The sequence below is a fragment of the Sphingomonas sp. genome, assembly GCF_019635515.1.
GTDB lineage: Bacteria > Pseudomonadota > Alphaproteobacteria > Sphingomonadales > Sphingomonadaceae > Sphingomonas.
Window position 1 is genome coordinate 866,801 of the sequence record NZ_JAHBZI010000002.1, and the last position, 225,524, is coordinate 1,092,324.

Here is a 225,524-nt window from a genome sequence, read left to right on the forward strand (position 1 = left end):
TTGGTCGAACTGGGTCGAGGAGCGCGCGGCGTGAATGCGATGAGCGATATCGCCGCCCAGCCAGCGCCCCATCGATCGGATATGGCGCGTCCGATCCAGCTCAAGTTCGAGATCGGCGCCCGCACCCTGATGGCGATCCAGCGCTCGCTGGTGCGCATTCCCCAGAGCCTGGAGGATGCCCGGGCCGGGATGCTGCCCGAATTGCCGGCGCTGGAGCGCGACGCGCATGGCTATGCGATCACCTCGCTGCCGGAGACCCTTCAGTCGATGATGGTGTCGGCGTCGGGTGACATGCTGCCGTTCGTGCGGCAGCGCTACACGCGCTACTTCATCGATTTCTCGGTCGGTTTCGAAGGCTGGTGGAACGGTCTGTCGGCGAACGCGCGGCAGGGGTTGAAACGCAAGGCGAAGAAAATCGCGGCGGAAAGCGGTGGTGATCTCGACGTGCGCAGCTTCTCGCGGCCGAGCGAGCTGGACGAATTCCACGACGTCGCGCGGCGGATTTCGCTGCGCACTTATCAGGAGCGGCTACTGGGGTCGGGTCTGCCCGACAGCCCCGAATTCCTTCGCGAGATGGTGGCGATGTCGGCGCAGGACCGGGTGCGGGCGTGGTTGCTCTACATCGCGGGCGAGCCTGCGGCCTATCTCTACTGCCCGATCGTCGGCGACAATGTGATCTACGCGCATGTCGGCCATGACCCTGCGTTCAACGATCTCTCGCCGGGCGCGGTGCTGCAGCTGGAGGCGATGCGCGACCTGTTCGACGAGAACCGCTTCGCGCGCTTCGACTTCACCGAGGGAGAAGGCCAGCACAAGCGCCAGTTCGCGACTGGTGGGGTGCCGTGTATCGACCTGCTGCTGCTGCGGCCGTCGCTGGCCAATCGCGTGACAATGGCGGCTTTGGGCGGGTTCAATCGCGGCGTCGCGCTGGTGAAGCGCGGGGTGAATGCCGCGGGGCTGGGCAAGCTGGCGAAGAAGGTGCGGCGGGGCGGCTGATTAGCGCTGACTCCAGGCTGCGCTGCAAATGATGATAGCGCCCAATATCAAACCGAACCCCGCAACTAGTGACTCGCCTATCCAAAAGTCGCCTGTTTGGAATTCTGACAGTGCGGCAGGCATGAAAAATATGGCCATAACGGAAAGCCCGGCTGCCAATCGTTTCTGACCTGTCGCGAAGCCAATTCCTGCGCCCACGAGTGTCGCGGCTATAGCCTTGATCATATGCATTTGCCCTTTCCGTTGCACGGTCGAGGCTATGGCGGCGGTGACAGGCAATAATGAGCGATCCGTGAGCATTCGCTGAAATCGCTGCATCGCCATTCATGACGCGAGGTTTTACACAGTCCCCATGTATATCCGCGCCGAAGCCATCATCCTGAGCGTCCGTGCGCATGGCGAGCATGGGGCGGTGGTGCGGGCGCTTACCGAGGCTGACGGCTTGCAGGCCGGATATGTGCGGGGCGGGCGGTCGCGGGCGATGCGGCCCATCCTCCAGCCGGCCAATCTCGTGCTCGGCGAATGGCGGGCGCGAACCGAGGAGCAATTGCCGGGGCTGACCGTCGAGCTGATCCACAGCCGTGCGCCGATGTTCGGCGAGCCGCTGCCCGCCGCGGCGTTCGAATGGGCGACGGCGTTGACCGCTTCGGTGCTGCCGGAGGGTCAGCCCTATCCGCATGTTCATGACGCGCTCGACGGCGTGCTCGGGGCGATCGAGGCGGCGCCGGCGGCGCGGGGCTGGGCGGTGGCGCTGGTGCGTTATGAGCTTCTGCTGCTCGCCGAGCTGGGCTTCGGGCTCGATCTGGAGCGCTGCGCCGCGACTGGGGCGACGCAGGAATTGCACTTCGTCAGCCCGAAGAGCGGGACTGCCGTCAGCCGGATCGGCGCGGCGGGATATGAGAATCGACTGCTTCGCCTGCCGCCATTCCTGACGCTCGGCGGGGCGGCGGAATGGGGCGATATCCTCGACGGATTGAAGCTGACCGGGCATTTCCTGGAGCGCGATCTGCTGATCGGGAAAAGCGCGGATGTGATCGCGGCGCGGGCGCGGCTGGTCGATCGGCTCAAGCGCGCGGTTGCGTAAGCGGGAAGGGATCGGCAAAGCGGCCCAAACCATATGGGAGCGGGCATGCCGTTGATTGCTGTTCTGCCGGGTGACGGAATCGGGCCCGAAGTTACCGCCGAAGCGCGTCGCGTGCTGGAGGCCCTCAATCTCGATCTCCAGTTCGAGGAGGCGCCGGTCGGTGGCGCGGGCTATCTCGCGTCCGGCCGGCCGCTGCCGCCCGAGACGCTGGCGCTGGCCAAGCGCGCCGACGCTGTGCTGTTCGGCGCGGTCGGCGATCCGCGCTTCGAAGCGCTGGAGCGGCGGCTGCGGCCCGAGGCGGCGCTGCTGGCGCTGCGCCGCGAACTGGGGCTGTTCGCCAATATCCGCCCGGCCACGCTGTTTCCCGGGCTGGAGAGCGCGTCCCCGCTCAAGCCCGAGGTGGTCGCCGGGCTCGATATCGTCATCGTCCGCGAGCTGACCGGCGACGTTTATTTCGGCGAGAAGGGCCGCCGCAACAATCAGGAAGGCCTGCGCCAGGGCTATGACTGGATGTCGTATGACGAGGCCGAGGTCGAGCGGATCGCGGTCGTCGGCTTCGAGATGGCCAAGCGCCGCAAGCGCAAGCTCTGCTCGGTGGACAAGGCCAATGTGCTCGAGACTTCGCAGCTGTGGCGCGACGTGGTCAACGAAATCGCCGTGCGATATCCCGAAGTCGAACTGACCCACATGTATGTCGATAACGCGGCGATGCAGCTGGTGAAGCGCCCCGCCGATTTCGATGTGATCGTCACCGGCAATCTGTTTGGCGACATCCTCTCCGATCAGGCGAGCATGTGCGCGGGGTCGATCGGGATGCTGCCCTCGGCGTCGCTCGGCGACTGGAGCGGGGCCAATGGCATGTACGAGCCGATCCATGGCAGCGCGCCCGATATCGCCGGGCAGGGCAAGGCCAATCCCTGTGCCGCGATCCTCTCGGCGGCGATGCTGATGCGGCATTCGCTGAACGACGAGGCAAGCTTCCAGCGGATCGAGACCGCGGTGATAAAGGCGATCGCCGGTGGTGCGCGGACCCCGGATCTGGGCGGCACGATGACGACGCGCGAAATGGGCGATGCGGTGCTGCGGGAGCTTAAGTGACTCCCGATCTGCTCGAACTCGCCGTCGTCATCCCGACCTTCAACGAGCGGGGCAACGTCGCCACGCTGGTCGCCCGGCTCGACGCGGCATTGGCCGGGCGCAATTGGGAGGCGATCTTCGTCGACGACGACAGCCCCGACGGCACCGCCCAGGCGGTGCGCGAGTTGGCGCGGCTCGACAAGCGGGTGCGAGTGATCCAGCGGATCGGGCGGCGCGGGCTTTCGACCGCGTGCATCGAGGGCATGTGCGCGACCGCGGCGCCGTTCGTCGCGGTGATCGACGGCGACATGCAGCATGACGAGACCAAGCTGGCCGAAATGCTCGATGCGCTGGAAGCCGACGATACCCTTGAGGTCGTGATCGGATCGCGCTTCTGCGAAGGCGGCTGCACCGGCGAATGGGACAGCGACCGTGTGGCGAAGTCGGCATTCGCGACCCGGCTGTCGCGCCGGGTGCTCAAGGCCGATTTGACCGATCCGATGAGCGGCTTCTTCATGATCCGCACCGGGATCGTCCGGCAGATGGTGCCGACGCTGTCCGGCATCGGCTTCAAGATCCTGCTCGATATCATGACCGCTTCGCCGCAGCCGCTGAAGTTCGCCGAAGTGCCCTATGTGTTCCGCACGCGGACCGAGGGCGAGAGCAAGCTCGATCACGTCGTAGCGATGGAATATCTGATCGCGCTGTATGACCGGATGTTCGGCAAGGTCGTGCCGGTGCGGTTCGCCATGTTCTCCGGGATCGGCGCGCTGGGGGCGGGGATCCATTTTCTGATCCTCGGCGTGCTGTTCCGGATGATGGCCTTGCCCTTCGTGGCGGCGACGATCGTCGCGACGGTGGTGGCGATGACCTTCAACTTCTTCCTCAACAACGCGCTGACCTATCGCGGCCAGCGGCTGAAGGGCGCGAAGGCTTTGTGGGCCGGCTGGGTGAGCTTCTGCATCGTCTGCTCGGTCGGCGCGGCGGCGAATGTCGGCGTCGCGGCGTTCCTCCACAATGTCCAGCATGGCGACTGGCGGCTTTCGGCGCTGGCCGGGATCATGGTCGCGGCGGTGTGGAATTTCGCGCTGTCGTCGCGCTTCACCTGGGGGCGCTACTAGGCCTTGCCGTAGCAGGTGCCGGAGAGGCGGATCAGGCCGTCCTCGACCTCGCAGGCATTGCTTTCATCGAACCAGTAAAGGATCGGTCCAGACGTGCCACGGGTCAGCGCGCCGAGAAATTCGTCGCGCAGATACCAGCCCAGCACTTCCTCCGTCGCGGCGGGCCATTGGCTTAGGTGCTCGACAGGCGGAAAGCCGGCCGCGGAGAGTTCGTCCTCACCGCCGAATTGCCGATAATCGCGCTCCAGCTCATCGCGCAACGCCGCATATGCCGGAGCGATCATCGCGATCATCGCATCATTGTCGATGGTCAGCGTGAAATCGTGCCGCCGCATATCCGAGCGCGCCGAGCTGAGGCTCATCTCGGGCACGACGAAGGCGCTTGGCGGCGTCTCGATCCCGTCGATATGGAGGGCGCGGATGACGCTCACGCCCAGCTGGGAATCCACATCCAATGGCGGAAGCCCTGATCGCTGCCGAGCGGCGAGGCGGCGAGGATCGGATAGAAATAGACGAACGCCACCAGGCTGGCGGCGGCGAACCATTCCTCCCAGCCGCGATTCCTGCCCCGGTCGAAATGATGGAAGGCGACAGCCAGTGCCAGGCAGATGAAGATGCCCGAGAGGTGGTAGTAATAATAAAAGCCGAGCGACTTGGGGATGACGATGTAGATCGCCAGGCTCGCGGTCCACAGCAGCGCCATCGCCAGCGGGCGGATCGCCTTGTCCTTGAACCACGCCCAATAGCAGGCCAGCACCGCCAGCAGCCCGCCCCACATCACCACCGGATTGCCGATCAGTAGCACGCCGCGCTGGGCGCCGTCGTCATACTCGTAGAAATACCAGATCGGGCGGATCAGCAGCGGCCAGCTCCACCAGTTCGACTGATAGGTATGCGGCTGCAGCACCTGGGTCTGGAGCGCATACATATCCCATTGCTGGGCGAACAGGCCGGGCAGGCTGAGGGGCTCGTTGACGTAGAAGAAAGCGGGGAAGAAGGTCAGGAAATAGACCGTGATGCTGACCGCGCCCAGCAACGCCAAAGCCGGGATCGCGGGCAGGCCGCTCCAGTGCCGCTGGTCCTTGCCCGACAGCGCCGTGGCGAGCGGCTTCTTGGCTAGGCGCGCGTCGCGGGCGCGGATGACGAGGAAGGCGGCGGCGGCGAGCGCGATATAGGGGATCGCCGACCATTTGACCCCGGTGGCGAGGCCGAGCAGCGCGCTGGCGGCGATCCAGCGCCACCACACCGCGCGACCCTGTCCCCGCATCGCCCATAGCATCAATACCAGGCCCCAGAGCAGGAAGGCGCCGAGGAAGATGTCGAGCATCGCCGTCCGTGCCTGGACGAAGATCGTCTGATTGAACAACGCCAGCGCCGCGCCGATCAGAGCCGGGCGCATCGTCCCGAGCAGCAGCCACAGCAAGGCGAACACGCCGAGCACGGTGGCGGTGCCGGCGAGGCTCGGCATGAGCCGCCAGCCGACCGGATTGTCGCCGAACAGCATCATGCCCGCCGCGATCAGCTCCTTGCCGACCATCGGATGCTCGATATTGCGCGGGCCCGAGAGATCGAGGATCGCCTGGGCGGCGGGCACGTAATGGACCTCATCGAACATGATCCGAGTCGGCCGGTCGATATGCACGGTGAAGAGCGTTTGCGCCGCAAGACCGATCAGCAGCGCGACGATCCAGGGGCGGGTTTGGAGAGCCTTGACGCGTTCGAGCATGGCCGAGCGATAAACTATCATTTCGCCCCCGTCATGCGGGAGTTGGTTGACGGGGGCGGCTTCGCGCCTGCAAAGCGCTGTGCATGAAGCGCCGTACCGGACAGGATCCGAGCATCACCCGTACCTGGAAGCCCGCGACGCAGGCGATCCGGGGCGGCACGGCGCGTTCGGAATTTGGCGAGACCAGCGAGGCGCTGTTCCTCACTTCGGGCTATAGCTATGACTGCGCGGCCGACGCCGCGGCGCGCTTCGCCGGCGAGCAGGCAGGGATGACCTATTCGCGGCTGCAGAACCCGACCGTGCAGATGCTCGAGGAGCGGATCGCATTGCTGGAGGGCGCAGAGGCCTGTCGGACGATGTCGACGGGTATGGCGGCGATGACCGCGGCTCTGCTGTGCCAGTTGCAGGCGGGCGATCATCTGGTCGGCGGACGCGCCGCGTTCGGCTCGTGCCGCTGGCTGACCGATACGCTGCTGCCCAAGTTCGGCATCGAGACGACGATCGTCGATGCGCGCGACACGCAGCAATTCGAGGATGCGATCCGGCCGAACACCAAGGTGTTCTTCTTCGAAACCCCGGCCAATCCGACGATGGACGTGGTCGATCTCGAAGCGGTGTGCGGGATCGCGCGGCGGCACGGCATCGTTTCGGTCGTCGATAACGCCTTCGCGACGCCGGTACTGCAGCGGCCGATGGAATTCGGCGCCGATGTGGTGGCTTATTCGGCGACAAAGCTGATGGACGGGCAGGGGCGCGTGCTGGCCGGTGCGGTCACCGGCACAGAGGATTTCATCACCAACACGCTGCTACCCTTCACCCGCAATACCGGTCCCAACCTGAGCCCGTTCAACGCCTGGGTGGTGCTGAAGGGGCTGGAGACGCTCGATCTGCGCGCGCGGCGGCAGAGCGACAATGCGCTCGAAGTCGGGCGCTTCCTCGAAGGGCGGGTGGCGCGGGTGCTGCATCCCGGCCTGCCGAGCCATCCGCAGCACGACCTGGCGATGCGCCAGATGGATGCGGTCGGCCCGATCTTCGCGTTCGAAGTCGATGGCGGGCGCAAGCGGGCGCACGCTTTGCTCGACGCGCTCGAGCTCATCGATATCTCGAACAATATCGGCGACTCGCGCTCGCTGATGACGCATCCGTCCTCCACCACGCATTACGGCGTCAGCGAGGAAGTGCGGCTGGAGATGGGCGTCACCGAAGGGTTGCTGCGGCTCAATGTCGGGCTCGAGGATCCCGAAGACGTGATCGCCGATCTCGACCGGGCGCTGACGGTGGCCGGGCTGTGATCATGAAGGCGCTGTTCGCCGAGGAAGCGGAGACGCGCGGGATCACCGTCCGCGTCTCGGTCAGCTACCTTCCCGAACAGTCGGAGCCGACACGCGGGCGCTGGTTCTGGGCCTATCACATCCGTATCGAGAATGGTTCAGGCGCCACCGTGCAGTTGCTGACGCGGCACTGGACGATCACGGATGGCCGCGGCGGCAAACATACCGTGGAAGGCGAAGGCGTGGTCGGCGAGCAGCCGCTGATCGCGCCGGGCGGCAGCTTCGACTATGTCTCGGGCTGCCCGCTGGCGACGCCGACCGGCCATATGCAGGGCAATTACCGGATGGTCGGCGAAGACGGCGAAGGCTTCGACGTGGCGATCCCGAAATTCGCGCTGCTCGCCCCGGCGGTAGCCGAATGAAGCGCACCCATCTTCCCCTGAACGGCCTGCGGGTGCTCGACGCGGCCGCGCGGCACTTGTCGTTCACCCGCGCGGCGGACGAGTTGGCGGTGACCCCGGCGGCGGTAGGCCAGCAGATCCGCGCGCTCGAGGACACGCTGGGCGTTGTGCTGTTCCGGCGCACCACCAAGGGGCTGGAGCTGACGCAGGAGGGCGAGGCCGGGCTGGTCGCGCTGCGGGCCGGGTTCCTCCAGTTCGAGGAGAGCGTGCGGGCGATGCAGGCCGGGCAATCGTCCAAGTCGCTGACCATCGCCGCGCCGCGCGACCTGACCGCCAAATGGCTGATGCCGCGCCTGGCGGAGATCGCGCGCGGCGATGGCGAGCTGCGCTTCGTATTGGTGCCCGCCGACGATGCGATCGACTTCACCGAAGCCAATCTCGATCTCGCGATCCGCTGGGGCGAGGGACCGGGCGAGCATGAGGGCGAGGCGCTGGAAAGCGACGGCATGGTCACCGTCGAGCGGCCGGGCGGCGGGCAGGACGTCAAGATCTGCTGGCCCGGTTGCCTGGACGAGGACGCGGTCTCGCCGGTGCGCGTGTCGGACGCGGGACTCGCGCTCGACGCGGCTGCCGAAGGGCTGGGCCGTGCGACCGTGCCCGAACTGCTCGCGCGCGGCGATATCGCCGCCGGGCGGCTGGCGGTGGCCGGCGAGGCGAAGGTGTCGTCGCTCGGCTATTGGCTGGTCGCACCGCTGCCGCAGTGGCGGCAGAAGAAGGTCAAGGCGCTGGTCGACGCGCTGGCATCGTGAGACCGATCCCGGTCCTCGAGACCGCGCGACTTCGCCTGCGGGAACGGACGGCGGACGATGCCGAGGCGCTGTTTCCCAGCCTCTCCGATCCCGAACTGATGCGCTGGTGGTCGCACGCGCCCTATACGCGGGTCGATGAAGTCCGGGCGATGTTCGCGGAGCCGTTCGACGTTTGGCGCGCATGGGCGATCACGATGAAGGGCGACGACACCGCGATTGGTTTCGTTGCGGTCGGCGAGAAGCGTCAGGGCAATGTGAGCGAGATCGGATACATGTTGGCCCGCGCGCATTGGGGCGCCGGCATCGCCCGCGAAGCAGTGTCGCGTGTGATCGAGCAGGTCTTCGCCGAGGGGCAGCGCCGCGTGTTCGCCGATACCGATCCCGACAACAAGGCTTCGCGCGCCTTGCTCGAACGGCTGGGGTTCAAGCGGGAGGGGTATCTCCGCGCCGAATGGGAAACGCATATCGGCGTGCGCGATACGACGCTGTACGGGCTGCTAAAGGAAGAATGGCGATGCTGAGAGCGCTGATTGCGGCCGTGGCCCTGATGTTCGCCGGGGCGGCGAGCGCGCAGAGCCTGGCGGTAAAGGTCGATGCCGAAGCCGCGCGGGCGGTGCTGGCGGCGGTGCGCAACCCCGCGCTGACCGAGGCCGAGGCGCTGGCGATCGCGCGATTGCCGGGAAACCAGGGGCTGATCCGCAAGGTGAGGAGCTATAACCGTCCCGCCGACGACAACCGGCTGGCTGAAGCTTTGCTCGCCGCTGCGCGGCATCGGGCGAGCGCGGAAGATGCCAATTACAAATTCGGCGCGGTGCGCGACGCCGCGGACAAGATCGCGCCCGTGGTTGAGGCTCTTGCCGATCCCGCTTCCTTGGCGGGAGTGCAGGCGCGGATCGCCTTGTTCACGCCGGGGCGGGTGAAGGGCGCGGCGGCCGGGTACCTGATCGCCGGTGGGCCTGCGGGCGGGTTCGCATTCGGAGAGCCCGAATTCTACCTCAACGTCGCGCGCTTTCCGGCGGCGTCGCTGGCGCGCGTGATCATGGCGCACGAGCTGTATCATGGGGTGCAGGGGCTCGCGATGGGGCTGAGGCCTGCCAGCGCGGCGGCCAGGGCCTGTCTGGCAAAGATGCCCGAGGCCGAAAATCTCGGCAATCTGTTTGCCTCGCTCCAGCAGGAGGGCATGGCAAGCTATGTCGGCGATGTGCTGGCGCTGCCGGCCGCCGATCTCGATGCCAAGACGGCGCGCGACAAGGCGCAGCGCGGCGTCGATCTGGTGGGGCGCAGCGTCACTTTGCTGGCGCTGTCGACGCATGCGCTGACGAGCGGATCGGCCATTGCCTATGAGGACATTTACGGCCTCGGTTTCTACGGCGACGAGATACTCTACTCGCTTGGCTATGTGATGGTCCGCGCGATTGCGAAGGAAGGCGGCAACGCAGCGGTAGCCGAACTGATCGACCAGCCCGGCGCGGCGTTCGTGATGCGCTACGTGTCGCTCGCGAATTACGGCAAGGGCAAGGACGCGCCGGAGATCGATCCGGTGACCGTGACTTGGGCCAAAAGGCTCGCGGAGTGCGGCTGAGATGGCGCCGCCCAACCTGAAGGACCCGGCCGAGCGCGCGGCCTACGCCCGTGAATTGCAGGGCGTGGCGCGCGGGGTGCGGCTGGCCGGATTGTGGCTGGCGGCGGCGGCCCTGGCGCTGCTGGCGGCGCGGCGCTTCGGCTGGTTCGACGCGCCGCTATGGATCGTGTTCACGGTGCTGGGGCTGGGCGCGATGCTGATAATCACCGGCATCGCCGCGCGCACCCGCTATCATTCGCTGCGGATGCGTGGCTAGCGTTCCCCGGCGAAAGCAGAGGGCCAGGATAACGGCGCGCATCGCTTGCGCGGCTCCGGGCTCCCGCTTTCGCGGGAGAACGGTTATTCTCGCGGCCCGGCGAACTTGACCAGCGCGCCCATCAGGCTCGCGAAGCGCATGTCCTCGACCGGTGCGGCGGTATCGTTCCAGCTCGCGGAGGCGGCGTACCAGGCGCCGTCGGCGCCCTGTAGCAACAGCGTCAGGTTGATGACGCCGGGCTCCGAGCCGCCCTTATAGCCGGCCCATTGATATTGCCCTTTGTCGATGGCGATGCCGGGATTCTTCGACAACACCGCGCGGGCATCCCGGCCCTTCTCGCCCTCGGTGTTGCGGCGTAGCCAGTCCATCACCCGGATCAGATCGGCGCTCGAGAAGAACCATTCGATCGTGTCGATCCGGCTCGGTTGCTTCGGCACGCCGGCCATCGCCACGAGCGGCGCGATGTCGGCACGCAGCACCTCGCCGTCGAGCATCGCGCGCTGGCCCTTCTCGTCGAGCGCGTTGTACTTGTCGGCGAGCGCGCCGTTCTGCAGCCACTTCAACTTGAACGCTTCGAGCGTCGACAGATAGGGGAGGTTGCGCGGATCGTGCGCGACGCCAAGCACCGGCAGCATCGCCTCGACCTTTTCACGGCCCAGCGTGGCGAGCAGGATATCGGTCGCGCTATTGTCGCTGATCGAGATCATCTCGGTGGCAAGCTCACGCAAGGACACCCTCGTGCCCGCCGGCTTCCAGTTATAGCCGCCAGCGGGCAGCATCCGCCCGTCAAGGGTGACCATGTCGTCCCATTTGCGCTTGCCGGCATTGGTCTCTCGGATCAGCTCGGCGAGGATGACGAGCTTGAACGCCGAGCCGACCGCGAAGCGCTGATCGGCATTGTGCGCCAGCGTCAGCGATGGCGCGCCGGTGCCGAGCTTGGCGAAGGCATAGCCGGTGGCGCCGTGGAGCTTGTCGAGCGCGGCGGTGGTTTCGGCGAGCGTCTTCTCGTCCGATTCCATGCCGGTGTAGCGCAGGCCTGTCACCTTGTGCGGCGGGGCGGCATCGACGCTCAGCTGGAAGAGCATCACGCCCTTTTCGGCGCGGATGCGGACGATGCCGGAAAGCGGCGTGACCGGTTTGACGCTTTCGATCGCGAGCAACTTGCCGCCAACGCCGGCGAGTTGGGTGCTGACTGTATCAAAGGTGGCCTTGGGTATCGCAGCTTGAAAGGCGGGGCCGAAATAGCTGTCATAGTCGCCGCTGCCGGCGACGACCGCGAGCAATTCCTGCGCACGCGCGGTGAAGGCGGGATCGGCCTGCACGGCGGCGGGTGCTGCCTGCGGTGCGGTCTGCGCGGCGGCGGGTGCGGCCAACGCAAAGGCTGCGAAGGCGAGCAGCCTATGCATCGATCGCGTCCTCCTCCAGCCGCGCGGCATTCTCCTGGATGAAGGCGAAACGGTGCGCGGGGTTGGTGCCCATCAGCCGATCGACCAGATCCTTGACCCCCATCCGCTCCTCATATTCCTGGGGGAGGGTGACGCGCAGCAGCCCGCGCGTGGCCGGATCCATCGTGGTTTCCTTGAGCTGGCCGGGGTTCATCTCGCCGAGACCCTTGAAGCGGCTGACCTCGACCTTCTTGCCCTTGAACTCGCCCGCTTCGATCTCGGCGCGGTGGGCGTCGTCGCGGGCGTAGAGCGACCTGGCGCCAACGGTCAGCCGGTAGAGCGGCGGTTGCGCCAGATAGAGGTGCCCGCGGCGGACGAGGTCGGGCATTTCCTGAAAGAAGAAGGTCATCAGGAGCGTGGCGATATGGGCGCCGTCGACATCGGCATCGGTCATGATGATGATGCGCTCATAGCGGAGATTGTCGGGCACACACTCCTTGCGGGTGCCGCAGCCCATCGCGAGGATCAGGTCCGCGATCTCCTGATTGGCGAGGATCTTGGCCGAGGTGGCGGAGGCGACATTGAGGATCTTGCCGCGGATCGGCAGGATCGCCTGGGTCTTGCGGTCGCGCGCCTGCTTGGCGCTGCCGCCGGCGCTGTCGCCCTCGACGATGAACAGCTCGGTGCCCGCCGGATCGTCCGCCGAGCAATCGGTAAGCTTGCCGGGCAGGCGCAGCTTGCGTGCCGATGTCGCGGTCTTGCGCTTGACCTCGCGCTCCTGCTTGCGGCGGAGGCGGTCGTCCATCCGCTCCAGCACATAGCCGAGCAGCGCCTTGCCGCGCTCCATATTGTCGGCAAGGAAATGGTCGAAATGATCGCGAACCGCCTTTTCGACGAGGCTGGCGGCTTCGGGTGAAGTCAGCCGGTCCTTGGTCTGCGACTGGAATTGCGGATCGCGGATGAAGACCGAGAGCATCAGCTCGCTGCCCGTCATCACATCGTCGGCGGTGATGTCCTTGGCCTTCTTGTTGCCGATCAGTTCGCCGAATGCGCGGATGCCGCGGGTCAGTGCAGTGCGGAGACCCTGCTCATGGGTGCCGCCATCGGGGGTGGGGATGGTGTTGCAATACCAGCTGTATGAGCCGTCGCTCCACAGCGGCCAGGCGACCGCCCACTCGACGCGGCCCTGCTGCTCGCCCGGAAAATCCTGCGCGCCGGCAAAGAAATCGGCGGTAGCGCATTCGCGGCCGGCGATCTGTTCCCTGAGATGGTCGGCGAGGCCGCCGGGGAACTGGAAGGTCGCCTCGGGCGGGGTCTCGTCGCTGGTCAGCGAGGGATCGCACTTCCAGCGAATCTCGACGCCCGCGAACAGATAGGCCTTGGAACGGGCGAGCTTGTAGAGCCGCGCCGGCTTGAAGTGCATCTCGGGGCCGAAGATCTCGGGATCGGGCGTGAAGGAGACGCTGGTGCCGCGGCGATTGGGCGTGCCGCCGAGATGCTCGAGCGGTCCGAGCGTCAGTCCCTGTGAGAAGCGCTGGCGATACAGCTGCTTGTCGCGCGCGACTTCGACGACTGTATCGACCGACAGCGCGTTGACGACGCTGGCGCCAACGCCGTGCAGGCCGCCCGAGGTCGCATAGGCCTTGCCGCTGAACTTGCCGCCCGAATGCAGCGTCGACAGGATCACTTCCAGTGCCGATTTGTCCGGGAATTTGGGATGCGGATCGACCGGCATGCCGCGGCCATTGTCGGTGATCGTCAGCCGGTTGCCGACATCGAGCGTGATCTCGATCCGGCTGGCATGGCCCGCGACCGCCTCGTCCATGGCGTTATCGAGGATCTCGGCGGCGAGGTGGTGCATCGCCCGCTCGTCGGTGCCACCGACATACATGCCGGGGCGGCGGCGGACGGGCTCGAGCCCCTCCAGCACTTCGATCGAGGAGGCGTCGTAGGAGCCGGGCGCGGCATTGGCGGGGGACGCGAACAGGTCTTCGGGCTTGGAGGGCATGGGGAAGGTATAGGGGGCGGAGAGTCGGGGGCGCAAGGCGACGGGCGGATTATCCACAGATGGCGCGCCACGCCCGCCATCATTCGATGGCCCCTCCCTTTCAGGAGGGGTGCAAGCGCCTTAGCGGACCCGCGGGCCGCCGAACGGCAAGGGCGGCGGCGGACGGCGGTCGCGGCGCGGCAGCTGCGCCTGATAGGCATGGCCGCAATGCGCGACGCAATAGGGGAAGCCCGGGTTCACCTTGTCGCCGCAGAAATGGAAATCGGGCTCGCCGGGATGACCGAGCGGCCATTTGCAGATGCGGTCGTTGAGATCGAGCAGGCTGGTCTTGCCGGCGATCGCCTCGCTGGGCTTGGCGGGGACCAGGCGGCGCGGCGGCGCCGGCGTGATCGGCGCGGATTGCTCGCCGGGATTCTGGCGGAGGAAGCCGCCGGGGCCGACCGAGCGCATCACCGGGCCTTCGGCGGCCTTGGGCGCGCCGGCGAGCTCGCCGGTGGCGCTCGGGGTCGAAGTGGTCGCGTCGATGCGCGGCGCCGGCGCGGGCGCGGCAGGCGCCGGCGCGGCGGCGGGCGCTGGCTTGGGCGCGGCGGGGGCCGCCTGGGCTTTCGCGGCGGCCTTGGCTTCGTTGGGCTTCACCGGCGACGGGCGCGCGGGAAGGCCCAGGCGGTGCGCCTTGCCGATCACGGCGTTGCGGCTGACGCCGCCCAGCTCTTCGGCGATCTGGGTGGCGGTCAGGCCCGAATCCCACATCTTCTTCAGCGTATCGATACGCTCGTCGGTCCAGCTCACGCGTCTTCCTTCGTCTTGCAGCCAGCGCGGGCAGCGGTTACGCGAGCCCGCAATGTCCAGCCAGCCTGAAATCGGTCAAAACCTTCCCGAGCCCGGCGTTCCGGTGATCCGCAACGTAAATTGGGGAGGGCTTCGTACCCTCTATATCAAGGAGGTGCGCCGATTCTTCAAGGTGCAGCTCCAGACGGTGTGGGCGCCGGCGGTGACGACGCTGATGTTTCTGGTCATTTTCTCAGTCGCGCTCGGCGGCGGCGGGCGGACGGTGAGCTTGCAGGGGCAGGAGATTCACTTCCCCGATTTCATCGCGCCCGGGCTGATCATGATGGGCATGCTCAACAACGCCTTCGCCAATTCGAGCTTCTCGCTGCTGGTCGGCAAGATCCAGGGGACCATCGTCGATTATCTGATGCCGCCGCTTTCGACCGCGGAACTGCTCGCGGCGATGGTCGGCGGCGCGGTGACGCGGGCGTTTTGCGTCGGCGCCACGGTGTGGCTGGCGATGGCGCTGTGGCCGGGGGTAACGGTCACCCCGCATCATCTTTGGGCGATCCTGTGGTTCGGCCTGCTCGGATCGATATTCCTGTCGTTCATGGGCGTGCTGACCTCGGTCTGGGCCGAGAAGTTCGATCATGCCGCGGCGGTGACCAACTTCGTCGTCGGGCCGCTGACGCTGCTTTCGGGCACCTTCTATTCGGTCGAGCGGCTGTCGCCGGTGTTTCAGGCGATCAGCCACGCCAATCCGTTTTTCTACATCATCTCGGGCTTCCGCTACGGCTTTCTCGGCGTCGCCGATTCGCCGATCGTGCTGGGCAGCGCGGTGATCCTCGGGCTCGACATCGTCCTCGGGCTCGTCTGCTACGCGCTCCTGCGCAGCGGCTGGAAGATCAAGAGCTAGGGCATTCGCCATATTGCACGTCGAACAGATTGGCGGGCTTGCAGCGGCCGGCGAGCAACGCTTCGATCTTGCGGACGCGGTGCTCGTTGGCGGCTTCGTGCTCGCGCGGATCGAGCATGCCGGGAGCGATCAGCATCGCGACGAGGCTCAGATATTCGCGCTCGGATAGTTCCGCCATGTCGCGTCCGTAATAGAGGCGCGCGGCGGCGGGGAAGCCGATGATCTCCCGGCCATCGACCTTGCCGAAGCTCGCCTGGTTGAGGAAGAGCTCGAGCTGGTCGTCCTTGGATAGCGCCGGATCGAAGGCGTATCGCGCGATCAGCGCCTGCTCGATCGAGGCGAACCCCGGCTTGAAATCGCCGAAATAGAGTCGCTTGACCAAGGCTTGGGGAATCGAGGTGAGCCCGGCGCCGGGGGTCCACAAGTCCACGCCGTGATGCCTGTAAAAGCCGGGGTCCTCGACCGCGAGCAGCGCCGCGCGGCGGCTCTCGGGAAGCTCGGCGAGCTTGAACGGGCGGCTGGCGGCGGCGAGGATCGCGGGGGTGCGCTGCTGGGCGCGCCACACCACGACGCCCTCATAGGCGCCGAGCAGGACGAGCATGAAGAGCGGCGCCGAAAGGAGCCGGAACAGGCACGAGCGGAACATGAAACCCCCGCCGCCGACCATATCGGGCGGCGGCACGCTGTCGATGGGCCATTTGGGCAGGAATTGTCCCATTTTTCAATCGAGTGAGGCGGCGAGTTTGCGCAGCGCCCCGGCGGGATCGCCGGCGATCGGCTCGCCATGGCTGACGATGATCCGCTTGAGATCGGGGATTTCCGCCCAGCGGCGGAACTGGCGGGCGAGACCCTTGGGGTCGTCGATCATCATCCGGCGGACGACACGGGGCACTTGCGGGCCCGATACGCCGAAGCCCATCAGCCGCGCCATGATCCAGGCGCCGATCCCGTGTGGGTGCCGGACATGGCCGATGCTGTCGTTGACGATCAGCGTGGTGCCGGCGGCGCGCTGGACGGTGAGCGCGAATTCCTGCGCTTTCTGTTCGACGAGATGGAAGCCGATCTGGGGGTCGTGGACCACATCGCTGGCCGCATCGACGGAAACGGCTTCCTCGACCGCCGAGCGTGCGCCGGGCGGGGCGATCACCTTGATCGCGGGGTAGCGCTGTTTCCAGATCCGCGAATCCAGCCGGTGCGCCTGATTGGGGACGATCAGGAAGCGCGGCTCACCCCAGCCCTCGATGCGCTTCATTTCGCGCTCGTTCAGCGCGATCGCGCTCCAGATCAGCGAGCCGCCGCCCGCCAGCCGGACCACCGTCATCCGCCGTGGAAAGCGGCCGAGTGGCATGACGATCTCGCCCGCGACGGTAAGGATGCCGTCGTCGATCTCCTCCAGCGCTTCATGCGGCTGGACGGTCCATTGTTCGAGGAATTTGGGCATATGCCCTAAACTTATATGGGGCCGAAACGATCCTCGGGGCGCGGTGTTGCGCTCCCTCCAACCACTCCGTAAAAGCGGCTTCCGGCGGCCCCGATGGCCGCTTTTTTCGTTTAAGGAGATGCGACGTGCCTATCACCCCGCTCATGCCCGTTTACCCACGGTGCGGTGTGCGGCCGGTGCGAGGCGAGGGCGTCTATCTCTATGGCGAGCAGGGCGAGCAATATCTCGATTTCGCCGCGGGCATCGCCGTCAACGCGCTGGGTCATGGCCATCCGCATTTGACCAAGGCGATTGCCGATCAGGCCGCGACGCTGATGCACGTGTCGAACCTCTATGGCAGCCCGCAGGGCGAGGCGCTGGCGCAGCGGATCGTCGATAACTCGTTCGCCGATACGGTGTTTTTCACCAACAGCGGCGTCGAGGCGATTGAGTGCGCGATCAAGACCGCGCGGCGCTATCATTACGTGGGCGGCAATCCGCAGCGCCACAAGCTGATCACCTTCAAGAACGCCTTTCACGGTCGCTCGATTGGCGCGATCTCGGCGACCGACCAGGCCAAGATGCGCGACGGCTTCGAGCCGCTGCTGCCGGGCTTCGACTATGTGAAGTTCAACGATCTGGAGGGCGCGCTCGCCAGGATCGACGGCGAGACCGCCGGTTTCCTCGTCGAGACGGTGCAGGGCGAAGGCGGCATGACCGCGGGCACCCCCGAATTCATCCAGGGCCTGCGCAAGGCGTGTGACGAGCATGGCCTGCTGCTGATCCTCGACGAGATCCAGTGCGGCTATGGCCGCACCGGCAAGATGTGGGCCTATGAGCATTACGGCATCACCCCCGACATCATGACCGTGGCCAAGGGCATCGGCGGCGGCTTCCCGCTCGGCGCCTGCCTCGCCACCGAAGAGGCCGCCAAGGGCATGGTGATCGGCACCCACGGCTCGACCTATGGCGGCAACCCGCTGGCGATGGCGGCGGGGCAGGCGGTGCTCGACGTGATGCTCGAGCCCGATTTCCTGCCGCACGTCGAGAAGATGGGCGACCGCCTCCGCGCCGCGTTCGAGCAGCTGATCCCCAATCACGATCATCTGTTCGAGGAAATCCGCGGCAAGGGCCTGATGCTCGGGATCAAGATGAAGGACAGTGTCGTCAGCCGCGACTTCGTGGCGCATCTGCGCGACAATCACGGGCTGCTGACCGTGGCGGCGGGCGAGAATGTGTTCCGCGTGCTGCCGCCGCTGGTCATCAACGAGGATCACATCGCCGAATGCGTCGAGCGGCTGAGTGCGGGAGCGCGGTCGTTCGCGCCGCCGAGCGATGACTGATTCGATCCTCCCCGGAACGGGGAGGGGGACCGCGCTCGCGGGGCGTGGTGGGCAAGCGAATCGCGGGAGGATAGCCCCCTCCGTCAGCGCTTCGCGCCGCCACCTCCCCGTGCCGGGGAGGATCTAGATATGCGCCACTTCCTCAATCTCGCCGATGCCGGGCCTGAAGGCGTCGCGGCGATGCTGGCCGATGCGATCGACCGCAAGGCGGCACGTGCCGGCTGGCCCAAGGGCAAGGTGGATGCCGATGCGCCGCTGGCCGGCCGCGTGCTGGCGATGGTGTTCGAGAAGAACTCGACGCGCACCCGCGTCTCGTTCGACATGGCGATCCGCCAATTGGGCGGGACTTCGATCGTCATGGATGCGGGATCGATGCAGCTCGGCCGCGGCGAGAGCATCGCCGATACCGCGCGCATCCTCTCCGGCTATGTCGACGCGATCATGATCCGCACCGACGATCACCAGAAGGTGGTCGATATGGCGGAGTTTGCCAGCGTGCCGGTGATCAACGGGCTGACCGACGCCTCGCACCCCTGCCAGATCATGGCCGATCTGCTGACGATCATCGAAAGCGGCCGGCCGCTGCCGGGGCTCAAGGTCGCGTGGCTCGGCGACGGCAACAATGTGCTGGCGTCGATCATGGAGGCGGCCGGGCTGATGCGCTTCGATGTCGTCGCGGCGTGCCCGCAAGGCTATCAGCCGAGCGACAGCGACGTCGCGCTGGGCAAGGGCCGCGCCCGCGTGGTCGGCACCGCGCGGGAAGCGGTCGAGGGCGCCGATGTCGTCGTTACCGATACCTGGATTTCGATGGGCCAGGCGCATGCCGAGACCAAGCTGGCGGCGATGATGCCCTTCCAGGTCGATGAGGCGCTGATGGCGGCGGCCAAGCCCGGCGCGGCGTTCCTCCACTGCCTGCCGGCGCATCGCGGCGAGGAAGTGACCGAAGCGGTGATCGACGGTCCGCAATCGCTGATCTGGCAGGAGGCCGAGAACCGGCTCCATGCCCAGAAATCGGTGCTGCGCTGGTGCTTCGGGCAGATTTGAGCATGACCGCACTCCGCATCGCTGCCTGCGCGATTCTTGCGCTGGTGGCGTGCGGGCTGGTGTGGGCGTTGCTGCTGATGGCGGGCATGCAGGCCTTTCCGGCGGATAGTTTCCTGACCTACCCACCCAATGTCGAACGGCAGGTCAGGAATACGCTGAGCCTCGTGGCGATTGCTGGCGGCATATCCGCCGCGGTTTGGTTCCTTGCCGGTAAAGCGCGCCAACCGCTGGCCCGATGGGGTCTCGCGGCTGCGCTGGGCAGCGCGATGCTGTTTCTGCTGGCGATCGGCGCTGACATCCTATCGACCAGCGCGCTCAGTCAGTGGGAGAAGGGCGTTCCGCAGCCGTTCTTCTGGTATGAGGTGGTCTGCGTGCTGTCCTACACTGCGCTCGCCTTAGCGACGGTGGGCGGGCCGCTATGGCTGGCGGGGAGCATTTCGGACGGACGCCGGGCGGCACGGGCCTGAGTTGCTTTCGCGCGAGCGAAACCCCATTTCGCCGCTGAAATGGAAAACCACATTCCCGCACCCGAACTCGACCGCACCCTCGGCTTCACGCTGCCCGAACGCCACGCGCGGGGCCGTGTCGCGCGGCTGGGGCCGGTTCTGGACGAGATCCTCTCGGCGCACGCCTATCCCGCGCCGATCGAGAATCTGCTCGCCGAGGCGCTGACCCTGACGGCGATGCTCGGCGCGATGCTCAAGCAGGCCGAGGGGCAGATGACCCTGCAGGCGCAGGCCCAGGGCGGCATCGTCAGCCTGCTGGTGTGCGACTACAAGGGCGGCGAGCTGCGTGGCTATGTCCAGTTCGATGCCGAGCGGCTGGCGACGCTCGGCGACAGTCCGTCGCTCTATGCCTTGTTCAACAAGGGCTATCTGGCGATTACCTTCGATCAGGCCGTCACCAAGGAGCGCTATCAGGGGATCGTGCCGCTCGACGGCGATTCGCTGGGTGACGCCGCGCAGAGCTATTTCCTCCAGTCCGAGCAGATCCCGAGTCTGGTGCGCATTGGCGTGCGGCGCGACACCGCCGGCAAGCTGACCGCAGGCGGGCTGTTCCTCCAGCACCTTCCCGAAGGCGAGGAAGGCCGAGAACGGCTCCACACCCGGCTCGACCATCCCGAATGGGAGCATGTCGAGGCGCTGGCATCGACGATGGGCGCGGATGAGCTCGCCGATCCTGAAATTCCGCTTGAGACGTTGGTTTGGCGGCTGTTCAACGAAGAGCCCGAAGTGCGCGTCATCGGCGGGATCGCTCTATCGCGCGGATGCCGCTGCGATGGCGATTACATCCTGCAAGTATTGGGAAAATTCCCCGAAGCCGAACGCGCCACCATGGCCGATGAGAATGGCGTGATCTCAGTGGATTGCGCGTTCTGCTCGAAACAATTCCCGGTTCGGGCCGCTGATTTCATTTCGCCGCCGTTGTAATTCGGCAATCGCACGGCATATCCATTGACTAGACAAGTGCGTGATTCGGCGGGGCACCGGCGTGCTTTCACCCGGGGGCGGGGAGTTGGGTTATGAGTCCTAGGCAGTTCTTGCGCCCGGCGGCGGCCGGCGCCTTGCTGGTGTTCGGCGGCGGCGGCGCGACAGCGCAGCGTCCCGAAACCGTGACCGCGACGCGCGCGATCGAGCGCGGCCAGTGGCAATTGCGCGACGCCAGTGGCGCGGTCCGCAAGCTGTGCCTGACCAATCCCGCCACCCTGCTCCAGATCCAGCACGGGCCGGCGCAGTGCGAGCATTTCGTGGTCGAGAACGGCGCCCGCACCGCCACGATCCGCTACACCTGCAATGGTCGCGGCAATGGCCGCACGACGCTGACCGTGGAGAGCGGCAAGCTGTTCAGCCTCGATACGCAGGGGGTGCTCGATGGCTCGCCCTTTTCCGAGCAATATGAAGGCCGGCTGATCGGCGCCTGCTGAGCTTTACGCTTTCTTCATTCATAGCGCGCTACCGTGGCGGTCGCTCCTTTCGGGAGCCTCCTCTCTGGCATTGTTTTTCCTGAACCTAGGCCGCCTTCGGGTGGCCCATTTTTGATTTGGGGAGCAAACGCGTCTAGCGAACCCGGCATGACTGACAGTGTTGCGATCGCCCTGGTTTCCGGCGGCCTCGATTCGATGGTAAGCGCCGCGCGCGCGCGCGAGGAGGGGCACCGGCTGCTGGCGCTGTCGATCGACTATAACCAGCGCCATCAGGTCGAGTTGGCGGCGGCGCGGCGGATCGCGGCCGCCCTCGGTGCGGAGCGTCACGTCGTGATGCCGCTCGATCTGCGCGCGTTCGGCGGATCGGCGCTGACCGCCGATATCGACGTGCCGAAGGGCGGAGTGGGTGACGATATCCCGGTCACCTATGTGCCCGCGCGTAACACCATCTTTCTCAGCCTCGCCCTCGGCTGGGCCGAAGCGGCGGGTGCGCGCGACATCTATATCGGCGTCAACGCGCTGGATTATTCCGGCTATCCCGATTGCCGCCCCGAATTCATCCATGCCTTCGAAACGATGGCCGAACTGGCGACCAAGGCCGGCGTCGAGGGTAAGCCGTTCGCCATCCAGGCGCCGCTCCAGCATATGACCAAGGCCGATATCGTCCGCGAGGCGGCGCGGCTGGGTCTGGATGCGGGGATGAGCTGGTCGTGCTACGATCCCGCGCCGGGCAGTCTCCATTGCGGGCTGTGCGACAGCTGCCGGCTCCGGTCGAAAGGTTTCGAGGAGGCGGGCCTGCCCGATCCCACGCGATACGCCGCAGTGCCATGAGCTACACGGTCAAGGAAATGTTCCTCACGCTCCAGGGCGAGGGCGTGAATGCCGGCGCGCGCGCGGTGTTCGTGCGGTTTGCCGGGTGCAATCTCTGGTCCGGGCGCGAGCGGGACCGTGCCACCGCGATCTGCCGGTTTTGCGACACCGATTTCGTCGGCACCGACGGGCTCGGCGGCGGCAAGTTCGCCACCGCTGCGGCGCTGGCGGATGCGGTCGAGAGGCATTGGGGCGAAGGTCTCGAGCGCCGCTTCGTCGTGCTCACCGGCGGCGAGCCTATGCTTCAGGTCGATGATGCTCTGGTCGATGCGCTCCATGCCCGCGGTTTCCGCATCGCCATCGAGAGCAACGGAACCCTGCCCGCGCATCCCGGCATCGATTGGGTGTGCATCAGCCCCAAGGCCGGGAGCGAGGTGGTGCAGCGTTCGGGCGATGAGCTCAAGCTGGTCTGGCCGCAAGCGGGCAGCGACCTCGACGCGATCGAGGGCTGGGACTTCGCCCATTTCCTGATCCAGCCGATGGACAGCGATGTTGCCGAGGCGAACATCGAGGCTGCGATCGCGCTGGCGATGGCGCGGCCGAAGTGGCGTCTGACGCTGCAGGCGCACAAAATGCTCGGACTGCGCTAGACCTTAATAGCCGATCGACAGTGGCCCGCACTTCTTCGACACATATTCACTATTCTTCCAGCAGCTGTCCTTGCCGAACGGCGGGAAGGTGACCGAGCGGTACAGGATCGTCGGATTGAAGCGCGGCGCGCGATACTGTTCGCCCCACGGGCGCAGGCTGTCGCGCAGCTCGCGCATGCGATCCTGGGCGAGATCACCGAACTTGCCGGGCCGCGTGAACACGGCGTCGCGGCCGATCGAGCCGGCGGTCTGGCAGAAGGACAGCTGGCCACCCACGGTCGAGAAGCCCGAATAGACGCGGGTGCCGAACTTATCGAGTTCGGTCTGACCGGCCTTCTTGCTCGGCGCGGTCCGCACAAAATATTTCTCCAGCACCGCGTAGGAATCGCGCAGCTCGACCGCGTGATCCTTGAGCGCGGCGTTATAATAATCGAGCGTCAGCAGCGTCGGTTCGAACTGACATTGCAGCGCGGCGACGTTGAGCGCGGCGCGCAGGTTCCAAACCAAGGCGGCGCGCAACTCGCCCGCGGTCGCGCCCGGCAAGGCGGGACCGGTCATGCCCGGCTCGGTGCCCGTGACACGTTCGGTGGCCAGCGTCGCCGGCTTCAGGAAGAATTGCGCCGAAGCGGGTGCGGCTGCGAACAGACCGGTTCCAGCGGCCAGCGCGAATACGATACGCGGAACGAGCATCTTGCCCTCTACTTTTACAGTGTGTTGCCACGCCTAGGGGTTTTCGACTCGGCGCCCAAGCCCCTTTTTTCGGGACAGTCGCGACAATGCCCGCGAATGCGGCCAGTCGCATAAGAAAAGGGCCGCCCGGTTGCCCGGGCGGCCCTTTGTCCAACACACGCTTGCGCGTGATTACATGGCGTTGCCAGTGGTGTTGGTCGTCGTGGTGTTGGTGGTCGTCGTCTCGGTGACGTTGCCAGCCGGAGCGGCGCTGTCGATGTTCGAGGTGACCATCGTGTCGGTCGAAATGACGTTCTCGACCGGAACCACTTCGGTGGTGTTGGTGACGTTGGTGGTCTCGGTGCTGGTGCAAGCCGAGGCGAGGAGAGCGGCGCCAACGATGGCGACGGTGGAGATGACTGCACGCATTAGAATAGCTCCCTAGATAATGGATTTGGCACGGCGGAACCGCAGTGAATAACCCAAACCGTGATAGGCATTAGACGTTTCGATAGCGGTCCTCAAGTCACGATTTCGACATTTCCACAGCCAACGCGTCCAAAAATGGCAAAAAAGTGTCCGAAAGCGCCGCGTCGAACATGGCGGCCGTAACGTCCAGCCCCAGAGCCGCCGCGCTGGTTACGGGAAATTCCGGAATGCCGCAGGGCACGATTCCGCCAAAATGCGACAGGTCCGGGTTCAGGTTCACGGCAAAACCATGGAGGGTCACCCATTGCCGGATGCGCACCCCGATCGCGCCGATCTTGGCCTCCTGGCCTGACTGGTCGATCGTCCAGATGCCGATCCGTCCGGGCGCGCGGAACGCCTCGATCCCGAAAGCGCCGAGCGCCGCGATCACCCAGCCCTCCAGCGCATGGACATAGCAGCGCACGTCGCGGCGTCGGGCACGCAGGTCCATCACGACATAGCCGATGCGCTGGCCCGGGCCGTGATAGGTGTAGCGCCCGCCGCGGCCGGTACGGTGCACCGGGAAGCGGGGATCGAGCAATTCGGCGGGATCATTGGCGCTGGTGCCGGCGGTGTAGACCGGCGGGTGCTCGAGCAGCCACACCAGTTCGCGCGCCTGATGCGCGGTCACGGCGGCGGCGCGCGTCTCCATCTCGGCGAGGGCGGTTCCATAGTCGATCGGCGCGGGCTCGACCCGCCATTCGATATCGGCATGCATCGCCGCGCCGATTGCGCGTTCGCGCGGCTTTAAGCAAGCATTGGCAAGGGATTGCGCGGCGGCTAACACGGGCGGCGAGCGATCAGGCGACCGTTTGCTAAGGGGAACTGGGCGGCAATGGTGAAGATGGGCACCGTCTGGGACCGGACGGCGGAATTTCTGACCGACAATATCGCCGCGATCCTGCCGGTCGCGCTGCTGGCGTTCTTCGTGCCTGCCTCGATCGAAGGCAATTTCCAGGCGGCGATGGATGGCGCCAGCCCCGGGCTGATCCTCGCCCTGCAACTGATCCAGATCGCGTTCGGCGCGCTGACGGTGTGGGGCACGCTCGCTGTGACCGCGATGGCCTTTGACAATGCGGACAGCGAAAACGCCACCAAGATCGCGGGCAAGCGCCTGCCGGCCGCCTTGCTCGTCGCGATCGTCTGCTTCGCCGCGATCCTCGCGCTGTTGCTGCCGATCCCTGCGGTGCTCAGCGCCAATGGCGTCGATGTGGTGGCGATCGCGCAGGGCCGCGATTTCGAGCTCTCGACCGGGCTGGCCAGCTTCGTCGCACTCTATCTGATCGCGTTCGTCATATTGTTCCTGTGGCTGGGGGCGCGGCTGATCGTCACCACGGCGGTGATCGTCCGTGAAGGCCGCTGGCTCAGCGCCCTCTCCCAGTCGTGGAAGCTGACGCGCGGCCTGACCTGGCGCATCATTGGCGTCATGATCCTGTTCGTGCTGCTCGCCTGGGTCTCGTGGCTTGCCGCCAACACCGTGTTCGGCAGCGTCTTCGCGCTGATCGCGGGCGGCGACCGCGCCGGCGTCAACCTGGCGGGCGTGTTGACATCGATCGTCGTCGCGGCGGTCCAGACCGGGTTCACGGTGCTGATCCCGGCCTTCACCGCCAAACTGTATCTGGCGCTCACCGCGGCGATGGGGCTGGGCGAGTCCCCGGCGACGGCATGAGGCTCTCGCTTTCCGGCGTGTTCGCCGATGCCAGAGCGATGTGGCGCAATCATCGCGATATCCTGGGCGCCATTGCCGGCGTGTTCTTCGTCGTGCCGATCCTCGGGATATTGTTCCTGATGGCGCAGGGCGGGCTGCCCGCCGATCCCGATCCGGTGAAGCTCAACGAAGCCGTGCGGAAATTCTATAGCGACAATCTGCTGTCGTTCCTGCTCGCCAATCTGATGATCGATTTCGGCACCTTCGCCTTGTTCGTACTGTTCCTGCAGCCGGGTGAGCGGACATTGGGCGAGACATTGGCGATCACGCTGCGGCGGCTGGTGCCGTTCATCGCCATCGACCTGATCGCCGCGATTCTGTTCGGCATCGGCATGTCGCTGTTCGTGCTGCCCGGGCTGTTCGCGTTCGGGCGTACCTGGCTGGCGGTGCCGGCGCTGGCGGCGAACCCGGAACAGGGTTTGGCCGGTGCGTTCCGGCAGGGCTGGCAGCGCAGCGACGGCCTGCGCTGGCTGGCGCTGATCGGTGCCGCGACGGTCACGGTGATGGCCGCGGTGTTCGCGATCTTGCTCGGCAGCGTGTTGCTGGGTCTGCTCGGCGCGGCGGTCGGCGACAATATCGCGCTCGAAATGGCCGGCTATGCGCTGATCGCCATCATTGGCGGAATCGCCTGGGTGACTATGGGCCTGATCCGCGTCGCCGCTTATCGGCGGACCGGGCCCAGCACTGGAATCTGAGGCGCGGTTTCCAGCGGCAACAGCCCGAGCAGGCGCGGATCGGGGAAGGTTTCCTGCGTGCGCTTGTAGGGCGTGAAGCCGTGGCGGCGGTAGAAGCCCAACGCCGCCGGATGATCGAGGGTGCAGGTGTGCACCCACACGCGGCGTACCTCCTTGCGCCATGCCAGGGCCAGCGTGTGGCCCATCATCCAGTTGCCATGCCCCTTGCCGGCCAGCTCGGGTATCAGCCCGAAATAAGCGAGCCCGCAATTGCCCTCGGTGCGGAAATCGAGCTCGACCATGCCGATCTCGATTCCGGCGCGATCGACCGCCGCATAGACTTCGATCCCGGTGTCATCGAGCACCGCGCGCAGCCGTTCCTCGTCCATCGCCAGCCGCGAATACCATAGCCATGGGCCGCCGACGCGCCGGAACAGGATGCGATAGCGCTCGCTGTCGGGCGCGGGCCAGTGGACCAGCCGGAACGGCGAGGCGGGAAGGGGACGAGGCCGCGGACGTTGGACCATTTCCAGCGCGGTGACCACCGTCGCCAGTTGATCGTCGGCAACCGGCGTCAGGCCCATGCGGCGATCGGCGGCAGGCTCATCAGGATCGCATCGACATTGCCGCCGGTCTTGAGTCCGAACAAGGTCCCCCGGTCGTAGATCAGGTTGAATTCGGCATAGCGCCCGCGCCATTCGAGCTGGCGCTGCTTGTCGGCGTCGGTGAAGGCCATCGCCATCCGCCGCCGCACGAGGCGCGGATAGATGTCGAGGAACGCGCGGCCGACATCCTGGGTGAAGGCGAAGTTCGCGTCCCATGCCGCTGGTTCGGCGCTGTCGAGGTGATCGTAGAAGATCCCGCCGACGCCGCGATGGACCTTGCGGTGGGGGATGTAGAAATAGTCGTCGGCCCATTCCTTGAAGCGCGGATAATGCGCCGGGTCATGCATGTCGCAGGCTGACCTCAGAACCGAATGGAAGTCGGCGGTGTCCTCTTCATATGGAATCGGAGGATTGAGGTCCGCACCCCCGCCGAACCAGCGTTTCGCGGTGCACAGGAAGCGCGTGTTCATATGCACCGCCGGCACATGCGGATTGGCCATATGCGCGACCAGGCTGATGCCGGTGGCGAAGAAACTCGGGTCTTCGCCCGCGCCGTGGATGGTCTTGGCGAAATCGCCCTCGAAGGTGCCGCCGACGGTCGAGACGTTGACCCCAACCTTCTCGAACACCTTGCCTTTCATCACCCCGCGCACACCGCCGCCGCCCGGTTCGCCCGAGGGATCGGTGCGGTCCCAGGCGAGGTATTCGAACCTGGCGTCCGATCCGGCTTCGCGTTCCACCCTCTCGAATTCGGCGCAGATCTGGTCGCGCAGCGATTCGAACCAGGTGCGGGCGGTCTGTTGCTGGGTGTCTAGCGGCTTCATGCCGGCGTCCCTATCCGCAGCGGCGGGGGCAAGTCGATATGTCAAACTGCCCCAGGGGTGATCAGCGGCTTGCACATCGCACCCTCGGCATAACGCGCCTTTTGCTCGGCGAGGCTGCGCGGGTCACCTTCGTCCATGTCGAACTGCCAGTCGATCGGCACCCCGAGCGTGGCGATCGCCTTGTCGCTCTGCATCGCCAGCGCATTCTGACGCAGGGCATATGCGCGGGCCTCGCTCCAGGCCACCAGCAGGGTCGATGCCAGATCGGAACTGATCGTACCCGGCGTGGAATCGAGCAGGCGCAGCGTGTCCCAGCGCGCGCGTTCGGGATCGGCGAAGCTGCCATAGAAGCCCGATGCCATGCCGTAAGCGGCGGCATACATCCGCCACCGCTCCCGCGGCATGTGCAGCGATACGCCTTCGTCGCGGGCGACTTCGAAGGCGGTGTTCTCGATCAGTCGATAGGGCGGAGCGGCGAGATTCGCGAGCTTCGGCACCGGCTGTCCCGCCGCCGCCGCGCGCAGCACGCCGCCGATCGCGTCGAGCCGGCGCATGATGCAGTCATTGGCGGCGAGCCGCTCGTTGAGCGTGCGGCGGATTGCGCCCAGCTCGGCCCGCATCGCCGTCTCGGCGTCGCGTACCTTGAAGCGCCAGCGGACATCGTCGGCGATCTCGCCGATGCCGAGCGCGATCAGCACGCCGAGCACGATGCTGCCGACATCGCGCAACGGTTTGGCGCGCTCGCTGGTCAGCCAGTTCCAGAACCGCCGCATCCGCCAAATCCCCCTCTTGGCAGAGGCTTAGCGCGCCTCATCCGCCAGTGGAAGGCCAGCCATGGGTCTGCCGCACCGCTTCGGCCAGCGCGATTCCCGCCGATACGCCGAGGTTCAGCGAGCGCACCGCCGGATTGATCGCGATCCGCACCACCTGGTCCGCGCAGAGGTGGACATGGTCGGGAGCGCCGGCGCTTTCCGATCCGAACAACAAGGTGTCGCCGGTCTCGAACCGGGTCTCGTGCAGGAACTTGCCGCCCTTGGTCGAGAACAGGATCAGCCGCCCGGATACCTGCGCCGCGAACGCGTCCCAGTCGGCGTGGCGGACGATCTCGACATGATCCTCATAGTCCATCGACGAGCGCTTCCGCTTCTTGTCGCTCCACGGAAAACCCATCGGCTCGATCAGGTCGACCCCGGCGCCAAGGCATGCGGCGGTACGCAGGACGGCACCGACATTGCCGGCGATCTCGGGCTGGAAAAGGGCGATGCGCATCGCCGCCCCCTAGCGCTCCCGGCTATGCGGCAACAAGTGCGTCAAAATGCTGTTGGCAAAGGCGCGTCCCCGCGTCTATCAGCGCCCCAAGCCACCGGGGGCAACCGGGCGGCTCACCGTCCGTACCCGCGCAACCGTCGCGGAAAGTTTCGAAGTGCAAGGGCTGAAGCATGGCAACTATTGACGATACGGCAGGTATCGAGAATCCGCGGCGGCGCGATTATCTGACCTATGCCGCGGCCTCCGTGGCGGCGGTCGGCGCAGGTGTCGTGGTCCTGCCGCTGGTCAATTCGATGAACCCGTCGGCCGACGTGCTGGCGCTGTCGTCGACCGAGATCGACGTTTCGGCGATCGAGCCGGGCCAGGCGGTCAAGACCCAGTTCCGCAAGCAGCCCTTGTTCGTCCGCAACCTGACGCCGGCGGAAATCGCCCAGGCCGATGCCGTGCCCGTTTCCAGCCTGCGCGACCCGCAGACGCTCGAGCAGCGGACCAAAGAGGGCAAGACCAACTGGCTGATAACGCTCGGCGTGTGCACCCATCTCGGCTGCGTGCCGCTGGGCGCGGGCGAAGGCGAGAATCGTGGGCCCTTCGGCGGCTATTTCTGCCCGTGCCATGGCTCTGCCTACGATACCGCCGGCCGCATCCGTCAGGGTCCGGCGCCGAAGAACCTCGAGGTTCCGGAGTATAATTTCACGTCCGACACTGTCGTCGTGGTCGGTTGAGGTAGCGAGATATGAGCTTCCCCTGGGCAAAGCATTACGAACCGAAGAACCCGCTGATGCGGTATCTGGACGAGAAGCTCCCGCTTCCCCGGTTCGTCTATAACGCGGTTGGCGCCGGCTATCCGGTCCCGCGCAACCTCAATTACTTCTGGAACTTCGGCGTGCTCGCCGGCGTCGCGCTGGTCTGTCAGCTCGTCACCGGCATCGTGCTGGCGATGCACTTCCACTCGTCGGCCGCCGGCGCGTTCGATTCGGTCAATGTCGGCATCATGCGCGACGTCAACGCCGGCTGGTTCCTGCGCTTCGCCCACGCCAACGGCGCGTCGATGTTCCTGACCGTCATCTACATCCACATGTTCCGCGGCCTCTATTACGGTTCGTACAAGGCGCCGCGCGAGATGGTGTGGCTGCTTGGCGTGGTCATCTTCCTGCTGACCATGGCGACCGCGTTCATGGGCTATGTCCTTCCCTGGGGCCAGATGAGCTTCTGGGGCGCGCAGGTCATCACCGGCTTCTTCTCGGCTATCCCGGTCGTTGGCGACTGGGTCCGCGTCTGGCTGCTCGGCGGCTACGCGCCCGACGACGCCGCGCTCAACCGCTTCTTCTCGCTCCACTATCTGCTGCCGTTCGTCATCGCCGGCGCGGTCATCCTCCACATCTGGGCGCTGCACATTCCGGGTTCGTCGAACCCGACCGGCGTGGAAGTGAAGGGCGAGCAGGACACCGTGCCGTTCCACCCATACTACACGGCCAAGGACGGCTTCGGGGTCGGCGTGTTCCTGATCGTCTTCTCGATCTTCATCTTCGTGCTGCCGGATTATCTGGGTCACCCCGACAACTATATCCCGGCGAACCCACTCTCGACGCCGGCGCACATCGTGCCCGAATGGTATTTCTGGCCGTTCTACGCGATCCTGCGCGCCTTCACCGCCGACTTCATCATCCCGGCGAAGCTGTGGGGTGTGGTGGCGATGTTCGGATCGATCCTGATCCTGTTCTTCCTGCCCTGGCTCGACAAGTCGCCGGTGCGCTCGGGCAATTTCCGCCCGATGTATCGCATCGCCTTCTGGCTGCTGGTGCTCGACGTGCTGATCCTCGGCTATTGCGGCGGTTCGGCGGCGACGCCCAGCATCGTCATCACCAGCCAGATCACCGCCGCTTATTATTTCGCGCACTTCCTGATCATCGTACCGATCATCTCGCGCCTCGAACGTCCCAAGCCGCTGCCCAACTCGATCACCGAGGCGGTGCTGGCGAAAAAGGGCGGGTCGCGGGTGACCGAGACGGCGCTGAGCGCGTAAGGGGAAAACAGGAATATGCTTCCGATCTTCATCCGCTCGATCAAGTTCCTCATCGGGGGCGGCTTCGTCTTCGTGCTGGGGCTTGCGCTCTTCGGCACCGTCAAGGATCTGATCCAGAACCCGGCGGCGGAAACCGCCGAGCACGCGATGCACAAGCCCCCCAAGGAGCTCAAGCTCGCCTCGGACGGCTTCTTCGGCAAGTTCGACAACGCCCAGCTGCAGCGTGGCTTCCAAGTCTACAAGGAAGTCTGCGCGACCTGCCACTCGCTCCATTCGGTCTCGTTCCGCGAGCTTCACGGCATTGGCTACAACGAAGCCGAGATCAAGAAGATCGCCAAGGATTGGGGCACCAAGCAGCCGGTGTTCGACGAGAAGGGCGGCACCTGGGGTGAGCGCGACAACCTCGCGTCGGACCGTTTGCCGAAGGTCTATTATGCCGGCACCGGCAGCCCGCCCGATCTCAGCCTGATCACCAAGGCTCGCCACGATGGCGGCGCCTATGTCTATTCGCTGCTGACCGGCTATGACGAGAAGCCTTCGCCAGAAGCGCTCAAGCATTTCCCCGAGTTCGCCAAGCCGGCCGAGGGCATGCACTTCAACCCCTATTTCGCGAACCTCAACATCGCGATGCCGCCGCCGCTGACCGGCGAGGGCCAGGTGACCTATGCCGACGGCACCCGCCCGACGGTGGATAATATGGCGAAGGACGTCTCGGCATTCCTCGTCTGGACCGCCGAGCCGCACGCCCAGAGCCGCAAGTCGGCGGGCTTCGCGGTGATCCTGTTCCTGCTCTTCGCGACGGGTCTCGCCTATGGCGCGTACCTGACCGTGTGGAAGGGCGTGAAGCACTGAGCTTCGCCTGAGCCGTGAAACAGAAAAGGCCGAGGCGAAAGCTTCGGCCTTTTTGTTTTGTTCGTCATCCCGGCGAAAGCCGGGACCCAGGGTTACCCAGCGACTCCCTGTTTGGCTCCGGGGCCCGGCTTTCGCCGGGATGAAGACTACCCCGCCGGTCGCCGCCCGATCAGTCCCAGCGAGATGAAGCTCAGCACCTGGACATCGTCCTGGTTGAAAGTCCGCATCTGGCTGCGGACGCTGCCCATTTCCGGGCGGCTGCGCGAGGGCGTGACTTCCAGTACCTCGGTCTCGCAGCGCAGCACGTCACCGGGATAAACCGGCTTGAGCCAGCGCAGCTCGTCGATCCCCGCCGCGCCCAGGCTCGCCTGCGGGTTGGCCTTCATCTCCTCGACGAACATCGCCATCGTCATCGCGCATGTATGCCAGCCGCTCGCCGCGAGCCGCTTGAAATGCGTCTGCGCCGCCGCCTCGTCGGACAAATGGAAGGGCTGGGGATCGTATTTCCGGGCGAAGTCGAGCACCTCCTCGCGCGTGACTTCGTAGCGGCCGAAGCTGCGCTTCATGCCGGGCTGGATATCATCGAAATAAAGCATGGAGTCAGTTTCGGATAGAAACTGGTATTTGGCAAGTCCCTAGCGTCGCATCGTCTTTGCGAACACCGCGTCAGTGCCATCCACGCCCGGCTTCGCCGGCAGCCCGATCAGGTCGCGCAGCAGCGGATAGACATCGACATTGTCGAACGCGGGCAGCTTCGCCGCGCGGAACGCGGGGCCGCTGGCGATGAACAGGGCGGTCATCTCGGGCGCCATGTTGTCCCAGCCATGATTGCCTGCGCTGAAGCTCTTGGTCGGGACGCTCTTGTTGAACAGCCAGCCGGTCTCGGCGAGGCAGAAAATCGGCGGAATGCGCGGATTGGTGCCGTAATGAAAGCGGGCCGGGATCTCGCCCTTGCGCCAGCATTCGGCGTGCGGGTGCTTGCCGAGCAATGCCTTTTCGACCAGCGCCTCCTGTCCGGCGACCGGGGTGAGCGAAAGATACGGGCCGGTCTCCAGCACGTCGACCGTGTCGAGCGCCAGCATCTGATCGAGCGCGATCACCCGCTCGCTGCTGGTCGCCGCCATGCCGTGATCGGCGACGATGACCAGGTTGGCGCGCTGGCCGAGTTGCCGAAGGCCCTGCACCAGCATCCCGATCTGGGCGTCGACCTTGGCCACCGCTTCGGTGGTACGCGCATCGTCGGGGCCGAAATCATGGCCGGCATCATCGACGGTATTGAAATAGAGCGTGACGAAGCGCGGGCGGATCGCGGCGGGCCGCCGCAGCCAATCCAGCACGCCGTTGACCCGTTGCTCGCCGGTGATCGACTGGTTGAACTGGGCCCAGTCCGACGGGCGGGTGCCGCCGATTGCTTCCCAATCGCCCGGTTTCTCCTTGTGCCCGCCGATCGCGACGTTCGAACCGGGCCAGAAGGAAGTCGAGGTGCGGATATGCGCATTCTCGGCATCGACCCAGATCGGGTCGGCGGCGTTCCACCAGAAAGGATCGTCGTTGGACATGGTGAAGGTCACGTCGGGTTGCCCGGCATCCTTCATCTTGTTGGCGGTGATGCCGTGGCGGTCGGGGCGCAGCCCGGTGACCAGCGTCCAGTGATTGGGGAAGGTCTTGCTCGGGAAGCTCGGGTGCATCGGCGCGGTGACGCCCTCGGCCGCGAGCTTTGAGAGATTGGGCGTGACGCCGCGCTCGAGATAATCGCTGCGGAAGCCGTCGATCGAGATCAGGATCGTGACCGGCGCGCGCGCTTTGGCGGCAACCGGTGCCGGGGCGGGAGTCCGCGCGGCGGCAGAAAGCGGAAGGAGGATCGCGAACGCCGCGGCGGCGAGTTTGGAGGTCCAGCGCATGGGCTTCATTCTGACACCGCTTTGTTGCGGGCGGAAGTCTCCTAATCTCCCAGCGACAGTCGCGCGAACAGCGTCCCACTCAGCGGCGCCCGGCCATAGGCGGCGTTGAGCGCGCTCGGCTTGGCGTAGGCGGCCAGGCTTCCGCCCAGTGCCAGCTGCGCCTTGTCGCTCAGCTGTATGCGATACGCATAGCCGCCCTCGAAGCGCGTCACCCGGAACCTGCGATCGTGGAGCGGATCGGCATGGTCGGGAAACAGCTCGTCATTGGCGACATTCTCGACGCGGCCGAACAGGCTGTGATGCCGGCCAATGTCCCAGTTCGCCTCGCCAACGAACGCGGTGAGCGTATTCCCGGGCACGCGATCCTTCGCCGCGAACGCCAGCATCGCCGAAAGCCCGCCACGGGCATAATGGACGCTGGCGGTGGTGCGTCGTTCGTCGGCGCCGGCATGGCCGGCCTCGGGCGATTCGAGCCGGCCATGGCTGAACTGCACCGCCCAGTTGGGCGAGGGCGTATAGGTCGCGCGCAGGCTCCAACTATCGAGCTTTGGCGCATCGATGCCCCAGCGGGCCTCGTCGGGTTCGCGACCCTTGAATGCCGATGCTTCGAGCTGGAGCGTTCGTCCCTTCACCCCGGCGGTGACCACGCCATAGGTGATATGGGTGCTGTCGAACCAGTGATGTGCGATCGGCGACAGCGCCAGATAGCGCGCCGAGCGGCGGTGCATGAAGGCGCTGGGCCCCAGCGCCGGCTCGGCTACCGGTCCGCCATAGAGGAAGGCGCTGACACCGGCTGCGACCGGCAGGTCGATCCGCGCCGACAATTCCATGAACAGGTCGTGGGGATGCTGACGGTCGACCAGCGGCTGGCCATATGCCGTCTCGCCGGTCGCGAACAGATTGGGGTAGCCGCGCCGGCCCATCGCCGGCTCGAGGCTGCCCATCGCCCGGAATTCGACTCCGACATCGCCGAAGCGGCGGCTGGCGCTGAGCATCGCCATCGACTGGACCAGCGCCATGTCGCCGCCGCGCGGCCCGCCCTGATCGGTGTAGACGAAATTGAGCGAGCCATGCGCCATCACCATCCAGTCACCGGCGGCAAGATGCAGCCCGTGCATCGCGCCCTCGGCGGCGGGGAGCAGTGCGGTGCCCGAGCCCGGCGCGGCGTTGGCGGCCGGCTCTTTCGCCATCGCCATCCCGTGCATCGAATGCTCCTGGGGCGCGGGGTCCGAAGTGGGGACGGGCGCGGGCATCGGCATGTCGTGCATCGAATGATCCTGCGCGGCGGCGATGCCGGGGGCGAGCAGGGCGAGAGCGATCAGCGCCGCGCGCATCACATCCCTCCCATCGGGCGAAACAGCATCCACGCCGCCATGCCGATCATGAACAGATTCTCGGTCAGCGAGACGAAGCCCAGCGGTACGTTGCTGGAGCCGCCGACACAGGCGCATTTGAGTTCGCGCCGGTCGATATAGACCGCCTTGATCACCGAAGCCGCGCCGATCGTGCCGATGAACAGCGCCACCGGCACCGACAGCCCGTTCAGCACAGCGGCACTCATCAGCACACCCGCCAGCCCCTCGGCGAACGGGTAGAGATAGGCATAGGGCACCCATCGCCGCGCCAGCAGATCGTAATTGAGAAACATCGTCGAAAAGCGCTCGACATCCTGGAGCTTGAGCATCGCCAGCACGATCATGCTGAAGCTGACGAACCATTCCGCGGCGCGGATCGTGAACGCATCGCCGCTCACCGCATGGCTCGCCGCCATCGCCATCAGCGCCGTCATCCCGAACACCGCGATCACCGGCCGGTAGCTGGTATCGCCGGGGGCGGCGCCGCGATGCCCGAAAAACCGGCGCAGATCGTCGTTGCCGCCGATGCGGACCCCGTCGATGAAGGTCTGGGGCGTGGTCTTCACGCCGTGCTCGGCCTTGAAGGAATCGACTTCGGCGCGCGTGCGCAGCAAACGGTCGTCGACGGCATAGCCATGGCGCGCAAGCTGCCATTTGGACTTCAGGCCATAGGGACAGACATGTCCGGGCATGACCATGCGATAGAGCGTCGCGCGCTTTGATTCGGTCGTCATGCCGGCCTATATAGCTTCCGTAGCATGGTACGGAGTCAAGCGCGTGACGGGGCTGACGATCGGAAAGCTGGCGGAAGCGGGCGGGGTGGGGGTCGAGACGATCCGCTACTATCAGCGTCGCGGCCTGCTCGATGAACCCGAACGCTTCGGCGCCATTCGCCGCTATGGCGATCCGGAGCTGCGGCGGCTGCGCTTCATCCGCTCGGCACAGGCGGCAGGCTTCACGCTCGAGCAGATCGGCGAGCTGCTCGCGCTCGATGCCACCGACGACCGCACCCGCGCGCGGGAACTCGCCAGCGAACGCATCGCCGCGCTCGACGCCAGGATCGCCGAACTCGATGCCGCACGAAACGCGCTGCGCAAGCTCGCGCACGAATGCGGCAAGGGCGAGCAGGGACCATGTCCGATCTTGACGGCGTTCGAGGGGCGTTGACGGTGCGGGGGCTGTTCGCCGCCGCGGTGCTGCAGGCGGCGCTCCCCGTGGTTGGCGTCGGAGATGGAGCCGCGATGAGGCGCCCCCGTCACCGCTTCAGGAACGCGCTCAACTTGCCGCGAAGCTCGGTCGCCTGCCCGGTCAGATTGGCGTTCATTGTCAGCAGATCGCGAAGCTGATCGACATGCGCCGTGAACTCCGGTCGCAGCTTGCCCGCTTCGTACATCTTCGCCGGATCGGGGCCGAGCGCGGCGATCATGCGGGTGCGATAGGCCGCTTCCTCGCGATCCTGTCGCATTCCCTCATGCGCAAAGGCGATCGTCACGCCGATGACGATGACGATGACGATGAACTCGAAGAGGAATTTGCCGATCAGCGCGCGATGGCGATCGATCCGGTTCTTGAGCCTATAGCCATCCCGCTCCCCCTGATTGCCGCCTCAGCTGTGCAGGAAATGCATCACGTCGCCGTCATGGACGACATAGGCCTTGCCTTCGGCGCGCAGCTTGCCGCCTTCGCGCGCCTTCGATTCCCCGCCCAGCGCGACATAATCGTCATAGGCGATCGTCTCGGCGCGGATAAAGCCCTTCTCGAAATCGGTGTGGATCACGCCCGCGGCCTCGGGGGCGGCGGCGCCCTGATGCACCGTCCAGGCGCGCGCTTCCTTGGGGCCGACGGTGAAGAAGGTCAGCAGGTGGAGCAGCTTGTATCCGGCGCGGATCACGCGGGCGAGACCGGTTTCCTCCAGCCCCAGCTCGGCGAGGAAATCGCCGCGCTCCTCGGCGGGCATCGTCGCGATCTCGGCCTCGATCGCCGCCGAGACGACCACCGCCTCGGCACCCTCGGCCCTGGCCTTGGCGAAGACCTTTTCCGATAGCGCGTTGCCGTTCGCGGCGTCCTCCTCGTTGACGTTGCAGACGTACAGGACGGGCTTGCTGGTCAGCAGCTGCGCCTGGGCGAAGATCCGCGCCTCGTCGGCGTCCTTGGGCTCGGTCAGCCGCGCCGGCTTGCCGTCGCGCAGCAGCTCGAGTGCCTGACCCAGCACGCTCGCCGCCGCCTTGGCTTCCTTGTCGCCCTGTGCCGCCTTCTTCTGGGCGGCCGGCACGCGCTTCTCCAGCGATTCCAGATCGGCGAGCATCAGTTCGGTCTCGACGGTTTCGGCATCGGCGATCGGATCGACCTTGTTGTCGACATGCTGGATGTCGTCATTCTCGAAACAGCGCAGGACATGGACGATGGCGTCGACCTCGCGGATATTGCCGAGGAACTGGTTGCCCAGGCCTTCGCCCTTGCTGGCGCCGCGCACCAGTCCGGCGATATCGACGAAGCCGAGCTGCGTCTCGATGATCTTCTGCGAGCCGGCGATCTCGGCCAATTTGTTCAGCCGCGGATCGGGCACCGCGACGTTCCCCACATTCGGCTCGATCGTGCAGAAGGGATAGTTCGCCGCCTGCGCCGCCGCCGTCTCGGTCAGCGCGTTGAAGAGCGTCGATTTGCCGACGTTGGGCAGACCAACGATGCCGCAGCGGAAACCCATGAGAATAGCCTGTCGATAGAGTGAAAACCGGGAAGCGGGCGCGATAGAGGCTTCGCGTCGGCTTTTCCAGCACGTTGGTCGCACGCTGGTCCCGGATCGCTTGACGCACCCCCATTCATCTGGGGTACAGGGATCCCAAGCCCTTAGGGGTATTACGTACCATCGAGGAGTTGGGAATGATTCGCCGTCACATCATCATGAGCGCAGCGGCTGCCACCGTCATGCTGTCGAGCTGCAGCGGGGACAAGAGCAAGCCGTCCCCGACTCCCACCGCGACCGCCACTCCGACGCCGACGCCGACCGCATCGCCAACCTATGCGGCGCTGCCGCTGGCGGCCACCGCCGCCGCCGAGTTCACCACGATCAACGCCTCGACCAACTTCACCGGCGATCCTACTGCCGGCGCCGTCACGCTCGGCGCTTGGGGTACTGAAAGCCGCTCGGACCGCGTCCGCCTCGCGGTCAGCGGCGCGATCGCGACTGCGGGCACCAATTACGTCATTCGCGAAGCCACCGAGGAATCGCGTTTCGTCCCGGCCGATCTGACCACCACGTCGGCGGCGGGCAATCAGGAATATGTGTTCCGCACGACCAGCACCGCTACCGGCGCGCTGACGGGTAATTTCTCGCAGCTCGAATTCCTCAACAACACCATCACCGGCAGCGTCACCAGCGATACGCTGCTCGGCTCGCTGGCACGCGTCAGCTACGGCAATTGGTACCGCGCCGAGTCGGCGGTGGGCGCCAAGCGGCTTACCTACACCGTGTTCGGCTATCCGACCGCGGCCACCGACATGCCGACCACCGGCACCCAGGCCTATACGGTGGCGGTGCGCGGCCGCGTCGTGAACAATGCCGGCGGCGTCACCACGATCAACACCATCGGCGGCACCGCCACGGTCTCGGTCAATTTCTCGACCGGCCTGGTCGATATCACCTTCAATCTGACCCAGACGACCGCTGGCGGTGCGACCGCGGCCTATGCGACCTTCGCGGCGCAGGGTGCGATTCCGGCGGGCCAGAACCAGTTCACCGGCGCCTTCGCCAGTGGCGCGCCGCTGTCGGGCACGATCGCCGGCGGCTTTTTCGGCTCGCAGGGCGCCGAGATCGGTATCACCTTTGCCGGCAGTGGCACCAATGCCCGCCTTGTCGGCGAAGTGGTCGGCAAGAAGTCGTAAGCAGAAACCCCTCCCCTTCCGTTCAAGGGCGGGTTGGAAAAGGTCGGGGCGCGGCCCCGGCCTTTTCTGTATGCGGCGCATGGAAACGGTTCAGCGCGCCAGCCGCATCGCCACATCGTTCATGAAGCGCACATCGTCGCCAGCCGCGAGCCAGGGCGCTTCGGAAGCGATCGCGCCCAGCATGTCGCTTAGATCCTCGATCTCGTCCTTGGCGTAATTGCCGAGCACGTATCCGGTTACCCGGTCCCTGTGCCCCGGATGGCCGATGCCGAGGCGCACGCGGCGAAAATCCGGCCCGATATGCTTGTCGGTCGAGCGCAGGCCATTATGCCCCGCAGTGCCGCCGCCCATCTTCACCTTGACCTTGAACGGCGCGAGATCGAGCTCGTCGTGGAAGACGGTGACATCAGCGGGGGTGAGCTTGTAGAAGTCCAGCGCCGAGCGCACCGCGCGGCCGCTTTCGTTCATGAACGTGGCGGGCTTGAGCAGGATCAGCTTGTCGGAGCCGATCCGCCCCTCGCGCGTCCAGCCCTGGAACTGCTTCTTTTCGGATGTGAAGCCGTGCACCTCGGCCACGGCGTCCACCGCCATGAAGCCGACATTGTGGCGATGCATCGCATAAGTGGGGCCGGGGTTACCCAGGCCGACCCAGAGCTGCATGGCCAGCCCGCTTAGCCGCCCGTGTTCAGCGCGACGCGCATCAGCGCCTTGCACTCGCTGTCGACAAGATCCTTGCCGCCGTTGGTCAGCGCGAGGGAAAGTTCCTTGATCGCCTCGGCCTGCTTGGCCTCATAGGTCTTGCCGTCCTGGTAGCGCTCGGCCGCTACGCCGCGGAAGAACATCGAGAAACCATAAGCGATGGCGAACTTGTCGGTATCGCCGGCCTTCTTCGCGGCACCGGCTTCCGACGCTTCATATGCGTAGCAAAGCACGTCGCGGTCCGCATCTTCTGCGGCTGGAAAAGGGGGGGTGGAAGTCGCCGTCAGCAGCAAAGCCAGGATAAACATTCCACCCCTCCCGTATCGTTATTCGCCTTCGCCCGCCTCTGCGGCAGGCGTTTCGGTCTCGGCCTCGGCTTCCGCCTCGGCAGGCGCGTCGGCCGTCGCCGGCGCGTCCTCATTGTCGCCTTCGCTCGACTTGAGCGCCGACGGGGCAACGACCGTGGCGATGGTGAAGTCGCGGTCGTCGATCACCGGCTTCGCGCCCTTGGGCAGCGTCACCTGCGAGATGTGGATCGAATCGCCGACTTCGAGGCCCTTGAGCGAGATCGCGATCTCCGAGGGGATCTCGGCCGCGTCGCAGATCAGCTCCAGCTCATGGCGCACGATGTTGAGCACGCCGCCACGCTTGATGCCGGGGGCCGCTTCTTCATCGCTGAAGTGGATCGGCACGTTGACGTGCACGCTGCTGTGCTCGCCGATGCGCAGGAAATCGACATGGATCGGACGATCGCTGACGACGTCGAATGCGACGTCCTTGGGGAGCGTGCGCTCGCCGTTGATCATCACCACCGAATTAAAGAAGTGGCCGGTCATCAGCAACTTGGTCAGTTCGCGCTCGCTGACATGGATGCCAGCGGGGTCTGCCTTGTTGCCATAAATGACGGCGGGGACGCGGCCTTCACGACGCAGCGCCCGGGAGGCTCCCTTGCCAGCCCGGTCGCGCGTCTCGGCCGACAGCGTAAGCGTGTCGCTCATGTGTCGATTTCCAATGCGCTAAAGTTCATACGTTCACCGGCCAGGCCTCCAGGGATGACCCTGACGCGGAACGCGCGCCTATAAGGAAAAGGCGGATAGAGAGCAACCCTGATCCTCCCCGCGCCGGGAGGGGGACCGGCGAAGCTGGTGGAGGGGGCGTGCCGCAAGCGGCATCGCTGTTGGTTAGCCCCTCCGTCAGCCCGCGGCTGCCACCTCCCCGCGCCGGGGAGGATCAATATCGCACCCGCTCGACCTTCAGTCCGCGCTTCTCCAGCTCCGCCTGGACGTCGCCTGCGCCCGCCAGATGCCCCGCGCCCACTGCGACGAACACCGTGCCGGGCTGCGCCATCCGCCTGACGATCCAGTCGGCCCAGCGCTGGTTGCGTCTGAACAGCAACGCATCGGCGACCTCGGGCGACGACGCGACATCGTCATTGACCAAAGCCGCGAGCTTGGCGGCGTTGCCCGCGCCCCACGCCGTCACCGCCTGATCGAGCGTTTTCCCGGCATCGGGCAGCGTGCGGATCGTCTCCTCGAGCAGCGCGCGCTGCGCCGGCAGCGACAGCGCATCGAAATAGCCGAGCTGCTCGCGCGCGCTTTCGAGCCCGGCCACCGGCTTGCCGGCCTTGCGCGCCGCCGCGGTCAGCACGGCTTCGGCGCCGTCCTTGGGATCGTAGCCGAGCTTCTGGAGCGGCAGCGACGCCAGCATCGTCGCCGCCAGCCATGGCTCGCTATGGTCGAGCGCGTCAGGGGCCATGCCCAAGCCGGTCAGCGCAGCGCGCAGCTTCTCCGCCTGGGGCCCTTGCAGCGGCGGCTCGCGCGACGTTCCCAGCTCCGCCACCAGCGCCGCCATCTCGGCATCGTCGGGCAGCACCACTTCGAGCATCAGGCTGTCGCTCTTGTCGAACGCCGTCTTCACGCCATCATCGAACCAGCTGAGGCCCGGTTTCAGCATATGCACCGTGCCGAACAGATAGATGGTCGTGTCGGCGTCCTTGACCACCCACAAGGCCGGATCGGCATCGTTCGCCGCCTGCGGCGTGGGGCTCCCGCATCCGGCGAGCGCCAGCGCGGCGAGCAGGGCAATCGTCAGTCTGATATGGATGCGCATCAATGCGCAGCGATATCCCCGAAGCTGGGATGTGTCACGGCATCGCATTGCGCGACCGGCTTGGGCACGTCGCCGTTCAGGCTCGACAGCCAGCATTCGTCGAGCAGGGAGCAGTAACACGCCTCGACCTTCACGTTCCAGCGCGCCGCTTCGAGCTTGGTCCATGCCTGCCCGTCGGGGCTGGCGGCGTCGGCGGGCTTGTCCCAGCCGATGAAGGTCCGTTCCTCGCCCGCGCTGATGATGGAGCGCGCCAGCGGGCGCGACTGCGACCGGACCAGCGGCACCGATCCTCCCGCGGCCCTGACCAGCTCGAGGATATTGACGGGGGTCCGACCCTGATAATGGAGCTGGAACCATACCAGCCGCGCCGGGCCGCTGCCATTGTTGCTCAGATTGAAGCTGATCCGCGCCTTGCCGTCACCCACGGCGTTGCCGGTGCTGAACGAGAGCAGGGGCGTCGAGCTGGCCCGCACCAGCCGGGCATTTTCATGCACCAGCTGCTCCATCGTCGATCCGGTGTGAAGCGCGATCACCAGCGAGGCGATCGAGACCATCAGCACGCTGAGGGTGATGGCCGCGTCGAACCATTTGATGCCGCTGCCATGATGCGCGTGCGGCGGCTCGGGCGATTCGATCATGGCGCGCATCCTTCGCGCCGGGCCCGCTTCCGCTTCGCTGGCATCTCCCGGCATGCGCGAAAATTATCATCGGGCCGAGATGGCGGCAATCGCCGCTCGTGACATTACTGGACCCGTTCGACCCTGAGCCCGCGCTTTTCGAGCAGGTCGATCACCGATCCGGGGCCGACGAAATGCCCGGCGCCCGCCGCGAACAGGATGATGCCCGGCTTCGCCCGCAGCCGCGCGATCAGGCTGTCGACCCAGGCATTGTTGCGCTGGACGAGCAGCGGATCGGCCATCGCCGCGCCCGGATCGACGCTCTCGGGCATGATCATCAGCGGCGATCCCGGCCCGACCTGTCCCTGCGCCCAGGCATGCGCCGCGGCGTCGAGTTCGTCATGCGTGCGCAGCGGCGCGATCAGCGCGGCCTCCAGCATCATCCGCTGTGTGCTTTCCGGCACGGCGTTGATATTGGTGACCACCGCCTTGCTGTCCTCGATCGCCTGCACCGGGCGGCCCAGATTGCGGAAATGCTTCTCCAGCCAGGCATCGGCGCCTTCGCTGGGAATGTCGCCCGCCATCAGATCGCGCACCGTGCCGATGCTCATCGCCGCGATCCAGCTCGGCATCCGGTCGAGCTCGGCGACCATCTCGGCGGGCAGGAACGCCTGGATCTCGGCCAGCTTGGCGCGGCCGCGGTGTGACACCCGGTCGATCAGCGGCGGCAGCGTCTCGTCCTTGGGCAGCCCTTCGAGGAAGGTGACGCTCGCATCGTCGGCGTCGGTCGATTCGAGCAGCAGCGTGTCCGCCCGCACGATCACCGCCTCCAGCGCCGGATTGCGCCAGCGAAAGCCGGGCGGCAGGCTGTGCACCGTCCCGAAGATGTAGATCGAGGTGTCGGCGTCGGAGATTTTCCAGATCGCCGGCGTCGGCTGATAGGGCTGGGCGAGCGCGACCCGCGCCATCTCCTTCCTGAGCGCGGCATCGTAGCGCGCATCGATCTCGGTGCGCACCGGCTTGCCGGCCAGCGCCAGCCGCTCGTCGGGCGAATAGGTCGAATAGGGCAGGGCCGCCACCAGCCCCGGCACATTCTGCGCGACCGCCGCCGTCGCGATCGCCAGTGCGGTCGCCGCAAGCCCCCAGGCGATTCTTCCCATGCCGGGAGGTTGCGAGGGCCGCTTGCCGCTGTCAACGCACATTGACCCTCTGGGAAGGCTGCGCCAAAGCGCACTCGATGTCTCAGCCTCTCAGCTTCCAGCGCATGATCCTGAAGCTCCACGACTACTGGAGCGAACGCGGCTGCGTGATCCTCCAGCCTTATGACATGCGGATGGGCGCGGGCACCTTCCATCCGGCGACGACGCTGCGGGCCCTCGGCCCCGAGCCGTGGAACGCCGCCTTCGTCCAGCCCTGCCGCCGCCCGACCGACGGCCGCTATGGCGAGAACCCCAACCGGCTCCAGCATTATTACCAGTATCAGGTGATCCTCAAGCCGAGTCCGCCCGATCTGCAGGAGATGTATCTCGGCTCGCTCGCGGCGATCGGCATCGATTTCACCCGCCACGATATCCGCTTCGTCGAGGATGATTGGGAAAGCCCGACGCTCGGCGCCTGGGGCCTCGGCTGGGAAGTGTGGTGCGACGGTATGGAAGTCACCCAGTTCACCTATTTCCAGCAGATGGGCGGTTTCGATTGCAAGCCTGTCGCGGGCGAGCTGACCTATGGGCTGGAGCGCCTGGCGATGTACATCCAGAATGTCGACAGCGTCTACGATCTCGCCTTCAACGACAGCGGGGTTACCTATGGCGACGTGTTTCTCGAAAACGAGAAGCAGATGTCGAAGTATAATTTCGAAGTCGCCGATACCGAGACCTTGTTCGAGGGCTTCCGCAAGGCGGTGGCTGAGTGCGAGAATTGCCTGGGGGCCGGCGTCCCCATCGCCGCCTATGAGCAGGCGATCGAGGCCAGCCATTTGTTCAACCTGCTGCAAGCCCGCGGCGTCATCTCGGTCGCCGAGCGCCAGGCCTATATCGGCCGCGTCCGCGATCTCGCGAAGGGCAGCTGCGAGGCCTGGATCGCGCACATGACCCCCGAATGGCAGGCCAAATACCCGGAGTGGTCGCTGTGACCCTCAATCCTCCCCGGAACGGGGAGGGGGACCGCGCAAAGCGCGGTGGAGGGGGCGTGCCGCAAGCGAAGCGGCCCGAGGTTTCGACCGCGCGAAAGCTCCGCCGTGGGATGAGCTTGCCCGAGGTTTTGCTGTGGCAGCGCCTGCGTGGCGCGCAAACCGGATTGAAGTTTCGGCGTCAGCATCCGGTCGGGCCTTATGTTGCGGACTTCTACTGTGTGTCGGCCCGATTGGTAGTTGAAGTCGATGGCGAGGTGCATGCCGGTCGAACGGAAAAGGACAGGGAACGTGATCGGTTCCTGCAAGAGAATGGATACGAGGTTTTGCGCGTGAACGCGGCAGATGTGCTGAAGAATGTCGATGCTGCGGCCGAAGCGATCGCTTCGCTCGCGGCACGCCCCCTCCACCACCGGCCTGCGGCCGGCGGTCCCCCTCCCCGTGCCGGGGAGGATCTGTGATGACCGAAGACTTCCTCCTCGAATTGCGCTGCGAGGAAATCCCCGCGCGGATGCAGGAAAAGGCGCGTACCGATCTCGCCCAGCTGTTCGGCGAGCGGCTCAAGGCGCTCAACCTCCCCTTCGAAAGCATCGAGAGCTACGCCACCCCGCGCCGCCTCGCCCTGATCGTCCGCGGTGTCGCCGCGCAGACCGCGGCGGTAAGCGAGGAGCGCAAAGGTCCTCGCGCCGATGCCCCCGCCCAGGCCATCGAAGGCTTTCTCCGCTCGACCGGCCTGACCCGCGAGCAGCTCGTCGCGCGCGACGACGGCAAGGGCAATCAGGTGCTGTTCGCGGTGATCGACCGCCCGGGCGTGGTCGCCGGCTCGGTGCTCGCCAGCGCGGTCGGCCATGTCGTCCACAATTTCCCCTGGCCCAAATCGATGCGCTGGGGCGACGCCTCGCTCTCCACCGAGAGCTTGCGCTGGGTCCGGCCCCTACAGGGCATCATCGCCCTGCTCGGCGACAAGCTGGTGCCGGTCGAGACCGCCGGGCTCAAGAGCGGCGCCCAGACCGTCGGCCACCGCTTCCATCACCCCGGAACCATCACCATCGGCAGCGCCGCCGACTATATCGAGAAGCTGCGCGCCTGCCACGTCATCGTCGATGGCGCCGAGCGCCGCGGCATCATCGCGGTCGGCGCCAAGATGGTCGCGCAGATGGCGGGGCTCACCCTCGTCGAGGATGACGGGCTGCTCTACGAGAATGCCGGGCTCACCGAATGGCCGGTGCCGATGCTCGGCCGCTTCGACGAGGAGTTCCTCTCGGTTCCGCCCGAGGTGATCCAGCTCACCGCCCGCGTGAACCAGAAATATTTCGTTTGCCGCGATGCCGATGGCGCGCTCGCCAACGCGTTCGTCTGCACGGCCAATATCGATGCCAGCGACGGCGGCTGGAAGATCATCGAAGGCAATCAGAAGGTGCTCGCGGCGCGCCTGAGCGATGCGCGCTTCTTCTACGAGACCGATCTCAAGACCCGGCTCGAAGACTTGCAGCCCAAGCTCGAGAAGATCGTCTTCCACGAGAAACTGGGCACCGTCGCCGACAAGGTCGATCGCGTCGCCAAGCTGGCGCGGTGGCTGGTGGAAGAGGGTATCGTTCGCGGTGCTCCTGCGAAAGCAGGAGCCCAGGATAGCCCATCCCCTGACGGCTTTGGGCTCCCGCTTTCGCAGGAGCACTTGGCCGACATGGCCGAACGCGCCGCGCGTCTCGCCAAGGCCGATCTCGTCACCGGCATGGTCGGCGAGTTCCCCGAGCTACAGGGCCTGATGGGCGGCTATTACGCCGCCGCGCAGGGCGAAGACCCGCAGGTCGCCGAAGCGGTGCGCGACCATTACAAGCCGGTAGGGCAGGGCGACGACGTACCGACCGCGCCGGTGACGGTGGCGGTGTCGCTTGCGGACAAGCTCGACAGCTTGGGTCGCTTCTTCGCTATCGAAGAGACGCCTACAGGTTCGAAGGATCCTTTTGCACTCCGTCGAGCGGCTCTCGCAGTCCTCCGTATCATTCGGGTGGCGGGCTTGGACTTCAACATTTTTGAAGCAATCAAAGCTGCACTCTATCTCGGTTCTCACGAAATCGATGACAATGATGCATCCTCGAGAACTTGGCGTCCGATTTATACGCTGAATGGCTTCTTTCTCGACCGCTTACGGCAGATGTTACGCGACGAGGGCAAGCGCTTCGATCTAGTGAACGCTGTGGTCGAGGAAGGTGATATCGGCTTTGATGTGAGAAGGTCGATTGCAGCGTGCTATGCACTTCAATCCTTCCTTGAGACCGACGACGGCAAGAACCTCCTCGCCGGCTACAAGCGTGCAGCCAACATCCTCAAGAAAGAGGATTGGTCGGACGCGGAGCAGAAAACGCTGTCCTACACGCCCGAAAAGGAAGAAGCTGCCCTGATCCAGGCGCTCGACTCGGCTGCTCCGCAAGCGGATGCGGCGATCGGGCGCGAGGACTTCGAAGGCGCGATGGCGGCCCTGGCCGGTCTCCGTGCGCCGATCGATGCGTTCTTTGAAAAGGTAATGGTCAATGAACCGGGCAAGCGTGAGCACCGCCTTGCCCTGCTCGCCCGCATGCGCGATGCGGTCCATAAAGTAGCGGACTTCTCGAAGATTGAAGGTTGAATCCCGCGAATGTTGAGTGCCTCGAAAACACTAAACTTCCTCAACATTCGCGCCCCGGCTTGCCACGCGCCAACCAAAACTTGTCGCTGACAACGCAGGTCAGCCCTTTCGCTCTCTTCGCACCTGCGGTAAGCGCGCTGCAGCGCGAAAAGGGGCTCGAATGACGCAATATGTGTACCGCTTCGGCGGCGGGGTTTCGGACGGCGGCAAGGGCGACAAGAACCTGCTCGGCGGCAAGGGTGCCAATCTCGACGGCATGGCGGCGATCGGCTTGCCCGTGCCGCCCGGCTTCACGATCAGCACCCCGGTCTGCGCGCTTTATTACGACAATGGCGAGACTTTCCCGGACAGCCTCAAGGCCGAAGTTGCCACCGGCGTCGCCCATATCGAGGCGGTGACCGGCAAGAAGTTCGGCGACGCCGCCGATCCGCTGCTGGTCTCGGTCCGCTCCGGCGCCCGCGTGTCGATGCCGGGGATGATGGACACCGTCCTCAATCTCGGTCTCAACGACGAAACCGTGATCGGTCTGTGCGAAGCCAGCGGCGATCCCCGCTTCGCCTGGGACAGCTATCGCCGCTTCATCCAGATGTATTCGGACGTGGTGCTCGAGCTCGATCATGGCCGCTTCGAGGAAGCGCTGGAGATCGCCAAGGAAGACCGCGGCTACAACCTCGATACCGATCTGACCGCCGACGACTGGAAGGCGCTGGTCGCCGAGTACAAGCAGATCGTCGAGGAGCTGTGGGGCAAGCCCTTCCCGCAGGATGTCCATGACCAGTTGTGGGGGGCGATCGGCGCGGTGTTCGGCTCATGGCAGTCCGAGCGCGCCAAGGTCTATCGCCGCCTCAACGACATCCCCGGCGACTGGGGCACCGCGGTCAATGTCCAGGCGATGGTCTTCGGTAATATGGGCGACACCTCGGCTACCGGCGTCGCCTTCACCCGCGATCCCGCCAAGGGCGACAATGCCTATTATGGCGAGTTCCTGATCAACGCCCAGGGCGAGGACGTGGTCGCGGGCATCCGTACCCCGCAGTACCTCACCAGGGCCGCGCGCGAGGCTGCGGGCGCCAAGCCGCTGTCGATGGAAGAAGCGATGCCGGAGGCTTATGCCGAGCTGGCGGCGGTGTTCGACCAGCTCGAGCGCCACTATCGCGACATGCAGGACATCGAGTTCACGGTCGAGCGCGGCAAGCTCTGGATGCTCCAGACCCGCAGCGGCAAGCGCACCGCCAAGGCTGCGCTCAAGATCGCGGTCGACATGGCCAGCGAGGGCCTGATCACCCAGGAGGAGGCGATCCTCCGCGTCGATCCCCAGGCGCTGGACCAGTTGCTCCACCCGACGCTCGATCCCCAGGCGCCGCGCGACGTGCTGACCAAGGGCCTGCCCGCCAGCCCCGGCGCCGCCTCGGGCGTCGCCGTGTTCGACAGCGATACCGCCGAGAAGCGGGCGGGAGCCGGCGACAGTGTCATCCTGATCCGCGTCGAGACCAGCCCCGAGGATATCCACGGCATGCACGCCGCTAGGGGCATCCTCACCGCGCGCGGCGGCATGACCAGCCACGCGGCCGTGGTGGCGCGCGGCATGGGCCGCCCCTGTGTCTCCGGCGCCGGCTCGCTGTCGATCAGCGCCCGCGACAAGGTGATGCGCGTGGGGCAACGCGAGGTTCGCGAGGGCGACACCGTCACCATCGACGGCACCACCGGCGAAGTGATGCTCGGCGAAGTCCCGACCGTCCAGCCCGAGCTGTCCGGCGATTTCGGCACGCTGATGGAATGGGCCGACGCCAGGCGCCGCCTCAAGGTCCGCACCAATGCCGAGACGCCGCTCGACTGCCGCACCGCCCGCGAGTTCGGCGCCGAAGGTATCGGGCTTTGCCGTACCGAGCATATGTTCTTCGATTCGGCGCGGATCACCGCGGTCCGCCAGATGATCCTGGCGGAAGACGAAGCGGGCCGCCGCGCCGCCCTCGCCAAGCTCCTCCCCGAGCAGCGCAGCGATTTCGTCGAGATCTTCGAAGTGATGGTCGGCCTGCCCTGCACGATCCGTCTGCTCGATCCGCCGCTGCATGAATTCCTGCCGCACGAGGAAAGCGAGTTCGCCGAAGTCGCCGCCGCCGCCGGCCTCGATGTCGAGACCTTGAAGCGCCGCGCCGCCGAGCTCCACGAGTTCAACCCGATGCTCGGCCATCGCGGCTGCCGCTTGGGCGTGACCTATCCCGAGATTTATGAGATGCAGGCCCGCGCGATCTTCGAAGCGGCCTGCGAAGTCGCCGAAAAGTCCGGCGCCGCTCCGATCCCCGAAGTGATGATTCCGCTGGTCGCCACCGCCAAGGAACTCCAGCTGATGAAAACGGTGGTCGACAAGGCCGCCAGGGCGGTGTTCGCCGAAAAGGGCCGCGAGATCGAGTATCTGGTCGGCACGATGATCGAACTGCCCCGCGCCGCGCTGCGGGCAGGCGAGATCGCCGAAGTCGGCGCGTTCTTCTCGTTCGGCACCAACGATCTGACGCAAACCACGCTGGGCGTGAGCCGTGACGATGCCGCACGCTTCCTCACTACCTATGTCGAAAAGGGCATCTACGCCCGTGATCCGTTCGTCTCGATCGATGTCGAAGGCGTCGGCGAGCTGATCAGCCTCGCTGCTGAACGCGGTCGCGCGACACGCCCCGATATCAAGCTCGGCATCTGCGGCGAGCATGGCGGCGATCCCGCCTCGATCCAGTTCTGCGAGCAGACTGGGTTGGACTACGTCTCGGCTTCGCCCTATCGCGTCCCCATCGCGCGGCTGGCGGCTGCGCAGGCCGCGCTGCGGCGCGGATGAAGGGCGTTTGGATGACGAGTGTTGCCGCGCTGGGGGCCGGTTCGGCCTTCGCGCAGACCAGCGATGTGGCGGCGCTCGACGCGGCTTTGTTCGCCAATCCCAGCGCGACGGCGGTGCTGCAGGCCTGGTGCGACCGCCACCGCCCGGGCCAGACGGTCCGCGCGGTGGTCGCGCGACGCGAGACGATACCGGCGGGCAGTCATGCGGCGGTGCTCGGCGTCGGTGAGGGCGAGCCGATCGCCTATCGCCGCGTTCAGCTTAGCTGTGGCGACGAAGTTCTGTCCGAGGCCGATAACTGGTATGTGCCCGCGCGGCTGACTGCGGAGATGAACGCGGCGCTGACCGGCGAGACGCCGTTCGGGGTGGCGGTGCGCCCGCTTGCGCCGAGCCGCCGCAACCTCTCGTCCGAGCGAAGCTGGACCGGGCAGGGCGCCAACGAAATCCTTCGGCATCACGCAGTGCTCACCGCTGCCGGTGCGCCGATCGCCGAAGTGATCGAGACCTATCAGCGGAGCATGCTGGTCGAGGGATGACAGAGGGGATGATTATGCGGATGCGGTTGATGATTGCGGCGCTGGCGATGGCCGCCGCGGCACCGGCGATGGCGCAGACTTCCGACTGGCGCACTGTCAACACGTTCGGCTCCGGAACCAGCGCGTCGCTGATGATGGTCGATGCCGCTTCGCTGAAGATCGCGGGCGGCATGCGCGAGATCACGATCACCAGCTATTTCGCTGCCGCCAAGACGCTGACCGAGGGACAGCTTTTCGATGCGGTCCGTATCAGCTACCGCTTCGATTGCGCGGCGGCGACCTACCAGACCTTCAAGTCGGTGGCGTATGAAGGCGAGAAGCCGATCCTGACTTCGGACACGCTCCGGGCGATGGCGCCCTATGGACCGGGAACGGTGATTGCCGCGATCGCGCCATCGGTGTGCGGCGGCGACTTTTCAAAATTCGCCAAGATTGCCGCAGCCACGCCCAATCTTGAGGGCAAGCAGAAATATGGCCGCTAGTTTGACGGGCGGCGGCGCCTAGCTGAACCGCCTCGAATGCTCGTCCTCGTTGCCGGCGCCGAGCAGCGCGGCTTGTTCGCGCCAGCCTTCGCTGCCGATCGTGCCATGCGGCAGGTGTAGCCGCTGTTCGAGCGCCGATTCGTCCTCGGCGGTCATCTTCTCGATCTCGCGATAGGTCTTGATGCCCAGCTCGTTGAGGCGCTTCTCGCGCGCTTCGTCGATGCCGCGGATACGCGCGAGATTGTCGCGGCCCCAACCGAACCAGCCACGCCAGCTCGCGCCAGGCACCGCCGCCGCTCCTGCGATCGCCGGAGCCTTGGCCAAGGCTTCCAGCTCGCGGATCCGTTTGTTCTTGACGCGGATTTGCTCATTGGCCTCGTCACGGTAGCGGGCGTGCTCGGCTTCCTCCTCGTGGTAGCGGTCACGCCATTTGCCGCCGCCGGGCGCGGTCGCCAGCCCGAGAAACCAGCCGCCGAGCAGGGTAAGCCCCAGCCCGGCGAACTGGGTCAGCGTCTCATAAGGCAATTCCACGCGGCCTGGCCTTAGTGGTGATGCGCATCCGCCGGGGCGTGATGATCCCCGTGCGAAGCGTGCGCGGCGTGTGCGTCATGGCCATGATCGTCGTGTGCGGGCGCCGCGTGGCCGTGATCGTCATGCGCCGCGGGTGCCGGTTCCGCATGGGCGGGCTCGGCATGCGCCGGCGCGGCATGGCCATGGTCGTCATGATGATCGTGCGTGGCATGTGCGGCTACGGCACCCGCCGCCGCACCGGCAACGGCCGCGCCGGCGAGCGCCGCTGTCGAATGGCCATGATCGTGATGGTCGTCATGCGCGGGCGCGGCCGGTGCCGCGGCGCGGAGCTTGGCGTTCTCGGCTTCGAGGTCGCGGATGCGGCGGGCATTCTCGCGCAGGTCCGAAGACGCCTGGTCGCGATAGCCGACATTGGCGAGCTCTTCCTCGTAATAGCGCTCGCGCCATTTGCGTCCGCCGGACGCGCTGGCGAGCCCCAGGAACCAGCCTCCGATCAGCGTAAGACCCAACGCCGCAAATTGCGTCAGCGTCTCGAACGGCAAACCTTGCATTTGTCGACCTCCCCTTTTGTGCGCGGGAAGGTACAGCGCACAGCGCCGCGATGCTACCGTAATGATTAACGCCGGATTTAGTGCATCAGCGCGTCGTTGATCGAGCAGGCCGCGGGCCCGAGGATGACGATGAACAGCACCGGCAGGATGAACAGGATCAGCGGCACGGTCATGATCGCGGGCAGGCGCGCGGCCTTTTCCTCGGCGCGCATCATGCGCTCGTTGCGGAATTCCCCCGATAGCACGCGCAACGCCGATGCCAGCGGCGTGCCGTATTTTTCGGTCTGGATCATGGTGGTTACGACGCCGCGGATCGCGTCGAGATCGATGCGGTTGGCGAGGTTCTCGAAGGCCTGGCGGCGATCGGTGAGGAAGCCCAATTCGATCGCGGTCAGCTGGAATTCCTCGCCGAGTTCGGGATAGGCCTTGCCCAGTTCCTTCGACACGCGGGCGAAGGCGGCATCGACGGTGAGTCCCGCTTCGGCACAGATCACGAGCAGATCAAGCGCATCGGGCAAGCCCTTGCGGATCGCGTGGCTGCGCTTGGTGATCTTGTTCTTGAGATAGATGTCGGGCGCTTTGTAGCTCAGGATGAAGGTCATCGCGACGAGGCCATACGCCTTGAGCGGGCTCCATTCGGCGACCATGTCGGTGCCGTAAACGGCATAGAGCATCGGCCCGCCGATCACGATCGGCAGCACCAGCCGGCCGAAGATCACGCCGACAGCCCATTCCTTGCGGCGGATGCCGGCCTGGGCCAGCTTCTGCTGGGCGATTTTGACCTGGCTCTCCTGCAGCACCTTCATGCTGGAAAGAAGGGCGCGAATGCGGTCGGTCGCTTCGGTCTTCTGGACCAGCTTGGCGCGGCGCTTGGAGGTCGAGGCGGTGATGCCCGCTTTCAATTGCTCGCGGCGCTCCTGCAGCGCCTTGACGCGCTTGGTCATCGGATCGCGCACCGTGGTCGCGGTGTAGATCGCGAAGAACACCGCGCCCGCGGCAAGCGCGGACAACAGGGTCGCGACCCACATCACGTCGACGCCGAGAAGGGTGGGACCGGTTGCCATCGTCAGATCTCGAAATTGACCATCTTGGCCATGATCCAGGCGCCGATCGCCATCCAGATCAGGCCGCCTCCGCCAGCGACCATCAGGCGCTCGTCGCGGAAGAAGTTGAGCATGTAGTTATTGTTGATGAACCAGACGAGGCCGAAGACGATGAACGGCAGCGCGCCGACGATCAGCGCCGACGCCTTGGATTCCGACGACATCGCCTTGATCTTGAGCTTCATCTGGCTGCGCTTGCGCAGCACATCGGCCAGGTTCGCCAGCGTCTCGGCGAGGTTGCCGCCGGTCTCGCGCTGGATGGCGATGGTGATGGTGAAAAACTGGAACTCTGGGGTGCCGAGGCGGTCGGCGGTTTCCTGAAGCGCGGCATCGAGGGTGCGGCCGATCTTCATCTTGTCGGCGATCGCGCGGAATTCCTCGCCGACCGGGCCATCGACCTCGGCGCCGACGACGCCCATCGTCTCGGTGATCGGCAGCCCCGAGCGCAGACCGCGCACGAGCAGCTCGATCGCGTCCGGGAATTTGGCGGTGAACTTGTTGATCCGGCGCTTGATGAAGAAGCCGACGACCTTGTGCGGCAGGCCCATGCCGACGAACAGCCCGAGCGCCAGCGACAGCCAGATCGGCGCGCCCTGTAGCGTCAACAGGCCGCCGACGAATATGAAGAGGCCGCCCGATGCCATCATGTACTGGCTGAGCGTCCAGGGCTTGCCGGTCATGTTCAGCCGCTTCTGCAGCTGTGCCGGATTGGGCAGGAAGCGCGCGGCGTTGATATCGGCCTTGCTGGCGCCGCGGCTGACGCGCCGCAGCTGGGTTTCCATCGCGTTGGCGCCGGTGGCACTGACGACGTTGCGGTCCTTGATGCCGGACAGGCGGCGTGAGCCGGCGCGCTCCGCCGACGGGCCGGAGAAGGCAAGCGCCATCATCACGAGCACCAGCATGGCGCCGCCACCGACCATCAAGACGGGCATCAATTCCATGCCGCGGACCTTACAAGCGCAATGGTTACTTCTTTGCCTTCGAGCCGAGCTTGAGCTTGAACTTGCTCATCAGCGACTCGCCCTTGCTCTTCGCGGCCGGCTTGTCGTCGCGCTCGCCCGAATCGGTGATCGTGGTGATGCGGTCGGCGAGATCGGTCAGCGGCGTGAAGTTCTTGTTGCCCTTGGCGACCTCGGCGAGCGGCTTGCCGAGCTTGGCGGCCTGCGCGGCGAGCTTCTGTTCGAACGGGATCAGGATATCGATCTTGCGCTCGATCGAGCCTTCGAAATCCTTGCGGCTGATCTCGAGCATCGCCTGCGGCGGAACGCGGTTGGCGACGATGATCACCTGCGTCTGCGGCGCGTTCGACTTGAACCAGCTGAGGACGCGAATCGCATCGCGCGCCGAAGCCAGCGTCAGCTCGGTGACAAGCACCGCGACCTGAACGTCGGTGATCAGATGCGGATGGTTGACCAGCATGCCGCGCGGCAGATCGATCACGGTCGATTCGAACGCACCGCGGATTTCCTCCTGCAGCTGATAGAATGCCGCGCCGTCTGTCATCACCGGCGAATGGATCGGCGCTTCGGCGGAGAGCACCGAGAGGCGGTCGGACGCCTTGACCATCGCACGCTCGATGAAGAGGCCGTCGATACGGCTCGGATTCTCGATGGCGTCGGTCAGGCCGCGGCCCGGCTCGAGATCGAGCGCCAGCGCGCCGGTGCCGAAATGCACGTCGAGGTCGAGCAGCGCGGTCGAACGGCCATGCTTTTCGCTGAGCAGCCAGGCGAGCGAGGTCGCCAGCGTCGAAGCGCCGCAACCGCCGCGCGTGCCGATTACCGCCACCGCGCAATGCGGACGGTCGCTCGCGGCTTCGGCGAGCTTGGGTGCGTTCAGCGCCGCCTGCGCCTGCGCGAAGGTGTCGCGCAATGCGTCGGGATTGAGCGGCTTGAGCAGGTAATCATGGATGCCGCTGGCCACCAGGTCGCGGTACAGGCGCACATCATTGACCTGGCCCGATGCGATCACGACCGTGCCGGGCTCGCAGACTTCGGCTAGCGCGTTGATGTCGTTGAGCGGATCGCCCGATTCGCTGAGATCGACGAACAGGATCTGCGGGCTCGCCGATACCGAAAGGGTCTGGACCGCGTTGCGTAGCCCGCCCTTGTTGACCTTCTCCGGAGACCAGCCGAGCTCGACCGCGATCGGGCGCAGCGTTTCCGCCGTCGCCTCGTCGCAGACGAACGCCGTGAACGGTTCGCGATGGGCGGTGCGGGCGGGATTAAAAGGAGCGTTCACTTGCCGCCACCCTTCGTGCTTTCGGCCTTGAGGATCGTGCCGCCGCCACCCGAAGGGGCGGCTTCGCGGAGCGCCTTGACGGCACGCGTGCCGGTCGCGGTGTCGCTGGTCGGCGCGCCGGGGGCGCCACGGACGAGATCACCGGGGTTGGCCACCATCACCGCGAGATTGGAATTGGTCGCGCAGCCATAGTTGGAGCTGGTGCTCTGCGAGAAATCGGGCGTGTATTCCCGCGAATGATCGGGGCAGCCGGGAACGCTGGCGGTCATGCGAGTGACGACCACGCGCACCGTGCCGGGCGCGATCTGGCCGACCGTCACCGGAGCGCGGGCATCGAGCAACAGGCCGTAGCGGCTGGCCTGCGCGGCGATCTCGTCGCGCGCGGTCGAGCCATCGGCGCCATCGTCGATCGAAACATGGTCGCCATAGCCGAGCCGCATCGACTGCATCCAGCCGGCGAGGCGCTGGCTTTCGCCCGGCGCCAGACCGTAGCCCGAAGTCTGCAGATCGAAGACATAGTCGTTGCGCTGAACGACCGGCTGATTGGCCGATTCGACCCCGCCATTATAGGTCCCGCAGGCGCTGAGCATCAGCGCGGGCGCCAGAAGCAGGGAAGTGAAGCGCGCGGACATTGCTGGTCTCCTGACGGACATTCTTAGAAACCGAAGCCGGGGGCGGCGGCCGCACCGGGCTTCTTGGACTTGGCTTGCCTGGGCGGCTGCGCCTTGACGGGTCGATCCTGTTGCCGCGATGCCGGAGCCATCGGCGCCGGGCTCAGCGGTGCGGGCGACATCGCGCCGACCGAGGGCTCACCGCTCGGGTTGGCCATGCTGGGCTTGGGCCGCTCCCTGTCGGTGCTGCCGCTCAGCTGGCCGCCGAGGACGCGCTGGAAGTCGTCTGGTGCCTTATAGCCATCGGTCGGCAAGGCGATCTGGTTGGCGTTGACCGGCTTCACCAGATACGGGGTGATGACGATGACGAGCTCGGTCTCGTTGCGCTGGAAGCTGTTCGAGCGGAACAGCGCGCCGAGCACGGGCACGTCGCCGAGGCCGGGCGCCTTGTCGATCGAGTTGTTGTGGTTGTTCTGCATCAGCCCGGCGATGACGATGCTCTCGCCCGAGCCGAGCTCGACGGTGGTCTCCGCACGACGCGTGGTCAGCGCGGGGATGACGTTGCCGCCCATGTTGACCGCACCGGCCGACGACAGCGACGACACTTCAGGCTTGACGCGCAGCGAGATGCGGCCGTCCGACAGGACGGTCGGCGTGTAGGCGAGGCTGACGCCATATTGCTTATATTCGACCGAGACCGCGCCGAGACCCTGGCTGACCAGGATCGGAATCTCGCCGCCGGCGAGGAAGGTGCTGGTCTCGCCCGAAAGCGCGGTGAGGTTCGGATTGGTGAGCGTGGTCACCTGACCGATCCGTTCGCCGAGATCGAGCGAGCCGAGGATGTCGAGGCCGAGCAGCTTGCCGGCGAGCCCCAGCGCGGTGTTCGCGGTGCCCTTGTTGAAGGCGTAGGTCGAGCCCGTGCCCGGATAGACGAAGTCGCCGCGCTGCGGGTCGAAGGGCAGGCTGATCGTGCCGGCGGGGAAGCCGAACTTCGAAGAGGCATCGAGTACCGGGAAGTTCGCCGTGCTCGGCGTGCCGATCGTGCCGGCGACACGGCTGCCCGACGAAACGCCGAACTGCATGCCGCTGGTCTGGTCGCGCGACACCATGTTGACGCCGATATCCTTGACGAAGCTGCGGCTCACTTCGGCGAAGCGAACCTGCAAATTCACCTGCAGCGGCGTTGCCGTCCTCAGGCGGCTGATGATCTGGGTGTCCTTGCCGACAAAGGCCTGGACGAGGCGCTCAGCCTCGGCGGCGTCGGCGGGGGTGGCGATCGTGCCGGTGAGCAGGATTAGGCCGTTCATCGGCGTCGCGACGATCTGGGCCTCGGGCATCGCCAAATGCAGCATCGCATCGATCGAATCGATATTGTTGCCGACGCGGATCGTCGCCGCATAGATGACCTTGCCGGTCTTGGTCGTGGCGTGGACGCTGGTTTCGCCCGAATTCTTGGCGAAGATATAGATCTGGGTCGGTGAACGGACCTGCACGTCGGCGATATTCTCGTTCGCGACGAACACATTGGTGATCGGCGCGTCGAGCGTCACCAGCCGGCCACGGCCGGTGTTCAGCTGGAGCAGGCTGAGGCCCGCGCCCGCCGGCATGGTCTGCGCGGCGGCGGGAAGCGCCGCGAACCCGCCGGCGGCGGCGAGGATCGCAAGCGGCAGCCCGATCGGCTTTGCCAGGATACGCATCTCAGTTCTTCCCCCCGAGCGGAACCACCGTGACGGTGTTGCCGCGAGTAATGGTGACGGTCGGACCCGTCTGAATGGGTGCCGCGCCGCCCGGGAAGGGCGCTCCGCCGGGCGCGATCGGCGATCCGCCCATGGCGTTGCCGCCTTCCTTGGGCTTGCCGGGCACCGAGCTGCGCTGGAAGCGCGAGACATCGGCGCCGGTCGCGAAGGTCGAGCCGCCATCCTGCGGGCGGGCCGCGGCGCGGGCGAGGAACTCCTTCTCGGTTTTGGCGTCGGCGCCTTCCGGCACCTTGACGTCGCCGCGAGCAATGGCCTCTTCGAGTTCGCCCTGATTGTCGGCGATCGAACGCAGCGACAGCGACAGGGTGCCGACGGTCTGCGCGACCGCGATCTTCTCGGCGATCTTGGGCGTCGCTTCGACCGTGACGGTCGAATAGTTGGTGACGATGGTGTTGCCCTTGTCGTCGGTGCCCTTGTCGGTGCGCTGATCGGTGGCGAGCACGCGCAGGTTGCGAAGGATCGTCTCCGATGCCTTGAGCGGCGGACCGTCGCCACCGCCCGACACCGACTGGGTCAGCACCAGATCGACGCGGTCGCCGGGGAAAATGAAGCCGGCGACGGCGCTCTGGGCGGATACCGGAACCGTGACGGCGCGCATCCCCGGGCCGAGCGCGGCGGCGAGGAAGCCGCGGTCGCCCGGCTTGACGATCGCGCCCTGCGTGATCGGCTGGCCGGCGGGGATCGCGAAGCGGACGACGGTGCCCTGAAGCTTCGGCGCCTCGCCTTGACCTTTCACATAATAAGCGCCTTCGACCAGTTCGGTCGGCCAGGCGACATATTTGATCGCTTCGGCGTCGAGGATCGTGCCGACCGGGAGTGCCCGGGTGGCGACCAGCACTTCGGTGGTGTTGATCGGCGCGGCACCTGGAGCAGCGGGGGCGGCCCCGGCGATCGGAGCCGGAGTGCCGACCACGATGTTGCGCGCCATGAACGCGGTGATGCCGGCGATTACCAGCGCTCCGAAGAGCAGGATCAGCTTGCGTGCGTCCATTTCGCGTCAGGCCTTCTCAAATTCACGCCGCTTGTGGTTTCGGCGGCGTTAAGCATTCACTGGAATTGGTTAAAAATCGGTTCGCGCAGCACGAGCAAAGTCGCGATCGCGATCGCCACACCGTAGGGAATCTCCAGCGGCATCGTCGCGCGACTGCGCAGCTTCTTCTCGGCGACCATCAACAGCGTCAGCCCGCCGCCGATCAGCGACATCAGGATCAGCATCCAGATCAGCGGCTGCACCGGCAGCCATAGCGCCAGCGCGCCGATCAGCTTGACGTCACCGCCGCCCATCTGGCCGAGCGCGAAGGCGCCGGCGAAGAACGCGAAGACGAGGAGCGCGACGCCGAGCTGGATGCCCATATCGGGCCAGATGTGCAGCCCGTTCGCCCACCACCAGGGCAGCGCGAGCAGGGCGATCGCGGCGTTTTTCCAATTGGCGATCTCGCGTTTGCGCGCGTCTTCCACCCCTGCCGAGACCAGCAGGAGTCCGAGCGTCACGACCAGAAAAGGCGCAAACAATTCCCCCATCACGGCAAATGCCTAGACGGGACCACTTATCAAAACGTAACCAACGGCCATGAGCGGACAAAATTTGACGCGGCGCGCGATTCCCGAAGGGGCGAAGGTTCACAGCTGGGAAGCGCCCGATGGCCAGCGACTGCGCGCCTTCGCCTGGCCCGCCGCGACGGCGACGCCGCGCGGCAGCATCCTCTTCCAGGGCGGCCGCGGCGATATCTTCGAGAAATATATCGAGACGATGGCGCATTGGCACGCGCAGGGCTGGACGATCACGTCGTTCGACTGGCGCGGGCAGGGTGGCTCGGGCCGGCTGACGCCGGCAGGCGATTGCGGGCATATCGAGGATTTCGGCGACTATATCGCCGATTTCCGCGCCTTCTACGCCGAATGGCAGGCGAGCACGCCGGGACCGCATGTCGTGATGGGGCATTCGATGGGCGGGCATCTGGTGCTGCGCGCATTGGTCGAGGGCGTGGCCGCGCCCGACGCGGCGGTGCTGATCGCGCCGATGCTCGGCTTCAAGAGCCCGTTCGGTCCGTTCGGCGAGCGCATGGCGCGCATCCTCGGCAATGTCGGCAATTCGGCGCGGCCGGCGTGGAAGATCAAGAACGAGAAACCCTATACCCGCGACAGCCGCTATTCGCTGCTGACTCATGATCCCGATCGTTATGACGACGAGATCTGGTGGCATAGCGAGAAGCCCGAAATCGTCACCGGTCCGCCGAGCTGGCGCTGGGTGATCGAGGCGTTCCGATCGATGCGCGAGCTGCGTGATAGCGCGCGGCTCAAGAAGATGACGGTGCCGGTGCTGATGCTCGTCGCCAAGGCGGACGGGCTGGTCGATGCGCGCGCCGCGCTCAAGATCGGTGCCAAGCTCAAGGACGCGCGCATCGTCAGCTTCGGCAAGGAAAGCGCGCACGAGATTCTCCGCGAAGCCGATCCGGTGCGCAACCGGGCGATCGGTGAGATCGACCTGTTCCTGGCGGCGAGGGCGCAACAGCGTTGAAATATGACGTCGCGATTGTCGGCGGGGGGATTGCCGGGGCGAGCCTCGCCGCCGAGGTCGCGCCGCATGCCCGCGTGGTGGTTCTCGAAGCCGAAGCGCGTGCGGGCTATCATTCGACCGGGCGCTCGGCCGCCTTCTGGTCGGAAAGCTATGGCGGCCCGGACATCCAGCCGCTGACCACCGCTTCGGGGCCTTTGCTCCGCGACTATCTCGATCCGATGGGCTCGCTCCATATTGGTCGGACGGACGAAGGGGCGGCAATCGACGCGTTCCTCAAGGAATTCGAGGGAAGCGGCGTCGAACTCAAGGCTGTCGATCCTCATTTGATGATCCCGGGCCTGCGCGCCGAATGGACGCTTGGCGTCCATGAGCCGAGCTGCGAATATATCGACGTAGGACGGCTCCATGACGACTATCTCAAGGCCGTGAAGCGCGCGGGCGGCGAGATCACGCTGTCGGCGGGGCTAGTGTCGGCGGTTCATGACGGCCATTGGCGGATCGAGACGCGGAGCGGTGCCTTAGCGGCCGATATTCTCGTCAACGCGGCAGGCGCCTGGGCCGATCCGGTCGCTTCGGCCTGCGGGGTCGTGCCGCTCGGCATCCAGCCCTATCGCCGCACCATCATGCAGCTGAAGACCGATCCGGCGCCGCCCGAGGGCAGCCCGATGATCGCGCATATCGGCGGCAGCTTTTACTGGAAGCCTGAGGCCGGCGGGCGGATTTGGCTCAGCCCGCACGACGAGATCGCCTGCGACCCCTGCGATTCGCAGCCCGAGGATATCGACGTCGCCATCGCCATCGACCGCTTCGAGCATGTCGTCGATTGGCGGGTCGAGAAGCTCGAGCATAAATGGGCGGGCCTGCGCAGTTTCGCGCGCGACCGGTTGCCGGTCTATGGCTTCGATTTGGCCGCTCCGGGCTTTTTCTGGTGCGTGGGCCAGGGCGGCTTCGGCATCCAGACCGCGCCCGCCGCCGCCAGGCTCGCCGCCGCCATTCTGCTCGGCCAGCCAGCCGATGCGAGTGTCGCAGGCGTCGATCCGGGCCGCTATTCACCCGCCCGATTCAAGCGCTAATTTCTCGCCGATGGAAGCCGGGGTCCAGTTGGCACCCGGCAATTGGCTGGCGCTGCGCTCCGTTACATCGACTTCCCCAACTGGGCCCCGGCCTATGCCGGAGAACTGCAATGGCGCGATTTTGCACGGGTCCTGAGTAAAAAGTCAGCCCATCGGCTCAGTTGAACGGTTCATCCCATCGACAGGTTGTAGGGGTGTACGCGCTCGAATCGGTCTGCTTAGGACGCTGCAACACCCATCTTTCCTGACCGGGGGGTCCATGAATTTCCGTGCACTTGCAGCGCGTTTTGCGCTGGTGGCAGCTTGCATCCTGACGACGGCGCTGCCGGCCCAGGCCGCTGCTTCCAAGAGCCGCTTCTGGCAGTGCGCCGTGTTCGCCCGCGAAGTCTCGTCGGTGAAGATCCATGGCAACGCCTGGACCTGGTGGGAGCAGGCAGCCGGCAAATATGATCGCGGCAACACGCCCGAGGCCGGCTCAGTGATGTCGTTCAAGAAGACCGCGCGTAACCCCTTCGGCCATGTTGCGATGGTCTCGAAGGTGGTCAGCGACCGCGAAGTGCTGCTCACCCACGCCAATTGGTCGTTCGCCGGCGGCATCGAGCGCAACGTGCGCGCCGTCGATGTTTCGGCAGCGGGTGACTGGAGCGCGGTCAAGGTGTGGTTCGCTCCCACCGGCGGGCTCGGCACCACCGTCTATCCGGTCAACGGCTTCATCTATGGCGGCGACACCAGCGAAGACGATCTGCCGGTGCAGCCTTCGCTTGAGCTCGACCTCAGCGACCTGGTGATGGAAACCAACGTCAACTGAGCGGCCGATCGCGAATGGTCCCAATGGTCGCACTGACCATGGGGCATGTTTCGGACTGACCATTTCAAAGAGCGGGCGCCGTTGCCGACGGCGCAGCCCAACCAGTCGAAATCCTACATTGCAAGCCTGGTCTGGCGCCGGCGCTGTGCGCCTCAGATCGGCTTGAAGCGCATCGCCACACCATTCATGCAATAGCGCTTGCCGGTCGGCCTGGGCCCATCGTCGAACACATGCCCGAGATGTCCGCCGCAGCGGCGGCACTCGACCTCGGTCCGCGACATGCCGAGCGAGCGGTCGATCCTGGTGATCACCGCATTCGGGGCGGGGGCATAGAAGCTTGGCCAGCCGGTGCCGCTGTCGAATTTGGTTTTGGAATTGAACAAGGGCAGCGCGCAGCCCGCGCAGAAGAAGGTGCCGCGGCGATGCTCATTGTTGAGCGGGCTGGAAAAGGGCCGCTCGGTGCCCTCGTGCCGCAGCACATTGTACGCGGCGGGCGACAGCCGCTTGCGCCACTCGGCATCGCTGAGCATGAATTCGAAGCGTTGCGCGGCTTCGGCGGGTTCGCTCATGCCGAGACGCCAGAGCACGACAGTGGACACCGCGCCCATGCCGGCGACGGTGAGGAAGGAGCGGCGGGAATAGGTCATGTCGGGCATGTGGGGACAACGCACCGCACGCTCAATAGTGGCTCAATTCCACCGGCATTTTCTTGTAGCCATGGACGAAGCACGCAGCGACGCGCTCGACCTGTCCGGTCACGTTCACGCGCAGGCGGCGTTTGGCCATTTCCTCGAGCAGGATTCCGATCTGCAATTCGGCCAGCCGCGCGCCGACGCAGCGATGGATGCCGTGCCCGAACGCGAGGTGCCGCCGGGCATTGTCGCGATCGACGATGATCTTGCCGGCGTCGGGGAAGACGCTCTCGTCGCGATTGGCGGAGAGATACCATAGCGCGAGCTTGTCGCCCTCGCGGATTTTCTGCCCCTCCAGTTCGGTGTCCTGCGTCGCGGTGCGGCGCATATGGGCGAGGGGCGTCTGCCAGCGGATGATCTCCTGCACGGCGTTGGGGATCAGGCCCGGATCGGCCTCGAGCTTGGCGCGCTCGTCGGGGAATTGGTCGAGCCCCCAGGCATAGGCGCTCATCGAATTGCGGGTGGTATCGTTGCCGCCGACGATCAGCAGGATGAGGTTCCCGAGGAACTCCATCTGATCCATGTGGCTCATCGCGTCCGAATGGATCATCATCGAGATCAGATCTGGCGTCGGCTCCTTGCCGACCTTGCCCTGCCAGAGATTGCCGAAATAGGCGGCGCATTCGAACAGGATCTGGCGGCGCTCCTCCTTGCGCACCGGATCCTTGGCGATCTCGATATCGCCCGCCCAGTCCGACCAGTAGGTGAGCTTGCGCCGCTCTTCCCAGGGAAAATCGAACAGGATCGCGAGCATCTGGGTGGTCAGTTCGATCGAGACCTGATCGACCCAGTCGAACTCCTGGCCGACCGGCAGCGAATCGAGGATCTCGGCCGAGCGGGTGCGGATATTCTCGTTCATCCGCACCATTTCGGACGGCGTGAAGGCGGGGGCAACGGTGCGGCGCTGGCCGGTATGCTTGGGCCGGTCCATGGCGATGAACATCGGCATCTTGATATCGCCCTCCTGCATGTCGGCGATGGTGATGCCGCCGGTTTCGGAGGAGAATATCTCGGGCAGGCTCTCAACCTGAACGATCGGCTTGTAGGTGGAGACCGACCAGAACGGGCCGAAGGCGCTGCTTTCGGTGTAATAGACCGGCGCCGTGGCGCGCAACTCGGCAAAGGGTTCGTGCCAAATATCGTCGCGGTAAAGCTCGGCGCGGCTGACATCGAGCGGATCGACGACGCCCCCCGGCGGACTCGCAAGCGTGGCCATCGATCCCTCTCCTTATCAGCGGAAGAATGCCCTAATTGACAGGGGTGTCAATAGCGGCGGGCCTGCGCCTCCAGAATGGCGGGCTTCCCGATTTGAGCACGCCGCGGCGGAACAGGCGGGCGCCGATAGTGACAGTGATCGCGACCCAAAGCGCCTGCCAGCCGAGCGCGGCCAGATGTGGCCAGATCAGTGGCGAATTGCCGGCGTGGCCGATCATCGCATAGGGCGAGCTGAACGGGAAAAGCTCGACGGCGAAGGCCAGCCACGTGCCGGGCCGCGACGTCGCCGCCAGCGCCAGCCCGAACATCGCCATCTGGAAGAAGGTGATCGGCAGCGACAGCATCTGCAGCTCGCGCTGGGTGCTGGTTTGCGCGCCGAGGCTCAGGAACACCGCGCCGAGCAGCAGATAGGCCATGGTGAAATAGGCGGCGAACAGCAGCGGGAACGCGACCGGGCCGACCGCGGGGGCGGCATCGGCGAACAGGCGCATGGCGCCATCGGGCAGCAGCTTGGCGCCATTGACGATCAAGGTCGCCCAAAACGCGACGAACAGGACCGCCACCGCGAACATCGCCAGCAGCTTGCCGAAGAACACGCTTTCGAGCGGGACCGCGGCGGCGAGGATTTCGATGACCTTGTTCGACCGTTCCTCGGCCATGGTGCCGACCGCCTGGCCTGACAGGAACAAAGTGAGGAAGAAGATGCCGAACACGCCCGCCGAGGCGACCTGACCCTTGCCGGTGAACGAAGCCTGGCCGCGCGTGACCTCGGTCCGGGTCGCGGTGCTCAGCGGGGCGGCACCGCCGGCGCGTTCGGCGCGCAGCACCTGCTCGGCGAGCTGGGCGAGATATTGTCCTTCGCTCCAGCCATTGGCGACATAGAGGATTTCCGGCTTGTTGAGCGGGCCGTGGAGCACCGCGGCGGCATCATATTCGTCGGAATCGAACATGTCGCGCGCCTGGCGGGCGGTGTCGGCCTCCGGGGTGACGATGGTCAGCGGCGGCGGCATCAGTTCGCTGCCGCGAGGAAACAGGCCGCGCAATTGCTTGTCGAGCGCGAGCAGGTCGGCGGATTGCGCGGGCGGCGCGATCACCACCATGCGCAGCTTGTCGCCGCTGCTGTCGACGATCTGGCTGGCGCCGAGGCTGCCCATCACGCTGAAGCTCAGGAAGATCAGCGGCGCGAGCAGGAACAGCAGGAAGGTGGGGGTGAACACGGTCGCGGTGAAATCACGACGGACAACGGTGAAGGTCTGGCGCAGCGCGCGGGCGAACTTGCTCATGCCGCAGCCTCCAGCGCCTGCTCGCCGACGATGCGGACGAACGCGTCGTGCAGCCCCGGTCGCTCGATCGACAGGCCCGAAATGCCGTGGCCGGCATCGATCAGCCGCACCAGCAGATCTTCGATTCCTTCTGGCGGGAGCGTGAAGCGCCAGCCACCATTCTCGCGCTCGGCGTCGGCGGGGAGCAGCTTGCCCGCCGCCTCGGGATTGTGATGCGGGGTGTAATGCGCCTTGAGCGGCAGCGTCGCGCGGGCATCGGCGACGCTGCCCTCGAAGCGGACCTTGCCGCCGGCGATGATCGACAGGCGATCGCAGAGCCGCTCGGCATGGGCCATGACATGCGTCGAGAACAGGATCGTCGCGCCGCGGTCGCGCTGGCCGAGGATCAGCTTTTCGAGGCGCTCCTGATTGACCGGATCGAGGCCGGAAAAGGGCTCATCGAGGACCAGCAGGCTGGGCTCGTGGACCACCGAGCCGAGCAATTGCACCAATTGCGCCATGCCCTTGGAGAGCTTGCGGATCTTGTCGTCGACGGCATGGCCGAGGCCGGCGGCTTCCATCAATTCGATCGCGCGCTTGCGCCCGACCTTCCACGGCAAGCCGCGCAATGCGCCCATGAAGGCGATCGCCTCACGGCATTTCATGCTGGGATAGAGCCCACGCTCCTCGGGGAGATAGCCGACCTGGTCGCTGGCATCGCGAGGGTTATCGAACCCCAGCAGGGTGCGGGCACCGCCATCGGGTTCTATAATACCGAGCAGCATGCGCAGCGTCGTGGTCTTGCCGGCACCATTGGGGCCGAGCACGCCATAGACCATGCCCTTGGGGACCGAGATATCGACGCCATCGACGACGCGGCGGCTGCCGAAGCGCTTGACGAGGCCGCTGGCGCTGACCGCCAATGCGCTGCTCAATTTCCATCCCCTCGGTTCACATTTTGGTGGTAGCGGGTGGGCGTGCGCGAAGACAAGTCATTGGCCACGCAAATCAAGGTGAAGGCGGCGGAAATCGGGTTCGCGGCCTGCGGGGTCGCGCGCGCCGATGCCGCGCCGGCCTCCGGCGAGCGGCTGCGGCAATGGCTGGCCGAGGGACGCCACGGATCGATGATCTGGATGGAGGAGCGCGCGCATCACCGCGAAAGCCCGGCTGGGCTGTGGCCCGAGGTGCGATCGGTGGTCTCGCTGGGGATGAGCTATGCCCCCGCCAGCGACCCGCTGGCGCTGGCCGGGGAGGGCGAGAAGGGCCGGATCTCGGTCTATGCGCAGGGACAGGATTATCACGACGTCGTGAAGCGGCGGCTAAAGGAACTGGCGCGCTGGATCGTTGGGCAGGCGAGCGACGCTGACGTGAAGGTGTTCGTCGATACCGCGCCGGTGATGGAGAAGCCGCTGGCCGAGGCGGCGGGGCTGGGCTGGCAGGGCAAGCACACCAATCTGGTCAGCCGCGAACATGGCAGCTGGCTGTTCCTGGGGGCGATCTACACCACGATCGATCTGGACCCGGATGCGCGGGTACGCTCGACCTGCGGCAGCTGCGATGCCTGCCAGACGGCGTGCCCGACCGAAGCCTTTCCGGCACCATACCGGCTCGATGCCCGGCGCTGCATCTCGTATCTGACGATCGAGCATAAGGGGCCGATCCCGGAGGAGTTCCGCGCGGCGATCGGCAACCGCATCTATGGCTGCGACGATTGCCTGGCGGTGTGCCCATGGAACAAGTTCGCCACGGCTGCGAGCGCCAACAAGGCGTTCGCGCCGCGCGCCGAACTGGCCGCGCCGGCGCTGGCGGACCTGCTCGCGCTCGACGATGCCGGTTTCCGCGAAGTGTTTTCCGGCTCGCCGATCAAGCGCATCGGCCGCGACCGGATGGTGCGCAACTGCCTGATCGCGGCGGGGAATAGCGGCAGCGCCGCGCTGGTGGAGCCGGTGCGGGCGTTGCTCGGCGATGCGGCGCCGGAGGTACGCGGGGCGGCCATTTGGGCATTGAAGCGGCTTGATCGGAAGCAATGGAACCAGCTGCGCGAGCAACGTGATGAAACCAATATGGACGTGATGAAGGAGTGGGCGGAATAGCACTGGCCTGCTAATATTGCGGATTTGGAGAGACGCATGATTGCAATCGGCTTGGCATTGCTATTCGCGATCCTTCAGGACGGAAACGCCGCAGCGCCCCAGCCGACGCCGATCAGGCCAAGTTTGTGGCTTGTCGAAGCCGACTATCCGGCGGAAGCCTTCAAGCGCCACGAACAGGGCGTTGTGTTCTTCACGCTTGACGTGGACGTCAGGGGGCGGGTTTCGAACTGCACGGTTACGACATCCAGCGGGTCGCCGTCGCTGGATGCAGAAACGTGTACGATTGTGGCAAAGCGTGGTCGTTTCAAGCCGGCGAGAGATGGCGGTGGAAATGCGGTGCCTTCAACTTGGAGCAGCCGCTTCGCATGGACAATCCCGCGCTAGCGCCGTTTGGTCAACGCCGTCACGCAGCTGGCCGGATCGATCGGGCTGCCGTCGCGCTGGCGAGTGTCGAACCAGGTGACCAGCGGCTCGCCGCGGCCCTTGGGATAGAGATAGGCGTCGAGCACGCAGATCGGGCCGGCGAACTGGAGCTTGCGGGCGCTGCCCTCGCTTATGTCGAGATACGGCGCGCCGAACTGGGCGATCAGCCGAGCCGCCGGCTGGCCGCTGACCGTGGTCGCCATGCCGGGCGGCAGCGGCGCGGAGGCGGACGCTCCGGCAGGCACCGGCACATAGCCGGCCGATCGCACCGGAGGAGCGCTCTCGCCGCAGGCGGCCAGCGCCAAGGCACCGCCGATGATCCAGTATTTCATGCGCGCCTGCCTCTATGGAATGCGTGGGTAGCCATCGCCGCGCCGAGCACCGGGCCGACCAGCGCCACGACGGGTATCAGCAATATGCCGGTGCCGAACATGCCGAGTATGAACCGCCGAAGGCTCGTCCGGCTCCGCCATCGCGGCAAGTCGCGGTATTTCATGTGCCGCGCCGCGACCATGTCGCCGAGATCGCGGCCGAGCAGCCAGGAATTTACGATGAAGAAGGCGACGGCGGTGCCGACGCCGGTGATCAGCAGGGCGATATAGATTGGCGACAGCGCGAGATTGATGAGGATGATGCGGATGCCCGATCCCAATCCCATCGCCAGCGAACGCGCGAAGGGCACGTCGCGGGCATCGGCGTGCGCGCCGGGATAATATTTGGCCTCGACCGCTGCGACGACCTCGTCGGCGAAGATGCCGATCACGCCGATGGCGATCGCGCGAAACAGCAGCCAGTGCGCCGCCAGCAGCAGCACGATCACCGCGATATCGGCAAAGGGCCCCGAATATCCGTTGAGCCAGCGGGCCGCGGCCCAGTGAATTCCGTAATAAAGCCCGATGCCGAGCCCGGCGAACAGCACGAGCGTGATCAGCAGCGACTTGAGGAAGACCATCGCCACGCGGCCGTCGAGCAATTGCCCCAGCGACAGGAAGAACGCCTGGATCATTGCGGACTCCTTTGCAGCCCGATAGGGGCAGCCGCAACCCAATTGGAGCAAAGACTTGACCAGCCCCACCTATGACGTGGTCGCGATCGGCAACGCGATCGTCGATATTCTCGCCCAGGCCGACGATGCTTTCATCGAGGAAATCGGTGTAGCCAAGGGCTCGATGCAACTGATCTTCTCGCCCGAGGATGCCGACGCGCTCTATGCCAAGATGGGTCCGGGCCGCGAGGTTTCGGGCGGTTCGGCCGGCAACACCGTGGCGGCGATCGCCGCGATGGGCGGCAAGGCGGCATTCATCGGCCAGGTCGCCGACGACCAGCTCGGCGCCGTCTTCGCGCACGATCTGCGCGCCGCCGGTGTTCATTTCGACACCGCGGTGCGTCCGGGCCAGCCGACCACCGCGCGCTGCCTGATCTTCGTGACGCCCGATGGCCAGCGGACGATGAACACCTTCCTTGGCGCATCGCAGTTCCTGCCCGCCGCCGCGCTCGACGAGGCGGTGATCGCGGATGGCGCGATCCTCTATCTCGAAGGCTATCTGTGGGATCCGGAAGAGCCGCGCGCGGCGATGCGCCGGGCGATCGAGATCGCGCGCGCCAACGGCCGCAAGGTCGCCTTCACGCTCAGCGACGTGTTCTGCATCTCGCGCCACGGCGGCGATTTCCGCAAGCTGATCGAGGACGGGATGATCGACATCCTGTTCGCCAACGAGAACGAATTGCTGGCACTGTGCGAGCATGAGGGCTTCGAGGCGGCAGTGGAGCATATCCATGGCAAGGTGCCGCTGCTGGTCGTCACCCGTGGCGAGCATGGCGCGATGGCGCTGCAGGGCTCGGAGCGCGTCGAGGTGAAGGCTGAGCCGATCGAGCGGCTGGTCGACACCACCGGCGCCGGCGACATGTTCGCGGCGGGCTTCCTGCATGGCCAGGCGCAGGGCAAGGGGCTGAAGGAATCGCTGACGCTGGGCGCGGTGTGCGCGGCGGAGATCATCCAGCATTATGGCGCGCGCGCCGAAGCGGACCTCAAGACGCTGGCGGCCGAAACGCTGGGATAAGGCAAGCAGCAGGGCGCTTGTATATCGCCTGTCTAGGCGATGTGCGGCGGCCCGCTTGACCTGTGTACTGTGCTATGAACCTATCACGCTACACCAATCGGGGAGCGTGCAATGGATCGTCGGCGGTTTATGGCGAGCGCCGCTTCGCTCGGTGTCTGCGCGATCTGGGCGGGGCGCGGGGCTGCGGTGCCTTCGCGTGTCGCTAGGCATGAGGACCGCACGCTTTATCCGCAAGGCGTCGCATCGGGCGATCCCGACGATCATAGCGTGGTCCTGTGGACACGGCGGCCGTTCAGCGAGGGTGCGCGCCACGAACTGACCGTGGAAGTGGCGCTGGATGCGGAGTTCCGCCGCGTCGTCGCCACCGCGAAGGCGCCGGTGCTGGCGGCGGCCGACTGGACGTGCCGGGCGATGGTCGGCGGGCTCTCGCCGGCGACAATCTATTGGTACCGCTTCAGCGACGATAGCGGCGCGGGCAGCCGCGTTGGGCGGACGATCACCGCGCCGCGCGTGAGCGACGGGCGCCCGGTCCGCTTCGCCTTCGTCTCGTGCAACAGCGTCAACGAAGGCGCGCAGAACGCCTATGCCCGGATGATCTGGGAGGATGAGCGTGCGCCGGCCGACCGCAAGATCGGCTTCGTGCTCCACCTCGGCGACTTCATCTACGAACTGGTCGAATATACCGAGGACGTTCAGCACCGTTACGCGCGCACCGTCTACGATCTCGGCCACATTCCCGATGGCCGCAAGGTCGGCAATTTCAATGTGCCGACGACGCTGGAGGGCTATCGCCACGTCTATCGCGCCCATATCGACGATCCCGACATCCAGAACGCGCGGGCGCATTTCCCGTTCATCTGCATGGGCGACAATCACGAATTCTCGTGGCTGGGCTGGCAGAGCTTCACCAAGTTCGGCGGCAAGATCGAGTCCGCGCAGGAATTGCGCGTCGCCGCCAACCAGGCGTGGTGGGAGTTCATCCCGTCGCGGGTGCGCAAGGTTTCGGGGGACAGGCTGGATCAGTTCGCGGCGCCGGCGGTCAAGAATACGCCGATTGAGACCTTCGACGAGCTTGGTTTTGGCACCGAAGCCAATAACCGCATCGCGGTCGGCAGCATGACCGCCTATCGGGCGCTGCGCTACGGCAAGCATATCGAGGTGATCCTGACCGACCTGCACAGCTACAAGGCGCAGGATCCGACCGATCGTCCCGAGGCGAGCGCGCTCGACTCGGGCGAATATCCGGTGCTTCCGCAGGAATGGCTGGAGATCGTCGACGGCGGCAAGGATTATGATGGCGGCAATCCGCCAGCGACGATCGCGATCGGCGACAAGAGCATCCCCAATTTCCGCAAGGACGAGCACGCGCATACCGTGCTCGGTCGCGAGCAGAAGGCATGGCTCAAGAATCAGCTGACCGGATCGACCGCGACCTGGAAGATCTGGGGCGTGACCAACGGCCCGATGGACCAGCGCACCGATCCCCAGAACATCCCCGCCGAGCTGGTCAAGGAGAAATGGCCGGGCAAAGGGTATGGCAGCTTCGCCAATCCCGATTTCAGCAGTGCCTATGCCGAACGCGCCGAGATCTACGATCTGGTCCGCGACCGCGAGATTTCGGGATTCGTGACGGTCTCGGGCGATCGCCACAGCTTCTGGGCGGGCTATGCCGCGCCGGCGCTGCCGCCGGCCGGGTTCAGCCCGGTCGGGCTGAGCTTCATCACCGGCTCGATCTCGGCGCCGGGGCTCGGCGAAGCGTGCGAATATTACAAGGAGTTCCCGCTGCGTCCGCTGTACGTGCGCAAGGTCGAAGGGGCCGAACCCGAACATACCATCAACCTGACGATCAAGCGCGGCGTGCGCGCGGCGCTCGAATATGCCGCGAGCGGCGATATCGAGAAGGCGCGGGTGCTGACCAATCCCGACAATGCCCCGCACGTCGAGTTCGTCGACATGGCCGGGCACGGCTATTCGGTCGTCACCGCCGACGCGAACGGGATCGAGACCGAATTTGTCTGCATCGTCCGCCCGATCACGCGCGCGACGACGCCGGACGGCGGTCCGTTGCGGTATCGCGTGTCGCACAGGGCCAAGCTTTGGAAGCCGGGAATGTCGCCGAAGCTGGAGCAGAAGGTGCTCGAAGGCGACCCCAAGCTGTCGATCTGATCGCAGCGCCAGGCGGACAGGAAAAGGGCCGGGGGATCGCTCCCCCGGCCCTTTCTTTTCGCGGCTCCAGCCTCAGTGCGTGCCGGGCACCGGTGGCTCGAGATCTTCATAGGCTTCCGGCTCGGCGACGGTGTCGAGGCCGCGGCCGACATGGCTCTTGCGATAGCCATAGAGGAAATAGATCAGCAGGCCCAGGCCGCCCCAGATCGGCAGCACCATCATCGCTTCGACCGGCAGGTTGAAGTAGAGGAAGGCGCAGCCGGCCATCGAGATCGGCGCGACGATCCAAACGAGCGGCGTCTTGAACGGACGGCGGCGGCTCGGATCCTTGATGCGCAGCACCAGCACCGCGATCGACACCATGAAGAACGCGAACAGCGTGCCCGAGTTCGAGATGTCGGCGAGCTGGCCGACCGGCAGCAGTGCCGCGGCGATCGCGACGCCAACGCCGGTGATCATGGTCACGATGTGCGGGGTCTTCCACTTGGGGTGGATCGACGCGAGCTTCTCAGGCAGCAGGCCGTCGCGCGCCATCACGAAGAAGATGCGGGTCTGACCGAACAGCATCATCAGGATGACCGACGGCAAAGCGAGGTTGGCTGCGAGGCCGAGGGCGTTGCCGACCACCGGCCAGTTGATCTGGCGCAGGACGTGCGCCAGCGCTTCGTTCGAGCAGACCAGCTGATCGGCGTTGGCGGCCAGCTTGCAGGCGGCGGTGAACCCGGCCGAGCCCGGCTGGACGACCGAACCATCAAGACCCAGCACCGGCTGCGCGCCCATCGCGCCGATCGCGCCGGCGGCGACGAGCAGATAGAAGATGGTGCAGATCGCAAGGCTGCCGATCAGGCCGATCGGCACGTTGCGCTGCGGGTTCTTGGTCTCCTCAGCCGCGGTCGAGACCGCGTCGAAGCCGACATAGGCGAAGAAGATCGATGCCGCGGCGCCGACGATGCCCATGCCGCTGGCGCCCGTGGGGCCGAACCAGCCATTGGGCGCGAAGGGCGAAAAGTTGCCGGTTTGGAGCACCGGCAGGGTGAGGGCGATGAACACGGTGAGCGCGGTCACCTTGATCGCGACGAGCACGGCGTTGACGCGGGCGCTCTCGGTGGTGCCGATCATCAACAGCAGTGTGACGAGCAGGGCGACGACGATGGCGGGGACGTTGACGAACCCGCTCGAGAAATCGACCGTCGGCATCCAGCCGTCGAGCCCCCAGGTCGGGCCCGCCGCCAGCATCGCTGGCACTTCGAAGCCTGTGACCGATTTGACCAATCCCATAAAGTATCCGGACCAGCCGACCGACACGGCGGACGCGGCCACCGCATATTCGAGGATCAGCGCCCAGCCGACCATCCACGCCAGCAACTCGCCGACCACGGCATAGGTATAGGTGTAGGCGGAGCCCGAAACCGGGACCATCGAGGCCAGTTCCGAATAACAGAGCGCGGCGACGGCGCAGACCGCGCCGGCGATGATGAAGCTCCACATCATGCCCGGGCCGGCCTTTTGCGCCGCGGCCGCGGTCAGCACGAAGATGCCGGTGCCGATGATCGCGCCGACGCCGAGCAGCGTCAGCTGCACGGGCCCCAGGGATCGGTGGAGTGATTTTTTCTCGGCTGTCGCCAAGATGGCGTCGAGTGACTTTACGCGCCCGAATATCATGGATGGTCCCCTAACGCGGCGTCTAGCGCACCGCACCATTGTGAAAGGCGCGAGCCTAGCCGCAAATGCCGGGGGTGCAAGCCGTTATGTCGGTTGCGGCCGCGCCTTCGCGACGAACGTCAGCGCGCCAGCATCGGCCCGAGCGGCTGGCCGGCGAAGAGGTGGACATGGAGGTGCGGCACTTCCTGACCGCCATGCTGGCCTACATTGGCGAGAAGGCGATAGCCGGGCGCGACCATGTTGTTTTCGCGCGCGACATGGCCGACGGCGCGGACGAAACCGGCGATCTCGGCCTCGGGCGCCTTGGCCGAGAAATCGTCCCATGACACGTACGGACCCTTGGGGATCACGAGGATGTGCGCCGGAGCCTGCGGATTGATATCGTGGAAGGCGAGGGCGAATTCGTCTTCATAGACGGTCTTGCTGGGAATCTCGCCGCGCAGGATTTTGGCGAAGATGTTGCTCGGGTCATAGGGCTGGGTGGCGTCGATGGGCATGGACGGACCTCGTATGGGAGGAGGCTAGGGCCAGATATCGTGGCAGACCGCGTGGAGGTCGCTCATGGCGGTGCTGCCTGCGGCGACCGGTTCTGCGGGGTCGTCCCTGGGGACATTTACGATCAGCTTTTCGCCCATCAGCGCGTGCGAGATCAGGGTCTGGATGGTCAGCGCCTTGCAATCGATGGTCAGCAGCGATCGGATACGGTTGTAGCGGCGACCATCCGAGAAACTGAGTGGTTCCGGGTAGCGGATTTCTCGCCAGAAGGTGATGCGGTTGCCATCGGGGGTCGGGCTGACGGTGTTGAGGTTGATATAGGCTTCGATGCCCCGTGCGCGGCTCGATAGCCGCCAATTCGGCGCGACGGTCTGCGGCGCCAGCGGTGTGGACATCGACAAGGCGATCGTGGCGGCAATGAACATCTGCATTTCCCTTGCGCTTGTTCGACGAATGGCATCGGCGCCGAGCCGGTGCAAGCGAGCGGTCAGGCCGGGCGGCTGGCTTTCTCATCCAGCCCCGAGACGCCTTCGCGGCGGGCGAGCTCGGCGCGGACATCGTCGAGGGTGATACCGGCGTCGGCGAGGAGGACGAGGAGGTGGAAGAGCAGGTCGGCCGCCTCGCTGGTCAGTGCGGCCTTGTCCTGCGCGACGGCGGCGATGACGGTCTCGATCGCTTCCTCGCCAAGCTTCTCGGCGATCTTGGCGCGGCCCTTGGCGGTCAGTTTCGCGACATAGGAGGATGCGGGATCGCCGGCGCGGCGGTCGCGGATCGTCTGTTCGAGCGCGTCTAGCGTGTCCATTGGTTCCGGCTGCTTGAGCCGGCGGGCCGAGTCAATCCTTGGCCTGGGCTTCGGGGGTCTTGCGGAAGCGTGCGCGCATGCGGCTGCGGACGAACCAGATGCCACCGGCGGCGCAGGCGGCGAGGAGAATGTCCGACAGCTCGGGCATCGAGCGCGAGCCGGCGACGCCGGTGTGCGGCGGCTCGTCGGCCAGCGCGGGGGTGGCGAGGAGCAGGAGCGGGAGGACGTAGCGCATGGGGCTGGTGTAGTGGGGTTGGGTTAAAAGATCCTCCCCGGTACGGGGAGGTGGCAGCGCGTAGCGCTGACGGAGGGGGGCTCTCCACGCGGCGCATCGCTTGCGGCACGCCTCCTCCACCAGCTTCGCTGGTCCCCCTCCCCGTGCCGGGGAGGATCAGGAACGCACCGGAATGCCCGCCGCCGCCAGCGCGGCATGGGCTTCGGCGACGGTGGATTGGCCGAAGTGGAAGATCGAGGCGGCGAGGACTGCGCTCGCATGACCCTTGGTCACGCCTTCGACGAGGTGCTGGAGATTGCCGACGCCGCCCGAGGCGACCACCGGCACCGTGACCTGGTCGGCGATGGTGCGGATCAGTTCGAGGTCATAGCCGTCGCGGGTGCCGTCGCGGTCCATCGAGGTGACGAGCAGTTCGCCCGCGCCGAGTTCGGCGAGGCGCAGCGCGTGGGCGACTGCGTCGATGCCGGTCTCGCGGCGGCCGCCATGGGTGAAGACTTCCCAGCGGCCCTCGGCGACCTTGCGGGCATCGACCGAGGCGACGACGCACTGGCTGCCCATCCGCTCGGCGATTTCGCTGACGACTTCGGGGCGGGTGACGGCGGCGGAGTTGACCGCGACCTTGTCGGCGCCGGCGAGGAGGAGGGCGCGGGCATCCTCGACGGTGCGGACGCCGCCGCCGACGGTGAGCGGCATGAAGCACACCTCGGCGGTGCGGCGGACGACATCGACCATCGTGCCGCGGCCCTCGTGGCTGGCGCCGATATCGAGGAAGCACAGCTCGTCCGCGCCCGCCGAGTCATAGGCGCGGGCCTGTTCGACGGGATCGCCGGCGTCGATCAGATCGACGAAGTTGACGCCCTTGACGACACGGCCGCCCGAGACGTCGAGGCAGGGGATGACGCGGGCGCGGACGGACATTATCCTTTCGCCACCTCGATCGCCCAGCTCAGATCGAGCCGCCCGTCATATAGCGCGCGGCCGGTGATGACGCCCTCCACACCGTCTTCGACATGACCGCGCAGCGCGTGGATGTCGGCGATGTCGGTGACGCCGCCCGAGGCGATTACGGGAATCGACACGGCGCGGGCGAGGGCGACGGTGGCTTCGACGTTGCAGCCCTTCAAGAGCCCGTCACGGCCGACATCGGTGAAGAGGAGGGCGGCGACGCCGGCATCCTCGAAGCGGCGGGCGAGATCGATCACCGAGACGTTCGAGACATCGGCCCAGCCATTGGTGGCGACCATGCCGTCGCGCGCATCGACGGCGACGACGATGCGGCCGGGATTGTCGCGGGCGGAGTCGCGAACGAGATCGGGATTCTCCAGCGCGGCGGTGCCGATGACGATACGCTCGACACCGAGCGCCAGCCAGCGCTCGACCGCGACGCGGTGACGGATGCCGCCGCCCAGCTGGATCTTGCCGCCGAAGCGCTTGAGGATCGCGGCGACCGCCGCGCCGTTGACCGATTCGCCGGCGAAGGCGCCGTCTAGATCGACGACGTGGAGCCATTCGGCGCCGGCCTGCCGGAACGCTTCGGCCTGGGCGGCGGGATCGTCACCATAGACGGTGGCGCGGTCCATATCGCCCTCGGCGAGGCGGACGACCTGGCCGCCTTTGAGATCGATGGCCGGAAAAACGATCAGGGGCGCCATGCGAGGAACCTTTCGAGGAGCGCGAGGCCGTAGCGCTGGCTCTTTTCGGGGTGGAACTGGACGCCGATCATATTGTCGTGGCCGATCGCGGCGGTGACCGGGCCGCCATGCTCGGTGATGGCGAGCACGGCATCGCCGGTGAAGGCGAAGCTGTGGAGGAAATAGGCCTCGCCGCGTTCGATCAGCGGGTGATCGGCGGCGGGGATGACATCATTCCAGCCCATATGCGGGACGCGGATGTTTTCGGCAGGGACGAGCTGGCGGACGGTGCCGGGAATCCAGCCAAGGCCGGGATGCGAGCCCAGTTCCTCGCCGCGTTCGGCCATCAATTGCATGCCGACGCAGACGCCGAGGAACGGCGCGGCGTCGCGGCGCACGCGTTGGTCGAGCGCCTCGACCATGCCGGGGATGCCGCGCAGGCCAGCCGCGCAGGCGCCGAACGCGCCGACGCCGGGGAGGACGATGCGATCCGCTTTCAGCGCGACTTCGGCGTCGGCGGTCACCGTGATATCGGCCGCGCCTGCGGCCTTGAGGGCGTTGTGGACCGAGTGGAGATTGCCCGCGCCGTAATCGATCAGCGCGATTGCGCTCACAAGACGCCCTTGGTGCTCGGGATCACTCCGGCCTTGCGCGGATCGATCTCGACCGCTTCGCGCAGCGCCCGGGCTAGGCCCTTGAACGCGGCCTCGGCGATGTGGTGGTTGTTCGAACCGTAGAGCGTCTCGACATGCAGCGTGATTCCAGCGGCTTGCGCGAAGCTGTGGAACCAGTGTTCGAACATCTCGGTGTCCATCTCGCCGAGGCGCTTCTGGCTGAACTCGGTCTTGAAGACGAGGAAGGGGCGGCCGGAGATATCGACGGCGACGCGGGTCAGCGTCTCGTCCATCGGCGAGAGGGCGTCGGCGTAGCGGCGGATGCCGGCCTTGTCGCCCAATGCCTTGGCGATCGCTTCGCCGATGGCGATGCCGGTGTCCTCGACGGTGTGGTGCTGGTCGATATGGAGGTCGCCGACGGTCTTGACGTCGAGATCGATCAGCGAGTGGCGGCTGAGCTGTTCGAGCATGTGATCGAAGAAGCCGATGCCGGTCGAGACATTGTACGCGCCGGTGCCGTCGAGATTGACGGTGACGTCGATGCTCGTCTCGCTGGTCTTGCGGCTGATCGTGCCAATTCTGGAAGAAGGTGGGCGCATGGGCTCCCCATAGCGGGGGCGGAGCCACAAGCAAAATAGCGTTGCTTGGCCGTACCCAACTTGACCCGGGGGCGGGAGCCGCTAACCCACGAACCTATGACGACCAATGTGCCCGACAGCCTGATTCCCTATGACGAGATCGTGCAGGAGGCCCTGCGCGCCGTGGTCGGCCGGGTGCTGGGCACGGTCGCGGCGACGCAGGCGCTGCCGGGCGGGCACCATTTCTATATCACCTTCAAGACTCACGCGCCGGGCGTCGATATCCCGCAGCGGCTGATCGAGCGCTTTCCGGACGAGATGACGATCGTCCTTCAGCACCGTTTCTGGGATTTGAAGGTCGATGACGAGAAATTCTCCGTCGGGCTGAGCTTCAATCAGGTGCCGGCGATGCTCAACATCCCGTTCTCGGCGATCACCGGGTTCCACGACCCGGCGGTCAATTTCGAGCTGCGCTTCCAGGCGCAGGAAGGCGATGTCGAGCCCGAGCAGCATGACGAGGCCGAGAATGACGGGCCGAGCGCAAAGCCGACGGACGATGGCTCGAACGTCGTCTCGGTGGACTTCAAGCGGAAGAAGTGACGGCAAGGCCGTGAGGCAGAGACCGTCACCCTGAACTTGTTTCAGGCTCAAGCGCTCCACGTGCGCGGTCGCCGCTTGCGGCACGTTGGATGCTGAAACGCGTTCAGCATGACGGTGTGGGGTTGGCGAAGCCACGCTCTTGCCTCTAGAGCGCGCGCAAACGTTCTGGAGGCATGTTCGTGACCACCCGCACCGAAACCGATTCGATCGGCGCCATCGAAGTTCCCGCCGATTGCTATTGGGGCGCGCAGACACAGCGCTCGATCGAGAATTTCCCGTTCGGCAGCCAGGAGCGGATGCCGCTCGGCATCGTCCATGCCCAGGCGATCGTGAAGCAGGCAGCGGCGCGGGTGAACCGCAAGCACGGCATGGACGCCAAGATCGCCGACGCCATCGAGGCGGCGGCGCAGGAGATCGTCGATGGCAAGCTCGACGACCAGTTCCCGCTGGTGATCTGGCAGACCGGCAGCGGCACCCAGACCAACATGAACGTCAACGAAGTGATCGCCGGCCGCGCCAATTTCGTGCTGGCGGGCACCAAGGGCGGCAAGTCGCCGGTGCACCCCAACGATCACGTCAATATGAGCCAGTCGTCGAACGACAGCTTCCCGACCGCGCTGCACGTCGCCGCCGTCCGCGCGACGCGCGACACGCTGATCCCGGCGCTCGACCGGCTGACCGCGTCGCTGGTCGCCAAGGCCAAGGCCTGGGATCACATTATCAAGATCGGCCGGACGCATACGCAGGACGCGACGCCGCTGACGCTTGGCCAGGAGTTCGGCGGCTATGCGGCGCAGCTGATCAGCTGCAAGGCGCGGATCGAGGGTTCGCTCAACGGCAATCTGCGCAAGCTGGCGATCGGCGGCACCGCGGTCGGCACCGGGCTCAATGCGCCGGAGGGCTGGGCCGAGGATATGTCGGCGGCGATCAGTGACATCGCTGGGACTGAATTCGAGCCGGCGCCGAACAAGTTCGAGCAGCTCGCCGCCAAGGACGGTCTGGTGTTCTTCTCGGGCGCGCTCAACACGCTGGCGGTGGCGCTCAACAAGATCGCCAACGACATCCGCTTCCTCGGCTCGGGCCCGCGCTCGGGGCTGGGCGAGCTGTCGCTGCCGGCCAATGAGCCGGGCAGCTCGATCATGCCGGGCAAGGTCAACCCGACGCAGTGCGAATCGCTGACGATGGTCGCGGCGCAGGTGATCGGCAACAACCAGGCGGTGACCGTCGGCGGCATGCAGGGCCATTTCGAGCTCAACGTGTTCATGCCGCTGATCGGCGCCAATGTGCTGCGCTCGATCGATCTGCTGTCGGTCGGCATGACCAGCTTCGCCGAGCGCTGCGTCGACGGGATCGAAGCCAACGAGCAGCAGATCACCGATCTGGTCAACCGCTCGCTGATGCTGGTGACCTCGCTGGCCCCCGCGATCGGTTATGACAATGCCGCGAAGATCGCCAAGAACGCGCATGAGAAGGGGCTGACGCTCAAGGAGAGCGGGCTGGCGCTGGGGCTGGTCGACGAGGCGACCTTCGACAAATATGTGCGGCCGGAGACGATGGTCGGGCGGTGAGCTTTTCGATCCTCCCCCGTGCGGGGGGATCGGGAACTATGCGTCGTCCCGACCGCTTAGCTCCCGAACCTTATTCTCGGGAGCAATCGATGATCGGCGACGCAATCGCAGGCTATATCGGCAACAAGATCGACCGGCGTGACGGCAAGGGTGGGACGATCGGCGCGCTGGTCGGCGTGCTCGGCTGGAGAGTCGCCAAGCGCGTAGTGCCCGCCGCGATCGTGCTGGGCGCCGCGGCTTATGGCGCACGCGCACTCCAGAGGCGATTCAGCGCACCTGCGACTTGACGCGAGGGCGACTCCTCCGCCAGTAGCGCGCATGGCCGCCGACCCCGAGCTCGATCCGCACAAGTTCCGCAGACGGGGCGTGCTGTTCGTCCTCTCCTCGCCCTCGGGTGCGGGCAAATCGACGATCGCACGCAAGCTGCTGGCCGCCGATCCCTATCTCGAGATGTCGGTATCGTACACGACGCGGCCGATTCGTCCCGGCGAGGTGGACGGGAAGGACTATCATTTCGTCGATCTCGAAAAGTTTCGCGAGATGGTCGCGAACAACGAGTTCCTCGAATGGGCGCATGTGTTCGACCAGCGCTACGGCACGCCCAGGCAGCAGGTCAGCGACATTCTCGCCTCGGGCCGCGACGTGCTGTTCGATATCGACTGGCAGGGTGCGCAGCAGCTGTTTCAGTTGGCCGGCGGCGATGTCGTCCGTGTCTTCATCCTGCCGCCAAGCCTGAAGATCCTGCGCGAGCGGCTGGTCAACCGCGCCACCGACGCGATGGAGATCATCGACGCCCGCATGAACCGGGCGACCGCCGAGGTCAGCCACTGGGACGGCTATGACTATGTGCTGGTCAATGACGACATCCAGCAGACCTATGAGCGGGTGCACACGATCCTCAAGGCCGAGCGCCTGAAGCGTTCGCGCCAGACCGGGTTGATCGGATTTATCCGGGGGCTCAACAAATAGCCTCAGTTTTTGTGGTCAGCAAAACGGGAGGCTTTTATGCCCAGACTAATACTCGGCGGCGTGCTTGGCGGACTTGCGATGTGGCTCGTCGGCTTTATCTTCTGGGGAACGCCTCTCAGCCTCCTCGCGCTTTCCAAGACCGACGATGCCGCGAGCGCGGCACTCCAGCAGGCGCTGGCGCAGCACCTCGGACCGCTCGGTAGCGGCGCCTACCCGATCCCCTGGGTCGGAACGGCTACAGGCACCCAGCTTTACGGTCAGGGCCCGGTGAGCATGGTGCTCTTCAACAGCAGCGGCTTCGCCAATCCCGACACCACGTCATTGATAGGCGGACTGATGCTGGCGATTCTCTGCGTCCTGATCGCGGGCTTCGCAATGCGGCTGGTGGCGAGCGGGCTGAGCTTTGCCGACCGGCTCAAGCTGGTGGCGTTGGTCGCGGTGGCGGTGACGGCCTATTCGGATCTGGGCCAGCCGATCTTCAACCACGCGCCCGTCGGCTATTTCTTCTATCTGTGGCTCAGCGATGTGGCATCATGGGTTGCGGCAGGAGCGGTGCTTGCGTGGGCATTGCCGAGGCCGGCGGTAGCCAACGTCTAGAGCAAACTCAGGAACCGGGCGCCAGCGAGGAAATCGGCGTGGTGCGCGTCGCGTGCCTGTGTCGCGAGATCGTCTTCGCCCCATTGCTCCGCCTGCCAGTCCTCGTCGACCTGCGCGGCATGCCACACCGTATCGGCATCGACGGCGCCTTCGCCCAAGGCGAGCGCGGCGACCAGCGAGCCGCTGACCGTCACGACATGCGACAGTCCGGCCAGGTGAAACGCGTCCTGCGCGGCGACGGCCTCGGCGAGGCGGGCGATGGTCGCGGGCGGCTGGGCGCGGTGCATGACGCCGGCGGCGGTCTCGAAATGCACGTCGTAGCGGCGGCGCGCCCAATCGAGCAGCGGATCCCATGCCGCCCGCTGGCGCTCGACCAGCGGCTCGGGAAGCTCGGCGCGATAATAGAGCAGGTCGCTTTCGCCATAGGCGGCGAGGCCGGCGGCGAACTTGGCGGGATCGGGCGCGATGGTGTCGATCGCGGCGTTGGCGAGGCCGGTGAGCGGCATCGCGCGCGGATCGATGGTCTCGCCGACCGCGCGCCATTCGTCGGCCACGGCGTCGGCGAGCGCGGCGGTGGGGAGGATCAGCGGGGCGCGGCCCGGGGTGCGGACCGGCTTGCCATCGAGCGCGATGCCATTGTCTTCGAGGGTGACCTCTTTCCAGAAACGCTTCACGGCTGCGGCGTCTTCCAGCGTTTGGCAAGGGCGCGGGGCACCGCCGCCATCATGTAGAGCGAGGCGAGGATCAGCGTGGCGCCGAGCATGGTGTGAAAGGTCGTGACCGAGCGCCCGGCGATGAGCAGTCCGAGCACCGCGCCGGCGACCGCGGCGATGTTGACCGCCTGAATCAGATAATAGCGCTTTGCGGCGAGGCGATCGGCGTCGTTCATAAGCCCTCCAGTACCGCGGGAAGCATGCTGGCGTGCGCCACGATCTCGTCCGCGCCGGCGGACAGCAACTCTCCCGGTGTGTGGTATCCCCATACGACACCAATGGCGTGAACACCAGCGGCGTGGGCCATCGCCATGTCGAAGCTGGTGTCGCCGATCATCGCGCTGGTCCCGGGCGCGGCGCCGGCTTCGGCGATGGCCAGTTCGAGCATCGCGGGGTGCGGCTTGGACGGGTGACGATCGGCGGTCTGGAGGGTGACGAAGCGATCGTGGAGGCCGTGATGTTCGAGCAGGAGGCGCAGGCCGCGATCGGACTTGCCGGTGGCGACACCGAGCAGCCAGCCGGCGGCTTCGAGCGCGTCGATGGCTTCGCGGACGCCGTCGAACAGCGGCTCGGGATCGAGCGCGCCGTTCGAGCGCATCGCGTGGAAGGCGCGCTTGTAGCTTTCGGCCATCTCCACATGCTGGGCGGGTTCGCCGTGCGGGTGAAGGGCGGCGAGCGCGGGCACGAGGCTGAGGCCGACGATGCGTCGGATGTCTTCGCGGCTGGGTGGCATGAGGCGGACTTCGGCGAAGGTCGCTTCCATCGCGCGGCAGATATTGGCCTGCGAATCGACGAGGGTGCCGTCGCAATCGAAGACGGCGAGGCGGTTGATCACAGATCCTCCCCGGTACGGGGAGGGGGACCGCCGAAGGCGGTGGAGGGGGTGCGCCGCGGACGTTGCGCCGCGAGGAGAGCCCCCTCCGTCAGCGCTTCGCGCTGCCACCTCCCCGTGCCGGGGAGGATCATGCCTTTCTTCACTTCTTCCTAGCCTCGCCCCGGCCCCGCCGCTCGCCGCGGCGTTCCTTGCGGACCGACTTGGCGTGCGCCTTGGCGATCGACTTCTTCTGCTCGCGGCTGAGCGGAGCGCGGTCGTCGATCGCGTCGCTGGCGTCGCCGAGCGCGATGTCGAAGCCGAGCGTCTTCATTGATTCGGCGAAATGATCGGGCAGCTCGGCGGTGACGTCGATCTTGTCATGCCCCTCGTCGGGATGATCGATTTTGATGCGGCGGGCGTGGAGGTGCATCTTGCGGCTGATGCCGCCGGTCAGGAACGCGTCCTGCAACCCGTATTTGCCGTCGCCGACGATCGGGTGGCCGATCGCCGCCATATGGACGCGGAGCTGGTGGGTGCGGCCGGTCAGCGGCTGGAGCTCGACCCAGGCGGTGCGGTTGCCAGCCTGCTCGATCACCCGGTAGCGGCTTCGCGCCGGCTGACCCTCTTTGGGATCGACATGCATCTTCTCGCCGCCGGTGCCGGGCTGCTTGCCGATCGGCAGATCGATCATGCCGTCCTCGATCTCTGGCACGCCGACGACGAGGGCCCAATAGAGCTTTTTGGCGCTGCGGCCGGAGAAATGCTTCGAGAAATAGGCGGCGGCGCGGCTGGTGCGGGCGATCAGCAAGGCTCCGCTCGTATCCTTGTCGAGGCGGTGGACAAGCTTGGGGCGGCCCTCATTCTCGTACTGGAGCGCATCGAGCAGGCCATCGACATGCTCGGTGGTCTTGGTGCCGCCCTGGGTGGCGAGGCCGGGGGGCTTGTTGAGGACGAACGCCTGCTCGTCCTTGTAGATCACCAGGCTCTCGGCGAATTCGATCTCGTCGTCGCTCAGCTTGCGGCGGATGATTTTGGGCTTGGCGGTGCCGGGCTTGGGCGCTTCGGCGGGCGGGACGCGGATCGTCTGGCCCTGCGTCACACGGTCGCCCGGGGTGGCGCGGGCGCCATCGACGCGGAGCTGGCCGGTGCGTGCCCAGCGCGAGACCAGGTTGAAATTGGCGTCGGGGAGGTGGCGCTTGAACCAGCGGTCCAGCCGGATGCCGTCATCGTCGGCCTGGACGATGAACTGGCGGACGTCCTTGCTCATCTCGCTCATGCGATGGCCCTCACTGCGTTGAGGCCGATGGCGAGCGCGGCGACCGAGCCGATCACCGAGGCGAGAATATAGGTCGTGGCCAGCATGAAATCGCCGCGTTCGATCAGGTTGATGGTGTCGAGCGAGAAGGCGGAAAAGGTGGTGAAGCCGCCGAGCACACCGACGCCGAGCAGATACCAGGAGACGCCGCCCGCCTGACCGGTGCGGACCAGTACGCCGGTGAGCACACCCATCGCGAAACCGCCGATCAGGTTCACCGCGAGCGTGCCCCATGGGAAGTTCGGCCCCATCCACACGAGCGCGGCGCGGCCGGTCAGGTAGCGCGCGCCGGAGCCGAGGGCGCCGCCGAGCATGACGAGGAGGAGATGTGGCATAAGCGCGCCGGTAGCGCGGATTGCGGCAAAAGGGAAACGGAGGCGCGGATCGCGATGCCAGAGGCGGTCGACGCCGGCGCTTCGCCTGCCGCCCAGTGCGCGATGCATATAGCGTGGCCGATTTATCGTTACGGATAAGCAACCAGCGCGAGGCTCGCGCGTTGGCCGGGCATGCAGAAACTATGGTTCATTACCAATCCGAATTCCGGAACCGCGACCCGTGCCAAATGCGATGCGCTGGAGGCGGTGTTCGCGGAGCGCGGGCTGGAACTCGTCAAGCGCACCGAGTTCCCCGACGAAAGGCTCCCCAGTGCCGAGAAGCTCGACGCGGCGGGAGTCGATACCGTCGTGTTGTTCGCGGGCGACGGCACGATCAACGCGGCGTTATGCGCCCTCGCCGAATGGAAGGGCGATTTCCTGATCCTGCCGGGGGGCACGATGAACCTGCTCGCCAAGGCGCTGCATGCGGAGACGGACCCGCAGAAGATCATCCACGCCGCGCATATGGAAAAGCGCCGCATGGCGCTGCCGTTCGTCGAGGCGGGCAAGCACCGCGCGTTCGTCGGACTGATCCTCGGCCCGGCCGCCGCCTGGGCGCGGGCGCGCGAGGCGATGCGCAAGGGCAGGATCGGGCGGATGCTGGGCGCGGTGCGATCGGCATGGCGGCGGACCTTCGATCGGCGGGGCATCCGGGTGGAGGGGGCGCCGGCACTTGGCGATCATTATCAGGCGGTGTTCGTGTTCCCGCATCTCGACGGGCTCGATGTCGCGGCGGTCGATGCGCGCGAATGGAAATCGATCGCGCAACTGGGGTGGGACTGGGTGACCGGCGACTGGGTCGCGGCGCATGCCGTGACCGAGGCACGCACGCAGGAATTGCGGCTGGGCGGGAGCAAGCCGGTGATGGCGCTGTTCGACGGCGAACCGGTCAATCTCGACGCTGATGCGAAGATCGTCGCGGGCAAGAGCATGGAACGCTTCATTACCACGCGCGCTTGATCTGAATGACAAGGCTCTTCCACGTCAGCGACGTGCATTTCGGTCGCGAGGACCAGGCGGCGATCGACTGGTTCGCAGCGAAAGTCCGCGAGGAGCAGCCCGACGCGGTGATCGTCACCGGCGACCTGACGATGGCGGCGCACCGCCACGAGTTCGAAGCGGCGGCGAAGTGGCTGGAGAGCCTGCAGCGGCCGACGACGGTCGAGGTCGGCAATCACGATTTGCCCTATTTCAACCCATGGGCGCGATTCGTGACGCCGTACAAGCGCTATCAGGCGCTCGAGCGGATGATCGAGAAGCCGCTGGATGTGAAGGGCGTCGCGGTGGTGCCGCTCAAGACCACGGCGCGGTTCCAGTTCCGGCTCAACTGGTCGAAGGGCTATGTGAGCCTCCGCGCGCTCCAGCAATCGCTGGCGCTGGTCGAGGCGGCGCCGGCGGGCGACACGATCTTCGTCGCCTGCCACCATCCGCTGGTGGAGGGCGGCACGCGGATGTCGTCGCAGACACGGCGCGGGGTGCGGGCGCTGGAGGCGCTGTCGGCGGCGGGGGCGGATGCGGTACTCACCGGCCACGTCCATGATCCATTCGACATCGGCCATGACGTGAATGGGCGGACGGTGCGGCTGATCGGGGCGGGGACGCTATCGACGCGGACGCGTGCGCAGCCGCCTTCGTTCAACGTCATCACCGTCAAGGACGGTGGCTTCGAGACGGTCGCGTGTTTCCTCGGCGAAAGCAGCGTGCCGCTCTAGGGTCCGTACTCACTACCGGCAATGGTCGTGACGGAGCGCATTTTGGCGTTGGGCAAGAAATGAGGAGGGAGCGAGGTTGCGCCCTCGTGGCCGACGAATGCCGTAGCTCAGCGCCAAAAGGCGCCCGCCGCTTCGCGGTCGCCTTGTGAAGCCCGCTGGACTGCGTTGGATCGCTTGCGCGGGCCCCCAGCCCGCGCTGCGCAATCCGCCTTGCCAGCAGACTTCACAAGACGATCACGACCGTTGCCGGTAGTGAGTACGGACCCTAGCGCTTCACCGCGATATCCTGTCCGAACACGAGCAGATTGCCGTCAGGCGCGACAATCATCAGCTCGCGCTGGCCGTACATCTGATCGACCGGGCCGTGGACATCGCCATCGTCGAGAGCGGCGAGCCCGGGCTTCAATTCGGCATGCAGCGCGTCGAGATTCTCGACATCGATATAATAGCAGAAGCGCCGGTTGCCGGGCGGGGCGCCATCGTCGCCCCGGTTCTGAAGGATGCGGAATGCGGCCGCCTCGCGCTGGACATAGGCATAGTCGGCGCTGCGGAAGCGGAGCGTGAAGCCGAGCATTTCGAAGAAGCCGATCGCCACCTCGATATCGGGCACGTGCATGAACGGCGTGATGCGAAAGAGATTGGCCATCGATTCGCCTCCCCGGGGGATGCCGGTACGATACCCATGGTGATCGCGGGATTGCGGGGGGCGGTTAAGGCTTAAGCAACCGCAATGTCCGCTTCCACCTTACTTGACTGCAAGGATGAAATATCTCATATTTCTGTTATGACAGAAATTACCGATGCAGGCGCAACGCTTCCCATCGCGGTCCAGCAGTTCGTACTGCATTGGGGCGAGATGGGCGGGCAATGGGGTGTCAACCGTTCGGTCGCGCAAATCCATGCGCTGCTTTACCTCAGCGACCGGCCGCTAAACGCCGAGGAGATCAGCGACACGCTGGGGATCGCGCGGAGCAACACCTCGAACAGCCTCAAGGAGTTGCTGGGCTGGAAGCTGATCCGGCGCGCGCCGGTGATGGGCGACCGGCGCGATCACTATGTCGCCGAAGTCGATCTGATGCAGATGGTCACGCGCATCGCGCAGGGGCGCAAGGAACGCGAGATCGATCCGGCGGTGGCGGCGCTGCGCATCTGCACCGACGAGGCCAAGGCCGATCCGCGCATTTCGCAAGTCGCGCGTGAGCGGATCACGGCGATGCACGATTTCATGCGCGAGATCGACGACTGGTATCAGCAGATGATCGCCGTGCCGCCGAGCCGGCTGATGCTGCTGATCCGGATGGGCAAGCGGGTGCTGGCGTTCCTGCCCAAGGCGAAGGGCGAATAACAGGAGGCGGCGATGGCGACGGTCTGGCGCGAGGCGATGGTCGAACGGGAGCCGACGCAAGGCGGCTTCGAGCGGTTGCTCGGGCGCGAGGCGTGGCTGGCGCTGCCGGGCGCGGTGCGCGAGCGCTTCCTGCGGCGGATCGAGACGGGCGATTGCGTTACGTATGTCGGGCGGGTGGTGGAATGCCGGATGTCGCTGGCCGGGCGGATATTCGCGCAACTGGCCCGGATCGTCGGCGCGCCGCTGCCGCTCGGGACCGATATCGGGGTCGCCGCCAGCGTCAGCGTCACCAGCGACGACGGGCGGATCAACCAATATTGGACACGGCAATATGGCCGCCGCCACGGCTTCCCGCAGGTGATCCACAGCGCCAAGCGCTTTGCGGGACCGACCGGGCTGGAGGAATATCTGGGCTATGGGATCGGCATCGCCCTGCGGCTGCGCGTGGCGGGCGGGGCGCTGCTGTTCGAGGGCGATCATTATTTCGTGCGGCTGTTCGGGCTGCGCCTGCGCCTGCCGCGCTGGGCCGAGCCGGGGCGGCTCACCGTCGGCCACCGCGACCTTGGCGATGGGCGCTTCGTGTTCAGCCTCGACCTGGCGCATCCGTTGCTGGGTGCGATGATCCACCAGAGCGCCATCTTCGCGGAACCGGCATGAGCCGGATCCTCGTCATTGGCGGGTATGGCGGCTTTGGCGCGCGGCTGGTGCGGCGCTTGCTCGCGGCTGGGCACACCGTGCTGGTGGCCGGAAGGAACGGTGAAAAGGCGGCGGCGTTCTGCGCGGGGCTGCGGAATGCCGAGCCGGTGGTGGCGGACCGCGCCAACGGCATCGGCATGGTGATGGCGCGCGAGCGGCCCGATCTGGTGATCGATGCAGCGGGCCCGTTCCAGGGAAGCGGCTATACCGTGCCCGAGGCGTGCATCGCGATGCGCATCCCCTATCTCGATCTGGCGGATTCGCGCGGGTTCGTGGCCGGTATCGGCCAGCTCAACAAGGGCGCCGCGATCGAGGTGCCGATCGTCAGCGGCGCGTCGAGCGTGCCGGCACTTTCAGGCGCGGTGGCGCGGGCGCTGGCGCCGCCTGGAATGGCGGTGCGGCAGATCGAGATCGCGATCAGTGCCTCCAACCGGGCGGTGGCCGGGCCTTCGGTGGCGGCGGCGATCCTCAGCTATGTCGGCAAGCCGGTGCGACTATGGCGCGGGCGGCGGCAGGCGGAGGCGACCGGCTGGCAGGAAGTGCGGCGCGAGCGTTTTGCCGTCGGCGGCGCGGTGCCGCTCGACCGCTGGGTGGCGCTCGCGGAGGTGCCCGATCTCGACCTGTTGCCGGCGGCGATCGAAGGCCGCCCTGCGGTTACGTTCCGCGCGGGCACCGAGCTTGGCTTCCAGGTGCTGGCCTTGTGGCTGCTGAGCTGGCCGGTGCGCTGGGGCTGGATCGGATCGCTGCGGCCGATGGCGGGCTGGCTGCACCGGTTGCAGCGGATCACGGCCTGGGCGGGCAGCGATCGTTCGGCAATGGCGGTGACGCTCAAGACCGACCGGCTGGCGCGGCGCTGGACGCTGATCGCGAGCAATGGCGACGGGCCGGAAATCCCGACGCTGGCGGCAGAGTTGCTGGCTGGGGACATACTCGCCGGACGTGTGCCAGCGGGCGCGCGGGATGCGAGCGGCTTGCTCACGCTCGACCGGTTCGAGCCGCTGTTCAACGAATTGTCGATCCGCCACGAGATCAGCGAATGGCCGGTGATGCCGCTTTACGCCCGCGCGATGGGCGCACGGTTCGCGGCGCTGCCGGCCGAGGTGCAGGCGATGCATATCGTATCGGGCGATGCCGGGGCGCGAGGCGAAGGGCAGGTCGAGCGCGGCCGGGGCATCGCGCATCTGATCGGGCGGATCATGGGCTTTCCGCCGGCAGGAACCTATCCCGTCCACGTCGCTTTCGCCGAACGGGACGATAAGGAGCGCTGGACACGCGATTTCGGCGGACATCGCTTCCGCAGTGAACTTTCGCAAGCCGGCCAGGGCGTCGCCGAACGCTTCGGGCCGCTACGCTTTGTCTTCGATTTGCCCTCCACCGGCGAGGGACTGGCGATGGTGCTGCGCGGCTGGACCTTGTTCGGCATGCCGATGCCGCGGTTTCTCGGGCCGCGTATCGATGCCCGGGAATGGGTGGAGGAGGGCCGCTTCCGCTTCGAAGTCGGCGTGCGGATGCCGCTGATCGGCGCGGTGGTGCGGTACACCGGCTGGCTGGAGCGCATCTAGCGCAGCCAGCGGATCATCGCGGGGAAGTCGCTGGTCATGCCGTACCAGCGCAGCATCGGGACGCCGATGCCGCCGCCATCTACATAGCTGGAGAGGTAGGCGCTGCCGCCGTCCTGATAGCCGCCTTCATGGAAGACGGCAGCGGGATCGACGCCGATTTCGCGGGCGGCGGCGTAGGACCAGGCCATTGCCGCCATCTCCTCGGCGGGATCGTGGCGGATTTCGGCCTGGCTGGCGCGCTGCGCGGGATCGGTGACGGCGATGTGCCCGGCTTCATGCAGCAGATCGCCGGGCCAGCGCATGCGCTCGGGATCGTAAACCAGGGTGCCGTGGCGGACGGTGAGGCCCGGCAGCAGCGTGCCTGCGACCGGCTCGGCGATCACCGGGATGCCGATGCGCTCGAGGAAGGCGAGGATGCGGGGCAGATCGGCCATCGCCGGGAGTGTAGCGAAACGCCCGCATAGCAAAAGGGCGGCCCGTTGCCGGACCGCCCTCTATCGCTGTTGGCCGCCACGCCGTCAGACGTGGCGAGTCTTGGGATTGCCGCGCAATCCCAAGCCGTCCCGCATCAGCGCTTCGAGAACTGGAAGCTGCGGCGGGCCTTGGCCTTGCCGTACTTCTTGCGCTCGACCGCGCGGCTGTCGCGGGTCAGGAAGCCTGCCGCCTTGACCGGGGCGCGAAGCACCGGCTCGAAGCGGGTCAGCGCCTGGCTGATACCGTGCTTGACCGCGCCGGCCTGGCCCGAAAGCCCGCCGCCCTTGACGGTGCAGACGACGTCGTACTGGCCCGCGCGATCGGCGACGCCGAACGGCTGGTTGATGACGAGACGGAGCGTCGGGCGCGCGAAATAGGTTTCCTGATCGCGGCCGTTGATCGTGATCTTGCCGGTGCCGGGCTTGAGCCAGACGCGGGCGACCGCGTCCTTGCGGCGGCCGGTGGCATAGGCGCGGCCGAGGCTATCGACGATCTTCTCGCGCAGCGGCATCGTCGGTGCGGCCGGGGCGGCCGGCGCGTTCAGATACTCTTCGGCGCTCTGCGGCGCGGCGGCGGGAGCCGAAGCGGCGGCAACGGGGGTTTCGCCCGCGGCGATCGCACCCAGATCGGAAAGGGACTGGCGATTGTCGGACATCAGTTGCCCACCTTGTTCTTGCGGTTCATCGACGCGATGTCGAGGATTTCGGGGTTCTGGGCGGCGTGCGGATGCTCGCTGCCGGCGAAGATGCGCAGGTTGCGCATCTGCTGACGGCCGAGCGGGCCGCGCGGGATCATGCGCTCCACTGCCTTTTCAAGCACGCGCTCGGGGAAACGGCCGCCGAGCACCTTGGCCGCGGTGATTTCCTTGATACCGCCGGCATAACCGGTGTGCTTGTAATAGACCTTGTCGGCCAGCTTCTTGCCGGTGAAGCGGATCTTGTCGGCGTTGATGACGACGACGTTATCGCCGCAATCGACGTGCGGGGTGAAGCTGGTCTTGTGCTTGCCGCGCAGCACATTGGCGATGATCGTCGCGGCGCGACCGACCACGAGGCCGTCGGCATCGACGATGTGCCACTTCTTTTCCACGTCCGCCGGCTTCACCGACTTGGTGGTCTTCATCAGCGCCTTCATGGCGGGTGACCTTTCGAGGTTGAAATACGAGCGCGCCAGCCTTTCGGCCAGCGCGGTTGGCGGCTCTTTGATGAATCGTGCCCGAGAAGTCAAGCAAATGCGCGGGTTTGCTGACGGGTATTATAATACCCTAGCGGGTTTCGGCCTCGATCCAGGCGGCCGCGGCATCGCTGGCGGTGACGCTCCAGCTTTCGATCACCGGCAGCTCGTAGCTGTGCAGCTCGGCGATGCGCGCGGTAAGGCGGCGGGCCGCCGTGGCCCGCGTCTTGAACAGGGCCGGGACTTCCTCGCTGCGTTCGGTGCGGCCTTCCCAGCGGTAGATCGAGATGCAGGGGGCGAGGATGTTGACGCAGGCGGCGAGGCGCTCGGCGAGGACGGTCCCGGCGACGCGCTCGGCCTCGGCCTTGCTCGGAAAGGTGACGTAGACCAGCGAGCTGCCGCTCACCGGCTGCGGCCGATCGCGTGCATGCCCCAGACGGTGGCGATGACCAGCAATGCGCCGACGAACTGGTGGAGCGCGGCGAGGGCGATGTTCATCCCTGACATGACAGTGGCGATGCCGAGCAGGATCTGGGTGCCGAAGGCGCTGTGGATGGCGATCGAGGCGCGGCGATCGACCGGGCGGACGGCGCGGGCGAGCGCGATCAGGATCGCAACCACCACCCAGGCCCACCAGCGATGGACGAAATGGACGATCGCCGGATCGTTGAAGAGCGCGCCGAAGAAGCTCTCGCCGGTGGTGGTGGGGCCGGGGAACAGCTTGCCGTTCATCAGCGGCCATTCATCGGTGACGAGGCCCGCATTGAGCCCGGCGACCAGCGCGCCGAACAGCAATTGCACGAACAGCACCGCGCCGGCGGCGAAGGCGAACCCGGTCAGGCGCGCGGGGCGGGCATCCGAGCGGCGGGCGAGCGCACGCAGATCGAGCGCGGTCCACACCACCCCGGCCATCGTGAACAGCGCGACGAGCAGGTGGACCGCGAGACGGATATGGCTGACATCGGTGCGGACGCTGAGGCCCGACTGCACCATCCACCAGCCGATCGCGCCCTGGAGGCCGCCGAGCAGCAGCAAGGCGACGAGGCGAGGCGTGTAGCCGCGTGGAATCTGCTTCTTGATCCAGAACCAGGCGAGCGGCAGCGCGAAGGCGAGGCCGATCAGCCTTCCGAGCAGGCGGTGGAGATATTCCCAGAAGAAGATCGCCTTGAAACCGGCCAGCGTCATGCCCTGGTTGAGCTGCTGATATTCGGGGATCTTCTGATAATTGGCGAACTCGGCCTGCCACTGCGCGTCGTTCAAGGGGGGGATGATCCCGCTGATCGGCTTCCACTGGGTGATCGACAGGCCGGATTCAGTGAGGCGGGTGATCCCGCCGATCACGACCATCAGCACGATCAGCCCGGCGACGGCGAACAGCCAGTTGGCAATGAGGCGGGGACGGATTTGCGAGCTCTGATACACGAAGCTGCCTTAGAAGCGGAACCCGGGATTGGCGAGTCCGCGCCGAATATTGATGAAGTTACCGGTTTCGGGGGTGCCTTCCCGGAAGCGCCGGGTTCGCGCCCACGGTTACAGGCGGCGCGATACATGGCGTCTATGCGCGATCGATGCCGGGCGCGCGGATCGAGCAGGCGAAATCCTGCATTGCAAGGCGGCCGCGCTCGCGGCGGCACTTCGATCCGCCCGTCAATTCCAGCGGATTTGCGACCCCGGCTCGACCGACCGCATGAGCCCCTGCAGTTCGGAGATGAGCACCCCCAGGCTTTCGGTCTTGAAGACCAAAGGCAATTCCGCTCCTCCCTTGAGCGTCAGAATGATCATCGGCTCACCCTGCTCGTTCCTGGCGGTCTGCATGCTGGCGGGGCGGATGAGCTGCTGCTCCTTGCCCGCGAGATGGAGCTTTTGGGATTCGCTGGCGAGCGCGGCCGCGAGAATCCCGGCACATTCCGAACCCACGTCGAAACGGTGAATCTCCTGATCTTCACCAAGCATGTCGAGGTGGACGCTGTCGCCCGCCGCCGACCATTGGACAACCCGAATATACTTCAAAACCGCTCCCCTAAATCCGCCGATTGAGTGTGCCGGCGAGGCGTGCATCGCCGCCGGCTGGTTTGCAAATGGCCATGGCTGCCGACGCCGGTCCCGAACGATGCGGTGTCGCTACTCCTTCGGAAAGAGCAGCTTCGCCGGGCGGCGCTCGCGGGCGGTCTTGAACAGCGAGTAGGTCTGGCCCACGAACTCGCTGACGCCGGTGATCGAGGAGATGAAGCTCTCCAGCTCCGGCGTCTTCCTGGCCTCGATGAGCCGCACGGGCGCCGCGGGATCGGGCCCCTCGAACCGGACATAGAACAGCGGCTCGCCGCGCCGGAGGACGAGGTCCTTGGCCGTATCGTGCCACTCGAAGGCCCACATCAAGGCGCGGGGCCAGATATCGATGGGGAAGCGCCCGTTGATCTGAATGCCCGGCCGGTCCGGCATGTGATGCAGGATCGGGGGATATTGGTTGATATAGACCGGGTCGTCCGAGACGAAGATGTAGGAAGTCAGCATCTGCAGCACCGGGCGCTGGGGATGGCGCCACTCGTGCCGCGGCTGAAACACGATCCAGCGCTGCAGCGCATCCGAGCGGATCGGGCTTTTCTCCGCGAGAACATTGGTGATGTCCATGTCGCCGCCGGTCAGGTTCAGGCGCAGATGCACGTCGATCGGGCAATTGATCGCGAAATGGCGGCGGTCGAAGTCGAGGACGGAGGGACATTGCCCGACCGACCGGGGATCGCCGCTTTGGGAATCGATCCGCACCGGCTTGGGGGAATCCCAGATGATGCTGGTCTTTTCGGTATTGAGCAGCCAGCCGACGGTCGATGCGCGGGATTCGGCGGGTTCGCCTCGCCCCGAATCCGTTTCGGTCTCGGTGGAGCGGTGGCCTTTCGAAAACAGAGTCCTCAGCATGCGCGGATCCGTGGCCTTCCTGTTGCCTCGAGGGGACGGAAAAGCAGATTTTCCGATACCGAAGCATAGCGGCGCAGACCCCGGCGAACTAGCCGGCGAGCTTCAACGTGCAGATTTGCAACAGGTTTTCTGCGCCTATCCCCGCAATCATATATGCGAGCTATACAAGGATCACGACGATCCGATGCCCGGCCCCACCTAAGGATCCTCGCCGCGCCTAGGCCCGCACGCCGCCCTCGACCGCCGCCTCGTTCCACCGCAGCGCCTTGAGCACCGTCTCCACGATCGCGTCGGCATCCAATCCCGCCTCGGCATATTGCAGCTCGGGCTTGTCCTGGTCCTGGAATATATCGGGCAGGCGCAGGGTGCGCAGCTTGAGGCCGGCGTCGATCAGGCCCTGATCGCTGGCCATGGTCAGGACATGGGCGCCGAGGCCGCCGATTGCGCCTTCCTCGATGGTCAGCGCGACTTCGTGGGTGGTGAGGAGCTTGCGGATCAGCGCCTCGTCGAGCGGCTTGGCGAAGCGGAGGTCGGCGACGGTGGTGCTGAGGCCCTTGGCCTCGAGCGTGTCGGCGGCCTTGAGCGCTTCGGCGAGGCGGGTGCCGAGCGACAGGATGGCGACGGTCTTGCCTTCGCGGACGATGCGGCCCTTGCCGATCTCGAGCCGCTGCGGAACTTCGGGCAGCGCCACGCCGGTGCCGTTGCCGCGCGGATAGCGGACGGCGATGGGGCCGGAATCATGCTCGGCGGCGGTGTAGGTCATATGGACCAGCTCGGCCTCGTCCGAGGGCGCCATCACCACGAAATTGGGGAGCGTCGCCAGATAGGTGACATCGAAGCTGCCGGCATGGGTGGCGCCGTCGGCACCGACCAGCCCGGCACGGTCGATGGCGAAGCGGACCGGCAGGTTCTGGATCGCGACGTCATGGACGACCTGATCATAGGCGCGCTGGAGGAAGGTCGAATAGATCGCGCAGAACGGGCGCATGCCCTGCGCGGCGAGGCCGGCGGCGAAGGTGACGGCGTGCTGCTCGGCAATGCCGACATCGAAGGCGCGGTCCGGATGCGCCTTGGCGAATTTATCGACGCCGGTGCCCGAGGGCATGGCGGCGGTGATCGCGACGATGCGCTCGTCGGTTTCGGCGAGCTTCGCCAGCGTTTCGCCGAACACATTCTGATATTGCGGCGGGCCGGGAGGCGCCTTGGCCTGGGCGCCGGTGATCACGTCGAACTTCTGGACGCCGTGATATTTGTCCGCCGACGCCTCGGCCGGGGCATAGCCCTTGCCCTTCTTGGTGACGACATGGATCAGGATCGGGCCATGCTCGATGTCGCGGGCGTTCTCCAGCACCGGGATCAGGTGGTCGAGATTATGGCCGTCGATCGGGCCGACATAATAGAAGCCGAGCTCCTCGAAGAGCGTGCCGCCGGTTACCATGGTGCGCGTGAATTCCTCGGCGCGCTCGGCGGCATTGTGGACGCGGCGCGAGATGCGGCGGATCGCGCGCTTGGCGAAGTTGCGCAGGCCGAGATATTCGGACGACGACACCATCCGCGCGAGATAGGCCGATAGCCCGCCCACGGGCGGCGCGATCGACATGTCGTTGTCGTTGAGGATGACGATGAGGCGATTGCCCGCGGCTTCGGCATTGTTCATCGCCTCATAGGCCATGCCGGCGCTCATCGAGCCGTCGCCGATCACCGCGATCGCCTTGCAGGGCCTGTCGTTGAGCTTGTTGGCGATCGCGAAGCCCAAAGCCGCGCTGATCGAGGTCGAGGAATGCGCCGCGCCGAACGGATCGTATTCGCTCTCGCTGCGCTTGGTGAAGCCCGAAAGCCCGCCGCCCTGGCGCAGCGTGCGGATGCGGTCGCGGCGGCCGGTGAGGATCTTGTGCGGATAGCATTGGTGGCCGACATCCCAGACCAATCGGTCTTCGGGCGTGTTGAAGACATAATGGATCGCGGTGGTCAGTTCGACGACGCCGAGGCCCGAGCCGAGATGCCCGCCGGTGGTGCCCACGGCTGAAATCGTCTCCTGACGCAGCTCGTCGGCGAGCTGGCGCAGCTGCTTCGGATCAAGCTTGCGGAGATCGGCGGGCGTGTCGACGGTATCGAGCAACGGCGTGCTTGGTAGATCAGCCATTTGTCCGCACTTACTCCCGCGATTGATCAGTGTCGATTGCTAACGCGTTGGCGCAGCAAGCGGCCAAAATCATGAGGAAAGGCTGATATTTGGCTGAGCCGCTCAGTCGCAATCGGCGCATTTGCCGCGGACCTCGATCACCGGGCGCTCGGGCGAGAAGCCCGCCCCCTTGGCGGCGGCGCGCACCGTCTTGGTGATCGAATCGTCGTCGAGATGCGTGGTCTGGCCGCAATTGTCGCAAACCAGGAAGATGCAGTCGTGCAGGCAATCGGGATGGGTGTTGGCCATATAGGCGTTGGCGCTCTCGACGCGGCGGGCGAGATTCGAGCCGACGAACAGATCGAGGATGCGATAGACGCTGTTGGCGGCGATGCGGCGTCCTTCGGCCTTGGAAACCGCTTCGGCGATGTCATAGGCGGAAGCCGGCTTGTCGAAGCTGGCCAGGGCCTCGAACACGCGCTCGCGCATCGCCGTCCATTGCTCGCCGGATTTCTCCAGCGTGGTCTGGGCGGCGCGGGTGAGGTCATGGCCCTCATGCTCGTGATGATCGTGCGCGTGCATGGCGGTGATGTAGGCCTGCGGGACCTGTGCGGCAAGGCGGTGTCAGGAACGCCCGCCGATGGCAGCACTGTACTCTTGCCTCGTTCCCTCCACGCACATGGGAAAATCAGGCACGCAGCGGGCGGCTTCGGCGATCGCGATCTTGAGACGCCGTTTCTGCGCACGGTCCCTGATCTTGAGGTCTACTACGAGCTGCGGCGTGGGAGACAGACCATTGATCCGGCGCAGATAGGCGAACAATCGCGCTTCATTGACACGCGTGCCGTTATATTTCCAGGCGCCGTTGCCAAGCGCCAAGATCTCCAGCACCGGTGAGGGCGTGTACGGCACGGGCGAGGGCTCAAGTTCGGCGGCACATATCTAGCCGGGTATCTGATCGACACTGCTGCAGCCCGGCAGCGCGAACGCCAAGGCGCTCAAGAAAGCGGCAGGGATCAGTAGGTCGCGCGCCGGTTGAGGTCGTGGCCGAGCGCGACGAGGCTGACGCCGACCAGCGTCCAGAAAATCTCGAACTCGCCGTGCGGCAGGCTGAGCGCGCCGGCCATGATGCCGATGCCGAACGAACCGACCACCGCGGGCATCATATAGCCATGGGTGAAGATGCCGCGACCCAGCGCGACGATGCCGAAACCGATCGCCAGCGTCAGGCCGACCTCGTGGATCGCCGGGTTGAGCAAACCACCGGCCGAGGAGATCACGGTCAGCAGGATCGTAGTGGTCAGGCAGTGGACGAGGCACAAGCCGCTGATCCCGATCGCGATGCGATCGAAGCGTGCGTCGATGGCGCCCCAGAATCGGGCGATCGGAAGACTCACCGGCATGGGCGCATATATAGGCCGATAAATGTAAAGGTACAACATATCATTGGGGCGCTTGGCTCCATTCATCATCCTCGCGAAAGCGGGAAACCAGAGTCGCGTATGGAATCGCTGTGTAACCCTGGGTGCCCGCTTTCGCGGGGATGACGTGAGGGGTGCGGCGTGACGCTAGAGGCACGGCGGCGGCAGTAAGACCCTAGCCCACCAGGCTGTGCGCCTTCGCCCAGGCCAGGAACAGCTTGGGCCAGGCGTGCACCGGTAGCCCCTCGGTGCGCCGGCCCCAGCCGAAGCCGTGGCCGCCTTTTTCGAAGATATGCGTCTCGACCGGCACCCCCGCCGCTTTGAGCGCGGCGCGGAGGCGGATGCCGTTGTCGACGGGCACGGTCTCGTCATCCTCGGCATGAAGGAGGAAGCAGGGCGGGGTGGCGGCGGTGACGTTTTGCTCGGGCGAATGGCGCCGGGCGTCTTCGGCGGTGGCGCCGGGGCCGAGGAGCTGGCTGCGCGAACCGCCATGTGCGATCGCGGGGTCCATCGACACCACCGGGTAGATCGGCGCGGCGAGTATCGGGCGGGGGTCGATCGCATCGGCGCCATCCACGGCCTCGTAGGTCTTGCGCGCATGCGCCGTGGCGAGGCTGGCGCATAGATGCCCGCCGGCGGAGAAACCCATCGCGCCGACCCGCTTGGCGTCGATGCGGAATTCGGCCGCGCGCGCGCGGATCAGCCGCATCGCGCGCTGGGCATCGGCGAGTGGAGTATCCATCCGGTCGCGCCAGCCCTGGCCGGGCAGGCGGTAGAAGAGGACGAACGCGGTGATGCCGCGGGCGGCGAGCCACGGGGCGATCTCATAGCCTTCCTTGTCGAGCACGACACGGCTGTAACCGCCGCCGGGAATGATGAGCATCGCCGCGCCGTTGGGAGTGGCGGCGCGGAACACATCGAGGCGGGGCGTGCGGATACGGTCCATCGCGCGATCGGGGAAGGCGGGGTCCTGGCTTCGTGCCAGGATATGATCGTCGAGCGCGGCATTGGTGAGGCCGGGAGCCTCGCCGAGCCAGAGATTGAAGCTGGCGTCGGGTTTGATCGGGCCGTCGGGCGCCTGCGCCCGCGCGGCCGGGGCCAGCAGCGTGCCGGCGAGCCCGGCGGCGAGAAGGTCACGGCGGTCCATTTCGATCAGTGTGCCGCTCGCGCGGCGCCCGCGCAATCGCTATGAGGGGCGCAAAGGAAGGATCGCCCCATGCTCTTCGCTCTCGCGCTCGCCGCTTCGCTGGCCCCCATGGATGATGGCTATGACGCCTGCATGGAGAATGCGGTCACCAACCCGGATTTCATCGCCTGCGGCTATGCGTTGATCGAGCGGCGTGACGTCGAGCTCAACCGTGTGTGGAAGGAAGCGATCGCCGATCTCGACGCGCCGACCAAGGCAGCGTTGCTGGCCGAGCAACGGTCGTGGAACGACTTCAAGGAAAAGAGCTGCGCCTATTGGATGACGGGCGCGTTCGGGCGCGACGGGCAGACGGTGCATTTCTACACCTGCCGGGCTGCCGTGATCGACGCGCGAATCGAATATCTGAGTGACATCGGGAATACCGGCGGTCCTGACGAGGAGCCGGCCAAGGAGTAGGCCGGGCAGCGCTCTAGGGTACGCCACCCGGCCATGCCCGCTATTCCCTATTTAGGCGATTGCGGGCGGGTTTCCAGTCCTGTGACGCCGATCATGCGGGATTGCCGAGATAGTGCGACTGGGCGGCGTCGGTGGCGTTGATCGCCAGCACCGAACGGGCATCGGCGGCGGAACGGATGCGGCCACTGCGATCCGATGCGGTATCGAGGACGCGATCGAGCAATTGCTGGCCCTCGTGCCACCAGCCGATCCCGCTGGCAGCGTTGAGATGCCCTTGAGGCCCGGCATCGACGAAGAAACTGCCCCAGCTGCGCGCCATGCCGCGGGCGCGATCCGCCGCGACCCACGGATCGTCGCTGCTTGCCACGACGATCGAGGGAAAGGGGAGGGGACTGGCGGGGGCGGGGCGGAAGGCGCCCAGTTCGGGGCGGACACCGGGCCGATCGACATCGGCAGGCGCGACCAGCAGCGCACCGGCGACCGGATAGCCGAACGGCTGACCGGCGAGTTCGGCCCACCATGCGACGGCGAGGCAGCCGAGACTGTGCGCGGCGAGCACCACCGGTGCCTGCGCCTGGCGGATCGCCTGATCGAGCTTGGTCACCCAGGCATTGCGGTGCGGCGTGTCCCACATGCCGAGCTCGACCCGGCTCGTATCCGGCCGCGATTGCTCCCACAGGGTCTGCCAGTGCGACGGGCCCGAGCCGCCTAGTCCGGGAACGGTAAGGATGATCGGCGAATGTTCGTCGTGGGGATTGAAGATCGTCATATATCCGCTCTGTGCGAGAGGGGATGGCCGGACCTCCAATATATTCCTACTAATTTGATAGGCAATAAGCTTGCGCCGGATTGCCGCGCGGACGCGGCGATCCGTTTGGAGTCAGTTCGAATAGAGCTGCGCTTCCGTCGCGCGGCGCCTTGGTGAGGCCGGGCGGCACTTGCCCATGGCCTTGTTCCAGCGCGCGAATTGCCCTGCCGCGCCGTTGGCACGCTCGATGATCGACACGCGGACGGCATTTGGCGTCACCGGATTTCCCTCTACGGAAAGCGTGACGATCCACCATGGCCGGTTCGCACGCGGTACGAGGATTGGGGCCGAAACGGATCGTATTGCGCCGGAGGGGTACGGGCTTCATAGGGGCCGCATGGCCAAGCAGCGCGCCGATCAGATGCTCGTCGATCGCGGGCTGGCCGAAAGCCGGACGCGCGCGCAGGCGCTGATCATGGCTGGGCTGGTATTCGCCGGCGACCGCAAGGTGGAGAAATCCGGGCAGACCTTTCCCGACGATGTCGTGCTCGATGTGCGCGGGCGCGATCATCCCTGGGTGTCGCGCGGCGGGATCAAGCTGGCGCATGCGCTCGAGCATTTCGGCTGGGACGTGACTGGCGCGGTGGCGATCGATGTCGGCTCCTCGACCGGCGGCTTCACCGATGTGCTGCTGAGCAAAGGCGCGGCACGGGTCTATGCGGTGGACAGCGGCACCAACCAGCTGGCGTGGAAACTGCGTCAGGACGAACGGGTGATCGTCCATGAGCAGACCAGCGCCCGGGTGCTGACCGCGGCGCACATCCCCGAGCCGATCGATCTGATCGTCTGCGACGCCAGCTTCATCGGGCTCGCCAAGGTGCTCGACGTGCCGTTCGGTTTTGCCCGGCCAGGGGCGCGGCTGCTGGCGCTGATCAAGCCGCAGTTCGAAGCCGGGCGCGACGAGGTAGGCAAGGGCGGGGTGGTGCGCGATCCGCAGATTCACGCCCGCGTCTGCCGGGAAGTCGGCGACTGGGTGACGGGCAGGGGCTGGCGCGTCGAAGGCGTGGTCGAGAGCCCGATCAAGGGCCCCGAGGGAAATGTCGAATTTCTCATCGCGGCCGTGCAGGAAACATCCCCGCAATCGCTTGCGTTTAGCCAGAGCCCCGAATAGCCCTCACGGAACTCATGCGAAATTTAATTGGATTGATTGCGCTCGCCGCGATGACCGCCGGGTGCTCGGGAGCGGGTGGCACGCAGGCGAAAGGCCGCGAGGCGCCGCTGGTAACCGCCGCCGCTGCGGAATCGGTACGCTTCGTCGAGCGGATCGACGCGGTCGGAACCGCGCGCGCCAACGAGCAGGTGACACTGGCGGCGCCGGTTACCGAGCGCATCACCCGGCTCAATTTCGACGATGGCGCCTTTGTCCAGCGCGGGCAGATCATCGCGGTGCTGTCGGCGGGGCAGGAAAATGCCCAGCTTGCCGAAGCGGGTGCCCGCTCGCGCGAGGCGCGGCAGCAACTCGACCGGCTCCAGCAATTGAAGGCGCGCGGCTTCGCGACCAACAGCGCGGTGGATGCCCAGACCGCGCTCGCCGGGCAGGCCAGCGCGCAGGCGGCGGCGGCCAGGGCTTCGATCGGCGATCGCATAATCCGCGCGCCCTTCTCCGGTTGGGTGTCGCTGCGCAATATCTCGGCGGGCGCGGTGGTGACCTCGGGTACCGAGATCGCCCAAATCAGCGACATCTCGCGCATCAAGCTCGATTTCGCGGTGCCCGAGACGCTGCTGGCGCAGGTCCGGCCGGGGCAGGCGATCGAGGCGCGGGCGGCGGCCTATCCCGATCAGCCGTTCCGCGGCACCATCGCCACGGTCGATCCGGTTCTTAATGCGGAGACTCGCGCGGCGACGGTGCGCGCGATCCTCGCCAATGGCGACCGCAAGCTGAAGCCCGGCATGCTGCTGTCGGTCTCGATCGAAAGCGCGGCGCGGACTTCGACGGCGGTGCCCGAACTGGCGGTGGTCGGCGAGGGCGACAAGAACTTCGTCTTCGTGCTGGACGGCGACAAGGTGAAGCGCGTGCCGGTCACGCCGGGGCTCCGCCAGAACGGCAAGGTCGAGATCCTCGAAGGGCTGGCCCCCGGCCAGCGCGTCGTCACCGAAGGCGTGGTCAAGATCGCCGACGGACAGAAGGTCCGTGTCGCCGGCGCCGCCCAGCCCCGCACACAGGCCAGATAACCGGTGCAGATCTCGGACCTTTCCGTCCGCCGCCCCGTATTCGCGGCGGTGATGGCGATCCTGCTGACGATTGTCGGCGCCGTCGGCTTCATGTCGCTGTCGGTACGCGAATATCCCGATACCGACCCGCCGATCGTATCGGTGCAGACCATTTATACCGGCGCCGCCGCCAGCGTGATCGAGGCGCGGATCACGCAGGTGCTCGAAGAGCAATTGTCGGGCGTCGAGGGGCTGCAGACGATCACCTCGCGCTCGCGCGATGGCACCTCGGACATTTCGGTCGAGTTCCGCCCGGGCCGCAATATCGACGTGGCGGCGAACGATGTGCGCGACCGCGTCGCGGCGGCAGCGAACGATCTGCCCGAGGACGCGCTGGCGCCACAGGTCCGCAAGGTCGATGCCGATGCGTCGCCGATCATGTTCATCACGATCAGCCGTCCGGGCTGGTCGCAGCTCGAACTGTCCGACTGGGTCGATCGCAACCTGACCGACCGCTTCGCCAATATCGACGGCGTCGCGCGCGTCTTCGTCGGCGGTGAGGCGCGACCGTCGATGCGGGTCTGGCTCAATCCCGGCAAGCTCGCGGCGTTCCGCCTGACCCCGGGGGATGTCGAGGCCGCGTTGCGCAAGCAGAATGTCGAGCTCCCCGCCGGACGGCTCGAATCGGCACAGCAGAACACCACGCTGCGCGTCAGCCGCCCGTTCCAGACGCCGCAGAGCTTCGCGCAGCTCGTGGTCGGGCGCGGGGCGGACGGGTATCAGGTGAAGCTGGGCGATGTCGCCCGTGTCGAGCAGGGTGCGGAAAACCCCTATTCGCGCTTCCGGGTCAATGGCGAGGCGGCGGTCGGTCTCGGCATCGTCCGCCAATCGGGCGCCAACACGCTGGCGGTGGCGGATGCCGCCAAGAAGATGATGACCGATCTCTCGCCGACCCTGCCGCAAGGCATGACGATGGAAGTGGGATCGGACGATTCGATGTTCATCGGCCGCGCGATCGAAAGCGTGTGGCACACGCTGGCCGAGGCGGCGGTGCTGGTTGTGCTGGTGATCTTCCTGTTCCTGGGAAGCTGGCGCGCGACACTGATCCCGGCGGTGACGGTGCCGATCTGCCTGCTCGGCAGCTGCGCGGTTTTGTGGGGCTTCGGCTTCTCGATCAACCTGCTGACGCTGCTCGCGATGGTGCTCGCGATCGGCCTGGTGGTCGATGACGCGATCGTCGTGCTCGAAAATGTCTATCACCGGATCGAGGAAGGCGAGCCGCCGCTCGTTGCCGCGTATCGCGGCACCCGGCAGGTCGGCTTCGCGGTGCTCTCGACGACGCTGGTGGTTATCGCGGTGTTCGTGCCGGTGTGCTTCCTTGCCGGCCAGACCGGCCTTTTGTTCCGCGAGCTGGCGGTGGCGATGATCGGGGCGATCGCCTTTTCGGGCTTCCTCGCGCTCAGCCTCACACCGATGCTCTGCTCGAAACTGCTGCGGCACGAAACGCGCGGGCGATTCACCGGCTGGGTGGACAGGCAGTTCAGCAAGCTGGAAGGATTTTACGGACGCCGGCTGGATTGGGCGCTGCGCAAGCCGCTGATCCCGATCGTCGTCATCGTCGCGTTCCTCGCTTTGTCGGCGTTCGCCTTCACCGCGCTTCGCTCCGAGCTGGCTCCGGCCGAGGACCAGGGCATCGCGCAGGTCCAGATCAGCGCTCCCGAAGGTACCGGCTTCGATCAGATGGACCGCTACATGACGCAGGCGCAGGGCAAGATCCTGCCGCTGATCGATAAGGGCGCGGTCCATACGATCATCACGCGGACCCCCGGCGGCTTCGGCGCGAGCGACGATTTCAACAGCGGCTCCCTCGTCGTCTTCCTCAAGCCGTGGGAGGAGCGCAGCGTCACCACCCAGCAGGTCGCGGCCGAACTCAACAAGGTGCTCGCCGGCCTGCCCGCGGTTCGCGGCAACGCGTCGGTCCGCTCGGCGCTGGGCCGTGGGCGCGGCCAGCCGATCGGCTTCGTCATCGCCGGCACCAACTATGAGGATCTCGTCAAGGCGCGCGACCGCATCCTCGCCGCCGCCGCGCAGAACCCCGGCATCGTCAACCTCGATTCCGACTACAAGGAGACCAAGCCGCAGCTCCGTGTCGATGTGGATACGCAGCGCGCCGGCGATCTGGGGGTGTCAGTCGCCGACGTCAGCCAGGCGCTGCAGTCGCTGCTCGGCTCGCGCCGCGTCTCGACCTATGTCGATCGCGGCGAGGAATATCGCGTGATCGTCCAGGCCGAACAGGCTGACCGCGAGAATCTCGCCAATCTCGCCTCGATCTATGTCCGCGCCCGCGATGGCGGCCTGGTGCCCCTGTCGAACCTCGTCACGACGCGGCAGGCGGCGGGGCCGCGCGATCTCGGCCGCTTCAACAAGCTGCGTGCCATCACTCTCCAGGGCGGCATCGCGCCGGGCTATTCGATGGGCGAGGCGCTGGCGTTCCTGCGCGAACAGGCGGCGGCGTCGCCCGAGGTGCTGGCGGTCGGCTATCGCGGCGAGAGCCAGGCGTTCGTCGAGACCGGCGGATCGATCCTGGCGGTGTTCGGAATCACCATCCTGATCGTCTATCTGGTGCTCGCCGCGCAGTTCGAAAGCTTCGTCCATCCCGGCGTGATCATCATGACCGTGCCGCTGGCGGTGGGCGGCGGGCTGATCGGGCTGCTGATCTCGGGCTCGTCGCTCAACCTTTATAGCCAGATCGGCATCGTCATGCTGGTCGGTCTCGCCGCCAAGAACGGCATCCTGATCGTCGAGTTCGCCAACCAGCTGCGCGACAAGGGCGCGGAGATCGGCGACGCGATCCGCCAGGCGGCGCAGCGCCGGCTGCGCGCGATCCTGATGACCTCGATCGCGACCGCCGCCGGCGCGGTGCCGCTGGCCATCGCCAGCGGGGCGGGCGGGGCGGCGCGTTCGTCGATCGGCGTGGTCATCGTTTTCGGCGTGTCCCTCGCCACCCTCATCACCCTGTTCCTAATTCCGATTCTCTACTCTAGGCTTGCCAAGCGAACTGGCTCGCCCGAAGCTGTGGGTCGCAAGCTGGACGCGGCGCTGGGGGAGAGCGTGGCGCCGCAGCCGGCGGAATGAGGCCAGAAGCCAAGGCCAGGGACATGGGGTCGTGAAAGAATGAGGGAAATCGCATCGCGAGGCCAATTGTGGGCCGCCTATCTGCGCTGGGCGGTGGTCACCGTGCCCTTCATCCTGCTGCTCGGCTTCACCTCGGCGCGGCTGGCGCCCTCGGGATCCGAGAATCCGTGGTTCACGCGGCTGGTGAAGCCCGAGATCATGCCACCCGATTATGCCTTCCCGATCGCGTGGACGGTGCTCTACGTGCTGATGGGGCTGGCGCTGGCGATGATCATCAACGCGCGCGGATCGACGCTGCGCGGGCCGGCGCTGGTGGTGTTCGCGGTGCAGATGGCGGTCAACCTCGCCTGGTCGCCGGTATTTTTCGGGATGCACCTGGTGGTGCCGGCGCTGATCATCATCGGCGTGCTGTTCGTCCTCGCGCTGATCACGACGATCCTTTTCGGGCGGATCCGCATGGGCGCGGCGGTGCTGCTGCTGCCCTATCTCGCCTGGATCGGCTTTGCGGGGTATCTGCTTTTCCAGATCAACGAGCTCAATCCGAACGCCGCAAGCCTTGTACCTTCGCGTTCGGCTGACCAAATCCAGATCCACTGAGTTCATTTTAGGATACCGGCAATGCAGAGCGACAACCGCCTGTTCGACGATTTCGTCAAGTTCGTGAACGGCGCGGCCGGCACCATGGCCGGCATGGCCCGTGAAGGCGCGGACGCGACCCGCGAGCGCGCCAGGGAATGGCTCGGCGGGCTCGATTTCGTCGCCCGCGACGAGTTCGAAGCGGTCAAGGCGATGGCCGCCGCCGCGCGCGACGAGAATGAGGAATTGAAATCGCGCATCGCCGCGCTCGAGGCACAGCTCGCCAAGCCCAAGGCGGCCAAGAAGCCCGCTGCGGGAAGCTGAACCCCTTTTCCACAGCTTTTCGACAGGGTTTTGAACGGCGTTCTTGTGCCGTTCCACCCGGATTGGCAGAATCCCACCCAGCCAGCGCGGCTGGGGGAAGGTGTTGATGTTGGACGAAGCCGAATTCGAGCGCGAGGACGCAGCGCCCATCGACATGCTCGAAAGCTATTTCGCGGCGCATGGCTGGACCTTCACCCGTGAGGACGAGGAAATCGTCGCCAAGGTCAAGGGCAGCTGGACCGAATATGAGCTGCGCGGCATCTGGCGCGACGATGACGGCGTGCTCCAGTTCCTGGCATTCCCGGACATCCGCGTGCCCGATGAGCGCCGCGCGGCGCTCTACGAGACGATCGGACTGGTCAACGAGCAGCTCTGGATCGGCCATTTCGAATTATGGTCGGCGAGCGGCATCCTGCTGTTCCGCCATGCGGCGATGATCGACGGCGACCAGCCAAGTCTGAGCCTGGCGCAGGCCGAGCTGCTGGTCGAGAGCGCGGTCGATGAGTGCGAGCGGTTCTACCCCGTGTTCCAGTTCGTGCTGTGGGGCGGCAAGACGCCGGCTGACGCGCTGGCTTCCGCGCTGATCGAAACCCAGGGCGAGGCGTGAGCGCGCCGGCCCTCCGGCTCTGGCTGGTCGGCTGCGGCAACATGGCCGGGGCGATGCTGCGGCGCTGGCTTGAGGCGGGCGTTGTCGCACCCGAAAACGTCTTCGTCGTCAACCGTGACGATCGCGAGCTTCCCACGGGCGTGCGGCAGGGCCGGTCGTTTCCCGACGAGCCCGCCCCCGATCTGATCCAGCTCGGCATGAAGCCGCAGCAGATCGGCGAGATCCCGCCGCTGCCGGCTGGGGACTATGGGCTGATCTCGATCCTTGCCGGTGCCGATCTCGCGACGCTTCAGGCGCGTTTCCCCGGGCATGCGGTGGTGCGGGCGATGCCAAACCTGCCCGTCGCGCTCGGCAAGGGTGTCGTCCCGCTCTGTGGCGCGCGCATTCCGGGCGTCGAAGCGCTGATGGCGCCGCTTGGGCTGGTCGAATGGACCGAGGACGAGAAATTGTTCGAGTGGGCGGGGACGCTTTCGGGCTGCGGCCCGGCGTTCGTCTACCGTTTCATCGACGCCCTGGCGGCTGGCGGCGCCGCGCTCGGTGTGCCCGCCGATCAGGCGCAGCGGCTCGCGCTCGCCACGGTCGAGGGTGCGGGGCTGCTGGCCGCGCAATCGGATGTGTCGCCCGCGACCCTGGCCGACCGGGTCGCCAGTCCCGGCGGATCGACCCGGCAAGGGATGAACGTGCTCGACGCCGATGACGCGCTGGTCCGGCTGGTGCGCGATACGCTCGCCGCTTCCGCCCGGCGCAACGCCGAGATGGCGGCCGAAGCGCGCAAATAGCGGAACGCGCACCCGCCCCTGTCGGTTATTCCTCCGAACTATCTCAAACGGAGGCGGAAAATGACCACGACCACTGCCACGCGCGATTCGCACGGACGCTTCACCGGCTCGAAGGCGACCCCCTCGTCGAGCAATTTCGGCCTGATCGCCGGCGCGGCGGCGGGTGGCGCCGCGCTTGGACTGCTGGCGATGCTGGGCCGCAAGGCGGCGGTGCAGGCGCCGACCGCGCTGGCGGGGAATTGGGACGAGGCGCTCGCCGCCGAGCATGCCGCGACGCTGAAGGTGTTCGACGCGCTGGAGGCGACCGACGAGACCAACACCACCAAGCGCTCCATGCTGCTCGCGCATCTCAAGCACGCGTTGATGAAGCATGCGATCGAGGAAGAGAGTGTCATCTACCCGGCATTGCGCGAAGCCGGCCAGCGCGAGGCCGCCGATGCGCTGAATCAGGAACATGGCTATGTGAAACAGTATCTCTACGAGCTGGAGAACATCCCCACCGCCTCGCCCGACTGGATCGCCAAATTGAAGCAGTTCCGCGCCGATATCGAGACGCACATGCGCGAGGAAGAGGATGTGCTGTTCCCGCAACTCCGCGCGCAACTGAGCGAGGAGAAGAACAAGGCACTGACGCTGACCATGAACAAGGAAGGGTTCAAGGTCGCCTGATTGGTGCGGACGGCGGGACTCGAACCCGCACGCCCCGAGGGGCAGAAGATTTTAAGTCTCCGGCGTCTACCGGTTCCGCCACGTCCGCATTGGCTGCATGCCAAGCGGATGGTGGCGGGCAGGTCAAATGATTCGTGTGACTAACGGCCCCTGAGTGACGCGCGAAACTTGCAGCCGATCGGTACTCGGATCGATCCATGGACAGAATCATCACAATCGGCGTGGTGGTGGGCGCGTTCGCCGCAAAAGGAAAAGGCCGGAAATCCCGGCCTGTCACATTTCGATAATGTCCGCGCTTACGCGACGTTCAGCCGCGCGCGCATTTCCTTGCCGGGTTTGAAATAGGGGACGCGCTTGGCGTCGACTTCGACGGTTTCGCCGGTGCGCGGGTTGCGGCCGGTGCGGCCGTCGCGGGCGCGGGTGGAGAAGGCGCCGAAACCGCGCAGCTCGACGCGGCCATCGGCGGCAAGGCGCTCGACGATCTCGTCGAAGAAGATCGCGACGATTTTCTCGACTTCGCGGACGGAGAGCCCGGGATTGTCCTGAACCAGCAATTGTACGAGTTCCGAACGGATCATCCCGCATTCTCCCCTTATGCTCGCACGGACAGCGGATTTCCGCGCGGCGATCCCGTCCAACCCCTAGCGCCCTTATGCGATCTGCATCAAGGCGAAGATGTTGCGTTTACGCAATTTCCGATGGGAAAAAGGGGAGCGGCGGGCGCCGCTCCCCCATTTCGGACTTACTTCTTTTCTTCGCGGGCCTTGAGAGCCTCGCCGAGGATGTCGCCCAGCGATGCGCCCGAATCGGACGAACCATATTGCGCCACCGCCTGCTTCTCTTCGGCGATCTGCATCGCCTTGACCGAGAAGGTCGGCTTCTTGCTGCGGTCGAAACCGGTGACCATCGCGTCGAACTTCTGGCCGACCTGGAAACGCTCCGGACGCTGCTCGTCGCGGTCGCGGCCGAGATCGGTGCGCTTGATGAAGCCGGTCGCGCCATCGTCGCCCGCCTGGACCTCGAGGCCCGCGTCGCGGACTTCGAGAACGGTGACGGTGACGATCGCGTTCTTGTTGAGCTTGTCGCCCGATACCGGCGAGGCCGCCGACGACGGACCGCCACGCTCGAGCTGCTTCATGCCGAGGCTGATGCGCTCCTTGTCCGGCTCGATCGCGAGGACGACGGCCTTAACCGTCTCGCCCTTGCGGTGCAGGTTAAGCGCGTCCTCGCCCGAGATGCCCCAGGCGATATCCGACATGTGGACCATGCCGTCGACGTCGCCATCGAGACCGATGAACAGGCCGAATTCGGTGGCGTTCTTGACTTCGCCTTCGACTTCCGAGCCAACCGGATGGGCAGCCGCGAAGGCCTCCCACGGATTGCTCTGGGCCTGCTTGAGGCCAAGCGAGATGCGGCGCTTCTCGGGATCGACCTCGAGCACGATGACATCGACTTCCTGCGAGGTCGAGACGATCTTGCCCGGGTGGACGTTCTTCTTGGTCCAGCTCATTTCGCTGACATGGACCAGGCCTTCGATGCCGGGCTCGAGCTCGACGAACGCGCCATATTCGGTGATGTTGGTGACGCGGCCCGACAGCTTGGCGCCGACCGGATACTTCTCGGCGGCACCATCCCACGGATCGCTCTCAAGCTGCTTCATGCCGAGCGAGATGCGCTGGGTGTCGCGGTTGATGCGGATGATCTGAACCTTGACGGTATCGCCGATGTTCAGGACTTCGCTCGGGTGGTTGACGCGCTTGTAGCTCAGGTCGGTGACGTGGAGCAGGCCGTCGATGCCGCCCAGATCGACGAACGCACCGTAATCGGTGATGTTCTTGACGACGCCGTCGATCACCTGGCCCTCGGCCAGCGACTGGATCAGGCCCGAACGCTGCTCGGCGCGGGTCTCTTCGAGAACGGCGCGGCGCGAGACGACGATGTTGCCGCGCTTGCGGTCCATCTTGAGGATCTGGAAGGGCTGGGGGATGTCCATCAGCGGGGTGACGTCGCGCACGGGGCGGATATCGACCTGCGAACCCGGCAGGAACGCCACGGCGCCCGACAGGTCGACGGTGAAGCCGCCCTTGACGCGGCCGAAGATGACGCCCTCGACGCGCGCGGTCTTGGCGAATTCGGTTTCGAGCTTGTCCCAGGCGGCTTCGCGGCGGGCGCGGTCGCGGCTAAGCATCGCCTCGCCGTTCGCGTTCTCGACGCGATCGACATAGACTTCGACTTCGTCGCCGACCTTGAGATCGGCCTTCTGGCCCGGCGCCGCGAATTCGCGCAGCGGCACGCGGCCTTCGCTCTTGAGGCCGACGTCGATGACGGCGAGGTCGTTTTCGATTCCGGTGACGGTGCCGATGACGACGCGGCCTTCAAAGCCGTCCGCTGCGCCAAGGGTCTGTTCGAGCATTGCCGCGAAATCATCGCGGCTCGGGTTTGCCGTAGTGGCCATGTGGGTTGCGTTCCTGTGTCGTTATTTCCGGCCAACCGGTTGGATCCGGTGGTCTTTTGGCCGAACTGCCGCGGCGGCCGAACGCCGGTCGCGGCATCCTGCAAACAAGCGCGGCGAGAGGAGCAAGACGCGTCCAGGGATGCGAAAAGGGCGCAGCGAAGCGCCATCCTCCCGCGAGCACCTGCTCGCCGGACCGCGCGCCCCTAGCGGAAGAGGGGCAAAGTTACAAGCTTCCTCTCTCGCACAGGGGTATGGCGGATCAGTGTGTTGGCGCGCCAAGTACGAAGCTCATCGTCGGGAAGTCGATCGTATGGGACTGGAAGGCAGCGGCGGCATATTGCGCTACGAGCCCGGCTAGCCGCGGCCATTGCGCGCCGCGCGCGACAATGCGAAGCGCGGGGCAACAACTTCAATGCAAGGCGAGACGATGGAATTTGATCACGACGGCGAAACCTTCGAGGGCGGATCGATCTCGATCGACAACAAGAACTTCCGCAACTGCACCTTCCAGAACGTGGTGATTCAATATGCGGGCGGGCCGGTCGAGATGGTAGGCAGCACGATGAACAGCTTCTCGTTCCAGTTCGGCGGTGACCTCGCCCAGGGGCTGTTCACGCTCTACCAATTGTTCGGCACCGACGGGATGCTGCAGATCATCCGCGGCTTCACCGATCCGCAGCCCGGCGAAATCGTGATCAAGGTCTAGGAAGAGACTTTCGCCCTGGCCGCCTCGACCAGCGCCACCGCGCGCTGGATCGCGGCGTCGATCGACAGGAAGCTGGTGTCGAGCAGCACCGCGTCCGCAGCCTGCGTCATCGGTGCTTCGCTGCGGCGCGAATCGCGCTCGTCGCGGGCGCGGATGTCGTTCAGCACCTTGTCGAGGCTGGTGAGCACGCCGTTCTTGCGCAGTTCGAGGTGACGGCGCTGGGCACGGATCATCGGCGTCGCCTTGACGAACAGTTTGACATCCGCGTCGGGGGCGATGACCGTGCCGATGTCGCGCCCGTCGAGCACCGCGCCGCCGGGCTGGTGCGCGAACTTCTTCTGGCGGTTGAGCAGCGCGGCGCGGACCAGCGGATGCGCGGAAACCACCGACGCCGCCCTGCCGACCTCATCGGTACGCAGCCAGGGATCGTCGAGCAGATAATCCTCGAAGCTGCATGCCGAGACCGCATCGGCTTCCTTTTCGGGGGTCAGTTCCTCGCGCAACACGGTGGCGGCGACGGCGCGATAGAGCATGCCGGTGTCGAGATGGGGCAGACCGTAGTGGCGCGCGAGGGCGCGAGCGATGGTGCCCTTGCCGGAGGCGGCGGGTCCGTCGACGGCGATGATCATGGCTGTCACTTGTCGGCTACTCTGTCAGAGCGTCAAGGGTCTGGAAGAAATCGGGATAGCTGGTCGAAACCGGCGCCACATCGTCCACGCTGACCGGAGCGGCGGAGGCGAGTCCAGCCACCACCATCGACATCGCGATACGGTGGTCGAGTTTCGAGGCGACCCGAGCGTTGCCCGCCAGTGGCGCCCCGGCGGACCCGGTGATGGCGAGACCATCGTCAAATTCCTCCAGCGCCACGCCGGCCGCCTCGAGCGCGGTTTTCATCGTCGCGATCCGGTCCGATTCCTTGACCCGCAGCTCGTGCGCGCCGCGGGCGACGGTGCGTCCTTCGGCAAGCGCGGCGGCGACGAACAGGATCGGATATTCGTCGATCATGCTCGGGGCGAGATCGGGCGGAACCTCGATGGCAGTGAGCGGCGCATGGCGGACGCGGAGATCGGCGACCGGCTCGCCGCCGACTTCGCGCGGATCGAGTTCGGCGATGTCGGCGCCCATCATGCGCAGCGCGGTGACCAGCCCGGTGCGGGTCGGGTTCATGCAGACATTCTCGATCGTCACATCCGATCCCGGCACGATCGAAGCAGCGACCATCCAGAAGCCCGCCGAGGAGGGATCGCCGGGGACGACGATATGCTGCGCCCTGAGCTCGGCTTCGCCGGTGATCGAGATGATCTTGCCCTCAGGCGAATCCTCGACGGTCAGTTCGGCGCCGAACCCGCGCAGCATCCGCTCGCTATGGTCGCGCGTCGGCACCGGCTCGATCACGCGGGTGATGCCGGGCGTGTTGAGGCCGGCGAGCAGCACCGCCGACTTGACCTGCGCCGAGGCGACGGGGAGCGTATAGGCGATCGGCACCGCGGGGTTCATGCCGCGAACCATCAACGGCAGCTTGCCGCCGGGGCTGGCGGTAATGTCCGCGCCCATCCGCGACAATGGCTCGATTACCCGGCCCATCGGACGCGAGGACAGCGAGGCGTCACCGGTGAAGGTTGCGGTGATGCCATGACTGGCGACCAGCCCCATCAGCAGCCGCGTCGAGGTGCCCGAATTGCCCATGTCGAGCGCCTGGCCCGGCTGGAGCAGGCCGCCGACACCGACGCCGTGGACACGCCACGTCCCGTCGGCACCGCGCTCGACCGTCGCGCCCATCGCCCGCATCGCCGCGGCCGTGGCGAGCACGTCCTCGCCCTCTAACAACCCTTCGATCCGGCTTTCACCCACCGCCAGCGCCGAAAACATCAGCGCGCGGTGGCTGATCGATTTATCGCCGGGCACGCGCACGCGCCCCCTGAGCGGACCGCGGGCTGAAATGCTGAGGGGGCGGGGAGAGGCGTGCGACATCGCGCCGGGCTTTGACAGCCGCCTTGCGCCATGGCAAGGCGCGCCCCACTTTCCGGGACACGAACCCGAAATCAGCGAATTTGAAAGGCAAGAGGCAACACATGGTGAAGCCGGAATGGGGCACCAAGCGCGCGTGCCCGAAGTGCGGAACGCGCTTCTACGATCTGACCAAGGACGAACCGGTGACCTGCATCGCCTGCGCCTATGCATGGGATCCCGAGCCGATTCTCAAGTCGAAGCAGCCGCTGCCGTTCGAGCAGGTCAAGGCGGAGAACAAGCCGGAGAAGGAGGATTCCGATCTCGGTGACGAGGATCTGGACATCGCCGACGAGGATGAAGAGCCCTCGGCCGACGACGACGTCGATCTCGGCGGCGACGACGATCTCGGTGTTGAGACCGGCGGCGACGAGGACGAGAACTAAAAGAATCGGGCAAGGGTGCGAAAGCATCCTTGCCAAGCCGGGCGCGGCCTTCTAATGGCCTCGCCTCCCAAGGGTGTGGGGCCGTAGCTCAGCTGGGAGAGCGCTGCAATGGCATTGCAGAGGTCAGGGGTTCGATCCCCCTCGGCTCCACCATTTCCCGTTGAAATCATTGAATAATTCCAACGGCGTATTCGAACTCTGATACAATCTAGATCCTGTAAACACCGGGTTATATTAGATAAATCGTCTGAAGTTAGGCTGTTTGTATTCGACTTCGTCGTATCGCGTCCTAATTCGGCTTCGATAGTTGCTATTTGCTCATCTCATTTTGCACGCATCTGAGTTCGCAACTTAGCTGAGCTTGCTTCGGAAATGGCGGGTTTGCGCCTCAATTGCGGTCACAGCGGCGTGCTCGATCCCATCCCAAAACCGGACCTGCAGCCGAACTGCATCACGCGCGCTCGTAAACACGACGCTCATCAAGAAGAGCGCGGCACCGCTTTAGTTTGTTTTGGACGCTCGCGGCGTAAAAAGGCGATCTTCAGCCGTCCATATCCGCCGCCTTTCGTCCAAGGCGATGCCGCGGATGACGTGATCAAACAACGCAGCCATGATTTTCATTAGGCACTGTCGGCACTGACACGCGCTTGCCGTACGCCTTTATTCCTGTGTCTCGGCCTGCGCGCCGGCACCCGCTATCGGTTTTTTCGCGCGCGGGCGCTTGGGCGCCTTTGGGGCCGTTACGGCAGGCGATGCCAAGGGCGAGGGCGCTGGTGGTGGCGTCGCTGCGCTGGCCTGGGCGGCTGCCAGCGCGGCGAAAGTTTCTTCCTCGCCCCACGCATCGAGCCGGGGCTGTAAATTGCGCCCCAATAGAGATTGCAGGCGATGGCGGTTCATCGGTTCAGCCGCAGGCAAGCGTGCCATCAGATCCTTGTAGAAGGCACGGAGCCAAGGGCGCTCGGCGGCGAGCCGGTCAAAGCGATTATGCTCATAGCGACCGCCGAGCGCCTGGATAAGCTCGAGCTGGGTGTCCGGGGCCGCATTGAACGCCAGTTCGGCGACATAGGCTGAGGGCAGGGCGGCCAGGACCGGGACATCGCCGTAAGGGCTACGCCGAATGCCGTTATGGACCAGGTCGAGCAGAAATTCGCGCGGTTCACTCTCAAGCCGGTTGAACAGCTTGACGGCGATGGCGAGATACTCGCGCTCCGAGGCACGCAGCGCCGCATGGGCATAATATTCGGCGAGAGCCTGATAGGAGACATTGTCCGCCTCCAGCGTGCCCTTCATCGCATAGAGCGAATCGTTGCCACGCTCCTCTTCCTGCAAGGTGCTCGGTATCAAGCCCTGCGCTTCGAGGTCGTCGATATAGGCCTGCCCCTCCGCGACCAGCTCGTCGGGCGATTGCCGGATCAAGCCGATCTTGGCGTACCATAGCCGGACGCCGAAAATGTGGAGGAGCTCTTCGCGGACCCGGAAAATACGTTCCTGAAACCCCTGCTCAACTTCGGTGACAATCGCCGCGGTGGTCGCATCATCGGACAGAAAGCTGTTCCAGGCCCGCAGCCATAAGGGCTGGTCGCCGACCGCGGCATAATTGATGTTGCCGTCGAGTACCGCCTGCACCCGCGCGCCATCGGATTCGCCGCGCACAATCACTGCCTCGAGCAGCCCGGCATCGAGGATGGTATTGTCGAAATCGAGGTGGGGATAGCGGTCCTCGATCTCCTGTTCGGGTGTTGCTTCCTTGTTTAGTTCGCTGCGAAACATCCGCCCGAAGCTGTTGCCGATCAGCTTGGCAATCTGTCCTTCCTTGAGGCGGCCGCTGCGATGTTCGAGCGATAGCGCAAGAACAGCGTCCATCGCCTTCAGGACCGCGCTCGGATTAGCCCAGTGGCGATCCTCGAAATGGCGCGCGACCCGTTCAAAGTCCCACATCGCCTGCTTGAGCATCCGCAGATTATTGTGGCCGCCGGCGGAATGGGTCGCGAGGATATCGGCCTTATGGGCGATCAGGAATTCGGCGGTCTTGCCATCCTGGATCGTCGTCACAAACACGTCGAACGCGGTTTCGGCAGGCGCTGCGATGGTCAGGGTCTGGCCGATCAGCTTCTCCTTAATGTCGGGATAGCGCGAATCGACGTGCCGGACGATTTCCTGCTCGTTGGCGAGCAGAATGGCCTTCAGCCCGTCATGCTCGACAAAGCTGTTGATGTAGCCGAGCACTTCGCTGACCGGCATCTTGACCCGTTCGAGATCGTCAAAGACCAGCAGCCGTTCGCGGGGGTTGCCGAGTTCCTTGGCCAGGTCGATTTCGGGAATGCCGGCGCTCCAGGCGCCATCGTCCTTGCCATCGCCGTTCAAATCAATCTTGAGCGTGCCCTTGACTGCGCCGCGAACGATCGCGCCGAACACTTTCATCCCCTTCGACGCGAGGAAGGGATGGAGCTGCCGGTAGAATTCTTCGTCGATCTGCGCCGTCGAGGTCATGCCATAGAGGCTGACATAAATCGGCTTGATGCTGATCGATTTGAGGAAATTCTTGAGCAGATAGGTCTTGCCCGAACCCCAGGGGCCAGCGACCAGCACGGCATAATCGAGCTCGCGCGCCGGATCGGTGTAATAGCGCAGATAGTCGAGGACGTTGGCGTTCTGGTCGGTGCTCGGCGCGGCTTCCATGGCATTCCCTTTCCGCCTAGAAATATGTGCGGGGGCGAGTGAATTCGAGGGGCAGACGGTAACGTAGTGGCGCGCACTATTCTTGGTGCCAGCATGCGGTGAACTCGGGCTCAGCGATGGAAGGCGTGCGCGCCGGATCGCAGCCAACAAAAAGGCGGCGCCTCGCTAGGGAGGACGCCGCCTATCTTGGCCGGGGACGGTACGAAGGGACTTTAGACGAGGCCCAGCGCACGCAGGATCGAGAGGATCGCCAGCACGATGCTGAGCAGCGATTCAATCCAAAGCATGTCAGTCTCCTGTTTTTGCAGTTCGAAATGTCCGGTGAGGACGTCCGCGATTATGCCCGGCAGCAGCAAAGCGGTCGCCCAAGGGGTGCCGTCGAGCGGCGTTCGGTGCCGTCGCACCGGCCGGAATCCCGCATGGCGGATGACGCGCTCGCGTGGTCGCAAGATGCCGGCAGCACGGTGCAAAACGGCGCAAGACGATCGAGGACGGCGCCGGCTAGTTGACGCGCCTATCGGCCTGGCCGCATCTTGCTCGACCTATGGGTCATATGCGCGTCGTCTTTCAGGCACCGGAGAAGATCAGCGCAATATGCGCTGTGCTCTACCGCGCTGGCGCGCTGGATCGGGCAGATACCAAGGCATTGGCCGAGGCTGCTGGGATTACCTACACGACCTTGACTGACGCGGTGCGCAAGCGCCGCTTGTCGCCCAGCATCGAAGCCGCGCTCGCCGAGGTCGCTCGCTTCGATGTGAGCCATCCGAGCTGGGTCGATGACGCGGTGCCGGAAGCGACCCGGCGCCACGACGCCAAGCCCGATTATCCCGGGCGCGACACGGTCGAGCATTTCCGCACCCAGCTAAGTGCGACTTGGGGCGTCGGCATGGTCAGCTTCAGCGCTGCGCAGGCCGGCTATTCCGCACTCGATGCGCATATGGTGCGTCACCAACTATCCGACCTTGGCCAGATCACTCCTGCCGGCAACGACATGCAATTCTTCTTCACTGCGCATTTTGAGCCCTTTTATCATCGCAGCGGCATGATGTTCGGGTTCCGCAAGGCCGCAGTCACCATCGAAATCCAAGGACCGCACAACGCCCAGGCCAGCGGCCGCCTCGGCTACCCCGAGCCTGCCGCAATCGGAAACGCCACGATCCGCGGCGAGGCAACCACCCATCAATTGCGCTGGTGCGTCGAACGCGATGCAGAGTCCCAGGCCGTTCTAAGCGGCGAATATGCCACCTCCGAAAGCCCGTTGCTGGCGCTGACCGGATATGACGACAAGACGGCTCTGGTCTCGCGCATCGAAGTCAATCTGTTCGACCGTACAACCATCGCGACCGGCGACGCCCCCGAGCTTGGTATCAATAAGCAAGCGCTGATCGAAGAGATCTTCGCGCGCGAACTGCCCAATGCCGAGCAGCGTAGGGGCTGGGTCGTGCTCAGCGAATATGAAACCGAGATTGCGAGATACGAGCGATGAGATTTGTGAGTGCGGAAGCATCCGAAAGGATCGACCGTATCCTCGCGGCCGATACCGAGAACTTCACCGAGTTGGTGCGAGTTGCCGGATTGCGCCCCGATATCGACTTTCGCGGTGTCCTGCTGCGCGGTGTCGATTTCAAGGATTGCAGTCTCGCCGCTTATGATTTCGGCGAAACGATCTTCGAGACCTGCCGCTTCGACCAGATGCGCTTCGACGGCGCCCGCATCGAAGGCGCGGTATTCAGCGGCTGTGATCCGTCGCGTGCCCTCGACTGGCAGGACTGCATAGCCTCCGGCGCGCGCTTCACGATCGCCAACCTGTCTGCGCGGGATGCCGGTTCCGTGAAAGTGCCGGCGCCGGCACGTGTCGCCTCAGCTCAAGCACCCGCGACCACCAGCGACGCCTCGCTACGTGCGCCTGAAGAAGAGGATTGGCGCCCGTCCGGACCGGCGCCGCGTAAACTCCGGCCGAAGGATGCATTCAAGGTCGTCGAGCGCCTGATTGAGGAGCAGCGTCACCCGGTGCTGGTTCTCGGTGCGCCAGGTTCGGGCAAGACGTCGCTGCTGATGGGCGTGTTCGAAACGCTGATGTCGTCGCATGACATCAACACGAGTTTGGGCAGCGGCGTTACGCCGTCCCATTCGAAATGGCTGCATCACTGGTGGCATCGCGCCGGTCTCTTCGATCATATCGAGCCAGGCAATTATTTGCGCTATCCGCTGGCGACCGCAGAGCCACCAATGTTGCTGCCAGTTGATCTGTCATTTCGTCGTGCCGCCCCGGCCGTCCGGCTGGCATTCCTCGAATCGCCTGGGGAAATGCTGCGGCCATCGCTCGAGGAGGATTTGTTCGCCGACGGCGGCTTGGTCCGCACGGTCCTCGAACATTACCCGTTCGCGGTTTCGATGGTCTATCTCGCGCCGATCCATAATCCCTGGGGCGACGGGCCAGGAGACCGAATCCTGGCAGAGGCGCTGTGTGCCTATCGCAAGCTGCGCACCTATCCCGACAAGGATCGGCATCTGCTGCTCCTGACCAAGTTCGATGCGCTGTATGAGGCAAAGGCGGAGCCGTGGCATCGCGTGGCGAACTGGCGGGAAGAGGCGGGAGGCTTAGTCCCGCATCTTTATCCCGACACGCTTCGCATGTTCTCCAGCCTGATGCGCAACGACAAGCATCCCGAGCTCGAAGTCATGCCCTTCACCGCACATCTCACCAAGGAACGCGACCATCCATTTGGCGCCGATGGGTCGCGGGCAGGCCTGATTCATTGGGTGTGCGACAATGCGATCACCGCGCTCAATCCGCCGTCGCGGCGAACCTTGAAGCGTGCCCTGCGCGATGCGCTGCCGCATATTCGGGAACCGATCGCGGAAGCCAGAAAGCCCGGCAAGTGGCTGAATTCCTGGCTGGCGCTCAAGTGAGCGCGGGCGTGATGCGTGCGCAGGCGCTTGTCGCCGACAGCGGCGCTGGAGAGTCGGCGAAGCTGGTCGATCTTGGCCAAGCACTGGTCAAGCTGCTGGCCACCGTCGGGACGCTGGTCGCCGAGTGGAGCTGGACCGAGCTGATCGTCCGTGCCGGCTGGCTGCCGCACGCATCGATACCGCTTGAGCTAGTCTTCGAGGCGCAAGACATTGCCGATACCGACCAGCGCCTGACCGGGCATTTCCGGAGCGACTGGGCGGCGATCTCGGAGAGTCTGCGCGCATCGGTGGCTGCGGCAGTTGCCGACTCCAACGCCTGCGATGCCTTCGTGCAAAGCCTGCGCGCGCATGATCTTGGGATGTACCGGGTCGCACCGGTTCTACTCTTTCCGCATGTCGAGCGTCTCGCCCGCGCCAAGCTGCTACCCGGTGCCCAGGGCGCCAGTCCGGCAGTGCCCCTGCAAATGGCTGTTGGAGAGCTGGGGCCGTCGCAATTCACGATGGCGGGGGTGAGCGGCCTTCGCTTGTATCAGAAGCTGGCCGAGCATCTCTACAAGCAGGTCCGCACCGCCGACGAAATCGCCGCCGCACAAGCCGATCCAGTGCCCAACCGCAATGCGGCGCTCCATGGCCGCGTCGATTATGCCAGCGAGAAATCGAGCCTCAACATGATGATCATGGCCGACTTCATCTTTGACGCCTTGTCGAAGGTGCCACCGGCGCCACGCTAGAGATCGGTCGCCAGCGCCCCTCATTCAGGTCAGCTGCCGGCGTCGTCATGCTCTTAAGGTCATCATTCTATCGTTTGCAGTTCCACGGCTCGCCAAGTGCCTCACTCCACATCTCCGTTGGCGGGAGTGTTCGCCTGGCGAGATTGGCCGCTTCAGACGCCGTACCCGACAGGCAGGTTTTGGCTTCACTTGGCCGAAGCAGTGCTGGCATCACCCGGTCATGCCCGACCAGCGCGTTACCGGCGACGACGAAGCCGGTGAAGCAAGGGTTTGCGCCCTCCCCCGACCAGATGCCGGCCCAGCCAAACAGGATATCGCTCTCCAGCCCGGACCAGCTCTTGGACGAGCGGCCGGCGACCCCCGTTGGCGTCGCGAAGCAATCGAGCACGATGATGCAGCGCGATTCGGGCTCAAACAGGAACGGCGATACCTCCCAGAGCTCGCGAAACCAGATGGTTGGGCAATCATCCTTGCCGCGTAGGCCGAGGCGCCGCTCAGGGATCCCCCAGACAGCCGGGTGCAGTTGGCGCTGGTCCTCCGCCTGCGTGACGATCAGGCCGCGGCGGGCCGGATAGACTTCGCCGGCCCAGCTCGCATCCGGCGTGAACGCCGCCTCGAATAGACCCGCGGCCTCGCTGAGCGCAGTACGGCAGCGATAGATCCGGGTCATGGCATCCCCATTGTCGTCCGGGCTATCCGCCCAGCCCGGGGCGTGGCTGAGCTTGCCGATCCCGGAGTTGAAGCGGTTGAGCGGGTCGAGCCGGCGATACTGCGCCGCCAGCGGCGCCTTGGCGCGGTAGCTATGGCCGACATTATGCTCCGCTGGATATTCTGCCCCGCGCGCATCAAGCGTGTCCAACAGGATCTGCTTGATCGCTGCGCTGTCAACCCCGGCGCGCAGCACATAGTCCTGATGAAGTACGTGACACAGAAAATGCCCGTAATAGACTTTGTGGACGATCCACGGCTGCACCGCTTGCGGCATCGACCCGTTTGAGAATCCCGAACGGGCGCGGACTTGCTGGGAAAGCCACTTGGCACGGGCACGATGGGTGGTGGGTGACGGCCTGGCCGCGGCGCTGGCGGCATTTGAGAGTAGCAGGTAGCGCCTACGGCGCCGGATGCGGAATGCGGTTTTGATAGAGCGTACTCTGGCCGCTGGGACAGCGACCAGGGTCCGCGCTTGTCTTGTGCCGCATGCACGCTTGCTCGGCGCCGGAGAGGCGCGGCGGCGGCAGGCGCACCGCTGCGCGCGCACGCCGCCTTGCCCATGGCGTTCGCAAGAGTGCCGTTGTTGATTGCGCCTTTGGCGCGAAGGGGTGTGGTTAGGTTCGTGTTCTTGGGGTGACGCGCGGGATTATGGCAGCCGGTCGCAAAGCCTGGATCGCATCCTTACCTTAACGGTCATGGACGAAGACCTACCCCGCGATTTCGAAGGCTTGATCCGCCATGTCCTGTCTGGCGAGGATGCCGGGCCGGGCAATGTCCAGCTGATCTGCCTGCCGATCGGCCATTGGTCGGATCGAATCGGCACCTTCTTTGCCTATCTTTTGCTGCTGCATCAGGACGAGCAGCGCGTGTTCGAACGACTGCGGTTGATCGTTCCCCCCGGAACCGACGAAGAGGATGCGGCGCGGTTTGTCGCCGAGGCAGCTGACGCAACCTATACGCGCGCGGGCAATCCCTCCGCGCAGGACGGACGCGTTGCCCGCTTGCAGGCGCGCATCGAAGTGGTCGTCGCGGCCAGTCATGATGCCGATGTGCTGCTGGCCTTGGCGCAGGATGCGCCGGCGGACCGGGCTGTGGCGGTGGTCGAGGCCGCAGGCTACCGGGTGCCGGGTCTGGCAAATGCCACGCCCGAGGAAGGCGAGGGCATGCTCGGTTCGGACGAGACCTGGGCACCGCATCTGGAGCAGGTCGCCCAGTCGCTTGGTGCGCGGGCAGGGGAGGGGTATTTCTTCCTGCTCGATCTCGGCTTGTTCAAACCGAGCGGACCGGTGCTGGCGATGCTGCAGGACATTCCCAATTGCGCGATCCTGACCGGATCACTCGACGATCCCGAAGCAGCGATCGATGCCCGCATGCCGGATTGGCGCCGCCTGATGATCGCCGGGCAAATCGGTCAGGTGCTGCAGGAACTCGATGCAATCGATGGCCTGGACGCACGCGAAAAGGAAGTCGTGCGCATCCAGCTGCTCGATGGCGGCGGCTTGAAGTCGCAGGCGCTCGCGGCGCTGCGCGAATTTGATTGCAGCATAGCGCTGCCGCCCAGCGTCGCCGTCAAGTTCGCGCATATCGCCGCTGAAGGCGGGGCCTCGGCCCTGGCGGATATGTTGTTGCGTCCGGTAGCCGCGGATCTGACGGGACGCGAGGCGTTGCAAACCGCCTTGCTGGCCGCCGGACGCATCGGCGATGCTGCGCTAGGGGGGAAGATCGAAGCGTTGCTCGCCGCGGAATTTCCCGGGTCGGAGGTTCTGCGCGACTATTGCTATCGCCGTGCCGTCGGTGCTGGCGATCATGCCGGTGCTGCCGCGGTGATGGCCGGCGTTGAAGGGGCCGGGGACGCGGTGGCCCTGCATCTCGCTTTGGCTGATGCCTTTGCCGGTCCCGGTCTCCCGGATTATGATGCATTGGTGTCCTCCGCCGGCGGCGATGCCGAGCTTGCTGTCAAATATCTGATCATGGCTGCCGCCGATGCGCTGCGCCGCGGTGCCTTGGTCCATGCCCTGGAATTGTCGCTCGATCCACGGCTGGCGGATCGTCCGCAGGGCTCGGGGACCTTGCTTGGCGTGCTTGAGCAATTGCTGATCAATCGCCCCGGCGGCGTGATGGCCGTCACCCTCGACCGTATTGAAGCCGGGATCGCCTTGCTGTGCCGGCGGCTTGCCAGTGCCCCAGCCAATGGGTCGTTGCGCGCCGGTCTCATCGATCTGCTCGAACCTGGCGTCGCTGGCGACGACGGCTTGCCGATCGTCCTGGCGCAGATGCTGAGCGCAGCCTCGCGCCCGCAATTTCCCAGCGTCGCGCCGGAACTGCCGGATGTGCCTGCGCTTGGCGCCCTCTACAATCTCGGCTTGCGGGAAGCGGTCGAGCGCTGGGTCGAGGCGCAAGCGCCGATCCAGGTCGGGCGTACGCCATTTCCGGTCGACGATTTGCCGGCGGATCCGGGCGAGATTGCTACTGCCGTCTATTATTTTCTCGCCGATTCAGCCGAGCACGGCATCATGGCCGACCAGGATCTGAGCGTGGAGCTGGCGCTGGGTGCGGCGCTCGCTCCGTACGCCGCTAGGCCCGATCTCGATCTGGTGATGATCCGCACCAGCGCGGTCGGCCTTGCCATGGGCGGCGCCCACCAGCCGGCTCGCGACCTTGCCGAAATGCTTTTGCAACGCGCAGATACCCCGCGCCGGCGGCGTCTCGCCTGGTTCGGGCTGGCCGATATTTATCACCGCTGCGACAATCGCTTGCTCAGCGCACTCTATGCAACGCTTGGTATTCTTGCCGATGACGCAGTCGACGATGATCAGCTTTGGCATGAGACGCTGACCCTGGCGCGTGTTCTGCGCGACAATGGCCTGACACCCCATGCCGATCAGGTTCTCGCCGCGGCGGAAGCCTTGCTCACGCAGATGGGTCAGGGCGGCCAATATGGTCACCGCATCACGACAATGCGGCTGCTCAACCGGCTTCGCGCCGGAACCGACGGCGACGCTGTCTCCTTTATTGCCGGTTTGCGGACCGAGGCCATCGCCAATGGCCGGATCGTCGTCGAGCGCGGCGATATGCCGGCACCGGCAGCGATGCTGCTCAGCCAACTCAATCGCTTCGCGCGCGAACTGGGCATGGCGAGCGACCCCGAGGCAGAGCGCCTGGCGGACGCCTTGCACGCGCGGCTCGGCGGTCGGCTCGGCGACCGTGTCGCAGTCTATGGCCGCGATGCGCCGGGCCCCGACGACTTGCTGACTTTGCTGCGGACGTCGCAGGACACCCGCTATTCCGACGATGTCGGCAAGGATGCGCATGACGCTGCGCTGACTGCCAGGCGCGCACTTGCTGCCGACGCGCTGCTTGCCGATCCGGCTTGGGCGGCGCTGGCACTCGAACTATGCTGTGATCGCGCCATTGCCGCGCCGGGCTGGGATGGCCTTCGCGTCCCGCCGCCGGCGCCGGCTAGTGGCGATGCCCTGGCTGAGACTGCTCGCCATCTGTCCAACCAAAGCCTCAGTCTTGTTCAGGCCGCCTTTGCGAATGACGACAGCCTGGTCAAACTGGTTGCGCAAGCAGGGGATCTGCACGTCTCCCGCGAGGACAAGGCCGGTATCGACTTGCCGGGCCTGCGCAGCTGGAAGGAGCGCTATCCCTTCGCCTATGGCACCGCCGATCTCGATGCCAACCGCTTCTACACCTCGACCGAGGAATTGCGGATTGCTGACGTGCCGGCCGGGGCTACCGTGCTGATCGGCGACACGCATCTCCGCTCGCTGCCGCCGACCTTGCTGCGGATCGGGGATCGCTTTGCCGGCGAGCAGCAAGCCATGGCGGCAGCGCCCTCGCTTGGCTGGCTGCATGCGGCGCAGAATGCGCAATCGCTGGGCGATGGCCGGCGGCTAGCCTGGATTTCGGATGCGACCACCAAGGGTACGACGCTGGCGACGCTTGCCGACCGGATGGAGGACAGCCTCACCAGCCATGGCTTTCTGCTGGATCGCGGCAGTGCACTGCCCACCGGCTTTGCCGGCGCGTCGATGGCGATCCTTGCCGCCCATGGCAGCCTCAACCGCGAGGCTAGTGCCTTCCAGGTGGTCAGTGACGAAGGCCGTCTTGCTGTCTCCGCCGGTGACCTTGCCGCAGCGCTCCACAATGTTGGCATCGTCATTCTGTTCGTCTGCAGTGGCGGCCGCTCCGACGCCCACCCTGCCGCCGATGCGACCTTGGGGCTGGCCCGTGACCTGCTCGATCATGGCGTCCAGGCCGTGATAGCATCGCCCTGGCCGCTCGAATCGATCGTGCCGCCACCCTGGCTCGATGCGTTTCTGCCGCACTGGGCTGCCGGTGACCGACTGATCAATGCGGTGCATGCCGCCAATCAGGCGATGTTTGCGCGCTGGCCGCATGATTACGCCAAGGGCTTGGCGATGAACCTGTTTGGCAACCCGCTGCTCCGCGCCTGAAGGAACGCTTTGGCGGAGTTTGGGTGCGGGCGGGAGCTGCGCTGAGCGACCTGCGCAGGAGAATTTGTCGAAGGTTGCGCTGCAGGAAATCGCGGCGCTGCACCGGGCCAGCTTCGTGGTGAGAGGCAGGGCAGGGGGTGGGCTTATGCGCAGCGCCGACTAAGGCGCTGCGATGACTAATTGATGACGCGCTAAAGACAAAGCTTGACTAGCTGCACGATAGCATTGGTAAAAGCGCCGGAAATATTCGGCTGGTTTCGCCCGCCGGAGTATCGAGGGGGACGGGGCCGTTTCGATTTTCGAATTCGACGCCGCCGACATTGTCATTGTCGGCAAGGACCGATGTGGCATGGAAGCGCTCCGCGCTAGCGAGGCTATGCCCGCTGGCTTGGTGCTGTTCGGTCTCGCCGACCTAGCCTGGGCGGGCAAGGTGCCGCCGAACCTGATCATCGATCAGTTCGATCTCGAAAATCAGGTGGACAGTCTCAAGCGCTTTGCCGGGCATCGCGTTTTCCTGGCAGGCGGCGTCCCGGTGCGTGGTACGCTCAGCGTGGTGGTGCCGCCGGACCTGGTTGCCCAGCGCAGCGCCTTGAACACAACCGTCGCCCGCCTGTTCCCGGGGGCATTGGAGAATGCCTGTCGCCATGCCGGTTTGGAGCTTGGCTCGCTGCACGATGTTGTCGTGGCAGACTATCAGTCGCCGGCCAAACCGCTCGGCGTGCCGTTGGCACAAGCTATGCTGGGGTCGTCCGTCTCCAAGGCGCTCAACAAGACCGCGCACAAAATCTGCAAGCGGCGCGATGACAGCTCAATCGATTTTTCCGCAGCGACCATCGGCGGCAAGCCGACACTGTTGGTGTCCCGCCGGATCAGCCAGCGGGCTGTCGACGAGAATTGCCCGGCCTTCGACACCGGCTTTATCGATCTGGCGCTGGTCCGTGCCGCGATCGCCAGCAAGTTCGAGCAGCTGATTATTGCCGAAGATGTGCTGGTACTGGACGGTGCAGCGGTCGCGGCCCTAGCCGAACAAGGCGAAATCGGTCTTTTCCACACGCGCGTCGAGGACTTCCTTTGCCTCCGCGACTAGCAGATTGAACGGCCGGCGCTCGGGCTGTTCGCGCTCGACAGGCGCCTGACGAAATTTATTGGTGACCGCAGCGCTGAACGCATTGACGCGCCCAGCTGCTTCATGCGGCGACAAATCAACAAAGCCGCTCTGCGACAGGACGTAGCAGCGCGGATTCTGGTGCGGATTGACCACCACCATCGGCAGCAGCAAAGCGACGAGGTCGCACTGGGTAATCGCCAGGCTGCGCGTCTCGAACCATTCTTCGTCCATGAATTCACGTTCGATGCTGGTGCGGGTGTCGAGCCGGTCGCAAAAAGCGATGACATCGACCGTGCCGAACTGCCCCTTGATCGCCTTGATCACGCCGTCATAGGCTTGCGGCTGGCTCAGGCGGCTCTGAACAAAATCCGGTAAAATCAACCAGATACGCTTGGCGCCAGCAATCGCATCCATCAGCCCGGAAGTTGCGGTCGCCGCGCGTAGACGATTGGCGAGGTCGCCAAAGTCTTCTTCGATCGCTTCGAGGAACCGTTCGCGTAATACCGGCGACTGATTGCCGACATTCTCGCTGATCAGGCGAAGATCAGTTTCGCCAAAATAGGCAGTTTCACCGCGAATGCCTTTCGCGACTGCTTGGCGTGATTTACTGATGATCGCGGCGGCGCCGCTCGCCGTCAAGCCCGCTACTTCCAGCAGGCGCCTGTCCAACGCAGACATTCTATATGCTCCAGTGCATCCCGGCGCATCCCAACGTTGGAGCCCCCTGTTGGGTTTCCTCCTTCGCAGGATGATGCGACGCTTGTCAACGTAAATAACCATCGGCCCGTCGTAATCAAGATCAATCGTTGCATAAACGCAACAGTAAAATGCATGGCGATACTAGAACGGCAAAAACTGGTCTCCAGATCGATATGATGCGGCGATGTAACGCCGTAAATCTTAAAAATAGATTATGAGTTGCGTTTTATGGGGTATGAGTTACTTCAATGTCAACCCATCGGGCTGCCGAGTCGCCGGATAGGGGCAAAAGGAGGCCGACCCGATGGATTTTATCCTGCGCCTGAAGCCGCTGTTCGCGCCCGAGCGCCGCGATCAGCTGATCCGCATCGCCTTGGTGTTCTGCGCCGCGCTGGTCGGCATTGTGGCGAGCTTCTCCGGCTTCGCGGCAATGACCGACGGCCAGCCGGTGCACCTCCTGCTCGCCGCGATCTTCACCTTCCTGCTCCACGCCATGGTCGTCTATGCTGCCCACACTTTTGCCCGCGCAGAGGGCTGGGGCATGCGTATCCCCTGGCTGCTGACCTGGCTGGCGGCCTCGGGCGTCAGCGTCGCGCTTGGCTTCGGCTTCTTCTTTTCGCTGTTCAGCTCCTCGGCACTGGCGACTGAATCTGTCGGCGATGCGCTGTCGCGGCTGTTGCGCCCGGCCACCGCGGTGCAGTCGCGCTATGAAGAAATGCGCGCAAGCGCCCGCGAACTTGCCGATCATAGCCGCAGCACCGCCAAGACCGAGGTCTCGACCGGCGGCACTTGCTCGGACGGCAACCATGTCGCCGATGACGGCCCGCGCCAGCGTTTCCGCCTCCGTCAGGCGGAAATCTACAGCAGCGGCGCTTCCTATTTCGATCGCCGCTCGGGCGACCTCACCAAGATCATCAACCAGGCCAGCGGTGCGATCGCGGCCTATGATCCCGGCAAACATGCCGAAACCGTCGCGCTGCTGCGCCGCGCGTATGCCGAGGCTGCGGCGATCAGCATCGATCCGCGTATCGCCCAGTGGCGCGATCAGCTCATCGCCAGCCAGAAGGAATTGGCCGGGACGATCGTCGATCCGGTCAATGGCGCGCGCTTCGTCTGCCCCGACCCGGTGCTGGGTGCGCGGCTTGCCTCGGCGCTGGCGGTGACCAATGTTCCGCAGATCACCGATGAAGCCCCGGCGGTGGAGGATCCGAGCCATGCCGCGTCGGTGCGCCGCAGCGTCGAACTGATCACCGGCAAGGCCCGTTTCGATCCGGGCAAGGACGGCACCGCTATCGCCTTTGGCTCGATTGTCGACATCTCGATCCTGATGCTGGCGATGATGGGCGCCCGCGATGCGCCGGCGAATGGCAGCAATGCCGGTCCGGGCAACCAGCCGCGTCGCCGCCGCCGCCGTCCCGGTGGCGGTGGTGGCGGTCTCGAAGCCATTCGCGAAGAACTCGAGCGTGCTGCCGAGATCCCCGGCCGGGTGCGGGCGCGCTTGCGCAACCGTATCGAGAATGGCGACTATCTCGTCGAGCTGCTCAAGACCTTCACCGTGTTCGACGGTAAGTCTGCGCTGATCGCAGTCCCGCTCGACGGGGCCCATGCCCTGCGCGAAGCGATCGAGCGGTTCGCCATTGCTTTGTGGGGTATGGGGCTCGCCAAGCCCTGGGCATCGCGCGAGACGGCGCGTCCGCCGCGCGGCTGGGAATTGCAGTTCAATACGCTGACTGCGCTCGATGGCGCCTCGATGATGCGCCTCTATCAGCTCGACCGCGATGTCCTGCCCTCGCTGATGCTCGATGGCTGGCGCGATCCCGGTGACGATTGGGACCGCCGTCCGCAGCCGCGCGCGCCGCAGGGCGGTGGACGTGCCGACCAGCCGGGCGGTGCCTGGGATCCGGAGAATGTGAACCGCTGAACTAGCTGCATTGAACATGGGGACAGGTGATGGGCGTTTCGGCCACAACAGGGCTGATCATCGAGGAAGCCGAACAGGCGATACGTGCCGTGTCGACGCGCTTCGAGGATCTGCGTGAATGGCTGGCCGCCCAGGGCCGCGGCGTCGGCGTCACCCTGCCCAAATCGGCTGCGGCTCCAGCTGCGGATGCAGCTGGGGGGGCGGGTGGTGCGCACCGCGCGCGTGGGCCAGCGCCGGGACCGCGTCCCTCGCCGGAGCCGCGCGCGCGGGCGGAGGCACCGTGCAGCCGGACCGAAGCGCCCGGCCGCACCAGGCCGCAGCCGGCGCCGGGCCGCGCCCGGCCGGAACCCGCGCGCCCGGCAGCGCGCGCCGGTGGGGCGCTGGTCACGCGGGGAGCGGCGCGGGGCTTCCGCTACCGCCGGGTCGCGCTGACCCTCGGCTTGTTTTTGCTGGCGCCGCCGCTGCTGTTGCTCATTCTGCTTGCCGGCTATCCGGTCGCGGCGCCGAGCTCCGCCTATGCGCCCTATGCCGCGATCGAGGCGCGCAGCCGCGCGGTCGTGCTGCTCGGCGCCGATGGCAGCCTGACCGGCACCTTGCCGCTGGCTGGCCGCCCGGGGCATGAGGGCGCCACCCATGAATATCTGCCCGCCGGGCCGGTCAATCCGGACTATCTGAAGGTCCTGGTCCGGATCGAGGACCGCTGGCTCGGCACGCCGTTCCGCTCGGTGTCCTGCCTCGATGTCCCTTCGTTGGTGAAGGCGGGCTTTGCTCATCTCCTGCGCCTCCGGTCCCGCGGCGGCAGTTCGTTGTGCCAGCAAGTCTCGCGGGCGATGCGCGCGCTCAGCCCGACCTCCGACCGCGGCCAGGATAAGCTCGATCAGCGGCGCGGCCGCAAATGGACCGAGATCTTCGACGGCATGGTCATCTACCGGGATACCGGCGGGATCGACGATCCGCGGTTCCAGGCTCTGCTCGCCAATCATTTCGAGATGATCCGCGGCGCCAGCGGCAGCCGGATGGGGCCGACCATTCGCGGCATCGAAGCCTCGGCGCAGATTCTGTGGGGCAAAAGCCAGGCCGAGCTGAGTTTGGCGCAGGCGGCTATTCTGGCGGCGGCTGTGCGCTGGCCGATCGCCCTTGCCCCCGATGGCGATCCGGCAGGGCAAGCCGAGATCGCTCAGGATTGGGTGAAGACCCGCGACCGCGCCATGCTCGGGATCCGCGAAGCCTATGATGCGGGCGATCCGCGTGCGGTTGCAGCCTTGGCGGAACTTGCGCGTATATCACCGCTGCGCCCTTATTTGCCCGCGCAGCTCGATCTGCCCGGCATGGCACCGCTCGAGCGCTTTCAGCTGGCGACCAACCTCAACCGGCGCGTGCAGCGCGTCGCCGGCGCCGAAGTCCAGACGGCGCTTGCCGATATTGCCGATCGGATCGGCAAAGACCGCTTGCGCGACGTCGATGGGCTCCGGTTGACGCTCGACCTCGACGCCAATGCCGCCTGGAAGCGCGCGGTCTCAGCGAGGCTGGCCGCGGCGCGCAGCGATCCGCATCTGCTCGCCGAAATTGCCGCCACGCCGGGCAAGGAGCAGCAACCCTTTGTCGCTTTGCTCAAAGTCGATGACCAGGGCCAGATCGAGCATTTCTATGCCAATCGCGACCAGCTCGCCTTTGTGAATGGCGAGCCGGGCGAGCGCGGGGCCGATGGCCGCTACGATCCGGCCCGTTCGGTGCGCCCGATCGGATCGCTCGGCAAGGGGCTCGCCGCCTTGCTGCTCGCCAGCCGTACCGCGCCTGATGCGCGCTGGTGCAACCGCAGGATCGACGGCAAGGTCACCAATGCCGATGGCGATCCGGGTGTCACCAATTGTGCGGCCCAGGGCGGGCAGATCCCAGTCACCCAGGTATTCGCCCGCAGCCTCAACTTGCCGGTGATCGAGGCGTTGCGCCAGGTCAGCGACGCCGAAATCCGGGTATTGGCGGTCCGCGCCCATGTCCATTTGCCCGATGGCGTCGATCCGCGCATTGCCTTGGCGCTCGGCATGGCGACGGCCCGGCTGACCGACATCGTCGCACTCTATGGCGCTTTGTCGCACGGCGTTGCTGAGCATCCGACGATCCTTGCCAGCTACCGGCTGCGCGGCGATCCGCGCTGGATCGACGGGCGTGGCGATGCGGCATCGCGCCTCGATTTGCGCGACTATCTGGATAAGCCCGGGGCGCGCGCCTTTGTCACGACGATGCTTTCCGCACCGCTCGATGCCGGCGGGACGCTGGCGGCGTTTCAGGGCGCCTTGCCTGCCAGCGGCAATTACATCGCCAAGAGCGGCACGGTGGTGTTCAATGAGCTGACCGTTCAGAAATATGCGGTGTTCGCGTCGCGCAGCGGGCAGGGGGCGCTGCTCCTCTATTTCGGCAGCCCCACGGTGCGCGTGCCGCTTGGCCGGCAAATCTCCTGGCGTCCCTTTGCGCCGCTTGCTGGCTTGCTGACCCAGCCGGTGGGCGCGGTGGCCGCGTCGCCGGTTGCTGCGAAGTAGGGCTAGGCTGAAGGGCGCTTGGACCGGCGAAATTGGGCGGGCGCCGGCATAGCATATTTGAGCTCAGCCTTGCTTCGCCGCTTGCCGTCGGGACAGTTCATCGCGGTGTGCTTTGAGCAATTCGCGCTGGGCCTTAGCCAGCGCGCCGGCCATTTTGTCGCGCAACACGACTAGGGCTTTCAGTTCGATTGCCCTGTCGATCCTTATCCCGCGCTGGACGAGCAATGCGGTCATCGCGGTCAGGTCGAACGCGGCATTTTGTGCCGGGTCGATAAAGCCGGCATTGCTGGCGCCGGAGATCCCGCTTGGCGAGCCGGGTCCCTTGATCAGGCCAAGGCGGTGGGCAATGCCCTTGGCGCTGGCATGCACATTATAGCTCGCCAGCACATAATAGGAGCGCATCGCCAGCTTGTTGGCGGCCGCTTCGAGATCGATGAAGCGCGGCTTTTTGAGCTGGAGATGATGCGCGGCCCAGCCATATTCCGCGCCGAAATTGTCGCCATAGCGAACGAGCATTGCTTGATAGCGACGTTCGGTGACACGGATGTCGGCTTGGCTCGGCGGCGCTAGGCCGAGGCCGGTATGGCTGACCAGAAAGCGGTCCAACGCACGCTTGGCCTCGATGGCTTCATGGGCGCGGTACCGCTCGGCGAGTTCCTCGCCATGCTCGGCGATCACGCTGGCCACGATGACGATCTCGTGGAGCGTGCGCCACCGTGCCATCGCCCCATCGGCAAAACCATTTTCCATCAGGCACAGGATTTCGGCAACGACTTGGCAGGCGCGGACATGGAGATGGATCAGCGTGTCGCGCAGGACTAGGTTTCGCCTGGCCCTGGACCGCCGGGCGCGCTGCTGGACGTCGCCGCCAATCTCATAGGCGATCGTGTACATCATCCGCAGCAGGTCGAATGCCTTGCCCCACCGCGCCTCGAGCCGTGTCCTGAAGCCGGTCTGGGTCTCGATCTGCCAGGCGCGCTGCCCTGGCCAGTCCTTGTGCAGGGCCTTGGCCAGCAGCTTCGCTGAATCGTCGATGATCTTTGCTGTGATCTCGGGCACGTCATTGTCGATGAACGCCCAGGTCGCCGTGACCATTTCCTCCATCTCGGCGGACGTGATTTCAATGTCGATGTCTTCGAGGCTGTTGTCGTCGAAGTGGAAATCCGCCGAATTGCCGCTCAAAATATGCTCGGCATAGCCGGTGGTGAAGCCGGCGGGGGCACCCGGCAGCTTGATATCGATCAGCGCCTCGAGCTGGGCCTTGAGGTGGAGCTGCGGCACGTCGCGTAGCTGGGCGAGCATTTCATTGTGCAGGTTCTTGCGCGATCTTCTCGGCGTTGCTTTTTTGGGCTTTGCCCGGGTCACGGCGCCTCGCCGAATTCAGCGAGCGCTTCGAGCATTTGTGTCGCGGCATCGAGCAATTTTGTGATGATCGCGGGTGCGCTGGTCTGGGCGAGGCCAAGCCGGGCCAGCGTCTTGTCGTAATTGCTGCCGCGGGCATGCGCGGCGCCTGCCGAGCGCAGGCCCTGGATGGCGCGCAGCGTTGCGATATCGCGTTTGACGTGGCGGTAGGCTGCACCGTCCAAATAGCGTTCGAGCTTGGCCAGACTGCGCTCATCGAGGCGCTTGTCGCCAAGTGCTGCATCAAGGGCCGCATCATTGAGGCTGTCGACCAATAGCTTGGCCAGGCCGAGCAGTTGTGCGTCAAGCTCGGCGGGATTGTCGCTGGTCGGAACATGCAGCTTGGTCAGCAAATGCCGGTCGCCGGGTGCGAGGGGCCGCAATAACGGCCACCCTTTTGCCGCCTCCCAGCGCTGCGTCATCTGCTGATAGGCCGCCTTGAAACGATGCTCGCTCTGCTGGCCATCGGCGGGAGCGGCATCGAAACTACGTGCCCGGGCCGTGCTGCTGAGACCGCCAAGCGGCGGAACATTATGCGCGCGCCAGTGCAGCTGCTCGGCATAAGGCAAGTCGCGTCCAAGATCGCCGAGGAACACCACCACCCGATCGGTATGATCGTCGTCGATTTTAAGCAGCCAGTGCGGATCGCGCCGGACTACGCCGTCCGCCACTTCATATCTCGCCGGATTGTGGAAATAGCGATCAAGCACTTCGCGGCGGAAATGCACCGGGGTCAGATAATGCGGCGCCTCCGGGTTCTTGCCGAAGTAATTGGCGAGGCCTTCCGGGTCGGCATCATATTCGCGTGGCCGGCCGAACGCATCCTCGCCGATGATGAAGCTGGCATGGCGATCCTCGTCATCGCCGCTGAGATCGATGTCGCGCGGCGGCGGCGCCAACAACCGCTTGCCGAACAGCCGCGACAGCGGATCGCCGTGGCCGTCATTCGAGCCAAATGCCCAGACTCGATCCTCGGTTTGTACGAGCAACTCCTGCTCGTCCTCCGGCAGCGGATTGCCGTGGACGTCGTCGAGCCGGACGATATGATCGAAATAAATGGCGAGATGCATTTGCCGGGCCTGCAAATAGCGCAGCAGCGGCCCTTTGCGGATCCGGACTTCATAGGAGGTGATTTCGGCAACGACATCGTCATCCCCACTGGTATTGGCTGAGATCAGGCTGGCGCCATCGCCGGGGAACAGGTCAAGGTACAGCCGAATATCCTCGGCGAGCTCGAGATGGAAAGGTCCGCGACCGCGCTCGCGTGCCAGCACAATTGGCTCAACGCCGTCATCGGCATCGCGTTCGTAGCGGATCGACACGGTATCGCCTTGGCGAACGGTTACGATTGCCGGACGCATGCGGCCCCAATGCAGGTCCCACCCCATGTCGCGCAGCGCATCGGCAACCTTGTCCGGTGCGATCAACGCACTGAACCATGCTTCCTCATCGCCTTTGCCCAGTCGGTACAGCGTGACCCATGCGCCGTCGAACAATGTGTCGATAGCCGCGCGGCGCGCGCTTTGGGCAAAATGCGCGCGGCGGGTGTCGTTCTCGGTGCAGGTGTCTTGCTGGATGACCATGGCTGAACCTTGCTAGCCTATTTCCATAGCTGGGAGTATGAAAAGACGCCCAAGCGCAAGGGCGGACGCGTCTATATCGAAGTGCGCGCCTCCGGCGAAGTTGCCTTCCACGAAGGCTATCTCTCGCGCAAGGAAGCTCAGGCCCTCGCCAAGCGCGGCGAGGACAGCAGCGACACCAAGCCGCAGCGCCCCGAACTGACGTCCACCTTGCAAACCTATGTCGATCTCCATCGTCATGCGGCGCTGCGCGCCGCTTTGTGCAGCGCGCCCGGCGTGGCTTTCCGGTTGATGATCGCGCATGCGGTTTGCGGTTCGTCGCTATGGCGTGTCGAACCCGAGCCGCAGGCCAGCCGCAACGAAGCGGTCAGCGCCTCGATTGCCGCATCGCTTGGAGAAGCGGCGTTCGATGCCCGCCGCCGCGCCGCGCTCGATCTGCTCGGCATGGACGAAGAGCGCGGCAACGTCGTGCGGCGTTTCGGCGATCAGGATAGTCTCCCCGCGATCTTTCTGCGCCTGACGCTATTGCCGGACGCGCTCAAGAGCTTGGAACGGCGCGAAATTCAAACCGTTGCGCAGGCCCTGGCGCGCGATCTTGGCAAGCCTTTTCGTGACGCTGTCGCTGGCGACGTCGTCGAGGGGCGGCTGGTGCGGCAAGTCGATCTTAATAGTGGTCGCTTTGCCCTGGTCGAAAATGCCCGGGAGTTCGCCTTGGTGCCGTGGCGCGATGTCCTCGCCCGCCGCGTCGGTCAGCAGGTCCCCGGCATCGTTCGTGGCGACGGCGTCAATTGGCGCTTCGGGCGTGGCCGGTCCGGGCCCGAGATTGGCTAGCCCATCGCGGGGATGACGCTGCCAAGCCCATGTGCAAGACATGGGCGATGAACCTGCTGGGAAGCATCCGCAAAACCGCTGCCGCCGAGGTGAAGCGCCTGCGTGCGCAGAACCCGACATTGCTGGCTGCGCGCGGGCCGATATGGCTTCGTTTGCTCGCTCCGATCACTACCAACCGTTCGCTGTTGCGCGTGCTTGCTGCTTATGGCGGCATCTGGACGATATGGGTCCTGGTGGGGATGTTTCTGCGTTTCCCGGTACCGGCAGTGCTGGCGCCGCTGATCGCCGACTTCCAGTCCGGAACTTTGCGCGATCTGCTTGGCGCAATGCTGGGCGCGCAGGTGACGATGGTCGGCCTGATCTTTCCGCTTGCGCTCGGCATGGTTACCTTGATCGTCCAGCGCGACGAAGGGGCTGCGTCCAACGCCGATGTCCAGCTCTATTACGATCAAAGCTTAGCTTATGCGGTCGGGACCAGTGGTATCGGCCTCGCGATTGCGTTGGTCGCCGGGCTGTTTTCGCCGGAAGCCCTTGTGCTCGGGCTTGCCGGACGCAGCGATATGGCCTGGTCGATCAGCCTGGCGATTACCGGGGTGCTTGCCACCTGGCTTTTCGCCAATCTGCTCGTCACCTGGCAGTTCCTGATCGTCAGCATGTCGTTCATCGCGCCGTCCTACCGGGCGAAACTGCGCCAGCGCTTTGTCGCAGCGCGCATCATTCCGCGCCATCTCGCAGCGCTCCTCGCTGGACACCGCTATCTCAAGATCGACGAGCACCTCAACGCAGGCGCGACATTCATGCCCTATGTGATGGCGGGTGCTACCGAGGGCGTGCGCGGGGACCGGGCAATCAGCGTCGCGCTGTCCCGGCCCGCCCGGCTGGCTGACGTGCGGCTGGTGCCTTTGCGCTTGGCGGTGCGGCTCTGGGCATGGCGATGCCGGCGCGCCAAAACGGGCGCGGGTGCTGACAAATATGACTGGATGCTGGGCTTGGTCGGGCCGCTCGACCGCGACTTTCGCGGCGAGGTGCTGCTATGCCGGCGTAAGGGCGGGGTGCCGCTGAACGGCCTCGAGCGCTGGTTGATCCGTAGGTCCCTCGTCATCGGCCGCCCGGTCGAGCCCGAGACTCTGGGCCCCAGTGAAATCCTCGAGGAACTTGCCGATCGCGTCGCGCTCCAGATCGATCGCACAGCCGTCACCAGTTTCGATAATGCCCTGAAGGAAATGCGCGCGTTTCACCATTTCCTGCTCAACGCCTACACCATCGTCGATGCGCAAGGCGCGGTGTCGAGCTACGCTGGCTATGGCGATTGGTCATCAGAACATTCCAATTGGGTACGCGAATATCGCCGGCTCTTCGACCGGGCGGCAAACGCGATCCTGCGCGAAGACAGTTTTATCGGCAGCCTTGCTTTCACGGAAAGCAATCTGATCCCCGATCGCAAGGATCGGGTGCCGCCCTGGATCGTCGGTGGCCTGTACGAATTGTCGCAATATATGGTGCATCGACTCGGCCATTGGCTGACGGCACAGCGGGCGCCCCGCGGCGTCGGGATCGGCGCGCTGGTGCCCGGCGCGCTCCCGCAACAGGTTGCCAAGGCATATCGCAGCGTCATCGTTCGGATCGTCGGCGCGCATGAATCCGCGTTGCATGCCGGCGCGCGTTACGCGCGGGCCGCCGAGGGCGCAGAGGAACGCGCGGCTTGGGCGACGCTCTCTGCGAGCTGGCCGATCTTGTTCAAGCATCTGGAGAGTTCGGCCTATCTAATTGTCGCCTCGCATTGGCATGAGGATGAGATCGGCGCGGAGCTTTACACCGAGAGCTTCCTCAAATGGCGCGACACGCTGGGCGATCTTGCCGAGTCCGATGGCCAATTTGTCCTGCGCACCGGTTTTCTCAACTCCGACTTGGTCGATCATGACTGGGGCATTGTCGATGCCCGGGTTACGCCGCTATTGCTGCACCCGAGCTTCCGGGAAGCCGGGCCGGCCGTGGTGTTCGGGGCCGTACTCGCCAACCTGCACGCCGATATGCGCGTGGTCACAACCTGCGTGCTTGCAGGATGGGCAGCAGCCGGCACGTCGATCCATGGTTCGGCTGCTGCGGCCCGGCATTTGGCTAACGCGTCCGACGGCCACGGGTCGCATGCGTCGCTCGATCTGGTCCGGACCTTCGTGCGGCTGCGCCTGGCCGAATGGGCGGCCGATGCCAGCGGCTATATCGGTCTGCTCGATACGCTGGTCAGCAGGCTCGACGGCATGGTCGAAGGCGAGCGCGTCGCCGGCCGTGTCTATTCTGTCGATACCCGCTTCAGAGTAAGTGCGCTGGCGGGCGACTGGTTCGCCTTGGTTGCCGCGCTTGGCGATGACGCTGCTTTTGCTGCGATTGCGACGTGGCTGGGAGCGCTTGGCGAAGATCAAAGCGCGGCCGAATTGGGCGATGAAAATCTCTGGCAATTGCAGACCTGGCTGAACCGCAAGGCCGAGCTTTGGAGCCATCCCGCATCGCAGTTCGCAACAGCCGATGCGATCGGCGCGCTCGACCCTGTACTAACCCGCGACGAGGCAGGGGAGGGGCTCCACGCCGCGTTGGTCAGTGCCTCTGCGACGATCGCTGCGCACCGCGACCGGCGCTTGGCGGCAGCGCCGATCGATCCCGACGCGCTTGCCAGATTGCAAGCCGCGGTAGTCGCCCAGGTGGGCGATCTTGCCGGGCGGATCGCGTTGTTCCCCAAAGCCTGCCTGCAGATCGACGCGGGCAGATCAAGCCCGGTGCGCTTTCGCATGAACCGCGTCGACAAAAGGTCGCTGGTGGCGCCGCCACTGCATCACCCCAATCCAACCTTCAGCGAGCATTTTGCCGGGCGCCTTGCCGATCACGCCGCAGCCATTGCCTGGCGGCCCTATTTCAAATTGCCTCGCCGCCATGTTGTCGTCGCTACGGCCCAGGATCTGTTCGACGCTGCTTCGGTCGAAGCCGCTAAGATCGCCGCCACCGGTGCGCGTCCGCTCCTGCTGCTCCCCAGCCAAGCAACGTCATGGCCGGACGTGTATGAGGCGCACCAGCTGCTCGGCGATGCGGCCAGCAAGCGCGACGACGAGGCGCTGCCGCGCTCCTATCTCCTCACTTATGCGGGTATCGACGTGCATCGCTCGGGCTTCGATGCCCCTGAATTGTTCGGGGATGACCTGCTCGAATCCGTGCATTTGCGCGCACGCGATCCCGCAGTGCCGGTGACCCTTGAGGTCGTGCCCGATACCGATCCCACCGAGCTGGTTATCGCTGCGCGCTTCGCGGTCACAGGTCAGTGGCGGCAGCGCGAAGTTATCACCTTTTCTCTGCGCAAGCCGCGCGTCCGCAAGAAGCGGGGAAGTGCTTGATGATTGACTCGCCCGGGCTAGTTCAGCGTCTCACGGTCGGATCGATGATGGCGTGCCTTGGTCATCGAGCTAGGGATCTGGCGTGACCTCGGATGATGCGATCGCCGGTTATGATGCAGCCGCCGCTGAACTGGCGGCGCGGTACGACGATCCTGCGCTGCTCGCGATCCACGCCGATCTGCGCCACTTCCTGCCCGAACGGTGCCAAGGCAGATTAGCGCTCGATGTCGGTGCTGGGTCTGGCCGCGACGCCGGCTGGTTGGCTGGCCTCGGCTATGAAGTGATCGCGGTCGAACCTGCCGATCGCATGCGCGCCGAAGGCATGCGCCGCCATGGCGGGCCGGCGATCCGATGGCTCGGCGACCGGCTGCCAGGCCTGGCAAAGGTGCATGCGCTGGCGATCGGTTTCGACCTGATCCTCTTGTCCGCCGTCTGGCAGCATGTTGCGCCGGAAGATCGACCACGCGCTTTTCGCAAGCTGGCAACCCTCCTTAAACCGGGCGGATTGCTGGTCCTGTCTTTGCGCAGCGGCCCGGCGCTGGCTGATCGGCCGATGTATGAAGTGGGGGTCGGCGAAGTCGAATCGCTTGCACATAGCCACGGACTGGAAGTCGCGCGGATTGCCGCGCGGCCCGATGCGCAGCATCGTGACGATGTGCAATGGACCACGATTGTCCTGCGCCTTCCGGATGATGGCAGCGGCGCGTTGCCGCTCATCCGCGGCATCATCCTGGCCGATGACAAAAGCTCTACCTACAAGCTGGCGCTGTTGCGCGCGGTGGCGCGGATCGCCGAACATGCAGCGGCAACGGCGCTCCCGGCGGAGGATGGCTCAGATTCTGTCGTGCTGCCGCTTGGGCTGGTCGCGCTGTTCTGGATCCGAATGTATTTGCCGCTCGTCCGCGCTGGCCTGCCCCAGGCGCCGCGCAATAGCGGGCCTGACGGGCTGGGCTTCGCCAAGTCCGGCTTCCGCCAGGTGATGGCGTTGGCTGTTGCGCTGACCGAATTGCGGGTTGGGGCGATATTCGCGGCGGATACTGGCAGCGCGGTCGCTTCGGCACTGGAGCGAGGCTGCCGCGACGATTACCACCATGCCGGCTAACTTCACGCGCTTCCCTGGTAGTGACCGGCGTGTCTTCGGAGCGTCTCGGTTGCGCACCGCTAGTCGCAAATCGCTGATCCTGGACGTACCGACCTTGCGCAGCTGGGGCAGCTTCACTGTCCCCGGTCCGGTATGGCGTTCCTTGATGCGGCTTGGCGCATGGATCGAGCCGGTTCTGGTGCAGGAATGGGCTCGGCTGATGCGCGGCTATGCCGAGCGGCAGGGGATCGCCCTTGCCGCCGGTCAGTCTGAAGCTGCGCTTGGGTGGGAGGAGCCGCTTCGCGATACAGCGCTGGGCCGGCATGCCGCCGAGGCGATCAGCAGCCGTGGTGCCGTGCTCGATTGCGTTTGGTCCGGATCGATCTTGTCGATGGCGGCTCTCGATATCGACCACTGCCTGCCTTGGTCGGCCTGGCCCTGCGGAGATCTGTGGAATTTGATGCCGGCCAACCGGCGGGTGAACCAGCACCAGAAGCGCGATCGGCTGCCTTCGCAACCCATGCTGGCGCAGTCGCGGTCGCGAATTCTTGGATGGTGGGACGCGGCGTGGTCGCATAACGAAGCGCTTCATGTGCGTTTCCTGCGCGAGGCAGCAGCGGCGCTCCGATCGACGCCGATGCTTAGCTCGAGGCGGTGTTTGCCGGTCTTGAATGGCGCCGGTTGCAGCTGTCGCAGGATCAGCAGGTACCGGAATGGACATTGCGGCTGCCCGGGATCGAGGACGCGTGAGCCGCTGACGCTAGACTTTTTGCCTAAGCGACCAGGCGCGCTATCAAACCGCTATGGCTTTCGGCGTCTTCATTCATCGATCCGATTCGATCTATGCGGACACGCCGGCCGAGCGATACCAATTTCCGCGGCAATATCTCAACCGGGCGCGTGCTTGTGTTGGCGACTGGAGCCGCACAGACCGGTTGAGCGTGGTTCTCCGGTTGAAGCTTGCCGCAGGCAGCCAGATCGTTATGGTTGCGGACAGGGCGATCCACAGGCGCCCGCCGCTCGCTGTAGCGAAGTCCTGACCGACACTGTGCTGAGAGTGATTTTCCGTGTCACGCCTCCGCGTGGCTCATGGAAGATGGTTGCGAGCGACATGTTCCTGGGCCGCCTGTGGAGACTGACATGGCTACGCAATTTTCCACGATCGATGGCCTCAAGCGCGCTGCCAAAAAGGCGAAGCGCGACCTCGGCATGACGCATACCCAAGCGCTCGACCATGTCGCGCGTGCGGGAGGATTTCACAATTTCATCCATGCCACCCGCACGATTGCGGATGCGTCACCGCCACGCTTTCCCGTAATTGTCTCGCAATATTGGTTCGATCGCGAGAGCCGGGCGCGGGGCACTGAGCGGTTGGTCGTGCATCTGTCCCAGCCGCTCACCACGCTGGTGCGGCCGCATCAGCTCAAAGGCTATCTCGGCGGCTCAAAAATTATCGGTGAGGATCATCTCGACGGCTATGACCGGGGCGAAGACCAAGATCATGCGCGCAATCTCGCATGCCGGCTGGCGCGCGCGCTCCAATTCATGGATGCGACGGGCCTGAAGCCCTCCTCGGGCAAGCGCTTCTATCCGAAAGGCAGCTGGTATAATCGCCCGCCGGGGGTCGATCACGATCATGGCTGGTTCGAGCCCGAAACCAAGACCTATCTCTTCACCGACGAGCCGTATGGGGTTGGCCCGGAAACGGCACGCCAGCGGGCGGACTGGTGCGAGCTGCATGATTTCGAGATCCTCAAATCCGAGCGGATGAGCGTCTATGGCTATGGCACTGAGCTGTATTTGATCGCCAAGCGCGGCACGACGCTTGACCTTGCTGGACTGCTGGCCCGGCTCGAAGCATCGCCGCCGCCGATTTCCGACAAGGAATGGGACCGGCACGCAGCACCATGACCCCGGAGCGCCAGCCCGGACTTGACGATGCCGCGCTCGAGGCCCGCATTGCCGCTCTGCAAAGCGCGATCGAGCTTTGGGCGCGGCAGCGCGACATGTGGTCGGACTGTGGCTTTCAATCCTTTGCCGAGCGGGTCGGCGCTGAGCCCGGGGCTTGGGCTTGCGTCACCGTGCTGCATTTCGAAGGCCCGTTCTACACCATGTTCAACGGCACCTGGGACGATGGTTCGCAAACGTCGTTTGACGAGCTCGTCGAAAGTCTTGGCTTCGAATATGAGCTAAACGATCATGTCAGCGTGCATTTCTATCCGCTCGATCCTGAGCTGCGTGCGGCCTTTGGCAGCTATTTCCACTGGCGCTGGGTGTGCAGCCTGATCGAGCCGGACTGTGCTGACGTCTATGAGGAGCTCTACGCACACTTCGCGCGCCGGCCGGATGATTTGCACCGGATTGGCTGGCGTGAATTCGAGATACTGTTGTTCCGCATCTTCCAGAACCAGGGCTTCAGCGCCGAGCTTGGACCGGGCAGCGGCGACGGCGGCGTCGATATCAAGCTGCTGCAGCGCGATCCGCTCGGTGACATCATGACCTATGTGCAGGCCAAACATTATGCCGGACATCGCAAGATCGGTCTGGGGCCGGTGCAAGCGCTGTACGGCCTGACGCGGGCTGACGAAGTCCAACATGGCGTCATGGTCACGACCTCGGACTATCTGCCGGGCGCGCGTACATTTGCCGCTCGCGACAATGTCCAGCTGGCGCTGCGCACCTCGGATGACGTCGCGCAGTGGTGCCGCACCGCCACCGCCGGGATCGTCGAGGACAAATCGACCCTGATCTCGAAAGCCCATCTGGAGCGCGTGTTGGGCCAGATCGGGAGCAATCGCGACCCGCGGATTCTCCACGCCCATACCGGCTACGGCATCACCGCCAACGCCTTTGCGCTGGTGCTAAAGGAAACCAGGCATGCCGCGCTGTTGATGGCCTTGCCGCGAAGTCAGATTAGCGGAGACGGACAGATGGGGTGGGAACGGCCTATCACTGACGGCGCGGCATTGGCGAACTTGACTGGCGATATGGTGTGGCGGGCACGGAGAAGCAGCGAGCGCGGCGCCGTTTCCTATTGGGATGGACATAGTCTCTACCATATGTGGGACGGACAAGCTGCGAATTTCAACCATGCCGATTGAGTGCAAAGACACCGCCGACCTCGCATTTGCCATGGTCATGCTAGCCCCAGCTCTTCGAGCCAGGGATCGCCTTCGCCAACAAAGGCGCGTAAGCGCGCTTGGTGGCCTGCAATCTGTTGCGGGATAGGCGCGTCGCCTATCGCAGCTTCCATCCGGGCGATCGACGGGCGTTGGGATTCCGCAATCCATGCCAGCGATACAAACTCATAAGCGGCACGCGACAGGAACTGGTTCGATACGGCAAGATAGGCACCGCTTGGCCGGTGCACGCACTGAATGGAATAGTTCGGGTCATCCTTGAAGCGCACTGCCCATTCATCGTCGGCCATCGCGTCGCACAATGGTTGGGTGTCGATCAAGGCGATCAGGTACAGCCGTCCCTCGATGAAATCGAGGACATGCTGCGGATCGTGGATCGTCAGAAGAAAGGGCGTGTAGGGCGCCCAAGCGTGGTCGTTCTTGTCGCTATTGAGCATGAAGACCAGTTTGGCGTTGGCTGCCGGGCCGCTGAAGATCGCGTCATAATTTGCGCGGTCGTAGATGGCGACGAAAGTGACCCCGGGTTCCGGATTCGCGATTGCCTGGCCCGCAGCCTTGGCGTTGGCAATGCAGGCGTTCAAGGCATCCACGTTGGTCCGCTCGGGTATATCGAGCTGTGCTCTGACGACCAGGCCCTCTGCGCCTCTGAACGGCTCGGCGCGATCGTCTGCCATAAAGTCGTGGAGCCGTCCCAGCTTCTCGACCTGCCGCTTGGCGCGCTGGTTTAGGTGATTGCTCGATTTGACCTCGATGAGATGGGGGTCGGAAGCGCCGAGCATGCAGATATCGCCGTACCGCAGGATATTGGTGATGTCGCAGAGGACCGCTGGAATGCCGTCGGCAGTCAGGTGCGCAAGGCAGGCAAGCTCGCCGGCCAGCCCGGATTTTCCGGTCAGCATGCCGGCGCCGCGCTTGATCCCCCATTTGTCGACTTCGAAAAAAGCATGTTTGATCGAGAATTTGTCGAGGTAGAGAAACGCGAGGGCGTCCCCGAAACACTTCCAGATGAAGATCGCATCCTCCTGCGCGCTGACATGGCCTGCAGCGCGTTTCAAACGTGTGCGCAAGGCTTTGGCCTCCGCCTTGGCCGACCGGCTGGTCTTGAGCATGCGGGTCAGCTCGCGCTGGCTTGCGCGGTGGCGCAGTAGTGCGGCCTCGGCATGGAGAATTTCGCGAAGGATCAGCTGATTGCAGCGCGCGACCGCGGCAATATCGTCCTTGTCCGCTTCGATATGACGAAGCAGAGCCAGCAAGCCAAAGAAGGATTTTCGGCGCCGGATATACATGCGCCGATATCCTAGCCTCGACGCGCCCCTCTGGCCACTCGCGGCGCTTAGGTTTGCGATTGAACCTAGGCGCGCGAACGACCAGAACGGTGTGATGAAATCCTGGTTCGCTGCCTCGGTCGTCCTGCTGCTGTCGCTTGGGTCCTGCGCGACACCGGAGCGCGGCGTGCCCACCGCAGCGGTATCGGCTGGGCGGCCGCTTAGATTGGCGAGCTGGAACCTCGAGTTTCCGGCGGAAAAGGATGGCAGCGGCTGTGCGCCGCGGACTATCAGGCGATGCGCCGCATCGCCGACAGTCTCGATGCTGATGTATCGCCTTTCAGAAAGCGGAGAACCTGGCGGCCGCCGTGCGGGTGCTCGATCCGGCGCGGTACACGATCGTGATGGAGGATCGCCTTGGCAATCCGACCGGCACTTGCGGCGGTGAGCATCCGAACCAGGCCTTCATCCGGCAAGCGGTCGGCTTTGCGGTTCGCAAAGGGCTCGCCTTCGACCGCAATCCCGATGTGACTGCCCTGATGCTCGGCAATGCGCAACTGCGTTCCGGGATCGATATCACGCTGCGCGCCAGGGATATGCTCCGATCCGTCTGCTCGGCGTACATCTGAAGTCGGGATGCTTTTCCGGATCTGCGGCTGCGGCCTGTCCAACGCTGTTGCAGCAAGTGCCAGCACTTGAGACCTGGATCGACGCCGCCGCGCGGGGGCCGGCGCGTTTTGTCGTGCTTGGTGACTGGAATCGACGCCTGGCCCAGCCTGGCGATCTGGTCTGGGCGGATATCGACGATGGCGAACCGGCCAATGCCGATCTTCGTCTCGCGGACGCCGGGACGGCGCCGCGCTGCGATCCGCGCTATGACAGTTTCATCGACCACATTGTCCTCGACCGCCGCGCCAGCGTTGACCTGACCGGTTTCAACGAGCGCCGCTATGCGGATGGAGAGGCGCATTATTCGGACCATTGTCCGATCACGGTGACGCTCGCCCGCTAAGATGGCTCTCGACCATGCCTAGTTGCGCGGTGCGATGTTTGCGGCTGTCAACTTGGTTTGAGCACTTCTGTACAGTAATTTGCTTGTGATTTATTTGTGCAAGCCTGTTGGAACAGCCAAAAACCGTGGTAGCGTGCCGGTATGCGCCGACTCTCGCGACCCACCCAGTCTCCTGCAGTCCTGCAGTCGCCGCGGGTTCAAAAGGCGAAGGCCGAGCTGTTTGCCTTTCTGCGGCGGCCGCCCGAGGAACGGCGGCAGCGCCGGGCGCCGCTTGATGAAGATCTCTTTCACGACAGCGAGTTCGGCCATGTCATCTATAATCTGTGCGCCGGCAAATGCGCTTATTGTGAATCGCCGTTACGCGCGAATTTAGTACGACATTTTCGTCCGCTGCAGTTTGCCGAACCTTCCTACGGCATCGAGAGTATCGACTATTATCTGTGGCTGGCGTTTGAATGGCGGAACCTCCTGGCCGCATGCGACAGCTGCGAGAAGGCCAAGTACAATCGCTTCCCGCTCCAACGCGGCAGCCGCGCGACCTATCTCGCCCGGTTCGACGATATTCGCGAGCAGGAATATCCGCTGCTCCTCGACCCGTTCTTCGACGATCCGCGCAGATACCTTCAATTCCTGAGCGATGGGTCGTGCACCCACAAGCATGAGCGCGGTGCCGCGACCATCCTGACACTCGATCTCAACCGGGAAGATCTCATCGCGTCGCGGCGCGAGGCGATCAATAGCTGGCTTGGATATCTGACCGAGCCGGGCAGTCATGATCGCTTCTCTGAGATGATCGTGCGCGGTCCTTTTCCCGATCATTTCGGGCTCGGCGTTCCGCATCTCGCAGCGTCGCTCGATGTGTTGCGCCGCATCTTGATTTCGTGGCGCGGAACGTCGTCACGTGACGTCGCCAACATCCCAACCTTCCTGCGCAACGTCGCGCAGGAAATCGACGAGACCAGCTCGGACGAGCACTTCCGGCTGGCACGGGTGGCCGCTGAGCTACGGACATCGGACGAGGCACGGGGGCCGGCGCTGCGCGCAGCGGTCCAGCGCGACGTGCAAGCGGCGGATTTCGTGCTTGCCAGCCCGGTGCCTGCACAGCGCCCTGTCGCGTTTGACCGCGAGATCAGCCGGGTGGTCATCGACCATATGAAGGCTATCGACCGCCTTGAAATTCCTTTTCCGGCGAGCCGGACCGGTGCGGCCGGAGCGCCATGCCTGGCGATCCTTGGTGAAAACTCGACCGGCAAATCGACGATCCTGTCGGCAATTGCGTTGGCGCTGATCGGCGCCCAGCAAGCGCGGCGCTTGCGGTTCAAGCGCTCCCATCTGCTATCCAGCGCCAATATCGACCGGCTAGATCAGCTTGAGGCGAATCCGGTCGCGGTCATGGTCGAGTATTACGCTTCGAAAGAGCAAGCGCAGTTCTATCTCGATGCAGACAGCGAGCAGATATCCGGCCAGTTCCTGCCGACGAGCGTGATCCTAGGCTATGGTCCCCGCCGCTATTTTTCGCCCCGCTACCGCAGGCGCTCCGAAGGTGCGCGGCACCGGGTCAAGACGCTGTTCGATCCGCTGGCGACAATACCCTATCCCAATGACTGGCTGGCGGAATTGACGGGCGACCGCTTCGAAACCGTCGCGCGGGCGCTGCGGATCGTCCTGGCGCTCAACGACGACGATCGCCTGATCAACGATCCCGAAGATGGCATGTGCGTCGAGGCCAATGGCCGCCGCATACCGGTCGAGCGGCTCAGCGAAGGCTATAAGTCGGTCTTCGCGATGGTGGTCGACATCATCCATGAGCTGCTCGACCATTATACATCGCTTGAACAAGCCCAGGCGGTGGTGCTGATCGACGAGATTGAAACCCATCTCCATCCCCGCTGGAAGATGCAAATCATGACGTCGCTGCGGCGGGCATTGCCGCGCGTGCAGTTCATCGTGACCACGCATGATCCGCTGTGCTTGCGCGGCATGGACGATGATGAGGTGCTGGTCCTGCAGCGCGTCGAGGATGCGAAGATCCGGCCAATGCTTGGCTTGCCCAGCGTCAAGGGGATGACCGCGGAGCAGTTGCTGACTTCGGACTATTTCGGCTTGTCGAGCACCAGCGATCCGCGCGTCGAGCTCGGTCTCGCCCGGATTACCGGCGATGTCGTGGTGCAGGATGCCGTAGGCGGGGCGACCATCACCTTGTCGAGCGAGACCGAAAATCTCCTCAAGTCGGTGTCGCTGGGCGATAGCGCTTCCGAAACCCTGATGCAGGATGCGCTCAAGCAATATCTGACCGACCGCGAGGTGCAGCGCGGCAAGTTGCGCAGCGATGTCCGTGAAGAAGCGGTCGATGCCGTGCTCAAGGCGCTGCGGGCGCCACTGGCGGACTGACGGCATGCGGTTTGTCGACAGGACCAAGCAGCCGGCGCCGGCATCGCTCGCTGGGCCGAGCGCTGGGGTGACCGACGAGCGCAAAGCAGCTGCGGCACATTATGGCAATCCGCCAGCGCTCGCGGCAGGCGTGCCAGCACCAAAGGTTCGGCCATTCTATAACAAGTTCAACGTCTATAAAAATTACGACGTCGGCGTCGCGCTGGGCGCGCTGTTCAAAGGCAAATGTGCCTATTGTGAATCGGAAGTCGGCGCGCCGAACGATGAGGAAATCGAGCATTACCGGCCCAAGGGCGGGGTGACCGAAGCCAAGGACCATAATGGCTATTGGTGGCTGGCCTCCCAATGGGACAATCTGCTGCTCAGCTGCACCGGCTGCAATCAGGGACGTAAGCAGCATTTGGCGACCGCGGAAATGGACGAAGCGAGCTATCTCAAGCTGATCGCGGTCAAGCCCAAGACCCTGGTCGGCAAGCGCGTCCAATTTCCGGTCGACGGGGTCCGGGCGCAGCATGCCGATGACGATATCACGCTGGAAATTCCGCACCTGATCGACCCGACCGTTCGCGATCCCAAACCGTCGCTGCGTTGGTTGACCGCAACCGATTTGAGCGTGCTGACACCGGTGCGCACGGACGGGATTGACGATAAATTCGGCGCTGCCACCATCCGGATATGTGCGCTCAACCGCGGCAAGCTGGTCGTCGCGCGGACTACGTTGCTGCGCCAGTTGCGGGTGTACCGGACCAAGATCTTCGAACAGCTCGAAAGCGACGATAGTCCTGGTGGCGTCGCCAATGCGTTAGTTATTGTCGAGCTTCTGCGCGGCTTTGCCGTGCGGGGCAAACCCTATTCGGCGATGGCGGGCGCCTTTGTCGGCGAGGTCGTCAAGGAATTGGAGACCTGGCTTGCCAAGCGGGACGCTGCCGGTGGTTAAGCCGCGCCAGGCCGTGCTTTTGATCCACGGCATCGGCGAGCAGCGGCCGATGGAAACGCTGCGCACCTTCGTCGATAGTGTGCTGGATCAGCCCGACAGCACCAGCCAGGCCGATGCCACCTATTACAGCAAGCCTGATCTTGCCTCCGGCAATTACGAATTGCGCCGGCTGGTCAGCGCGGGTGGGCGCAGTGATCACGCCGATCGCAAAGACCGCACCGACTTTTACGAATATTATTGGGCGCACCTGATGCCCAACGCGGCCTGGGATCGACTGGCCGGCTGGTACTGGGTGCTGATGCATCGCAAGCGAAAGGAGGTACCAAAGCAGCTTGTCGGGCTGTGGCGTCTTAGCTGGGCGACCTTGCTGTTGGCGCTGGGGCTAGGGCTCTATTCGACCGGCCGCTTCTTCCTTGGCTATCCGATTGCGCCGGGCCTTTTGGACAAGGCCCCCTGGCTGGTGCTGGCGGTGCTTGGCTTCTTTTCCGGCCTTTTTCGCGCCTATGTCGGCGATGCCGCGGTCTATCTTAGCCCTGCGCCGGCCAATATCGACGCTCGGCAGAAGATCCGGGCCACAGGACTCGACCTGCTTGAGAATATCGTCGCCAGCGGTCGCTATGACCGCATCATCATCGTCGGCCACAGCCTGGGTAGTGTCATCGGCTATGATATCCTCACTCTGGCCTGGCAGAAACATTCCGATGGTGTGCGGGACCGGCTGCGTGCGGCCTGGCTGGCTGGCGAGTTGCCCCTCATCAAGAGCAGTGCCGTCCGGGCAGCCGAAGCAATCGCCAAGGATATCCGCGATCCCGAGCTTGTGGCGACGATAGGTGCGGAGGAGGCTGCGGGCCGGTGGCGCCGTGCGACCTGGGCGGTTGCTGCCGAGCAGACGAACAACGGAGACCCCTGGCTCGTCAGCGACTTCATCACCTTGGGGTCGCCGCTGACCCATGCGAGTGCCTTATTGGCCCGTAACCTGACCGACTTCACAAGGCGGACGCAGGAGCGCGAACTTCCACATTGCCCGCCGGTACGCGAGCTCAACGGCCATTTCTCGTTCCAGCATAAAGGCGTCGATGATCACGGTGGCATCCAGCAGGCTGCGGTGCTGCACAGTGCGGCCCTGTTCGCGGTGACCGGATGGACCAATCTCTATTTTCCGGTGCGCGGTATCATCGGCGGCGATTTTGTCGGCGGGCCGGTGGCGCCTTTATTCTGGGCGGGCGTGCGCGATATCGCGGTCGAAACCAAAATCTGGAAAGGGCGCCTTGCGCATACCCATTATTGGCAGCGCGACGCCCGCGATAAGGGCCCGACCGCGCCATTAACCTGCCTGCGCGAAGCGCTCGACCTGAAACGAACGCGGCCCTGGCCGCGCGGACTTGAGGCGGAGGAAATCGAGGTTGCACCAGACCCGACGGGTCTGGCGCAACCGGAAGCGTAGATCAGGGATTCCAGAAGGCGAGCATCTGCTTGGATTCGCCAGTGGTGCGCCGCTTTTGCCAATTGGGATTGCGCGACAGGAACTGGAAGGGATTGCGACCCTCGCGCGCGGTTTCCTTGAGGTAAGCGCGCCAGCGATAGCGATTATAGGTCTGCATCGCGTTGACCGCATAATACATAGCGATCCTCCTGTGCCCGCGAATGACGATGAAGTTCTCGTCATTAGCATCGCTCGCGGTCTTGAAGAAATTATGGGAGCCGGTGACGACCACTGGGTCGTCGCCAAAGGGATCGATGACGATCACTTTGGAATGGGTGATGGCGTGACCGATGCTCTTCTTGAACTCAGCCGCCGTCCCTTCGACGGCCCACTCGCCGACGCTTCTGCCGACCCCGGTGTCCTGGGCGGCATCGAGGAAATAGTCCTCCGGCTTCTGTTTGAGCAGCTTGAAATGCTCGGCGCCCGCCCCGGTAAACTGGGTAGCGACGCCGCGGACATAGAGATGCTTTTGCTCCTGCATTGTCAGCAGCGTGTTGACCGGCTCGCTGCCCGGCTGAAACATGACGAACAGCACGCCTTGCTTGGCCTGGCTGACGAGCGCGTCGATGTCCTTGTACCCTCTTAGCCGGGTGAACCAGCTATCGATTGTCGCATCGCCGAGCGGGATGCCGGCTGGTTATTGGAAGCGAGCAGGGCAGGGCTGACGCTATCGCCAGCAGCTTTGAGAAGCTCGAACTGGGCGGCGAGCTTGGCATTGTCGAGCAAGATGCCATTGTTGAGCTGGGTGCATAGCCCGGTCGGCGTCCAGTTGGTGCTGCCTGTCCAGACCTGTGCTGGCTTGAACGCCGTCGCGTTGCGGCGCCCCGCCACCAGAAACTTATTGTGCCTAAGCGCCCCAGGCGAAAGGAAGCGGTCGTGAACGGTGCATCCGGCATCGCGCAGCCGCTTGCGGCCGCGCTTGTTCTGGTCGTCGCCGCGCTGGCGGATGGCGGCCCGGGTGGTCATCCTGTGCTGGGGATCAAGGCGATCCTGCTCGACGGCACCTTCCACGAGAAGGATTCGTCGATGCTCGCCTTCGAAGCCGCAGCGCGGGAAGCGTTCCTGATCGGTTTCCCGCAGACCGATCCGGTGCTGCTCGAGCCGGTGATGCGCGTCACCGTCGCGACGCCCGGAGACTATCTGGGCGGCGATCGCGCGTTCGGTATCCTCGGCCCGCTTTGCCGATGCCGCCTCGCGCCGCGCCGCCGCCTTGGGATCCTCGGGCGCTTCAGGCTCGGCAAGCTGTGCGGCGCGGACGTCCTTTGGCGCATCGCTCGCCGGCTTCGCTGCAGCGGTCCCGGCTGGCGCACCACCGCGCCGTCGATCGAGCCAGTCGCTCACCCAAGCGGGAATCTCGCCCGGCGGAAAGGCGACCACTGTTTCGGCGTTGAGCCACAGCAACGCCAGCACATGCTGACAGGGGAATTTGCGCGACGGGCAAGTGCACTTGTTCCCCAGATCGCGCAGATCGGCCATCACGCGGTACGGATTGGCGCCCGATCCGGCGCACTCGCCCCAGATCAGCGCCCCGTCCGCACTGCCGCCGACGCCGGACCATTTACCCGGCTTGGCGAGCCCGGCAGCGGCTTTCAGCGATGCCTGATCGGTGGCTAAAGCTTCAACCCGACCGAGATCAATCGCCACCCAATTTCCCCAACGCGTTCAGTCCCGCCAGCATATGCCCGGATCGTGAAAGCTCAATGTCATAAACGGCTTGCAGATTTGAGTCCGTCAGGTCGTCGCTATGCGACTTCAATCGTCTTTTCGGCAGCCGGTAGCGTTTCCCGAGGTTCGCAAGCATCCTGCACGCTCGCTGGAGGTTGCCCCAGAAGATAGCCCGCCCAATCCGACATCACGATCCTGCGCTTATCGAAGGCATCTTTGCGCCGATACGCTCTGGTGACCTCATTTCCGACCTGATGGGCCAGCGCCTGCTCGATCACAGATTCAGAATGCTCGGTCATGTCGCCCATATAATCCCGGAACGAGCTTCGCATGCCGTGGACGGTGAAATGGCCGAGATTCATTCGGCGGAGCACCATCGTCATGGCCATTTGCGATAACGGCCCTCGCTCGCCGGCGAAGACATAGTTGCTCGGCTTTGCATTGCTGACACTGGGTAGGCCGCGAAGGATATCGATCGCTGCGGGGGACAGGGGAATGCGATGCTCAACGCCCATCTTCATCCGTTCCGCTGGGATGATCCAGGTCGCGCGGTCGAAGTCCACTTCCGACCAGCGCATTTTCAGGGTTTCACTGGTACGTGTCGCGCAAAGGATCGTGAGTTCAAGGGCTCGAGCCGCGAGCGCTGGCCGTTCACGAAGGGCCCTGAAGAACGCTGGCAATTCTTCATAGGGCATCGCGGAATAATGCCCCGTGCTTAGACGCGTGCGCTTGGGCAGGCGATAGACCAGATTGCCCTTCCACCGCGCGGGATTTTCCCATTCGCCCTTGATGTGCCCGAGGGCGCGCGCGGCATCCAATATCTTCTCGATGCGGCCGCGGACTCGGCCCGCGGTGTCGGGAAAGGTTTGCCAGATCGGCGTCAGGACCGCGAGGACATCGTCAGGAGTGATCGCGTCGACACGCTTGTGGCGTAGGCTTACCGCATGATTGTCGATGGAATTTTGCCATTGCTAGCGATGTTTGGCGTTCTTCCAGCCACCCTCATGGGCAGCGATATAAACTTTCGCATATTCCTCGAAGGTCGGAGTCTTGCGCTCAGGCTTAGGTTTTGACTCCGAAGCTGGCTTGTCGGCGGGCACCAGACCCCCGGGCGGCGTCTCGCGCTTCTACCGGATCCTTCCTGACTTTGAGTAATTGCCTGGCGGCTGTAGCGATCTCACGCACTTCCGCCAGCGAATATAGCGTGAAACTTCCCAAACCCATTTCGCGCCGGTGACCGTCGCGAATCCAAATGAAAACCCATCGTTTGGACCCATTGGCAGAAACGCGGAGCCACAGTCCGCCGCCATCCCCATGCCATCCGACTTTGCTCAGGCCTTTGACCTGACGGGTTCAGCTTGTGAGCAATCGTTGCATCGATCTCTAATCCTGACCTTGCCCTGCAAACGTAATCGCCCGGTTTTTGGAAGCGCGATTTGCCCCGTAACGCCAGTCCCCAGACAAGGCAATGTAGGCGAAAGTCGTGAATTTTGAAGTCGCTCCCCCAGTTCGAAGCAAGCCTTCTCAGCCTAATTTAAAGCCTAATTTCTGCGCGGACTTGTGCGGATGCCTGCGAACAATGGCGAACGCGTGCGAACAGCGGAGAGGAATCGCAAATCCCCACACCTTTAGAAAATATGATATTTACCTATTGATAACAATGTCTTGTGAAAGTGATGTGAAGTTTCCTCGGCTCCACCATTTCCTCTTGAGATCATTAGATAGTTTTAGTGGGGTATTCGAACCCCACTATATCCTCTATCCTGCAATCATTTGATTGTACTGGCTAAATTGGCTAAAATTAGGCTGCACATATGGGCTTAGTCACGTCGCCTCCTAATTTTGCTTCGATCAGCGCCATTGCTCACCTCAAACTGCACACCGCCCTCTGAGTTCGCTACTCAGCTTTGCTTGATTCGGAAATGGCAGGTTTGCGCCTCATGACCGGTCGTTCGGGAGCGTCGATTGCGATCGCAAGAGCTGCCATTCGCTAAAGGTAGTCGAACGTCGGCAGTTGGGTGGAAAGCCGACCCTAGCCTTCCCATCCCTCAGGGCTGAGCGGGGGAAGGCGTGGGGGTGTCCGCCACGATGTCTGTGCTCAATTTCATGACGCCGTCCGGCTGGCGCTTGAAGATCGCAACCCAGTTGCCGACTTCCACGACAGGCTGTTTGGTCTCCGGATTGGTGAAGCCGAACCTGTACTGCGCATGATAGACGGCAAGGTCGCCCGAGGCCGCCACATCGACGCTTTCGTCCGACACTTCCAGCTTGACGGCCGGGAGCGCGAATTGCGCCTTGATGGCATTTTCGGCGGCCGCTTTGCCGACCACGTCCGGCTCGCCATGGAAGAAGGTCTTGATATCCGGGGCCAGGATACTGGCGGCCTTCGCCTGGTCGAGCGTGGCATAGGCGTCGACCTGTGTGCGGACCGCGGCCTTGACCTCACGCGCGACCGCTTCGGCGCTCGGTGCGGTAGGCGCGCTCGGCGCTGCGGCATTGCAGCCGGCCACCAACAGCGCCGGAACGATGCCCAGCGAAACCCAGGCTGATCTGAACACCCCCATCCTCGTGCCCCTTGCGAAACCTATCGTTACGGCTGCGATGTGTAGCTTGCCATTGCGGCAATGTCTTTAGGCGGCTCGCAAGCCGCCGCCTTTGCTGATGCTGGACCTGCCGGAACGTCAGATATGGGGGGTGTACGCAGCCCTTGGAGAGCGTGTTGATTGGCCGGTCGGCTTTGCGCCCCAAAAATCGCCGTTCGGCGGCCTTGCCGTGATCCTGAAATCGGACGTCGATCACGCCGCGTTCTGACCGTAGCTTCAGGCGAGGCCCCTTTTGCGCGCCTCCAACGCGGCTTCAGCGCGAGAGGTAATTTCGAGCTTACGGTAGATTGTCTTGACATGCGTCGTCACCGTCTGCGGGCTGATGGACAATACCCCGGCAACCTCGCCGGATTTCAGCCCGCGGCCGATGAGGCGCAGCACTTCGGTTTCACGGGGGGAAAGCGTTGCGTTACTCGGCTCGTCTGCCCGAAATCGCTGGAGTAGGCGGCGCGCGATCGCGGGGGATATCGGCACTTCCCCATGATCGATCATCGCCAGCCGATGCGCTATGCCGGTCGCGTCCTGATCCTTGAGGAGATAACCCTGTGCGCCTGCACCGAGTGCTTCCATCAGCGACTCATCGTCGTCGAAAACGGTGGTGACTACGACGAGCGCGTCGGGGCAACGCCCGACAATCTCTTCGATAAAATCGACACCATTGCCATCGGGCAGGCCAAGATCGACCAGTGCAAGGATCAAGTCCTGCGAGTCACGCTGACGCAACCAAATGCGTGCGTCGCGTAATGTGGGTGCGGCGTGCGCGACTGCGCCGAAAATCTCAGCGATATTGGCGACCAGCCAGTCACGCGTTTCGGCGATATCCTCGACGACGAGGTAGAGGCGGGAAATCTCGGTCATTCTGGGCGGTGATATCCGGGCGACGATCATCTGGACATACCTGGTTTCCGGTACGTCACCGGCTACCCTGAACGGGGGATACCTTCCGCTTCCCCACCCTGCGAGACAGCGCGCAATTATTCTGGGGAGCAATAACTTGCGGATCGTTTCGATGACATTGGCGGTCGCATTGACGTGCGCCATCGGGTCGCCGGCGGCGGCGCAATCGGACGCCCTTGTCCAGCAGGCCATGGCACTGCAGGCGCAGGGCAAGTCCGGCGACGCGTACCAGCTACTCGCGCCGCAAGCGAACAGCCGCGCCGGCGATCCGGACTTCGATTATGTCCTCGGCCTCGCCGCTGCCGATAGCGGGCGCTTTGCCGAGGCGATCGCCGCGCTCCAGCGTGTGCTCGCCGTCCAGCCGGCGAACAGCCAGGCGCGTGCCGAAATCGCGCGCGTCTATGCGCTGGCGGGCGATATCGACACCGCCCGCACCGAGTTCGACACGGTCAACAACGATCCGACCGTCCCCGATCCGGTGCGCCAGCGCCTCGGCAAGCTGGTCCGCGATTATGACAAGGCGATCGGTGGCGGCGGCAGCGATGTGACCGGCTTTGCCGATGCCGAGATCGGTTACGACAGCAATATCAACACCGCCACCGGGCTCAGCTCGATCACGCTGCCGATCTTCGCTTTCCTGGGCCCGGCGACGCTGACCGGCCCGGCGACGCGGATGGACGATGGCTATTATCAGCTTCAGGCGGGGCTCAGCGGCTCGGCGGCGGTCTCGCGCCAGACCAGGGTCTATGCCTCGGCACTGGGATCGTGGCGCGATAATTTCGCCAGCGACCTGTTCGATCAGGCGGGGGTGACCGGCACCACCGGCCTCAGCCACAGCTTCGCCAATCAGGACGTCGTCTCGCTCTCCGGCCAGGTCCAGCGCTTCTGGCTAGATCGCAGCGGCTATCGCACCAGCATCGGCGCCATCGCGCAATATACGGCGCGGTTGTCCAAGGGCAGCGCGCTCTCCGGCCAGGTCCAGTATTTCCGCAGCAACTACGATAGCGATCCGTCGCGTGACGCCAATCGCTATGCCGCCACGATCACCTATGCCGATCGCACCAGCTTCTTCGGTGTGGGCGGCGGTGTCGAGGAGACCGTCCGTACCACCGCGCGCAATCTCGGTTACTGGTTCGTCGCGGGGCAGGGAGGCAGCGAAATCGCGCTGAACGATCGTTTCACTTTGGCTGCCGGCGTCAGCGCTGAGCACCGCGATTATCACGGCACCGAAATCCTGTTCCTCAAGTCGCGCGCGGACACGCAGGTCGATGCCTCGGTGTCGCTGCGGATCCGGCTGACCGACGCGCTGTCGCTGCGTCCGCGCGTCACCGTGACGCGCAACTTCAGCAATATCGACTTGTACGATTACTCGCGCGTGACCGGCTCGGCCGGCATTCGCTTCGAATTCTGAGGGGAAGAACCGTGAAATCGACAACGCTGCGGATCCTGGTCGCCACCGTCTCCTCGCTCGCGCTGGCATCGCCGCTGGCGGCGGCGCCGCGGATCATTTTCACCACTGCGTCGAACAATGGCGCGGCGGTTTCCACTGGCGAGTTGAATGGCCCGATGCGCGTGAGCGGCGGCGTCACGCAACTGCGGCTGGACAGCGGCGCGATCGTCTCGTTCGTCGGCGATGCCGAGTTCGAGGTCGATGCGTTGGGGCGGCTGGTCGTAACCTCGGGAACGTTCACCGCCGGTGTCGGCGGCAAGCCGCTGACGATCCTGACGCCCGGTGGCGGCGTGGTGACGATGCCGGCCCTGGGCTCGGTCGCGAGCCTCAAGGTGAATAGCGCCGGGCGCGTGACCGGCTTTGCGATGATGGGCGGGCTGAACGTCACCTCGGGCGGCACCACGCGCAATTTCCCGAGTGGCCGCGCCTTCGCGGCGGACCAGGGCAATGCGCCGAACGGGATCGTCTCGGCAGGTGCCCAGCCGGTCACCGCCGGCCCGTCCGACATCGCCGAGCTGCAGGACATGATGCGCGATGTACTGAACAACGCGGCGCTGTTCCCCGGACTGATCGGGCCGGGTGGCGTTCCGGTGACGGGCAATCCGCGGATCCCGATCGGCATCATCGGCCAGTCGATCAAGCCGCCGCTGCCTAGCCCGACTCCAACGCCGACCCCCACACCGGCGCCAACACCAACACCCACACCCACACCCACACCCACACCCACACCCACTCCGACGCCCACGCCGACCCCCGCTCCAACGCCAACGCCAACCCCAACTCCGACGCCCACACCAACCCCGACGCCCACGCCGACCCCGACCCCGACCCCGCCGGCATCGACCCAAACGGTCGCGCTGTCGCTTTCGGGCATCAACGGCGGCGGATCGCCCGATCCGGCGGTGCTCGCGATCGGGCTCGATGCATCCGGACGGCCGGTCAATCTCGGCTTCTTTGGTGCGGCGGGGACGGCGCGGCTGGTGGAATATCAAACCGGCAGCAGCAATTGGGCGATAGGGCGCTTCGGCGACGGCACATTCGGTACTTCGACGGCCACGCGCACCTATACGGCGAACCAGGGCGTCCATTTCGCCTATGGCCCGCCGCTGACCAACCGGCCCACAAGTGGCGGCGTCCTCTACACGGTGGTCGCGGCGACGACGCCGACGCTGAGCGGCGCCGATCCCGCCGCCGTGACCGACAGCCAGCTGACCATGAACCTGGGCGTCGCCTTCGGCACCGCGCCGAAGTTCGGCTATGACGGCACCCTGGCCTTCACGGTCGGCGGCGTGCGCAGTTCGCTGGCCTTCACCACCACGGGCGGCAGCGCCACCCCGGCGATCACGGTGAACGACACCAGCGGCAATCGCTTCGGCTTGTATGGCGTGGCGCCGGTCACCTCGGCGACGGGCGGCTATTGCACCGCCGCGCCGGCATGCAGCCTCAACGCCAATTTCATGGGCTCGGGCGACGGCATCGCCTTCCTCATGGGCGGCTATGGCCTGGTCCAGAGCGGCGATAATCTGCTGAGCGGCGCGGTCGTGCTCGGCAAGAGCGGCACGATCAGCGTGCCGACTCCGCCCACGGTGATCACCTTCGAAAACGTGCCCGGCACGCGCACGACCAACCAGTTCCTGATCCGCGTCGATCCGCGCCTCGCGATCAGCTCGGTCGGGCCGGTCACGACCGTCGTCGATGCCAATGGCCTTGCCGCCTATCGCCGCAACGCCACCACCAATGAGAGTCCGCAGCGCGGCACCGCCATTGGCGGCGAGACCGGCACATCCGATGGCGTGATCTCCTGGACCCGCTGGGCGGCCGGCACGACCGCCGGCGAGTTCAACGGCTCCGGGCCGGTCGATCTCACCGCCAATCAGGGCTGGCACATGGTGTATGGCACCGCCGCGACCGCATTGCCCTCGGCCGGCACGGCGACCTACGCGCTGGCCGGCGCCACCAAGCCGACCATCTCCGATGGATCGATGGCACCCGGCACCTTCACCGGCAACGCCGCAGTGGCGTTCGGCAGCGCGCCGCGCCTGGGGCTCGACATCAACGTCAATATCGGCGGATCGGATTATCGCACCGTCACCACCGGCGGGCTGACCACCCCGTCGAGCAGCCAGATCAGCATTACATCCGATGGCAGCTTCGAAAGCTTCCTGACGATCCCGGTGACCGGAACCGGCAGCGTCTGCCCAAGCGCCTGCACCATGAGCCTGATGGGGATGCTGGCGGGCAGGGGCGCCACGCATCTCGGCTTCGATTACCTGTTCCGGATGAGCGGATCGACGGGCATTGCCAACGTCGTCACCGGCAGCGCGGCGTTCAAGATGAATGGCGGCATCGGGCTCGTCGCCAATGCCGACGCGCCGACCGGGGCCAATATGAGCTTCACCGCGCAGGGTTCATACGCGAACGTCCAGGCATTCACCGCCAGCGTCAACGCCACGGCCGATGGCAAGCTGGCCTCCGTCAACAGCAACTTCTCGCGCGGCAACGCCACCGATGTCGAGCATAGCGGCGCGGCCGGCGTGATCGGATGGAGCCGCTGGGGCAATGGCACGGTCACCTTTGGCGGCTCGCCGATCCCGCTGACCGGAAACCAGGGCATCCACAGCGTCTGGGGCAAGCAGCTGACCAACATGCCGACCACCGGCACCGCGAATTATGCGATGGTCGGCAGCACCCAGCCGACGATCGGCGACGGCTCGGTGGCGCCCGGCACCTTTACCGGCAGCCTGGCGGTCTCCTTCGCGCAGATGAAGGTCGGCTGGGAAGCGAACATCGCGATGGGCGGCACCAATTATGTGTTCAACTCATCGGGCGGCCTCGCCGCTCCTTCGGTGACGCTGGGGACGGATGGGCGCTGGGTGGGATCGTCGGCGCCGGTGGGCGGGATCGGCGGGCGGGCATATGGCTTCCTCGCCGGGGACGGCGCCAGCCATGCCGGGATGAGCTATTTCCTGCCGACCACCAGCAATGGTGCCGCGACCGGCATCATTTCCGGAGTCGCCGCATTCGCCAAGCAATAGGCCGTTGCCCGGCAGTGAAAAGTCACTGCCGGGCAACGCCTTGCAGCAGTTAATGGACAATTCCTCGACATCGCTGCACAGACTTGAACATGGGGGCGGGAGCAACGGCAGTTTCGGATCGGCCAATTCGGCGGCCCCAGCGCCGGTTGCTCGAATTGTCGCTGCTATCGCTGCTCGCCATCGCTATCGTGGTCATCACCACGCTCCGCCTACCGATCGCCGATATCAAGGCAGTGCGCCATGACAATGTCCGTCTGGCGCTGAGCCATCCCGGCGGCACCGAACTTCTCCGCCGCGATGCGCCGCTGACGATCGCGCCACAGGGTGGTGCGCCGATCACCTTGCGCGCCGATACGCTGATCGACGGCATCGTGGCGCAGGGCAGCCGCGCGCAGAACCGGCTGTGGTGGCAAAAGCGCGATGCGGTTGCCCGGGCGCTGGCCGCGGGCCCGGTGACGGTGCGCTTTGCCGATGGCCGGAGCTTCGTCGCGACCAGCCGGGCACGGCGCCTAGGCGATCTCACTGGCGGCTTCTGGGCGGCGCTGGCGACGGGACTTGCCGGGCTGCTGTGCGGCCTGTCGATCCTGGTGCTGCGCCCGCGCAACAATGCCGCGCGCACTTTTGCGGTGATGAGCGTCGGCCTGTTCGGCGTCGGCTGCACGCTGGCCGCGGGCTATGACCCGCTATTGCTGGGCGACACCTATCGCCTGCTGATGCTCGTCAATCATGCCTGTGTGCAGATCTTCTCGGCGGCTATCCTCATGCTATTCTGCCGCTTCCCGACGCCGTTGGTGCCGCGCTTCCTGATATGGTCACTGGGAATAGCGGCGGTGGTGCTGACCATCATCGATGTCGCCGATCTCGCGGCCGATACGATCGCGATGCTGTTCGCATCGATCATCGTCGAGTTCCTCCTGTTCGTGTCGCTCCTGATCGGTCAAGGCTGGGCGGTGCGCAAGGATCCGGTCGGCTCCGCGGCGATGCGGCTGATTGGCTTGTCCGCCATTATTTCCTCGGCGCTGCTGGTGGCGATGGTCATCCTGCCGATGCTGATCGCCGGTGCCCCGTTGATCAGCGACGCCATCGCTCTCCCGCTCCTGCTCGTCATCTATGCCGGGCTGGGCGCGGCGATCGCGCGGCATCGCCTGTTCACCGTCGATGGCTGGGCGCCCGGCATGCTGCTTTCGGTATCCGCGGCGATCGCGGTGACTGCGGTCGACCTTGCCATCCTTGCGCTGGCGGCGGGATCGCAGGGTATCGCTCTGCCGATCGCGATCGTAGCGGTCGCGCTCATCTATCTGCCGCTGCGTCAGGCGATCACCCGGCGGGTCGATCGCAGGCGCAACGCCGCCGCCCAGCACGGCCTGCGCCTCGCCAGTGAGATCGCTTTCGCGCTCACATCACAGGAGCGTGCGGTGCGCTGGCGCAGCGGGCTGGAGGAGACATTCGATCCGCTAGAGGTGGCCGACGATCCCGCACCGGGTACACTGCCGAGTGTGGCCGAGGATGGCGTCGCGCTCCGCCTGCCCCGTATCGGCGATATGCCCGGCCTGATTCTGCGGTACGCCCAGCGCGGTGCGCGCGACTTCGACGCGATCGACGTGGCGCAGGCTCGCGAGGTGATCGACGCGATCGCCGCGCTGATGGGTGCGCGCGATTCCTATGTGCGCGGCGTCGCCGAGGAACGGGCGCGGATCACCCAGGACTTGCACGACGACGTCAGCGCTCGGCTGCTGACCAGCCTGCACCGCGAAGACGCCAATATGATGCGCCGCGACGTGCGCGAAGCGATGGCCGATATCCGCGCGATCGTGACCAGCGGCGGCGACGCCTGGCGCGTGCTCGATGACGTGATCGCCGACCTTCGTTTCGAAACGACCAACCGGCTGGAAGCGCACGGCATCGCCGTCGACTGGCCGTTGGAGACGATCGGCCTGGCGGGGCAATTGGTCGATTCCGGGACCACCAGGCACTTGATTTCGATCGTCCGCGAACTCACCAGCAACATCGTCCGGCATGCGGGCGCCGGTCATGTTGCGGTCGATATCTCGATCGCCGCGAGCCAACTCTCGTTGCGCCTCCGCGATAACGGCGTGGGCGTGGATCCCGCCAGCGACTGGGGCAACGGGCTGACCAATATCGCGCGGCGCGCAGCGCTGCTGAACGGGGCTTTCCAGATCCGCGAGGCGGATGGTGGCACGATGGCTCTGCTCGAAATTCGACTGATGCGTGATGAAAGACCGGCGGACGTCATCGATAATGACAACCGTAGCCGCACCCAAGCATGACGCTTCGCCACGACGCTCCAAAATGGTAGCGCAAATGGCTTGTGAAGGCGATGTGAAGTTCCTCGGCTCCACCAATTCTATTTGAGATCATTAGATAATTTTAGTGGGGGATTCGAATTCCACCATATCATCTATTCTACGATCATTTGATTGTACTGGCTAAAATTAGGCTGCACATATGGGCTTAGTCACATCGCCTCCCAATTTTGCTTCGATCAACGCCGTTTGCTCACCTCAAAAAATGCACACATCCCTCTGAGTTCGCTACTTAGCTTTGCTTGATTCGGAAATGGCAGGCTTGTGCCCTAATTTCGGTCGTTGAGTCCGCCAATCGCCCGCCTCGACAGCGGTCATTCTTTCATCTCGTCAGCAGGGAGCGCTTTGCGAAACGCATTGCCGTGAAAATGACGGCGTGGAAGATGCTTGGGGCAACGCCAAGATCTCTGGCGAATTACGCTCTCAGCGAATGGCGATCGCCTAGGTCCTTGGCATCGCGCTCGCGGCGGACAGCCTGTCCCAAAAGCCGATGCTGCGCAGTGAATCGATCAGCGCGGCTGCATCCTGCTTTGCCAGCTTTGGCAGCGGCAGGCGGCAGTCCCCGAGGCCATGGCCGAGATGAACCATAATGGCCTTCTGGGCGGGGATCGGCGGATAGCGCAGCAGGATGCGGACCATCTCGATCAGGTGCGCCATACGCTCGCGCGCCTCGTCAATCGCGCCGGCCTCGAACGCTTCGATCACTTGCAGATAAAGCGGCGCCGCGAAATTATAGGTGCTGCCAATCGCTGACCGCGCCCCCGCGGCGAGTGCCGGGAGCAGCATCTCGTCCAATCCGAACAGCACGTCGAACCGGCCACCGGCAACGCCGCGGCAAGCCTGATATTCCCACAGGGTCGGCGCGGTATATTTGATGCCGGTAAGGTTGGGGATGCTTTCCCCGGCCAGTTCGAGGAAGCGAACCATGTCGAGGCTCACCGCGGTCAGCGCCGGGATGTGATAGTAATAAAAGGGCAGGGCTGGCGCCGCCTCGGCAATCGCGCCGATCGTCTCGACCAAAGTCTCGACCTTGTCGGGCTTGAAGTAGAAGGCGGCGACGGCGGATGCCGCATCGGCGCCGATCTCGGCCGCATGTGCGGTAAGCGCCTGTGCGGTGCGGATGCTGGGATGGCCGACATGGACGAAGATCTTGAGCCGGCCCGCCGAGGCACGGACCCAGGCCTCTGCCACTGCCATGCGCTCGGCCTCGGTCATGTTTGGGCCTTCGCCGTTCGAGCCGCAGACAAAGGCGCCGCTTACCCCTGACGCGACGAGATGATCGGCCAGTGCGGGAATGCGCTCGAGGGCGAGATCGCCGCGCGCATCGAACGGTGTGAACGGGGCGGCATGCAGCGCCGGTTTTGGCTGGTGATCGGACGACATCGCACTCTCCCTTGCCGCGGATAACGGTTCCGCGAATCCATGTTGTCGTATCGACTAGCATTGACGTGCTACTTGTCAAACGCGCATAAAATGGTGATTTAGCTAGTAACAGCGCGTCACGAATCGCGAATGGGGAGGATAAATAGTCTCAATGTCATCTTCATTGCATCCAGAGGGGCCTTTGTCAGCGCAAGCCGCGCTCGATTGGCTCGCGGGACTCGAAAAATTCGGCAATGTTCATGTCGCGGGCGAAAGCGGCGCGCTTTCGGCGGGCATTTATTCGGCGATGCGGCCGTCGCCGCAGCTGATCTTCTGCCTTGATGGGCAAGTGACCTATTGGGTGCGGCGTGAAGGGCGCCCGGCGCGGCTGACGCTGGCGGCAGGGGATGCGCTGGTGCTGCCCGGCGGGGTATGGATCGCGCTCGATCCGGTCGCGTCCTATCGTACCTTCGGCGTCTCGCTGTTTCCTGAAATGCTGCATTGCTATCTGGTCCAGCCTGGCCAGCCCGGTGCCGCGCACCCCACCGGCGGCAAGTCTCGATCGTTCGACGAGTTGCGCGACAACACCGTCCAGGCCGAAGCGGCGATCGCCGCCAGCTCGTTCGAGCGGATCGACTATATCGACGAGATCGATCGCCCAAGCGCGCCCGATCACACCATCGACCAGCTGGTCGCGACGCTGGCGATCAATGCCGGGCGCAGCACCACCGATCCGCTGATCAATCACATCCTCAAGGCATTGGTGCTGCGCGTGCGCGAAACGGTGCTGGCGGTGCAGCAGCCGGCCGGTTCCAAGGCCGAGGCGACCTACAACCGCATCCGCCGCTTCGTCATCGCTAATTGCGATCAGCCGCTAGATCGCGAGCAGATCGCCGCCGCGGCCGGGGTCCATCCGCGCCACGTCTCCAATCTGTTCAATCGCTTCAGCGAGGAGACGCTGAGCCAGTTCCTGCTGCGCGCCCGCCTCGAACGGGCCCGCCGGCTGCTTGCCACCTCGGATAATTCGGTGACCGAGGTCAGCGAGATTTGCGGGTTCGCCGGTGCTAACCATTTCGTCCGCGCCTTCCGCCAGCGCTTCGGTGCGCCGCCGGGCCGATTCCGCAACGCGACCGCGCGCTTTGCCGACCGTGCTTCCTGATCCACCAAGAAAGATCGTTCTTCCGCATGCAACATGCCCAGCACAACAATACGCCCGCGCCGTTCAGCTTTCCCGGCGGGCTCGATGACCTCAAGGCGCAGGTGCTCGTCGTCGGCGCCGGTGCCGCCGGCGTATCGGCGGCGATCAGCGCCGCGCGCACCGGCGCCGATACGGTGCTGATCGAAGGCGCAGGGTTCCTCGGCGGGATCTCCGCGACCTTGCCGTGGCTCGGCTTCCACGACCGCGAATATCGCCAGGTGGTCAAGGGCTTCGCCGCCGAATGCGTCGATCGCCTCGCCGCCAGTGGCCATGCCAGCGGCTATGTCTTCGATCCCAAATGCGGGTCGCTCGCCAGCCTCGACAGCCATATGTGGAAGTGTCTCGCGATGGAGCTGGCCCAGGCCGCGGGGGTACGGGTGCTGCTCCATACCCAATGCGTCGACACGATCCGTGAGGGCGATCGCATCGCCGGGGTCATTGTCCACCACAAGAGCGGCTTCCAGCGCATCCTCGCCGATGTCACGGTGGATACCAGCGGCGACGGCGATGTCGCCGCGCGCGGCGGCGTCGATTGGGAAAAGGGGCGGACAGCCGACGGGCTGGTCCAGGCGCCGACCCTTGTGTTCCGGCTGGGCGGGCTCAACCGCACCGCGTTCGTCGCGGCCTGCAAGGATCCGGCGAACATCTACCGCGAATGGTTTCGCGAAAATCCCGCGCTGTTCGACAAGTTCACGTCGCATCTCGATAGCATCTCGACTTTCGTCCTCGGCGGGTTCGCCGCGTTAATCGAGCGGGCGCGGGCGGCGGGCGACTTCCTGTCCCCGCAGACGCGGATCGTCGGGGTCAAGACCCATGCCGATGACGAGATTTCGGTGGTGATGACGCGAGTCCTCGGGCTCGACCCGACCGATGTTCAGAGCATGTCGAATGCCTATGCCAAGGTGTATGAGCAGATCCCGCCGCTCGTCGCCTTCTTTCAGAAATATGTCCCGGGCTGCGAGCAGTCGCGGCTGGTCGAGATCGCGCCGATGCTCGGCGTGCGCGAGAGCCGGCGGATCATGGGCGACCATGTCCTGACGATGGAAGAAATGGTCGAGGGCGTCCGCCATCCGGACGGTGTCGCGATGGGCGGCTATCATATCGATATCCACCGGCCCAAGGGCACGTGGGTCGAGAGCCACAATGTCCAGGCCTATACGATCCCGCTGCGCAGCCTGATCGCCCGCGATGTCGACGGGCTGATGATGGCCGGTAAGTGCATCAGCGCCACCCACGAAGCGATCGCCGGCACCCGGGTGATCCCGATCTGCATGGCCGAGGGCGAGGCTGTCGGCGTCACTGCCGCATTTGCCGCCCTGCACGGCAGCGATGTCCGCAGCGTATCGGTATCGGCGGTGCAGGACCGGCTGATCGCCACCGGCGCCGAGCTCGGCCAGAGCTTGGGCGGACCCAACCACGCCGCGATCGAGTCATTCGGCCAGCTGCCGATGGAAGAGCCGCCGACCGAGGGCGATTGCGATCCGGTCTCGGCCTCCGAAACCGCCTGGGTGTGATGCCCGCGGACAAGGACCGGAAGCCGGGAGACCGGCTCGGCAACAAGGAGTTGCTCGGCTTCGCGGTCGGCGGGTTGCCGCTCAACCTCGGCGTCGAATCGCTCAAGCAACTCGCCTATCCGGTCTACAACATCATCCTCGGCGTGAACCCGGCCGCAATAGGGCTGATCCTGATGATCGCCCGCCTGATCGATGCGTTCCTCGATCCGCTGATCGGCTGGCTCAGCGACAATAGCCGCAGCCGCTGGGGGCGGCGCCGGCCCTATGTGGCGCTCGGCTCGGTGCTCTGCGGGCTGACCTTCCCGCTGGTCTGGTTCGTCCCCGCCGACACCACCGAGACCCATGCCATCGCCTATTTTGCGGCGACTGCCTTCCTCTATTACCTCGCCGTCAGCGTCTATCAGGTCAGCTACATGACGCTCGGCATGGAACTGACCCCGGACTATGCCGAGCGCACCCGGGTGATGGCCTCGCGCACCGTGTTCGGAGCGACGTCCGGGTTGATCCTCGCCTGGGTGTTCCGCATCGCTCAGGCCGACATGTTCAGCGATCCGCTCACCGGCATGCGAGTGGTCGGGATGGTACTCGGCGGCATCTTCATCGCCACCGGCGTGCCTGCCGCGCTGGCCAGCCGCGAACGCTATCACAAGCTCGCCGAGACCCAGGAAAAGCAGCCGGTGCTGCGCTCGCTGACCGGGGCGTTCCGCTACAGCTCGTTCCGCATCCTGATGGTGCTGACCCTGGTGATCGTGTTCTGCACCCAGTCGGTCAACGCGCTCGGCGTCTATGTCACGACCTATTATGTCTATGGCGGCGACATCAAGGCCGCCGCGACGATGACTGCCTGGTACGGCACCGTCACCCTGTTCGCGACCTGGGCTGCGCTGCCGATACTGACCTGGGCGGCGCGGCGCTGGGGCAAGACCCGCGCGCTGGCGGTGACGATGGCGGTCGGCTGCCTCGGCGCGATCCTGAAATGGTTCCTGTTCCAGCCCGAGTTCCCCTACGCCCAACTCGTCGTCGCCTGCTTCGTCGCGCCCGCCAACGCCGGTTTCTGGGTGCTGGTGAACGCGATGAAGGCGGACATGTGCGACTGGGACGAGCTCAAGACCGGGCTGCGCCGCGAGGGCATGTTCGCCGCGGTATCGGCTTGGCTGCAGAAGCTGGCAGCGGCGATGACCTTCTCGTTCGCCGGCTTCGTGCTGGTGTGCACCGGCTTCGACCAAGCCAAGGGTGGTGCGCAGGCATCCGATACGCTGCTCCACATCCGCATCGTCTTCGCGTTCGTGCCGGCGGCGGCCTACATCCTCGGGATCGCGATGCTGCGCTGGTACCCGCTGTCGCCGACAGTGATGACCGAGGTCCGCGCCGAGCTCGAGGCCAAGCGCGCCGCAGTCTGACCCAACCCAATCACGTGACTATGGAGAGTATCGGATGAGCACATCCAGCGAAGCCAGCGCGGACATTCTGATTGTCGGCGCCAGCCTTGGCGGCGTGGCGGCGGCGCTGGCTGCGGTGCGGCGCGGGCGCAGCGTGATCCTGACCGAGGAGACTGCATGGATCGGCGGCCAGGCGACCACTCAGGGCGTGCCGCTCGACGAGCATCCCTGGGCCGAGAAATACGGCATCACCCGCAGCTATGCTGAGTTCCGCCAGGGCGTCCGCGACTATTACCGGCAGCATTATCCGCTGAGCCGCGCGGCCCGGGCCGATCCCTATCTCAATCCCGGCGCCGGCTGGGTCAGCAAGCTGTGCTTCGAGCCGCGCGTCGGCCTGGCGGTGCTCCACGCGATGCTGGCACCGCACATCGCGGCGGGGCGGCTGCGCATCTTCACTCGGCATCACCCCGTCTCGGTTTCGGTCAGCGGCGATCGCATCGACGCCGTGACGCTGCGCAATACCGAGACCGGCGAGGACCGCCTTTTCACCGGACGCTACGTGATCGACGCCACCGAGCTTGGCGACCTGCTCGAACTCGGCGGCGTGGAATCGGTGATCGGTGCGGAATCGCGCGACGAGACCGGTGAGCCGCTCGCAGTCGAAGGTCCGGCCCAGCCGCACGAGCAAATGGTGTTCACCCATATCTTCGCGCTCGATCATCTGCCCGGCGAGAACCATGTCATCGACAAGCCGGCCGGCTATGATTTCTGGTTGAAGCAGACCAGCCATCGCGGCGACTATCCCAAATTCACCTTGCCCGATCTGCTGGCGGCGAAGCACGATCATTTCGGCCGGCCGGTGGCGGCGGATCGCTATACCGCCAGCACCTGGAGCTTTCGCCGCAACCTCTACAAGGGCAATTTCGAGCCGGGCGCCTTCCCCAGCGACGTCACCGTCGCGATCTGGCCGCTCAACGAATATCATCTCGGCGTACTGTGCGGGGTTTCGCCCGAGGAGCGCGCCAAGCATCTCGCCGCCGCGCGCGAGCTGAGCCTCAGCGCGATCTACTGGCTGCAGACCGACGCCCCCAATCCCGGCACCGGCAATACCGGCTATCCCGGCCTGCGCCCGCGCGGCGATGTGTTCGGCACTGCAGATGGCTTGGCGCAAGCGCCGTACATCCGCGAATCCCGCCGCATCCGCGCCGAATTCACCGTGCTCGAACAGCATTTCCGCACCGATCTCGATCCGACCCGCGAGGGCCCGGTCCATTATCCCGACAGCGTCGGGCTGAGCGGCTACCGCGTCGATATCCACAAGCCGACTGCGCCGGGCCAGCCGTCGATCACGCTGGCGATGCACGGCAAGCACTGGATCCAGCAGATCCCGCTCGGCGCGCTGATTCCGGTACGCGTCGAGAATCTGCTCCCCGCCTGCAAGAACCTCGGCGTCACCCATGTCATGAACGGCGCCTTCCGCATCCATGCCACCGAATGGAATATCGGCGAGGCGGCGGGATCGCTCGCCGCCTTCTGCCTCGATCGCGGCGAAAGCCCGCGCGGCGTGCGCAATCGCCCGGCATTGCTCGGCGATTTTCTTCAATCGCTCGAGCGGCAGGGCATCGAGCGCGAATGGCGCAAGATGGCGCCGGCCAGCTCCTATCACAGCCACCACAAGAACGAGCTCGGCGACGAGGATCGCTTCTATTTCGGCGAAGCCTGGCGGCTGTGAAGCCAAGTCAAAATTACCGCTAAGGCAGCATCATAGTATAAAGGTGCTGTTTTGGAAATTGCCAATAAATCAAGTAATATTGAGCTAGAAAATCGGAATACCGATTCGTTTTGAGAGGAATATAGGCTGTATGTCATCATCATTGCACAAAAGGGCGTCGAACGCCTTTTCTGCGGCAGGACGCTGACCTCAGCAGCAACATCATCACGGCACCCGGCGGACCTGAAGACATGGCTGCCGCTTCACGGTGCATCACGACCAGGGAGAGGGATTATGAAATCATCGTTCAAGCGCGCATCGCACTTCGCCGGCAGCAAGCAGCTCCTGCTCTGCGCCAGCGCTGCCGCCGCGCTGCTCGCCGCCACCCCGGCTTTCGCGCAGGACAGCACCCCGGTCACCGAGGAGCAGGATGAGGGCATCACCGTCACCGGCATTCGCGCCTCGATCGCCCGCGCTGCCGAGATCAAGCGCAACTCGGTCGAGATGGTCGATGTCATCAGCGCCGAGGATCTCGGCAAGCTGCCCGACACCAACATCGCCGAAGGCCTGCAGCGCATCACCGGCGTCCAGATCCAGCGCGTCGGCGGTGAAGGCAATGGCTTCCAGATCCGCGGCGCCACCCAGAACCTGACCCTGGTCAATGGCCGCGAAGTCGCACCGGATGCCGATACCGCGAGCACGCCGGCACCGATCCGCCAGGTCAATCTGTTCAACTATCCCAGCGAGATCTTCAGCGAGGTGCGGGTCTACAAAAGCCCTGCTGCCAGCCTGATCGAAGGCGGCGTCGGCGGCACGGTCGATCTGCGCATGCCCGATCCGCTCAAGGCACCGGAGCGGATGGCCGCCGGTGCGCAGTTCGGGCGCTACAGCCTGCAGGACAAGAATGCCTATGGCGGCTCGTTCCTGGCCTCGCGCCGCTTTCTGGGCGACACCCTCGGCGTCGTCGTTGGTTTCACCTATTTCAAGCGCTCGGTGACCACCGACGCCTATAGCGGCAGCAACTATACCCGCCTCAATACGCTTGACGTAACCGGCGACGGGGTTGCCGATCCCAACGTCGTCATCCCGCTCAACATGACCTATAATCGCGAGCTGAGCCAGCGCGAGCGCTTCACAGCCAATGCGCTGGTCGCGTGGCAGGCGTTCGACACGCTGCGCTTCAATCTCGAACTATCCTATGTGAAGCAGTCGAACCCCCGCGCGCGCAGCTTTATCGGCTTTAACTTCACCTCGGCGCAGTCGCCGCTGCCGGCCGCGGCCGCCACCACTGCCAAGGAAGCCGATGGCAGCACGACCGTGCTCGCCGGCACCTTCCGCAACGTCAACGTGACGCAGGACGCGCTCAACCAGGACGATGATCGCAACCTCTACACCGCCGCACTCGGCTCGGTGTGGAACGCGACCGACCGGCTGACCGTCAGCGCCGAACTCGGCCGCTCCTGGGCCAAGGTCGATCAGTTCGCCAACGTCTATCAGCTGACACAGAGCAGCAATGTCACCGCAGCGTTCGACATCCGTCCCGAAGTGCCGACGATCAAGATCGTCACCGGTGGCAGTATCACCGATCCGGCGGCGTACAAGGCGGCGGTGGTCAATGTCCGCAAGACCGGCAACAGCCCCGATACGCGCCAGGGCCGGCTCGACCTTGCCTATGATCTCGATGGTTTCGTCGACAAGATCCTGATCGGCGGGCGGATCACCCATTCCAAGTTCGACTCGGTCAATCTCAACAACCGGTTCGCGAGCACCTTCCCGATCGGTGCCACCGTGCCGGCGACGCGCTTCCCCAATTATATCGAGCAGCGCAATCTCACCAATTTCATGGGCGGTGCGGGCAAAGATGCGCCGACTTCGTTCATGGTCACCAGCGTCGCCGGCAACGAAGCGGCGGGCACGCAGCTGCTGCGCGACTATGGCGACAACCGTACGCTGCAACCGATCCCCGCCTCAAACTATCTGGTCATCGAAGACACGCGAGCCGCCTATGCCCAGCTCGACTTCGGGACGACGCTGCTCGGCCATGCCTTTTCCGGCAATGTCGGCCTCCGCTATGTCCATACCGGCCTCAATTCCTCAGGCTCGGCGGTGCTTAGCAGCGGCGCCGTACAGCCGATCCGCTTCCTCAACGACTATGACGACTGGCTCCCCAGCCTGAACCTGAAATGGGATCTGGGCGATAAGCTGCTGGTCCGCGGCAGCGTTGCCAAGGTCATGGCGCGTCCGGCGATCACCGCGCTCAGCGCCGGCACCACCGTGTCGTTCGGGGTCGGCGGGCTCAACCAGGCGACTAGCGGCCAGCCTTTGCTCAAGCCGTTCCGCGCCACCCAGTACGATCTCGGCATGGAATATTATTTCGGCGATGGCGGCTATGTGTCGGGCGCGCTGTTCTACAAGGACATCGCCTCGTACGTAACGACCACCACGGTCTCGGGCGCGACGCTGCCCGGCTTCCCCAACATGACCTTCTTCCTCAGCGCCCCGTCGAACGGGCCGGGGGGGCGCAGCAAGGGGTTCGAAGTCGGCGTGCAGCGGTCGTTTGGCTTCCTGACCTCGGCGCTCAACGACTTCGGTGTCATCGCCAACTTCACCTATGTCGATAGCAAGCGCAACGGATCGACGCTGCAGATCGAGAACACCTCGAAGTACAGCTACAACATCATCGGCTATTTCGAGAGCGGACCGTTCCAAGTGCGCGCCGCGTATAATTGGCGCAGCTCGCAATATCTCGGGCTGTCGCGCGGCTTCGATATTTACGCGCAGGCGCGAGGCCAGCTCGATGCCTCGGCGAGCTTCGACATCACAGATGGCATCAGCCTAACTGTCGATGGCAACAATCTGCTCGAGACGCCGCAGGTCAACTATTCGGCCTATGAAACGCGCCGCGACAGCTATGTCGTCAACGACCGTTCGATCCTGTTCGGTATCCGCGCGCGCTTCTGATCGTGCGGATCGGCGTCGATTTCGGCGGGACCAAGATCGAGGCGGCGGCGCTGTACGCGGACGGCTCCCTGGGGGTCAGGGTCCGCGTGCCGACCCCCGCCGCCTATGATCTAGCGCTGGCGGCGGTGCGCGAAGTGGTAGCGCGGGTCGAGGCCGCATCGGGGCCGGTTGCGCAGATCGGCGTTGCCATGCCCGGTACGGTCTCGCCGCGTACCGGCACCGTGCGCAACTCGAACGCTTTGTGCCTCAATGGCCGGCACCTCGAAGCCGATCTGGCGGCGGTGCTGCATAAGCCCGTGCGGATCGCCAACGATGCCAATTGCTTTGCGATATCCGAAGCGCAGGACGGCGCTGGAGAAGGCGCGCGGGTGGTGTTCGGGGCGATCCTCGGCACCGGCTGCGGCGGCGGAGTGGTGGTCGATGGCAGGTTGCTCGGCGGCGCCAACGGTGTGGCGGGCGAATGGGGGCACAATCCCTTACCGGCCACCAGCGCCGCGCCGGTGCGCTGCTGGTGCGGGGCCGACGATTGCCTAGAGACGTGGATTTCGGGATCGGGTCTGAGCCGCGATTTCCGGGAGCGGAGCAGTCGTGAGGCATCGGGGCAGGAGATCGTCAGCGCCGCGGCTGCGGGAGATCAAGAGGCGGGCGCGGCGCTCGATGCCTATGTCGATCGGCTCGGCCGGGCATTGGCCGGCGTCGTCAATCTGATCGACCCGGATGCGATCATCCTCGGCGGCGGCATGTCCAATGTCGGGCAACTCTATGAACGGCTGCCGGATGCAGTGCGGCGGCACGTGTTCGGTGGCGAATGGGAGGCGCCGATACGGCCGGCGCGCTGGGGCGACAGCTCGGGCGTGCGCGGTGCGGCGCGGCTATGGTGATGGGGAGAAGCAATATGGCGATGCGATTCATAGCGTCGGCCGCGGCGGCAATGCTATTGCTCGGCGCGCCGGTGGCACAGGCGCAGCTTGCGATCGGGCATGATATTCAATTGTTGCTCGACGATCATGTCATCGCAAGCCGCACCGGCCTTTCGAAAGTGCAGGAGCGTCCCGGCACCGGCCAGATCGTGCTGCGCGCCGATGCGCCGTGGGAACAGCGCGTCTTCTATCCGACGGTGATGCGGCTACCGAACGGCGTGTTCCGGATGTATTACAATGCCGGGCTGATCAGCGATCCGACCTTCAACATAATTTCCATGGCCGAGAGCCGCGACGGCGTGCATTTCCGCAGGACGCCAGCGGACAACATCGTCTTCCGCGACGCGCATGGCCCGAGCTTCGCCTATGATCCTCGCGACGGCGCCGCGCCGTGGCGGATGGTCTATTTCGGCCCGAACAACGGCATGGGCGCGGCAACCTCTCGCGACGGCACCAACTTTGACCCGGTGGCTTCAAATCCGATCCTGATCAACAAGGCCGACACCCAGCAAAGTGTCGTCTGGGATCCGGCGGTCCGCAAATGGGTGATGTTCACCCGCTATTGGGAAAAGCCGGCGGATGGCCGTGCTGCCTGGCCGTGGTTCAAGAACGAGATCCGCTCGGTGGCGCGCAGCGAAAGCAGCGATTTCATCCATTGGTCGCCGCTCGAAGTCGTGATCCGGCGCGGCCGCGAGGATCCGGCGCTGAGTGACTTTTACGGACTGCAGGTGACGATGCGTCACGGCGTGATGATCGGGCTACTCTGGACTTCGGACTGGGACGATACCAGCGGGCGGCTGGGGCGGCAGCGTGCCCAACTCGTCGTCTCGCGCGATCACGGCCGCACTTGGAGCCGCGTCGATCCTGAAACCATGTTCTTCGATCTCGGCGCGCCGGGCAGTTTCGACAGCAAGATCGTCTGGCCGAGCAGCATCGTCACCGCCGGCGACCGCGAACTGATCTATTATCTTGCGGCCAATCGCGATCATGGCGCCGATCCGATCCCGACCTTCCCGCGCGACAAATACAGCATCGGCGTGCGCACGATCGCGCGCGACCGCTTCGTCGCGCTGGTGGCAGGCGACACCGAGGGGCGTCTTTCAACCCGGCAGGTTATCGTTCCGTCGATGCCGGAGCTGCGCCTCAACGCGAAGGTGCAACCCGGCGGCTATTTGCGGGTATGGGCGACGCGCGCCGACGGGCGGGTGCTTGCGCGAGGAGTCGCTCCCGCGGGCGATCGCATCTCCGCTGCGATTGTCTGGCAGCAGGGTTCGCTCCGCAGCCTAACAGGGCAGCTGGTGACAATCCATTTCGCGTTTCGCAACGCCGCGCTCTACAGTTTCCGCTTGTAGCTTAGTTTCAGGATCGACGTTTCCGCGGAACCGGAGAGATCAGGCTTGGTCCTCACAAGTGCGTGGCATTTTTAGCGCTCTACCAAAGAGCAAAGGCCATGGCAGCTTTCTACCGCCAAAGACCTGATTCCCGACGATCGGCTTTCGGCCCTATGCGGACATTGTAAGTGTTAATTTATAGCGTGCGATTGTGATCGGTTAGATAAACGTCGCTTGATTCGGAGGTGGCAGGTTGCGCCTCAACTCCCGCCGCACTCAACTCGCCAACGTGATCTTAAAAGCCGCCGTACAAAATGGCTTTAAAGGACCGCAGATCTAAAGACCGTGGGAGGCGGTGAAACAAGCATTAAGGGCGATCGCTCGCGAGCTCAGCCCCGTGCGCAAGCGCGGCCAGTTTCGCCCAGACGACTTCAGGATCGAGGCCGCCGCTGCCGACATGGATGCTAAAGCCGCAATCGACCCCGCCGATGACGCGGTCCGCGCCGACTAGGTCGGCATATCGGATCAGGCGCTGGGCGATCAGCTCGGGATGCTCGATATAGGTCGATTGCGGTTCGATCAGGCCGGGGCAGAGGATCTTGCCCTCGGGCACCCCGACTTCCTCGAACAAAGTGAATTCATGCGCGTGGCGCGGGTTGGCGGCCTCGAACAGGATCGTCGCCGGTTTGGCGGTCCATACCAGATCGATGATGTCGGCCAGCGGTACGTCGCAGTGGTGCGGGCCGGGATAATTGCCCCAGCACAGATGCATGCGAAGCCGATCGGCGGGGATATTGGCCAGGGCGTGATTGAGCGCCGCGATATGCATGCCGATCCGCTTGCGGAATTCGGGCAGCTCGAGATCGGTATATTGGACGTGCCGGCCCATCGCCAGATCGGGGCAATCGACCTGCAGGGTGATCCCGGCGGCGGCGATCGTCTCATATTCGTGGCGCAGCCCCTCGGCGATCGCGAACAGATAAGCCTCGTGATCGGGATAATAGTCGTTCGGGAAGAACAGCGCGGTGACGCCCGGCGAGGCTGCGCTCATGAAGGTCTCGCGGCCCTGCGCCTTGGCGACCAGCCGCTCGGCGTCGATCCGCGGCGCGTCCATATCCTTGACCGCGATCGGGCCGTTGCAGGCCAGCGCGCGGCGGCGGGCGCGGCCGGTGTCGCCGAACACCTTGGCCTTGGTCCCAGGATAATCGTCGAGATCCTGGAATGCGTAGGAAGCGCCTTCGCCGCCGAACCCGGTCAGCCGGTCCTGGATATAGGTCGCATAGCTCGGCTTCGACATTTCGCCGTCGCCGATGATGTCGATCCCGGCCTCAACCTGACGCGCGACCATCTCGGCCACCGCCGCGTCGACCGCGCCATCGAGCGCGGCCTCGTCGACCGGCACGCCTTCGCCGCGCGCGAACATCATCTTGGCGAGGGCATCGGGTCGGGGCAGGCTGCCGGTGTGGGTGGTGCGAAATTTGGTGCCCATAGGTCCTCAGTTGATCCTGCTTGCCGGGAGGGCGCGGCCGCATTCCGCAAGGAAGCGGGCTAGCGCCCGATTATAAAGCTCCGGCTGGTCGAGATTGGCGAGATGGCCGGCGCCCGCAATATCGATCCGCTCGGCGCCGAGCGCGCGGGCGATCACACCGGCCACACGGTGGCGCCAGGCGGGCTCCTTCGCGCCGGTCAGAACCAGCGTCGGCGTGACGATGCGGGCAAGGTCGCCCTCACCGAATTCGAACGGATGCGCCGGGGCGGCGAGATCGCGCGCGGCATATTCGGCGACGATATGATCGACGATGGCATTGGCGGGCAGGCCATCGACCTGCATCAGGGGATGGTGGCGCCACAGATAGCGCAGGGTCGGCAGCTCGCCGGCCACCGCCAGCACCGCCATCTGGTTGATCGGCAGATCGCCATCGCCGCCGGGCACGCCCGACAGCGGCGCGCCCTGGACGATCAGTGCCGAGAGCCGCTCGGGATGCTCGGCGGCAAAGGCGAGCGCGATCCGCGCGCCCTGTGACATGCCGGCCAGCGCGAAGCGATCGAGCCCGAGCGTATCGGCGATCGCCAGCAGATCGGCGCTTTCCTCGGTAAGATCAGGCGGTGCGCTAGATTGGCCGAAGCCACGCCGGTCGATGGCGATGACGCGGTACTGCGCGGCCAGATCATGAACCTGTGGCAGCCACATTCGGCGATCGAGCGTCCAGCCATGGAGTAGCAGCAGCGGCGGCCCCGATCCGAGCGTCTCGACCCGGATCGCGCCGCCGCGCACGGCGATATCGGTGGCGGTGCCGCCCAGCCGGGGTTCGCTCAGCATCCTCCCGGCCAGCACTGGGTTCAGGCGGCTTCGTCGTGACGGAAATTATTGTTGGGCGTGTGATCGCCGGCCAGCCAGCGCTTGAGCTCGGCATGGGCCTTGGCGCGATTCTCGGCGTCCTGCTCGAGCGCCGAAGGCGCGTCACAGGTGAATTCGAGGATCATGCCGTTGGGATCGTTGACATAGACCGAGCGGCAATAGCCATGTTCGAGGATATAGGTCTGTGGTGCCTCGAAGCCGGCCTTTTCGATGCGCGCTTCCAGCTCGGCCTGGGTCTTTTTGTCGACGTGCAGGGCGATATGATGGAAGGGCGAGGCCGGCATTTCCGGGCCGAACTCGGCCTGATCGGCGGGATCGGCGAACTGGAAGAAGGCCAGCGCGCTGCCATCGGCGAGGCCGAAGAAGCAATGCGCATAGGTGCGTTCCTTGCCGAACAACATATCGCGCTCGCACCAGGTGGCGAGCAGCGGGAGGCCGATCACGTCCTCGTAGAATGCGCGCGTCTCTTCGAGATTCTTGGTGACATAGGCGGTGTGGTGCAGTCGCCCCGGCAGTCGTGCAGTCATCGATCCACTCCTCAATCGTCTCTTTGCGCATGCGCCGCGAAGCGCAGACCCTAGTCTCGCCGTGCCAAGCGTCTTTGCTCAGCGTGCCAATTTGACTTCGTCACCCGTGCCGTAGCGAATGGGCCAGCACCGGCCAGCGCCGCAGCGCCGCTTCGATCGCGCCAGCAGCCTGGCGGAGCAGCGGCAGGCGGGTGCGGATCAGTTCGACCTGCGAAATGCGGGTGGTCGAGGTCGAGCAATTGATCGCGGCGACGACGACGCGGTCCATGTCGAATACCGGCACCGCCACCGAGACGATGCCGTAATCGAGCTCGTCGAGCGCCGAATCATAACCTTGCTTGCGGATCGCCGCGAAGCGCGCATCGAGCGCGGCGGGATCGGTGACGGTGTTCTCGGTGCGCCGCTCGAACGGGGCGCGGGCGAGGAAGGTGGCGATCGTTTCCGCCGGTTCGAACGCCATCAGCACCTTGCCGAGCGAGGTGGCGTGAAGCGGGAAGCGGGTGCCGACATTGGCGCCGAGGCGAACCTGGCGGCTGGTCGAGACATGGGCGACATAGAGGATATGATCGTCGGAGCGGACCGCGAGCGAAGCGGAATCGCCGGTTTCGTCGCGCAGCGCCTGGAGATGGGGCAGGGCGACCTGCTCGATGTTCATCGACGACAGATAGGCCGATCCGAATACCAGCACCTCGGGGCGGAGCAGGAAGCGGCGGCCATGCTGGGCGATATAGCCGAGCTGGACCAGCGTGTTGAGGCAGCGTCGGGCGACGGCGGGGTTGAGTCCGGTGCGCACCGCGACTTCGCTCAGTGCCATTTCGGGATGGGCCTGGTCGAACGCGCGCAGCACGGAGAGGCCGCGCTCGAGCGTCGATAGATATTCAGGGTCCTTGCTCTCGCGCTCCACCATCCCGGTGGGGCTATCGATCAGCAAGGCCGCGTGCAACTGCACCCTTATTCGGTCGCGTCGAGCACGGCGTCGCGGCCCAGTATCTCGCGGTTATGCTGGCCGATCACCGGCGGCGCGATAACGGCGCTGTCGCGAACGCCATCGAAGCTTAGCGGCGAGCGAATGGTGCGGAAGCGGCCATGTGGTCCCTCCGCCTCGACCAGGAGCCCGAGATGCCGGGCCTGATCGCTGTCGAGCACTTCCTGCGACGACAGGACAGGCGAATTGGGCACTTCGAGCGCGGTGAGCTGCTCGGCCCAGGCTTGGCGCGGGCGGGTGGCGAAGATCGGAGCGAGGGTGGCGACGACCGTATCGTAATTGGCGATGCGCGCTTCGCGGGTGGCGAATTCAGGGCGCGCAAGCATGTCAGGCAGGCCGACCGCGGTGGCGAGATTCTCCCAGAATTTAGCCGGCGACGACATGTGCAGCGCGATCCAGCCGCCATCGCTGCAGGCGAAGACATAGGATTGCGAGACGTGCGGGCGGCTGAACGGTCCCATCACCTGATCGGCGGAGAGGAGATGAGTGAAATCGTCGAGATTGAAGTGCGCCATCGATTCGAGCATCGAGGTTTCGACCAGCCGGCCCTGGCCGGTGCGCTCGCGCTCGTACAAGGCGCCGAGCACGCCATAGGCGGCGTAGAAGCCGGTCATGGCATCGGCGATCGCCGGGCCGACGACGCGAGGATGCTTCGGGTTGACCAGCAGGCGCAGGAAGCCGCTGGCGGCCTGAGCGACGGTATCGAAGGCCGGTCGGTTGCGCGCCGGGCCGCTGGCGCCGAAGCCGGAGATCGACGCATAGATCAACCGCGGATTGATCGCTCGCAGCCGCGCCGCATCGACACCGAGGCGCTCGGCGGCGCCGGGACGGAAATTCTGGATGAAGACGTCCGCCTCGGCGACCAGCGCGTCGAGCGCGGCGAGATCCTCGGGCTGCTTGGTGTTGAGCGTGATCGAGCGCTTGTTGCGATTATAGGTCTGGAAATGCGGGCTGTAGAAGCCGCCCTTGAAGGCACGGAATGGGTCGCCGGTGCCGGGCTGCTCGATCTTGATGACGTCGGCGCCGAGATCGGCAAGCAGCATGCCTGCTGCGGGACCGGTGATGAAGGTGCCCATTTCGAGCACGGTCACGCCTTTGAGCGGTTGCGGCATCCTGTCCCCCTGTGGCGCATCGCAGCCGACGCGCATGTGTTGACAGATCGATAGTTTCTTCGCATATCGAATTCAACTTCGAATTTCGAAGATTTCTCGGGGAGGTGGTTTTTGAGGATTGGCAAGCAGGATGCGCCTTTCACGGCCGTCTCCACCTCGGATGCCACCAGCATCACCGTGCGCGGCCGAGACCTCGTCAGCGATCTGATCGGCGGCATCGATTTCACCAGCTATTTCTGGCTGCTCGTCACCGGAGTCGCGCCCAATGCCGCGCAGAAGCGGATCGCCGACGCGGTATTGGTGGCGATCGCCGAACATGGCTTGGTGCCGAGCGTCGTCGCGGCGCGGATGACCTATGCTGCCGCACCCGAGGCGTTTCAGGGTGCGGTCGCCGCGGGGCTGCTCGGCTGCGGATCGGTCGTGCTCGGCAGCGCCGAGGTGTGCGGTCGCTTCCTCGCGGCGTGCATCGCCGATAGTGACGGTGCGCCTGCCGAAGCGGCGCTGCGCGGCGTGCGCGCGCTGCGGGCCGAGAAGAAGGCGATCCCGGGCATGGGCCATCCGCAGCATAGCGACGGCGATCCGCGCGCCAACCGCCTGCTGGCGCTGGCGGCGGAAGCGGGCGTCTCGGGCAAGCATGTCGAAATGCTGCTGGCGGTGCGCGACGCGCTGCCCGAAGCGATCGGACGGCCGCTGCCGATCAACGTCAATGGCGCGATTCCGGCGGTGATGCTCGATGCCGGCTTCCCGCTGGCGGCGCTGAAGGGTGTGCCGTTGCTGGCGCGGACCGCGGCGCTGATCGGCCATTTGCAGGAGGAATCGGAGCGGCCGATCGGCTTCATCCTCTCGGGCGCGGCAGCCAAGGCAATTGAATATGACGGCGCGCCAGCTAACGCTTGATCGCGCCGCGATCGGCGCGGCCACGCCCGATGTGCCGCATTGGGTGCTGACCCTGCAGTGCCGCGATCAGGTCGGCATCGTCGCCGCGATCACCCGCGTCATCGCCCGAATCGACGGCTTCATCCTCGACAGCCAGCAATATGCCGATCTCGACAGCGGTCAGTTCTTCATGCGGCTGGTGTTCGCGCCGGCTGGGCTGCGCTTCCCTGATGCCGACGATCTCCATTTCACCATCGAGCGGGCCGCCGAGCTGTTCGCGATGCGCTGGCAGCTGAGCCGCAGCGATGCCCGCCCGCGGGTGCTGATCGCGGTGTCGAACGCTTCGCATTGCCTCAACGATCTGTTGCACCGGGCACGGGCAGGGCATCTGCCAATCGAAGTCGCCGGCGTGGTTTCGAACCATGCGAAGCTCGCCGAGATCGCCGACTGGTATCAGGTGCCGTACCACCATCTTCCGGTCGAGGAGAGCAATCGCGACGCCCAGGAAGCGGCGCTACTGGCGCTGTTCGAAGATAGCCGCGCCGATCTGCTGGTACTCGCCCGCTATATGCAGATATTGTCGCCGCACCTCGCCGAAGCGCTGGCCGGGCGCTGCATTAATATCCATCACAGCTTCCTGCCCGGCTTCAAGGGCCAGCGACCCTATCACGCGGCGCACGCTCGCGGAGTCAAGCTGATCGGCGCCACTGCCCATTTCGTGACTCGCGACCTCGATGAGGGGCCGATCATCGAGCAGGCGGTCGAACGTGTCGATCATCGCGCCACGCCCGGCGATCTGGTGCGGATCGGCCGCGATATCGAAGCACAGGTGCTGGCCCGAGCGCTCGGCTGGGTCGCCGAACAGCGGGTATTCCTGAATGGTTTGAGGACCATCGTGTTTCGATAGAGAATACGATCAAAACGGACGCACAGGGGAAACCGGGGCGCAGGGAGAGGGCAAGAAATGGTCGATTTCACTACGGCAACCATGCACCCCGATGAGGGTCGCGAGGCTTGGCTCGACCAGCTCGCTGCCCTGTGCGGGCGCCGCGCGGCGATGCAGTTCGCGCCGGAGCCGTTCAGTGGATCGATCCAGCACCGCGAAGTCGGCGGCATCTCGATCTGCCGCTTCTCGCACAATGTCCGCCAGATCGAGCAGAACAAGCAGCCGCAGAATGACGATCGGTCGCGCTATCTGATGATGATCATGCAGTTGAAGGGGCGCAGCATGATCACCCAATCGGCGAATGACATCGCGCTGGCGGCCGGCGAGATCGCAATCATCGACAGCTTCCGCCCGTTCGTCACCCGGTTCGATGGGTCGATCACCCAGATGATCGCCTATCTGCCCGCCGCCGAGCTGGCGATTGGGCCGGCGTCGAGCGGGCTGGCGCGGCCGTATCGGATGTCGGGGCGCGAAGGGATCGGGGCGCTGGCGCGCTCGACTCTGCTGGCCATCGCCAAATCGGCCGATCAGCTCGCCGACGACGATGCCGATCATGCCCGTCAGATGCTGACCGGGGTGGTGCGGCGGTTGATCGACCGCAACCGGCGCAGCGTCGTCTCGATCGAGCAGGCGCTGCCCGATCGTCGCATTCGCGCCTTTATCGAAGCGCGTCTCGCCGATCCCGAATTGTGCCCGATCCAGATCGCCAGCGGCTGCGGCGTCTCGCTGCGCCGCCTGCACCGTTCCTTCTCGGACACCGAATGGTCGGTTTGCAGCTGGATCCGCCACCGCCGGCTCGAGCAATGCCGCAAGGATCTGCTCGATCCCAGCCAGGATCGGCTGACGATCACCCAGATCGCCTTCCGCTGGGGCTTCAACGACGCCGCGCATTTCAGCCGCAGCTTCCGCGACGCCTATGGCACCGCGCCACGCGACTTGCGCCAGCACGCCGCTTAAGTGTCCCGCTGCAACAAATGTTGCTGGCACGCGCGGGCAAGCGGCCTATCCGAGCCCTCGCTACATCCACACCCTGTCATGCTCGGCCGATCTTAGCGCCGGAGAAAATGATGTGGGAGGGTAAGATGCTCGACAAGGTTCGCCATAAGGCTTTGGGACTGCCGCTGCACTGCGCGGCATCGATGCTCGCATTGGGCGTCGGCATGCTGGCGACGCCGGCGCTGGCACAGGACGCGCCGGCTGAGGCCGCAGCGCCCGCCGACGATCAGAAATATGACGACGACATCGTCGTCACCGCGCAGTTCAAGCAGCAGCGCGTCCAGGACACGCCGCTGGCGATCACCGCAATTTCGGGCGACATGATGGAGAGCCGCGGTGTCCGCGACGTCGCCGAAGTCGCCAAGTCGGTTCCCAACGTGTTCGTCGAGCGCCAGGTCGCCGGCACCGGCGCCGGCGCTAGCGCCTATATCCGCGGCATCGGCCAGTCCGATCCGCACTTCGCCGTCGAGCCGGGCGTCGGCATCTATGTCGACGACGTCTATTATGGCGTGATCTCGGGCAGCCTGTTCGAGACGATGGATCTTGACCGCACCGAAATCCTGCGCGGACCGCAGGGTACGCTGGCCGGCAAGAATTCGATCGGCGGCGCCATCAAGCTCTATTCGACCAAGCCTACCGACGAGACCAATGGCTATGCCGAAGTCGGTTATGGCCGCTTCAACCGCATCAACGCGCGGGTCGCATCGAATTTCAAGATCCTCGACAATCTGTTCGTCCGCCTTTCGGCTTCGAACCGGCGCGCGACTGGCTATCTGACCCGCCTCGATTATGGCTGCGCCACGGGCATCACCACCACCGCGCCGAACCAGCGCACCGACCAGACCTGCAAGATCGGTACCGAGGGCGGACAGCAGGTGTTCACCGCCCGCGCCGCGGTCCGCTGGCTGATCGCGCCGGGGATCGAGAACAACTTCATCATCGACACGATCCAGGACGATTCGGAAAATCCGGCCGGCAAGCTCACCGTCCAGAGCCCGATCTGGGCCGGCACCAACAATTACATGACGCCCAAGGGCAGCTATACCAATTACGCCACCTATACCGGCGATCCGGGCGAGCCGACCCAGTTCAGCTACGATCCGCATACGACGATGCATGGCTGGGGCCTGTCGAACAATCTCGATGTCGATCTCGGCGGCGGCCTCAGCCTCAAGTCGATCACCGGCTATCGCGTCTCGAACACCTATTTCCCGGTCGATCTCGACGTGTCGCCGGCCAGCGTGCTCGATCAGATCTGGCGCCTGAACCACAAGCAGTTCACCCAGGAACTACGCCTTTCGGGCAGCTTCGCCGACAATTTCGTGGAGTGGACCGTCGGCGGCTTCTATTATGACGCCAAGGGCGTGTCGAAGACGCGCCTTAACCTGCGCGGCGGCCTTGCCCTCGGCGGCGGCGGCGTTAACCTCAAGGCGCTGACCGACGATCCGATCAACACCTCGTCCAAGTCGGCGTTCGCCCAGGTCATCGTCCATCCGATCCCGGAAATCTCGCTGACCGGTGCGGTGCGCTATACCAAGGACAAGAAGACCTATCTGTTCCATCGCTATGCCACCAACGGAACGCTGCACCCGACCCTGGGCATCCTCAACAACGTCCAGGGCACTTTCGAGGGCGACCGCGTCGATTACCGCTTCTCGGCGGATTACAAGATCGGCAACAACGCGTTGATCTACGCGCAATATGCCACCGGCTTCAAAGGCGGCGGCATCAACCCGCGGCCTTATTTCGCCAGCCAGGTCGTGCCGTTCGATCCCGAGACGCTCGACAGCATCGAAGCCGGTTTCAAGACCGATCTGTTCGACCGCGTCCTGCGCCTGAACGGTGCCGTGTTCCACAACGAGTTCAAGAACGTCCAGGGCAAGATCAATTCCTGCCCGGCGATCACTCCGGGTGGCGCGGCCGGTCCGTGCGCGGCGGCGACCAATATCGGCGACGCGCGGATCAACGGCGCCGAGCTCGAAGCGCAGATCAACACCGGCGGGCTGCTGATCAACGCTTCGGTCGGCTATCTCGACTTCAAGTACAAGAAGGTGCTGCCGTTCACCGGCGTGACGCTGGGCATGACCAATGTCTACACCCCGGAATGGACGGCATCGGGCGGCATCCAGTATAGCTTCGACGCCGGTGACGCGGGCGAGATCACCCCGCGCTTCGACATCAGCTATCTGAGCGAGACCTATTCGGACGCTGTCAACACGCCGCTGACCCGGATCGAGCCGCGCGCGCTCGCCAATGCCCAGATCATGTGGGACACCAAGAAGGATTGGACCGTCACCCTCGGCGTCACCAACGTCTTCGGCGTGTTCAAGTACATCAACTATTACCAGACGGGCACGCCGGTCTATAACGCCCAGATCGGCCAGCCGACGCGTCCGCGCGAATGGCTGCTGACGGTCAAGCGCAAGTTCTGATGCTCCTGGCCGGCGGCGGGTTCCTCGCTTGCCGCCGGCCGCCTCCGCGCGTTTCGTCACGTCCAGTTAGTGAGTCGCTCGTGTCCGATTCTTCCAGGCTCCTGTTGTGGACTGCGCCGGGCGAGCAGGCGTTGGCGCGCTCACTGGAAGCGCTCGGCATCCCGCTCGATATCGTCCATGACGCCGATGCCGCCACGGCGCGGTTAGGCGAGGCGGATGGGCTGGTGCTTTCCGCGGCGCATCTTTCCAGCCGGTTGGTCGATCACATCGCTACCGATGCCAAGCGGCTGCGCTGGTTGCATCTTACCAATGCCGGTTATGACAATGTCCTTGGGTCGCAACTTCGGAATGGGCTTCGCATAACCTACACCCCCGGCGCCGGCGCCGACACGGTCGCCGAGCACGGCGTCGCGCTGATGCTGGCGCTGGCGCGGCGCATCCCGCAATCGCTCGACAATCAGCGCGTCGCGAACTGGGATTATGGCGTTGGCGCGAGCACCGCCTCGCTGCAGGGGCGCACCGCGCTGCTGCTCGGCTTCGGCCATATCGGGCAGGCACTGGCCAAGCTGCTGCATGCGTTTGGGATGCGGATCGTCGCCGCGAATCGCAGCGGTATCGCGCATCCGCTCGCCGATCTGACGGTGCGGTTCGAGGAGGTGGAGACGTTGCTGCCGGCCAGCGATTTCGTGGTGGTGGCGGCGCCGCTGACGTCGCAGACCGCCAATTTCCTCGATGCCGGGAGGCTGTCGCTGTTCCCGCGTCGGGCCTTTCTGGTCAATCTGTCGCGCGGCGCGATCGTCGATTGCGTGGCGCTGGCCGGACGGCTGGCCGAGGGCGCAATCGCCGGTGCGGCGCTCGACGTCACCGATCCCGAGCCGCTGCCGGCCGGGCACCCGCTCTGGGCGGCGCCGAACCTGCTGATTACGCCGCACACCGCCGCGACCGGCGCGGCGCCCAGCGATTGCGCGCGGCTGATCGCGATTACCACCGAAAATGCGCGACGTTTCGCGCGCGGTGAGCCATTGCTGCACGTCATCGACTGCAGCCTGCGCCAGGCTGCCTGAGGAATTACGGACATGCGCATCACCCGCGCCACCAGCCTCCACGCAGACGGCGGCTGGCGCGCGTTCAGTTTCCTCAAGCTAGAGACCGATGCCGGGCTGACCGGCTGGGCTGAATATACGCAAGGCTTATGGTCGCCGGCGCTGCCGGCGGTGATCGAGGCGCTGGCGGCGCGGGTCATCGGCCGCGATCCGCGCAGCTTTGCGGCGATTGCCGGCGATCTGCATGCCCAGGTGCGGTTCGCGCCGGGCGGATTGAACGCGCAGGCGATCGCGGCGATAGAGAATGCCTGTGTCGATATCGCCGCCAAGGCCGCGGGCGTGCCGGTGGCGCGGTTGTTCGGCGGGCCGTATCGCGAGACACTGCCGCTCTATTGGTCGCATTGCGGCAGTTTCCGTGCCCGCGACGGCGAGTATTTCGAGCGCGTGCTCGGCACACCGCGGCTTGAGACGCTCGACGATATGAAGCGGCTCGGCGAGGAAGCGGTGGCGCGCGGCTTCCGTGCCGCCAAGACCAATCCGATCGCGTTCGGCCCGCAGGGTGCAGTGTTGCTCAACCCCGGCTTCGCGCCCGGTACCGATCCGGCGCGGACCGTCGACGCGGCGACGCTGTCGGCGGTGGCGGCGCAGCTTGAGGCGTTTCGCGGCGGCACCGGTCCCGACTTCGCGATCCTGCTCGATGCTAATTTCGGCTGCACGCCCGAGGGGTTCGTGCGCATGGCCGAGCAGGTCGCGCCGTTCGATCTGCGCTGGTTTGAGGCCGATGTGCACGGGCCCGCGGCGCTTGCCGATCTGCGCGGGCGGATCGCGATGCCGCTCGCCTCGCTCGAGACGATCTATGGGCGCGCCGGCTACCAGCCCCATCTGGCGGCACGGGCGGTGGATGTCGCGATCGTCGACGTGCCGTGGAACGGGATCGCCGAGGCGCTGCGCATCGCCGCGTTGGCTGAGACGCACCAGGTCAATGTCGCGCCGCATAATTTCTACGGGCCGCTCGCCGACCTGATGACCGCCCATTTCTGCGCCGCAGCGCCCAATTGCGAGATCATGGAAATCGAAGCCGACGACGTGCCCTGGAAAGCCGATCTGCTCACTGCCGCGCCGGTGATCGCCGATGGCCGCTTCCATCTGCCCGAAGCGCCCGGCTGGGGCGCCGACGTCAATGAGGATGCGGTCGCCGAACATCCCTGGACGCGCGTTTGATGTCGCTTGAACCGCTGTTTCAGCCGATCACCTTCGGCAATCTCACGCTCCCCAACCGCTGGGTGATGGCGCCGATGTCGCGCTATGCTTGCCCTGATCGCGTGCCGACGCCCGAGCTTTCCGCCTATCATCGCCGCCGTGCCGAGGGCGGGGTCGGGCTGATGATGACCGGCGGCTGCGCTATCGACCGGATCGAGGCCAATAATTCGCCGGTGCTCGCCGATTTTCGCGCCGTGTCGCAGCCGGCGTGGGAAGATCTGGTCACCGAGACGCATTTGGCCGGTGGGCATATCTCGCTGCAGATGTTTCATGCCGGCGGCCGCTTCAACCGCGAGCCGTGGTGGCGGCCGGCGCCGTTGGTGAGCCCGTCGGGGCTGGGCGGGCCTGATTTCGTCGTCGGCGAGCCGCTGAGCGACGAGGCGATTGCTGACATCATCGCCGGGTTCGGTGAAGCGGCGGCGGACGCCAAGCGGATCGGCTTCGACGCGGTCGAGATTCATGGTGCGCATGGTTTCCTGATCGACCAGTTCTTCTGGGACCAGACCAACAAGCGCGGCGACCGCTGGGGCGGGGTGCATCTCGGGGATCGGCTCGAATTCGCGCTGGAGATCTACCGCGCCGCGCGCGCCGCGGTCGGGCCGGACATGCCGGTATCGTTGCGGATTTCGCAGTGGAAGGAACAGGATTATCTCGCCCGGCTCGCCGAAACCCCCGACGCGCTGGCGGCATGGGTCGGGCCGTTTGTCGATGCCGGGGTCGATTATATCAGTTGCTCGCAGCGCCGCTTCTGGCAGCCGGAATTCGAAGGTTCGGACATGAATTTGGCTGGCTGGGTCAAGAAGGTAACCGGCGCGCGGACGATGGCGGTCGGATCGATCGGGCTGGACCGCGACGTCACCGCCTCCTTTGCCGGCGACAGCGCCGTGCCGGCGCCGCTGACCGGGCTGGTCGAGATGTTCGAGCGCGGCGATTTCGATCTGGTCGGGCTCGGCCGTGTTCTGCTCGCCGATCCGCACTGGATCGAAAAGGTGCGCGAGGGCCGCTTCTCCGAGTTGATCCCGTTCGACGCCAACGCCGCCAATGTGGTCTGGTAGGGTATGCTGACCGGACCCGATCATCTCGAGGAACTGGCGGGCAAGCGCCTGCCGCGCTTCCTGTTCGATTATATTCGCGGCGGATCCTATGGCGAGGAGACATTGCGCGCCAATCGCGGCGCGCTGGGCGAACTCAAGCTCAAGCAGCGGGTGATGCGCGATGTGTCGCACATCGACACGTCGATGTCGCTGTTCGGCCAGGCGGCGTCGCTGCCGTTCGGACTGGGACCGGTCGGGCTGGCGGGCATGTGCGCCCGGCGCGGCGAGGTCCAGGCAGCGCGTGCGGCGGAGGCGGCAGGGGTGCCGTTCTGCCTGTCGACCGTGTCGGTCTGCGATGTCGGCGAAGTCGCGGCGGGCACGACCAAGCCGTTCTGGTTTCAGCTCTATATGATCCGCGACCGCGCCTTTCTCGCCGATCTCCTCCACCGCGCCGCCGAGCATTGCAGCGTGCTGGTGTTCACCGTCGATATGCCGGTGGCGGCGCTGCGTTACCGCGATTTCCGCTCGGGCATGTCGGGCGCGCCGGGGCTCAAGGGCCAGTTGCGGCGGGCGATGCATGCGATGGCGCGGCCGGCGTGGAGCCTCGATGTCGGCCTGCGCGGCGCGCCGCTGTCGCTCGGCAACCTCAAGCCGGTGCTCGGTAGCAAGGCGGCGATGCAGGATTTCGCCGGCTGGATCATGCGCAACTTCGATCCGTCGGTGACCTGGGACGATCTCGCCTTTGTCCGCGAGCATTGGCAGGGGCCGCTGATCATCAAGGGCGTGCTCGATCCCGACGATGCCGAAGCCGCGGTCGGTGCCGGCGCGGACGGGATCGTGGTCTCGAACCATGGCGGCCGCCAGCTCGACGGTGCGCTCGGCTCGGCCGAAGCCTTGCCGGCAATCGCCGCGCGGATCGACGGGCGGGCTACTGTGCTCGCCGATGGCGGGGTCCGCTCGGGGATCGACCTCATGAAGATGCTCGCCTTAGGCGCCGATGGCGTGCTGCTCGGCCGCGCCTGGGCCTATGCGTTGGCGGTCGGCGGGCAGGCAGGGGTCGCGGCGCTGTTGCAGGGCTTCGATCGCGATTTGCGCGCGGCGATGGCGATGACCGGCTGCAACCGCCTCGCCGATATCGGACCGCACCTCCTTGCCCATTCCTCCATCGAAAGCGCTGACGGATGACCGAAGCCCCCTATCCCCGGCCCGCCAGTGGCTGGACCGTCGTCATCCTGCTGCTGGTCGCCTATATCGTGGCGGTGATGGACCGGCAGATATTGAGCCTGCTCGTCCAGCCGATCCGCCATGATCTTGGGATCACCGATACCCAGGTGAGCCTGCTCCACGGCTTCGCGTTCGTCATCACCTTCACCGTGCTCGGGGTGTTCTTCGGGCGCGTCGCCGACCGCGGCAATCGCCGCAACCTGATCGTGATCGGCATGATCGTGTGGTGCTTCGCCACCGTCGCCTGCGGGTTGGCGCGCAACTTCACCGAGCTGTTCGCGGCGCGGATGGCGGTGGGGGTGGGCGAGGCGGCGCTGTCGCCGGCGGCCTATTCGCTGATCGCCGACTATTTCGCGCCGGAAAAGCGCGGCCGGGCGATGGGCGTCTACACCATGGCGACGTTCATGGGATCGGGCGTGGCGATGATCGCCGGGGCGCTGGCGATCCTGTCTACCATGGGTGCCAGCGAAGTCGCGGTGCCGCTGCTGGGGATGATGCCGAGCTGGAAGGCGGCGTTCATCGTCGTCGGGCTGCCCGGCTTGCTCGTCGCCGCGGCGCTGGCCTTCATCCGGGAACCGGTGCGCCGCGAGCGTGCCAAGGAACTTGCCGGATCGTCGACCTTGTCCTTTGCCCGCGACAATTTCCGCATCCTCAGCGTCATGATCCTCGGCCTGGCTTGCAATGCGCTGGCGAGTTTCTCGCTGATCACCTGGACGCCGACGGTGTTCATCCGGCTGTTCGAATGGCCCGCCAGTTCGATCGGCGTGGCCTATGGCCTGATCCTCGCAGGCCCGGGTGCGCTCGGGATCCTCTTCGCCGGCTGGCTCGCCGACCGCATGGCCAAGGTGGGCGGGCCCGGGCCGCTGAAGCTAGCCAGCTATGCGCTGGCCGGAGTCATCCCGCTATCGTTATGGGTTGGTTTGGCGATCAGCCCGGGCATATCTATTGCGGCGCTGATCGGATGCAGCTTCCTGCTGGCGATGCCGACCGGGCTGGCGCCGCTCGCCATCTATCAGATCACCCCCAACGAGCATCGCGGCCAGCTGATCGCGGCCTATCTGCTCGCCGCCACCTTGGCTGGGCTGGGCCTCGGGCCGACGATCGTGGCGGGGACCAAGGACCTGTTGTTCGGCGACGATCTCAAGATCGGTCTTGCGCTCGCTCTGGTCACGACCTTGGCGGCGATTGCCGGCTTCGCCTTGCTGTCGCTGGCATCGCGCATGACGGCACCTGCGGCCAGCAAATGACGCCGGTCGCGCGTATCGAGGGCCGAGCTTGCCCGTTCGGAGATGGCGGGTTTGCGACCCGATATCGGTCGTTACGTGCTTGGGTTGATCCAGCAACTGTCGGCCTCGAATCTCTACCCTCCCACGGTATCGCGCAGGACCGGCCGTCGCGGCTTCAGAGGCGGCTGGGCGCGGTAAGAAAGGCGTGCATCCCCATCCACCGCATGAAGGCGTCGAACCAGCCGGTGCTGGTGGTTTCTTTCGGATACATGCCGAAGCCGTGCCCGCCCTGCTCATAGAGGTGGAACTCGACCGGGCGCCTGGCCGTCCGCCAGCTCTCGATCAGGCCGAAGCCGGTATTGCCGAACAGCGGATCGTCGGCGGCGAGCGCGACGAACATCGGGGGGGCATCGGCGGGCACCGTAATCGGCGCGAGCGGACCGTAGATATTGCCGATGAATGCGGGTCTCGCGTCTTCCCCCGCCACGGTGGTCGCCATCGTCAGCATCGCCCCGGCGGAGAAGCCGACCATGCCGATGCGATCGGCATCGACGTGCCACTCCGCCGCCCGGCGGCGAACGAGGGCGAAGGCGGCGCGGGCATCGGCGATCTGCGGCGCGAGTTGCCTCATCGCTTCTTCCGGGGTCGCGCGCGGCGGCCGGGCGGCGCCTGAAAACATCTCGCGCATCGATTGCTCGAATGCCGCCATTTCCACCGGGGTCTGGTTGAGCCGGTATTTGAGAACGAACGCGGCGACGCCATGCGCCGCCAGCGCCTTGGCAACGTTCCACCCTTCATTGTCCATCGACAGGGTGCGAAAGCCGCCGCCCGGCGCGACGATGACGGCGGTGCCGGTGGCATTGGCCGGATCGGGCAGGAACGGCGTCAGCGTCGCGACCGTGACGTTGCGGGCGAACCTGCTGCCATATTGGCTGTGCCAACTCTCCGTGGCGGTCGCGCCTGGCAGCGGGCCGGTGCCGAGCTCGATCGCCGATGGCTGATCGGGGATGGCGATCGGCGTCATCTTGTCGTTCTGGGCATGTGCCGGGAGGGCGGCGACGCAGAGCGCCGCCACCGCGACCATGGCGGCGCGACGCGCCAGGCGGAGAGGATTGGTCAGGTTCATCGTTCGTCCCATGGCATGTCTCCGATCTGGCATGGCGGAATCACTTTGGTCCGGGCGCCGAGACGCCGGCATCGGTCTGGATCACCGGTCGCATCGTTCCGTCGGCATTGTAGTGGAGGCGTTCGACCGTCACCGCACGGCGCCCGATCGCGCCGTTCAGGTCGCCGATCGTCAGGGACGCGTTGTGCAGGAAAAGGTACCAGACACCCTTGAACCTCGCGATGCCGGGATGGATGGTGAAGCTGTATTTCCCCGAGCCGGTGAGCTCGCCGCGATAGGTCCAGGGCCCCTTGATCGACGGCGCGGTCGAATAGGACACGCGCTCGTCGCGGTGCGTCGAACGATCGAGCGAGGCATAGGTGAGGTAATAGAGGTTGCCGCGCTTGTGCAGCCACGGCCCCTCTTCGAAGTGCGGCGGCGTGATCTCGGTGATCGGACCGTCAATCTCGATCATGTTGGGCTTGAGCCTGGCGATGTAGCATTGCCGATTGCCCCAGGCGATCCAGGTCGTGCCATCGTCGTCGGTGAAGACGGTCGGGTCGATATCCTCCCAGCTGTGCGTGCCCTTGGGCGTCATCTCGTTGGTGATCAGCGCCGATCCCCTGGCGTCGACGAACGGGCCGGTGGGGTTGTCTGACACAGCCACCGCGATCGCCTTGCCCGGATGGGTGTCGTCATGCTCGACGGCTGCGTAGAACCAGTATTTGCCGTTCTTGTAGATCGCCTGCGAGGCCCAGGCGTCCTTCTTGGCCCATTTGAAATCGGCGACGCGCAGGATCGGACCATGATCGGTCCAATGCTTCATGTCGGTGGTGGAATAGACCAGCCACTCGCGCATGTTGAACATCTCGTCGCGCTGCGCCTCGTCGTGTCCGACATAGAGATAGAGGCGATCGCCGATGACGAGCGGGGCGGGATCGGCGGTGAACTTGTCGCGGATGATCGGATTGGATCCTGGCACCGGGTTGGTCCGGTTCTGACTCCAGGCCGGTGTCGTTATGGCGAGCGCCGCCAGGGTCGCCGTCAGGCGCAAAACGCCGCTACCGGGCCGCACCGCCATCAGCCACTCGCTCCCGCTTCGCGCTGCCCGCCGGTCGGCCTGGAACCCCACAACGCGTAGAACAGCACATAGGCGCAGCACAAAGCGGTCAGCAGGAAACCCCAGTTGAGCCCGTAATCGTCCGCGATCCGGCCCTGGATGAAGACCAGGGCGCCGCCCGCGATCGACATGATCAGCAGCCCCGAGCCTTCTTCGGTCAGCGGGCCCAGACCGCGGATCGAGAGCGCGAAGATCGTCGGGAACATGATCGAGATGAACAGCCCGATCGCCATCAGCGCGTACATGGCGAGCGGCCCGGTCACGAACACCGCGACCAGCGCGCATGCGATCCCGCCGATGGAGAAGAGAGCCAGCACTTTCTCCGCCGCGACGAAGCGCATGATCCAGGCGCCGGCGAAGCGGCCGACCATCATCCCGCCCCAGAAGAAGGCGAGATAGGATGCCGCATCCGCCTTGGTGATGTTGGCGATCTGCTCCTGCGATGAGAAGTTGATGAACAGGCTGCTCACGCCGATCTCGGCATAGACGCACAACGCAATGGCGCCGCAGCCGAAGACGAGGTTGCGATGTTTCCACAGCGAGAGACCCTTGCGCGCCTCTGCGCTGGCGCGGCGTGTCGAGGCGCCCAGTTCCGGCAACTTCGCCAGCGCGATCGCCACGGCGAGCGCGGCAAGGACGATGGCGACGATCAGATAGGGCAGCTCCGTGGCCTGGGCATCGGCCATGCGCTCGGCATAGGTGAGCTCGCGACCGTCCAGCGACGTTCCGCCCACGGTTCGGGCGAGGATCAGCTGCTGGCCGAAGATGATCGCCAGCACATCGCCGGTGGTGTTGAACGCCTGTACCAAGGTCAGCCGCGATTCCGCGGTTTCCGGCGGGCCGATCACCGCCACATAGGGGTTCGCCGCCACCTGCAGCAGCGCGATCCCGCACGAGACGGTGAACAGCGCGGCCAGCGTCACCCAATAAGAAGGCAACCCCGCCGCCAGGATCATCCCCAGCGAGCCGATGGTCATGACCACCAGCCCGGTGGTCAGCGCGCGCTGATAGCCGATCCGCTCGATCAGCAAGGCCGAAGGCACGGAAGCGAGCAGATAGCCGACAAACCAGGTCGATTCGATCAATGTCGTCTGAAAATAATTGAGCTCGAACACGCTGCGGAGGTGCGGCAGCAGCGTGTTGTTTATGACGGTGATGAAGCCCCACATGAAAAACAGCGTGGCGAGGAGGGCCAGGGCCGGACGATAGCCCGCCCGCACGCCGGTACCGCCGCTCGCCCCGGTTTCCCCGATAGGTGACACCGCCATCAGCCCCTCCGCTTCGGCAAATTGCTTGCCCGTTTTTTGTCGGACTATATATGCAGGCGAACAGCGTCAATCCTGCGGCGCGGCTTTGAGGAGGTGGAGATGAGGGGATTGCTGCTTGGGGCGGCCCTGTGCGCGGCTTCGCCGGCGATCGCGGCTGACGCGGTTCTCGCTCCAGCGGGCAAGCTCGCTGACGGAACCCCGATCGAATCGATCACGCTCAAGAACGCGCGCGGAATCGAAGCGCGGGTGATCACCTATGGCGCGACGCTCCAGTCGCTGATCGTCCCGGATCGGAAGGGCAAGCGCGCCGAAGTGACGCTCGGCTATGATTCGGCGGCCGCTTATGAGGCCCGGCCGAACTATTTCGGCGTGACCGTCGGCCGTTACGCCAATCGCATCGCGGGCGGGCGCTTCACGCTGGACGGCAGCGGCTACCAGCTGACCCAGAACGACAAGGCCAATTCGCTGCATGGCGGCAAGCAGGGCTTCGACAAGCGGATCTGGGCGATCCGCTCAGTCTCGAGCGGTCCCGTCGCCAGGGTCGTGCTGGGCCTGACCAGTCCCGATGGTGACCAGGGCTATCCGGGCCAGGTCGAGGTCACCGTCACCTATTCGCTCGACGAGGCGGGCGATCTGGCGATCGCCTATGAAGCCGCGACCGACAAGCCGACGGTCGTCAACATGACCAATCATGCGCTGTTCAACCTGGCCGGGGACGGTGCGCCCGAAGGCACTTCGCGCCAGCTGCTGACCATTCCGGCGCGCGCCTATACGCCGGTCGATGACAAGCTGATCCCGACCGGCGAACTGAAGCCGGTCGCGGGCACGGTCTTCGATTTTCGCAAGCCCCGTTTGATCGCGGAAGGGCTGCGCGACGGCCGCGATCCGCAGATCGTGATCGGGCGCGGCTACGACCATAATTTCGCGCTCGACAAGGGTCAGACCGCCGCGCCGCAGCTCGCCGCGCGACTGGAGGACCCGGTCTCGGGCCGGGTGCTGGAAGTGCTGAGCACCGAACCGGGGCTGCAATTCTACACCGGCAACTTCCTAGACGGCACGCTCGCCGGCCGCAGCGGACGCATCTATCGCATGGGCGACGGTATCGCGCTCGAACCCCAGAAATTCCCCGACGCGCCCAACCAGCGGGGATTCGCATCGGCGCGGGTCGATCCCGGCAAGCCGTATCGGCACGTCATGATCTATCGCCTGTCCATCGCGCGCTGACGGGCGATGCGCGACCGGAAGCCACTGCGCTCGCGCGCCTGGTTCGACAATCCCGACAATATCGACATGACCGCGCTCTATCTCGAGCGCTATCTCAACTACGGTCTGAGCCTGGAGGAGCTGCAATCGGGAAAGCCGATCATCGGCATCGCCCAGACCGGATCCGATCTGTCCCCCTGCAACCGCCACCATCTCGTCCTGGCCGAACGTGTGCGCGAAGGTATTCGCGACGCCGGCGGCATCGCCATCGAGTTTCCGGTCCATCCGATCCAGGAAACCGGCAAGCGTCCGACCGCCGGGCTCGACCGCAACCTTGCCTATCTCGGCCTGGTGGAGGTTCTTTACGGCTATCCGATCGATGGCGTCGTGCTGACGATCGGTTGCGACAAGACGACGCCGGCCTGCCTGATGGCGGCGGCGACGGTGAACATCCCGGCGATCGCGCTTTCGGTCGGGCCGATGCTCAACGGCTGGCACAAGGGCGAGCGCACCGGATCGGGCACGATCGTGTGGAAGGCGCGCGAGATGCTCGCCGCCGGCACCATCGACCATGCCGAGTTCGTCCGCCTCGTCGCCTCCTCGGCGCCTTCGACGGGCTATTGCAACACCATGGGCACGGCGACGACGATGAACTCGCTGTGCGAGGCGCTGGGCATGTCGCTCCCGGGCAGCGCCGCCATCCCCGCGCCCTATCGCGACCGCCAGGAAGTGGCCTGGCGTTCTGGCAAGCGCATCGTCGAGATGGTGGCGGAGGATCTCAAGCCCTCCGACATCATGACCCGTGCCGCCTTCGACAACGCCATCCGCGTCAACAGCGCCATCGGCGGATCGACCAACGCGCCGATCCATATCGCGGCCATCGCCCGGCTGATCGGCGTCGATCTGCCGCTTCAGGCCTGGCAGGACCTGGGCGCCGACGTGCCGCTGCTCGTCAATCTCCAGCCCGCCGGCGAATATCTCGGCGAGGACTATTACCGCGCGGGCGGAGTCCCCGCCGTCGTCGCGCAGCTGATGTCGCGCGGGCTGATCGACGAGGGCGCCATCACCGCCAATGGCCGCAGCATCGGCGATAATTGCCGCGGCGCCGCGATCGAGGACGAGAAGGTCATCCGCCCGATCGAGGACCCGCTTCGCCCGGCCGCAGGCTTTGTGGTCCTGCGCGGAAACCTGTTCGACGCGGCGATCATGAAGACCAGCGTGATCCCGGCTGAATTCCGCGAGCGCTACCTGTCCGACCTCGACGATCCCGATGCCTTCGAAGGTCCTGTCAGGGTGTTCGATGGCCCGGAGGATTATCACCGGCGCATCGACGATCCGTCGCTGGGGATCACGCCGGAGACCTTGCTGATCATGCGTGGTGCCGGCCCGGTCGGCTATCCCGGCGCCGCCGAAGTCGTGAACATGCGGCCGCCGGACTATCTGATTGCCCAGGGCATCCACAGCCTGCCGTGTATCGGCGATGGCCGCCAGTCTGGCACCAGCGGCAGTCCCTCGATCCTCAACGCCGCGCCCGAAGCGGCGGCGATGGGTGGGCTGGCGCTGCTGCGCGACGGCGACCGCGTCCGTGTCGATCTCAGGGCCGGCACCGCCGATGTGCTCGTCTCCGACGACGAACTTGCCGCGCGTCGCCGCGCGCTCGCGGCGCAGGGTGGCTTTCCGTATCCGGCTTCGCAGACTCCCTGGCAGGAGATCCAGCGCCGCCTGACCGGACAGGTGGATACCGGCGCGATCCTCGAGGGATCCGAGCAATATCAGCGCATCGCCCAGACCCGGGGTCTGCCGCGCGACAATCACTAAGGGGGAATGGGATGATGAAGGCGATGTTCCTGGCCGGAGCGGCACTCGCGCTACAGGCGATGCCGGCGTCGGCACAGGTCACCAGGGTGACGATCGACGCGAACAAGCCCGGTCCCCGCATCGACCGCAACATCTTCGGCCAGTTCGCCGAGCATCTCGGCACCGGCATCTATGGCGGGGTCTGGGTGGGGCCGGATTCAAAAATCCCCAATGTTCGCGGCATCCGCAGCGACGTCGTCACGGCGCTGAGGGCAATCAAGGTGCCGAACGTCCGCTGGCCCGGCGGCTGCTTCGCAGATGAATATCACTGGCGCGATGGGATCGGCGATCCCGGGAAGCGGCGTGTGACCGTCAATTCCAACTGGGGTGGCGCGATCGAGGACAATCGCTTCGGCACCCACGAGTTCTTCGACTTCGTCGAGCAGATCGGCTCGGAAGCCTATGTCTCGATCAACGTCGGCTCGGGAAGCTATAAGGAGGCCGCCGACTGGGTCGCCTATATGACCGCCGACACCCGCAACTCCGCCGGACAGGAGCGCGCCGCCAACGGTCATAAGGAGCCGTGGAAGATCAAGTTCCTCGGTATCGGCAATGAGAGCTGGGGCTGTGGCGGCAATATGCGGCCCGAATATTATGCCGACGAGCTGAAACGCTACGCCCGCTTCACCCGCAACTATAATCCGGCGCAGCAGGGCGATGCCAATCCCGAGGCGATGCAACGTGTGGCGGTCGGCCCGAGTGACGATGATACGAGCTACACTGAGGGGGTGATGAAGGCCTGGAAGGGCCGCGACTGGAGCTGGGGCATGGAGGGGCTGTCGCTCCACAGCTACACGGTGGTGAAATGGCCGCCGGCCTATGATTCGGTCGATTTCGGTGAAAAGGAATATGCCGAGCTGATCCAGTCGACGCTACGCATGGACGGGCGGATCAGGGCTCATTCGGCGATCATGGACAAATATGATCCCGAGAAGAAGGTGCCGCTGATCATCGACGAATGGGGCGTGTGGCTGGCCAAGCTGCCTGGCTCGACCGAGGGTTTCCTGCAGCAGCAGAACTCGCTCCGCGACGGCATCATCGCCGCGCTCAACTTCAACATCTTCGCGCGCCATGCCGATCGCGTGCGCGGCGCCAACATCGCGCAGATGGTCAACGTCCTCCAGGCGATGATCCTGACCGACGGGCCGAAGATGGTGCTGACGCCGACCTATTACGTCCACAAGATGTATCTGCCCTTCCAGGACGCGACGCTGATCCCCGTAACCTTCGATACCGGCGAATATCGCCAGGGCGATGTGGTCCTGCCCCGAGTCGACGCCGTCGCCGTGCGCGCGACCGACGGCAAATTGTGGCTAGCCGCTGTCAATCTCGATCCGGCCAGGCCGGCCGCGTTGCAGCTCAACATTCCGGGCGTGAAGGTGCGCCGCGCCGCCGGCGAAGTGCTGAGCGGGCCGCGCGTCAACAGCCTCAACAGCTTCGAGGCGCCAGACACGATTGTGCCCAAGCCGATCGCGGCGAAGGCGGACAAGGGCGGCGTGTCGGTCGATCTGCCCGCCAAATCGGTAGTGATGCTGGCGCTGGAGCAGTGAACTCTATTCGATGAAGGGCTCGGCGCGGCAGACCGTGCCGCGCCGTAGCGCTTCCGTGACCAGCCGCAGCGGCTCGCTGTCGACGTCGCTGCGGCCGCTGCGAATCAATTCGGCGAAGCGCGCATAGACCAGCGCATATTCGCGGTCCTCGCCGTGCCGCGTCGCATCCGGCAGCGTCAGCACCGCGGCGCCCTTTTGGAGTAGCAGGCGGCCAGCGTCGGTCTCGACCGCTATGTCCCAGGTCTGGGAACCGGTCTGCAGGAAATCCATGTCCATCGCGATCTCGGCATCGCCGGCATCGCGCATCGAAAGACGGCCGGCGATCGGCGCCTCGCGATTCTCGGGCACTGCCAGCTCGGCCTCGATCAGGCGCAGCGGACCGGGCAGGATGCGGGTGGCGATCGACAGGGCATTGATGCCGGGGTCGAACACGCCGAGTCCGCCCGCCCGGAAAATCCAGTCCTGACCGGGATGCCAGATGCGCACATCTTCGCGCCAGCTGATCGAGACGCGCAGTATCCGGCGGCCCGTCAGCCAGGCCCGGGCCGGCTCGACTCCGGCGGCGAAGCGCGAATGCCAGGCGGCGAACAAGGTGACACCGGCCGCGGACGCGCGCGCCTCCAGCGCCGCGACTTCGGATAGTGTGGCCGCGGGAGGCTTTTCCAGAAGGACGTGCAGGCCGGCGGCAAGCGCGGCATCGGCAAGGCGGTAACGGACCTGGGGCGGGGTGCACACCGCCACCGCGTCGATCGCCAGGCCGCCTTCGAGCAGCGCTTCGAGGCCGGCGAAATGCGGTACGCCGGCATCGGCGCCACACGGATCGACCGTCGCTACGAGGCGGAAGCCGGGGTCGGCGGCGAGCGCCGGCAGATGCTGGTCGCGCGCGATCTTGCCGAGGCCGACAAGGGCAACGCGGATCGGCGCGCCGCTCACAGCCGGCCCACGCGCACGGGCTCGGCATCGGCGCGGGCGAGTCGATTGCGCAGCGGCAGCGCGAAGGGCGCCGCTTCGATCTCGAACAGGTCGCCCGGCCGGGTCTGCACGCCGTCGCTGAACGAGAGCGTGGCCGTCCCGAAGAAATGGACATGGACGTCGCCGGGGCGCCGGAACAGCGGATATTTGAAGTGATGCTGCTCGAGGTTGGCAATGCTGTGCGACATGTTGGCCTCGCCGGAGAGGAACGGCTTTTCCCACAGCACCGCGCCGTCGCGCAGGATACGGCTGGTCCCGCGTACTTCACCCGGCAGGTCGCCGACCAGCAGCTCCGCGCCCAGCGCAGCCTGGCGGAGCTTCGAATGCGCCAGCCATAGATAATTGTGGCGCTCGGTGACATGGTCGCTGAACTCGTTGGCGAGACAGAAGCCGAGACGCCATGGCGTGCCATCGGGTCCGATCAGATAGATGCCGGCAAGCTCGGGTTCCTCACCGCCGTCTCGGGCGAAGGCGGGCATGGTGAGCGCGTCCCCCGGCCCGACAAGGTGCGTGCCGTCGCCCTTGTAGAACCATTCGGGCTGCTGCCCCACTTCGTCCGGCCGCGGCTTGCCGCCCTCGACTCCTTCCAGGAACATCCGCATCGAATCGGTTAGCGTCTCGCCCGCCGCGGCGGCCTTGTGCATCGCGTCGCGACCTTCCGCCGAGCCGAGATGGGTGAGCCCGGTGCCTGTCAGCCAGACATGTGCCGGGTCGGGATGATCGACAGGTGCCATCAGGCGCCCGGCCGCCAGTTCCTCGGCGATGTTCACTGGCGGTCCGGCTCCCGCCTCGCACACCATGGTGGCGAGATCCGTGCCCCTTTCGATGGCCGCCGTGGCCACGCTATGTACGGAGTCGAACCCGGGCACGACGCGGGACTGGCCGTCTCCTCCGACCGCGATGAGCCGGCGTACACCCTCCGGGGATCGGTTCTGAAGCAATTTGAGCATGGTTCATCCGACGATTAATTCCTATGAATTAGTCTGACATAATCAGGAAGGAAACCGCCATTTGGTCGAGTTGCTACGGTCGTCGGTCCAGCCTAAGCAACTGCGTCAACCGCGAGGCGAATATCTTGAGGACGGAAGGACTGCCCGCCGAGCCCGATGCGGACGGCGAACGCCGGGAACGCAGCACCGGCCGCCGGCTTCGCGGCGCCGTCGCCCATCATCTCGGCCGCGCGATTGTCAGCGGCGCCATCAAGCCGGGCGAACGGCTGACCGGCGAGATCGCGAATGCCGCGGCGTTGGACGTGTCGCGCAGCGCCTATCGCGAGGCTATACAGATGCTCGTCGCCAAGGGCCTGGTCGAGAGCCGCACCAAAGCCGGGACGCGCGTGCGGCCGCGCGACCGCTGGAATCTGTTGGATCCCGATGTCCTTGCCTGGGCGTTCTCGGGGGAGCCCGATTTGGCATTCATCCGCGATCTATTCGAGTTGCGGGCGATCGTGGAGCCGGCTGCGGTCCGCCTCGCCGCCGCACGTCGGGACAAGGCCGATATCCACGCCTTGCGCGCGGCCTTGGCTAAGATGCGGCGCCACACGCTCGCTACGGAAGCGGGCCAGGCCGCCGACCGTGAGTTCCACGACGCGCTTCTTCAGGCCACGCATAATCACGCGTTGATCACGTTGAGCGCGAGCATCGGCGCGGCGGTCAACTGGACCACGAGGTTCAAGCAGCGGACGAAGGCGCTGCCGCGCGATCCAGTTCCCGACCATGCGCGTGTCAGCGAGGCAATCGCGGCGGGGGATCAGGACGCGGCGGAAGCGGCGATGCGCACTCTGATCGATCTTGCGTTCGAAGATACACGGCATTCCATGGACGAGGCGGGGTTCTAGTTTTTGAGGCTATTGGCGACTCCGGCGCGCAATGCCTGGATCGGCCATCGGACGTTTCCGATTAATGGCTCACGGTAGAAACATCTTGGGCGGCGCACCGGCAGCAACGTCGCTGCCCGAGGCGACAAAGGCGAGAAGCGCATCCACCTTCGGGAGTTCGCATTCGAAGAAGAAGCGGCAAGCATGGCGCTTGCCGCCGGCGAAATCCTCGCCCCCGGCATCGAGCGCGCTGGCGGCCGCAGCCTGATCGAGCCAGAGCCAGGCGAGCACGACATGGCCGAACGCGGAAAGGAAGGGCGTTGCATTGTCGAAAGCGGTGCGGCTCTCGCGGCAACGCAACGCCTCTATCGTCGCGGCAACCGACTGCCAGGCGGTGGACAGAGCATCGGCATGGGCCTCAAGTCCCGCCACACCGCGCGCGGCCTTGACCGACCGCATGATCCTGAGCGCGAGCAAAGGCAGCCCTGAACCGTCCTGGAGAATCTTGCGGCCGACAAGGTCGATCGCCTGAATGCCGGTGGTGCCCTCATGGATTGGATTGAGACGGTTGTCGCGCCACAGCTGCTCGACATCGAAATCGCGGGTGTAGCCATATCCGCCATGGATCTGGATGGCGATATCGTTGGCGGCCAGGCCATATTCGGACGGCCAGGTCTTTGCGACCGGCGTAAGCAAGCCAAGCAGCGCCGCGTCGTCGGCATCATGCTCGGCGGTGTCGACCAGCCTTGCGCAATAGAGGCACAGAGCCAGCGCGCCTTCGGCATAGACCTTTTGCTGGAGCAACATGCGACGCACGTCAGGATGCTCGATGATCGCCACCGGAGGGCCGGAGCGCTGGCCGACGGGACGGCCTTGCAGGCGTTCGCGGGCATATTGGGCGGACAGCAAATAGCTGCGATAGCCCAAAGCGGCGGCGCCGATGCCGACGCCGATCCGGGCCTCGTTCATCATCTGGAACATCTGGCGCAGGCCTTGGCCCGGCGCGCCGACGAGCCAGCCGGTCGCGCCGCGTTGCTCGCCGAAGTTGAGCAGGCAATTGGCGGTGCCGCGATAGCCCATCTTGTGGTTGAGCCCGGCCACCGCCACGTCGTTGCGCGCGCCGTCGGGCAGGAATTTGGGGACGATGAACAGCGAAATACCGGCGGTGCCCTCGGGCAAGGTACCGTCCGTGAGCGGCACCTTGGCGAGGACGAGGTGGACGATGTTCTCGCTGACGTCCTGGTCGCCGCCCGAGATCCACATCTTGTTGCCGGTCAGGCGATAGCGGCTGCCGAGCGCGTCCTCGCCGTCGGATACCGCCCGGGTGCGGACGTCGGCGAGGCTTGAGCCGGCCTGTGGCTCGGACAGGCACATCGTGCCGAACCAGCGGCCCTCGATCTCGGGCCGCGCGAACGCCTCGAACTGGGCGGCAGTGCCGAAGGCCGCGATCAGCCGCGCATTGGCGACGGTGAGCATCGGGTAGGCGGCGGTGGCGACATTGGCGGCGGCGAAAAAGGCGAAGGACGCGGCGCAGACGAGATAGGGCAGGCCCAGCCCGCCCTGCCGCTCGGAGAAGCCAGCCGAGAAAAGACCGAGTTCGGCATATTGGGTCAGCGCCTCGCCGATCGCGGGGCAGATATGCACCTGGCCCGCATCGTCAAGCCGCGGCTCTTCGACATCGCCGCGTTTGTAATGAGTCAGGAACGTATCCGCCGCCAGCTTCTCGGACAGGTCGAGGATCGCGTCGACCGTCTCGCGGTCGGCCAGCGCCTCGACCTTGAGCCAGTCGTGGAGCAGGAAATCGATGTCGCGGCGGGAAAGCAGACCGCTCATCGCCGCTCGCGGATCAGCCGCGCGAAATGCCGCGCGCTGGGCTTGGGCGTGCGCACGAAGCTGTGGCGGTCGACCGAGACCAGGCCGAAGCGCTGGCCATAGCCCTGGCTCCATTCGAAATTGTCGAGCAGCGACCAGTAGATGTAGCTTTTGACCGGAATGCCCTCGTCCTGGCATTTCTCGACCTCGGCGATGCTCGCGTCGAGCCAGGCGATGCGGCGGGCATCGTCGTCGGTGCCGATTCCGCTCTCGGTGACGTAGATCGGCTTGTTCGTCTTGCGCGCTGCGAGGCGTATCGCCCCACCGAGCGCTGGAGGATAATATTCGTAGCCCGCTCCCGTCATTTCCGCGCCTTCCGGCGCCGCCATCAGGCCCTTGGCGTCGACGCGAAAGCGGAAATAGGCCTGGACGCCGACGAAGTCGCTGGCGTTCACCGCGTCCCACCAGCGGCCGTAGAGCATGTCCTCGACGTCCGCCGCGACGCTGCCTTGGCCGACCGACTCGACCGGCTGGGTGGTGAGCGTCACGCCGACCGGGAAGTCGCCCGGACCGGCCTTGATCGCCTGATAGGCCTGGGCATGGGCGGCGAGCAGATTGGCGTCGATCCGGTCGGGATCGGCGAACAGGATCGAGGAGAAAGCGGGCGAATTGGTCGCCCGCGCCGCCGCCGCGATCATCGTCACGCGCTTGGCGCGATATTCGGGCGTGGCAAGCCCGCGCAGGACCTTGATCAGCAGCTGGATATTGGCTTCGTTGAATGGTGAGGCCATGCCGATCCGGTCACCGAACGCGCGGGTGGCGCGGTCGCAATAGCGCGCGAACAGATCGGCGCTGTCGGCCACTTCCCAGCCACCGCGCATCGCGAACCAGCGCGGCACCGTGAAGTGATTGTACGAGAGGATCGGCAAGAGCCCGTGCGCGCGGCACGCGTCGAGCACGCGCGAATAGTGATCGAGCGTGGCCTGCGAAAACTTGCCGGGCTCGGGCTCGATCCGCGCCCATTCGATTCCAAAGCGATAGCAGTTCAGCCCCAGCGACCTGGCGATCGCGAAGTCCTGCGCATAGCGGTGATAGCTGTCGCAGGCGTCGCCGGACGGTTCCTTGAACACCGTCTCGGGCAGTTGCTCGAGGAGCCAGCTGTCCGAATGGACATTATTGCCTTCGCTCTGGTGCGCCGAGATCGCGGCGCCCCACAGGAAGCCTCTCGGCATTGCCCGGCGGCGAGCAGCTTGGGCCGGTGCGGCGCCGATCGCGGTGGCCGCCGCCATTCCGGCAAGCACGCCACGGCGGGTAGTGGTTCCGATATCAGCCATGATCATCCCTCAGTCGCATCTTGTCGATCTTGCCGGTCGCCGCGAGCGGCATGGTGGCGACGCGTACGATCGCGTCAGGAAGCCACCAACTGGCGACGCGCGCGCGCAGCGCATCCCGCAGCGCCTCGTCGCCGATCTCGACGCCCTTGCGCGGCTCGATGACGAGGATCGGGCGCTCGCCCCACTTCTCATGTGCCCGGCCGATCACGGCGACCTGCGCGACTTCGGGGAGCGCGCCGACGATCGCCTCGATCTCCTGCGGGTTGATCCATTCGCCGCCCGACTTGATCAAATCCTTGGCGCGTCCGGTGATGCTGACATTGCCGGTCTCGTCGACAATGGCGAGGTCGCCGGTGTCGAACCAGCCATCGGCGTCGACCGCGGGCTCGTCATGGCCGAAATAGCGTTCGACGACGCTCGCGCCCCGAACGTGCAGCCGGCCCTCGTGCCCCCGTTGCTCGGGCAAGGGGGCACCTTCGACATCGGTGAGCAGCAGATCGACGCCGATCGGCGGGCGGCCGGATTTGGCGGCACTGCGCACCGGCGCGGTCGCCGGCGTCGTCGTGCCGAGCGGCGACAGTTCAGTCATGCCCCAGCTGGTCTGGACGGTGACGTCGAGACGCCGTTCCAGCCGATCCATCAGTGCCTGCGGAATTGGCGATCCGCCGACCATGATCCGGCGAAGCGACGGAACATCCCCGCCGACACGGTCAAGATGGTCGCACAGCCCGAGCCAGACCGTGGGTACACCCGCCGCGACGGTGACCTGCTCGTCGCGGATCAGACGCGTCAGGCTCGCGCCATCCTGATAGCGGCCGGGAAAGACCAGATTCGCGCCCACCGCGGGCGCCGAGAAGGGGAGACCCCAGCCATTGGCATGGAACATCGGCACGGCGGCGAGCACTGTATCCCGCCCGCTCAGGCCGCCGGTATCGGTCTGGGTCTGATGAAGGGTGTGGAGATAGTTCGAACGGTGCGTATAGGTGACGCCCTTGGGTGCGCCGGTGGTACCAGAGGTGAAGCAAAGCCCCGCCGGAGCATATTCATCGAACCCGCCCCATTCCACAGGCGCGCCGCGTTCCGCCAGCAGATCCTCGTACCGCCACACCTGGGCGTTTCCGCAATCGGGCAGCGCCATTTCCGCCCCCGGTTCTTCCAGCATGACGATATGTTGGAGGCTGGGGCATAACGGGGCGAGCGTCTCGGCCAGCGGCGCGAGATCGGGGCTGATCGCCAGCACACGATTGGCGGCCTGTGAAATCATCGCGGCGAGATGCGCGGTCGCGAGACGCGGGTTGAGCGTGTGGCAGACGATCCCGACGCCGACGGCGCCGTACCAGCATTCCATATGTGCCTGACTGTTCCAGGCGAGCACCCCGAGATTGTCGCCGCGGGCCAGCCCGATCGCCTGCAGCGCGCCGGACAGGCGCCGGCTGCGCTCGCGGAGCGCGGCATAGGTGATGCGCGTACCCGCGCCGGCGCCGGCGCCCGTGATGACCTCAGCCCCGGCATGCCATTTCGCGGCATGATCGATGAAGCGATTGAGGGTGAGCGCGAAGGGCTGCATCGCGCCGGGATTCAAAGCGGTGGACACGACGCCGCCCCTATTTGCCAGCGGCCTGGCCCTGGCAGATTGCGTGGAAGCCGGCGGCCATGAACCTCGCCATATGCCGCCGTATCGAGGCAAAATCGTCGGACGAGCATAGCCCGTGCGAGAGCTCGTCGAGGCGGCCGGTGCGCGCCATGTTGTGAGTCATCGCGCCGGAAACGAAATGATAGCCCCAGAAGATCGTCTCCTCATCGCACTCGGGCATCGCCTTCCTGAGCAGATCGATCAGCGCCAGCACGACCGGATTGAAATATTTGGTCATCTTCTCCGCGCCCCATCCCGCGGCGCTGTTCGCCTGGGCGCTGATCTTGCCGAAGGCCAGCCATTGCTCGGTATCGTAGAGCTGGACGTCGAGATCGGTATCGATCCAGGCGTGGAGCGCGCCCTCGACCGTGACATTGTCGCCCACTTCCTCGGCATAACGCCGCATGGCCTCCAGCCGGTTGCGTGCCGAGATCGGTGCGCGGCGGGCCCACACCGCCTCGAAAATGCTTTCCTTGCCGGTGAAATGGTAATGGATCAGCGTCGGGCTTACGCCGACGCGCGCGGCGACGTCGCGCAGGGTGACGCCGTGATAGCCATATTCGGCGAACAATTGCTCGGCGGCATCAAGAATGCGCTCGATCGACGCCTCACGAACCCGCGCCTTGTGATTTCGTGCGCGGGGCGGCTTCTCCGCCGTGGTTTTTTCGCTGCTCATCGCGAGAAGCGTGCCGGTCTTCAACAAATGCGTCAACGCTGTGGCCCTGTCTGTTGCGAAGCGGCCGGGAAGGCCGAAAAACCGATATCGAATCGCCAGCCCTGTCCCTGTCGCCATCGCTCGGCGACGAGCGCGTCGGCCCAGCTGAACGCGGCGGGATGCAGGCCGGTAGCCGGGTGGGGGCGCTCGACGATGTCGAGATAGGCAGGGTCTGCCGCCGTGAAGCGCGGCCAATCTGCCTCGCCCGCTGCCTTGGGCAGTTCGCCGCGAACGAATGCGGCCCAATAGTCCATCATCGCCTGCGACAGCTGCGCCTCTTCGCCGGTGAGCGGCGGCTTGGGCCAGTTCGGGCCGATTGCCGCGTCTGGGCCGACCTGACCGAAGACATAGGGCAACTCGCTGGCGTGGAACGCGGCGAGCTTGCGGCTGCGTTGCGCCGGCGTGCTATGCCGGAAATAATAGAGATAGGCGGCTTGTCCCGCGGCGGCCTGAGCGCGAACGAGATATTGCGCGGCCCAGCCATAGAGCCCGTCGCGGACCGAGATCGCCGCATCTTCCGCCGGATCTATGCCGGGATAGACCGAGAGAAAGGCATCGGCCCGATCGCCGAAGCGCCGTTTCACATCGGCGGCATATTCGGCCTGTGTCGCCGGCGCCTTGGGCGCGAGGAACAACAATGAACGGATCTCGCCTTCGTTGAAGCCGGCGAGCACCGGTACCTTGCTTTGCTCACCTCTGCCGAAGGTAACCGCGAGCTGCCGCTTCAGATTGACCCCGTCGATCACCGGCTCGGGCGCCCAGCCGGTCGCCAGACCGGCCTGGAACAACGTCGCCGGATCGGCCCAGCGCAGCGCCTTGGCGCTCGACAGGCCAGCGGCCTTGGCCAGCGCGGTCCCCGCATTCTCGGCGGAGCCGAGGCCGAGCGAAGGCGTGTTGAGCGCGCGATAGGAGGGCATATAGCCGCTTTGCGAGATGGCGCGATGGAACAGACCCTTCGCCGCAGGGCTGGCGAGCAGCGCGATGACGCTGAGCGCGCCGGCGGATTCACCGGCGATGGTCACCCGGCTCGGGTCGCCGCCGAACGCGGCGATATTGTCGCGTACCCATCGAAGCGCCGCGATCTGATCGAGCAGGCCGTAATTGCCCGACAGATGCGCGGGCGACTCAGCGCTCAACGCCGGGTGGGCGAGATAGCCGAGCACGCCGAGCCGGTAATTGATCGAGACGAGGACGATGCCCTTCCGTGCGAGCTTCGCCCCATCATAGAGCGGCTCGGAGCTGCTGCCATTGACCAGCGCACCGCCATGGATCCAGACCATCACGGGCAGCTTATGGGCGCCCGTCGGCGCCCATATGTTGAGCGTCAGGCAATCCTCGCTCTGGCTTGCCATGTCGCCATAATAGACGCTGCTCGGGACCCGCGAGCCCTGGATGCAGGCATGCCCGAAGGATTTGGCCTCGCGCACCCCCTGCCATCGCGCCGCCGGGGCGGGCGGTTTCCAGCGCAGCGCGCCCACTGGCGGCGCGGCGTAGGGAATGCCCTTGAACGTACGAACCCCCTCCGTCTCGCTTCCCGCCACCCGGCCCGCGGGCGCCGCGACAAGCGGGGCGCCGGCTTGCGCCAGCGCCCCAGTGTGGGAGAGCGTTGCCAACGTCGCGGCCACGGCAAAGCTGGCGAGACGGAGCGCGTTCATCGTGGCCGGCCTCACCAGAGATTGTAGCCGAGCCGGATGCCGAAGGTGCGTGGACGCAGTATCCCGTAGCGGCTGTACACGAACGCTTCCGGGTGAATGTAGGTCACGGCGCGGCTGTTGGTCAGATTCTCGACATAGAGCGTTGCGTTCAGTTTGCCGACGGTCACGCCCGTCTGCAGATTGATGTAGGTATAGTTATCGGTGAAATCGTACAGTGGGCTTCGCGTGCCGAGCGTCCCCGGGGTGTTGGGGAACATGTTCGGAAACGACCCGACATGCTGGATCTGGAAGCTGGTGAAGCCGTTGGCCGTACCGCCCAGACCATAGGAATATGTGCCGTAGAAAGACCCCTGCACCTCCGGCGACGAAAGCCGAATGCCGTTTACCGCGCCGGATATCTGCGCTTGCTGCGTCGTGAGTTCGCTCACCCGGGCGCGATTGAGCGAACCGTTCAGCCCGAAGGTCAGTCCGGTCACTGGCGTGAAGCGGACTTCGGCTTCCAGACCTTCGCTATAGGCGCCGCCAATATTGGTGGCGAACTGAACCGAGTCCGAAACGCGGTTCGCCTGGACCTGGATATTGCTCCAATCGATATAATAGGCCGCAACCGCGGCGGTCAGCCGCCCGTCGAGCCAGCGACCTTTCAGACCAACTTCGTAATTGATCAGATTGTCTGAAGTGGCCCCCTGCGGAATGACGAGGTCCGCCGGGTTGATCAGGCTCACGCTGCCGGCGCGGCCGTTATAGACCGGGGTGCGATACCCGGTCGAAACCGTGCCGTATACGGTCAGGTTGCGCGACGGCTTGTAGGTTAGGCTTCCCTTCCACGAAACCCGCTCCGGAGAAGGATATTTGAAGGTTGCGGCGGGGACCGGCGTGATCGCGAGCGGCCCAGGAATGAAATACAGCGCATAGGTGAAATACGCGGTATTGAAACCGGCATAAGTATCGACCGTCCCGCCATATTTGCCGTAGCGCAGTCCGCCGCTCAGCGAGAGTTGCGGGGTCAGATGATAGGTCAGTTCGCCGAATCCGGCGAGCTCGTAGCTGCGCGAATTGTTGCCGAATGTCTGGAACACCGAGTCGGTCAGGCCGGTAATGCCGCGCGCCGTGAGGAACGCCGGTGTCGACTGATAGCGTCCCCGCAGGTCGATTTCCTGATGTTTGTAAAAGCCGCCGAGAACCCAGTCGAGACCGGTACCGTCCGAGGCCGAAACCAGCCGGGTCTCTTGGACGAAGGTCTTGGCGACGTAGTCGTCATCCATGAGAAACGGGATTGCGAGCGTCGCGCCGAACGTGCCGCCCAGATCGACGTCGAAATCGCCCTTGTTCACGGCATAGGTCGATGAGCTGGTCAGACGTGCCCAGTCGAAATTATAGTCGATCGTGCCGTTGTAGATCTGGGTATCCGACGTATAGCGGTCGGGGCGGACGCTGCGGCGCTTGCGGTCGCCGAGCGACGGCGTGGTCAGCGAGGCATCCTCGGGGCCGCTATTCTCGTAGAAACCCATCAGCCGGACGCTCAGCCGGTCGGTCGGCTTGAACAGCAATATCGCGCGTCCGCCATAGCCCTTGAGCGTGTTGGCGTTCTTCTTTCCGGTGGTGACGTTGTCGATATAGCCGTCCTCGTGCCGGTAATAGCCGACCGCGCGCAGCGCGACCGTGTCCGTGGCGAGCGGCACGTTGATCATGCCGTTATAGCGCTGGCGGATTCCACCGCCATTGGGCGTCACGCCGAGATCGACGAGCGCCGAGGCGTCAAAATCCCGGAGGTTGGGGCTCTTGGTAAGGATGCGCAGCGCGCCCGACAGCGAACCCGAACCGAACAAAGTACCTTGCGGTCCGCGCAGGAACTCGACGCGCTCGACATCGTACAGGTTGGAATCCAGCGTGACGGCATTGCCGATCGTCGTGAGCGGCAGTTCGTCGATATAGACCGTGGTGGTCGTCTGAAGGCCCGCGCCCCAACCGTTGGTCGAAATGCCACGGGTTGTGAAGCGCACATTGTTGTCGCTGGCCTTGTTGAGCGCGACGCCAGGCGTTTCGCGCGCAACGCCCTCGAAGCCGACAATACCCTTCTGCGTCAATTCCTCCTGCGAGAAAGCGGTGACGCTCAGCGGCACGTCCTGCAGGCGCTCATTCCGGCGCGTGGCGGTCACGACAATGTCGTCCGTGCCACTGTCCTGGCTAGCGGCCGATGTCCCCGAATCCGGGCTGGTCTGTGCCAACGCGGGCGCAGCGGCGAACGCCAGCGCGATCAACGACGAAGTATAGGCAAAGCGGTTCATATCCCCTCCTTGTCGCCGCCGCCTCTTCTTGACGCGTGGCTGGCGATCTTCGCGAAGATGACATCGCGTATCGGCTGGAGTCAATACTGACAGTCGGTTCAGTCAGTATTCGTGTTTCACAAAGGGAATGATCCGCGCCGTGCGACCCCGGTTCGAAGCAAATCCTATCAGCGCGGTTTGCCGCCTAATTTCCGTGCGCACTTGCGCGGATACGTGCGAACAGCGGGGGGGAATCGCAAACCCGTACCACGTTAGAAAATATGAGATTCAGCTATTGGAAACAGTGGCTTGGAAGAAAAGGCGAAATTCCTCGCCTCCACCCATTTCCCCCTTCCTTTATCGCGAAACACCGACGGCCCGCCGCTTGGCATTTAGCGCGATGGTCATGTCCGCCCATTCGCGTCCGTGCCGCAGCATATGTTCGGTCAGGCGTTGATAGTGCTGGATGAAGGTCGCCAGCTCGGTGGCGCTCATGCCCGCGTCTTCGCCCCGCGCGCGCTTCAGGGCGTGTTCCTGCTCGGCGCGCCACTTACCCACGATCTCGAAATCCGGCGCGGCGAGGAAGACGAGCAGGTCGATTCGTTCGAACAGGGCGCGGTAGTTCGCTAGCCGGGCGTTGACCCAGTGGCGCCAAATGCCGTCCGGATCGCGCTCGGCTTCTAGCGCGTTGAGCGGTTTCACCAGTTCGTCCTCGGGCTGCGGCCGCGCACCGAGGCACCAGCCTTCGAGGATGACGATGTTCGCCGGACCCTGCCATGGCTCGGGCGGAGCGGGTTCGTCGCGGGCCTTGTCGAAGCGGGGAAGGAGGGTGGTTTCCGGCTTGGCCAGCGCCTCGATCACCCGCAGTCCCCGTGCTGGGTCGTGGGTACCGGGCACGCCGCGGGTGGCGAGCAGCGGGTGGACCTCCGCCGCCAGCGTCCGCCGCGCCGCGCCGTCCAGATAGAGGTCATCGAGCGACAGTACCGGGCAACCGAGGCGGATGGCGAGTTCGCGCGCCACGGTCGACTTGCCGCTGCCTTGCGCGCCGGCGATGCCCAGGACGAACGGGCGCCGTGCGCCACGCTCGGGCAATTGCGCGGCGATCAGGTCCGCGATGCTGGGAGCGGTATCGGCCATGCTGGCGCACATCAGTGCTTGCATGGGGTAAGCGCTGTCAAATATGCACCAAGTTCCGGGGCCGCCTTCTCCACGCCCCGCCGGGAAACGCCATGTCCAGCCGTCCGACGATCAAGGAAGTCTCGAAGATCGCGGGGGTCTCGTTCAAGACCGTGAGCCGGGTGCTCAACAACGAGAAGCATGTCAGCGAGGAAACGCGCCGCCGCGTCGAGGAAGTCGTGCAGCGGCTCAATTTCCGTCCAAGCCACGCGGCGCGGACGCTGGCCGGGCGGCGCTCGTTCCAGGTGGCTTTGCTCTATGACAATCCCAGCCCCTATTATGTCTATCACGTCCAGACCGGTGCGCAGCAGCGCTGCTCCGCGCTCGGCTATCGCCTGCTGCTCCAGCCCGTCGATGTGCTGTCGGACGATCTCGCCTCGAACGTGCTGGCGCTGATCGACGAGGCGCATCTCGACGGGCTGATCCTGTCGCCGCCGGTGACCGAGGCGCCGGCGCTGCTCGACGCGCTCGATCGGCGGGGGCTGCCCTATGTCCGTATCGCGCCCGGCGTGCGCAAGGATAGCGGCATGGCATCGACGATGGACGACGTCGCCGCCGCACGGGCGCTGACCCGGCACCTGATCGATCTCGGCCACCGCGCCATCGCCTTCATCCGCGGGCCCGAGACCCATGTCTCGTCGAGCGACCGCCTGGAAGGATATCGCCAGGAACTGGCGGCGCATGGCATCGCCTTTGACCCCCGGCTGGTCGTCGCCGGCGATTACAGCTTCCGCTCGGGCGGCGAGGCGACTCGGGCGTTGCTCGAGCTCAGCCCGCGCCCGACCGCGATCTTCGCGGGCAATGACGATATGGCGGCGGGCGCGCTGGCGGTGGCGCACGAACTCGACATCGATGTGCCGGGCGCGCTGTCGATCGCGGGGTTCGACGATTCGGATCTGGCGCAGGCGGTGTGGCCGCCGCTGACCACGATCCGCCAGCCGGTGCGCGAACTGGCCGATGCCGCGGTCGAGCTGCTGCTCGGCGGCAGCGGCGAGACACAGGTTTCGCTGGAGCATGAGCTGATCGTGCGCAAGTCGACCGGGCCTGCGCCGAAGGGCTGATGCCTGCCAATCCCGCGCCGCGAATGTTGAGGAAGTTTAGTCTTTTTCGGGGGACTCAACATTCGTATCCAGGCGGCGATATTCAGGATTTCAAAGAGCGGCCGGGAAGGGTCCGGGCCACTGACCGAAGCAAGCCAAATCCTACATTGCAAGCCTAGAGCGCCCGGAAGCGGAAGTCCCTGAACCGCGCGGTGCCCCTGCCCGCCGAATAGAGGCCGGGCCTGAGCATCAGGAAGCCGCCGCGGACATTGTGGTGGTAGCCCGAGACTTCCATCCCGCGATCGAAACGTCGCCACGTCGCGCCGCCATCGCCGCTGGTATGATAGGAGACGATGTGGCGGTTGTTGGTGACGCGCATGCGCAGCCTGCGACCATAAGGACTGGCGGGGCGGCCACGCTCGATGCCATATTGATGGGTGACGAAGCGGGTCTCGTCGAAGCCGAGGCCGCAATAGAGTTTTTCGTCATAGAAGAGCAGCAGCCCGGCGACGCCGCCTTCCTCGATCTCGATATCGCATTCGAACCGATAGGCCTGATCGCCGGCGACCAGCAGCAGCGGCGCGCCGGAGCCCGGGGCCATACCGCTGGCGTCGAGCAGCAACGCGTTGTCCGCAACGCGGACGCGGGAACGCTCATCGGGCGCGGGCTTGAAGAAATTCCAGCGGGTGCCGAGTTCGAGCGTCGCGAAATCGTCGGACAGGGCGATGCCGTGGGGCAAAGCTTGCCCGCCCCCGGGGCTTGCGATCGGTTGCGAGAGATCGCCGCCGGTCATGCGGAACCAGCCATCGGCGCTCCATTCGACCGGATCGAGCAGGGTCTGGCGCCCGAGCGTCCAATAGCCATTCTCGAAGCCATGATAGACCGACCACCAGCTGCCGTCCGGACCCTCGACCAGTGTGGCGTGGCCGCGCGACCACCATTTCTCGGCAAGCGAGGTGGTGCGGACGATCGGATTGCCGGGATGGTCTTCCCAGGGCCCGGCCAGCGACTTCGAGCGGGCGGCGATCACCATATGCCCGGTGGGCGGCCCCGCCGTGCCGCCGACGGCGGTGATCAGATAATAATAGCCGCCATGGCGCAGCACCTTGGGGCCTTCCGGCGAGAAGCCTTCGACATCCCAATCGTCGGGATAGCGCCATGGATCATAGACATGTTCGGGCTCACCCGTGCGGCTGAGGCCGTCGTCGCTGAGCGGCACCCGATCGCCGCCCGAGAGGAACAGCCAGCGCTTGCCCTTCTCATCGACCGCATGGCCGGGATCGATATGATTGGGAAGCTTGAGATCGACCGGCTCGCTCCATGGCCCTTCGATCCGGTCGGCCCAGATCACATGGATGGTGTTGGGCGAGGCCTTGACCGGAATGTAGAGATAGAAGCGGCCCTTGTGCTTGCAGAGCTCGGGCGCCCAGACCGAGCCGATATTCCGGCTCAGCGCCGGGCCGATGGGCTGCCAGTTCACCAGATCGCGCGAATGCCAGAGGATCAGGCCGGGATAGGAATCGAAGGTCGAGAAGGTCATGTAGTAATCGCGCCCGTCCTTGAGGATCGACGGATCGGGATGGTCGCCGGCCATCAGCGGATTGAGGAAGCGGCCGTCGCCGAGATCGGCCTTGCGCTGATTGTCGAGCCCGCGCTTCCATTCGGGGGCGGCGCCAGCGGACAGCGCGGGGAGGGGAAGGCCGGCGGCGAACGCAGGGCCCAGAGTCGAACGGAGCGCGGTGCGGCGAGTGACCTTCATGACACCGGTTTACCTGAGCCATGACGCCAGGCAAGCCCGGCAGAATTAACCTTTAATCTCAAGCAAATCCCGTCCCGAACGCGCACACCGGTTAACCATGGATCACGCTGGCGGAATTCGTAAACAAGTTGTTAACTCCAGGCATGGAACGCGCACTTGTCATCGAGGGCCATGCCCGCCGCCACCCTTTTCGCAACTATGCGCGCCGGGTTGCCCGCGCCAATCAGAAGGCGCGCGACGACAGCGACTGGAAGCTGTTCGCGGTGAGCTTCAGCGCCTTCTTCGTCTGCTTCACGACGTTTATCTTTTAAGGCAGCGTTTCCACGCCTTGCGCTTCGCCCTCGGCCTGATGGAGCCGCCGCGCGCAGATCGCCGAGAGCAGACACAGGACGACAATCACGAGGATCGAATTCTCGACGCTGACGCCGGGCACGGTGGTCAGCGCCAGGATGCCGACCGAGCCGCCGACCATGAAGGCCGAGTTGACGATGTTGTTCGCCGCGACCGTGCGCGAGGTCTGCGACCGGTCGACGGTGGTGGTGAGAAAGGCATAGAGCGGCACCACGAACATGCCGCCGGTGATCGCGATCATGATCAGCGAGAATAGCAGGTGCCAGCCGGCGGGCATCGTCACGAACTCATGCATCTTGATCAGCGGACCATCGCTGACCGGCCAGAATTCCGCGGCGAGATAGAATTCGACCACGAACAGCGCCATCGCCAGCACCGAGACCATCGAATAGCGCGCCGAGACCTGCCCCTTGAGCAGGCGGTTGATCACCAGCGAACCGATGGCGATGCCGATCGAGAAGATGCCGAGGAAGATGCTCGCCACGTCCTTCTGGGCATGGAAGGTGTTCTTGACGAGCGGCGGGAACAGCACCCCGAGCACCGCGGCGATCGTCCAGAAGGTGCTGATGGCGATGATCGCCAGCCAGACGCGGCGGATATGGGTGGTCGCGGCGATCAGCTGATAGGAGGAGCGGAACACGTTCCAGTCGAGCTTGAGCTTGGTCGAGGGCGGTGCCGCGGGGATGTTTCGCGACGACAGATAGCCTATGCAGGCGACGACGATGACTCCGACCGCCGCCGCCGTCGGGCTGATCACGCCGCCGGCGATGGTGCCGCACAGGATGGCGATATAGGTGCCGGCCTCGACCAGCCCGGTGCCGCCGAGCACTTCGTCCTCGGCCATGTGCTGCGGGATGATCGCGTATTTGATCGGGCCGAAAAAGGTGGAGTGGATGCCCATGCCGACCAGGGCGACCAGCATCAGCGGCAGGCTCTTGATCAGGATGCCCGCCGCGCCGATCAGCATGATCAGCACTTCGGCCATCTTGATGATCCGCATGATGCGGGCCTTGTCGTAGCTGTCGGCCAATTGCCCGGCCATCGCCGAGAACAGGAAGAAGGGGAGGATGAACAGCCCCTGCGCGACCGCGCTGAACTGGGTTTCGGATTCGACCGAATTGAAGATCTGATAGGTCGCGAAGAAGATCATCGCGTTCTTGAACAGATTGTCGTTGAAGGCGCCGAGGAACTGGGTGACGAACAGCGGCAGAAACCGGCGCGTCTTCAAGAGTCCGACCGAACCGATCATGCGTTTCCCATCCTCTGAACAGACGGAAAACCGCCGAACTTGCCGGAACGGCATAGCCGAGCGCATCGTTAACGGGCAACGGAAATTCCCCTCCCGCGCCGTGCGGCGCGGTGCTAAGGTCATGCTTCGATGTGGACGCTGCCGAACATATTGACGCTGTCGCGTATCCTCGCGCTGCCGCTGCTCGCGCTGTTCCTGTGGTGGCCGGATTGGCCGCAAGGCTATCTGATCGCATGGGTGATCTACGCGCTGATGGGCGTGACCGATTATTTCGACGGCTATGTCGCGCGGGCGCAGGGCACGGTCTCGAAGCTGGGGGTGTTCCTCGATCCGATCGCCGACAAGATCATGGTGGCCACGGTGATCCTGATCCTTGTCGGCAAGCAGGTGATCGTCGACTGGCATCTGATCGCGGCGCTGGTGATCCTGGCGCGCGAGATCGCGGTTTCGGGGCTGCGCGAGTTTCTGGGCGGGATTCAGGTCTCGGTGCCGGTGTCGCGGCTCGCCAAGTGGAAGACGACGCTGCAGCTCGGCGCGCTCGGCTTCCTGATCTTCTCTCGGGCGACGCCCGAATGGCTGTGGGTGCTGCAGGCCGGGCTGGTGTTCCTGTGGGGCGCGGCGGTGCTGACGCTGGTGACCGGCTGGGATTATCTTCGCGTCGGCCTGAAGCATATGGATAGCTGATGGAGCTTTTGTACTTCGCCTGGGTGCGCGAGCGCGTGGGCGTGGGGCATGAGCATGTCGATCCGCCCGAGGCGGTGCGCAACGTCGCCGATCTGATCGGCTGGCTGGCAACGCGCAGCCCGGGCCATGCCGAGGCGATGCGCGAGCCGGCGAAGCTGCGCGCGGCGATCGACCAGAAATTCGTGCCGCTCGACGCCCTGCTGGACGGGGCGAAGGAAGTCGCGATCTTTCCGCCGGTGACCGGGGGATGATCCGCGTCTCGGTCGATAGCGCGCCGATCGAGCTGTCGCAGGAGCTGGCGGCGCTGGAAGAGCGCGGGGCGGGAGCGGTGGCGAGCTTCACGGGGGTTGTGCGCGGTGCGGGCGGCGTCACCGGGCTGGAGCTCGAACATTATCCGGGCATGACCGAAGCCGCGCTCTGCGACCTTGCCGAGGCGGCGACCGCGCGCTGGAGCCTGCTGGGCGTCACCATCGTCCACCGTGTCGGGCGGATGGCGCCGGGCGAGCGGATCGTGTTCGTCGGCACGGCGGCGCACCACCGCCGCGAGGCGCTCGACGCCTGCGCCTATCTGATCGACCGGCTGAAGACTGATGCGCCGTTCTGGAAGCGCGAGCAGCGCGGAGGCGGTGCGGCGTGGGTCGAAGCGCGGGACAGCGATTCGGCAGCGGCGGAGCGGTGGTCCTGACCAAGTAGAAGGCTAGGCCGCCTCGCCCAGCACCCCCGCCAACAACCGGAAGTCCTTTTCGCGCGGCGAGGCGCGGCGCCAGACCAGGGCGATCCGCCGCACCGCGTTCTCGGCTTCGAGCGGACGCGCGGTGACGTCGGTATGGTCGAGGATGCCGGCATCGACCGCCATTTCGGGCAGCATCGTCACGCCGAGGCCATTATCGACCATCTGCACCATGGTGTGCAGCGAGGTGCCCATCATCGTCGCCTCGGCACGCATTTCGGGGCGGTTGCAGGCGGAGAGGGCATGATCCTTCAGGCAATGCCCGTCCTCGAGCATCAGCAGCCGGGTCTCGTCGATCATCGCCGGGCGAATCGTCGGCGTCGGGTCCATCTCGCCGTCGCGAAAGGCGACGAACAGGCGGTCGTCGAACAGCGGCGCGGTCTCGACATCGCCACAGGCATAGGGGAGGGCGAGCAGCACGCAATCGGTGCGGCCGTGATGGAGGCCCTCGCAGGCCTGGCCGCTGGTTTCCTCGCGCAGATAGAGCTTGAGGTCGGGATAATCCTTGCGCAGCCGCGGCAGGATACGCGGGAGCAGGAACGGCGCGATCGTCGGGATCACGCTCATCCGCATATCGCCCGACAAGGGCCGTCCAGCGGCGCGGGCGAGATCCCCCAGTTCATCGGCCTCGCGCAGCACGCGCCGCGCCTTCTCGACGATGCGCTCGCCGAGCGGCGTGAAGCGCACCACGCGCCGGGTGCGCTCGACCAGAACCACGCCGATCAGCGTCTCGAGTTCGCGAATGCCGGCGGAGAGAGTGGACTGGGTGACGAAGCAGCTTTCCGCCGCGCGGCCGAAATGTCCGGCGTCGTTGAGCGCCACGAGATATTGGAGCTGTTTGAGCGTGGGCAGGTAGGTCGTCATCGCCGGCGGACTTATCGCTTTAATCGATCAATGACCAGAGAATAAACGATTTGAACGCTCAGCGGCGCTCCCTATATCGCAGCGCAGCAGACTTGTGCTGCAACGCAAAATTCTTATCGGAGATACCCGCAATGCTGACCGTTGGCGACAAATTCCCCTCGATTGCCGTTCCCGTACAGCAGGGCGTCGCCGCGCTCCCGGCAGGTGAGACGCTCGACCTGACCACCGCCTTTCCGGGTAAGTGGAAGGTCGTGTTCTACTGGCCGAAGGATTTCACCTTCGTCTGCCCGACCGAGATCGTCGGCTATGCCGGCCTGAAGGGCGATTTCGGCGACCGCGATACCGTGCTGATCGGCGCTTCGACCGACACCGCGCACGTCCATCTCGCCTGGCGCAAGTCGGATCCGGACCTCGAAGCCGCGGATTTCCCGTGGCTCGCCGATAACGGCGCGGTGCTCGCCAACGCGCTCGGCATCGTCGACGCCAACGAGCATGTCGCGTTCCGCGCGACCTTCACCGTCGATCCGGACAATGTGATCCAGGCGGTGCAGGTCAACGGCCTCAACGTCGGCCGCAATCCGCAGGAAACGCTTCGCGTGCTGGACGCGCTGCAGAGCGACGAGCTGTGCCCGTGCAACTGGAACAAGGGCGACGACGTCCTTCGCCCGGCCGCTTAAGCCACTCGAAAGCCCCCCGGCGCGGGGCCTCCTCCCCCTCCTGTGCCCCGCGCCACCCCTCAGAAGGCATCATGCTCCCCCGGGCATGGTGCCTTCTGTCTGACTGGAGACAGACATGTCGCTCAAGACCTTCGCCGAAGCCCTTCCCGATTTCGCCAAGGACATCCGCCTCAACGTCGGCGGCCTCGTCAATGACCAGACGCTGGGCGACCAGCGCAAATACGGCCTGATCCTCGCCTGCGCGCATGGCACTGGACACAAGCCGATCGTCGATGCCGCCGAAGCCGAAGTCGCCGGCAAGCTCAGTGACGAGGCCGCCAATGCCGCCCGCGCCGCCGCCGCGGTGATGGCGATGAACAATGTCTATTACCGCTTCACCCACCTCGCCGGGAACAAGGAGTATCTCAACATGCCGGCGCGGCTGCGGATGAACGCGATCGGCGCGCCGGGTATCGACAAGGCCGATTTCGAGCTGTTCAGCCTCGCGGTCTCGGCGATGAACGGCTGCGGCATGTGCATCGACGCGCATGAGAAGGTGCTCAAGCAGCATGCCGTGCCGGCCCAGGTGATCCAGGACGCGGTGCGCTATGGCGCGGTGATCAAGGCCGCCGCGACGGTGCACGCCGCGGTGGCCTGATTTCTCCGGTCCCGCCTGAACGGCGGGGACCGGAAAATCTCAATGGAGCGCGTTCCAGATCGTGTACGCGCTGGTGACCGTCAACAGTCCGCCGACCATGCCCATCAGCGGCCGCGCCGGCACGTGCTTGGCGAGCCATCCGCCGGTTGGCGCCGCGATGAGGCCGCCGATCAGGATGCCGAGGGTCTGGAAGGTGAAAGCCGCCCAGCCGAGCGTGGCGATGAAGGTCGCGGAGATCGTCGCGGTCAGGAAGAACTCGGCGGTGTTGACGGTGCCGATCGTCTCGCGCGGGCTGGCGCCCTGGACGAGCAGGTTGCTGGTCACCACCGGACCCCAGCCACCGCCGCCCGCCGCGTCGAGAAAGCCGCCGGCCAGCCCCAGCGGCTCGATGATCTTGGGTTCGCGCGGCTCCACGCTGCCGCGCCACGCGCGATACAGCAGATACACGCCGATCGCGGCGAGATAGGTCATGACGAAGGGCTTGGCGACCGAGGCGTCGATCGAGCTCAGCACATAGGCGCCGAGCACGCCGCCGATCACGCCCGGAATCACCAGCCGCCGGAACAGTTTCCAGTTGACGTTGCGATGCAGCGTATGGCTCGCGCCCGAAGCGGCGGTGGTGAAAGTCTCGACGGCGTGGACCATTGCCGAGGCATTGGCAGGCGGCACGCCGAGGAAGCTGACCAGCAAGGTGCTGTTGATCACGCCAAAGGCCATGCCCAGCGCGCCGTCCACGGCCTGCGCGGCGAACCCGACCAGGATGAACGGGAGCAAGTCGGCCAGGTCGATACCGAAAATCATCCGCGCCTTGGTCTCCCTTGTTGGATCATTGCCATGCCGTGCCCGCCCAAATCCAACAAGATACATAGTGTTTAGACGGGACAAGCCCGGGCGGGGGCGTGCTGGAAATCGGACCGGTCATGCACTAGATGGTCATGGCAAAGGGGAACCCGGCCATGTTCCGTCGTCTGAATGCGTATCTCGATTCGATCCGCGCGCGCGATCCCGCTCCGCGCAGCCGCGCCGAAATCCTGCTGTATCCGGGCGTGTGGGCGGCCGGCTATCACCGCATCGCGCACCGTCTGTTCCAGGCGCGCTGGTTCTTCCTTGCCCGGCTGGTCAACCATTGGTCGCGCTGGCTGACCGCGATCGACATCCACCCGGGCGCGGTGATCGGCCGCAACTTCTTCATCGACCATGGCTTCGTCGTGATCGGCGAGACCGCTGTGATCGGCAACGATGTGACGATCTACCAGTGCGTGACGCTGGGGGGCACGAGCCCCGACAATGGCGTGGCCGGCAAGCGCCACCCGACGATCCTGGACGGCGTCATCATCGGATCGGGCGCGCAGGTGCTGGGCCCGATCACGGTCGGCGAGCGGGCGCGGATCGGCGCCAATGCGGTGGTCACCAAGGATGTCGTGCCCGGCGCGACCATGGTCGGTATTCCGGCCAAGGCGACGCTGATCGAATCGCGGATCTCTCAGCCCGAATTCGTGCCCTATGGCACGCCGTGCAGCGAGATGTTCGATCCGGCGACGCAGAAGCTCGAGATCATGCGCTGCGAGCTGGAGACGATGCGCAAGCGGCTGGACGAGTTGCTTGCCGAACGCGAGGATCGTCGCGACCGTGCGTAAGGCGCCGGCGCGGTTTCTTTCCCTCTCCGTCATCCCGGACTTGTTCCGGGATACACCGGGCGGCAGGCGCGGAGACCAACGGCTTTCGCGGCACCGCTCGCGGCGCGGTGAACCCCGGAACAAGTCCGGGGTGACGATTTGGGGTGGCGCAGCGTGGGGACGGTAACGCCGCTCCCTCTAGGGAAGCCGTCGCAAGTCGGCTTCGAGCGCCTCGAGCTTACCCGCATCCTCGATCTCTACGGCAGGATGGTCGCGGCGGGGCATTGGCGGGATTATGCGATCCAGTTCGATAACGACGCCGCGGTGTTCGCCGCCTTTCGCCGCGCCGCCGAACGGCCCGAATATCGGATCGAGAAGCGCCCGGCGCTGCGCAACCGCCAGGGCATGTGGGCGCTGGTCAATGAGAGCGGGATGATCCTCAAGCGCGGGCACGAACTGGGGCCCGTGCTGGCGCCGGTCGAGCGGCGGCTGATGAAGCTGGTCGGGGAGTAGACAGCTCCTTCTCCCATTTGGGGGAGGGAAGGGGCCAGCTCGCGCAGCGAGTGGGAAGCGTGAGGGCAGACCTTTATCCTGCCCTCACCCTTCCGCAGCTTCGCTGCTCCCTCCCTCTCCCGTCGGGAGAGAGACTTTACGCTCAGGCCGCGACGACCTGCTGCGTCGGCGGCAGGCGGCTTTCGAGTCCGCCGAGCAACCCGACCACCGAGCGGCGCATCGGCTGCCAGAAGGCCGAGAGCGTCAGCAGTGCCGAGCCGATCACCAGCGCGGTCAACGCCGCGGCCAGCTCGACCGCGCCCGATTGCTGGAACAGCGCGTACATCGCCCACAGCACGTAGACGAGGCTCGATACGAGCAGCGCGCGGCGGTCCACCGCCAGCGCCACGAAGGCGAAGGCGATGTAGAGCAGCAGCACGATGCCGGCCATCGGCACCGAGATATCGCCGTCGAACACGCCGAGCATGTGGAATACCGGGTGCGCGATCAGCGGCGCGGCGGCGAGGTGCAGCCAGAAGGCGACGTCGCTGCGGCGGGTGCGGCGCTCGCGGTCGCTCATGTCCCAACGCATCGCGAACAGGAACACCAGCACGCCTGCGGCGAGCAGGATCGGGTTGACCATGTCGCGCGCGCTCGGGATCAGCGTGAGGATGACCGCGACCACGACGCCGACCACCGAAAGCGTGCCGGCGGCGACCGTGATCGGCACCATGAAGCGGCGCCAATGCACCCAGGCGGCGGCGGCGGTGAGCACACCGGCGATGGCGGTGATGCCGGCGGCGAGGCGCTCCATCGCGGGCTGATCGTTCATGGCGATGCCGAACTGCTCGGCGAGCCACGGCACATTGGCGACGAACACGGCGGTGACCGCGGCGCCGGTGCCACCGACAAAGGCGAGCAGCAGCAGGATGCTGGGCAGCGCCATGCGGCGCTGGCGGGTGAAATATTCGGCAAGCAGCCAGCTCGTGATCGCCACCGCGCCCCCCGCGACGGCGATCGAGGCGCCGACCTGACGCGGGCCTTCGAAGCTGTGATCGGCGCCCATCGCCTTCGAGCCGATATACAAGCCGATCCAGGCCACAGCGACCAGGATTAGCGCCGCGGCGATCGAGACGAAGATGTCGTTGAAACCGGTGAGGAGGCGGAAATGCTCCTCATCGACGGCGGGAGCCGATCGGCCCTCCGCGACATGGTTGCGAAACGCGTCGGCGGCCTCGGGGGTAAGCACCCCGGCCTCCACCGCGTTCGCGAGATCTGTTTCGCTGTACATGGCAATCCTCCTCCTGTGCGGAGGTGGATAGCATGAGTGTATTATCAAGGCAATACGCTGTCCGTTTCCGGACGGGGCACCTCAGCCTTTCTGCAGCAACGCCATGATCCGCATCGATTGCTCGGCGCCCGAATTGGGGACGATCTCGCCGGTGCGGTCGGTGATCTCGGCCCATTGCGCCGCGACCGCCTCGACGGTCGGCTCGGTGAGTTTCGTGCCGGGAGTCATCGTCACATAGGCGGCGTGGACCACGCCGGCACCGGCACCGATGATCATGTTGGTCGGCGCGTCCTCGCTGACCAGATACAGCGCGGCGGGGGCGACATTCTCGGGGGCGAAGGCCTTGAAGGCTTCCTCGGGGAAGATGTCCTCGGTCATGCGCGTGCCGGCGACCGGCGCGATGGTGTTGACCCGGATGCCGTATTTCGCGCCTTCGAGGTGGAGCGTCTTGGTAAGACCGGCGAGACCGAGCTTCGCCGCGCCGTAATTCGCCTGGCCGAAATTGCCATAGAGACCGGTCGAGGACGCGGTCATCAGGATACGCCCGTAATTCTGCTCGCGCATCGTTTCCCACACCGCCTTGGTGCAATTGGCCGAGCCGTTGAGATGGACATCGACGACGAAGCGGAAATCCGCCGGCTCCATCTTCACGAAGCTCTTGTCGCGCAGCACGCCGGCATTGTTGATCAGGATATCGATCCGGCCCCAGCGCTCCCTGGCCTGCTCGACCATCGCGACCATCTGGTCATATTCGGTGACGCTGCCGCCGTTCGAAAAGGCCTCGCCGCCGAGCGCCTCGATCTCTTCGACGACCTTGAGCGCGGCGTCGGAATGGCCGGTGCCGTCGCGCGCGCCGCCGAGATCGTTGACCACCACCCTGGCGCCGCGACGGGCGAGTTCGAGCGCATAGGCGCGGCCGAGGCCGCCGCCGGCGCCGGTGACGATCGCGACGCGGTCTTGGAAGGAAATGGTCATGGGATGCGCTCCACTGAAGTCAGGAGCGCATCCCTAGACGTCATGGCGAAAGGATCAATGCCCGCCGCGCTGGCGGCAATGATCGGTGACCTTGCGCGAGCAAGGCGGATAGCTTGCCGGATCCGACGGCATCGGCGCGGCGGCGGGTGCGGGCGGGGGTGCGACATAGGTGGTTTGCGGAGACGCCGGAGCGGCGGGCGCGGCCATCGCCTCTGGCGCGGCCGGAGCTTCGGGGGCTGGCGGTGCTTCGGGTGCCGGCGGTGCTTCGGGAACGACGGGGGCTTCAGGGGCCGCAGGGGCTTCCGGGGCAGGCGGCGTCGCCGGTGCGGGGGGAGCGGCCGGCACGGTCTGGGGTGCGGGCGCCGTCTGCGTCGCCGGAACGTCCTGCGCGATCGCGGTGCCGCCGACCGCGATCGCGGCGGCCAGGATCATGAATTTCATTCGCTCGACTTTCATGGTTGGAGTCAGGCGAACGAACGCACGGGCGCGCCGGGCGTCGCATCGCCCGGCACGCT

Annotated in this window: 225 protein-coding genes, 2 tRNA genes and 2 pseudogenes (1 of these 229 cut by a window edge); 115 read left to right on the forward strand and 114 right to left on the reverse strand. The window is 65.4% G+C overall.

The genetic code is table 11. The annotated features are described in order from the left end of the window. Both KF730_RS16565 and KF730_RS16570 read left to right on the forward strand, forming a co-directional pair. Window positions 1-34, forward strand: the 3' portion of a protein-coding gene (locus tag KF730_RS16565) for a polysaccharide deacetylase (protein WP_294099340.1). The gene continues 923 nt to the left of window position 1, outside the view; only the last 34 of its 957 coding nucleotides appear in the window; its start codon lies off the left edge, out of view; its stop codon occupies window positions 32-34. Between the two features lie 5 nt (window positions 35-39). Further along, window positions 40-996 carry a GNAT family N-acetyltransferase gene (locus KF730_RS16570; RefSeq protein WP_294099343.1) on the forward strand — a complete coding sequence of 319 codons (957 nt, stop codon included), beginning with the start codon at window positions 40-42 and terminating at the stop codon, window positions 994-996. Here KF730_RS16570 and KF730_RS16575 read toward each other — a convergent pair whose 3' ends face one another. Then, on the reverse strand, window positions 997-1,320 hold the full coding sequence (locus tag KF730_RS16575; RefSeq protein ID WP_294099345.1) for a hypothetical protein: 324 nt from the start codon (window positions 1,318-1,320) through the stop codon (window positions 997-999). It lies immediately after the preceding gene. Between the two features lie 28 nt (window positions 1,321-1,348). Between KF730_RS16575 and recO the strand changes: the two genes are divergently transcribed. The 3 genes from recO to KF730_RS16590 are packed head-to-tail and all read left to right on the forward strand — an operon-like array spanning window position 1,349 to window position 4,278. Continuing rightward, on the forward strand, window positions 1,349-2,080 hold the full coding sequence (recO, locus tag KF730_RS16580) for a DNA repair protein RecO (protein WP_294099348.1): 732 nt from the start codon (window positions 1,349-1,351) through the stop codon (window positions 2,078-2,080). A gap of 45 nt (window positions 2,081-2,125) precedes the next feature. Beyond that, complete coding sequence (gene leuB, locus KF730_RS16585) at window positions 2,126-3,178, forward strand: 3-isopropylmalate dehydrogenase (RefSeq protein WP_294099351.1); 1,053 nt, start codon at window positions 2,126-2,128, stop codon at window positions 3,176-3,178. Further along, a complete protein-coding gene (locus KF730_RS16590; protein WP_294099353.1) occupies window positions 3,175-4,278 on the forward strand; it encodes a glycosyltransferase family 2 protein in 1,104 nt (367 codons plus the stop codon). Before leuB ends, KF730_RS16590 begins: the two co-directional genes overlap by 4 nt. Here the strand turns inward: KF730_RS16590 and KF730_RS16595 are convergent. Continuing rightward, a complete protein-coding gene (locus KF730_RS16595; RefSeq protein WP_294099355.1) occupies window positions 4,275-4,727 on the reverse strand; it encodes a hypothetical protein in 453 nt (150 codons plus the stop codon). The genes KF730_RS16590 and KF730_RS16595 overlap by 4 nt on opposite strands. After that, window positions 4,706-6,004 carry a glycosyltransferase family 39 protein gene (locus KF730_RS16600; protein ID WP_294099357.1) on the reverse strand — a complete coding sequence of 433 codons (1,299 nt, stop codon included), beginning with the start codon at window positions 6,002-6,004 and terminating at the stop codon, window positions 4,706-4,708. The genes KF730_RS16595 and KF730_RS16600 overlap by 22 nt, the downstream gene beginning before the upstream one ends. A gap of 83 nt (window positions 6,005-6,087) precedes the next feature. On the opposite strand from KF730_RS16600, the gene KF730_RS16605 reads away from it, so the two are divergent. From KF730_RS16605 to KF730_RS16630, 6 genes are read left to right on the forward strand one after another with little or no spacing between them, the layout of a single operon-like run. Next, complete coding sequence (locus KF730_RS16605) at window positions 6,088-7,296, forward strand: aminotransferase class I/II-fold pyridoxal phosphate-dependent enzyme (RefSeq protein ID WP_294099360.1); 1,209 nt, start codon at window positions 6,088-6,090, stop codon at window positions 7,294-7,296. Window positions 7,297-7,298: 2 nt separating this feature from the next. Beyond that, complete coding sequence (gene apaG, locus KF730_RS16610; protein WP_294099362.1) at window positions 7,299-7,697, forward strand: Co2+/Mg2+ efflux protein ApaG; 399 nt, start codon at window positions 7,299-7,301, stop codon at window positions 7,695-7,697. Then, window positions 7,694-8,485, forward strand: a complete 792-nt coding sequence (locus tag KF730_RS16615; protein ID WP_294099365.1) for a LysR family transcriptional regulator — start codon at window positions 7,694-7,696, stop codon at window positions 8,483-8,485. Before apaG ends, KF730_RS16615 begins: the two co-directional genes overlap by 4 nt. After that, window positions 8,482-9,006 (forward strand): GNAT family protein, encoded by a 525-nt coding sequence (locus tag KF730_RS16620; RefSeq protein ID WP_294099368.1) that lies wholly within the window; start codon window positions 8,482-8,484, stop codon window positions 9,004-9,006. Before KF730_RS16615 ends, KF730_RS16620 begins: the two co-directional genes overlap by 4 nt. After that, a complete protein-coding gene (locus tag KF730_RS16625; protein WP_294099370.1) occupies window positions 8,994-10,067 on the forward strand; it encodes a DUF5700 domain-containing putative Zn-dependent protease in 1,074 nt (357 codons plus the stop codon). Before KF730_RS16620 ends, KF730_RS16625 begins: the two co-directional genes overlap by 13 nt. 1 nt (window position 10,068) lies before the next feature. Further along, window positions 10,069-10,323, forward strand: coding sequence for a hypothetical protein (locus tag KF730_RS16630; protein ID WP_294099373.1), 255 nt, complete (start codon window positions 10,069-10,071; stop codon window positions 10,321-10,323). Between the two features lie 83 nt (window positions 10,324-10,406). Here the strand turns inward: KF730_RS16630 and KF730_RS16635 are convergent, their stop codons facing one another. The 3 genes from KF730_RS16635 to KF730_RS16645 all read right to left on the reverse strand — a co-directional run bounded on the left by KF730_RS16635 (window position 10,407) and on the right by KF730_RS16645 (window position 14,505). Further along, the gene (locus KF730_RS16635; RefSeq protein WP_294099374.1) at window positions 10,407-11,729 is read right to left on the reverse strand and encodes a serine hydrolase; all 1,323 of its coding nucleotides are present in this window, start codon (window positions 11,727-11,729) and stop codon (window positions 10,407-10,409) included. Beyond that, window positions 11,722-13,716, reverse strand: a complete 1,995-nt coding sequence (parE, locus tag KF730_RS16640; RefSeq protein ID WP_294099379.1) for a DNA topoisomerase IV subunit B — start codon at window positions 13,714-13,716, stop codon at window positions 11,722-11,724. The genes KF730_RS16635 and parE overlap by 8 nt, the downstream gene beginning before the upstream one ends. A gap of 120 nt (window positions 13,717-13,836) precedes the next feature. Continuing rightward, window positions 13,837-14,505: a GcrA family cell cycle regulator gene (locus KF730_RS16645; protein WP_294099383.1), complete on the reverse strand. Its 669-nt coding sequence runs from the start codon at window positions 14,503-14,505 to the stop codon at window positions 13,837-13,839. Between the two features lie 52 nt (window positions 14,506-14,557). Here KF730_RS16645 and KF730_RS16650 point away from each other — a divergent pair, with 52 nt between their 5' ends. Continuing rightward, entirely contained in the window at window positions 14,558-15,400 is an 843-nt protein-coding gene (locus KF730_RS16650) for an ABC transporter permease (RefSeq protein ID WP_294099385.1), read from the forward strand. Here KF730_RS16650 and KF730_RS16655 read toward each other — a convergent pair. Both KF730_RS16655 and KF730_RS16660 read right to left on the reverse strand, forming a co-directional pair. Beyond that, complete coding sequence (locus tag KF730_RS16655; protein ID WP_294099388.1) at window positions 15,390-16,118, reverse strand: biosynthetic peptidoglycan transglycosylase; 729 nt, start codon at window positions 16,116-16,118, stop codon at window positions 15,390-15,392. The genes KF730_RS16650 and KF730_RS16655 overlap by 11 nt on opposite strands. Before the next feature lie 3 nt (window positions 16,119-16,121). Further along, window positions 16,122-16,841: a hypothetical protein gene (locus KF730_RS16660; RefSeq protein ID WP_294099395.1), complete on the reverse strand. Its 720-nt coding sequence runs from the start codon at window positions 16,839-16,841 to the stop codon at window positions 16,122-16,124. Window positions 16,842-16,966: 125 nt separating this feature from the next. Here KF730_RS16660 and KF730_RS16665 point away from each other — a divergent pair, with 125 nt between their 5' ends. The 7 genes from KF730_RS16665 to queE all read left to right on the forward strand — a co-directional run bounded on the left by KF730_RS16665 (window position 16,967) and on the right by queE (window position 22,591). Next, window positions 16,967-18,163, forward strand: coding sequence for an aspartate aminotransferase family protein (locus KF730_RS16665; RefSeq protein ID WP_294099398.1), 1,197 nt, complete (start codon window positions 16,967-16,969; stop codon window positions 18,161-18,163). A 129-nt stretch (window positions 18,164-18,292) separates the two neighbouring features. Beyond that, on the forward strand, window positions 18,293-19,207 hold the full coding sequence (gene argF, locus KF730_RS16670) for an ornithine carbamoyltransferase (protein WP_294099399.1): 915 nt from the start codon (window positions 18,293-18,295) through the stop codon (window positions 19,205-19,207). Window positions 19,208-19,209: 2 nt separating this feature from the next. After that, window positions 19,210-19,674, forward strand: coding sequence for a hypothetical protein (locus tag KF730_RS16675; protein WP_294099402.1), 465 nt, complete (start codon window positions 19,210-19,212; stop codon window positions 19,672-19,674). Window positions 19,675-19,713: 39 nt separating this feature from the next. Continuing rightward, the gene (locus KF730_RS16680; protein ID WP_294099404.1) at window positions 19,714-20,637 is read left to right on the forward strand and encodes an Hsp33 family molecular chaperone HslO; all 924 of its coding nucleotides are present in this window, start codon (window positions 19,714-19,716) and stop codon (window positions 20,635-20,637) included. Between the two features lie 92 nt (window positions 20,638-20,729). Further along, a complete protein-coding gene (locus KF730_RS16685; RefSeq protein WP_294099407.1) occupies window positions 20,730-21,131 on the forward strand; it encodes a hypothetical protein in 402 nt (133 codons plus the stop codon). A gap of 147 nt (window positions 21,132-21,278) precedes the next feature. Then, window positions 21,279-21,962 carry a 7-cyano-7-deazaguanine synthase QueC gene (gene queC, locus KF730_RS16690; protein WP_294099408.1) on the forward strand — a complete coding sequence of 228 codons (684 nt, stop codon included), beginning with the start codon at window positions 21,279-21,281 and terminating at the stop codon, window positions 21,960-21,962. After that, complete coding sequence (gene queE, locus KF730_RS16695; RefSeq protein WP_294099410.1) at window positions 21,959-22,591, forward strand: 7-carboxy-7-deazaguanine synthase; 633 nt, start codon at window positions 21,959-21,961, stop codon at window positions 22,589-22,591. The genes queC and queE overlap by 4 nt, the downstream gene beginning before the upstream one ends. Window positions 22,592-22,594: 3 nt before the next feature. Here the strand turns inward: queE and KF730_RS16700 are convergent, their stop codons facing one another. From KF730_RS16700 to lipB, 3 genes are all read right to left on the reverse strand, one after another. Further along, on the reverse strand, window positions 22,595-23,281 hold the full coding sequence (locus tag KF730_RS16700; protein ID WP_294099412.1) for a hypothetical protein: 687 nt from the start codon (window positions 23,279-23,281) through the stop codon (window positions 22,595-22,597). Between the two features lie 171 nt (window positions 23,282-23,452). Continuing rightward, window positions 23,453-23,689: a hypothetical protein gene (locus KF730_RS16705; protein ID WP_294099414.1), complete on the reverse strand. Its 237-nt coding sequence runs from the start codon at window positions 23,687-23,689 to the stop codon at window positions 23,453-23,455. 97 nt (window positions 23,690-23,786) lie between these two features. Beyond that, window positions 23,787-24,446: a lipoyl(octanoyl) transferase LipB gene (gene lipB, locus KF730_RS16710; protein WP_294099416.1), complete on the reverse strand. Its 660-nt coding sequence runs from the start codon at window positions 24,444-24,446 to the stop codon at window positions 23,787-23,789. Window positions 24,447-24,566: 120 nt separating this feature from the next. Between lipB and KF730_RS16715 the strand changes: the two genes are divergently transcribed. Both KF730_RS16715 and KF730_RS16720 read left to right on the forward strand, forming a co-directional pair. After that, window positions 24,567-25,397 (forward strand): hypothetical protein, encoded by an 831-nt coding sequence (locus KF730_RS16715; RefSeq protein WP_294099418.1) that lies wholly within the window; start codon window positions 24,567-24,569, stop codon window positions 25,395-25,397. Further along, entirely contained in the window at window positions 25,394-26,131 is a 738-nt protein-coding gene (locus KF730_RS16720) for a hypothetical protein (RefSeq protein WP_294099419.1), read from the forward strand. Before KF730_RS16715 ends, KF730_RS16720 begins: the two co-directional genes overlap by 4 nt. Here the strand turns inward: KF730_RS16720 and KF730_RS16725 are convergent. The 4 genes from KF730_RS16725 to KF730_RS16740 are packed head-to-tail and all read right to left on the reverse strand — an operon-like array spanning window position 26,098 to window position 28,808. Continuing rightward, a complete protein-coding gene (locus KF730_RS16725; protein WP_294099422.1) occupies window positions 26,098-26,694 on the reverse strand; it encodes a GNAT family N-acetyltransferase in 597 nt (198 codons plus the stop codon). The two genes, KF730_RS16720 and KF730_RS16725, sit on opposite strands and share 34 nt — an antisense overlap. Continuing rightward, window positions 26,685-27,539 (reverse strand): oxygen-dependent coproporphyrinogen oxidase, encoded by an 855-nt coding sequence (gene hemF / locus KF730_RS16730; protein ID WP_294099425.1) that lies wholly within the window; start codon window positions 27,537-27,539, stop codon window positions 26,685-26,687. The genes KF730_RS16725 and hemF overlap by 10 nt, the downstream gene beginning before the upstream one ends. A gap of 41 nt (window positions 27,540-27,580) precedes the next feature. Continuing rightward, on the reverse strand, window positions 27,581-28,312 hold the full coding sequence (locus KF730_RS16735; RefSeq protein WP_294099427.1) for a hypothetical protein: 732 nt from the start codon (window positions 28,310-28,312) through the stop codon (window positions 27,581-27,583). 37 nt (window positions 28,313-28,349) lie between these two features. Beyond that, window positions 28,350-28,808 (reverse strand): tRNA (cytidine(34)-2'-O)-methyltransferase, encoded by a 459-nt coding sequence (locus KF730_RS16740; RefSeq protein WP_294099430.1) that lies wholly within the window; start codon window positions 28,806-28,808, stop codon window positions 28,350-28,352. Window positions 28,809-28,854: 46 nt separating this feature from the next. On the opposite strand from KF730_RS16740, the gene KF730_RS16745 reads away from it, so the two are divergent. From KF730_RS16745 to KF730_RS16760, 4 genes are read left to right on the forward strand one after another with little or no spacing between them, the layout of a single operon-like run. After that, window positions 28,855-28,992, forward strand: coding sequence for a hypothetical protein (locus KF730_RS16745; protein ID WP_294099433.1), 138 nt, complete (start codon window positions 28,855-28,857; stop codon window positions 28,990-28,992). Further along, entirely contained in the window at window positions 28,979-29,530 is a 552-nt protein-coding gene (petA, locus tag KF730_RS16750) for a ubiquinol-cytochrome c reductase iron-sulfur subunit (RefSeq protein ID WP_294099436.1), read from the forward strand. Before KF730_RS16745 ends, petA begins: the two co-directional genes overlap by 14 nt. An 11-nt stretch (window positions 29,531-29,541) precedes the next feature. Further along, entirely contained in the window at window positions 29,542-30,831 is a 1,290-nt protein-coding gene (locus KF730_RS16755; RefSeq protein WP_294099439.1) for a cytochrome b N-terminal domain-containing protein, read from the forward strand. 15 nt (window positions 30,832-30,846) lie between these two features. Continuing rightward, complete coding sequence (locus KF730_RS16760; protein WP_294099440.1) at window positions 30,847-31,683, forward strand: cytochrome c1; 837 nt, start codon at window positions 30,847-30,849, stop codon at window positions 31,681-31,683. Window positions 31,684-31,829: 146 nt separating this feature from the next. On the opposite strand, the gene KF730_RS16765 is transcribed toward KF730_RS16760, so the two are convergent. The 4 genes from KF730_RS16765 to KF730_RS16780 are packed head-to-tail and all read right to left on the reverse strand — an operon-like array spanning window position 31,830 to window position 35,673. Continuing rightward, a complete protein-coding gene (locus KF730_RS16765) occupies window positions 31,830-32,279 on the reverse strand; it encodes a MaoC family dehydratase (RefSeq protein WP_294099441.1) in 450 nt (149 codons plus the stop codon). A gap of 39 nt (window positions 32,280-32,318) precedes the next feature. Next, a complete protein-coding gene (locus KF730_RS16770; protein ID WP_294099916.1) occupies window positions 32,319-33,584 on the reverse strand; it encodes a nucleotide pyrophosphatase/phosphodiesterase family protein in 1,266 nt (421 codons plus the stop codon). Window positions 33,585-33,625: 41 nt separating this feature from the next. Beyond that, complete coding sequence (locus KF730_RS16775) at window positions 33,626-34,918, reverse strand: hypothetical protein (RefSeq protein ID WP_294099442.1); 1,293 nt, start codon at window positions 34,916-34,918, stop codon at window positions 33,626-33,628. Beyond that, window positions 34,918-35,673 (reverse strand): MauE/DoxX family redox-associated membrane protein, encoded by a 756-nt coding sequence (locus KF730_RS16780; RefSeq protein WP_294099444.1) that lies wholly within the window; start codon window positions 35,671-35,673, stop codon window positions 34,918-34,920. Before KF730_RS16780 ends, KF730_RS16775 begins: the two co-directional genes overlap by 1 nt. A gap of 43 nt (window positions 35,674-35,716) precedes the next feature. Here KF730_RS16780 and KF730_RS16785 point away from each other — a divergent pair, with 43 nt between their 5' ends. Then, window positions 35,717-36,106 carry a MerR family DNA-binding protein gene (locus KF730_RS16785; RefSeq protein WP_294099447.1) on the forward strand — a complete coding sequence of 130 codons (390 nt, stop codon included), beginning with the start codon at window positions 35,717-35,719 and terminating at the stop codon, window positions 36,104-36,106. Window positions 36,107-36,194: 88 nt separating this feature from the next. Here KF730_RS16785 and KF730_RS16790 read toward each other — a convergent pair whose 3' ends face one another. Beyond that, window positions 36,195-36,431, reverse strand: a complete 237-nt coding sequence (locus tag KF730_RS16790) for a hypothetical protein (protein ID WP_294099450.1) — start codon at window positions 36,429-36,431, stop codon at window positions 36,195-36,197. Window positions 36,432-36,545: 114 nt separating this feature from the next. Continuing rightward, window positions 36,546-37,643: a redox-regulated ATPase YchF gene (ychF, locus tag KF730_RS16795; RefSeq protein ID WP_294099454.1), complete on the reverse strand. Its 1,098-nt coding sequence runs from the start codon at window positions 37,641-37,643 to the stop codon at window positions 36,546-36,548. Window positions 37,644-37,819: 176 nt separating this feature from the next. On the opposite strand from ychF, the gene KF730_RS16800 reads away from it, so the two are divergent. Next, window positions 37,820-38,821, forward strand: a complete 1,002-nt coding sequence (locus KF730_RS16800; RefSeq protein WP_294099457.1) for a hypothetical protein — start codon at window positions 37,820-37,822, stop codon at window positions 38,819-38,821. Between the two features lie 90 nt (window positions 38,822-38,911). Here the strand turns inward: KF730_RS16800 and pth are convergent, their stop codons facing one another. The 6 genes from pth to KF730_RS16830 form a co-directional block, all read right to left on the reverse strand. Then, complete coding sequence (gene pth, locus KF730_RS16805) at window positions 38,912-39,481, reverse strand: aminoacyl-tRNA hydrolase (RefSeq protein ID WP_294099460.1); 570 nt, start codon at window positions 39,479-39,481, stop codon at window positions 38,912-38,914. Window positions 39,482-39,492: 11 nt separating this feature from the next. Continuing rightward, window positions 39,493-39,828, reverse strand: a complete 336-nt coding sequence (locus KF730_RS16810) for a hypothetical protein (RefSeq protein ID WP_294099462.1) — start codon at window positions 39,826-39,828, stop codon at window positions 39,493-39,495. A gap of 18 nt (window positions 39,829-39,846) precedes the next feature. Further along, window positions 39,847-40,518: a 50S ribosomal protein L25/general stress protein Ctc gene (locus KF730_RS16815; RefSeq protein WP_294099465.1), complete on the reverse strand. Its 672-nt coding sequence runs from the start codon at window positions 40,516-40,518 to the stop codon at window positions 39,847-39,849. Window positions 40,519-40,750: 232 nt separating this feature from the next. Then, window positions 40,751-41,629 carry a TraB/GumN family protein gene (locus KF730_RS16820; protein WP_294099467.1) on the reverse strand — a complete coding sequence of 293 codons (879 nt, stop codon included), beginning with the start codon at window positions 41,627-41,629 and terminating at the stop codon, window positions 40,751-40,753. Beyond that, window positions 41,629-42,267 carry a hypothetical protein gene (locus KF730_RS16825; protein WP_294099469.1) on the reverse strand — a complete coding sequence of 213 codons (639 nt, stop codon included), beginning with the start codon at window positions 42,265-42,267 and terminating at the stop codon, window positions 41,629-41,631. Before KF730_RS16825 ends, KF730_RS16820 begins: the two co-directional genes overlap by 1 nt. A gap of 104 nt (window positions 42,268-42,371) precedes the next feature. Continuing rightward, entirely contained in the window at window positions 42,372-43,406 is a 1,035-nt protein-coding gene (locus KF730_RS16830; RefSeq protein WP_294099471.1) for a TraB/GumN family protein, read from the reverse strand. Between the two features lie 77 nt (window positions 43,407-43,483). Here KF730_RS16830 and KF730_RS16835 point away from each other — a divergent pair, with 77 nt between their 5' ends. The 6 genes from KF730_RS16835 (at window position 43,484) to KF730_RS16860 (ending at window position 50,839) form a co-directional block, all read left to right on the forward strand. Further along, window positions 43,484-44,377: a glycine--tRNA ligase subunit alpha gene (locus KF730_RS16835; RefSeq protein WP_294099473.1), complete on the forward strand. Its 894-nt coding sequence runs from the start codon at window positions 43,484-43,486 to the stop codon at window positions 44,375-44,377. 56 nt (window positions 44,378-44,433) lie between these two features. Beyond that, a complete protein-coding gene (locus KF730_RS16840; protein WP_294099475.1) occupies window positions 44,434-44,835 on the forward strand; it encodes a DUF559 domain-containing protein in 402 nt (133 codons plus the stop codon). Further along, on the forward strand, window positions 44,835-47,000 hold the full coding sequence (glyS, locus tag KF730_RS16845) for a glycine--tRNA ligase subunit beta (protein ID WP_294099478.1): 2,166 nt from the start codon (window positions 44,835-44,837) through the stop codon (window positions 46,998-47,000). Before KF730_RS16840 ends, glyS begins: the two co-directional genes overlap by 1 nt. Before the next feature lie 160 nt (window positions 47,001-47,160). Then, window positions 47,161-49,824, forward strand: coding sequence for a pyruvate, phosphate dikinase (gene ppdK, locus KF730_RS16850; protein ID WP_294099480.1), 2,664 nt, complete (start codon window positions 47,161-47,163; stop codon window positions 49,822-49,824). Window positions 49,825-49,835: 11 nt separating this feature from the next. Next, a complete protein-coding gene (locus KF730_RS16855) occupies window positions 49,836-50,357 on the forward strand; it encodes a hypothetical protein (protein WP_294099482.1) in 522 nt (173 codons plus the stop codon). Between the two features lie 20 nt (window positions 50,358-50,377). Beyond that, the gene (locus KF730_RS16860) at window positions 50,378-50,839 is read left to right on the forward strand and encodes a surface-adhesin E family protein (RefSeq protein ID WP_294099484.1); all 462 of its coding nucleotides are present in this window, start codon (window positions 50,378-50,380) and stop codon (window positions 50,837-50,839) included. An 18-nt stretch (window positions 50,840-50,857) separates the two neighbouring features. Here the strand turns inward: KF730_RS16860 and KF730_RS16865 are convergent, their stop codons facing one another. From KF730_RS16865 to KF730_RS16905, 9 genes are all read right to left on the reverse strand, one after another. After that, on the reverse strand, window positions 50,858-51,370 hold the full coding sequence (locus tag KF730_RS16865; RefSeq protein WP_294099486.1) for a hypothetical protein: 513 nt from the start codon (window positions 51,368-51,370) through the stop codon (window positions 50,858-50,860). 11 nt (window positions 51,371-51,381) lie between these two features. Further along, the gene (locus tag KF730_RS16870; RefSeq protein WP_294099487.1) at window positions 51,382-51,921 is read right to left on the reverse strand and encodes a hypothetical protein; all 540 of its coding nucleotides are present in this window, start codon (window positions 51,919-51,921) and stop codon (window positions 51,382-51,384) included. A 77-nt stretch (window positions 51,922-51,998) separates the two neighbouring features. Further along, window positions 51,999-52,985, reverse strand: a complete 987-nt coding sequence (locus tag KF730_RS16875) for a type II secretion system F family protein (RefSeq protein WP_294099489.1) — start codon at window positions 52,983-52,985, stop codon at window positions 51,999-52,001. A gap of 2 nt (window positions 52,986-52,987) precedes the next feature. Then, window positions 52,988-53,965 (reverse strand): type II secretion system F family protein, encoded by a 978-nt coding sequence (locus tag KF730_RS16880; protein WP_294099492.1) that lies wholly within the window; start codon window positions 53,963-53,965, stop codon window positions 52,988-52,990. Window positions 53,966-53,990: 25 nt separating this feature from the next. Next, window positions 53,991-55,262, reverse strand: a complete 1,272-nt coding sequence (locus KF730_RS16885) for a pilus assembly protein CpaE (RefSeq protein ID WP_294099500.1) — start codon at window positions 55,260-55,262, stop codon at window positions 53,991-53,993. Beyond that, window positions 55,259-55,894, reverse strand: coding sequence for a CpaD family pilus assembly protein (locus KF730_RS16890; protein ID WP_294099503.1), 636 nt, complete (start codon window positions 55,892-55,894; stop codon window positions 55,259-55,261). The genes KF730_RS16885 and KF730_RS16890 overlap by 4 nt, the downstream gene beginning before the upstream one ends. A gap of 23 nt (window positions 55,895-55,917) precedes the next feature. Next, window positions 55,918-57,570 (reverse strand): type II and III secretion system protein family protein, encoded by a 1,653-nt coding sequence (locus KF730_RS16895; RefSeq protein ID WP_294099506.1) that lies wholly within the window; start codon window positions 57,568-57,570, stop codon window positions 55,918-55,920. 1 nt (window position 57,571) lies between these two features. After that, window positions 57,572-58,621, reverse strand: coding sequence for a Flp pilus assembly protein CpaB (gene cpaB, locus KF730_RS16900; protein ID WP_294099508.1), 1,050 nt, complete (start codon window positions 58,619-58,621; stop codon window positions 57,572-57,574). 56 nt (window positions 58,622-58,677) lie between these two features. Further along, window positions 58,678-59,151 carry a prepilin peptidase gene (locus KF730_RS16905; RefSeq protein WP_294099510.1) on the reverse strand — a complete coding sequence of 158 codons (474 nt, stop codon included), beginning with the start codon at window positions 59,149-59,151 and terminating at the stop codon, window positions 58,678-58,680. A 49-nt stretch (window positions 59,152-59,200) separates the two neighbouring features. On the opposite strand from KF730_RS16905, the gene KF730_RS16910 reads away from it, so the two are divergent. The 3 genes from KF730_RS16910 (at window position 59,201) to KF730_RS16920 (ending at window position 62,029) form a co-directional block, all read left to right on the forward strand. Beyond that, the gene (locus KF730_RS16910; RefSeq protein ID WP_294099512.1) at window positions 59,201-60,148 is read left to right on the forward strand and encodes an alpha/beta hydrolase; all 948 of its coding nucleotides are present in this window, start codon (window positions 59,201-59,203) and stop codon (window positions 60,146-60,148) included. Beyond that, window positions 60,145-61,221: an FAD-binding oxidoreductase gene (locus tag KF730_RS16915; protein WP_294099517.1), complete on the forward strand. Its 1,077-nt coding sequence runs from the start codon at window positions 60,145-60,147 to the stop codon at window positions 61,219-61,221. Before KF730_RS16910 ends, KF730_RS16915 begins: the two co-directional genes overlap by 4 nt. Before the next feature lie 259 nt (window positions 61,222-61,480). After that, complete coding sequence (locus KF730_RS16920) at window positions 61,481-62,029, forward strand: CHAP domain-containing protein (protein WP_294099519.1); 549 nt, start codon at window positions 61,481-61,483, stop codon at window positions 62,027-62,029. 152 nt (window positions 62,030-62,181) lie between these two features. Here KF730_RS16920 and msrB read toward each other — a convergent pair whose 3' ends face one another. From msrB to KF730_RS16940, 4 genes are read right to left on the reverse strand one after another with little or no spacing between them, the layout of a single operon-like run. Beyond that, window positions 62,182-62,676 carry a peptide-methionine (R)-S-oxide reductase MsrB gene (gene msrB, locus KF730_RS16925; protein ID WP_294099521.1) on the reverse strand — a complete coding sequence of 165 codons (495 nt, stop codon included), beginning with the start codon at window positions 62,674-62,676 and terminating at the stop codon, window positions 62,182-62,184. A 31-nt stretch (window positions 62,677-62,707) separates the two neighbouring features. Beyond that, complete coding sequence (locus KF730_RS16930; protein ID WP_294099523.1) at window positions 62,708-63,937, reverse strand: cytochrome P450; 1,230 nt, start codon at window positions 63,935-63,937, stop codon at window positions 62,708-62,710. A 31-nt stretch (window positions 63,938-63,968) separates the two neighbouring features. Beyond that, complete coding sequence (locus tag KF730_RS16935) at window positions 63,969-65,219, reverse strand: ABC transporter permease (protein ID WP_294099525.1); 1,251 nt, start codon at window positions 65,217-65,219, stop codon at window positions 63,969-63,971. Next, the gene (locus KF730_RS16940; RefSeq protein WP_294099526.1) at window positions 65,216-66,133 is read right to left on the reverse strand and encodes an ATP-binding cassette domain-containing protein; all 918 of its coding nucleotides are present in this window, start codon (window positions 66,131-66,133) and stop codon (window positions 65,216-65,218) included. The genes KF730_RS16935 and KF730_RS16940 overlap by 4 nt, the downstream gene beginning before the upstream one ends. Window positions 66,134-66,175: 42 nt before the next feature. Between KF730_RS16940 and queG the strand changes: the two genes are divergently transcribed. Then, window positions 66,176-67,291, forward strand: coding sequence for a tRNA epoxyqueuosine(34) reductase QueG (gene queG / locus KF730_RS16945; protein WP_294099917.1), 1,116 nt, complete (start codon window positions 66,176-66,178; stop codon window positions 67,289-67,291). Window positions 67,292-67,327: 36 nt separating this feature from the next. Continuing rightward, entirely contained in the window at window positions 67,328-67,675 is a 348-nt protein-coding gene (locus tag KF730_RS16950) for an energy transducer TonB (protein WP_294099528.1), read from the forward strand. On the opposite strand, the gene KF730_RS16955 is transcribed toward KF730_RS16950, so the two are convergent. Together KF730_RS16955 and KF730_RS16960 are read right to left on the reverse strand one after the other, a co-directional pair. After that, the gene (locus KF730_RS16955) at window positions 67,672-68,046 is read right to left on the reverse strand and encodes a hypothetical protein (protein ID WP_294099530.1); all 375 of its coding nucleotides are present in this window, start codon (window positions 68,044-68,046) and stop codon (window positions 67,672-67,674) included. The two genes, KF730_RS16950 and KF730_RS16955, sit on opposite strands and share 4 nt — an antisense overlap. Then, window positions 68,043-68,720, reverse strand: coding sequence for an EI24 domain-containing protein (locus tag KF730_RS16960; RefSeq protein WP_294099532.1), 678 nt, complete (start codon window positions 68,718-68,720; stop codon window positions 68,043-68,045). The genes KF730_RS16955 and KF730_RS16960 overlap by 4 nt, the downstream gene beginning before the upstream one ends. A 55-nt stretch (window positions 68,721-68,775) precedes the next feature. On the opposite strand from KF730_RS16960, the gene KF730_RS16965 reads away from it, so the two are divergent. Beyond that, entirely contained in the window at window positions 68,776-69,774 is a 999-nt protein-coding gene (locus tag KF730_RS16965) for an adenosine kinase (protein WP_294099534.1), read from the forward strand. Window positions 69,775-69,903: 129 nt separating this feature from the next. Then, complete coding sequence (locus KF730_RS16970) at window positions 69,904-71,940, forward strand: alkaline phosphatase D family protein (protein ID WP_294099536.1); 2,037 nt, start codon at window positions 69,904-69,906, stop codon at window positions 71,938-71,940. A 72-nt stretch (window positions 71,941-72,012) separates the two neighbouring features. On the opposite strand, the gene KF730_RS16975 is transcribed toward KF730_RS16970, so the two are convergent. The 9 genes from KF730_RS16975 to hisB form a co-directional block, all read right to left on the reverse strand. After that, window positions 72,013-73,602: an amino acid permease gene (locus tag KF730_RS16975; RefSeq protein WP_294099538.1), complete on the reverse strand. Its 1,590-nt coding sequence runs from the start codon at window positions 73,600-73,602 to the stop codon at window positions 72,013-72,015. A 119-nt stretch (window positions 73,603-73,721) separates the two neighbouring features. Beyond that, window positions 73,722-74,099: a histidine triad nucleotide-binding protein gene (locus KF730_RS16980; protein WP_294099540.1), complete on the reverse strand. Its 378-nt coding sequence runs from the start codon at window positions 74,097-74,099 to the stop codon at window positions 73,722-73,724. Between the two features lie 24 nt (window positions 74,100-74,123). Further along, window positions 74,124-74,522, reverse strand: coding sequence for a surface-adhesin E family protein (locus KF730_RS16985; protein WP_294099541.1), 399 nt, complete (start codon window positions 74,520-74,522; stop codon window positions 74,124-74,126). 62 nt (window positions 74,523-74,584) lie between these two features. Beyond that, window positions 74,585-74,899, reverse strand: coding sequence for a phosphoribosyl-ATP diphosphatase (locus tag KF730_RS16990; protein ID WP_294099542.1), 315 nt, complete (start codon window positions 74,897-74,899; stop codon window positions 74,585-74,587). Between the two features lie 31 nt (window positions 74,900-74,930). Continuing rightward, a complete protein-coding gene (locus tag KF730_RS16995; protein ID WP_294099543.1) occupies window positions 74,931-75,134 on the reverse strand; it encodes a hypothetical protein in 204 nt (67 codons plus the stop codon). A 156-nt stretch (window positions 75,135-75,290) separates the two neighbouring features. Continuing rightward, a complete protein-coding gene (gene hisF, locus KF730_RS17000) occupies window positions 75,291-76,052 on the reverse strand; it encodes an imidazole glycerol phosphate synthase subunit HisF (protein WP_294099544.1) in 762 nt (253 codons plus the stop codon). Further along, the gene (hisA, locus tag KF730_RS17005; RefSeq protein ID WP_294099545.1) at window positions 76,052-76,786 is read right to left on the reverse strand and encodes a 1-(5-phosphoribosyl)-5-[(5-phosphoribosylamino)methylideneamino]imidazole-4-carboxamide isomerase; all 735 of its coding nucleotides are present in this window, start codon (window positions 76,784-76,786) and stop codon (window positions 76,052-76,054) included. Before hisA ends, hisF begins: the two co-directional genes overlap by 1 nt. Continuing rightward, complete coding sequence (hisH, locus tag KF730_RS17010) at window positions 76,774-77,379, reverse strand: imidazole glycerol phosphate synthase subunit HisH (RefSeq protein WP_294099547.1); 606 nt, start codon at window positions 77,377-77,379, stop codon at window positions 76,774-76,776. Before hisH ends, hisA begins: the two co-directional genes overlap by 13 nt. Further along, a complete protein-coding gene (gene hisB, locus KF730_RS17015) occupies window positions 77,376-77,978 on the reverse strand; it encodes an imidazoleglycerol-phosphate dehydratase HisB (RefSeq protein ID WP_294099548.1) in 603 nt (200 codons plus the stop codon). The genes hisH and hisB overlap by 4 nt, the downstream gene beginning before the upstream one ends. Window positions 77,979-78,074: 96 nt before the next feature. Here hisB and KF730_RS17020 point away from each other — a divergent pair, with 96 nt between their 5' ends. The 5 genes from KF730_RS17020 (at window position 78,075) to KF730_RS17040 (ending at window position 81,691) form a co-directional block, all read left to right on the forward strand. Beyond that, window positions 78,075-78,557, forward strand: coding sequence for a ClpXP protease specificity-enhancing factor SspB (locus KF730_RS17020; RefSeq protein ID WP_294099550.1), 483 nt, complete (start codon window positions 78,075-78,077; stop codon window positions 78,555-78,557). Window positions 78,558-78,730: 173 nt separating this feature from the next. Further along, a complete protein-coding gene (fumC, locus tag KF730_RS17025; RefSeq protein WP_294099551.1) occupies window positions 78,731-80,125 on the forward strand; it encodes a class II fumarate hydratase in 1,395 nt (464 codons plus the stop codon). An 89-nt stretch (window positions 80,126-80,214) separates the two neighbouring features. Further along, the gene (locus tag KF730_RS17030) at window positions 80,215-80,412 is read left to right on the forward strand and encodes a hypothetical protein (protein ID WP_294099552.1); all 198 of its coding nucleotides are present in this window, start codon (window positions 80,215-80,217) and stop codon (window positions 80,410-80,412) included. A gap of 31 nt (window positions 80,413-80,443) precedes the next feature. Then, window positions 80,444-81,094 (forward strand): guanylate kinase, encoded by a 651-nt coding sequence (gene gmk, locus KF730_RS17035; RefSeq protein ID WP_294099554.1) that lies wholly within the window; start codon window positions 80,444-80,446, stop codon window positions 81,092-81,094. Window positions 81,095-81,130: 36 nt separating this feature from the next. Continuing rightward, window positions 81,131-81,691 (forward strand): hypothetical protein, encoded by a 561-nt coding sequence (locus KF730_RS17040; protein ID WP_294099556.1) that lies wholly within the window; start codon window positions 81,131-81,133, stop codon window positions 81,689-81,691. Here the strand turns inward: KF730_RS17040 and KF730_RS17045 are convergent. The 5 genes from KF730_RS17045 to crcB all read right to left on the reverse strand — a co-directional run bounded on the left by KF730_RS17045 (window position 81,688) and on the right by crcB (window position 84,868). Further along, the gene (locus tag KF730_RS17045) at window positions 81,688-82,365 is read right to left on the reverse strand and encodes an ATP12 family protein (protein WP_294099558.1); all 678 of its coding nucleotides are present in this window, start codon (window positions 82,363-82,365) and stop codon (window positions 81,688-81,690) included. The two genes, KF730_RS17040 and KF730_RS17045, sit on opposite strands and share 4 nt — an antisense overlap. Further along, window positions 82,362-82,580: a hypothetical protein gene (locus tag KF730_RS17050; protein WP_294099560.1), complete on the reverse strand. Its 219-nt coding sequence runs from the start codon at window positions 82,578-82,580 to the stop codon at window positions 82,362-82,364. The genes KF730_RS17045 and KF730_RS17050 overlap by 4 nt, the downstream gene beginning before the upstream one ends. Next, window positions 82,577-83,236, reverse strand: a complete 660-nt coding sequence (locus tag KF730_RS17055) for an HAD-IA family hydrolase (RefSeq protein ID WP_294099918.1) — start codon at window positions 83,234-83,236, stop codon at window positions 82,577-82,579. Before KF730_RS17055 ends, KF730_RS17050 begins: the two co-directional genes overlap by 4 nt. A gap of 142 nt (window positions 83,237-83,378) precedes the next feature. Then, window positions 83,379-84,494 (reverse strand): RluA family pseudouridine synthase, encoded by a 1,116-nt coding sequence (locus tag KF730_RS17060; protein WP_294099564.1) that lies wholly within the window; start codon window positions 84,492-84,494, stop codon window positions 83,379-83,381. Then, window positions 84,491-84,868: a fluoride efflux transporter CrcB gene (gene crcB, locus KF730_RS17065; protein WP_294099566.1), complete on the reverse strand. Its 378-nt coding sequence runs from the start codon at window positions 84,866-84,868 to the stop codon at window positions 84,491-84,493. The genes KF730_RS17060 and crcB overlap by 4 nt, the downstream gene beginning before the upstream one ends. Before the next feature lie 171 nt (window positions 84,869-85,039). Between crcB and KF730_RS17070 the strand changes: the two genes are divergently transcribed. Beyond that, window positions 85,040-85,867: a diacylglycerol kinase family protein gene (locus KF730_RS17070; protein ID WP_294099567.1), complete on the forward strand. Its 828-nt coding sequence runs from the start codon at window positions 85,040-85,042 to the stop codon at window positions 85,865-85,867. Between the two features lie 5 nt (window positions 85,868-85,872). Next, window positions 85,873-86,619, forward strand: a complete 747-nt coding sequence (locus KF730_RS17075; RefSeq protein WP_294099569.1) for a metallophosphoesterase — start codon at window positions 85,873-85,875, stop codon at window positions 86,617-86,619. A 265-nt stretch (window positions 86,620-86,884) separates the two neighbouring features. On the opposite strand, the gene KF730_RS17080 is transcribed toward KF730_RS17075, so the two are convergent. Then, a complete protein-coding gene (locus KF730_RS17080; RefSeq protein ID WP_294099574.1) occupies window positions 86,885-87,265 on the reverse strand; it encodes a VOC family protein in 381 nt (126 codons plus the stop codon). A gap of 138 nt (window positions 87,266-87,403) precedes the next feature. On the opposite strand from KF730_RS17080, the gene KF730_RS17085 reads away from it, so the two are divergent. Genes KF730_RS17085 through KF730_RS17095 form a run of 3 tightly spaced genes read left to right on the forward strand, consistent with a single transcriptional unit; the run spans window position 87,404 to window position 90,222 of the window. Further along, complete coding sequence (locus KF730_RS17085) at window positions 87,404-87,964, forward strand: MarR family transcriptional regulator (protein ID WP_294099576.1); 561 nt, start codon at window positions 87,404-87,406, stop codon at window positions 87,962-87,964. 12 nt (window positions 87,965-87,976) lie between these two features. Then, window positions 87,977-88,621: a DUF4166 domain-containing protein gene (locus KF730_RS17090; protein WP_294099579.1), complete on the forward strand. Its 645-nt coding sequence runs from the start codon at window positions 87,977-87,979 to the stop codon at window positions 88,619-88,621. Further along, entirely contained in the window at window positions 88,618-90,222 is a 1,605-nt protein-coding gene (locus tag KF730_RS17095; RefSeq protein WP_294099582.1) for an SDR family oxidoreductase, read from the forward strand. The genes KF730_RS17090 and KF730_RS17095 overlap by 4 nt, the downstream gene beginning before the upstream one ends. Here KF730_RS17095 and KF730_RS17100 read toward each other — a convergent pair. The 12 genes from KF730_RS17100 to KF730_RS17155 all read right to left on the reverse strand — a co-directional run bounded on the left by KF730_RS17100 (window position 90,219) and on the right by KF730_RS17155 (window position 99,472). Next, complete coding sequence (locus KF730_RS17100; RefSeq protein WP_294099584.1) at window positions 90,219-90,656, reverse strand: hypothetical protein; 438 nt, start codon at window positions 90,654-90,656, stop codon at window positions 90,219-90,221. The genes KF730_RS17095 and KF730_RS17100 overlap by 4 nt on opposite strands. A 134-nt stretch (window positions 90,657-90,790) precedes the next feature. Next, the gene (gene rpsI, locus KF730_RS17105) at window positions 90,791-91,351 is read right to left on the reverse strand and encodes a 30S ribosomal protein S9 (protein ID WP_294099588.1); all 561 of its coding nucleotides are present in this window, start codon (window positions 91,349-91,351) and stop codon (window positions 90,791-90,793) included. Further along, window positions 91,351-91,830, reverse strand: coding sequence for a 50S ribosomal protein L13 (gene rplM, locus KF730_RS17110; RefSeq protein WP_294099590.1), 480 nt, complete (start codon window positions 91,828-91,830; stop codon window positions 91,351-91,353). Before rplM ends, rpsI begins: the two co-directional genes overlap by 1 nt. Before the next feature lie 130 nt (window positions 91,831-91,960). Next, on the reverse strand, window positions 91,961-92,275 hold the full coding sequence (gene cutA / locus KF730_RS17115; RefSeq protein ID WP_294099592.1) for a divalent-cation tolerance protein CutA: 315 nt from the start codon (window positions 92,273-92,275) through the stop codon (window positions 91,961-91,963). Beyond that, window positions 92,272-93,216, reverse strand: a complete 945-nt coding sequence (locus KF730_RS17120; RefSeq protein ID WP_294099919.1) for a COX15/CtaA family protein — start codon at window positions 93,214-93,216, stop codon at window positions 92,272-92,274. The genes cutA and KF730_RS17120 overlap by 4 nt, the downstream gene beginning before the upstream one ends. Window positions 93,217-93,516: 300 nt before the next feature. Then, complete coding sequence (locus KF730_RS17125; RefSeq protein ID WP_294099593.1) at window positions 93,517-93,927, reverse strand: hypothetical protein; 411 nt, start codon at window positions 93,925-93,927, stop codon at window positions 93,517-93,519. 63 nt (window positions 93,928-93,990) lie between these two features. Continuing rightward, entirely contained in the window at window positions 93,991-94,782 is a 792-nt protein-coding gene (locus KF730_RS17130) for a hypothetical protein (protein ID WP_294099595.1), read from the reverse strand. Between the two features lie 217 nt (window positions 94,783-94,999). After that, a complete protein-coding gene (gene dxs, locus KF730_RS17135) occupies window positions 95,000-96,925 on the reverse strand; it encodes a 1-deoxy-D-xylulose-5-phosphate synthase (protein WP_294099597.1) in 1,926 nt (641 codons plus the stop codon). Between the two features lie 102 nt (window positions 96,926-97,027). Further along, window positions 97,028-97,486, reverse strand: coding sequence for a transcriptional repressor (locus KF730_RS17140; protein ID WP_294099599.1), 459 nt, complete (start codon window positions 97,484-97,486; stop codon window positions 97,028-97,030). 42 nt (window positions 97,487-97,528) lie between these two features. Next, complete coding sequence (locus tag KF730_RS17145) at window positions 97,529-97,795, reverse strand: hypothetical protein (protein ID WP_294099601.1); 267 nt, start codon at window positions 97,793-97,795, stop codon at window positions 97,529-97,531. 125 nt (window positions 97,796-97,920) lie between these two features. Next, the gene (locus KF730_RS17150; protein WP_294099604.1) at window positions 97,921-98,301 is read right to left on the reverse strand and encodes a MerC domain-containing protein; all 381 of its coding nucleotides are present in this window, start codon (window positions 98,299-98,301) and stop codon (window positions 97,921-97,923) included. 199 nt (window positions 98,302-98,500) lie between these two features. Next, window positions 98,501-99,472: an alpha/beta hydrolase gene (locus KF730_RS17155; RefSeq protein WP_365973895.1), complete on the reverse strand. Its 972-nt coding sequence runs from the start codon at window positions 99,470-99,472 to the stop codon at window positions 98,501-98,503. 69 nt (window positions 99,473-99,541) lie between these two features. Between KF730_RS17155 and KF730_RS17160 the strand changes: the two genes are divergently transcribed. Further along, entirely contained in the window at window positions 99,542-99,928 is a 387-nt protein-coding gene (locus KF730_RS17160; protein WP_294099605.1) for a lysozyme inhibitor LprI family protein, read from the forward strand. A gap of 91 nt (window positions 99,929-100,019) precedes the next feature. On the opposite strand, the gene KF730_RS17165 is transcribed toward KF730_RS17160, so the two are convergent. Then, window positions 100,020-100,697, reverse strand: a complete 678-nt coding sequence (locus tag KF730_RS17165) for an alpha/beta hydrolase (RefSeq protein WP_294099607.1) — start codon at window positions 100,695-100,697, stop codon at window positions 100,020-100,022. A 111-nt stretch (window positions 100,698-100,808) separates the two neighbouring features. Beyond that, window positions 100,809-100,955 (reverse strand): hypothetical protein, encoded by a 147-nt coding sequence (locus tag KF730_RS17170; protein ID WP_294099610.1) that lies wholly within the window; start codon window positions 100,953-100,955, stop codon window positions 100,809-100,811. A 118-nt stretch (window positions 100,956-101,073) separates the two neighbouring features. Here KF730_RS17170 and KF730_RS17175 point away from each other — a divergent pair, with 118 nt between their 5' ends. From KF730_RS17175 to KF730_RS17210, 8 genes are all read left to right on the forward strand, one after another. Beyond that, window positions 101,074-101,847, forward strand: coding sequence for a TlyA family RNA methyltransferase (locus KF730_RS17175; RefSeq protein WP_294099613.1), 774 nt, complete (start codon window positions 101,074-101,076; stop codon window positions 101,845-101,847). A 14-nt stretch (window positions 101,848-101,861) separates the two neighbouring features. After that, complete coding sequence (locus tag KF730_RS17180) at window positions 101,862-102,908, forward strand: efflux RND transporter periplasmic adaptor subunit (protein WP_294099616.1); 1,047 nt, start codon at window positions 101,862-101,864, stop codon at window positions 102,906-102,908. A gap of 3 nt (window positions 102,909-102,911) precedes the next feature. Further along, window positions 102,912-106,022 carry an efflux RND transporter permease subunit gene (locus tag KF730_RS17185; protein ID WP_294099619.1) on the forward strand — a complete coding sequence of 1,037 codons (3,111 nt, stop codon included), beginning with the start codon at window positions 102,912-102,914 and terminating at the stop codon, window positions 106,020-106,022. Window positions 106,023-106,061: 39 nt separating this feature from the next. Beyond that, the gene (locus KF730_RS17190; protein WP_294099622.1) at window positions 106,062-106,619 is read left to right on the forward strand and encodes a TspO/MBR family protein; all 558 of its coding nucleotides are present in this window, start codon (window positions 106,062-106,064) and stop codon (window positions 106,617-106,619) included. A 21-nt stretch (window positions 106,620-106,640) separates the two neighbouring features. After that, window positions 106,641-106,922 (forward strand): accessory factor UbiK family protein, encoded by a 282-nt coding sequence (locus KF730_RS17195; RefSeq protein ID WP_294099625.1) that lies wholly within the window; start codon window positions 106,641-106,643, stop codon window positions 106,920-106,922. A 106-nt stretch (window positions 106,923-107,028) separates the two neighbouring features. Continuing rightward, window positions 107,029-107,529: a YbjN domain-containing protein gene (locus KF730_RS17200; RefSeq protein WP_294099628.1), complete on the forward strand. Its 501-nt coding sequence runs from the start codon at window positions 107,029-107,031 to the stop codon at window positions 107,527-107,529. A 41-nt stretch (window positions 107,530-107,570) separates the two neighbouring features. Further along, window positions 107,571-108,308 carry a pyrroline-5-carboxylate reductase dimerization domain-containing protein gene (locus tag KF730_RS17205; RefSeq protein WP_294099921.1) on the forward strand — a complete coding sequence of 246 codons (738 nt, stop codon included), beginning with the start codon at window positions 107,571-107,573 and terminating at the stop codon, window positions 108,306-108,308. 60 nt (window positions 108,309-108,368) lie between these two features. Further along, entirely contained in the window at window positions 108,369-108,977 is a 609-nt protein-coding gene (locus KF730_RS17210; RefSeq protein ID WP_294099630.1) for a hemerythrin domain-containing protein, read from the forward strand. Window position 108,978: 1 nt separating this feature from the next. Here the strand turns inward: KF730_RS17210 and KF730_RS17215 are convergent. The 3 genes from KF730_RS17215 to rpsA form a co-directional block, all read right to left on the reverse strand. Beyond that, window positions 108,979-109,065 (reverse strand) — tRNA-Leu (locus KF730_RS17215). A gap of 208 nt (window positions 109,066-109,273) precedes the next feature. Continuing rightward, window positions 109,274-109,555 (reverse strand): integration host factor subunit beta, encoded by a 282-nt coding sequence (ihfB, locus tag KF730_RS17220; RefSeq protein ID WP_294099631.1) that lies wholly within the window; start codon window positions 109,553-109,555, stop codon window positions 109,274-109,276. A gap of 164 nt (window positions 109,556-109,719) precedes the next feature. Continuing rightward, window positions 109,720-111,432 (reverse strand): 30S ribosomal protein S1, encoded by a 1,713-nt coding sequence (gene rpsA, locus KF730_RS17225; protein WP_294099632.1) that lies wholly within the window; start codon window positions 111,430-111,432, stop codon window positions 109,720-109,722. Window positions 111,433-111,859: 427 nt separating this feature from the next. Between rpsA and KF730_RS17230 the strand changes: the two genes are divergently transcribed. Then, entirely contained in the window at window positions 111,860-112,138 is a 279-nt protein-coding gene (locus tag KF730_RS17230) for a hypothetical protein (protein WP_294099633.1), read from the forward strand. On the opposite strand, the gene cmk is transcribed toward KF730_RS17230, so the two are convergent. Then, window positions 112,135-112,767 (reverse strand): (d)CMP kinase, encoded by a 633-nt coding sequence (cmk, locus tag KF730_RS17235; RefSeq protein ID WP_294099636.1) that lies wholly within the window; start codon window positions 112,765-112,767, stop codon window positions 112,135-112,137. The genes KF730_RS17230 and cmk overlap by 4 nt on opposite strands. Before the next feature lie 16 nt (window positions 112,768-112,783). Continuing rightward, window positions 112,784-114,109, reverse strand: a complete 1,326-nt coding sequence (gene aroA / locus KF730_RS17240; RefSeq protein WP_294099638.1) for a 3-phosphoshikimate 1-carboxyvinyltransferase — start codon at window positions 114,107-114,109, stop codon at window positions 112,784-112,786. Window positions 114,110-114,210: 101 nt separating this feature from the next. On the opposite strand from aroA, the gene KF730_RS17245 reads away from it, so the two are divergent. From KF730_RS17245 to KF730_RS17255, 3 genes are all read left to right on the forward strand, one after another. Beyond that, window positions 114,211-114,531: a TIGR02300 family protein gene (locus tag KF730_RS17245; protein WP_294099640.1), complete on the forward strand. Its 321-nt coding sequence runs from the start codon at window positions 114,211-114,213 to the stop codon at window positions 114,529-114,531. 77 nt (window positions 114,532-114,608) lie between these two features. Next, window positions 114,609-114,684: transfer RNA gene (locus KF730_RS17250), tRNA-Ala, on the forward strand. A 219-nt stretch (window positions 114,685-114,903) separates the two neighbouring features. Further along, the gene (locus KF730_RS17255) at window positions 114,904-115,155 is read left to right on the forward strand and encodes a hypothetical protein (RefSeq protein WP_294099643.1); all 252 of its coding nucleotides are present in this window, start codon (window positions 114,904-114,906) and stop codon (window positions 115,153-115,155) included. A gap of 36 nt (window positions 115,156-115,191) precedes the next feature. On the opposite strand, the gene KF730_RS17260 is transcribed toward KF730_RS17255, so the two are convergent. Together KF730_RS17260 and KF730_RS17265 are read right to left on the reverse strand one after the other, a co-directional pair. Further along, the gene (locus KF730_RS17260) at window positions 115,192-117,210 is read right to left on the reverse strand and encodes a P-loop NTPase fold protein (protein ID WP_294099645.1); all 2,019 of its coding nucleotides are present in this window, start codon (window positions 117,208-117,210) and stop codon (window positions 115,192-115,194) included. Between the two features lie 212 nt (window positions 117,211-117,422). Next, window positions 117,423-117,614: a hypothetical protein gene (locus KF730_RS17265; protein ID WP_294099647.1), complete on the reverse strand. Its 192-nt coding sequence runs from the start codon at window positions 117,612-117,614 to the stop codon at window positions 117,423-117,425. Window positions 117,615-117,763: 149 nt separating this feature from the next. On the opposite strand from KF730_RS17265, the gene KF730_RS17270 reads away from it, so the two are divergent. The 3 genes from KF730_RS17270 (at window position 117,764) to KF730_RS17280 (ending at window position 120,854) form a co-directional block, all read left to right on the forward strand. Further along, window positions 117,764-118,696, forward strand: a complete 933-nt coding sequence (locus KF730_RS17270) for a hypothetical protein (RefSeq protein ID WP_294099649.1) — start codon at window positions 117,764-117,766, stop codon at window positions 118,694-118,696. A gap of 89 nt (window positions 118,697-118,785) precedes the next feature. Then, window positions 118,786-120,123 (forward strand): hypothetical protein, encoded by a 1,338-nt coding sequence (locus KF730_RS17275; RefSeq protein ID WP_294099651.1) that lies wholly within the window; start codon window positions 118,786-118,788, stop codon window positions 120,121-120,123. Then, window positions 120,093-120,854 (forward strand): hypothetical protein, encoded by a 762-nt coding sequence (locus KF730_RS17280; protein ID WP_294099653.1) that lies wholly within the window; start codon window positions 120,093-120,095, stop codon window positions 120,852-120,854. Before KF730_RS17275 ends, KF730_RS17280 begins: the two co-directional genes overlap by 31 nt. 67 nt (window positions 120,855-120,921) lie before the next feature. On the opposite strand, the gene KF730_RS17285 is transcribed toward KF730_RS17280, so the two are convergent. Then, on the reverse strand, window positions 120,922-121,839 hold the full coding sequence (locus tag KF730_RS17285; RefSeq protein WP_294099655.1) for a hypothetical protein: 918 nt from the start codon (window positions 121,837-121,839) through the stop codon (window positions 120,922-120,924). A 421-nt stretch (window positions 121,840-122,260) separates the two neighbouring features. Here KF730_RS17285 and KF730_RS17290 point away from each other — a divergent pair, with 421 nt between their 5' ends. Together KF730_RS17290 and KF730_RS17295 are read left to right on the forward strand one after the other, a co-directional pair. Then, entirely contained in the window at window positions 122,261-126,025 is a 3,765-nt protein-coding gene (locus tag KF730_RS17290) for a CHAT domain-containing protein (RefSeq protein ID WP_294099657.1), read from the forward strand. A 349-nt stretch (window positions 126,026-126,374) separates the two neighbouring features. Beyond that, a complete protein-coding gene (locus KF730_RS17295) occupies window positions 126,375-127,112 on the forward strand; it encodes a hypothetical protein (protein WP_294099659.1) in 738 nt (245 codons plus the stop codon). Here KF730_RS17295 and KF730_RS17300 read toward each other — a convergent pair. Then, window positions 127,044-127,811 (reverse strand): hypothetical protein, encoded by a 768-nt coding sequence (locus tag KF730_RS17300; RefSeq protein WP_294099661.1) that lies wholly within the window; start codon window positions 127,809-127,811, stop codon window positions 127,044-127,046. The genes KF730_RS17295 and KF730_RS17300 overlap by 69 nt on opposite strands. Before the next feature lie 325 nt (window positions 127,812-128,136). Between KF730_RS17300 and KF730_RS17305 the strand changes: the two genes are divergently transcribed. Then, window positions 128,137-129,753 (forward strand): hypothetical protein, encoded by a 1,617-nt coding sequence (locus tag KF730_RS17305; RefSeq protein ID WP_294099663.1) that lies wholly within the window; start codon window positions 128,137-128,139, stop codon window positions 129,751-129,753. Between the two features lie 29 nt (window positions 129,754-129,782). Next, window positions 129,783-132,290 (forward strand): transglycosylase domain-containing protein, encoded by a 2,508-nt coding sequence (locus tag KF730_RS17310; protein WP_294099666.1) that lies wholly within the window; start codon window positions 129,783-129,785, stop codon window positions 132,288-132,290. Window positions 132,291-132,353: 63 nt separating this feature from the next. Here KF730_RS17310 and KF730_RS17315 read toward each other — a convergent pair whose 3' ends face one another. Then, a complete protein-coding gene (locus tag KF730_RS17315) occupies window positions 132,354-133,592 on the reverse strand; it encodes a DUF5677 domain-containing protein (protein ID WP_294099670.1) in 1,239 nt (412 codons plus the stop codon). 59 nt (window positions 133,593-133,651) lie between these two features. Then, window positions 133,652-135,274: a hypothetical protein gene (locus KF730_RS17320; RefSeq protein ID WP_294099672.1), complete on the reverse strand. Its 1,623-nt coding sequence runs from the start codon at window positions 135,272-135,274 to the stop codon at window positions 133,652-133,654. A 9-nt stretch (window positions 135,275-135,283) separates the two neighbouring features. Here KF730_RS17320 and KF730_RS17325 point away from each other — a divergent pair, with 9 nt between their 5' ends. The 6 genes from KF730_RS17325 to KF730_RS17345 all read left to right on the forward strand — a co-directional run bounded on the left by KF730_RS17325 (window position 135,284) and on the right by KF730_RS17345 (window position 143,664). Beyond that, window positions 135,284-136,102 (forward strand): DUF3363 domain-containing protein, encoded by an 819-nt coding sequence (locus KF730_RS17325; RefSeq protein ID WP_294099675.1) that lies wholly within the window; start codon window positions 135,284-135,286, stop codon window positions 136,100-136,102. Between the two features lie 47 nt (window positions 136,103-136,149). Next, complete coding sequence (locus KF730_RS17330) at window positions 136,150-139,482, forward strand: hypothetical protein (RefSeq protein WP_294099678.1); 3,333 nt, start codon at window positions 136,150-136,152, stop codon at window positions 139,480-139,482. 82 nt (window positions 139,483-139,564) lie between these two features. Then, window positions 139,565-140,584, forward strand: a complete 1,020-nt coding sequence (locus tag KF730_RS17335; RefSeq protein WP_294099679.1) for a class I SAM-dependent methyltransferase — start codon at window positions 139,565-139,567, stop codon at window positions 140,582-140,584. 370 nt (window positions 140,585-140,954) lie between these two features. Continuing rightward, window positions 140,955-141,776, forward strand: coding sequence for a hypothetical protein (locus tag KF730_RS17815; protein ID WP_365973950.1), 822 nt, complete (start codon window positions 140,955-140,957; stop codon window positions 141,774-141,776). Then, on the forward strand, window positions 141,704-142,474 hold the full coding sequence (locus tag KF730_RS17340) for a hypothetical protein (protein WP_294099683.1): 771 nt from the start codon (window positions 141,704-141,706) through the stop codon (window positions 142,472-142,474). Before KF730_RS17815 ends, KF730_RS17340 begins: the two co-directional genes overlap by 73 nt. Continuing rightward, a complete protein-coding gene (locus KF730_RS17345; protein WP_294099686.1) occupies window positions 142,471-143,664 on the forward strand; it encodes a restriction endonuclease in 1,194 nt (397 codons plus the stop codon). The genes KF730_RS17340 and KF730_RS17345 overlap by 4 nt, the downstream gene beginning before the upstream one ends. A gap of 35 nt (window positions 143,665-143,699) precedes the next feature. Here the strand turns inward: KF730_RS17345 and KF730_RS17350 are convergent, their stop codons facing one another. Beyond that, window positions 143,700-144,989, reverse strand: a complete 1,290-nt coding sequence (locus KF730_RS17350; RefSeq protein ID WP_294099688.1) for a hypothetical protein — start codon at window positions 144,987-144,989, stop codon at window positions 143,700-143,702. Window positions 144,990-145,336: 347 nt separating this feature from the next. Here KF730_RS17350 and KF730_RS17355 point away from each other — a divergent pair, with 347 nt between their 5' ends. The 5 genes from KF730_RS17355 (at window position 145,337) to KF730_RS17375 (ending at window position 150,752) form a co-directional block, all read left to right on the forward strand. Further along, window positions 145,337-145,597 carry a hypothetical protein gene (locus tag KF730_RS17355; RefSeq protein WP_294099691.1) on the forward strand — a complete coding sequence of 87 codons (261 nt, stop codon included), beginning with the start codon at window positions 145,337-145,339 and terminating at the stop codon, window positions 145,595-145,597. A gap of 47 nt (window positions 145,598-145,644) precedes the next feature. After that, window positions 145,645-145,980, forward strand: coding sequence for a hypothetical protein (locus tag KF730_RS17360; protein ID WP_294099693.1), 336 nt, complete (start codon window positions 145,645-145,647; stop codon window positions 145,978-145,980). 141 nt (window positions 145,981-146,121) lie between these two features. Further along, complete coding sequence (locus KF730_RS17365; RefSeq protein WP_294099694.1) at window positions 146,122-148,371, forward strand: AAA family ATPase; 2,250 nt, start codon at window positions 146,122-146,124, stop codon at window positions 148,369-148,371. Window positions 148,372-148,375: 4 nt separating this feature from the next. Beyond that, a complete protein-coding gene (locus KF730_RS17370; RefSeq protein ID WP_294099696.1) occupies window positions 148,376-149,308 on the forward strand; it encodes a hypothetical protein in 933 nt (310 codons plus the stop codon). Continuing rightward, entirely contained in the window at window positions 149,280-150,752 is a 1,473-nt protein-coding gene (locus KF730_RS17375; protein ID WP_294099699.1) for a hypothetical protein, read from the forward strand. Before KF730_RS17370 ends, KF730_RS17375 begins: the two co-directional genes overlap by 29 nt. 1 nt (window position 150,753) lies before the next feature. On the opposite strand, the gene KF730_RS17380 is transcribed toward KF730_RS17375, so the two are convergent. Next, window positions 150,754-151,326: a phospholipase D-like domain-containing protein gene (locus KF730_RS17380; RefSeq protein WP_294099701.1), complete on the reverse strand. Its 573-nt coding sequence runs from the start codon at window positions 151,324-151,326 to the stop codon at window positions 150,754-150,756. A 434-nt stretch (window positions 151,327-151,760) separates the two neighbouring features. Here KF730_RS17380 and KF730_RS17820 point away from each other — a divergent pair. Next, window positions 151,761-151,805 (forward strand): annotated as a pseudogene (locus KF730_RS17820) (hypothetical protein); the annotation flags it as partial. Window positions 151,806-152,195: 390 nt separating this feature from the next. On the opposite strand, the pseudogene KF730_RS17825 reads toward KF730_RS17820, so the two are convergent. The 4 genes and pseudogenes from KF730_RS17825 to KF730_RS17395 all read right to left on the reverse strand — a co-directional run. Next, window positions 152,196-152,267: pseudogene (locus KF730_RS17825) on the reverse strand (SWIM zinc finger family protein); the annotation flags it as partial. Window positions 152,268-152,533: 266 nt separating this feature from the next. Continuing rightward, the gene (locus tag KF730_RS17390) at window positions 152,534-153,274 is read right to left on the reverse strand and encodes a site-specific integrase (RefSeq protein ID WP_294099704.1); all 741 of its coding nucleotides are present in this window, start codon (window positions 153,272-153,274) and stop codon (window positions 152,534-152,536) included. 244 nt (window positions 153,275-153,518) lie between these two features. After that, window positions 153,519-153,791: an Arm DNA-binding domain-containing protein gene (locus KF730_RS17830; protein WP_365973952.1), complete on the reverse strand. Its 273-nt coding sequence runs from the start codon at window positions 153,789-153,791 to the stop codon at window positions 153,519-153,521. 713 nt (window positions 153,792-154,504) lie between these two features. Next, window positions 154,505-155,020: a nuclear transport factor 2 family protein gene (locus KF730_RS17395; protein ID WP_294099706.1), complete on the reverse strand. Its 516-nt coding sequence runs from the start codon at window positions 155,018-155,020 to the stop codon at window positions 154,505-154,507. Window positions 155,021-155,117: 97 nt separating this feature from the next. Here KF730_RS17395 and KF730_RS17400 point away from each other — a divergent pair, with 97 nt between their 5' ends. Further along, window positions 155,118-155,267 (forward strand): hypothetical protein, encoded by a 150-nt coding sequence (locus KF730_RS17400; protein ID WP_294099708.1) that lies wholly within the window; start codon window positions 155,118-155,120, stop codon window positions 155,265-155,267. Between the two features lie 8 nt (window positions 155,268-155,275). Here KF730_RS17400 and KF730_RS17405 read toward each other — a convergent pair whose 3' ends face one another. Beyond that, window positions 155,276-155,917: a response regulator transcription factor gene (locus tag KF730_RS17405; protein WP_294099710.1), complete on the reverse strand. Its 642-nt coding sequence runs from the start codon at window positions 155,915-155,917 to the stop codon at window positions 155,276-155,278. Window positions 155,918-156,053: 136 nt separating this feature from the next. On the opposite strand from KF730_RS17405, the gene KF730_RS17410 reads away from it, so the two are divergent. The 3 genes from KF730_RS17410 to KF730_RS17420 all read left to right on the forward strand — a co-directional run bounded on the left by KF730_RS17410 (window position 156,054) and on the right by KF730_RS17420 (window position 162,729). Continuing rightward, on the forward strand, window positions 156,054-157,367 hold the full coding sequence (locus tag KF730_RS17410) for a tetratricopeptide repeat protein (RefSeq protein ID WP_294099713.1): 1,314 nt from the start codon (window positions 156,054-156,056) through the stop codon (window positions 157,365-157,367). A gap of 11 nt (window positions 157,368-157,378) precedes the next feature. Then, window positions 157,379-160,441 carry a hypothetical protein gene (locus KF730_RS17415; protein WP_294099715.1) on the forward strand — a complete coding sequence of 1,021 codons (3,063 nt, stop codon included), beginning with the start codon at window positions 157,379-157,381 and terminating at the stop codon, window positions 160,439-160,441. 146 nt (window positions 160,442-160,587) lie between these two features. Further along, entirely contained in the window at window positions 160,588-162,729 is a 2,142-nt protein-coding gene (locus KF730_RS17420; RefSeq protein ID WP_294099717.1) for an ATP-binding protein, read from the forward strand. Window positions 162,730-163,206: 477 nt separating this feature from the next. Here KF730_RS17420 and KF730_RS17425 read toward each other — a convergent pair whose 3' ends face one another. Further along, window positions 163,207-164,148: a dihydrodipicolinate synthase family protein gene (locus KF730_RS17425; protein WP_294099720.1), complete on the reverse strand. Its 942-nt coding sequence runs from the start codon at window positions 164,146-164,148 to the stop codon at window positions 163,207-163,209. A gap of 181 nt (window positions 164,149-164,329) precedes the next feature. On the opposite strand from KF730_RS17425, the gene KF730_RS17430 reads away from it, so the two are divergent. The 7 genes from KF730_RS17430 to KF730_RS17460 all read left to right on the forward strand — a co-directional run bounded on the left by KF730_RS17430 (window position 164,330) and on the right by KF730_RS17460 (window position 175,162). Then, the gene (locus tag KF730_RS17430; RefSeq protein ID WP_294099721.1) at window positions 164,330-165,286 is read left to right on the forward strand and encodes a helix-turn-helix domain-containing protein; all 957 of its coding nucleotides are present in this window, start codon (window positions 164,330-164,332) and stop codon (window positions 165,284-165,286) included. A gap of 26 nt (window positions 165,287-165,312) precedes the next feature. Further along, window positions 165,313-166,839, forward strand: coding sequence for an FAD-dependent oxidoreductase (locus tag KF730_RS17435; RefSeq protein WP_294099724.1), 1,527 nt, complete (start codon window positions 165,313-165,315; stop codon window positions 166,837-166,839). Beyond that, window positions 166,839-168,239 carry an MFS transporter gene (locus tag KF730_RS17440; protein WP_294099922.1) on the forward strand — a complete coding sequence of 467 codons (1,401 nt, stop codon included), beginning with the start codon at window positions 166,839-166,841 and terminating at the stop codon, window positions 168,237-168,239. Before KF730_RS17435 ends, KF730_RS17440 begins: the two co-directional genes overlap by 1 nt. Window positions 168,240-168,273: 34 nt before the next feature. Further along, entirely contained in the window at window positions 168,274-169,950 is a 1,677-nt protein-coding gene (locus KF730_RS17445; protein ID WP_294099727.1) for an FAD-dependent oxidoreductase, read from the forward strand. A 273-nt stretch (window positions 169,951-170,223) separates the two neighbouring features. Then, the gene (locus KF730_RS17450) at window positions 170,224-172,890 is read left to right on the forward strand and encodes a TonB-dependent receptor (protein ID WP_294099730.1); all 2,667 of its coding nucleotides are present in this window, start codon (window positions 170,224-170,226) and stop codon (window positions 172,888-172,890) included. Between the two features lie 2 nt (window positions 172,891-172,892). Further along, complete coding sequence (locus tag KF730_RS17455) at window positions 172,893-173,771, forward strand: ROK family protein (RefSeq protein ID WP_294099732.1); 879 nt, start codon at window positions 172,893-172,895, stop codon at window positions 173,769-173,771. Window positions 173,772-173,785: 14 nt separating this feature from the next. Then, window positions 173,786-175,162, forward strand: coding sequence for a hypothetical protein (locus KF730_RS17460; protein WP_294099736.1), 1,377 nt, complete (start codon window positions 173,786-173,788; stop codon window positions 175,160-175,162). 346 nt (window positions 175,163-175,508) lie between these two features. Here KF730_RS17460 and KF730_RS17465 read toward each other — a convergent pair whose 3' ends face one another. The 5 genes from KF730_RS17465 to KF730_RS17485 all read right to left on the reverse strand — a co-directional run bounded on the left by KF730_RS17465 (window position 175,509) and on the right by KF730_RS17485 (window position 180,124). Further along, a complete protein-coding gene (locus KF730_RS17465) occupies window positions 175,509-176,630 on the reverse strand; it encodes a cobalamin-independent methionine synthase II family protein (protein WP_294099738.1) in 1,122 nt (373 codons plus the stop codon). A gap of 6 nt (window positions 176,631-176,636) precedes the next feature. Beyond that, window positions 176,637-177,461 carry an alpha/beta fold hydrolase gene (locus KF730_RS17470; protein ID WP_294099741.1) on the reverse strand — a complete coding sequence of 275 codons (825 nt, stop codon included), beginning with the start codon at window positions 177,459-177,461 and terminating at the stop codon, window positions 176,637-176,639. A 20-nt stretch (window positions 177,462-177,481) separates the two neighbouring features. Next, window positions 177,482-178,027, reverse strand: a complete 546-nt coding sequence (locus tag KF730_RS17475) for a VOC family protein (RefSeq protein ID WP_294099744.1) — start codon at window positions 178,025-178,027, stop codon at window positions 177,482-177,484. 100 nt (window positions 178,028-178,127) lie between these two features. Further along, window positions 178,128-178,958 carry an IclR family transcriptional regulator C-terminal domain-containing protein gene (locus KF730_RS17480; RefSeq protein ID WP_294099746.1) on the reverse strand — a complete coding sequence of 277 codons (831 nt, stop codon included), beginning with the start codon at window positions 178,956-178,958 and terminating at the stop codon, window positions 178,128-178,130. Between the two features lie 20 nt (window positions 178,959-178,978). Next, window positions 178,979-180,124, reverse strand: a complete 1,146-nt coding sequence (locus KF730_RS17485; RefSeq protein ID WP_294099752.1) for a CoA transferase — start codon at window positions 180,122-180,124, stop codon at window positions 178,979-178,981. 111 nt (window positions 180,125-180,235) lie between these two features. Here KF730_RS17485 and KF730_RS17490 point away from each other — a divergent pair, with 111 nt between their 5' ends. From KF730_RS17490 to KF730_RS17530, 9 genes are all read left to right on the forward strand, one after another. Beyond that, entirely contained in the window at window positions 180,236-181,021 is a 786-nt protein-coding gene (locus KF730_RS17490; RefSeq protein WP_294099755.1) for a citryl-CoA lyase, read from the forward strand. Next, window positions 180,996-181,907, forward strand: coding sequence for a formyltetrahydrofolate deformylase (gene purU / locus KF730_RS17495; protein WP_294099757.1), 912 nt, complete (start codon window positions 180,996-180,998; stop codon window positions 181,905-181,907). The genes KF730_RS17490 and purU overlap by 26 nt, the downstream gene beginning before the upstream one ends. 57 nt (window positions 181,908-181,964) lie before the next feature. Next, window positions 181,965-182,903, forward strand: coding sequence for a helix-turn-helix domain-containing protein (locus tag KF730_RS17500; protein WP_294099760.1), 939 nt, complete (start codon window positions 181,965-181,967; stop codon window positions 182,901-182,903). Window positions 182,904-183,028: 125 nt separating this feature from the next. After that, window positions 183,029-185,374 (forward strand): TonB-dependent receptor, encoded by a 2,346-nt coding sequence (locus KF730_RS17505; protein ID WP_294099763.1) that lies wholly within the window; start codon window positions 183,029-183,031, stop codon window positions 185,372-185,374. Between the two features lie 80 nt (window positions 185,375-185,454). Next, on the forward strand, window positions 185,455-186,438 hold the full coding sequence (locus KF730_RS17510; RefSeq protein ID WP_294099765.1) for a D-2-hydroxyacid dehydrogenase: 984 nt from the start codon (window positions 185,455-185,457) through the stop codon (window positions 186,436-186,438). A gap of 12 nt (window positions 186,439-186,450) precedes the next feature. Next, window positions 186,451-187,638: a mandelate racemase/muconate lactonizing enzyme family protein gene (locus tag KF730_RS17515; protein ID WP_294099768.1), complete on the forward strand. Its 1,188-nt coding sequence runs from the start codon at window positions 186,451-186,453 to the stop codon at window positions 187,636-187,638. Continuing rightward, window positions 187,638-188,732 (forward strand): 12-oxophytodienoate reductase, encoded by a 1,095-nt coding sequence (locus tag KF730_RS17520; protein ID WP_294099771.1) that lies wholly within the window; start codon window positions 187,638-187,640, stop codon window positions 188,730-188,732. Before KF730_RS17515 ends, KF730_RS17520 begins: the two co-directional genes overlap by 1 nt. Window positions 188,733-188,735: 3 nt before the next feature. After that, the gene (locus KF730_RS17525; protein WP_294099773.1) at window positions 188,736-189,896 is read left to right on the forward strand and encodes an L-lactate dehydrogenase; all 1,161 of its coding nucleotides are present in this window, start codon (window positions 188,736-188,738) and stop codon (window positions 189,894-189,896) included. Continuing rightward, window positions 189,893-191,182, forward strand: coding sequence for an MFS transporter (locus KF730_RS17530; RefSeq protein ID WP_294099775.1), 1,290 nt, complete (start codon window positions 189,893-189,895; stop codon window positions 191,180-191,182). Before KF730_RS17525 ends, KF730_RS17530 begins: the two co-directional genes overlap by 4 nt. A 154-nt stretch (window positions 191,183-191,336) precedes the next feature. On the opposite strand, the gene KF730_RS17535 is transcribed toward KF730_RS17530, so the two are convergent. The 3 genes from KF730_RS17535 to KF730_RS17545 form a co-directional block, all read right to left on the reverse strand. Further along, complete coding sequence (locus KF730_RS17535; protein ID WP_294099923.1) at window positions 191,337-192,245, reverse strand: alpha/beta hydrolase; 909 nt, start codon at window positions 192,243-192,245, stop codon at window positions 191,337-191,339. Between the two features lie 82 nt (window positions 192,246-192,327). Continuing rightward, window positions 192,328-193,347 (reverse strand): glycoside hydrolase family 43 protein, encoded by a 1,020-nt coding sequence (locus KF730_RS17540; protein WP_294099777.1) that lies wholly within the window; start codon window positions 193,345-193,347, stop codon window positions 192,328-192,330. Further along, the gene (locus KF730_RS17545) at window positions 193,347-194,654 is read right to left on the reverse strand and encodes a sugar MFS transporter (protein ID WP_294099779.1); all 1,308 of its coding nucleotides are present in this window, start codon (window positions 194,652-194,654) and stop codon (window positions 193,347-193,349) included. Before KF730_RS17545 ends, KF730_RS17540 begins: the two co-directional genes overlap by 1 nt. Before the next feature lie 99 nt (window positions 194,655-194,753). Between KF730_RS17545 and KF730_RS17550 the strand changes: the two genes are divergently transcribed. The 3 genes from KF730_RS17550 to KF730_RS17560 are packed head-to-tail and all read left to right on the forward strand — an operon-like array spanning window position 194,754 to window position 199,264. After that, the gene (locus KF730_RS17550) at window positions 194,754-195,878 is read left to right on the forward strand and encodes an aldose epimerase family protein (protein ID WP_294099781.1); all 1,125 of its coding nucleotides are present in this window, start codon (window positions 194,754-194,756) and stop codon (window positions 195,876-195,878) included. Between the two features lie 6 nt (window positions 195,879-195,884). Then, the gene (locus KF730_RS17555) at window positions 195,885-197,675 is read left to right on the forward strand and encodes an IlvD/Edd family dehydratase (protein WP_294099783.1); all 1,791 of its coding nucleotides are present in this window, start codon (window positions 195,885-195,887) and stop codon (window positions 197,673-197,675) included. A 14-nt stretch (window positions 197,676-197,689) separates the two neighbouring features. Further along, the gene (locus tag KF730_RS17560; protein WP_365973921.1) at window positions 197,690-199,264 is read left to right on the forward strand and encodes an alpha-L-arabinofuranosidase C-terminal domain-containing protein; all 1,575 of its coding nucleotides are present in this window, start codon (window positions 197,690-197,692) and stop codon (window positions 199,262-199,264) included. Window positions 199,265-199,267: 3 nt separating this feature from the next. Here the strand turns inward: KF730_RS17560 and KF730_RS17565 are convergent, their stop codons facing one another. Further along, window positions 199,268-200,197, reverse strand: coding sequence for a Gfo/Idh/MocA family oxidoreductase (locus KF730_RS17565; RefSeq protein WP_294099787.1), 930 nt, complete (start codon window positions 200,195-200,197; stop codon window positions 199,268-199,270). Then, complete coding sequence (araD1, locus tag KF730_RS17570) at window positions 200,194-201,186, reverse strand: AraD1 family protein (protein WP_294099789.1); 993 nt, start codon at window positions 201,184-201,186, stop codon at window positions 200,194-200,196. Before araD1 ends, KF730_RS17565 begins: the two co-directional genes overlap by 4 nt. A 140-nt stretch (window positions 201,187-201,326) precedes the next feature. Here araD1 and KF730_RS17575 point away from each other — a divergent pair, with 140 nt between their 5' ends. Continuing rightward, the gene (locus KF730_RS17575) at window positions 201,327-202,073 is read left to right on the forward strand and encodes a FadR/GntR family transcriptional regulator (protein ID WP_294099924.1); all 747 of its coding nucleotides are present in this window, start codon (window positions 201,327-201,329) and stop codon (window positions 202,071-202,073) included. A 69-nt stretch (window positions 202,074-202,142) separates the two neighbouring features. Here the strand turns inward: KF730_RS17575 and KF730_RS17580 are convergent, their stop codons facing one another. The 7 genes from KF730_RS17580 to KF730_RS17610 all read right to left on the reverse strand — a co-directional run bounded on the left by KF730_RS17580 (window position 202,143) and on the right by KF730_RS17610 (window position 212,629). Then, the gene (locus KF730_RS17580; RefSeq protein ID WP_294099791.1) at window positions 202,143-203,885 is read right to left on the reverse strand and encodes an acyl-CoA dehydrogenase; all 1,743 of its coding nucleotides are present in this window, start codon (window positions 203,883-203,885) and stop codon (window positions 202,143-202,145) included. Continuing rightward, window positions 203,882-205,198, reverse strand: coding sequence for a family 1 glycosylhydrolase (locus KF730_RS17585; protein WP_294099793.1), 1,317 nt, complete (start codon window positions 205,196-205,198; stop codon window positions 203,882-203,884). Before KF730_RS17585 ends, KF730_RS17580 begins: the two co-directional genes overlap by 4 nt. Continuing rightward, complete coding sequence (locus KF730_RS17590; RefSeq protein ID WP_365973924.1) at window positions 205,191-206,792, reverse strand: AMP-binding protein; 1,602 nt, start codon at window positions 206,790-206,792, stop codon at window positions 205,191-205,193. Before KF730_RS17590 ends, KF730_RS17585 begins: the two co-directional genes overlap by 8 nt. A 10-nt stretch (window positions 206,793-206,802) precedes the next feature. Next, a complete protein-coding gene (locus KF730_RS17595; RefSeq protein WP_294099795.1) occupies window positions 206,803-207,507 on the reverse strand; it encodes a TetR/AcrR family transcriptional regulator in 705 nt (234 codons plus the stop codon). 32 nt (window positions 207,508-207,539) lie between these two features. Next, window positions 207,540-209,201 carry a carboxylesterase family protein gene (locus KF730_RS17600; protein WP_294099799.1) on the reverse strand — a complete coding sequence of 554 codons (1,662 nt, stop codon included), beginning with the start codon at window positions 209,199-209,201 and terminating at the stop codon, window positions 207,540-207,542. An 11-nt stretch (window positions 209,202-209,212) separates the two neighbouring features. Next, window positions 209,213-211,489 (reverse strand): TonB-dependent receptor, encoded by a 2,277-nt coding sequence (locus tag KF730_RS17605; protein ID WP_294099803.1) that lies wholly within the window; start codon window positions 211,487-211,489, stop codon window positions 209,213-209,215. Between the two features lie 336 nt (window positions 211,490-211,825). Continuing rightward, entirely contained in the window at window positions 211,826-212,629 is an 804-nt protein-coding gene (locus KF730_RS17610) for a kinase (protein WP_294099806.1), read from the reverse strand. Between the two features lie 68 nt (window positions 212,630-212,697). On the opposite strand from KF730_RS17610, the gene KF730_RS17615 reads away from it, so the two are divergent. Continuing rightward, window positions 212,698-213,705: a LacI family DNA-binding transcriptional regulator gene (locus KF730_RS17615; protein WP_294099808.1), complete on the forward strand. Its 1,008-nt coding sequence runs from the start codon at window positions 212,698-212,700 to the stop codon at window positions 213,703-213,705. A gap of 154 nt (window positions 213,706-213,859) precedes the next feature. Here the strand turns inward: KF730_RS17615 and KF730_RS17620 are convergent, their stop codons facing one another. Continuing rightward, entirely contained in the window at window positions 213,860-215,443 is a 1,584-nt protein-coding gene (locus tag KF730_RS17620) for a family 43 glycosylhydrolase (protein WP_294099809.1), read from the reverse strand. A 143-nt stretch (window positions 215,444-215,586) separates the two neighbouring features. Here KF730_RS17620 and KF730_RS17625 point away from each other — a divergent pair, with 143 nt between their 5' ends. Continuing rightward, the gene (locus tag KF730_RS17625; RefSeq protein WP_294099810.1) at window positions 215,587-215,754 is read left to right on the forward strand and encodes a hypothetical protein; all 168 of its coding nucleotides are present in this window, start codon (window positions 215,587-215,589) and stop codon (window positions 215,752-215,754) included. Here the strand turns inward: KF730_RS17625 and KF730_RS17630 are convergent. After that, window positions 215,751-217,043 (reverse strand): MFS transporter, encoded by a 1,293-nt coding sequence (locus KF730_RS17630; protein ID WP_294099812.1) that lies wholly within the window; start codon window positions 217,041-217,043, stop codon window positions 215,751-215,753. The genes KF730_RS17625 and KF730_RS17630 overlap by 4 nt on opposite strands. Window positions 217,044-217,172: 129 nt before the next feature. On the opposite strand from KF730_RS17630, the gene pgsA reads away from it, so the two are divergent. From pgsA to KF730_RS17645, 3 genes are read left to right on the forward strand one after another with little or no spacing between them, the layout of a single operon-like run. Next, window positions 217,173-217,727: a CDP-diacylglycerol--glycerol-3-phosphate 3-phosphatidyltransferase gene (gene pgsA / locus KF730_RS17635; protein ID WP_294099814.1), complete on the forward strand. Its 555-nt coding sequence runs from the start codon at window positions 217,173-217,175 to the stop codon at window positions 217,725-217,727. After that, window positions 217,727-217,978 carry a molybdopterin converting factor subunit 1 gene (gene moaD, locus KF730_RS17640; RefSeq protein WP_294099815.1) on the forward strand — a complete coding sequence of 84 codons (252 nt, stop codon included), beginning with the start codon at window positions 217,727-217,729 and terminating at the stop codon, window positions 217,976-217,978. The genes pgsA and moaD overlap by 1 nt, the downstream gene beginning before the upstream one ends. Beyond that, window positions 217,975-218,412, forward strand: coding sequence for a molybdenum cofactor biosynthesis protein MoaE (locus tag KF730_RS17645; protein ID WP_294099817.1), 438 nt, complete (start codon window positions 217,975-217,977; stop codon window positions 218,410-218,412). Before moaD ends, KF730_RS17645 begins: the two co-directional genes overlap by 4 nt. A gap of 12 nt (window positions 218,413-218,424) precedes the next feature. On the opposite strand, the gene KF730_RS17650 is transcribed toward KF730_RS17645, so the two are convergent. Further along, window positions 218,425-219,321, reverse strand: coding sequence for a hydrogen peroxide-inducible genes activator (locus tag KF730_RS17650; protein ID WP_294099819.1), 897 nt, complete (start codon window positions 219,319-219,321; stop codon window positions 218,425-218,427). Window positions 219,322-219,452: 131 nt separating this feature from the next. Here KF730_RS17650 and KF730_RS17655 point away from each other — a divergent pair, with 131 nt between their 5' ends. Then, window positions 219,453-219,998, forward strand: a complete 546-nt coding sequence (locus tag KF730_RS17655) for a peroxiredoxin (protein WP_294099821.1) — start codon at window positions 219,453-219,455, stop codon at window positions 219,996-219,998. 115 nt (window positions 219,999-220,113) lie between these two features. Next, window positions 220,114-220,635, forward strand: a complete 522-nt coding sequence (locus KF730_RS17660; RefSeq protein WP_294099823.1) for a carboxymuconolactone decarboxylase family protein — start codon at window positions 220,114-220,116, stop codon at window positions 220,633-220,635. 39 nt (window positions 220,636-220,674) lie between these two features. Here the strand turns inward: KF730_RS17660 and KF730_RS17665 are convergent, their stop codons facing one another. Next, window positions 220,675-221,436, reverse strand: a complete 762-nt coding sequence (locus KF730_RS17665) for a sulfite exporter TauE/SafE family protein (RefSeq protein WP_294099825.1) — start codon at window positions 221,434-221,436, stop codon at window positions 220,675-220,677. Window positions 221,437-221,591: 155 nt separating this feature from the next. Here KF730_RS17665 and epsC point away from each other — a divergent pair, with 155 nt between their 5' ends. Continuing rightward, window positions 221,592-222,272 (forward strand): serine O-acetyltransferase EpsC, encoded by a 681-nt coding sequence (epsC, locus tag KF730_RS17670; RefSeq protein WP_294099827.1) that lies wholly within the window; start codon window positions 221,592-221,594, stop codon window positions 222,270-222,272. Between the two features lie 153 nt (window positions 222,273-222,425). After that, window positions 222,426-222,764: a DUF2794 domain-containing protein gene (locus KF730_RS17675; protein ID WP_294099829.1), complete on the forward strand. Its 339-nt coding sequence runs from the start codon at window positions 222,426-222,428 to the stop codon at window positions 222,762-222,764. A gap of 142 nt (window positions 222,765-222,906) precedes the next feature. Here the strand turns inward: KF730_RS17675 and KF730_RS17680 are convergent, their stop codons facing one another. The 3 genes from KF730_RS17680 to KF730_RS17690 all read right to left on the reverse strand — a co-directional run bounded on the left by KF730_RS17680 (window position 222,907) and on the right by KF730_RS17690 (window position 225,450). Then, a complete protein-coding gene (locus KF730_RS17680) occupies window positions 222,907-224,034 on the reverse strand; it encodes a hypothetical protein (RefSeq protein ID WP_294099831.1) in 1,128 nt (375 codons plus the stop codon). An 81-nt stretch (window positions 224,035-224,115) separates the two neighbouring features. Continuing rightward, a complete protein-coding gene (locus tag KF730_RS17685) occupies window positions 224,116-225,009 on the reverse strand; it encodes an SDR family NAD(P)-dependent oxidoreductase (RefSeq protein ID WP_294099833.1) in 894 nt (297 codons plus the stop codon). 54 nt (window positions 225,010-225,063) lie between these two features. After that, on the reverse strand, window positions 225,064-225,450 hold the full coding sequence (locus KF730_RS17690) for a hypothetical protein (protein ID WP_294099834.1): 387 nt from the start codon (window positions 225,448-225,450) through the stop codon (window positions 225,064-225,066). Between the last annotated feature and the right edge of the window lie 74 nt (window positions 225,451-225,524).

Bases quoted from the DNA above. Each gene is read 5' to 3' on its own strand.
- KF730_RS16570 (WP_294099343.1), top strand. From the start codon at position 40: ATGAGCGATATCGCCGCCCAGCCAGCGCCCCATCGATCGGATATGGCG.
- KF730_RS16575 (WP_294099345.1), bottom strand. From the start codon at position 1,320: ATGGCGATGCAGCGATTTCAGCGAATGCTCACGGATCGCTCATTATTG.
- recO (WP_294099348.1), top strand. From the start codon at position 1,349: ATGTATATCCGCGCCGAAGCCATCATCCTGAGCGTCCGTGCGCATGGC.
- leuB (WP_294099351.1), top strand. From the start codon at position 2,126: ATGCCGTTGATTGCTGTTCTGCCGGGTGACGGAATCGGGCCCGAAGTT.
- KF730_RS16600 (WP_294099357.1), bottom strand. From the start codon at position 6,004: ATGCTCGAACGCGTCAAGGCTCTCCAAACCCGCCCCTGGATCGTCGCG.
- KF730_RS16605 (WP_294099360.1), top strand. From the start codon at position 6,088: ATGAAGCGCCGTACCGGACAGGATCCGAGCATCACCCGTACCTGGAAG.
- apaG (WP_294099362.1), top strand. From the start codon at position 7,299: ATGAAGGCGCTGTTCGCCGAGGAAGCGGAGACGCGCGGGATCACCGTC.
- KF730_RS16615 (WP_294099365.1), top strand. From the start codon at position 7,694: ATGAAGCGCACCCATCTTCCCCTGAACGGCCTGCGGGTGCTCGACGCG.
- KF730_RS16625 (WP_294099370.1), top strand. From the start codon at position 8,994: ATGGCGATGCTGAGAGCGCTGATTGCGGCCGTGGCCCTGATGTTCGCC.
- KF730_RS16630 (WP_294099373.1), top strand. From the start codon at position 10,069: ATGGCGCCGCCCAACCTGAAGGACCCGGCCGAGCGCGCGGCCTACGCC.
- KF730_RS16635 (WP_294099374.1), bottom strand. From the start codon at position 11,729: ATGCATAGGCTGCTCGCCTTCGCAGCCTTTGCGTTGGCCGCACCCGCC.
- parE (WP_294099379.1), bottom strand. From the start codon at position 13,716: ATGCCCTCCAAGCCCGAAGACCTGTTCGCGTCCCCCGCCAATGCCGCG.
- KF730_RS16650 (WP_294099385.1), top strand. From the start codon at position 14,558: ATGTCCAGCCAGCCTGAAATCGGTCAAAACCTTCCCGAGCCCGGCGTT.
- KF730_RS16655 (WP_294099388.1), bottom strand. From the start codon at position 16,118: ATGGGACAATTCCTGCCCAAATGGCCCATCGACAGCGTGCCGCCGCCC.
- KF730_RS16660 (WP_294099395.1), bottom strand. From the start codon at position 16,841: ATGCCCAAATTCCTCGAACAATGGACCGTCCAGCCGCATGAAGCGCTG.
- argF (WP_294099399.1), top strand. From the start codon at position 18,293: ATGCGCCACTTCCTCAATCTCGCCGATGCCGGGCCTGAAGGCGTCGCG.
- KF730_RS16675 (WP_294099402.1), top strand. From the start codon at position 19,210: ATGACCGCACTCCGCATCGCTGCCTGCGCGATTCTTGCGCTGGTGGCG.
- KF730_RS16680 (WP_294099404.1), top strand. From the start codon at position 19,714: ATGGAAAACCACATTCCCGCACCCGAACTCGACCGCACCCTCGGCTTC.
- KF730_RS16685 (WP_294099407.1), top strand. From the start codon at position 20,730: ATGAGTCCTAGGCAGTTCTTGCGCCCGGCGGCGGCCGGCGCCTTGCTG.
- queC (WP_294099408.1), top strand. From the start codon at position 21,279: ATGACTGACAGTGTTGCGATCGCCCTGGTTTCCGGCGGCCTCGATTCG.
- queE (WP_294099410.1), top strand. From the start codon at position 21,959: ATGAGCTACACGGTCAAGGAAATGTTCCTCACGCTCCAGGGCGAGGGC.
- KF730_RS16700 (WP_294099412.1), bottom strand. From the start codon at position 23,281: ATGCTCGTTCCGCGTATCGTATTCGCGCTGGCCGCTGGAACCGGTCTG.
- KF730_RS16705 (WP_294099414.1), bottom strand. From the start codon at position 23,689: ATGCGTGCAGTCATCTCCACCGTCGCCATCGTTGGCGCCGCTCTCCTC.
- lipB (WP_294099416.1), bottom strand. From the start codon at position 24,446: ATGCATGCCGATATCGAATGGCGGGTCGAGCCCGCGCCGATCGACTAT.
- KF730_RS16720 (WP_294099419.1), top strand. From the start codon at position 25,394: ATGAGGCTCTCGCTTTCCGGCGTGTTCGCCGATGCCAGAGCGATGTGG.
- KF730_RS16725 (WP_294099422.1), bottom strand. From the start codon at position 26,694: ATGGGCCTGACGCCGGTTGCCGACGATCAACTGGCGACGGTGGTCACC.
- hemF (WP_294099425.1), bottom strand. From the start codon at position 27,539: ATGAAGCCGCTAGACACCCAGCAACAGACCGCCCGCACCTGGTTCGAA.
- KF730_RS16735 (WP_294099427.1), bottom strand. From the start codon at position 28,312: ATGCGGCGGTTCTGGAACTGGCTGACCAGCGAGCGCGCCAAACCGTTG.
- KF730_RS16740 (WP_294099430.1), bottom strand. From the start codon at position 28,808: ATGCGCATCGCCCTTTTCCAGCCCGAGATCGCCGGCAATGTCGGTGCC.
- KF730_RS16745 (WP_294099433.1), top strand. From the start codon at position 28,855: ATGCTGTTGGCAAAGGCGCGTCCCCGCGTCTATCAGCGCCCCAAGCCA.
- petA (WP_294099436.1), top strand. From the start codon at position 28,979: ATGGCAACTATTGACGATACGGCAGGTATCGAGAATCCGCGGCGGCGC.
- KF730_RS16755 (WP_294099439.1), top strand. From the start codon at position 29,542: ATGAGCTTCCCCTGGGCAAAGCATTACGAACCGAAGAACCCGCTGATG.
- KF730_RS16760 (WP_294099440.1), top strand. From the start codon at position 30,847: ATGCTTCCGATCTTCATCCGCTCGATCAAGTTCCTCATCGGGGGCGGC.
- KF730_RS16765 (WP_294099441.1), bottom strand. From the start codon at position 32,279: ATGCTTTATTTCGATGATATCCAGCCCGGCATGAAGCGCAGCTTCGGC.
- KF730_RS16770 (WP_294099916.1), bottom strand. From the start codon at position 33,584: ATGCGCTGGACCTCCAAACTCGCCGCCGCGGCGTTCGCGATCCTCCTT.
- KF730_RS16775 (WP_294099442.1), bottom strand. From the start codon at position 34,918: ATGCGCGCGGCGCTGATCGCTCTCGCCCTGCTCGCCCCCGGCATCGCC.
- KF730_RS16780 (WP_294099444.1), bottom strand. From the start codon at position 35,673: ATGACGACCGAATCAAAGCGCGCGACGCTCTATCGCATGGTCATGCCC.
- ychF (WP_294099454.1), bottom strand. From the start codon at position 37,643: ATGGGTTTCCGCTGCGGCATCGTTGGTCTGCCCAACGTCGGCAAATCG.
- KF730_RS16800 (WP_294099457.1), top strand. From the start codon at position 37,820: ATGATTCGCCGTCACATCATCATGAGCGCAGCGGCTGCCACCGTCATG.
- pth (WP_294099460.1), bottom strand. From the start codon at position 39,481: ATGCAGCTCTGGGTCGGCCTGGGTAACCCCGGCCCCACTTATGCGATG.
- KF730_RS16810 (WP_294099462.1), bottom strand. From the start codon at position 39,828: ATGTTTATCCTGGCTTTGCTGCTGACGGCGACTTCCACCCCCCCTTTT.
- KF730_RS16815 (WP_294099465.1), bottom strand. From the start codon at position 40,518: ATGAGCGACACGCTTACGCTGTCGGCCGAGACGCGCGACCGGGCTGGC.
- KF730_RS16820 (WP_294099467.1), bottom strand. From the start codon at position 41,629: ATGCGCATCCATATCAGACTGACGATTGCCCTGCTCGCCGCGCTGGCG.
- KF730_RS16825 (WP_294099469.1), bottom strand. From the start codon at position 42,267: ATGATCGAATCGCCCGAGCCGCCGCACGCGCATCATGGCAGCGGCATC.
- KF730_RS16830 (WP_294099471.1), bottom strand. From the start codon at position 43,406: ATGGGAAGAATCGCCTGGGGGCTTGCGGCGACCGCACTGGCGATCGCG.
- KF730_RS16835 (WP_294099473.1), top strand. From the start codon at position 43,484: ATGTCTCAGCCTCTCAGCTTCCAGCGCATGATCCTGAAGCTCCACGAC.
- glyS (WP_294099478.1), top strand. From the start codon at position 44,835: ATGACCGAAGACTTCCTCCTCGAATTGCGCTGCGAGGAAATCCCCGCG.
- ppdK (WP_294099480.1), top strand. From the start codon at position 47,161: ATGACGCAATATGTGTACCGCTTCGGCGGCGGGGTTTCGGACGGCGGC.
- KF730_RS16855 (WP_294099482.1), top strand. From the start codon at position 49,836: ATGACGAGTGTTGCCGCGCTGGGGGCCGGTTCGGCCTTCGCGCAGACC.
- KF730_RS16860 (WP_294099484.1), top strand. From the start codon at position 50,378: ATGCGGTTGATGATTGCGGCGCTGGCGATGGCCGCCGCGGCACCGGCG.
- KF730_RS16870 (WP_294099487.1), bottom strand. From the start codon at position 51,921: ATGCAAGGTTTGCCGTTCGAGACGCTGACGCAATTTGCGGCGTTGGGT.
- KF730_RS16875 (WP_294099489.1), bottom strand. From the start codon at position 52,985: ATGGCAACCGGTCCCACCCTTCTCGGCGTCGACGTGATGTGGGTCGCG.
- KF730_RS16880 (WP_294099492.1), bottom strand. From the start codon at position 53,965: ATGGAATTGATGCCCGTCTTGATGGTCGGTGGCGGCGCCATGCTGGTG.
- KF730_RS16890 (WP_294099503.1), bottom strand. From the start codon at position 55,894: ATGTCCGCGCGCTTCACTTCCCTGCTTCTGGCGCCCGCGCTGATGCTC.
- KF730_RS16895 (WP_294099506.1), bottom strand. From the start codon at position 57,570: ATGCGTATCCTGGCAAAGCCGATCGGGCTGCCGCTTGCGATCCTCGCC.
- cpaB (WP_294099508.1), bottom strand. From the start codon at position 58,621: ATGGACGCACGCAAGCTGATCCTGCTCTTCGGAGCGCTGGTAATCGCC.
- KF730_RS16905 (WP_294099510.1), bottom strand. From the start codon at position 59,151: ATGGGGGAATTGTTTGCGCCTTTTCTGGTCGTGACGCTCGGACTCCTG.
- KF730_RS16910 (WP_294099512.1), top strand. From the start codon at position 59,201: ATGAGCGGACAAAATTTGACGCGGCGCGCGATTCCCGAAGGGGCGAAG.
- KF730_RS16920 (WP_294099519.1), top strand. From the start codon at position 61,481: ATGAATTTCCGTGCACTTGCAGCGCGTTTTGCGCTGGTGGCAGCTTGC.
- msrB (WP_294099521.1), bottom strand. From the start codon at position 62,676: ATGACCTATTCCCGCCGCTCCTTCCTCACCGTCGCCGGCATGGGCGCG.
- KF730_RS16930 (WP_294099523.1), bottom strand. From the start codon at position 63,937: ATGGCCACGCTTGCGAGTCCGCCGGGGGGCGTCGTCGATCCGCTCGAT.
- KF730_RS16935 (WP_294099525.1), bottom strand. From the start codon at position 65,219: ATGAGCAAGTTCGCCCGCGCGCTGCGCCAGACCTTCACCGTTGTCCGT.
- KF730_RS16950 (WP_294099528.1), top strand. From the start codon at position 67,328: ATGATTGCAATCGGCTTGGCATTGCTATTCGCGATCCTTCAGGACGGA.
- KF730_RS16955 (WP_294099530.1), bottom strand. From the start codon at position 68,046: ATGAAATACTGGATCATCGGCGGTGCCTTGGCGCTGGCCGCCTGCGGC.
- KF730_RS16960 (WP_294099532.1), bottom strand. From the start codon at position 68,720: ATGATCCAGGCGTTCTTCCTGTCGCTGGGGCAATTGCTCGACGGCCGC.
- KF730_RS16970 (WP_294099536.1), top strand. From the start codon at position 69,904: ATGGCGAGCGCCGCTTCGCTCGGTGTCTGCGCGATCTGGGCGGGGCGC.
- KF730_RS16975 (WP_294099538.1), bottom strand. From the start codon at position 73,602: ATGATATTCGGGCGCGTAAAGTCACTCGACGCCATCTTGGCGACAGCC.
- KF730_RS16980 (WP_294099540.1), bottom strand. From the start codon at position 74,099: ATGCCCATCGACGCCACCCAGCCCTATGACCCGAGCAACATCTTCGCC.
- KF730_RS16985 (WP_294099541.1), bottom strand. From the start codon at position 74,522: ATGTTCATTGCCGCCACGATCGCCTTGTCGATGTCCACACCGCTGGCG.
- KF730_RS16990 (WP_294099542.1), bottom strand. From the start codon at position 74,899: ATGGACACGCTAGACGCGCTCGAACAGACGATCCGCGACCGCCGCGCC.
- KF730_RS16995 (WP_294099543.1), bottom strand. From the start codon at position 75,134: ATGCGCTACGTCCTCCCGCTCCTGCTCCTCGCCACCCCCGCGCTGGCC.
- hisF (WP_294099544.1), bottom strand. From the start codon at position 76,052: ATGTCCGTCCGCGCCCGCGTCATCCCCTGCCTCGACGTCTCGGGCGGC.
- hisA (WP_294099545.1), bottom strand. From the start codon at position 76,786: ATGGCGCCCCTGATCGTTTTTCCGGCCATCGATCTCAAAGGCGGCCAG.
- hisB (WP_294099548.1), bottom strand. From the start codon at position 77,978: ATGCGCCCACCTTCTTCCAGAATTGGCACGATCAGCCGCAAGACCAGC.
- KF730_RS17020 (WP_294099550.1), top strand. From the start codon at position 78,075: ATGACGACCAATGTGCCCGACAGCCTGATTCCCTATGACGAGATCGTG.
- fumC (WP_294099551.1), top strand. From the start codon at position 78,731: ATGTTCGTGACCACCCGCACCGAAACCGATTCGATCGGCGCCATCGAA.
- KF730_RS17030 (WP_294099552.1), top strand. From the start codon at position 80,215: ATGATCGGCGACGCAATCGCAGGCTATATCGGCAACAAGATCGACCGG.
- gmk (WP_294099554.1), top strand. From the start codon at position 80,444: ATGGCCGCCGACCCCGAGCTCGATCCGCACAAGTTCCGCAGACGGGGC.
- KF730_RS17040 (WP_294099556.1), top strand. From the start codon at position 81,131: ATGCCCAGACTAATACTCGGCGGCGTGCTTGGCGGACTTGCGATGTGG.
- KF730_RS17050 (WP_294099560.1), bottom strand. From the start codon at position 82,580: ATGAACGACGCCGATCGCCTCGCCGCAAAGCGCTATTATCTGATTCAG.
- KF730_RS17060 (WP_294099564.1), bottom strand. From the start codon at position 84,494: ATGAGCGAGATGAGCAAGGACGTCCGCCAGTTCATCGTCCAGGCCGAC.
- crcB (WP_294099566.1), bottom strand. From the start codon at position 84,868: ATGCCACATCTCCTCCTCGTCATGCTCGGCGGCGCCCTCGGCTCCGGC.
- KF730_RS17070 (WP_294099567.1), top strand. From the start codon at position 85,040: ATGCAGAAACTATGGTTCATTACCAATCCGAATTCCGGAACCGCGACC.
- KF730_RS17075 (WP_294099569.1), top strand. From the start codon at position 85,873: ATGACAAGGCTCTTCCACGTCAGCGACGTGCATTTCGGTCGCGAGGAC.
- KF730_RS17080 (WP_294099574.1), bottom strand. From the start codon at position 87,265: ATGGCCAATCTCTTTCGCATCACGCCGTTCATGCACGTGCCCGATATC.
- KF730_RS17085 (WP_294099576.1), top strand. From the start codon at position 87,404: ATGACAGAAATTACCGATGCAGGCGCAACGCTTCCCATCGCGGTCCAG.
- KF730_RS17090 (WP_294099579.1), top strand. From the start codon at position 87,977: ATGGCGACGGTCTGGCGCGAGGCGATGGTCGAACGGGAGCCGACGCAA.
- KF730_RS17095 (WP_294099582.1), top strand. From the start codon at position 88,618: ATGAGCCGGATCCTCGTCATTGGCGGGTATGGCGGCTTTGGCGCGCGG.
- KF730_RS17100 (WP_294099584.1), bottom strand. From the start codon at position 90,656: ATGGCCGATCTGCCCCGCATCCTCGCCTTCCTCGAGCGCATCGGCATC.
- rpsI (WP_294099588.1), bottom strand. From the start codon at position 91,351: ATGTCCGACAATCGCCAGTCCCTTTCCGATCTGGGTGCGATCGCCGCG.
- rplM (WP_294099590.1), bottom strand. From the start codon at position 91,830: ATGAAGGCGCTGATGAAGACCACCAAGTCGGTGAAGCCGGCGGACGTG.
- KF730_RS17120 (WP_294099919.1), bottom strand. From the start codon at position 93,216: ATGGTCGTGATCGGCGGGATCACCCGCCTCACTGAATCCGGCCTGTCG.
- KF730_RS17125 (WP_294099593.1), bottom strand. From the start codon at position 93,927: ATGCACGCCTCGCCGGCACACTCAATCGGCGGATTTAGGGGAGCGGTT.
- KF730_RS17130 (WP_294099595.1), bottom strand. From the start codon at position 94,782: ATGCTGAGGACTCTGTTTTCGAAAGGCCACCGCTCCACCGAGACCGAA.
- dxs (WP_294099597.1), bottom strand. From the start codon at position 96,925: ATGGCTGATCTACCAAGCACGCCGTTGCTCGATACCGTCGACACGCCC.
- KF730_RS17140 (WP_294099599.1), bottom strand. From the start codon at position 97,486: ATGCACGCGCACGATCATCACGAGCATGAGGGCCATGACCTCACCCGC.
- KF730_RS17155 (WP_365973895.1), bottom strand. From the start codon at position 99,472: ATGGACCGCCGTGACCTTCTCGCCGCCGGGCTCGCCGGCACGCTGCTG.
- KF730_RS17160 (WP_294099605.1), top strand. From the start codon at position 99,542: ATGCTCTTCGCTCTCGCGCTCGCCGCTTCGCTGGCCCCCATGGATGAT.
- KF730_RS17165 (WP_294099607.1), bottom strand. From the start codon at position 100,697: ATGACGATCTTCAATCCCCACGACGAACATTCGCCGATCATCCTTACC.
- KF730_RS17175 (WP_294099613.1), top strand. From the start codon at position 101,074: ATGGCCAAGCAGCGCGCCGATCAGATGCTCGTCGATCGCGGGCTGGCC.
- KF730_RS17180 (WP_294099616.1), top strand. From the start codon at position 101,862: ATGCGAAATTTAATTGGATTGATTGCGCTCGCCGCGATGACCGCCGGG.
- KF730_RS17190 (WP_294099622.1), top strand. From the start codon at position 106,062: ATGAGGGAAATCGCATCGCGAGGCCAATTGTGGGCCGCCTATCTGCGC.
- KF730_RS17195 (WP_294099625.1), top strand. From the start codon at position 106,641: ATGCAGAGCGACAACCGCCTGTTCGACGATTTCGTCAAGTTCGTGAAC.
- KF730_RS17200 (WP_294099628.1), top strand. From the start codon at position 107,029: ATGTTGGACGAAGCCGAATTCGAGCGCGAGGACGCAGCGCCCATCGAC.
- KF730_RS17205 (WP_294099921.1), top strand. From the start codon at position 107,571: ATGGCCGGGGCGATGCTGCGGCGCTGGCTTGAGGCGGGCGTTGTCGCA.
- KF730_RS17210 (WP_294099630.1), top strand. From the start codon at position 108,369: ATGACCACGACCACTGCCACGCGCGATTCGCACGGACGCTTCACCGGC.
- ihfB (WP_294099631.1), bottom strand. From the start codon at position 109,555: ATGATCCGTTCGGAACTCGTACAATTGCTGGTTCAGGACAATCCCGGG.
- rpsA (WP_294099632.1), bottom strand. From the start codon at position 111,432: ATGGCCACTACGGCAAACCCGAGCCGCGATGATTTCGCGGCAATGCTC.
- KF730_RS17230 (WP_294099633.1), top strand. From the start codon at position 111,860: ATGGAATTTGATCACGACGGCGAAACCTTCGAGGGCGGATCGATCTCG.
- cmk (WP_294099636.1), bottom strand. From the start codon at position 112,767: ATGATCATCGCCGTCGACGGACCCGCCGCCTCCGGCAAGGGCACCATC.
- aroA (WP_294099638.1), bottom strand. From the start codon at position 114,109: ATGTCGCACGCCTCTCCCCGCCCCCTCAGCATTTCAGCCCGCGGTCCG.
- KF730_RS17245 (WP_294099640.1), top strand. From the start codon at position 114,211: ATGGTGAAGCCGGAATGGGGCACCAAGCGCGCGTGCCCGAAGTGCGGA.
- KF730_RS17255 (WP_294099643.1), top strand. From the start codon at position 114,904: ATGGCGGGTTTGCGCCTCAATTGCGGTCACAGCGGCGTGCTCGATCCC.
- KF730_RS17260 (WP_294099645.1), bottom strand. From the start codon at position 117,210: ATGGAAGCCGCGCCGAGCACCGACCAGAACGCCAACGTCCTCGACTAT.
- KF730_RS17270 (WP_294099649.1), top strand. From the start codon at position 117,764: ATGCGCGTCGTCTTTCAGGCACCGGAGAAGATCAGCGCAATATGCGCT.
- KF730_RS17285 (WP_294099655.1), bottom strand. From the start codon at position 121,839: ATGCCGCAAGCGGTGCAGCCGTGGATCGTCCACAAAGTCTATTACGGG.
- KF730_RS17290 (WP_294099657.1), top strand. From the start codon at position 122,261: ATGGACGAAGACCTACCCCGCGATTTCGAAGGCTTGATCCGCCATGTC.
- KF730_RS17295 (WP_294099659.1), top strand. From the start codon at position 126,375: ATGGAAGCGCTCCGCGCTAGCGAGGCTATGCCCGCTGGCTTGGTGCTG.
- KF730_RS17300 (WP_294099661.1), bottom strand. From the start codon at position 127,811: ATGTCTGCGTTGGACAGGCGCCTGCTGGAAGTAGCGGGCTTGACGGCG.
- KF730_RS17305 (WP_294099663.1), top strand. From the start codon at position 128,137: ATGGATTTTATCCTGCGCCTGAAGCCGCTGTTCGCGCCCGAGCGCCGC.
- KF730_RS17310 (WP_294099666.1), top strand. From the start codon at position 129,783: ATGGGCGTTTCGGCCACAACAGGGCTGATCATCGAGGAAGCCGAACAG.
- KF730_RS17315 (WP_294099670.1), bottom strand. From the start codon at position 133,592: ATGCTCGCCCAGCTACGCGACGTGCCGCAGCTCCACCTCAAGGCCCAG.
- KF730_RS17320 (WP_294099672.1), bottom strand. From the start codon at position 135,274: ATGGTCATCCAGCAAGACACCTGCACCGAGAACGACACCCGCCGCGCG.
- KF730_RS17330 (WP_294099678.1), top strand. From the start codon at position 136,150: ATGAACCTGCTGGGAAGCATCCGCAAAACCGCTGCCGCCGAGGTGAAG.
- KF730_RS17815 (WP_365973950.1), top strand. From the start codon at position 140,955: ATGGCGGCTCTCGATATCGACCACTGCCTGCCTTGGTCGGCCTGGCCC.
- KF730_RS17340 (WP_294099683.1), top strand. From the start codon at position 141,704: ATGGCTACGCAATTTTCCACGATCGATGGCCTCAAGCGCGCTGCCAAA.
- KF730_RS17345 (WP_294099686.1), top strand. From the start codon at position 142,471: ATGACCCCGGAGCGCCAGCCCGGACTTGACGATGCCGCGCTCGAGGCC.
- KF730_RS17350 (WP_294099688.1), bottom strand. From the start codon at position 144,989: ATGTATATCCGGCGCCGAAAATCCTTCTTTGGCTTGCTGGCTCTGCTT.
- KF730_RS17365 (WP_294099694.1), top strand. From the start codon at position 146,122: ATGCGCCGACTCTCGCGACCCACCCAGTCTCCTGCAGTCCTGCAGTCG.
- KF730_RS17370 (WP_294099696.1), top strand. From the start codon at position 148,376: ATGCGGTTTGTCGACAGGACCAAGCAGCCGGCGCCGGCATCGCTCGCT.
- KF730_RS17395 (WP_294099706.1), bottom strand. From the start codon at position 155,020: ATGGGGGTGTTCAGATCAGCCTGGGTTTCGCTGGGCATCGTTCCGGCG.
- KF730_RS17400 (WP_294099708.1), top strand. From the start codon at position 155,118: ATGCTGGACCTGCCGGAACGTCAGATATGGGGGGTGTACGCAGCCCTT.
- KF730_RS17405 (WP_294099710.1), bottom strand. From the start codon at position 155,917: ATGACCGAGATTTCCCGCCTCTACCTCGTCGTCGAGGATATCGCCGAA.
- KF730_RS17425 (WP_294099720.1), bottom strand. From the start codon at position 164,148: ATGTCGTCCGATCACCAGCCAAAACCGGCGCTGCATGCCGCCCCGTTC.
- KF730_RS17435 (WP_294099724.1), top strand. From the start codon at position 165,313: ATGCAACATGCCCAGCACAACAATACGCCCGCGCCGTTCAGCTTTCCC.
- KF730_RS17440 (WP_294099922.1), top strand. From the start codon at position 166,839: ATGCCCGCGGACAAGGACCGGAAGCCGGGAGACCGGCTCGGCAACAAG.
- KF730_RS17445 (WP_294099727.1), top strand. From the start codon at position 168,274: ATGAGCACATCCAGCGAAGCCAGCGCGGACATTCTGATTGTCGGCGCC.
- KF730_RS17450 (WP_294099730.1), top strand. From the start codon at position 170,224: ATGAAATCATCGTTCAAGCGCGCATCGCACTTCGCCGGCAGCAAGCAG.
- KF730_RS17460 (WP_294099736.1), top strand. From the start codon at position 173,786: ATGGCGATGCGATTCATAGCGTCGGCCGCGGCGGCAATGCTATTGCTC.
- KF730_RS17465 (WP_294099738.1), bottom strand. From the start codon at position 176,630: ATGGGCACCAAATTTCGCACCACCCACACCGGCAGCCTGCCCCGACCC.
- KF730_RS17470 (WP_294099741.1), bottom strand. From the start codon at position 177,461: ATGCTGAGCGAACCCCGGCTGGGCGGCACCGCCACCGATATCGCCGTG.
- KF730_RS17475 (WP_294099744.1), bottom strand. From the start codon at position 178,027: ATGACTGCACGACTGCCGGGGCGACTGCACCACACCGCCTATGTCACC.
- KF730_RS17485 (WP_294099752.1), bottom strand. From the start codon at position 180,124: ATGCCGCAACCGCTCAAAGGCGTGACCGTGCTCGAAATGGGCACCTTC.
- purU (WP_294099757.1), top strand. From the start codon at position 180,996: ATGACGGCGCGCCAGCTAACGCTTGATCGCGCCGCGATCGGCGCGGCC.
- KF730_RS17500 (WP_294099760.1), top strand. From the start codon at position 181,965: ATGGTCGATTTCACTACGGCAACCATGCACCCCGATGAGGGTCGCGAG.
- KF730_RS17505 (WP_294099763.1), top strand. From the start codon at position 183,029: ATGCTCGACAAGGTTCGCCATAAGGCTTTGGGACTGCCGCTGCACTGC.
- KF730_RS17515 (WP_294099768.1), top strand. From the start codon at position 186,451: ATGCGCATCACCCGCGCCACCAGCCTCCACGCAGACGGCGGCTGGCGC.
- KF730_RS17520 (WP_294099771.1), top strand. From the start codon at position 187,638: ATGTCGCTTGAACCGCTGTTTCAGCCGATCACCTTCGGCAATCTCACG.
- KF730_RS17525 (WP_294099773.1), top strand. From the start codon at position 188,736: ATGCTGACCGGACCCGATCATCTCGAGGAACTGGCGGGCAAGCGCCTG.
- KF730_RS17530 (WP_294099775.1), top strand. From the start codon at position 189,893: ATGACCGAAGCCCCCTATCCCCGGCCCGCCAGTGGCTGGACCGTCGTC.
- KF730_RS17535 (WP_294099923.1), bottom strand. From the start codon at position 192,245: ATGGTCGCGGTGGCGGCGCTCTGCGTCGCCGCCCTCCCGGCACATGCC.
- KF730_RS17540 (WP_294099777.1), bottom strand. From the start codon at position 193,347: ATGGCGGTGCGGCCCGGTAGCGGCGTTTTGCGCCTGACGGCGACCCTG.
- KF730_RS17545 (WP_294099779.1), bottom strand. From the start codon at position 194,654: ATGGCGGTGTCACCTATCGGGGAAACCGGGGCGAGCGGCGGTACCGGC.
- KF730_RS17550 (WP_294099781.1), top strand. From the start codon at position 194,754: ATGAGGGGATTGCTGCTTGGGGCGGCCCTGTGCGCGGCTTCGCCGGCG.
- KF730_RS17555 (WP_294099783.1), top strand. From the start codon at position 195,885: ATGCGCGACCGGAAGCCACTGCGCTCGCGCGCCTGGTTCGACAATCCC.
- KF730_RS17560 (WP_365973921.1), top strand. From the start codon at position 197,690: ATGAAGGCGATGTTCCTGGCCGGAGCGGCACTCGCGCTACAGGCGATG.
- araD1 (WP_294099789.1), bottom strand. From the start codon at position 201,186: ATGCTCAAATTGCTTCAGAACCGATCCCCGGAGGGTGTACGCCGGCTC.
- KF730_RS17580 (WP_294099791.1), bottom strand. From the start codon at position 203,885: ATGAGCGGTCTGCTTTCCCGCCGCGACATCGATTTCCTGCTCCACGAC.
- KF730_RS17585 (WP_294099793.1), bottom strand. From the start codon at position 205,198: ATGGCTGATATCGGAACCACTACCCGCCGTGGCGTGCTTGCCGGAATG.
- KF730_RS17595 (WP_294099795.1), bottom strand. From the start codon at position 207,507: ATGAGCAGCGAAAAAACCACGGCGGAGAAGCCGCCCCGCGCACGAAAT.
- KF730_RS17600 (WP_294099799.1), bottom strand. From the start codon at position 209,201: ATGAACGCGCTCCGTCTCGCCAGCTTTGCCGTGGCCGCGACGTTGGCA.
- KF730_RS17605 (WP_294099803.1), bottom strand. From the start codon at position 211,489: ATGAACCGCTTTGCCTATACTTCGTCGTTGATCGCGCTGGCGTTCGCC.
- KF730_RS17610 (WP_294099806.1), bottom strand. From the start codon at position 212,629: ATGCAAGCACTGATGTGCGCCAGCATGGCCGATACCGCTCCCAGCATC.
- KF730_RS17615 (WP_294099808.1), top strand. From the start codon at position 212,698: ATGTCCAGCCGTCCGACGATCAAGGAAGTCTCGAAGATCGCGGGGGTC.
- KF730_RS17620 (WP_294099809.1), bottom strand. From the start codon at position 215,443: ATGAAGGTCACTCGCCGCACCGCGCTCCGTTCGACTCTGGGCCCTGCG.
- KF730_RS17625 (WP_294099810.1), top strand. From the start codon at position 215,587: ATGGAACGCGCACTTGTCATCGAGGGCCATGCCCGCCGCCACCCTTTT.
- KF730_RS17630 (WP_294099812.1), bottom strand. From the start codon at position 217,043: ATGATCGGTTCGGTCGGACTCTTGAAGACGCGCCGGTTTCTGCCGCTG.
- pgsA (WP_294099814.1), top strand. From the start codon at position 217,173: ATGTGGACGCTGCCGAACATATTGACGCTGTCGCGTATCCTCGCGCTG.
- moaD (WP_294099815.1), top strand. From the start codon at position 217,727: ATGGAGCTTTTGTACTTCGCCTGGGTGCGCGAGCGCGTGGGCGTGGGG.
- KF730_RS17645 (WP_294099817.1), top strand. From the start codon at position 217,975: ATGATCCGCGTCTCGGTCGATAGCGCGCCGATCGAGCTGTCGCAGGAG.
- KF730_RS17650 (WP_294099819.1), bottom strand. From the start codon at position 219,321: ATGACGACCTACCTGCCCACGCTCAAACAGCTCCAATATCTCGTGGCG.
- KF730_RS17655 (WP_294099821.1), top strand. From the start codon at position 219,453: ATGCTGACCGTTGGCGACAAATTCCCCTCGATTGCCGTTCCCGTACAG.
- KF730_RS17660 (WP_294099823.1), top strand. From the start codon at position 220,114: ATGTCGCTCAAGACCTTCGCCGAAGCCCTTCCCGATTTCGCCAAGGAC.
- KF730_RS17665 (WP_294099825.1), bottom strand. From the start codon at position 221,436: ATGATTTTCGGTATCGACCTGGCCGACTTGCTCCCGTTCATCCTGGTC.
- epsC (WP_294099827.1), top strand. From the start codon at position 221,592: ATGTTCCGTCGTCTGAATGCGTATCTCGATTCGATCCGCGCGCGCGAT.
- KF730_RS17680 (WP_294099831.1), bottom strand. From the start codon at position 224,034: ATGTACAGCGAAACAGATCTCGCGAACGCGGTGGAGGCCGGGGTGCTT.
- KF730_RS17685 (WP_294099833.1), bottom strand. From the start codon at position 225,009: ATGACCATTTCCTTCCAAGACCGCGTCGCGATCGTCACCGGCGCCGGC.
- KF730_RS17690 (WP_294099834.1), bottom strand. From the start codon at position 225,450: ATGAAATTCATGATCCTGGCCGCCGCGATCGCGGTCGGCGGCACCGCG.